Source organism: Aridibaculum aurantiacum (genome assembly GCF_017355875.1).
In the GTDB taxonomy this organism is placed as follows: domain Bacteria; phylum Bacteroidota; class Bacteroidia; order Chitinophagales; family Chitinophagaceae; genus Segetibacter; species Segetibacter aurantiacus.
The window spans coordinates 696457-927142 of sequence record NZ_JAFEWC010000003.1 but is presented as its reverse complement, the minus strand read 5'-3'; the positions used below and the strand labels follow the sequence as shown (position 1 = coordinate 927142).

At 41.8% G+C, this 230686-nt stretch carries 205 protein-coding genes, 1 tRNA gene, 1 other RNA gene and 1 riboswitch (2 of these 208 running past the window's edge); of the genes, 89 read left to right on the top strand and 118 right to left on the bottom strand.

Annotation, left to right across the window (positions count from 1 at the left end):
* Positions 1-286, top strand: partial view of a tryptophan synthase subunit alpha gene (gene trpA / locus J4N22_RS17625; protein WP_207496787.1) — the 3' end only. Its footprint begins 482 nt before the window's first position; 286 of the gene's 768 nt are visible here — the last part of the coding sequence; its start codon lies beyond the left edge, outside the window; its stop codon occupies positions 284-286.
* A 242-nt stretch (positions 287-528) separates the two neighbouring features.
* Here the strand turns inward: trpA and J4N22_RS17620 are convergent, their stop codons facing one another.
* The gene (locus tag J4N22_RS17620; RefSeq protein WP_207496786.1) at positions 529-1371 is read right to left on the bottom strand and encodes an SOS response-associated peptidase; all 843 of its coding nucleotides are present in this window, start codon (positions 1369-1371) and stop codon (positions 529-531) included.
* A gap of 275 nt (positions 1372-1646) precedes the next feature.
* Here J4N22_RS17620 and J4N22_RS17615 point away from each other — a divergent pair, with 275 nt between their 5' ends.
* On the top strand, positions 1647-4136 hold the full coding sequence (locus J4N22_RS17615; protein WP_207496785.1) for a S9 family peptidase: 2490 nt from the start codon (positions 1647-1649) through the stop codon (positions 4134-4136).
* A 90-nt stretch (positions 4137-4226) separates the two neighbouring features.
* Here J4N22_RS17615 and J4N22_RS17610 read toward each other — a convergent pair whose 3' ends face one another.
* The 3 genes from J4N22_RS17610 to J4N22_RS17600 are packed head-to-tail and all read right to left on the bottom strand — an operon-like array spanning position 4227 to position 5711.
* Entirely contained in the window at positions 4227-4535 is a 309-nt protein-coding gene (locus J4N22_RS17610; protein WP_207496784.1) for a DUF202 domain-containing protein, read from the bottom strand.
* Positions 4536-4540: 5 nt separating this feature from the next.
* A complete protein-coding gene (locus J4N22_RS17605) occupies positions 4541-5191 on the bottom strand; it encodes a hypothetical protein (protein WP_207496783.1) in 651 nt (216 codons plus the stop codon).
* A gap of 43 nt (positions 5192-5234) precedes the next feature.
* Positions 5235-5711 carry a BON domain-containing protein gene (locus J4N22_RS17600; protein WP_207496782.1) on the bottom strand — a complete coding sequence of 159 codons (477 nt, stop codon included), beginning with the start codon at positions 5709-5711 and terminating at the stop codon, positions 5235-5237.
* A gap of 205 nt (positions 5712-5916) precedes the next feature.
* Here J4N22_RS17600 and J4N22_RS17595 point away from each other — a divergent pair, with 205 nt between their 5' ends.
* The 4 genes from J4N22_RS17595 (at position 5917) to J4N22_RS17580 (ending at position 10010) form a co-directional block, all read left to right on the top strand.
* A complete protein-coding gene (locus tag J4N22_RS17595; RefSeq protein WP_207496781.1) occupies positions 5917-6135 on the top strand; it encodes a hypothetical protein in 219 nt (72 codons plus the stop codon).
* Between the two features lie 278 nt (positions 6136-6413).
* Positions 6414-7922: a Do family serine endopeptidase gene (locus J4N22_RS17590; protein WP_207496780.1), complete on the top strand. Its 1509-nt coding sequence runs from the start codon at positions 6414-6416 to the stop codon at positions 7920-7922.
* Between the two features lie 105 nt (positions 7923-8027).
* Positions 8028-8705, top strand: a complete 678-nt coding sequence (locus tag J4N22_RS17585) for a response regulator transcription factor (protein WP_207496779.1) — start codon at positions 8028-8030, stop codon at positions 8703-8705.
* Positions 8706-8744: 39 nt separating this feature from the next.
* Positions 8745-10010, top strand: a complete 1266-nt coding sequence (locus tag J4N22_RS17580) for a sensor histidine kinase (RefSeq protein WP_207496778.1) — start codon at positions 8745-8747, stop codon at positions 10008-10010.
* A gap of 74 nt (positions 10011-10084) precedes the next feature.
* Here J4N22_RS17580 and J4N22_RS17575 read toward each other — a convergent pair whose 3' ends face one another.
* From J4N22_RS17575 to J4N22_RS17565, 3 genes are all read right to left on the bottom strand, one after another.
* Positions 10085-10585, bottom strand: a complete 501-nt coding sequence (locus J4N22_RS17575; protein WP_207496777.1) for a DUF1579 domain-containing protein — start codon at positions 10583-10585, stop codon at positions 10085-10087.
* A 121-nt stretch (positions 10586-10706) separates the two neighbouring features.
* Positions 10707-11327, bottom strand: a complete 621-nt coding sequence (locus J4N22_RS17570; RefSeq protein WP_207496776.1) for a hypothetical protein — start codon at positions 11325-11327, stop codon at positions 10707-10709.
* A gap of 55 nt (positions 11328-11382) precedes the next feature.
* The gene (locus tag J4N22_RS17565; protein ID WP_207496775.1) at positions 11383-13620 is read right to left on the bottom strand and encodes a T9SS type B sorting domain-containing protein; all 2238 of its coding nucleotides are present in this window, start codon (positions 13618-13620) and stop codon (positions 11383-11385) included.
* A gap of 161 nt (positions 13621-13781) precedes the next feature.
* On the opposite strand from J4N22_RS17565, the gene J4N22_RS17560 reads away from it, so the two are divergent.
* The gene (locus J4N22_RS17560; protein ID WP_207496774.1) at positions 13782-14306 is read left to right on the top strand and encodes a DUF488 domain-containing protein; all 525 of its coding nucleotides are present in this window, start codon (positions 13782-13784) and stop codon (positions 14304-14306) included.
* A gap of 99 nt (positions 14307-14405) precedes the next feature.
* On the opposite strand, the gene J4N22_RS17555 is transcribed toward J4N22_RS17560, so the two are convergent.
* From J4N22_RS17555 to J4N22_RS17490, 14 genes are all read right to left on the bottom strand, one after another.
* Positions 14406-15224 carry a hypothetical protein gene (locus J4N22_RS17555; RefSeq protein WP_207496773.1) on the bottom strand — a complete coding sequence of 273 codons (819 nt, stop codon included), beginning with the start codon at positions 15222-15224 and terminating at the stop codon, positions 14406-14408.
* Between the two features lie 33 nt (positions 15225-15257).
* Positions 15258-15959, bottom strand: coding sequence for an SH3 domain-containing protein (locus J4N22_RS17550; protein ID WP_207496772.1), 702 nt, complete (start codon positions 15957-15959; stop codon positions 15258-15260).
* 53 nt (positions 15960-16012) lie between these two features.
* The gene (locus J4N22_RS17545) at positions 16013-16597 is read right to left on the bottom strand and encodes a hypothetical protein (protein ID WP_207496771.1); all 585 of its coding nucleotides are present in this window, start codon (positions 16595-16597) and stop codon (positions 16013-16015) included.
* 125 nt (positions 16598-16722) lie between these two features.
* Positions 16723-17004 (bottom strand): hypothetical protein, encoded by a 282-nt coding sequence (locus tag J4N22_RS17540; protein WP_207496770.1) that lies wholly within the window; start codon positions 17002-17004, stop codon positions 16723-16725.
* A 24-nt stretch (positions 17005-17028) separates the two neighbouring features.
* Positions 17029-17421: a hypothetical protein gene (locus J4N22_RS17535; protein ID WP_207496769.1), complete on the bottom strand. Its 393-nt coding sequence runs from the start codon at positions 17419-17421 to the stop codon at positions 17029-17031.
* Between the two features lie 214 nt (positions 17422-17635).
* Positions 17636-18379: a DUF2625 domain-containing protein gene (locus J4N22_RS17530; RefSeq protein WP_207496768.1), complete on the bottom strand. Its 744-nt coding sequence runs from the start codon at positions 18377-18379 to the stop codon at positions 17636-17638.
* Between the two features lie 815 nt (positions 18380-19194).
* Positions 19195-19677, bottom strand: a complete 483-nt coding sequence (locus J4N22_RS17525) for a DUF3592 domain-containing protein (protein ID WP_207496767.1) — start codon at positions 19675-19677, stop codon at positions 19195-19197.
* Between the two features lie 558 nt (positions 19678-20235).
* Complete coding sequence (locus tag J4N22_RS17520) at positions 20236-20835, bottom strand: GrpB family protein (protein ID WP_207496766.1); 600 nt, start codon at positions 20833-20835, stop codon at positions 20236-20238.
* Between the two features lie 243 nt (positions 20836-21078).
* Positions 21079-21591 carry a lipocalin-like domain-containing protein gene (locus tag J4N22_RS17515; RefSeq protein ID WP_207496765.1) on the bottom strand — a complete coding sequence of 171 codons (513 nt, stop codon included), beginning with the start codon at positions 21589-21591 and terminating at the stop codon, positions 21079-21081.
* A gap of 256 nt (positions 21592-21847) precedes the next feature.
* Entirely contained in the window at positions 21848-22360 is a 513-nt protein-coding gene (locus J4N22_RS20270) for an RDD family protein (protein WP_207496764.1), read from the bottom strand.
* Positions 22361-22544: 184 nt separating this feature from the next.
* Positions 22545-23051, bottom strand: a complete 507-nt coding sequence (locus tag J4N22_RS17505; RefSeq protein WP_207496763.1) for a hypothetical protein — start codon at positions 23049-23051, stop codon at positions 22545-22547.
* Positions 23052-23139: 88 nt separating this feature from the next.
* Positions 23140-23277, bottom strand: coding sequence for a hypothetical protein (locus tag J4N22_RS17500; RefSeq protein ID WP_207496762.1), 138 nt, complete (start codon positions 23275-23277; stop codon positions 23140-23142).
* Positions 23267-23770: a hypothetical protein gene (locus J4N22_RS17495; RefSeq protein ID WP_207496761.1), complete on the bottom strand. Its 504-nt coding sequence runs from the start codon at positions 23768-23770 to the stop codon at positions 23267-23269. The genes J4N22_RS17500 and J4N22_RS17495 overlap by 11 nt, the downstream gene beginning before the upstream one ends.
* 237 nt (positions 23771-24007) lie before the next feature.
* A complete protein-coding gene (locus J4N22_RS17490; RefSeq protein WP_207496760.1) occupies positions 24008-24526 on the bottom strand; it encodes a hypothetical protein in 519 nt (172 codons plus the stop codon).
* A 30-nt stretch (positions 24527-24556) separates the two neighbouring features.
* Between J4N22_RS17490 and J4N22_RS17485 the strand changes: the two genes are divergently transcribed.
* Positions 24557-24793 carry a hypothetical protein gene (locus tag J4N22_RS17485; protein ID WP_207496759.1) on the top strand — a complete coding sequence of 79 codons (237 nt, stop codon included), beginning with the start codon at positions 24557-24559 and terminating at the stop codon, positions 24791-24793.
* On the opposite strand, the gene J4N22_RS17480 is transcribed toward J4N22_RS17485, so the two are convergent.
* From J4N22_RS17480 to J4N22_RS17440, 9 genes are all read right to left on the bottom strand, one after another.
* Positions 24794-25312, bottom strand: a complete 519-nt coding sequence (locus J4N22_RS17480) for a hypothetical protein (RefSeq protein WP_207496758.1) — start codon at positions 25310-25312, stop codon at positions 24794-24796.
* A 184-nt stretch (positions 25313-25496) separates the two neighbouring features.
* The gene (locus J4N22_RS17475; RefSeq protein ID WP_207496757.1) at positions 25497-26063 is read right to left on the bottom strand and encodes a hypothetical protein; all 567 of its coding nucleotides are present in this window, start codon (positions 26061-26063) and stop codon (positions 25497-25499) included.
* A 274-nt stretch (positions 26064-26337) separates the two neighbouring features.
* Entirely contained in the window at positions 26338-26739 is a 402-nt protein-coding gene (locus tag J4N22_RS17470) for a hypothetical protein (protein WP_207496756.1), read from the bottom strand.
* A gap of 242 nt (positions 26740-26981) precedes the next feature.
* Positions 26982-27917, bottom strand: a complete 936-nt coding sequence (locus tag J4N22_RS17465) for a hypothetical protein (RefSeq protein ID WP_207496755.1) — start codon at positions 27915-27917, stop codon at positions 26982-26984.
* 184 nt (positions 27918-28101) lie between these two features.
* Positions 28102-28446, bottom strand: a complete 345-nt coding sequence (locus J4N22_RS17460) for a hypothetical protein (protein ID WP_207496754.1) — start codon at positions 28444-28446, stop codon at positions 28102-28104.
* Positions 28447-28607: 161 nt separating this feature from the next.
* On the bottom strand, positions 28608-29171 hold the full coding sequence (locus tag J4N22_RS17455) for a hypothetical protein (RefSeq protein WP_207496753.1): 564 nt from the start codon (positions 29169-29171) through the stop codon (positions 28608-28610).
* A gap of 943 nt (positions 29172-30114) precedes the next feature.
* On the bottom strand, positions 30115-30522 hold the full coding sequence (locus J4N22_RS17450; protein WP_207496752.1) for a DUF1493 family protein: 408 nt from the start codon (positions 30520-30522) through the stop codon (positions 30115-30117).
* Between the two features lie 128 nt (positions 30523-30650).
* Positions 30651-31586: a tyrosine-type recombinase/integrase gene (locus J4N22_RS17445; RefSeq protein WP_207496751.1), complete on the bottom strand. Its 936-nt coding sequence runs from the start codon at positions 31584-31586 to the stop codon at positions 30651-30653.
* 57 nt (positions 31587-31643) lie between these two features.
* On the bottom strand, positions 31644-31943 hold the full coding sequence (locus tag J4N22_RS17440) for a GIY-YIG nuclease family protein (RefSeq protein WP_207496750.1): 300 nt from the start codon (positions 31941-31943) through the stop codon (positions 31644-31646).
* Between the two features lie 1063 nt (positions 31944-33006).
* Here J4N22_RS17440 and J4N22_RS17435 point away from each other — a divergent pair.
* Positions 33007-33492 (top strand): HPP family protein, encoded by a 486-nt coding sequence (locus J4N22_RS17435; protein ID WP_207496749.1) that lies wholly within the window; start codon positions 33007-33009, stop codon positions 33490-33492.
* Between the two features lie 22 nt (positions 33493-33514).
* On the opposite strand, the gene J4N22_RS17430 is transcribed toward J4N22_RS17435, so the two are convergent.
* The gene (locus J4N22_RS17430) at positions 33515-33907 is read right to left on the bottom strand and encodes a hypothetical protein (RefSeq protein WP_207496748.1); all 393 of its coding nucleotides are present in this window, start codon (positions 33905-33907) and stop codon (positions 33515-33517) included.
* A 517-nt stretch (positions 33908-34424) separates the two neighbouring features.
* On the opposite strand from J4N22_RS17430, the gene J4N22_RS17425 reads away from it, so the two are divergent.
* Together J4N22_RS17425 and J4N22_RS17420 are read left to right on the top strand one after the other, a co-directional pair.
* Positions 34425-38069 carry a T9SS type B sorting domain-containing protein gene (locus tag J4N22_RS17425; RefSeq protein WP_207496747.1) on the top strand — a complete coding sequence of 1215 codons (3645 nt, stop codon included), beginning with the start codon at positions 34425-34427 and terminating at the stop codon, positions 38067-38069.
* Positions 38070-38158: 89 nt separating this feature from the next.
* Entirely contained in the window at positions 38159-39268 is a 1110-nt protein-coding gene (locus tag J4N22_RS17420) for a Gfo/Idh/MocA family protein (protein WP_207496746.1), read from the top strand.
* A 280-nt stretch (positions 39269-39548) separates the two neighbouring features.
* On the opposite strand, the gene J4N22_RS17415 is transcribed toward J4N22_RS17420, so the two are convergent.
* Positions 39549-41744 carry a family 1 glycosylhydrolase gene (locus J4N22_RS17415; protein ID WP_207496745.1) on the bottom strand — a complete coding sequence of 732 codons (2196 nt, stop codon included), beginning with the start codon at positions 41742-41744 and terminating at the stop codon, positions 39549-39551.
* Positions 41745-42327: 583 nt separating this feature from the next.
* Here J4N22_RS17415 and J4N22_RS17410 point away from each other — a divergent pair.
* Entirely contained in the window at positions 42328-43842 is a 1515-nt protein-coding gene (locus J4N22_RS17410; RefSeq protein WP_207496744.1) for an FAD-dependent oxidoreductase, read from the top strand.
* 729 nt (positions 43843-44571) lie between these two features.
* On the opposite strand, the gene J4N22_RS17405 is transcribed toward J4N22_RS17410, so the two are convergent.
* The 8 genes from J4N22_RS17405 to J4N22_RS17370 all read right to left on the bottom strand — a co-directional run bounded on the left by J4N22_RS17405 (position 44572) and on the right by J4N22_RS17370 (position 56836).
* Positions 44572-45810 (bottom strand): multidrug effflux MFS transporter, encoded by a 1239-nt coding sequence (locus tag J4N22_RS17405; RefSeq protein ID WP_207496743.1) that lies wholly within the window; start codon positions 45808-45810, stop codon positions 44572-44574.
* A gap of 197 nt (positions 45811-46007) precedes the next feature.
* Positions 46008-47183: a PepSY-associated TM helix domain-containing protein gene (locus J4N22_RS17400; protein WP_207496742.1), complete on the bottom strand. Its 1176-nt coding sequence runs from the start codon at positions 47181-47183 to the stop codon at positions 46008-46010.
* A gap of 2 nt (positions 47184-47185) precedes the next feature.
* Positions 47186-49564, bottom strand: coding sequence for a TonB-dependent receptor (locus J4N22_RS17395; protein ID WP_207496741.1), 2379 nt, complete (start codon positions 49562-49564; stop codon positions 47186-47188).
* Positions 49565-49798: 234 nt separating this feature from the next.
* Complete coding sequence (locus tag J4N22_RS17390) at positions 49799-53026, bottom strand: S41 family peptidase (protein WP_207496740.1); 3228 nt, start codon at positions 53024-53026, stop codon at positions 49799-49801.
* A gap of 700 nt (positions 53027-53726) precedes the next feature.
* Positions 53727-54737, bottom strand: a complete 1011-nt coding sequence (locus J4N22_RS17385; RefSeq protein ID WP_207496739.1) for an LLM class flavin-dependent oxidoreductase — start codon at positions 54735-54737, stop codon at positions 53727-53729.
* Between the two features lie 3 nt (positions 54738-54740).
* Complete coding sequence (locus J4N22_RS17380) at positions 54741-55703, bottom strand: ATP-grasp domain-containing protein (protein ID WP_207496738.1); 963 nt, start codon at positions 55701-55703, stop codon at positions 54741-54743.
* A gap of 249 nt (positions 55704-55952) precedes the next feature.
* Entirely contained in the window at positions 55953-56378 is a 426-nt protein-coding gene (locus J4N22_RS17375; protein WP_207496737.1) for a 6-pyruvoyl trahydropterin synthase family protein, read from the bottom strand.
* A 95-nt stretch (positions 56379-56473) separates the two neighbouring features.
* The gene (locus tag J4N22_RS17370) at positions 56474-56836 is read right to left on the bottom strand and encodes a cupin domain-containing protein (RefSeq protein WP_207496736.1); all 363 of its coding nucleotides are present in this window, start codon (positions 56834-56836) and stop codon (positions 56474-56476) included.
* Positions 56837-56963: 127 nt separating this feature from the next.
* Between J4N22_RS17370 and J4N22_RS17365 the strand changes: the two genes are divergently transcribed.
* The 7 genes from J4N22_RS17365 to J4N22_RS17335 all read left to right on the top strand — a co-directional run bounded on the left by J4N22_RS17365 (position 56964) and on the right by J4N22_RS17335 (position 64450).
* A complete protein-coding gene (locus J4N22_RS17365; RefSeq protein ID WP_207496735.1) occupies positions 56964-57152 on the top strand; it encodes a hypothetical protein in 189 nt (62 codons plus the stop codon).
* Positions 57153-57262: 110 nt separating this feature from the next.
* Positions 57263-57639: a transfer-messenger RNA gene (gene ssrA, locus J4N22_RS17360) on the top strand.
* Positions 57640-57801: 162 nt separating this feature from the next.
* Entirely contained in the window at positions 57802-60009 is a 2208-nt protein-coding gene (locus J4N22_RS17355) for a PAS domain-containing sensor histidine kinase (RefSeq protein ID WP_207496734.1), read from the top strand.
* 9 nt (positions 60010-60018) lie between these two features.
* Positions 60019-60447, top strand: coding sequence for a response regulator (locus J4N22_RS17350; RefSeq protein WP_207496733.1), 429 nt, complete (start codon positions 60019-60021; stop codon positions 60445-60447).
* Between the two features lies 1 nt (position 60448).
* Positions 60449-62308 (top strand): PAS domain S-box protein, encoded by a 1860-nt coding sequence (locus tag J4N22_RS17345; RefSeq protein ID WP_207496732.1) that lies wholly within the window; start codon positions 60449-60451, stop codon positions 62306-62308.
* Positions 62298-62750, top strand: coding sequence for a response regulator (locus J4N22_RS17340; protein WP_207496731.1), 453 nt, complete (start codon positions 62298-62300; stop codon positions 62748-62750). Before J4N22_RS17345 ends, J4N22_RS17340 begins: the two co-directional genes overlap by 11 nt.
* Before the next feature lie 26 nt (positions 62751-62776).
* Positions 62777-64450 (top strand): DNA polymerase/3'-5' exonuclease PolX, encoded by a 1674-nt coding sequence (locus tag J4N22_RS17335; RefSeq protein ID WP_207496730.1) that lies wholly within the window; start codon positions 62777-62779, stop codon positions 64448-64450.
* Positions 64451-64551: 101 nt separating this feature from the next.
* Here J4N22_RS17335 and J4N22_RS20230 read toward each other — a convergent pair whose 3' ends face one another.
* From J4N22_RS20230 to J4N22_RS17320, 3 genes are read right to left on the bottom strand one after another with little or no spacing between them, the layout of a single operon-like run.
* On the bottom strand, positions 64552-68322 hold the full coding sequence (locus J4N22_RS20230; protein WP_207496729.1) for an ATP-binding protein: 3771 nt from the start codon (positions 68320-68322) through the stop codon (positions 64552-64554).
* On the bottom strand, positions 68319-69089 hold the full coding sequence (mazG, locus tag J4N22_RS17325; RefSeq protein ID WP_207496728.1) for a nucleoside triphosphate pyrophosphohydrolase: 771 nt from the start codon (positions 69087-69089) through the stop codon (positions 68319-68321). Before mazG ends, J4N22_RS20230 begins: the two co-directional genes overlap by 4 nt.
* A 9-nt stretch (positions 69090-69098) precedes the next feature.
* Positions 69099-70214 carry a DUF3667 domain-containing protein gene (locus J4N22_RS17320; protein WP_207496727.1) on the bottom strand — a complete coding sequence of 372 codons (1116 nt, stop codon included), beginning with the start codon at positions 70212-70214 and terminating at the stop codon, positions 69099-69101.
* 116 nt (positions 70215-70330) lie between these two features.
* Here J4N22_RS17320 and J4N22_RS17315 point away from each other — a divergent pair, with 116 nt between their 5' ends.
* The 3 genes from J4N22_RS17315 (at position 70331) to J4N22_RS17305 (ending at position 72862) form a co-directional block, all read left to right on the top strand.
* Positions 70331-71155 carry a hypothetical protein gene (locus J4N22_RS17315; protein ID WP_207496726.1) on the top strand — a complete coding sequence of 275 codons (825 nt, stop codon included), beginning with the start codon at positions 70331-70333 and terminating at the stop codon, positions 71153-71155.
* A 109-nt stretch (positions 71156-71264) separates the two neighbouring features.
* Entirely contained in the window at positions 71265-72095 is an 831-nt protein-coding gene (gene kduI, locus J4N22_RS17310) for a 5-dehydro-4-deoxy-D-glucuronate isomerase (protein ID WP_207496725.1), read from the top strand.
* A gap of 5 nt (positions 72096-72100) precedes the next feature.
* Positions 72101-72862 carry an SDR family oxidoreductase gene (locus J4N22_RS17305; protein WP_207496724.1) on the top strand — a complete coding sequence of 254 codons (762 nt, stop codon included), beginning with the start codon at positions 72101-72103 and terminating at the stop codon, positions 72860-72862.
* A gap of 79 nt (positions 72863-72941) precedes the next feature.
* On the opposite strand, the gene J4N22_RS17300 is transcribed toward J4N22_RS17305, so the two are convergent.
* A complete protein-coding gene (locus tag J4N22_RS17300; protein WP_207496723.1) occupies positions 72942-73550 on the bottom strand; it encodes a c-type cytochrome in 609 nt (202 codons plus the stop codon).
* Between the two features lie 262 nt (positions 73551-73812).
* Positions 73813-74004, bottom strand: a complete 192-nt coding sequence (locus J4N22_RS17295; protein ID WP_207496722.1) for a hypothetical protein — start codon at positions 74002-74004, stop codon at positions 73813-73815.
* Positions 74005-74274: 270 nt separating this feature from the next.
* On the opposite strand from J4N22_RS17295, the gene J4N22_RS17290 reads away from it, so the two are divergent.
* The 3 genes from J4N22_RS17290 (at position 74275) to J4N22_RS17280 (ending at position 79867) form a co-directional block, all read left to right on the top strand.
* Entirely contained in the window at positions 74275-77346 is a 3072-nt protein-coding gene (locus tag J4N22_RS17290) for a ligand-binding sensor domain-containing protein (RefSeq protein WP_207496721.1), read from the top strand.
* Between the two features lie 104 nt (positions 77347-77450).
* The gene (locus tag J4N22_RS17285) at positions 77451-78491 is read left to right on the top strand and encodes an acyltransferase family protein (protein WP_207496720.1); all 1041 of its coding nucleotides are present in this window, start codon (positions 77451-77453) and stop codon (positions 78489-78491) included.
* 53 nt (positions 78492-78544) lie between these two features.
* The gene (locus tag J4N22_RS17280; protein WP_207496719.1) at positions 78545-79867 is read left to right on the top strand and encodes an MATE family efflux transporter; all 1323 of its coding nucleotides are present in this window, start codon (positions 78545-78547) and stop codon (positions 79865-79867) included.
* Positions 79868-79920: 53 nt separating this feature from the next.
* Here the strand turns inward: J4N22_RS17280 and J4N22_RS17275 are convergent, their stop codons facing one another.
* Positions 79921-80424: a hypothetical protein gene (locus J4N22_RS17275; RefSeq protein ID WP_207496718.1), complete on the bottom strand. Its 504-nt coding sequence runs from the start codon at positions 80422-80424 to the stop codon at positions 79921-79923.
* 238 nt (positions 80425-80662) lie between these two features.
* On the opposite strand from J4N22_RS17275, the gene J4N22_RS17270 reads away from it, so the two are divergent.
* The 3 genes from J4N22_RS17270 to J4N22_RS17260 all read left to right on the top strand — a co-directional run bounded on the left by J4N22_RS17270 (position 80663) and on the right by J4N22_RS17260 (position 82041).
* Positions 80663-81115 carry an Hsp20/alpha crystallin family protein gene (locus J4N22_RS17270; RefSeq protein WP_207496717.1) on the top strand — a complete coding sequence of 151 codons (453 nt, stop codon included), beginning with the start codon at positions 80663-80665 and terminating at the stop codon, positions 81113-81115.
* A gap of 158 nt (positions 81116-81273) precedes the next feature.
* Positions 81274-81462 (top strand): CsbD family protein, encoded by a 189-nt coding sequence (locus J4N22_RS17265; protein ID WP_207496716.1) that lies wholly within the window; start codon positions 81274-81276, stop codon positions 81460-81462.
* Between the two features lie 18 nt (positions 81463-81480).
* Positions 81481-82041, top strand: a complete 561-nt coding sequence (locus J4N22_RS17260) for a cupin domain-containing protein (protein WP_207496715.1) — start codon at positions 81481-81483, stop codon at positions 82039-82041.
* A 48-nt stretch (positions 82042-82089) separates the two neighbouring features.
* On the opposite strand, the gene J4N22_RS17255 is transcribed toward J4N22_RS17260, so the two are convergent.
* Positions 82090-83187: an App1 family protein phosphatidate phosphatase gene (locus J4N22_RS17255; RefSeq protein WP_207496714.1), complete on the bottom strand. Its 1098-nt coding sequence runs from the start codon at positions 83185-83187 to the stop codon at positions 82090-82092.
* Between the two features lie 21 nt (positions 83188-83208).
* On the opposite strand from J4N22_RS17255, the gene J4N22_RS17250 reads away from it, so the two are divergent.
* Both J4N22_RS17250 and J4N22_RS17245 read left to right on the top strand, forming a co-directional pair.
* Entirely contained in the window at positions 83209-84120 is a 912-nt protein-coding gene (locus J4N22_RS17250) for a diacylglycerol/lipid kinase family protein (RefSeq protein ID WP_207496713.1), read from the top strand.
* Between the two features lie 54 nt (positions 84121-84174).
* Positions 84175-84933 (top strand): YdcF family protein, encoded by a 759-nt coding sequence (locus J4N22_RS17245; protein ID WP_207496712.1) that lies wholly within the window; start codon positions 84175-84177, stop codon positions 84931-84933.
* A 4-nt stretch (positions 84934-84937) separates the two neighbouring features.
* Here the strand turns inward: J4N22_RS17245 and J4N22_RS17240 are convergent, their stop codons facing one another.
* Entirely contained in the window at positions 84938-85378 is a 441-nt protein-coding gene (locus tag J4N22_RS17240) for an acyl-CoA thioesterase (protein WP_207496711.1), read from the bottom strand.
* A gap of 98 nt (positions 85379-85476) precedes the next feature.
* Here J4N22_RS17240 and bamJ (J4N22_RS17235) point away from each other — a divergent pair, with 98 nt between their 5' ends.
* Positions 85477-85947 (top strand): BamJ family beta-barrel-assembly machinery protein, encoded by a 471-nt coding sequence (gene bamJ, locus J4N22_RS17235; protein WP_483413486.1) that lies wholly within the window; start codon positions 85477-85479, stop codon positions 85945-85947.
* Positions 85948-86094: 147 nt separating this feature from the next.
* Here bamJ (J4N22_RS17235) and J4N22_RS17230 read toward each other — a convergent pair whose 3' ends face one another.
* From J4N22_RS17230 to J4N22_RS17220, 3 genes are all read right to left on the bottom strand, one after another.
* On the bottom strand, positions 86095-87291 hold the full coding sequence (locus J4N22_RS17230) for an MDR family MFS transporter (protein ID WP_207496709.1): 1197 nt from the start codon (positions 87289-87291) through the stop codon (positions 86095-86097).
* Positions 87292-87779: 488 nt separating this feature from the next.
* Positions 87780-88424, bottom strand: a complete 645-nt coding sequence (locus tag J4N22_RS17225) for a YMGG-like glycine zipper-containing protein (RefSeq protein ID WP_207496708.1) — start codon at positions 88422-88424, stop codon at positions 87780-87782.
* Between the two features lie 176 nt (positions 88425-88600).
* Positions 88601-91966: a 4-alpha-glucanotransferase gene (locus J4N22_RS17220; RefSeq protein ID WP_242692269.1), complete on the bottom strand. Its 3366-nt coding sequence runs from the start codon at positions 91964-91966 to the stop codon at positions 88601-88603.
* A gap of 121 nt (positions 91967-92087) precedes the next feature.
* On the opposite strand from J4N22_RS17220, the gene J4N22_RS17215 reads away from it, so the two are divergent.
* A complete protein-coding gene (locus tag J4N22_RS17215) occupies positions 92088-92240 on the top strand; it encodes a hypothetical protein (RefSeq protein ID WP_207496707.1) in 153 nt (50 codons plus the stop codon).
* A gap of 69 nt (positions 92241-92309) precedes the next feature.
* Here J4N22_RS17215 and J4N22_RS17210 read toward each other — a convergent pair whose 3' ends face one another.
* Together J4N22_RS17210 and J4N22_RS17205 are read right to left on the bottom strand one after the other, a co-directional pair.
* Positions 92310-92762, bottom strand: a complete 453-nt coding sequence (locus tag J4N22_RS17210) for a YqaE/Pmp3 family membrane protein (RefSeq protein ID WP_207496706.1) — start codon at positions 92760-92762, stop codon at positions 92310-92312.
* 135 nt (positions 92763-92897) lie between these two features.
* The gene (locus J4N22_RS17205; RefSeq protein WP_207496705.1) at positions 92898-93326 is read right to left on the bottom strand and encodes a YgaP family membrane protein; all 429 of its coding nucleotides are present in this window, start codon (positions 93324-93326) and stop codon (positions 92898-92900) included.
* 217 nt (positions 93327-93543) lie between these two features.
* Between J4N22_RS17205 and J4N22_RS17200 the strand changes: the two genes are divergently transcribed.
* The 3 genes from J4N22_RS17200 to J4N22_RS17190 all read left to right on the top strand — a co-directional run bounded on the left by J4N22_RS17200 (position 93544) and on the right by J4N22_RS17190 (position 97149).
* Positions 93544-94176, top strand: coding sequence for a response regulator (locus J4N22_RS17200; RefSeq protein ID WP_207496704.1), 633 nt, complete (start codon positions 93544-93546; stop codon positions 94174-94176).
* A 156-nt stretch (positions 94177-94332) separates the two neighbouring features.
* Positions 94333-96771 carry an outer membrane beta-barrel family protein gene (locus tag J4N22_RS17195; RefSeq protein ID WP_207496703.1) on the top strand — a complete coding sequence of 813 codons (2439 nt, stop codon included), beginning with the start codon at positions 94333-94335 and terminating at the stop codon, positions 96769-96771.
* Between the two features lie 192 nt (positions 96772-96963).
* Positions 96964-97149, top strand: coding sequence for a hypothetical protein (locus tag J4N22_RS17190; protein WP_207496702.1), 186 nt, complete (start codon positions 96964-96966; stop codon positions 97147-97149).
* A 75-nt stretch (positions 97150-97224) separates the two neighbouring features.
* On the opposite strand, the gene J4N22_RS17185 is transcribed toward J4N22_RS17190, so the two are convergent.
* From J4N22_RS17185 to J4N22_RS17175, 3 genes are all read right to left on the bottom strand, one after another.
* Complete coding sequence (locus tag J4N22_RS17185) at positions 97225-97893, bottom strand: hypothetical protein (RefSeq protein ID WP_207496701.1); 669 nt, start codon at positions 97891-97893, stop codon at positions 97225-97227.
* Between the two features lie 214 nt (positions 97894-98107).
* A complete protein-coding gene (locus J4N22_RS17180) occupies positions 98108-100666 on the bottom strand; it encodes a BamA/TamA family outer membrane protein (RefSeq protein ID WP_207496700.1) in 2559 nt (852 codons plus the stop codon).
* An 89-nt stretch (positions 100667-100755) separates the two neighbouring features.
* The gene (locus J4N22_RS17175) at positions 100756-101847 is read right to left on the bottom strand and encodes a DUF3810 domain-containing protein (protein WP_207496699.1); all 1092 of its coding nucleotides are present in this window, start codon (positions 101845-101847) and stop codon (positions 100756-100758) included.
* Between the two features lie 298 nt (positions 101848-102145).
* Between J4N22_RS17175 and J4N22_RS17170 the strand changes: the two genes are divergently transcribed.
* The 4 genes from J4N22_RS17170 (at position 102146) to J4N22_RS17155 (ending at position 104656) form a co-directional block, all read left to right on the top strand.
* Positions 102146-102688 carry a YceD family protein gene (locus J4N22_RS17170; protein WP_207496698.1) on the top strand — a complete coding sequence of 181 codons (543 nt, stop codon included), beginning with the start codon at positions 102146-102148 and terminating at the stop codon, positions 102686-102688.
* A gap of 26 nt (positions 102689-102714) precedes the next feature.
* The gene (gene rpmF, locus J4N22_RS17165; RefSeq protein ID WP_207496697.1) at positions 102715-102909 is read left to right on the top strand and encodes a 50S ribosomal protein L32; all 195 of its coding nucleotides are present in this window, start codon (positions 102715-102717) and stop codon (positions 102907-102909) included.
* A 137-nt stretch (positions 102910-103046) separates the two neighbouring features.
* Entirely contained in the window at positions 103047-104018 is a 972-nt protein-coding gene (plsX, locus tag J4N22_RS17160; RefSeq protein WP_207496696.1) for a phosphate acyltransferase PlsX, read from the top strand.
* A 65-nt stretch (positions 104019-104083) separates the two neighbouring features.
* A complete protein-coding gene (locus J4N22_RS17155) occupies positions 104084-104656 on the top strand; it encodes a 1-acyl-sn-glycerol-3-phosphate acyltransferase (protein ID WP_207496695.1) in 573 nt (190 codons plus the stop codon).
* Positions 104657-104811: 155 nt separating this feature from the next.
* Here the strand turns inward: J4N22_RS17155 and J4N22_RS17150 are convergent, their stop codons facing one another.
* Entirely contained in the window at positions 104812-106878 is a 2067-nt protein-coding gene (locus tag J4N22_RS17150; RefSeq protein WP_207496694.1) for a TonB-dependent receptor, read from the bottom strand.
* A gap of 95 nt (positions 106879-106973) precedes the next feature.
* On the opposite strand from J4N22_RS17150, the gene J4N22_RS17145 reads away from it, so the two are divergent.
* Positions 106974-107576 (top strand): NUDIX domain-containing protein, encoded by a 603-nt coding sequence (locus J4N22_RS17145; protein WP_207496693.1) that lies wholly within the window; start codon positions 106974-106976, stop codon positions 107574-107576.
* A 51-nt stretch (positions 107577-107627) separates the two neighbouring features.
* On the opposite strand, the gene J4N22_RS17140 is transcribed toward J4N22_RS17145, so the two are convergent.
* The 5 genes from J4N22_RS17140 to fbp all read right to left on the bottom strand — a co-directional run bounded on the left by J4N22_RS17140 (position 107628) and on the right by fbp (position 111592).
* Entirely contained in the window at positions 107628-108200 is a 573-nt protein-coding gene (locus J4N22_RS17140; protein WP_207496692.1) for an NUDIX hydrolase, read from the bottom strand.
* A gap of 149 nt (positions 108201-108349) precedes the next feature.
* Positions 108350-108889 (bottom strand): YfiT family bacillithiol transferase, encoded by a 540-nt coding sequence (locus J4N22_RS17135; protein ID WP_207496691.1) that lies wholly within the window; start codon positions 108887-108889, stop codon positions 108350-108352.
* 156 nt (positions 108890-109045) lie between these two features.
* On the bottom strand, positions 109046-109780 hold the full coding sequence (gene bamJ, locus J4N22_RS17130) for a BamJ family beta-barrel-assembly machinery protein (protein ID WP_207496690.1): 735 nt from the start codon (positions 109778-109780) through the stop codon (positions 109046-109048).
* 25 nt (positions 109781-109805) lie between these two features.
* Positions 109806-110564, bottom strand: a complete 759-nt coding sequence (locus J4N22_RS17125) for an ABC transporter ATP-binding protein (protein WP_207496689.1) — start codon at positions 110562-110564, stop codon at positions 109806-109808.
* An 8-nt stretch (positions 110565-110572) separates the two neighbouring features.
* Positions 110573-111592 (bottom strand): class 1 fructose-bisphosphatase, encoded by a 1020-nt coding sequence (gene fbp / locus J4N22_RS17120; RefSeq protein ID WP_207496688.1) that lies wholly within the window; start codon positions 111590-111592, stop codon positions 110573-110575.
* Positions 111593-111888: 296 nt separating this feature from the next.
* On the opposite strand from fbp, the gene J4N22_RS17115 reads away from it, so the two are divergent.
* From J4N22_RS17115 to J4N22_RS17105, 3 genes are all read left to right on the top strand, one after another.
* The gene (locus tag J4N22_RS17115; RefSeq protein WP_207496687.1) at positions 111889-112533 is read left to right on the top strand and encodes an SH3 domain-containing protein; all 645 of its coding nucleotides are present in this window, start codon (positions 111889-111891) and stop codon (positions 112531-112533) included.
* A gap of 215 nt (positions 112534-112748) precedes the next feature.
* Complete coding sequence (locus J4N22_RS17110; protein ID WP_207496686.1) at positions 112749-112964, top strand: hypothetical protein; 216 nt, start codon at positions 112749-112751, stop codon at positions 112962-112964.
* Position 112965: 1 nt separating this feature from the next.
* Positions 112966-113190, top strand: coding sequence for a hypothetical protein (locus tag J4N22_RS17105; protein ID WP_207496685.1), 225 nt, complete (start codon positions 112966-112968; stop codon positions 113188-113190).
* 186 nt (positions 113191-113376) lie between these two features.
* Here J4N22_RS17105 and J4N22_RS17100 read toward each other — a convergent pair whose 3' ends face one another.
* Positions 113377-114159: a hypothetical protein gene (locus J4N22_RS17100; protein ID WP_207496684.1), complete on the bottom strand. Its 783-nt coding sequence runs from the start codon at positions 114157-114159 to the stop codon at positions 113377-113379.
* A gap of 81 nt (positions 114160-114240) precedes the next feature.
* On the opposite strand from J4N22_RS17100, the gene J4N22_RS17095 reads away from it, so the two are divergent.
* Positions 114241-114909 (top strand): YciE/YciF ferroxidase family protein, encoded by a 669-nt coding sequence (locus J4N22_RS17095; RefSeq protein WP_207496683.1) that lies wholly within the window; start codon positions 114241-114243, stop codon positions 114907-114909.
* A gap of 48 nt (positions 114910-114957) precedes the next feature.
* Positions 114958-115350, top strand: coding sequence for a VOC family protein (locus J4N22_RS17090; RefSeq protein WP_207496682.1), 393 nt, complete (start codon positions 114958-114960; stop codon positions 115348-115350).
* A gap of 68 nt (positions 115351-115418) precedes the next feature.
* Here the strand turns inward: J4N22_RS17090 and J4N22_RS17085 are convergent, their stop codons facing one another.
* The 3 genes from J4N22_RS17085 to proS are packed head-to-tail and all read right to left on the bottom strand — an operon-like array spanning position 115419 to position 117576.
* On the bottom strand, positions 115419-115769 hold the full coding sequence (locus J4N22_RS17085; protein ID WP_207496681.1) for a CCC motif membrane protein: 351 nt from the start codon (positions 115767-115769) through the stop codon (positions 115419-115421).
* Position 115770: 1 nt separating this feature from the next.
* On the bottom strand, positions 115771-116091 hold the full coding sequence (locus J4N22_RS20265) for a DUF2752 domain-containing protein (protein WP_207496680.1): 321 nt from the start codon (positions 116089-116091) through the stop codon (positions 115771-115773).
* 6 nt (positions 116092-116097) lie between these two features.
* A complete protein-coding gene (gene proS, locus J4N22_RS17075) occupies positions 116098-117576 on the bottom strand; it encodes a proline--tRNA ligase (protein ID WP_207496679.1) in 1479 nt (492 codons plus the stop codon).
* Between the two features lie 144 nt (positions 117577-117720).
* Between proS and J4N22_RS17070 the strand changes: the two genes are divergently transcribed.
* The 3 genes from J4N22_RS17070 to ypfJ all read left to right on the top strand — a co-directional run bounded on the left by J4N22_RS17070 (position 117721) and on the right by ypfJ (position 121047).
* Complete coding sequence (locus J4N22_RS17070) at positions 117721-118422, top strand: hypothetical protein (protein ID WP_207496678.1); 702 nt, start codon at positions 117721-117723, stop codon at positions 118420-118422.
* 114 nt (positions 118423-118536) lie between these two features.
* A complete protein-coding gene (locus J4N22_RS17065) occupies positions 118537-120084 on the top strand; it encodes an OmpP1/FadL family transporter (protein ID WP_207496677.1) in 1548 nt (515 codons plus the stop codon).
* Positions 120085-120210: 126 nt separating this feature from the next.
* The gene (gene ypfJ / locus J4N22_RS17060) at positions 120211-121047 is read left to right on the top strand and encodes a KPN_02809 family neutral zinc metallopeptidase (RefSeq protein WP_207496676.1); all 837 of its coding nucleotides are present in this window, start codon (positions 120211-120213) and stop codon (positions 121045-121047) included.
* 74 nt (positions 121048-121121) lie between these two features.
* Here ypfJ and J4N22_RS17055 read toward each other — a convergent pair whose 3' ends face one another.
* Complete coding sequence (locus J4N22_RS17055; RefSeq protein ID WP_207496675.1) at positions 121122-121940, bottom strand: DUF5995 family protein; 819 nt, start codon at positions 121938-121940, stop codon at positions 121122-121124.
* A gap of 214 nt (positions 121941-122154) precedes the next feature.
* Between J4N22_RS17055 and J4N22_RS17050 the strand changes: the two genes are divergently transcribed.
* From J4N22_RS17050 to J4N22_RS17040, 3 genes are all read left to right on the top strand, one after another.
* Positions 122155-123075, top strand: a complete 921-nt coding sequence (locus J4N22_RS17050) for a mechanosensitive ion channel family protein (protein ID WP_207496674.1) — start codon at positions 122155-122157, stop codon at positions 123073-123075.
* A gap of 206 nt (positions 123076-123281) precedes the next feature.
* Positions 123282-124145, top strand: coding sequence for an SDR family NAD(P)-dependent oxidoreductase (locus tag J4N22_RS17045; protein ID WP_207496673.1), 864 nt, complete (start codon positions 123282-123284; stop codon positions 124143-124145).
* A gap of 299 nt (positions 124146-124444) precedes the next feature.
* Positions 124445-124888, top strand: a complete 444-nt coding sequence (locus J4N22_RS17040; RefSeq protein WP_207496672.1) for a response regulator — start codon at positions 124445-124447, stop codon at positions 124886-124888.
* Between the two features lie 70 nt (positions 124889-124958).
* Here J4N22_RS17040 and J4N22_RS17035 read toward each other — a convergent pair whose 3' ends face one another.
* The gene (locus J4N22_RS17035) at positions 124959-125495 is read right to left on the bottom strand and encodes a DsbA family protein (protein WP_207496671.1); all 537 of its coding nucleotides are present in this window, start codon (positions 125493-125495) and stop codon (positions 124959-124961) included.
* 127 nt (positions 125496-125622) lie between these two features.
* Between J4N22_RS17035 and trxA the strand changes: the two genes are divergently transcribed.
* Both trxA and J4N22_RS17025 read left to right on the top strand, forming a co-directional pair.
* Positions 125623-125991 (top strand): thioredoxin, encoded by a 369-nt coding sequence (gene trxA, locus J4N22_RS17030; RefSeq protein WP_207496670.1) that lies wholly within the window; start codon positions 125623-125625, stop codon positions 125989-125991.
* Between the two features lies 1 nt (position 125992).
* Positions 125993-126217, top strand: a complete 225-nt coding sequence (locus J4N22_RS17025; protein ID WP_207496669.1) for a hypothetical protein — start codon at positions 125993-125995, stop codon at positions 126215-126217.
* Between the two features lie 25 nt (positions 126218-126242).
* On the opposite strand, the gene J4N22_RS17020 is transcribed toward J4N22_RS17025, so the two are convergent.
* Together J4N22_RS17020 and clpB are read right to left on the bottom strand one after the other, a co-directional pair.
* Positions 126243-126428, bottom strand: coding sequence for a hypothetical protein (locus J4N22_RS17020; protein ID WP_207496668.1), 186 nt, complete (start codon positions 126426-126428; stop codon positions 126243-126245).
* A gap of 118 nt (positions 126429-126546) precedes the next feature.
* A complete protein-coding gene (gene clpB, locus J4N22_RS17015) occupies positions 126547-129159 on the bottom strand; it encodes an ATP-dependent chaperone ClpB (protein WP_207496667.1) in 2613 nt (870 codons plus the stop codon).
* A 317-nt stretch (positions 129160-129476) separates the two neighbouring features.
* Between clpB and J4N22_RS17010 the strand changes: the two genes are divergently transcribed.
* Positions 129477-131396: a DUF3857 domain-containing protein gene (locus J4N22_RS17010; RefSeq protein ID WP_207496666.1), complete on the top strand. Its 1920-nt coding sequence runs from the start codon at positions 129477-129479 to the stop codon at positions 131394-131396.
* A 96-nt stretch (positions 131397-131492) separates the two neighbouring features.
* Here J4N22_RS17010 and J4N22_RS17005 read toward each other — a convergent pair whose 3' ends face one another.
* On the bottom strand, positions 131493-133385 hold the full coding sequence (locus J4N22_RS17005; protein WP_207496665.1) for a DUF3857 domain-containing protein: 1893 nt from the start codon (positions 133383-133385) through the stop codon (positions 131493-131495).
* Between the two features lie 3 nt (positions 133386-133388).
* Positions 133389-135410, bottom strand: coding sequence for a transglutaminase family protein (locus J4N22_RS17000; protein ID WP_207496664.1), 2022 nt, complete (start codon positions 135408-135410; stop codon positions 133389-133391).
* Between the two features lie 215 nt (positions 135411-135625).
* On the opposite strand from J4N22_RS17000, the gene queG reads away from it, so the two are divergent.
* Positions 135626-136597 (top strand): tRNA epoxyqueuosine(34) reductase QueG, encoded by a 972-nt coding sequence (gene queG, locus J4N22_RS16995; protein ID WP_342450940.1) that lies wholly within the window; start codon positions 135626-135628, stop codon positions 136595-136597.
* Here queG and J4N22_RS16990 read toward each other — a convergent pair.
* From J4N22_RS16990 to J4N22_RS16965, 6 genes are all read right to left on the bottom strand, one after another.
* Positions 136594-137178 (bottom strand): hypothetical protein, encoded by a 585-nt coding sequence (locus J4N22_RS16990; protein WP_207496662.1) that lies wholly within the window; start codon positions 137176-137178, stop codon positions 136594-136596. The genes queG and J4N22_RS16990 overlap by 4 nt on opposite strands.
* Before the next feature lie 10 nt (positions 137179-137188).
* A complete protein-coding gene (locus J4N22_RS16985) occupies positions 137189-138424 on the bottom strand; it encodes an LVIVD repeat-containing protein (protein ID WP_207496661.1) in 1236 nt (411 codons plus the stop codon).
* A gap of 16 nt (positions 138425-138440) precedes the next feature.
* Entirely contained in the window at positions 138441-139901 is a 1461-nt protein-coding gene (locus J4N22_RS16980; protein WP_207496660.1) for an outer membrane beta-barrel protein, read from the bottom strand.
* Entirely contained in the window at positions 139891-140448 is a 558-nt protein-coding gene (locus J4N22_RS16975) for an RNA polymerase sigma factor (RefSeq protein WP_207496659.1), read from the bottom strand. The genes J4N22_RS16980 and J4N22_RS16975 overlap by 11 nt, the downstream gene beginning before the upstream one ends.
* A gap of 92 nt (positions 140449-140540) precedes the next feature.
* Positions 140541-141044, bottom strand: coding sequence for an SRPBCC family protein (locus J4N22_RS16970; RefSeq protein WP_207496658.1), 504 nt, complete (start codon positions 141042-141044; stop codon positions 140541-140543).
* A gap of 1 nt (position 141045) precedes the next feature.
* Complete coding sequence (locus J4N22_RS16965; RefSeq protein ID WP_207496657.1) at positions 141046-142152, bottom strand: ABC transporter permease; 1107 nt, start codon at positions 142150-142152, stop codon at positions 141046-141048.
* A gap of 125 nt (positions 142153-142277) precedes the next feature.
* Here J4N22_RS16965 and parS point away from each other — a divergent pair, with 125 nt between their 5' ends.
* Both parS and J4N22_RS16955 read left to right on the top strand, forming a co-directional pair.
* Positions 142278-142736, top strand: a complete 459-nt coding sequence (gene parS / locus J4N22_RS16960) for a type II RES/Xre toxin-antitoxin system antitoxin (RefSeq protein ID WP_207496656.1) — start codon at positions 142278-142280, stop codon at positions 142734-142736.
* The gene (locus tag J4N22_RS16955) at positions 142736-143191 is read left to right on the top strand and encodes an RES family NAD+ phosphorylase (RefSeq protein ID WP_207496655.1); all 456 of its coding nucleotides are present in this window, start codon (positions 142736-142738) and stop codon (positions 143189-143191) included. The genes parS and J4N22_RS16955 overlap by 1 nt, the downstream gene beginning before the upstream one ends.
* Here J4N22_RS16955 and sppA read toward each other — a convergent pair whose 3' ends face one another.
* Positions 143192-144946, bottom strand: a complete 1755-nt coding sequence (gene sppA / locus J4N22_RS16950) for a signal peptide peptidase SppA (RefSeq protein WP_207496654.1) — start codon at positions 144944-144946, stop codon at positions 143192-143194.
* Positions 144947-145006: 60 nt separating this feature from the next.
* On the opposite strand from sppA, the gene folK reads away from it, so the two are divergent.
* The 3 genes from folK to J4N22_RS16935 all read left to right on the top strand — a co-directional run bounded on the left by folK (position 145007) and on the right by J4N22_RS16935 (position 147523).
* Positions 145007-145501, top strand: a complete 495-nt coding sequence (gene folK / locus J4N22_RS16945; protein WP_207496652.1) for a 2-amino-4-hydroxy-6-hydroxymethyldihydropteridine diphosphokinase — start codon at positions 145007-145009, stop codon at positions 145499-145501.
* A 129-nt stretch (positions 145502-145630) separates the two neighbouring features.
* Positions 145631-146263: a deoxynucleoside kinase gene (locus J4N22_RS16940; RefSeq protein ID WP_207496650.1), complete on the top strand. Its 633-nt coding sequence runs from the start codon at positions 145631-145633 to the stop codon at positions 146261-146263.
* Between the two features lie 9 nt (positions 146264-146272).
* The gene (locus J4N22_RS16935; RefSeq protein ID WP_342450939.1) at positions 146273-147523 is read left to right on the top strand and encodes an MFS transporter; all 1251 of its coding nucleotides are present in this window, start codon (positions 146273-146275) and stop codon (positions 147521-147523) included.
* Here J4N22_RS16935 and J4N22_RS16930 read toward each other — a convergent pair whose 3' ends face one another.
* The 6 genes from J4N22_RS16930 to J4N22_RS16905 form a co-directional block, all read right to left on the bottom strand.
* Positions 147524-149752: a monovalent cation:proton antiporter family protein gene (locus J4N22_RS16930; RefSeq protein WP_207496648.1), complete on the bottom strand. Its 2229-nt coding sequence runs from the start codon at positions 149750-149752 to the stop codon at positions 147524-147526.
* A 63-nt stretch (positions 149753-149815) separates the two neighbouring features.
* On the bottom strand, positions 149816-150298 hold the full coding sequence (locus tag J4N22_RS16925; RefSeq protein WP_207496640.1) for a YkgJ family cysteine cluster protein: 483 nt from the start codon (positions 150296-150298) through the stop codon (positions 149816-149818).
* A gap of 176 nt (positions 150299-150474) precedes the next feature.
* Complete coding sequence (gene lon / locus J4N22_RS16920) at positions 150475-152877, bottom strand: endopeptidase La (protein WP_207496638.1); 2403 nt, start codon at positions 152875-152877, stop codon at positions 150475-150477.
* A 174-nt stretch (positions 152878-153051) separates the two neighbouring features.
* Complete coding sequence (locus J4N22_RS16915; RefSeq protein ID WP_207496636.1) at positions 153052-153642, bottom strand: porin family protein; 591 nt, start codon at positions 153640-153642, stop codon at positions 153052-153054.
* A gap of 48 nt (positions 153643-153690) precedes the next feature.
* The gene (locus J4N22_RS16910; protein ID WP_207496634.1) at positions 153691-154686 is read right to left on the bottom strand and encodes a hypothetical protein; all 996 of its coding nucleotides are present in this window, start codon (positions 154684-154686) and stop codon (positions 153691-153693) included.
* 32 nt (positions 154687-154718) lie between these two features.
* Positions 154719-155966 carry a metallophosphoesterase gene (locus J4N22_RS16905; protein ID WP_207496632.1) on the bottom strand — a complete coding sequence of 416 codons (1248 nt, stop codon included), beginning with the start codon at positions 155964-155966 and terminating at the stop codon, positions 154719-154721.
* Between the two features lie 234 nt (positions 155967-156200).
* Here J4N22_RS16905 and J4N22_RS16900 point away from each other — a divergent pair, with 234 nt between their 5' ends.
* The 5 genes from J4N22_RS16900 to dapB all read left to right on the top strand — a co-directional run bounded on the left by J4N22_RS16900 (position 156201) and on the right by dapB (position 160151).
* The gene (locus J4N22_RS16900) at positions 156201-156881 is read left to right on the top strand and encodes a metal-dependent hydrolase (protein WP_207496630.1); all 681 of its coding nucleotides are present in this window, start codon (positions 156201-156203) and stop codon (positions 156879-156881) included.
* A 40-nt stretch (positions 156882-156921) separates the two neighbouring features.
* Positions 156922-157722, top strand: coding sequence for a ParA family protein (locus tag J4N22_RS16895; protein WP_207496628.1), 801 nt, complete (start codon positions 156922-156924; stop codon positions 157720-157722).
* A 98-nt stretch (positions 157723-157820) separates the two neighbouring features.
* Positions 157821-158738, top strand: coding sequence for a ParB/RepB/Spo0J family partition protein (locus tag J4N22_RS16890; RefSeq protein WP_207496626.1), 918 nt, complete (start codon positions 157821-157823; stop codon positions 158736-158738).
* An 8-nt stretch (positions 158739-158746) separates the two neighbouring features.
* On the top strand, positions 158747-159397 hold the full coding sequence (locus J4N22_RS16885) for a DUF5683 domain-containing protein (RefSeq protein ID WP_207496624.1): 651 nt from the start codon (positions 158747-158749) through the stop codon (positions 159395-159397).
* A 40-nt stretch (positions 159398-159437) separates the two neighbouring features.
* Positions 159438-160151, top strand: coding sequence for a 4-hydroxy-tetrahydrodipicolinate reductase (dapB, locus tag J4N22_RS16880; protein ID WP_207496622.1), 714 nt, complete (start codon positions 159438-159440; stop codon positions 160149-160151).
* Between the two features lie 86 nt (positions 160152-160237).
* On the opposite strand, the gene J4N22_RS16875 is transcribed toward dapB, so the two are convergent.
* Positions 160238-160750, bottom strand: a complete 513-nt coding sequence (locus J4N22_RS16875; protein WP_207496620.1) for a hypothetical protein — start codon at positions 160748-160750, stop codon at positions 160238-160240.
* A 116-nt stretch (positions 160751-160866) separates the two neighbouring features.
* Between J4N22_RS16875 and J4N22_RS16870 the strand changes: the two genes are divergently transcribed.
* Positions 160867-161589 carry a DUF3575 domain-containing protein gene (locus tag J4N22_RS16870; protein ID WP_207496618.1) on the top strand — a complete coding sequence of 241 codons (723 nt, stop codon included), beginning with the start codon at positions 160867-160869 and terminating at the stop codon, positions 161587-161589.
* 133 nt (positions 161590-161722) lie between these two features.
* Here J4N22_RS16870 and J4N22_RS16865 read toward each other — a convergent pair whose 3' ends face one another.
* Positions 161723-162685 (bottom strand): NAD-dependent epimerase/dehydratase family protein, encoded by a 963-nt coding sequence (locus tag J4N22_RS16865; RefSeq protein ID WP_207496616.1) that lies wholly within the window; start codon positions 162683-162685, stop codon positions 161723-161725.
* 126 nt (positions 162686-162811) lie between these two features.
* Between J4N22_RS16865 and kdsA the strand changes: the two genes are divergently transcribed.
* A complete protein-coding gene (kdsA, locus tag J4N22_RS16860) occupies positions 162812-163630 on the top strand; it encodes a 3-deoxy-8-phosphooctulonate synthase (protein WP_207496614.1) in 819 nt (272 codons plus the stop codon).
* Between the two features lie 76 nt (positions 163631-163706).
* On the opposite strand, the gene J4N22_RS16855 is transcribed toward kdsA, so the two are convergent.
* From J4N22_RS16855 to J4N22_RS16845, 3 genes are all read right to left on the bottom strand, one after another.
* On the bottom strand, positions 163707-164693 hold the full coding sequence (locus J4N22_RS16855; RefSeq protein WP_207496612.1) for a helix-turn-helix transcriptional regulator: 987 nt from the start codon (positions 164691-164693) through the stop codon (positions 163707-163709).
* A 67-nt stretch (positions 164694-164760) separates the two neighbouring features.
* Entirely contained in the window at positions 164761-165747 is a 987-nt protein-coding gene (locus tag J4N22_RS20225; RefSeq protein ID WP_207496610.1) for a helix-turn-helix domain-containing protein, read from the bottom strand.
* A 21-nt stretch (positions 165748-165768) separates the two neighbouring features.
* Entirely contained in the window at positions 165769-165990 is a 222-nt protein-coding gene (locus J4N22_RS16845; RefSeq protein WP_207496607.1) for a PspC domain-containing protein, read from the bottom strand.
* A gap of 153 nt (positions 165991-166143) precedes the next feature.
* Here J4N22_RS16845 and J4N22_RS16840 point away from each other — a divergent pair, with 153 nt between their 5' ends.
* Positions 166144-168420, top strand: coding sequence for an aconitate hydratase (locus tag J4N22_RS16840; RefSeq protein WP_207496605.1), 2277 nt, complete (start codon positions 166144-166146; stop codon positions 168418-168420).
* 75 nt (positions 168421-168495) lie between these two features.
* Here the strand turns inward: J4N22_RS16840 and J4N22_RS16835 are convergent, their stop codons facing one another.
* On the bottom strand, positions 168496-169635 hold the full coding sequence (locus J4N22_RS16835) for a BamA/TamA family outer membrane protein (RefSeq protein ID WP_207496603.1): 1140 nt from the start codon (positions 169633-169635) through the stop codon (positions 168496-168498).
* 218 nt (positions 169636-169853) lie between these two features.
* On the bottom strand, positions 169854-170558 hold the full coding sequence (locus tag J4N22_RS16830; RefSeq protein WP_207496601.1) for an OmpA family protein: 705 nt from the start codon (positions 170556-170558) through the stop codon (positions 169854-169856).
* Between the two features lie 101 nt (positions 170559-170659).
* Here J4N22_RS16830 and J4N22_RS16825 point away from each other — a divergent pair, with 101 nt between their 5' ends.
* Positions 170660-171535: a bestrophin family protein gene (locus tag J4N22_RS16825; protein ID WP_207496599.1), complete on the top strand. Its 876-nt coding sequence runs from the start codon at positions 170660-170662 to the stop codon at positions 171533-171535.
* 38 nt (positions 171536-171573) lie between these two features.
* Here the strand turns inward: J4N22_RS16825 and J4N22_RS16820 are convergent, their stop codons facing one another.
* Complete coding sequence (locus J4N22_RS16820) at positions 171574-171957, bottom strand: SET domain-containing protein (protein ID WP_207496597.1); 384 nt, start codon at positions 171955-171957, stop codon at positions 171574-171576.
* A gap of 74 nt (positions 171958-172031) precedes the next feature.
* Between J4N22_RS16820 and mgtE the strand changes: the two genes are divergently transcribed.
* On the top strand, positions 172032-173414 hold the full coding sequence (gene mgtE, locus J4N22_RS16815) for a magnesium transporter (RefSeq protein ID WP_207496588.1): 1383 nt from the start codon (positions 172032-172034) through the stop codon (positions 173412-173414).
* Here mgtE and J4N22_RS16810 read toward each other — a convergent pair.
* On the bottom strand, positions 173409-174014 hold the full coding sequence (locus J4N22_RS16810; protein ID WP_207496586.1) for a GNAT family N-acetyltransferase: 606 nt from the start codon (positions 174012-174014) through the stop codon (positions 173409-173411). The genes mgtE and J4N22_RS16810 overlap by 6 nt on opposite strands.
* A gap of 86 nt (positions 174015-174100) precedes the next feature.
* On the opposite strand from J4N22_RS16810, the gene glmS reads away from it, so the two are divergent.
* Both glmS and J4N22_RS16800 read left to right on the top strand, forming a co-directional pair.
* Entirely contained in the window at positions 174101-175936 is a 1836-nt protein-coding gene (gene glmS / locus J4N22_RS16805; RefSeq protein WP_207496584.1) for a glutamine--fructose-6-phosphate transaminase (isomerizing), read from the top strand.
* Positions 175937-176027: 91 nt separating this feature from the next.
* Complete coding sequence (locus J4N22_RS16800) at positions 176028-178250, top strand: DUF4954 family protein (protein ID WP_207496582.1); 2223 nt, start codon at positions 176028-176030, stop codon at positions 178248-178250.
* A 35-nt stretch (positions 178251-178285) separates the two neighbouring features.
* Here J4N22_RS16800 and J4N22_RS16795 read toward each other — a convergent pair whose 3' ends face one another.
* The 7 genes from J4N22_RS16795 to porQ form a co-directional block, all read right to left on the bottom strand.
* Positions 178286-178489 (bottom strand): putative periplasmic lipoprotein, encoded by a 204-nt coding sequence (locus J4N22_RS16795; RefSeq protein ID WP_207496580.1) that lies wholly within the window; start codon positions 178487-178489, stop codon positions 178286-178288.
* A 38-nt stretch (positions 178490-178527) separates the two neighbouring features.
* On the bottom strand, positions 178528-179838 hold the full coding sequence (gene der, locus J4N22_RS16790) for a ribosome biogenesis GTPase Der (protein WP_207496578.1): 1311 nt from the start codon (positions 179836-179838) through the stop codon (positions 178528-178530).
* 82 nt (positions 179839-179920) lie between these two features.
* Complete coding sequence (gene era / locus J4N22_RS16785; RefSeq protein WP_207496576.1) at positions 179921-180796, bottom strand: GTPase Era; 876 nt, start codon at positions 180794-180796, stop codon at positions 179921-179923.
* Between the two features lie 146 nt (positions 180797-180942).
* A complete protein-coding gene (locus J4N22_RS16780; RefSeq protein ID WP_207496574.1) occupies positions 180943-182379 on the bottom strand; it encodes a T9SS type A sorting domain-containing protein in 1437 nt (478 codons plus the stop codon).
* A 116-nt stretch (positions 182380-182495) separates the two neighbouring features.
* Entirely contained in the window at positions 182496-183017 is a 522-nt protein-coding gene (locus tag J4N22_RS16775; RefSeq protein ID WP_207496573.1) for a hypothetical protein, read from the bottom strand.
* 78 nt (positions 183018-183095) lie between these two features.
* Positions 183096-183725, bottom strand: a complete 630-nt coding sequence (locus tag J4N22_RS16770) for a YgjV family protein (protein ID WP_207496572.1) — start codon at positions 183723-183725, stop codon at positions 183096-183098.
* A 50-nt stretch (positions 183726-183775) separates the two neighbouring features.
* Entirely contained in the window at positions 183776-184798 is a 1023-nt protein-coding gene (porQ, locus tag J4N22_RS16765) for a type IX secretion system protein PorQ (RefSeq protein WP_207496571.1), read from the bottom strand.
* A gap of 475 nt (positions 184799-185273) precedes the next feature.
* Here porQ and J4N22_RS16760 point away from each other — a divergent pair.
* A tRNA-Met gene (locus J4N22_RS16760) sits at positions 185274-185345 on the top strand.
* Between the two features lie 121 nt (positions 185346-185466).
* Here the strand turns inward: J4N22_RS16760 and J4N22_RS16755 are convergent.
* On the bottom strand, positions 185467-186180 hold the full coding sequence (locus tag J4N22_RS16755) for a head GIN domain-containing protein (RefSeq protein ID WP_207496570.1): 714 nt from the start codon (positions 186178-186180) through the stop codon (positions 185467-185469).
* A gap of 78 nt (positions 186181-186258) precedes the next feature.
* A riboswitch (TPP riboswitch) is annotated at positions 186259-186355 on the top strand.
* A gap of 51 nt (positions 186356-186406) precedes the next feature.
* On the opposite strand from J4N22_RS16755, the gene J4N22_RS16750 reads away from it, so the two are divergent.
* A complete protein-coding gene (locus J4N22_RS16750) occupies positions 186407-188785 on the top strand; it encodes a TonB-dependent receptor (RefSeq protein ID WP_207496569.1) in 2379 nt (792 codons plus the stop codon).
* A 66-nt stretch (positions 188786-188851) separates the two neighbouring features.
* Here the strand turns inward: J4N22_RS16750 and J4N22_RS16745 are convergent, their stop codons facing one another.
* The 4 genes from J4N22_RS16745 to J4N22_RS16730 form a co-directional block, all read right to left on the bottom strand.
* Positions 188852-189160 carry a rhodanese-like domain-containing protein gene (locus J4N22_RS16745; RefSeq protein ID WP_207496567.1) on the bottom strand — a complete coding sequence of 103 codons (309 nt, stop codon included), beginning with the start codon at positions 189158-189160 and terminating at the stop codon, positions 188852-188854.
* 12 nt (positions 189161-189172) lie between these two features.
* The gene (locus tag J4N22_RS16740) at positions 189173-189994 is read right to left on the bottom strand and encodes a PASTA domain-containing protein (RefSeq protein ID WP_207496565.1); all 822 of its coding nucleotides are present in this window, start codon (positions 189992-189994) and stop codon (positions 189173-189175) included.
* Between the two features lie 30 nt (positions 189995-190024).
* Positions 190025-191011, bottom strand: coding sequence for a D-alanine--D-alanine ligase (locus J4N22_RS16735; protein ID WP_207496562.1), 987 nt, complete (start codon positions 191009-191011; stop codon positions 190025-190027).
* A gap of 136 nt (positions 191012-191147) precedes the next feature.
* Positions 191148-192029: an OmpA/MotB family protein gene (locus tag J4N22_RS16730; protein WP_207496560.1), complete on the bottom strand. Its 882-nt coding sequence runs from the start codon at positions 192027-192029 to the stop codon at positions 191148-191150.
* 300 nt (positions 192030-192329) lie between these two features.
* Here J4N22_RS16730 and J4N22_RS16725 point away from each other — a divergent pair, with 300 nt between their 5' ends.
* Positions 192330-192800, top strand: coding sequence for a DUF4402 domain-containing protein (locus tag J4N22_RS16725; protein WP_207496558.1), 471 nt, complete (start codon positions 192330-192332; stop codon positions 192798-192800).
* Here the strand turns inward: J4N22_RS16725 and J4N22_RS16720 are convergent.
* The 5 genes from J4N22_RS16720 to J4N22_RS16700 form a co-directional block, all read right to left on the bottom strand.
* Positions 192791-195955 (bottom strand): hypothetical protein, encoded by a 3165-nt coding sequence (locus tag J4N22_RS16720; RefSeq protein ID WP_207496556.1) that lies wholly within the window; start codon positions 195953-195955, stop codon positions 192791-192793. The two genes, J4N22_RS16725 and J4N22_RS16720, sit on opposite strands and share 10 nt — an antisense overlap.
* A 175-nt stretch (positions 195956-196130) precedes the next feature.
* Positions 196131-196874, bottom strand: a complete 744-nt coding sequence (locus J4N22_RS16715) for a fimbrial biogenesis chaperone (protein WP_207496554.1) — start codon at positions 196872-196874, stop codon at positions 196131-196133.
* A 175-nt stretch (positions 196875-197049) separates the two neighbouring features.
* Positions 197050-197586 (bottom strand): DUF4402 domain-containing protein, encoded by a 537-nt coding sequence (locus tag J4N22_RS16710; RefSeq protein WP_242692267.1) that lies wholly within the window; start codon positions 197584-197586, stop codon positions 197050-197052.
* Between the two features lie 108 nt (positions 197587-197694).
* A complete protein-coding gene (locus J4N22_RS16705; RefSeq protein WP_207496551.1) occupies positions 197695-198234 on the bottom strand; it encodes a DUF4402 domain-containing protein in 540 nt (179 codons plus the stop codon).
* Positions 198231-206618 (bottom strand): hypothetical protein, encoded by an 8388-nt coding sequence (locus J4N22_RS16700; RefSeq protein WP_207496549.1) that lies wholly within the window; start codon positions 206616-206618, stop codon positions 198231-198233. The genes J4N22_RS16705 and J4N22_RS16700 overlap by 4 nt, the downstream gene beginning before the upstream one ends.
* A 707-nt stretch (positions 206619-207325) precedes the next feature.
* Between J4N22_RS16700 and J4N22_RS16695 the strand changes: the two genes are divergently transcribed.
* From J4N22_RS16695 to J4N22_RS16675, 5 genes are all read left to right on the top strand, one after another.
* Positions 207326-207760: a hypothetical protein gene (locus J4N22_RS16695; RefSeq protein ID WP_207496547.1), complete on the top strand. Its 435-nt coding sequence runs from the start codon at positions 207326-207328 to the stop codon at positions 207758-207760.
* 133 nt (positions 207761-207893) lie between these two features.
* Positions 207894-208871, top strand: coding sequence for a Gfo/Idh/MocA family protein (locus J4N22_RS16690; RefSeq protein WP_207496546.1), 978 nt, complete (start codon positions 207894-207896; stop codon positions 208869-208871).
* Positions 208872-208874: 3 nt separating this feature from the next.
* The gene (locus J4N22_RS16685; protein ID WP_207496544.1) at positions 208875-210296 is read left to right on the top strand and encodes a sugar transferase; all 1422 of its coding nucleotides are present in this window, start codon (positions 208875-208877) and stop codon (positions 210294-210296) included.
* Between the two features lie 195 nt (positions 210297-210491).
* Positions 210492-213269 carry a M1 family aminopeptidase gene (locus tag J4N22_RS20220; protein ID WP_207496542.1) on the top strand — a complete coding sequence of 926 codons (2778 nt, stop codon included), beginning with the start codon at positions 210492-210494 and terminating at the stop codon, positions 213267-213269.
* A 2-nt stretch (positions 213270-213271) separates the two neighbouring features.
* Positions 213272-214177, top strand: a complete 906-nt coding sequence (locus J4N22_RS16675; RefSeq protein ID WP_207496540.1) for a hypothetical protein — start codon at positions 213272-213274, stop codon at positions 214175-214177.
* Here J4N22_RS16675 and J4N22_RS16670 read toward each other — a convergent pair.
* Positions 214170-214844 carry a 2-C-methyl-D-erythritol 4-phosphate cytidylyltransferase gene (locus J4N22_RS16670; RefSeq protein WP_207496538.1) on the bottom strand — a complete coding sequence of 225 codons (675 nt, stop codon included), beginning with the start codon at positions 214842-214844 and terminating at the stop codon, positions 214170-214172. The genes J4N22_RS16675 and J4N22_RS16670 overlap by 8 nt on opposite strands.
* Before the next feature lie 71 nt (positions 214845-214915).
* Between J4N22_RS16670 and J4N22_RS16665 the strand changes: the two genes are divergently transcribed.
* The 6 genes from J4N22_RS16665 to J4N22_RS16640 all read left to right on the top strand — a co-directional run bounded on the left by J4N22_RS16665 (position 214916) and on the right by J4N22_RS16640 (position 220520).
* A complete protein-coding gene (locus J4N22_RS16665; RefSeq protein ID WP_207496536.1) occupies positions 214916-215503 on the top strand; it encodes a DUF4230 domain-containing protein in 588 nt (195 codons plus the stop codon).
* Positions 215500-216132, top strand: coding sequence for a DUF4230 domain-containing protein (locus J4N22_RS16660; protein ID WP_207496534.1), 633 nt, complete (start codon positions 215500-215502; stop codon positions 216130-216132). Before J4N22_RS16665 ends, J4N22_RS16660 begins: the two co-directional genes overlap by 4 nt.
* Positions 216133-216296: 164 nt before the next feature.
* Positions 216297-216803 carry a DUF494 family protein gene (locus J4N22_RS16655; RefSeq protein WP_207496532.1) on the top strand — a complete coding sequence of 169 codons (507 nt, stop codon included), beginning with the start codon at positions 216297-216299 and terminating at the stop codon, positions 216801-216803.
* A gap of 179 nt (positions 216804-216982) precedes the next feature.
* The gene (locus J4N22_RS16650) at positions 216983-218539 is read left to right on the top strand and encodes a protein adenylyltransferase SelO (RefSeq protein WP_207496529.1); all 1557 of its coding nucleotides are present in this window, start codon (positions 216983-216985) and stop codon (positions 218537-218539) included.
* Between the two features lie 34 nt (positions 218540-218573).
* The gene (locus tag J4N22_RS16645) at positions 218574-219194 is read left to right on the top strand and encodes an HAD family hydrolase (protein WP_207496527.1); all 621 of its coding nucleotides are present in this window, start codon (positions 218574-218576) and stop codon (positions 219192-219194) included.
* Positions 219195-219305: 111 nt separating this feature from the next.
* Positions 219306-220520: an OprO/OprP family phosphate-selective porin gene (locus J4N22_RS16640; protein ID WP_207496525.1), complete on the top strand. Its 1215-nt coding sequence runs from the start codon at positions 219306-219308 to the stop codon at positions 220518-220520.
* A 55-nt stretch (positions 220521-220575) separates the two neighbouring features.
* Here J4N22_RS16640 and J4N22_RS16635 read toward each other — a convergent pair whose 3' ends face one another.
* Together J4N22_RS16635 and J4N22_RS16630 are read right to left on the bottom strand one after the other, a co-directional pair.
* A complete protein-coding gene (locus tag J4N22_RS16635; protein ID WP_207496524.1) occupies positions 220576-221007 on the bottom strand; it encodes a hypothetical protein in 432 nt (143 codons plus the stop codon).
* Between the two features lie 172 nt (positions 221008-221179).
* Complete coding sequence (locus J4N22_RS16630; RefSeq protein WP_207496523.1) at positions 221180-221572, bottom strand: hypothetical protein; 393 nt, start codon at positions 221570-221572, stop codon at positions 221180-221182.
* 436 nt (positions 221573-222008) lie between these two features.
* Here J4N22_RS16630 and gcvP point away from each other — a divergent pair, with 436 nt between their 5' ends.
* Both gcvP and J4N22_RS16620 read left to right on the top strand, forming a co-directional pair.
* Positions 222009-224891, top strand: a complete 2883-nt coding sequence (gene gcvP / locus J4N22_RS16625) for an aminomethyl-transferring glycine dehydrogenase (RefSeq protein ID WP_207496522.1) — start codon at positions 222009-222011, stop codon at positions 224889-224891.
* Positions 224892-225189: 298 nt separating this feature from the next.
* A complete protein-coding gene (locus J4N22_RS16620; protein ID WP_207496521.1) occupies positions 225190-226719 on the top strand; it encodes a hypothetical protein in 1530 nt (509 codons plus the stop codon).
* A 19-nt stretch (positions 226720-226738) separates the two neighbouring features.
* Here the strand turns inward: J4N22_RS16620 and J4N22_RS16615 are convergent, their stop codons facing one another.
* The 4 genes from J4N22_RS16615 to J4N22_RS16600 form a co-directional block, all read right to left on the bottom strand.
* The gene (locus J4N22_RS16615; protein WP_207496520.1) at positions 226739-227104 is read right to left on the bottom strand and encodes a DUF2200 domain-containing protein; all 366 of its coding nucleotides are present in this window, start codon (positions 227102-227104) and stop codon (positions 226739-226741) included.
* Between the two features lie 25 nt (positions 227105-227129).
* Positions 227130-227519 (bottom strand): DUF1801 domain-containing protein, encoded by a 390-nt coding sequence (locus J4N22_RS16610; protein WP_207496519.1) that lies wholly within the window; start codon positions 227517-227519, stop codon positions 227130-227132.
* Positions 227520-227584: 65 nt separating this feature from the next.
* Positions 227585-227971, bottom strand: a complete 387-nt coding sequence (locus J4N22_RS16605) for a hypothetical protein (protein WP_207496518.1) — start codon at positions 227969-227971, stop codon at positions 227585-227587.
* Positions 227972-228008: 37 nt separating this feature from the next.
* Positions 228009-228164, bottom strand: coding sequence for a hypothetical protein (locus J4N22_RS16600; protein ID WP_207496516.1), 156 nt, complete (start codon positions 228162-228164; stop codon positions 228009-228011).
* 96 nt (positions 228165-228260) lie between these two features.
* Here J4N22_RS16600 and treS point away from each other — a divergent pair, with 96 nt between their 5' ends.
* Positions 228261-230686, top strand: partial view of a maltose alpha-D-glucosyltransferase gene (gene treS, locus J4N22_RS16595; protein ID WP_207496514.1) — the 5' portion only. The gene runs 868 nt beyond the window's last position; the window shows 2426 of its 3294 coding nt (coding positions 1-2426); its start codon is at positions 228261-228263; its stop codon lies off the right edge, out of view.

The following is a 230686-nucleotide window of genomic DNA, read 5'->3' as shown; positions in this document are numbered from 1 at the left end:
CGATTCATTGTCTACAGGATTTATTTATGCTGTGTCTTCCACTGCTACCACGGGACATACCAAAGACATTTCGCAGCAGGAATCCTATTTCCAACGCTTGCAGGATATGCAACTTCAAAATCCTGTACTGGTAGGATTTGGTATAAAAGACAGATCCACTTTTGAAGCAGCCTGCCGCTATACCAATGGCGCCATTATTGGAAGCGCCTACATCAATGCACTATCTAAAGCAGGTGATGTGAAAGAAGAAACAATAAAGTTCTTAGGGAAAATTTTCGAACCATGATTTCCATGATTTCTGAGAAGAAAGATTAGGATGAAAACAGAACCTGGATTTGAAGGATTTGATAGAGCGGGATTTTTGATGAAATAGTTTTGTGTAATAATTAATTGAAGAACCGGGACTAATTGAAGGAAGAATAGAATGAAAAGGATGATCTAATTCTCCCAACACCTCACAATCCTTCTAACCAAGGTTTTCTGCACTCCATTTCCTCATAATCCATAATAATCCGCATAATCATGGTTCTAAAACCCTAGCCCAATTTGATTAGTTACTGGTTTTATTAAAGGTTCATCATCTAAACCCGGAAGATCTTCATAAGCAAAAGGCTCAGAAGGATCATGAGCATTTTTGAAATCTTTGTGAATTGGCCATGCCTCCATTTGCTCTGCAGGATATTGAAAAGTTGCTATTTCTGCTATCCGCTCTTCCGTTAAATCATCGCTGATCCATTCAGCTGCCAATTCATCTGTTAGTATTACCGGCATCCGCTTCTTCGAATTATGTATCTGCTCCATCAGCTTATTGGCTTTAGTGGTTACCAACGAGCAGGTATCTATTGTCTCGCCTGTTTCTTTGTCGGTCCATGTTTGCCAGATGCCTGCAACGAGGTGAATATCCTTCTCCCCTTTTACCCGCACCTGGTATGGATACTTTATTGGCGTCTTAAGCGGCTGACCTTTTTTACCCAGCGGGTATACATGACGCCATTCATAAAAGCAGGTAGAGATAAACAAGCACCGCCGGCGTAGTGCAGCATTGCGGTACATCTTGTTTGGCAGCAGCAATTCTTCACCAATAGCATTCAGTGTTGTAAGAGGAGGATGAAATTTTCCTTTGTCATCGGTATAACCTCTCCTGAATTTTTCTACTGCTTCGCGGTTAGGCAAGTAGTGCGGCAAAAAACCCCATTCCATCTGCACTATATCCCAACCACAATCAGCTTTAGGAACAATAACAGGCGTAGTGCCATAATTGAAACCATCGGCAACCAGCGCTTGCAGGTCGTACTGCGACAGGTCCTTTTCTACATCATTTATCTTTAGAGTATCCTGGTTCTTAATGGTAATTCCGCGGTAATAACACATACAGGCTGCTTTAGCTTTACAAATTTAAATGAAAACGCCTGGCAGCAGGTGGATGAGCTGTTAAGGATTGAAAGACATGAACAGCTTATCCTAACCTTGTAAAACATCTTTGTGGAAAGGCTAACATATATAACGATTGGTAAAATCCCTTAGCGCTCAGCTACTTCTACTGCTTCCAAAAACTGCTTCCATAAATTAATCGGGCACATACACCGAAAAGTAGTTGCCCTATAAAGTTTCCTACTTATTTTCCATGCTTAAACTAGAAATAAAGCATGCGTATTTTTCTCTCGTTTCTTTTCATTATTACCTTCTGGCAAGTAAGCTTTTCGCAAAACAATGCCAACAAAGCCAACTACCAGCAAGCAGCACGTTTTAGTACAAAACGTTTGGAGAAGATGGTTTTCTCCACTTCCGTAGACCCGCATTGGTTAAAATTATCTGACCGCTTTTGGTACGAGTACGAAACACCATCAGGAAAGCGATGGTATATCGTGGATCCATCCAAGGCGCAGAAGCGTCCAATGTTTGACAATGCTAAGCTGGCAGCAGAACTAACCAAGATCGTAAAAGATCCTTTTGATGAGCAGCACCTGCCTATAGACAGCCTGCGTTTTATAAAAGATGAGAACTGGATACAGTTTGAAGTAAAGAGCACTGAAGAGGTTGAAAAAAAGGATTCTACAGCCAAGAAAGGCACGCCTCCTGTAAAAGAAAGGAAGGTGCATTATTTTGAATACAACCTAAACACCCATCAACTGGTGGAGTTATCAGAGTTCAAGAAGCCAAAGAGAAATCCACGTTGGGCATCGGTTTCTCCTGATGGGCAAACAATCGTTTTTGCTAAAAACTACAACCTGTACTGGATGGATAAAGCCAATTATGAAAAGGCTTTGCAGAACGAGGATGACAGCACTATTGTAGAGAATCAACTTACTAAGAACGGCATCGAATACTTTGGTTTTGGAAACATCATGAACGAGACCAATGTAGATGTGGAGAAGAATAAAAAGAAACGTCACCCAGAGCGTATTCTTTGGTCGCCAGACTCCAAACATTTTGCTGTACTAAAGCAAGATGAAAGAAATGTAAAAGAACTGTGGGTGATAAATAGCGTAGCTGAACCACGCCCAACATTGGAAACATACAAGTATCATATGCCAGGTGAAAAAGAAGCACCTGTAGATTACCTGTTGCTGTTTGATGTAGCTACTAAAACCAACAAAGAACTACCAGTAAAGCAGTTCAAAGACCAGTCATTAGGCTTGTGGCCTGCACCTGCTAAAGTAAGTTCACGTGACGATGACTTACGTCCATCTATCTGGTTAGGAAACAACAACAACTTCTACTTTACCCGCACCAGCCGCGACCTGAAGCGTATCGACATTTGCCAGGTGGACATCAACACAGGCACGGTAAAACCGCTGATAGAAGAAAGAATGAACACCTATGTTGAAACAAGAAGATTGGGTGTTGCTAATGGCGGAAATGATCTTATTCACTGGAGTGAAAGAGATGGCTGGGCACATTTTTACCTGTACGATGGAAATGGAAAACTGAAGAACCAGATTACTTCAGGCAGTTTCCATTGCGAGAATATAGTTGGTATAGACGATGCCAGACGTGTTTTATACTTTACAGCTAATGGAAGAGAGGCAAATGAAGATCCTTATTACCTGCACCTTTACAGGGTAAATTTTGATGGCTCTGGATTACGTTTATTAAATGCCGGTGAGTTTGAACACTCCAGCAGCATGAACGACAACAACAGGTTCTTTGTTGACAACTACTCAAGAGTAAATACAGTTCCGCGATCAGCTTTGTACAATGCAGAAGGAAGAAAGGTGATGGACCTGGAAACTGCAGATCTTTCATCATTGTTTGCTGCCGGCTACAAGTTCCCTGAGATCTTTAAAGTAAAAGCTGATGATGGCGTAACTGACCTGTACGGCGTTATGTACAAGCCATTTGACTTTGATAGCACAAGGACTTATCCTGTTGTTGCATATGTTTATCCCGGTCCACAAACAGAGGCGGTAACAAAATCTTTTAGCAGGCCGAGTGCACGAATAGACAGGCTGGCTCAGGTAGGATTGGTAGTAGTAACTGTAGGAAACCGTGGTGGTCATCCAAGCCGTTCTAAATGGTATCACAACTATGGCTATGGCAATCTTCGCGATTATGGTTTAGCAGATAAAAAAGCAGCTATAGAGCAACTTGCGGATCGTTATAAGTATATAGACGCTGACCGTGTTGGTATACATGGGCACTCTGGTGGTGGCTTCATGAGTACTGCAGCTATGCTAGTTTACCCTGACTTTTTTAAAGTAGCTGTATCTGGTGCAGGCAACCATGACAACTCTATCTACAATCGTTGGTGGAGCGAAAAACATCATGGTGTGAAAGAAGTGGTAAGCGACAAAGGCGATACTACCTTCTTGTATAACATTGATAAGAACCAGGACCTGGTGAAGAACCTGAAAGGCAGGCTGATGCTGGTACATGGCGATATTGACAACAACGTTCACCCGGCTAATACCATACGTGTAGCCAATGCTCTTATCAAAGCAAATAAGCGCTTCGATATGATGCTAATGCCTGGACAACGCCATGGATTTGCAACTATGGACGAATACTTTTTCTGGCTACTGGCTGACTACTATAGTAAGTGGCTGATTGGAGATTTCTCCCAACCTGTAGATATGGAGCAAATCAACAGGGACATTCCAGCTACCGGAACACCGGCAACGAGAAGAGGACGATAATTTTTTTATAACAAAAGAAAAGCGAGGTGTTTGAGAAAGCACCTCGCTTTTTTTGTTACTACAACTCAGACTAAAATAAAAAAGCTTGGATCAAACATCTTCCTCATATTCCAGCAGGTAATTTCCAATATGCTGCCTGCTAGCTTCTATCTTTTTGCGCTGTACATAATAGGAGTAAAATCCAATGATCAACAGGATAATTGAAAGCCCAAAAAAAGCAAACCCTATAATGTCTTCATGTTTTACTACTAATATTTCACCTACGCTAAAACCAGCAATTGAGAAATAAAGGGACGTTCTGATAAATGATAGAAAAGTTCTTTGATTAGCCATTACCGTTCGCTGTAGTGCCAGCTTCTCCCTTAGTATCAGATCCTTGTTCACTTTTTGCTGTTCCATGTTGCTTAGTTCGATATGATCCGGTAGCCACTCTTCGGCCAGTCAAACAGTGCTGCCGGAACAATAGAGCGATCAATAGCTGTAGCTTTATATCTCACCTTGGTCTTACGATCTTCCAGGTAAGCTTCGTATTCTAATACAAAACCTGGCAGCTCCTGAAATTGCTGTTGAAAAGCTTTATGAGAAGGTTCTATGGCAGGTGCATAATTGACATTAAAATATGAACCATCCGGCATCTGCGCCTGTGCAAGTAGGCATTCAAAGCCCAATATATTTTTAGAGTCTGTTGTAGTGGTAAATTTTATTCCTTCATGCCCGGCTATCTTCCTATTGAAAGTTCTGGAGTCGATGTATGAAATATACTTCTCTCTACCTACCTCTTTAAGCACCACAATGGTGTCTGTACGCTCTTTGAAAATGGCTGTTTGTTTATATCCTGTAGCTATAACGTCATTGCGGCTTTGCCTGTCTTTTACGTTAGATATTTTTACTGCTTTGCCTACTGATCTTACCACCTCTTCAGGAGCAGTAGTGTCTATAACCGTTACATCAAAAGTGACCTTGCAGTTGGATATAGTTTGTCGATTGGTAGACTGGGCTACACAAACATTCGCAATAAGGTTAATGCTACATATGATACAAAAAATCTGCTTCATGATCATGCTCTTCTGTGCAGCTTCTTGAACTGCACTCTTCTTTCTATTGAAGTATTGCAAGCTGGTTATCTATCTGCTTAGGCTGCAGCGATTGTAGTTCATTCATCAGTGGCTGTAACTGGCTCCTGTCAATAGAACCGCGTAAAACAACTACACCTCCTGCTACATCAGCCTGTACACCCTGGTATTTACTAATAACGGAGTGCACAGAAGTGCGTAAAGTAAGATCGGTGCTATTATCTACCTGCACCTGGTTATCTACCGAACGAACACCCTCTACCGCTGCTATTTGTTTTTCTATATTGGCTGCACAGTTCTCTCCTCTACATGTTCCTGATAATGTTACTACACCATCTTTCACCGTAGCGTTTATAGCTTGGTTACCTCCATCGGCTTTTATTTTCTCATTTACATTCTGCTGCAGTGTCTCATCATTCACCTTTCCACCACATGATATAAGGGTAAAAGAAAGAAGAGCAATCATCCAAAGCAGCAATGAGGAATGTTTGAACTGGTTCATGGTTTATGTATTTTGGTAAGAATACATGTAGGTAAAAAAAAGATGCCACCTAAAGAAGCTGCTGTTTATGAGTTGGAATGAAAGCGAAGGCCTATATGGTTTAAGTAAATCAAGCTGAATAACAGATAACATAAACAACCCTGTTCTAATACAAATTTAACCCTGAAGACTCCCGTTCCCCTGTTTACTGTTGTAAATTTGAAACATGCTGGTACCTGCTTTTACTACATATAATCACCTGAAAGTTCGTTTGGACAAACTGGCTGAAGAACTGGATAAGGCAGAGCATGATTATGAGATTGCCCTTTCACGAGATGAAGAGTTTCATGTGCTAAAAGATCTTTACCAACAAGTACGCATGTTACAACGTAAGCGTACTATGTTATTTGATCTTGCAGAACAACATCCAAAGCTTCACTCGTAAAAGATCCTGCTCCTTTTCTTTGTTTGCACTATGCTTTTTTTATCTTCTTCAGCAGCATGTTCATTTTCTTTACTGCTAAATAATTAGCTACTGCTATTTCTATATCACCGGCTGAACAATAGCTGCCAAGCCGTGTAAGCACCTTCACCAGCGCGTTTACCTAAACGAGATATTTCACGCTTTTCCGTCTCCATTTTCATTAACGGTTCCTTTACAGGTTTCTACAGAATCTCTTCAGAATGCAGGAGTAGACTTGTATTTCTAAAACAAATGAAACCATGACAATAAAGCAATCATTAGCAATAGCCGCATTCAGCGCCGTTACATCGGTTGGAAGCGTTTGGGGCTATAACGAATATCAACAACATCAGCAGGTGCTGCCAGCAGCCTCGCCTGCTAATTCACTATTTAAACCCGCCAGCTATACCGCTGCTGCAGCAAGTATCGGGCTGGTAGATTTTGAACATGCAGCTACCAAAGCCGCACCGGCAGTAGTTCATATTAAAACACAATCGAAGCCAAAGCAAGTGGCGCAAACACCTAATGGCCGCCGCCACCCGCTACAAGATTTCTTTGGTGATGGCTTCGGCGATATGTTTGGCGAAAGAGGCAACTCCTCTCCTTCTCCTCAACGCAGGGGCTCAGGATCGGGTGTAACCATAAGTGCCGACGGGTATATAGTTACCAACAACCACGTAATTGATGGTGCAGATGAAGTAACTGTAACCTTGAACAACAGCAAAGACTACAAAGCAAAAGTGATAGGTAAAGATGCCAGCACTGACCTTGCTGTTATTAAAATAGATGCAAAGGATCTTCCTTACCTGGAATTTGCTAACTCTGACGAAGTTCGCCTGGGGCAGTGGGTACTAGCTATTGGTTATCCTTTAGGTCTTCAGACCACCGTTACCTCCGGTATTGTAAGTGCCAAGTCTAGAGGCTTGGGCATCAACAGCCGCCAGAGCAGAACTCCTGTTGAAGCATTCATTCAAACCGATGCTGCTATCAACCCTGGTAACAGCGGTGGAGCACTTGTAAATACAGATGGTAATGTGATAGGTATCAACAGTGCCATTGCATCCCCTACCGGATCGTATGCAGGATATGGTTATGCTATTCCATCTAACATGGTGAAAAAAATAGTAGCCGATCTGGTAGAATTTGGAAGTGCAAAAAGAGCTTATCTCGGCATTATGTATGGCAACGACCAGATGACAGAAGAAGATCGTAAAGCCAATAATGTAAAAGAAGGTAAAGGTGTATTTGTAATGGAAGTTTCCAAAGGTAGCGCAGCTGAAGAAGCAGGCGTGAAAAAAGGTGACTTCATTACAAAGATCAATGGTAAGACCATTAACACCGGAACTGAGATGATCGAGCAGATTGCTGCCCTACGCCCGGGTGAAAAAGTGCAGATCACTTACCAGCAGAATGGTAAAGAGAAAACCGCTACAGCAACCTTGAAAGGCGAAGCAGGAAGTTATGCAAGCATCCAGGAAAAAGTAGTGGAGCAACTAGGTGCCACTTTTGAAAACCTGGATAAAAGCAAAGCAGCACAATTACAGCTTTCATCAGGTGTAGTGGTAAAAAGTTTACAGCAAGGTATCCTTACCGAACAAACCAGGATCAAAGAAGGTTTTATCATCACGAAAGTGAACAACATAAAAGTGAATTCAGTAGAAGAACTTAAAGAAGCTATTAAAAGATCTGGCAATAGCGCCATCATTAGTGGAGTGTACCCATCGCAACCACAAACTGAATATCGCTATGCCCTGAACGATCTTCAATAAGCTTTGTTCATGGAAGGTTTAGTTTTGGTTTCCCCCGCCTCGATAACAGGCGGGGTTTTTTATGTGCTGATAAAACACCCATTACAGATCGGTAATTTTACAAGGATGAAAATTTTGATCATAGAAGATGAAATAGCGTTGCAGCAATCCATCCAGCACTACCTGGAGCACCAGGGCTATGTATGCGAAGCCGTAAGCCACTTTAGAGCAGGAATGGAAAAAGTGCAGCAACACGATTATGACTGTGTAGTAGTGGACATTGGCCTTCCGCTGGGAAGCGGGCTCGATATCGTGAAAGTGCTGAAGGATATACAATCCAAAGCAGGCATCATCATTATTTCTGCTAAAAATGCTTTAGAAGATAAACTGCGTGGATTGGAACTGGGCTCTGATGATTATTTGACAAAGCCGTTCCATCTTTCAGAATTGAATGCACGCATCAACGCCATTTTAAGAAGAAAGAATTTCAGTGGCAATAAGACAACATCCTTCAATGAAATTACCATTGATGTAGAAGCAAGACGTGTAACTGTAAATGACAAAGTAGTAGACCTGACTGAAAAGGAATTCAACCTGCTTCAATATTTCATTATCAACAAACGGCGTGTGCTTACTAAAATAGCTATTGCCGAACATATTTGGGGCGATGAATACGGGCAGGCAAGCAACTACGATTTCATTTATGCACATATAAAAAACCTGCGCAAAAAACTGGTAGAAGCAGGCAGTGAAGACTATATAAAAACAGTGTACGGCACAGGCTATAGGTTTACTGATAACTAGATAAACAATAGCCTGTCGTACTTTCTAAAATATAACCGTATGAGGTTATTGACTAAAACCACTTTATGCTTTTTATTGCTTATCATGCCATTGCTGGCAATAGCAGGTTATTACCTGTATTTCCAGTTTAGCAAAGAACTGAATACACGCCTTGATGAAGAACTGGTAACAGAAGAAGTGCAATGGATAAGATACCTCCGCAGCCAATCCGGCTTTGGTACTTCATTCATACTAAAGACACCTGACATAGTCATTTTTCCTGTACAGGCCACGCCTACTCGCTTTCCAAGCATAGCCACTAAAGAAGAGTATGATGAAGCGGATAAAACCAAAGTTTCTTACAGGCAGTTGGAACATATTGTATCTATTGGTGGCATCCCTTACCAGATCATTATCCGCAAATCGCAGAAACACAGAAGTGCATTGGTAGCAGAAGTAACACGGATTATGTTGCTGGTGTTCATCTTTCTTTTTGTAGTTACCATGCTCTTCAACTGGATCATCAACAAAGAGCTATGGCGACCATTCCGCCGTTCGCTGCAAAAGATAAAAGGTGCTGAACTACAAAAAATGGAAGCACTGCATTTTGAAGAATCAACATCAGTGAAAGAATTTAATGAGCTGAATGCATCCCTGAATATGATGGCAGAAAAGATACACAGTGACTACATCAGCATAAAAGAATTTACGGAGAACGCGGCGCATGAAATGCAGACACCACTGGCAGTTGTGCAGAGTAAGCTTGAGCTGTTGCTGCAAGACAGCGACCTGCAGGAAAACCAGTTGAACACGCTGGTGCAGGCCAGCACAGCCATCACAAGATTGAGCAAGATCAACCAGTCGTTGTTACTGCTTGCAAAAATTGAAAACCATCAATTTGATACAACTGAACTAGTAAGCATGACTGCTGTAACCAGGAAATATCTTGCACTGTTTCATGAACTGATGATGGAAAAGCAACTGCAGGTAAACTTTGATGAACGGCAGGATTGGAAGCTGCCACTACATGCATCACTTGCAGATACTCTTGTAAGCAACCTGCTTGGCAATGCCATTAAGTATAACCATACGGGCGGAAGAATAGAAGTTGTTGTAGATGCAAACTGCTTTACCATCAGCAACTCAAGTCATCTTCCGGCTATAGATAAAAATCAATTGTTCAAACGCTTTCTGCGACAGCACGCTCCTACTGATCTGTCAACAGGGCTTGGGCTGGCAATAGTAAAAAAGATTGCAGATGTACACCAGCTGCAGATTAATTATTCAGCCGAAAATGGACTGCATCGTTTCGAGGTTAAAAAATAACAAATCGCCTGTAAAAGCTTATTGAATGATTGGTGAATTACGACGCAATGCTTTCACGCATCCACTTAAAGAAGCTATTGCACTTTCTTGTACACAGTTTCTGTAGCTTTTGTTTCTCCTCCTTCAGGCGATACATTATAAGCAGTGATGACCATTTCTGAATCAGTTATCAATTCAATGGTTGTTCGCCAGCCCCAGTGTTGCTCCATCTCTGGCGTCACATATGAATAACTTCCCAGGATGTTCAAATTCTGATCACCTCTTTTACCCTCTGAGAACATGATGGCAGAACCATTGTGAAATGAATCAATCCATGCACATTGAAACTTTTGCAGATCGAGATGGTAGCCATAGATAGCCATTCCCGTTATTGGCTCTTCACCAAACTTACTCTTGTATTCGTGCATAATGAAACGCCCATCCAGTATAAGCCGCATGGTGCCTGATATAGGAGACTCATCTTCCAGCTTGGCTGGATCAAACCACACCCTGGTTGTTCCTTCCCAATCACCCACCATCCTACTCAATTGCAGGTGTGCACCATCAGTTTTTGACTGTTCAAATTTTTCATTCATAAGTGTATAGAATTGGTATTGTAAAGTAGACTAATTAACTATAGAAAAAACATGCATTAGGGCTTCTACTACCCATAGGAAGCTAACATGACTAGGCTTAATATAATTTTAGTAACGCTGCTTAGTCGTTGTATAGATCCTCTTCTGCCTCTTCTAATGTTCTACCTTTCTTATCATACAGAAGTGTTAGTTCAGGATCATATCCTGGTTCTTCCTTATCCCACACAAAAGGCTTTAGCGACACATGCTTAATAAGCCGCTCTTTGAACTTGTACCAACCCGGTGTTTCCTCCATTATCTCTAGCCGGCTACCATTGTGCATAAAAATATCCAGGCACATTTGGTCGTAGGAGATTTCTTCTTCATGAGCGAATACTGTTTCTATATCATTCCATTTGTAAAAAATTTTGTGCTGGTTTTCTTTAAAAGAAAATCCATTTGCTGTGTAGGAAAAACTGCCATAATCTTCTTCTTTTTCCCGTTTCCAAAAATCCAGTATCTCTTCTCCCAGTTGACTGCCTGGAGAGACAAATAGATTCTTAGGATGGAGCAACCACACCAGTGCAAAAGTTCCCATACCGCCAAAGAAAATGATGGCTAACCAAAATAAAATAGGAGGAAGTGCGTGCCTGGCAAATAGAATAACGCATACAAACAAAACAGCCGTTATAACATTCTTTATCCATTTGGTTTTGCTTTCCCAAATAACTCGTTTGCCTTTAAAAGTTTCGTACATCTTCATTTATATAAAGCGCGTTTAGCCGCTGGTGAATGAACTATTCTTATAGCGGCTTTATTTAGCGTAATAACGTAACCATTCCTTTTTCTGATTTGTTTACATCACCGTACAACTGGTAGTCGCAGGTCCATACATAAGCACCGGTAGGTAAAGCCATTCCTTTGAAGCTTCCATCCCACCACCTTTTAGGATCATTGGACGAGAAGATGACCTCTCCCCACCTGCTGAAGACGGTTAACCTGAACCGCACAAAAGCACCATCTGTCATGGCTTTAAAATAATCATTCTTTCCATCGCCATTAGGCGTAAAAGCTGTAGGTACCCAAATAGCTGCCGGACATACATCCCAATCAACTGAAATGGTGTCGCGACTGGTGCATCCATCCGTATCTCTCGCCTCTACCCAATAATTTCCTCTCTGCTCCACCTCAGCGTATTGCCTTCTTGCACCTGTGCTCCATCTATAACTTACAAAGCCACTACCGGCATTTAATTGAAGAATTTTTCCTGCACATATAGTGGTATCAAGTCCTAAAAATATGGGCTGCGAAAAACGACGACTGACACGAACAGTATCAAAAACAAAACAGCCTTTTTCTATTTCACCTTGCAGGTAGTAGCTGGTATCCTGTTCCGGCGCCACTTTTACTGAAGCACTATTCAAGCTGCTAATATTATAATCAGGAGACCATGAATAAGAGAGGTATTGAGTAGGTGGTTCTATGTGAAGCGAGTCCTCGTTGCATCGGATCATATCAGGCATTCGCAAAAACGGGTAATGCTTTTCTTCAATAAGCAAAGTATCGCTGCTGGTAATGCCGCAATGATCAGTGGCAGTAAGCCATATAGTACCCGGAGCGGTAACTGCATAGGATGGTGTCGTTGTATTGTCGTGCCATTGGTAACTGGTAAAATAGCCGAGATCTATCATCACCGTATTCCCGTTGCAAATGCTTGTATCAGGCCCCAGGTCTACACGCTTACCACCAAAAGAAATATTGATAGTATCCGAAGCTTCGCACAAACCATCATCAGCATACAACCAATAGGTTCCGGCTGTGTTGACAGATATAGATGGAGTTTGAGCGCCTGTAGACCATAAAAAATTAGCAGCCACAGCCGGGGCAGATAAGATAACTGCTGTATTGGAACAGGCCGCAGTATCAGGCCCCAGGTTCACTCGCAGAACGCTGTCCTGTATCCTAATTTGATTAGGCAATCCAATACCGCTTAATCGCCCGTTCAGGTTTACACCATCTTCCTCAAAACCACATTGCGGAGCCTTTAAATTTGGAAAAGGAATAATGGCCAGGTAATTCTTTCCCGCCCTTGCTACATATAGCTTTCCATCAGGGCCCACCTGTATATCGCTAAAAGCTACTGAACGGGTACTGGCGCCACCGGCATATGTTTTAGAACCGGCAATGGCAGCTTGTGTTGCAAGCGACAGGTCATACTGGTACACCAGGAGGTATTCATTGCCATTGATCTCGGGCACGTACAGCTTGGAATCGTCGGGCGAAAAGCAAGCTCCATAAGGTGCACTGAATGCCGGCGAAGTAATGGTAATAACATTGGACAAAAGACCAGTGGTGGGATTGAAGTCTATTATTTCTACAGTACCACTGGTTTGTGTTACAGCTATCTTTTTGTTGTCAGCCGAAACTTTCATTGTTCCTACAGGGCTCATATGTGTACTGCCAACGTTGCTAAATACTGGCGCTTGTAGACCTTTAGAACTTAAAAAATAAGCTATAAACTCGCTGCTCAGCCGCCTGTGCACTAATATCCATATACCGCAAATGGTAGCCTTCGCTGCCACTATTTTTTCGGTAAGACCAGAAGTTAGAAAGATGTTCTTGCTTCCAGCCACCACGTCACCTTTACCACCATCAAGTGTTATATCAACAATGGAATAATGCAGGTCGCCGGCACCTTGTTGGTCTGTTAGTGTAAACACCCAGTAAAAGGTACTGCTGCCAGGCTGCGGAACTATGATAGCAGGCTGCGAGGTAGACGGATGACCAATTAGCCCGTTGCCGTTGGGCATTACCTGGTGAAACTTGTTCCAGATACGCAAGCCATCGGTGTAAAACAGCAGGTTTCCTGCAGCATCGCTAATTGTTGCAGAACCTTCTGATGCGGACATGGAACCATTGGTAAGACTGGTAGCATTGCGGCCAGGGAAAGTGATGCCTGCGCCGGAACCAAAGTACCAGTTATTGAATTCGCCCTGGCCATACACCATACAGGCATAGCACAGGCTAAAGCACAATAAGAGAATACGTGTAAACATCAAGTATTCTAAGTTACAGCATCTGTACTTTCGGCAAATTCAAATGGAAGAATGGTAAGTAGTTAGTGTCAGCGGCAAGACGTTGACAAGCCTTAAACTTCAAACTTTAAACCTTAAACCTTAAACTTCAATCTTGGCTTAATGTTTTTAGACAGTCTTTCATGCAAGTATTGCCGAAAGAAGTTTGGACAATCGGACATTCGAACAGAACGCTTGATGAGTTCACTGCTATGCTTCAATCGTTCAATATTCAAATGCTTGTAGATGTCCGGCATTTTCCAGCTTCACGCAAATTCCCTTATTTCAATAAAGAGGCGCTACGCGTATCGCTGCAACAAAACAATATACAATACGAGCATATACTTGAACTTGGCGGACGCAGAAAACAAAACAAGGAATCAGGTAATACAGCATGGAGACATCCTGCATTCAGGGCATATGCTGATTACATGGAAACAGCAGAATTTGAACAAGGTGCCAGGAAGTTGAAAGATATTGCACAACTGCACAGGACTGCATATATGTGTTCGGAGGCCGTCTGGTGGAGTTGTCACCGCTCTATGATCTCTGACTACCTGAAAGCGGAAGAATGGACAGTGATGCATATTATGTCTATCGCTAAAGAAGAAGAACATCCATATACTTCACCGGCTAAAGTTCAAGATGGTAAACTGACGTATAGGTAATGAGGCATGTAAACCTGGCGAAGCGTATGACTGCGAAAGAAAGCTGAAGATGCTTTGCTATTCATCTACCTAACAATCTATAGTTGGTAAAAGATTATGCTAAACAACCTCAGTACTTGTTTCTTCATATAAAGCAGGTGTATCAACAGGAGTGGGATCAACAAGTTTGTCTTTACCTTTCTCTAGCTGCCATAGGAAATAAAGACCACCAAGAGGAATTCCTACATACCATGCAGAATTGATATAGCCCATATATTCAAAACCAATTCCGCAAAGAATTTGTAAACTAAAGAGCTCCAAGGAAATTTTACCAATTGAAACGTAAGTGATAGTGGGAACATTCAGAGCGATGACACCAAGATATTTAAGCCATTTCTTCTTGTAAGCACTCTTCTTAATTCTCCTGATCACATAAATATTGAAAGCAGGAACGCACAGTGCAATAATCCCAAACAGCCAAAACATTGTCATGCCAGGAATGGACTCTTTAACATCAAGTGTTTTAATATTCAAAATCTTTTGAGACTTGTCATCGAACAAAGCCTCTAGCACTCCGAACTCCTTTCCATTAGAAAACTGCATGAATAGCTTTGTGGTGTTTGGACGGGTGCCTTCACCATCTTCAGTCGACCATTTCTTTTCAGCCCTCATCAAAGTATACTCAACCTTCTCACCAAAATTCTCTACGACAACTTCCCTGAAGTTAACAAGTCCGAGTTTCAGATCTTCCTTAGTGCTATCTGCTGCTGCGTCGTCAATCGCCATCAACTGTATGCATGCGTCATACTCTGCCCTTAGTAAATGATCGAAAAAACTTTTTGTTGTATCACTATATTGAAATGTGTTGCTTATAAATGAGCAGCCACTTATTGATGTGATCACTAAGAGGAAAATCATCCAAGAGAATTGCTTCTTCATGCAAGGGTTGTTTTGGTGTTTAGGGCAGCTTTATCAGAAAGGGATGAAGGTTTCTCTCCCAATAATTTTATTGTAATCAATAATCCAAATCACTACGTAACCGCCAGCTCCATCACTATTTATAGCTTCAATATAAACTTTCCCTGTTGACCTGTCTACATATGCCATTGTCATATCAAGATTTGGCTCAAACAGATCATTATAAAGGCTCCTTGGAAAACTTATAACATTACTTCCTGTTGTAAACTGGATGAGTTTGTATTCTTTTATAGGTACATTGCCGTCTGTCCCCCAAGGATGTTTGTTATCTATAGCTTTTACAAAAGCCTGCTCACCTTCGTGATTCTCATATTTTATTTGCCTGCTCTTCTTATTGAATTTCCCTGTTTTTACTGATAATTGAAAGCTGTCAAGGTGAAGCTTTAATGTACTGTCATTTATAGTCTTCTGTTTGAACTTAGTGAAGTTTGAAAGTAAAGTAACTCTTGACTTATGTACATAACCGGATCTAGTTTTATCACCCTTTGTATAATCAACCGGCCACCAGTTTCCTTCTGCCTGCTCTGGGTAAACAAAAACGATTTTATTGTTCGTAAGCGTGTCTATGATCTTTGACTGATTACCTGCAGCTTGCCGAACATTGCAATAACCTTCCGGATCTTTTACCAAGGCAGTTTGCGCTTTTGCTACCGCGGATATGAAGATGAATAAATAGAGAATTAGAAACTTTTGCATACAATAAAAACTGCGGCTAATCTTTTGAAACAAGTGGTGATATCAACCCATACTTATTGAAGCAAGCGACTAATTTCAAAATCAATCTTGGCATTTTCGAAATCTTCTTTCGTTATCAGGTTATTGTCTCTAAGCCATACCAGCCGTTCATGATACTCTTCTTCATCTGTATATTTATCAAAAGCCAAATATTCTTTTTTCAGCATTTCCCTTTTGGCCGTCATCACCAATTCTATAAAATGGAGCACTTCCTGTTCAGAAGGTATGTTGCGAAAAAAGTAAAGGTTGGTTTTGCCGCCTGTTAGATATACGTCATCTACATGTTCCTTTATGTAGGCAAGAAAGGCAATTACTAAAGAGCAGAACCATGCTCCTAATACCTGCCCACCATTGATACTGTTACTGGTAAAACTAACTATGGTAACCACAACAGGAACCAGGAAGATGACTGCAAGGATAATATAACCGCCCTTGGTATTTTCTGCATGGTAATGCAATTTTTCTCCTGTATCACGAATATCAACTTCATATCTTGAAGTATCCTTTGGTGTCTTAATTTCTACTGCCACCTTATCCTCGTACAATACAAACTTCCTTCGGCTTAATCTTATTTTTTGATCTAACTCTGCAATTTTCATGGTCAATATTTCTGTTGATTAGAATTTCATCTAACGGCATCACCGGGAACTGAAGCCAAATGAGGACGAATGTACATCTTATATAAATGTTCATCTTCCTTGTACGTGCCGTCCGCCCCACGCCATTATAAATAATAACCTGGTTCAATTTCCCAGGTGAATGGTTCAGTAAATGTTTTTAGCGTCTTAAGTTGCGAGATGTTTAATGACTTCCATGTTGTCTTTTTACTGCCTTTGTTGTCGTTGCCTTTTGTCAACGCTCTTTTCTTCGACAAAAAATTATAGCTGTAGTCTTCGAAATCGTGTGTAGCCCTGTGGAAAGAAGAGTTTTCAGCACCAATTAAAACAAACTGTCCTTGTTGAAATCGGAATTTATAAACAGCGTTTGTTACATACCAACTGCCCATGTTATAAAAGAGGTGAAACTTAATTTACAATATTCCTTTGTTAATAGCCAACTCAAGGTATGGGTCTTCCATTGCTGGATTATCGTGCCTTAAGATAAAAGTGTTGCTTTGCTCAACTAACGCAAAACTGTTGTGAGCAGCGTTTCTGAAAAGTATCAACAACATCCTGGGCTGTGTTAGAACGGTGTCTCCTACACTGTTTGCCATTGAAATACTGTCCTTATGCTGGATAACAATAGCTGCGTCCGTTACGCCGTCTTTGTTTAAGTCACCATAAGCACTGTCAAGAACTGTCCAACCAGCAGGCACAAAATCAGGAATGTTTTGACCTGTCACCAGTATGGATGGGTAAGAAAAGTTTTGCCCATGACAAACCCCGATGAAAATGGTCAATATGATTATAAGGACGTGACGCATATGGAGACGCACAGAGTTGAATGTAGTTGTGTAGGTGTGGTATCCAGGGAACAACAAACCTGTACGAATAACTGGCTAAAGGTACTGCTGTTGATGATTACCTGCTACAGCTTGTAGATAATGTTCAGCCTGAACAGCAGCAGAGTGACGAACTGCAGCCGAAGCTGGTAACATTCTGCCACAGTTGCACAAATACGATTGTTGGTGGCAGTTCCTATTTTTGAATTCCAAGTTGCTTTCTCATCTCAAGACTGAAACTGTATTGTTCCTCTACAGGTATAGCCCGTCGTGAAACTTTTTTCATGTCTTTGCCTTCCTTTGTCCACAAAGGCGGAAAGAAGTTGAAAGTCTTATCACCACTTAAAGTTTTTACTTCTTCCTTCCAATTTGTCCACCGATATCCTTTGTAGAATTTGTCAAGATTATTATTGAAGCAAAAAAACAAGAAATCTGTATAGGTCAAGTCAAGCGGTTCATACTCTAAATTGTCTGGTGATAAGTAATATACTTTTCCTAAATCTTTTCCAAGTCCTCCTCCGTTCAACAGGAAGAAGCCACCAATAGCGTCATCAGCTATAAGTAGAAAATTGGGCGCTTCTCCGAACTCCTGAAAAGATTTTCCTTTATTCCAATCAGGAAGTGTTCTTGGAAGTCTTGCTTGACCCGAACCAAGAATTCTAATCCACCCATTATCTATTAGCAGTCCTCCTGTCATAAAGACTACTGAACCCATAGGTGAACGTGTAGTCACTTGTGTTTTAAATAATGCTTCCTTCGCCCTTGTTGTATCTACAGGCAGTATTTCAACCTTGTTCTTGGCGGTCTTTATCCATTCTTTCACTAATGACCAACCTGGGTCTTCGGTATTTATCAGTTCTTCAAGTGGGCGCATTTTTACTTGTCCGAATGTTGTCAATGTCACAAAGAGTGAAAGTATGATTGCATTTATTTTTCTCATTGAATTTGAAGCTGTCTGCGAATTGCCACCAACGTAAAAGTATCGGCGAAGGATGGGTTTGATGGCTATTCAGCCCGAACTTCTGACCAATAATTTTCTACTGCACAAGATAAAGAACAAAAGCAGACTATTGATTTTTCAGCCGAAGCTGAAGATGATGGTTAAATGCTGCTGATGTTCTCAACATTCAGCCCATCTTTTGCCAACTACTGTTGTATGCTGTGCTTATTTTAGAGTTTAATGGACTTCGCTATTTGTTTAGAACTTAAAAATGTTATCGGAATGGAAATAAAGAGATAAATAATAAATAAAATCAAAGTTTCCCTCTTAATGTCACTCCAATAAACATTGAAGTATTCTTTATTAAATTTAAAAGCATAAAGAAGTTTATACATGATGTAAAGTGATGCCAACAAAAAGGTGAGTATTACGGAGTTTAGGATTGTTCCACTTCTACCACCATTTTTTATGATTTGGCTTCTTATAAAGCTTACACTGATCATAGTAAAAACCAATGTTAAGCAGATGAAGTAAAATATATCTTGCAAGTTCCTAAAACCCATAAGTAGCATTTTGATCTCAGATGGTTTTCCACCTATAAAGGAAAATGCTTCGTAGTCATTACTTAAACTGAAATTCATTCTGATGAGAATATTAAGACCAGCAAGAACATTTAGGACAAAAAATGTTGGAATAAATACTACGACATGCTCTTTCTTAAATCTGCTCATTGAATTCATCTTTGTAATTTAATCTCTAATCCAGCATGCTTACAACGTTCACGGCTTCATCCAATTGCTTAAGAATTGTCTTGTTTACCCCATTTTTATATAACCTAATAACCAACCGATGCTTACTCCAACAGAAAATAATCCTGCCAGTATGAAAACGATGAAAATAATGTAATTAAAGCCTTCTTCATTCTTTAGAACAAATTTTTTGGGATCATCAGGGTCATACAAAATTGGCACCGATTGGTCAATAAACTTTCTATACGTTCTTATTTTACTTAAATCTGTCGAAGCGTAAACAAAAGGTTTTTCTTTGATTATATCACCGGTCAAAGTAGTGAACTCAATTACAGGGGTCTTGTGGCCATCGCGGTCAGATTGATACTCAATTATGTTCCCTGTCCAATCAACTCCAATCCTTCTGATTTTTTTCAGAAATATTACTGCTGCAAAACCTAGATATGATATAAGCGCCCCAAGTATTAGGAAACATAGAGCTGGCTTAATGAACATACAAAGCCCAAACGTCGCCATAATTACTATCCAGTATTTCCTTACTAATTCCATCTTTTATACTCATATTAAAAACATCAGCAGCGTATGCCCAAAGCTGCTAACGTTGGCGGCTTGCGTTGTGGCGGTATTCTGTGTTCGGTCCGCCGACGACCGAAGCCGAATGATGAACTAATGTACAAGTTTATTTCTACTGCTCAATAGTGTTCGGTGATGGTGGAACTACTGCTGATAAGCGAAACGAAAGTTGATGTTGCGTTAGGTTAGCCAGCATAGTAGCAAGCCAATTATTAGCGGCTGCTTTGGTATGCATAAATTTCAATCCGAAGTAGTATCCTTTCGGATATCTTCTAGCTGGACATCTTCTATCCGAACATCTTGTACCTCAAGTACCCTTGTTCCGAAAAGTTCACGGACAGTCCAGAAACCATCTCTCTTCAACTTAAACAAATCTTCAATATAATTCCCATAAACAGCAATCGCTCGATTTCCATTAATCTTGAAATATGGTTGGGGATACCAATAGTTTATAATGCTGCTGTCTTGTTCTAAAAAATTAAGCTCATAAGAAACCAGCCTTTTCAGTCAAGCCGCTGTTTTAGAAACATAGTGTTAACGGTTGCTTTTTAGGTTTGCGAGGCTGTTGTCACGAGCAATGTCATTTAGGGCGTGTTGGTCAAATCCAACCGCACGCAAGACCCCGGTTATAAAAGGGGTTTTGCCTTCAATATAGCGGTCAATATCATAGGGGTGTTCTAGTGCCAGCCTTTTTTTAAGCTCTCCATAAGCTGTTGCTTGGGCGGGATGTCGGAATAGAAAATCACGGAGCGCCAGGTGATTCTTCAAGGCAATGCTGTCTGAGGGGCAAACGTATAAATGATGATTTGGCCAGGTACGGATGTGAGGGTCAAAGGGTACATGGTCGGATCGCCGCTTAAAAGCCTCTCTATCCTTAATGCCCAAATCTCCACGGTGATCATAACCGAGCAAGTGAAGTCTCTTGATCACAACAACAAGGTTCTCCCGATTGGGTATAACAAGATCAATGTCAATGATCGGCTTTGCAGCGAGGCCGACAACGGAAGTGCTACCTACGTGTTGCACGTCTGTTACAACGTCTGCCAAATGCCTAAGATAAATTGACCGTAATTGCTGAAACACCGACGCCCAGTTTGGGGAATACTCCTCAATAATAATCTTTTCATTACTCATAGAACAAGAAGAACTAAACTATAATGATAGTTAACGTTTACGGCTTGCTGCTGTGCCGGGCTTTTATATTCGTCTGACTGAAACAAAAGCCAAATAGAAGACCAAAGTACAATTTTTATTCTATCGTTAACCTGCGTTCGGTCAGCCGAAACTGCTGCTGATTAGGGAACAAAAAACTAATGCTGCGTTTCGTCTGCCGGCATAACAGCAAACCAAATGTTGTAGGCAGGGCATCGGAACTCATTAGTCTGTTTTTACAAGAACACGTTTCCACGTTTTACTATTTCCTATTGTCAAAGTATCGTTTTTTAATACAAAATGTCGTGCTTGGTCAGTGTCAATATACCAAGGTAAAGACCCACCTTCAACACGATGTGTCAAAATAGACTTGTCGAAATCAACTGTGTAAGTTCCAAAATATCCTACTGAATACTTATTTATCCAATTGAGCAAACTGATATTATAGTTTTTGGCCGAATCCCTTGAAATTTTCAAAGGTGCTTCCGCCGAAATGTTGATATTGACAATGCCGGATTTGCTATATGTAAAATAACCCTTTGGATTTCTTCCATATTGGTATTTCCATTCTAAGGTTGCAGTATCTAAATCTGAGAATTCAATCAGTCTCCAAGTACCTATCAGTTTATCGAGTTGTGTCGTTGCTGTTTTGGGTTGATTTGATTTAACCTTATTTTGCCCAAACGAATTGGAAGTTAGAGTTAAGGCGAACAAGAACACTAAATAGAATTCCTTCATTTGTCAAAACTTTAAATTGTGAATGTGGTGTTTTTGCCTTGCCTACAAGGTTAGACGAATTTGTGCAGGTGTGGTATTCAGGGAACATTAAGCCCGTACAAATGCGTGGTTAAAGATACTGCTGTTGATGATTATTTACTACAGCAAATAGATATTCTTCCGACCGAACAGCAGCAGAATTATGAGCTACAGCCGACGCTGTTAAAATTCAGCCGCACTTGCACAAATACGATTGTTGGCTGCAGGCTTCTTTCACTTAGGGTTTGCTTGTCCTTACTACGACTGAACTCGCTATAAAATCATGTAATGCTCTTCGCTTTCGGTTGGTCAACATAGTTAAGAGTTCCAAGAGTGTCCAAATCCATAATGGTGTGTTCCCAAATTCAGTATACTCGTTTATGAGGGAATGTTCCCTGTTATTTTGAAAAATCAAATAACCGTAATATAGCGTGCCTGTTATTGCCAAAATCCACGCAAATATGTCCCTCAATACAGCTTGTCGTAGAGTTAGCTTTCGTGTTTCACCAACATCTAATACTTGAATTCCAACTACCCACTTCCCCACAGTTTGTCCGAATTTGTAGTGAAGAATTGTCACATAAAGTGAAGAAGCGAAAATCAGAAAAGCATTCCAAGCAAATTCAGAATAGATATGTCTTGGCTCTTCGAATATCCAATTACCTAGTAGAATGAATGGGAGGAAAACAATTCCGTCAACAATAGCAGCCCAAAATCTTTTCAATCCTGTGCTATATCTCAAATCTTCCATCTATATTCTGTCCTTTTCAATACGGTTAAGCACTGCTTGCAGCCAACGTTGAACATGTTTATGTAGTACTGGCATTTTAAATACTAACGCTTCATAAACTTGTTGATGATGATTAAAGATAAAAATTTGGGGTTAATGTTCTTCCGCCAGTATTACATAAACATGCATGTTGTAAGCAGTCCATTCAACCAAAGCCATTGATACCAAATTTTAAAATTGTCATTTTAGCTAAACTGACCTTGAACTGAAAGAAACACTGTCCTCCATCTGCAACAACGAATACTTCTGTTTTCCACCTGTTTCTCCAGTACTCGGTAATTGTGTCGCAAAAGCAGTTAACATAAACAAATTTTTCTCCTCTACCGTTGCTCGCCGCAAATAGTTGCTTTCTGTAGTTGTACTTGTCTAATTCAATACTTCGGTTCTTTTCCTCTGGTGCTAAATTGTTATTATAAGTCGCGACCGCAACAATTAAAAGGCTGTCAATAATTTTAATATCGTTGTTAGTTAGAAAAGCTGGTTTGTACGTAGTGTCAAACGGATGAAACCACTTTGGGCTTTTAGCAAGTGAGATGATAGTAGTCTTAGATGTGTCTACTTGAAGAACCTCCTCAACATTCGCCTGTCCATAAAGAAAGTTTGTTAAACTAGTGATGATTGTCAAGAAGCCAATATGTATGCGAGGTGTCATGTTGGATTGCTTACAACGTTCACGGCTTCATGCAGGTGCGGCATTCACCCCATTTCCGTTTAGGCCGACGTTGATTTGAAATTAATGTTCAAGTTAATTGCTTTTGCTCAACAGATAACCTTCCGCCCGAACCGAAGATGAATAAAATACCACTGCCGATTGCTATCTCTTCCGCCGCGCTTGCATGAAACCGCATGTTAGTGGCATGTGCTATGTTAATCATCATGTTTGATGTGTTCTACCAACTTAACCCTCCGCTTGCTGTCAAGCCACAACCGAAGGTCATGAGAGTGATACCCATCTCCCATACCCATGTCATAAAACCACACTTGTGTTGTGTCACCTCCAAAGCTTGGAGTACCTAAGACTTCTTTGACTTCGCTTGTATCTTTACCAATCAACATTCTACTTTTTATAATGTCATGTGCCATTCTAAATCGTCCTTCTCTGTCTTTTAACCATTGTTGCCTATTAAAGTCTTTGCGAGTTTCAAATGGAAGTCCAAATATAAACAGCACAACCAATAAAGTATAAACAACAGGTGTAACAAAAAGAGTAGCAATCCATGTTGCTACAATTCTTTTCTTGTAAATAGTGTAACGCTTTCTAAAGAACCACTTCCAAAAGGAAAACGTCGGCACACCAATTATTAAAAGGAAAAAATAAACCTCAATGCTTAATCCGAATACAACAGGTATGTGTAGAAAAATAAGGCTCATGAAGTTTGTCAATATGAAATTGATACTGTCAGCGTCGCATTGCCACTAACGTTGGACGTATTTGTGCAGGTGAGGTATTCAGGGAACATTCAGCCCGAACAAATGTCTGGCTAAAGATACTGCTGTTGATGATAAACTAAAAAAGCTTATTAATAAACATTCAGCCGAAACAGCAGCAGAATAATGAACTACAGCTGAAGCTGTCGTCATTCTGCCACACTTGCACAAATACGCATGTTATGTGCCGTTAAGTTCGAGTTTAGACACTCTCATTCCTCCCTTTCCAAGTTCCACTTCATAACCCTCGTCTAAACGCTTATTTATGCCCTCAGAAATATAGAAGGGCTTTAGTCGCTTACTTGTGATAAGCTTCTTCTTAAAACTTCTTACAATCTTAGTTGTCAACTTTCCATGCAGCTCACGTAGTTCGTCATCTGCTATCCATCCAAATTTATAGTACAGTCTACTGGGCGATACTAATTTATCAATTGTACGTCCTATGTCAAATTGAATTATTGGGTCTTTGTAGGTATTGAATAAATATTTACCTGTCATTTCACCTGTGCCCTTCGACAAACATCTCGGTTCAGATTGCCTATTCCTTAACCAAATTATGAGCTTATCTACTTGTTCAATGCTCCTAAAGTCATTGACGGCTTTAGGAACTTCGTCATCAAAAAAAGCTCTGTCAAATATGATGAAATCGCGAGAAGCAAGTAATTCGTTCACTTCATTCAATATTTCATATTCTGTCATGAAGAAGTTTAGCTGCCCCATAAGGTATCTATGAAGTTGGTTTTAATGGCACATAACGTTGGACGTATTGGCGATGGTTTGGTATTCTGTGTTCCTTCCGCCCGTACAACTGTTGATTTATTATTTAATGCTGAAAGTATGAAACAAAAACCAAAGAGAACATTCAGCAGGAACCAAAGACGATTAGCGAACAGCAGGCGACTGATACATCTTCCCGCCCAACTATTGGCAATACGCATGTTGGTGGCAGTCAATAGGAAGGCTTGATCAATCCTGTCTTCGTACTGTCAAAATAATTCGCTGATGGAAAAATATCGTCTTCAGTGAATGGCAGTCTATCAACACCCGCTGAAAACAAAAAGTATTTGTTTTCCACACGCTGGTAATAAAATCGCCACCATTTTCTCCACCCTCACGTTGCGATATTGGGTCGTATATCTGCACCATTTCATTCTTGTTGGTTAGCTCTTGAAGACTGTCTGGATATTGTGCATTCTCAGTTTTGTAGAACTCTATGCTTTTAATAAGTTCGTCCATTTTTGGTTGTGAGAAAACAGCAAAGTCTTCGCGAAACGTCGTGCTGTATTCAAAGTAATAAATCATAGAAGAATAGATTACAACAGTAAAAAGCAATGCTGCTGAACCAATAAGGATGAGTTTTCTATCCTTGTACTTGAAAATACCTAACACAATTAATCCAAGTCCAACAAAACCCCCGATTAGTGGAATAAGTCCAAACCAACCGCGACTATACAAATGTTTACCTGGAGAAGAACCAACTCTCATAATTAATAGCTGTGATGTTTAGGGTTTTCCGATTGCCACCAACGTCGAACATGTTTATGTAGTACTGGCATTTGAAATACCGTCGCTCCATAAACTTGTTGATGATGATTAAAGATAGAAAAGATTGGTTTTATGTCCTTCCGCCAGTATTACATAAACATGCATGTTGTAGGCAGCTTTTCTTTCACCCGAACCGTTTGTAATTTTTTGTCCAATAAGCCTCTATGAAGCCCCACTTATTGTCCTTGTATTGCTCTATTATTCCTATCGGCTTTTTCTCCATAAGCGTCTTCTTGTTTCCTTGTACCCTGTGAATATAAACACCGTCTTTTACATCTCTGTTCTCACACTCATAGCCTGCTATGTTGCCAATCCTAATTGCTTTATAGTTGTCTATATAAAACAAGTCGCTGTCCCAATTCATATCAGCACAACCGCTACGATGGTAGGAAAAATAATACTTTGTTCCTCCTAATGGTTTTGGGTCAGGAAAATCCGAGAACTTCTCAACCAATTTGAAATTCTTTGTTGACTTATCGAATAGAAGCAGGTCTTGAATTGCAGGCACATTACTCATGTAGTGAATTCTGATGTCTTTCAATCCGTCACCACTGAAGTCGTCAAATTCAAAGTTAGCATGAAGGTCACCAAGTTTTAATATAGTGTCAGCCCTGGTGTTTAGCACATATAGAGTGTCGTTTGTTTTATATAAAGCTTTGTACGTCTCTCCAAAGATTATGGCAGTGTCCACATGCAAAAGTGTTGTATCAATTTGGTCTGTGTCAGCCGTTTTGGCATGAGTAACAGTTGCTGTCTTGCTGTCATTGCAACTTGTCAACAAAAGAAGTAGAAGAATAGTAGTGATGACTGTTCTCATAAAGTTGCCTACAACGTAGAACATGTTTATGTAGTGCTGGTATTTGAAATACCGATGCTTCATAAAATGGTTGATGATGATTAAAGATAAGGAGTATCGATTTATGTTCTGCCGCCAGTATTACATAAACATGCATGTTAGGCGTGGTTTATTTCCCGATAAGGCTGATTATCTTTTTGTTTAAACTGTCCCCTTGGTAATATAAGTCATTAGCTCTTATTACTATACCATGGTAGTAGTTAAAGAGCACTCTAAGGTCTTCAGGTTCTTTACTTTCCTTTTTGTAAAACCTCAAATCGTAAAATCCTGTATTGATATTTTGCCTGTCCATATTTCTAAACTTAGGAGCTTGACCAAGCAAAGCTGAAATACTATCTATGACTTCAGGAGAAGTGATTGTATAGTTCTGCTGAGATTTACTAATAACGATACTGTCAATTCTTTCACCTTCCAATATGCCTGCATCGATACCTTTTTGTGGTTTAAGCCAGATATACAGCATAAAGAAAACGAAGACAACTAATGAAAAGCCAAAAAATTTATACTTCAATGATTAAGGTTAAGAATTTGGTTTAAAAATCACGCCTAACGTTAGACGTATTTGTGCAGGGGTGGTGTTCAAGGAACACCAGCCCGAACAAATGCCTGGTTAAAGATACTGCTGTTGATGATTACTTACTACAGCTAAATAGATATTCTTCCGCCGAAACTGAAGCAGAGTAATGAACTACAGCCGAAGCTGTCAACATTCAGCCACACTTGCACAAATACGATTGTTGCAAGCAGTATTGTTTAAGTCAAGGTGATTTCCAATTCAGGTGTTCCTACTTCTTTGTTCATAGCATTGAAGGTTTTAAAAACTTCAGTTCTTCTTTTATTCAGTGTGTCTGATATACCAAGCTTTCCATCATTTGGAATACGAATGAAGTCTTGTCCTTGTATTATTTCTCCTTGTGCAAGTTGCAGAGTTGTATAGTCTCTTATCTCTTGCAACATTTTGATTATTTCTTTAGCGCCGTCTCTTAGGGATGCACTTGAAAAGTTTTCTGAACTGAAAGAGCTTCCAATTAGCGTGTTCTGCCGGTCGTACAGCTTACCGGTAATGAAAGCTTGTTGACTATCTGATATGGCTTGAATAAAATTGCCACAATCATTCTCACAATTAAACCGTGTTGTAAATGCTGGTCGAAATAAAGATTTATAGAGCAATGATATTATGTGAACGTCTCTGTTGTATAAATTTAAACTTTTAAGAACTTCAGTATAATATAAGTAGGCAATTTCCGTATGTCTACTTATTTCTTCTTCGATAGTCTCCCAAAACCAAATTTCAACTTGAAACTTACTTTGCTTATGTCTGTCGTCATTAACATCGATTAGGTGATTTTGCAGATTGGCGTCTCTAAATGTGGTAGTCGAAATAATAAATTTGTCAAGGTTTATTTTGAAAGCTTCAGCGTTTAAAATTTCACTATCGATTGTAGTTTTGGTGATTTCAGTCGTTAATTTCTTTGTTGTTGCAGAGGAACGCTTTTTATATTTGCATTGAACCCCTATTGACCTATACTGTTTATCTCGCCCCCAAATGTCAACTCCATTTTGGCTTTGACCTTCTCTTCCGTATTTGTCAAAATCACCTTCAATCTTATATTTAGCTACGTCAAGAATTAGGTTTTCAAAGTCTTGCCAATTTCTTGGGGGATAATATGTCTTAGGTATTGTTTGCATAATATAGTTTTGGTAGTGTATGAATAATATTGCTTGCAACGTTACACATGTTTATGTAGTACTGGTATTTGAAATACTGTTGCTTCATAAACTTGCGGATGATGAATGAAGATAGAAAAGATTGGTTTATGTTCTTCGGCCAGTATTACATAAACATGCATGTTGTGTGCAGTATTTACGACCGTCACGGTCTATAATTTCCGTTTAATGTCCCCCGATAAACTATTGTATCATCTACTTTCCCGCCTTTAAAGAAAATGTAGTCAAGGGAATTTGCAGCTTTAAACATGGAATCCCCTGGCTCAATTCCGTCAGTTGGAGCACTGAATGGAAGGTCAAAGTCAGTACCATTTGAAAATATAACAGTATAGTTTTTATCTGTCTCTTTTTTGAACATTCTCGAAATACTACCTTTTACTTCTCTTTTTCGTAAGTCTTCAATTTCTTTTTGTGTAACCTTTCCAACAGTCATGAACCATATAAAGACTATCACGATAAATAAGATTAATATGAAACTCTTAGGACTCATAAAGTTTTCAATATTGCACACAACGTTGAACATGTTTATGTAGTACTGGCATTTGAAATACCACAGCTCCATAAACTTGTTGATGATAATTAAAGATAGAAAAGATTGGATTATGTTCTTCCGCCTGTATTACATAAACATGCATGTTGGGCGTAGGCTTTCTACCACTCTGCGTGAAAGTTTAATAATTCATAGGGGATTTTTCTTTTTATAAAGATATAGTCCCACCGATTTTTTGCGTGAACAAAAAGTGTGTCACCTCTAAATTGGAAAGTTTCCGAAACCACTCCAATTGCTCCCCCTCCTGAAACTTGTGTTATCAAATCTCCTTTTATTTTGCCATCTTGACTATATAGAACACCTCTCCAACCTGTGAAAGTAGGGTCGAACATTTCCTTACTTAGTATCTGCTTTTCTCTGTCTAAATGAAATAGGCTGAAACACCCATTTCCATAAAATCTATAAGCTGCGTAAGTAGTTCTTGGGTCTTGATTATTCAGTCTTGATAGAACATTTATGGGTTTATCACCAACATAAAAAGAGGTATTATACTCCTCATAAATAACCGAAGTGTCAATTTGAATTAAGATTGATTTGTCAAAGTATATTCTGTTTTTATAGACCTTCGGATTTGTTGCTGCTCTTTGATACCCATTTTTTAATATAGTTGTCTGAATACAAGCAGTCAATAAAAAAAGAGGGAGAATAATTTTAATAGTCTTCAATGTTTCAAGGCATTTATGTATAGTCAGTTAAGCTTACGCCCAACGTTGAACATGTCTATGTAGTACTGATATTTGAAATACTAATGCTTCATAAACTTGTTGATGATGATTAAAGATAGAAAAGATTAGTTTGTGTTCTTCCGCCAGTATTACATAAACATGAATGTTGTGCGCCGCTTTAGTCTCCAAACGTTGACCATAGTGATGTTGTGCTGCACTTCCATTCTTTTATATATACAAAAGGTTCTGAATGGTTTGCCAAGTTAAACCTCTTGTTAAGATAAGTATGTAAAGCCTTGTCTAACTTTATTCTCCGCCTATACTCAGCTAAACATGACAAGTCCTTAATGTACAAAAATATTTGCTCTTGATAATTCATTGAACTGTCAGCTACCAAGTAACAAACGATGAAGGTGGTGCTATCAATTTCTCTTTTATACAACTTCATCAAGTCTTCAAAGCTTCTGATTGACAGATTTTTTTCATCAAAAAATACTTGAATAGGAAAGGGTTCTTTCGTCCTCGAGAAGAAACGATAATAACCTTTTGAAGTATCCTCATAATTCTTGTCAATAACCCTTTCAAAACAGATAGTGCTGTCATAATCATAAAGCTGTATAACCTTTCTTTCTTGCAATTGTGCAATTCCTTTGGCAGATAGAAATGACAGACAAACAAAAAGGATAAATCTAAATATGGCTGTCGTGAATTTCATTGGTTATAAGATGCTGTAGAAGACTGTTTCCATAAGTGGCGCACAACGTCAAAAGGCTTGCCGAAGTAGCGGAATTTGAAATACAACTGCTTGGCTGTCCTCTCTCGATTAATTATTGGTTTGTGGTTGATTTTAGTACTTAGCCGCTATTTTGGCAAACCTGTGTTATGCGCCTCTCGTTAAGACAAATCGAACATCTTTTCTCAAGCTATATTTCCCGGTAATGTATCATGTCACCATGTCCCCAAAAGTTAAACCCATTGTCTTCCTATAAATATCTGGCAATTCCACCGCTTTGTTATAGTCAACTTTTCCAAACGTCAAGACTTTAAGTAGCCAAGTGAATAATACAATAGGAAGGCTTATAAGCTGGAGGAGAGCTATGCTTGAATTAAACTGTTCACCTTCACTTAAAAAGTGTTGTGTAACATCAAATCCACTTGCATCGAGATTATAAACGGTTACGAACTTTTCTATCAACTCGTACGTATCATCACCCGCAATTTGCAGGTCTTCCTCAATATCCTTTTTCACCGAAGTAATTTCTCCAGCAGTTTCTTGTTCCAGAAACAATTTTACTTCTTGGTATGCTTTACGCAACTCCTTAAACTCTATTTGATAGATTGACTGTTCCATAAGCGGCGCATAACGTATGTATTGTCGATTGTTCGCAATGTATTAAAAAATATTGTTAGTCAGAGTTTCAATTACTTATGATGGTTTATGCAATGATTTTGTAGTTGCGACAATACAACTAGCCAACCTTATAATAGCTCCTTAATATCTTCTATTGGACTTAAAATATGCAGCAGGTCTTTGTTGGTAACGTGAAGATAACGCAAGGTTGTTTTTATGTTACCATGCCCTAAAAGCTTTTGTATAAGTACAACGTCTGTTCCCTTATCAAGCAAATGAGTAGCAAAACTGTGTCGTAACATGTGCATGCTTCCAGCCGCTCTTACTCCAGCCCGCTCTTTTGCAGCCTGTATGATAGCTTCAAGGCTTCGTACACTATAGCGACTGCCTGCAACACCACCTTCAAAAAGATACAATGCCGGCTTGTATTGCTTATAATATTCACGCAGCATAACCAGCAGTGCAGGACTTAAACTTACCACCCTGTCTTTTTTGCCTTTGCCCCGCTTTACCCACAACAACCTTCTTTTACCATCAATATCACCAGCTTGCAAACCTGTTATCTCACTCACTCGTAATCCGCAACCATAAGCAAGCATGATCATTGTTCTATGCTTAAGATTAGTGATGGCCCTTATGATAGCGGCTATATCTTCTTTGCTTACCACCTTTGGAAGTTGCACTGGCTTTTTTGGCCGCGGCACTTCAAAGAAAAACTTCTCTCGTCCAAGCACCTGCTCAAAATAAAATTTCAAAGCATTAATACGGCTGTGAAGAGTATTTTCTGAAAGCCCCTGTTGTACACAGTACAAAAAATAACGCCGCAAGTCTCCAGGCTTCAACTCCTGTACAGGAATTTCTCCTAGCTTTTGTAGAAGTTGTGCAAATTCATTCCTGTACGTTTTTATAGTGCTGGGGCTATAAGCTTTCATCTGCAGAAATCCGGTAAAGTGTTGCAGTTCTTCCTGGTTGCAAGCTGCTATACATATTAAAGCAGACTTACAGGTTTGTACTACTGGCTCCACCAATACAGCCTCACTTACTGGTGCTACTTCAACCATCATATTAGCAGGTATCTTGCATCTCGCTCTGTTTTCAGCCGTATCCGGTATATGCCACCTTCACCCCGTAGGATTGAAAAACTTCCGAAGGCGGTTTCTCAAATAAATCTTCCCGTTGCCAGATTTCAGGTACTTTTCTCTCCGCGTTTCATCTTGTTGATCAATACATCCTTCAAAGTAAATCAATCTTAAGGGACGTCTGAATTGTGTAGAAGGAACTTTACCTTCATTATGTAATTCTAGTCGCTTTCTCAGGTCAGATGTATAACCTGTATACAATAGGTTATCTTTTTCACTAAGTAAAACGTACACGTAGTAGTACATATCAATCAATTCAACGGGGTAAAGGTCTTGCTCCATCGGGCACCCGGCACTTTTTTGATCCTCTCTACCCATTCTGCATTGAAAGGAAACATTACCAATATTCTTGATTGGTAACGATGTAAAATAAGCCGGCAGGTTACAAGCATAAAATCAATTTATAGCTTCGCTTACCTCACTTACATCTTCTTCACCAACACAATATAAAGCTTTGACTATCAAATAAAAAATGCAGAATGCACCGATTCCTTCACCTCAGGGAGGTTTTCATCCCATTTGTCAGTACCGGGAGCATAAACCTGTGGTAAAAACCATAATTCTTTTCCTGCCCTCATGTAAACCTGCCTATAGTTTTCTTCGTCTCCCCTGTTGGTCTTGGTTTGGTTTGGTCCGGTAATTACCGGACTAAATACGAAGAAAGAGTGGAGAAGTCAAGAGGAAAAGGAAGAGGTGATTTATGATTGAAGATTGCAGATTTAAGATTGATAAAGTACGAGATATGAAGTACGATTTACAATTTCTGATTTCTAATTTCTGATTTTGGGATGTCGGATTTGTGGCCGGGCGTGGGTTCTTTTTTGACTTTTTAATTTTGAACTTTTTGAACCACAACGACACGACGACACAACGATGCACAACGGTTTCCATTTTGCATTTTACATTTTTCATTTCCTCCCCTTTTGACTTTTGAATTTTGACTTTTGAATTTTTAGCCACTAAGGCGCAATGACACAAAGAGGCACATAGGGAGATTGCAGATTTCTGATTTATGGATGTCGGATTTGGAAGGCGAAGAAGGAGGCTGGAGTACCAAGAACAATTGAAGTACGATATACGAAGAACGAGGTCAAATTGAAGATTTAAAATTGAAGATTTTAGATTGGTAATGCAGGAATGTCAGTAGTAAGAAATTCGCAAATACTTGAACAGCTACAACCGATCCATGAATGCTTTTGCTTTTTGCTTTTTGCTTTATACTTTTTGCTTTTTGCTTTTTGCTTTTTGCTTTTTATTTTACATTTTACATTTTTCATTTGCACCTTTCATTTTACATTCCTCCCCTCCATTTGGCATAATTCCTTTACCTGCCTTAGAAAAAAACATGAGGTGGCGGTATGATGTAAAAACAGAATTGGCACTTGCCTTTTTACCTACAATTACAGTGGTGCTTGTGTTATTGCTAATCGAATCATTTTCGCACCAGCGCCTACTGTTTGCATCACTGGCATCCAGCGCGTTTCTTATTTACCTGGATCCACGGCACGAGATGAACAATATAAAGACGCTAAGCATTTCGCAGACAAGTGCTGCCCTGCTAGGCTTTGTTGTTTACCTGGCAGCAGGGTCTGGTTATGATTCCGCTGCTATAGCCATGATCTTGTCCATAGCTGTAATGATTTTCCTAAAGGCGATGCATCCTCCCGCTGTTTCTACTGCACTATCTTTTGCATTTCGCGAGGCCGATGGAAGCAACTTGCTGTTGTTCCTGACTGCACTATCGCTGCTGGTGGTGCTGATTGTACTGCAGCGTATTTCCATTTGGCTCATACGAAAAGAAGCTCCCAAAATAGAGGACAAAATAGAATGAAGTGTGGCGTTACTATCGCTACCTATTCTTCAGCATTTAGCTGCCTTTCTTCTTTTACTATGATAGCGGGCTTACCCTCGTGACTGGTTATTCTTCCTACTACGCAAAAACGTTTGTTCAGCATCTTCTTTTCAGGATCTACAGAAAAACGCTTCAGGTCGTTTTGCGGGAATACAAGCGTGAGGTAGTGGTTTGGATAATCTGGTCCTACCCATAAGCGGACAGGCGCGTTCTTATTTACGTTTACATACCTGCCGTAATTAACCCGATCGCACACTGTAACACGCTTTCCCTGGTAATCTTTAGCCTGTGCTGCAGTAATGGTATCTGCATCTTTAAACTTTGGCCGCACCTGGGCATTAGTAGAATTTGCAACGAACAGAAGGAGAAGAATATTTAGAATTAGGAGTTTCATAGACTGCACTTTTATGTAGGCGCTTCAATTTCTAAGCCATGGAAGGAAGCAAAAGCGGAGGTACCGGGTATGGGGTATGAGGTATGGGGTATGGAGTTAAGATATCAGCCATCAGATGTCAGCTTGCAGCTTTGATGCATTGGATATGAGGTATCGGGTATCACTTTAAACCTTAGACATCAAACCTTAAACTTTAAACATAAACCTTAGACATCAAACCTTAAACTTTAGACCTTAAACCTTCACCCCCACACATAGTCTTACTAAAGGATCAGGTTTTACACTTCCAGGCTTGCCACTTCAGCAGGCAAATAAACTGGCACCAGCACTACATCCAGAAAGGGTCATAGGCTGGTGTTATCTATTTTAGAAGTTCCATCTCCTCAATTTCTACCACCTCCTTCATATTACAATTTAATGATGAAGGTTTTGCATACTGGTTATATTTGCCAACCTTTTCATCCAAACCTTTGCCATTTCTTTATTTACACAATACAGGCTGGCCAACATGTAACTCATGAGCAAGTACAGGATAAGAACCCTATTGGTGCTATTGTTTTTAATAATTTTCCTGCAACAGTATGCACAGCCTGTATTTCCCGGCAACCTGTCACCACTTCGGCCACACAAACAAACCTCTTGCGCTACCGATGTTTTTATTACAGCAGCCAGGGATGGTATTGCTTACCAACAACAGGAAAGCAGGATGAATGACCTTATCCGTTCGTACAGGCAGGTGAATGATACGGGCATATTGACACTACCAGTGGTAGTACACATCGTGCAGGATGATCCTTATTTGATTACTGACCAAACCATTGCCGATGCCATTAGCGACCTGAACGACGCTTACAGCAAGTCAGGTGCATATGCAGCCAGTACAGGTGTTGATACCAGGATCAGGTTTTGCCTGGCAAAGAAAGACCCGGAAGGGGGCGTCACCAATGGCATCACCCGTACTACTTCGTATTATGGTCACGATCTAAACCCGGTGATAGAAGATGCGAGACTAAAAAACCTTGTGCAATGGCCGCCGGATCAATACATCAATATCTGGTTTATAAAAAATATGCGGCTCGACCTGGTGCCACGATTTGAATGTGGCAAATGGATAAGAACCATCTCACAAGGTTACGCTACCATGCCTCCCGGCGGCACACCACTCGATGGAATTGTTGTAGCTGGATTTGGTTATTTACTGGCGCACGAGATGGGTCACTACCTGGGCCTTTACCATACTTGGGAAGGACTGAACTGCAGGAACAATGACTGCACCCAAGATGGAGACAGAGTTTGTGATACGCCACCTGATGCATCGCTGTCAGCTGCGGCCTCTTGCAATTCTCCATTCAACTCATGTAGCACAGATACGCTCAGTGGATTTACTGCTGATGTTCCTGATATGATCAACAACTTCATGGACTATGGCAACGAGAGCTGCCAGAACAGTTTTACCCAGGGGCAGAAGGACAGGATGCGCGCTGCTATTAATACCATGCGTCCTGGATTACTGCAGGACAAATGCACACCGCCTTGTTCGGCTACTGTACAGGCAAATTTCACCCGCGACAACCATTATCCCCTACCGGGCAGCACCATCAACTTTACCAATACATCTACAGGGGCTAATACTTTTGAATGGCTTTTAAATGGCACTGTAGTATCTACCAGTGCTAACTACACTACATCTTTTGCAGCACCCGGAAAATACAAGGTTACGCTTAAGGCATTTAATGGTAGCTGCTATTCCACCTATACACATTACGTGATCGTGAATTGTGGTGTTGCTGCCAGGTTTTATACCGATAGAAGAGAGCTGGCTGCAAAGGCACCTGTATATGTTGACAGTGTACAATTTTTCAACACATCGGTAAATGCCACCAGCTATACCTGGTATATGCGCAGCAGTACAGGCATGCCCAACCAGGTAGTTAGCACAGCGGCTAATTTCAAATATGTGTTTACCCAGCCTGGAAATTATTTTGTTCGCTTGATTGCTACCAACGGCAGCTGTTCAGATACCACCAGCATATTTACCATAGAGGTTATGGATCCTACTCCCGACGGTGCCGTATATGTATCGCAGGCAGAATGTGTACAGGAAACAAAAGTGCGGGTAAGCTTTGCCCTCTGCAACTTTGGATACGCTCCTATTGCTCCCGGTGTACCCATTAGTTTTTATGACAACGATCCACGTCTACCGAATGCCAATAAAATAGACACCACCATTTATTTGAAAGACACTTTACAAGGACATTGCTGTGCGCCGCTTTACCATCATGTGTTGAATGTTGGGTATAAAAAACTGGATAGAGTGTTTGTTGTTTTTAATGATGCAGGCAATAACCTGCCTGTTGTGCTTCCAAATACCAATCTCATAGAATTGACCTATGGCAACAACTTTGGAACGATCAGCAACTTTGCTTTTAAAGTAAATGCAACACCTGCTACATCCATACTTGAATGGGGCGATACTGTACAACTACATGCACAAGCTTCGCCGGGCATAGTAACCGGTTATACATGGAGCACACCCCGCGATCTAAGCTGTACCAATTGCCAGTCACCTGTATTGATAGCAGATTCGTCCATCATCAAAACAGTAGTTGCTACCAGCAGGCAAGGTTGTACAGATACGGCTGTTGTAGATATACAAGTACCACCATACAATGATTTTTCTGCCAGGATAACTGCTGTTGAATGCACCTCTGTTGATAGTTTATTTGTGCGCTTTATATTGTACAATGCCTTCAAACGAGGAGTACTTCCCAAAGGCTTACCTATCTCTTTTTACAACGGAAATCCACGAACGGGCACTGCTGTTTTGCTACCGCCTGTATTTACATTAACGGATACAGTAAGAGCAAAAGAGTCCACGTTTGAAACTTTTATTAAGGGCATGAACACAGGTCGCATTTATGCGGTTGTAAACGACAGCGGCAGGGGTGTTCCTGTTGCTTTGCCTAATACAATCCTATTGGAAAAGTCGTACGCCAATAACATCTCGGACACGCTTTACCAACCAGAGGTACTGGTGGTGCAGCCTGCCGATACTACAGTTATTCGTAAACAACCTGTTCCACTAAACCTGCTTTCAACTATCTACAATCCCTTATCAACCGCATGGATCACTAGCAATAACTCATTGCTGAATTGCCTTACCTGCATATCGCCAGTTGTTATACCTTATGAAACATCTGTGGTGAAGGTGCGTACAGAAAACCGGTTTGGCTGTATGTTGCAAGGAAGCGCGCAGGTGAAAGTTTACCCGCCTGATTTCACAGTTACCATACTTGATACAAAATGCTATACCAACACAGCTGCATTAGTCACCATCAACATCTGTATGAACAATGCATACGACACTACCTGGGCAGGAATACCGGTATCTTTTTATGATGGAGACCCTGCAAACGCAGGCACAAGACTATTATCACCTGTTTTTTATACGCCTCAATTAGCTGCAGGCAACTGCAACACGTACACCTTCCGCATAACAGCGCCTACTACAGGCAAACTATATGCAGTTGTAAATGATAAAGGCACCAACAGGCAACAAGTACCTGCTGTGGCATATGCAGAAACAGATATAACCAACAACACTGTGGATGTATCCTACACTCCATTCCAGGTGTCGATTGATCCTGCAGATACCACCATACAACGTCTTACACCTGTACAACTTACACCTATAGCTGTGGGAGGCATTATAAGTTCTTATGCATGGGATCCTTCTCCTTTTATATCGTGCACCAGTTGCGCTACTCCTGTTGTAACACCTGAATACTCTTCACAGTTTCGTGTATTTGTACGCAACGAATATGCATGTACAGATACAGCAATGGCAATAGTACGAACCAGTGCATCAACGCATGTATTTGTTCCGGATGCATTTACACCTAATGGCGATCGCAAGAACGATGTACTGTATGTACTGGCCGGGCAGGATGTGGTTACCATCAAAAACTTTGGTATCTACAACCGGTGGGGGCAGCAGGTTTTCCAGGTACAGAATGTGCCACCCAATACACCTGCACATGGATGGACAGGCCTGGTTAATGGAAAGGAGGCAGCAACAGGCACTTATGTTTACATGCTTACGATTGGCTTACGCAACGGCAGCCAGGAAAACCTGAAAGGAACCATTGTTCTGATAAGGTAAATATAACTGCACCGGCAGCTCATCATATTGCTATTGCTGTTTATCTTTAGAAAGATGCACCAGCTTGTTTACAGCATAAAAAAAGCAGTATGAAAAGAACCACATCGCGCCGCACTTTCTTGTCCGATACATCATGGATAGTAGGTGGAAGCCTGCTACTACCGGGATTACTTACAGCACACCAGAGCTGCGCTCAACAAGAAAGCAAGAAACTAGGAATAGCACTGGTAGGATTGGGCAGTTATTCAGCCAACCAATTAGCACCTGCTCTACAGGAAACGAAGGACTGTTACCTGGCCGGAATTGTCACGGGCACACCTTCTAAAGAAGAGGAATGGGCAAAGAAGTACAACATACCGCAAAAGAATATTTACAACTACCAGAACTTTGACAGCATTGCCAATAACAAAGACATAGACATTGTATACGTGGTATTGCCGATAGCCATGCACAAAGAGTTTACCATAAGAGCGGCGCAGGCAGGCAAACATGTGATATGCGAAAAACCTATGGCACTGAACGCTGCTGAATGCCAGCAGATGATCGATGCTTGTAAAAAAGCAAATAGGATGTTGTCGATCGGTTATCGCTTACACTTTGAGCCGTACAACCAGGAGATGATGCGTCTTGGCCAGCAAAAGGTATATGGCGCTGTAAAAACAATTGACACAGCCAATGGCTTTACCTATGGTGGAGATCCTAATGCATGGAGATTGAAGAAAGCATTGGCAGGTGGTGGGGGATTGATGGATATGGGAGTGTATTGCGTACAGGGCGCCAGGTATACTGTAGGAGAAGAACCTATCTATGTAACGGCAAGGGAAGAGAAGACAAGGCCCGAGCTTTTTAAAGAAGTTGATGAAACGGTTTACTTCGACCTGGAATTTCCCGGTGGCACTATTGCGCATGGTATCTCCAGCTACAACAAGAGCTTTAGCTATCTAAAAGCAAAAGCAGAAAGAGGTTGGTTTGACCTGACACGCGCATTTCCTTACCGTGGATTAGAAGGTGCCACCATTGATGGTCCAATGAAATTTGATGCACATGTAAACCAGCAGGCAAGGCAGATGGATGACTTTGCACAATGCGTAAAGTACAACAAGCCTACCCGTGTACCAGGTGAAGAAGGAATGAAAGACATGAAGGTGATAGATGCCATTTACCGGAGCATAGCAAGTGGGAAGAGGGAGAAGGTGTAGGGGTCAGTTGATTAGTTGATCAGTTGACAAGTTGTTACGTGTTCCTGGTTTCTTGTTCCTGGTTCTGATCTTGGGGAGTGGTGAGTAGTGAATTATCCCTTCAAGCAACAACACAATATTTATCAATCAATATCTACTATTCATTATTCACTACTCACCATTCACATTCACCATTCACTCTTCACAATTTACATTCAACTCACTACTCACCATTCACCATTCACTACTCATCACTAATCTCCAATCACTAATCTCCAATCACTAATCTCTAATCCCTCCCCTACACCGCTATAGCTCCAGATTGGTAAACATTTGCCACTGCTTCAAAGTAACGCTGCAGGGCGTGCTCAAGCGTTGGCAGCTTTATTCCTTTCTCACTTTTCAAAACACTGTAGTTGGGCCTCTTTGCTTTCAACCCGAGTTTATTCAATGGTTTTCCTACAACTAACGATTGATCACATCCAGCCATTATAGCTACTTGGCGAGCAAGGTCAGCCCAGGTTGTTTCGCCATCATTGGTAATATGAAATATTCCAGATTGATCATCGAGTAGCAGGTCCAGTGTTTCATTCACCAGGTCGGGAACATAGGTAGCTGCTATATGCACATCATTTGCTGCTACTACTTTTCTTCCTTCTTTCAAGTCTGCAAGTGTAGTAGTAACGAAATTGAAGTTATCCCACGGGCTAAAGAAGCTGCTGGTTCTTATGATCAGCGCATTCTCATTTACCTGTGTGATCTTTTCTTCCATCATAGCCTTGCTCCTGCCATACACGTTCAGTGGGTTCACAGAATCACTCTCTACATAAGGCTCGTCTTTAGCTCCATCAAATACAAGATCAGAAGAGAAGTTCACCAGTTTGATAGAATACTTTTTGCACAACTCAGCCAGTATAACAGGACCATTACAATTTGCCTCCATACAACTTTCATGTGCCTGTTCTGCCTCATCAACGCGTACATAACCGGCGGCATTCACAATCGCCCACGGATGTAATTCCTGTATCACCTGCTCTATGGTTGCAGCATCCGTTATATCTACATCTGCGCGGCTAAGCAGCATGTGGTGGATATTTCTCTCCAGGCATAATTTACTAAAGGCAGCGCCCAATGTGCCCGACTTACCCAATACCAATACTGGCTGGCACTTGGGCTTGTTCTTCCTGCTTTTCATAGGTATTACATTGGCAGGATAAACAGGCCGTGTATCACGTTTCCACCAACCCTCTGTTTCCAGCACCGGATGGTAGTAAACCTTACGCCGGGTAAGCACCTGTATCAATCTGGCCAATGCCGTCGGCCTTGGGCAACCTGTGCTTACATTGAACACACCGGGCTCATAAGTACCCCATGGTTCGGTGACCAGTTTATTCCATCCATGCAGTCCAAAGATGGCCCACGCAGTAAGTGCTCTTATATCTACACCTTCAGCTTTCAGATCATTTACTGTTTCCCACATTTCATTGAACCAGCGCATCTGTTCTTCGCGGGTGCTATGCAGGTGACATTCAGTAATAGCAAGTGGTAATTGTAAATGTTCATAAGCTTCGCGCAATAAAACATAAGGCCCACTCTCTTCCTTTAGCGGCACAAGCACTGTATGTATATCAGCATACTGGTGTTGATGATTTCCACCATGAAACTCTACAGGATACTTGCTCATATCCTCATCCAGGTAACGCTCGGAAGTGAGGTAATAATTGAAGCCACATACATAAGGAATACAGTAGTTATCGCGGAAGTACAATAGCTCCTCTGCAGTAAGTCCAACCTCCTGCGTAAGAAAGTTCCACATTGGATGTTGCTCATCTACGCGGCCACATAGCAGGTCGTACGATATCCAACGACGCTGGTTCTCAAAATCCGCCTGGTACTTAAGCAATGGTGTGCTGTAAACTTTTGCAAGATCCTCTGTCTGCACAAGCTTTGCATCCGGGTTTATTTCCCGTATCACGCGCATAGCCATCACGGTGGCTTTTAGCTCGCTTAAGAGTATCTTATAAAAACTGTAATTATCTTTTTTGTGCGGGTACCAGTGGCCGTACAGGCCGCAGAAGCGCGCAGTGGTAAGCGGTTCATTAACCGGCGTGTAGTATTCAAGCCATGGAAATTTTTCAGCCACCAATCTTGCATAATTGGCTACACCTTCCTCAAAACTTCCATCAAAAAAATTAACCCATGCCGGCCCGCTACCATGATGTACCAATCCAGCTATGGGTTCTACATTGAGTTCCTTCAACCGCGTCAGGCTGCGCTCTACAAACGACCAATCTATAACCGTATCTTTTTGTGGCTGGTGCTTTTCCCAAAGCACGGGGTATCGCAACATTTTAATTCCTAACGAAGCTATCAGGTCTATATCACCTGGCCTGTTGTAATGACCGGAATATTCTGACTGATCGTGGTAGGCATCTCCTACTCTATTAATTGTTCCTTCTAATCCACCCCAGATTTCAATTTCATTTTCGGCAAGCATAAAAATCATTTTTGTTATCAAATCCGAGCTAATCTCTTTGCTCATTTATATAAGCTTTCGATGCCGCTAAAACAGCTTAACATCTAAAGCTTGTAGTTATCCTTTCTTTTCTGACCGTTATTTTTAATCGAATACTTGTTTAATGAAGGGCAAAAAACTATGCCTTTTTGTAAAACCATTTTTTAAGCACCAGCTGGCAGTACATAATAAGTAGATGATTGAACCGTAGAAGAAACTTTAGCTATTGAATGGTAAGGATTTATGAATGTGCTGGGTCGGTAAAAAAATAGATACTAACCAATGCAACTTATTTAAGAAGCCATTAAAGCAACACGTAAAATATTGATTTAGTTGGGGAATGCGGTACTCAGCAAAAGCATCATCTTATTTGGTTACTGCAACAAGAATGAGATATACACTTATAAACATCAAACATTTTTATGCTCCTGTAAAAGATAGGAATGCAATTGTCGAAAAGTTTCTTACACAGGTTTTAGTTCAAGAAATTATAGCATGTTGCTGGTACTATTTTTTAAACATAATTCTAATTAAAATATTCCTCTAATCTTAAAGTCGCATTTGTATGACCACTACCACTGCTGTATGGAAACCCTCCGCCGAACCTACTTCTTATCCATCCCTTACACAAGATATAACTGTAGATGTAGCCATTATTGGAGGTGGCATTACAGGTATCACTGCTGCATATTTATTAGCAAAGGCAGGTAAGAAAGTGGCAGTATTGGAATCCCGGAGTGTAGGCCAGGGTTCAACAGGACATTCTACCGGTAATCTTTATGCGCCTGTTGGTAGCGAAGGTATGCATACCGTAAAGCAGAAGTGGAATACAGAGGTATTACAACAGGTAGTTCAGTCACGAGCTGCTGCTGTCAACTTTATAGAAGAGAATGTGAGAACACATGGGATTGATTGTGATTTTGTACGTGTACCATGGTGTTTATTTTCAGAACCAGGTGGCAATACGCCTTATGTAGAAATGGAAAGAAGTATGGCCGAGAAGGCAGGGCTGGAGATTGTAAATGGCGTTCCTTTCCCTATGAATATAGAAGCGGGTTTTACTATTCCGAACCAGGCTCAATTTAACCCACTACAATACACGGTTGGCTTGGCCAAAGCCATAGACACTGCCAATTGCCAGGTATACGAGCACACAAAGGTGCTGAAGGTAAATGATGGTGATCCATGCACATTGGAAACAACCGGCGGCACAGTTACAGCGTCCAAAGTGATCATGGCGACACATACGCCTAAAGGGGTTTACCTGGTGCATACTTCGCTGGAGGTTTACCGCGAATATGCAGTGGCGGTTACACTAAATGGTGAATACCCGCAGCCCGGTATCTTCTGGGATATGATAGGTACAGAACATTATTCGATGCGTACTTATGATTCGGAAGCAGGGAAAGTTTTGCTGGTACTTGGAGAAAGCCATAAAACCGGTTTAAAAGAAAATAATGAAGAATGCCTGCAGAAGCTGGAGACATTCCTTCGGAAAAAATTTGATGTTGCATCTGTTGCCTACCGTTGGGCTGCACAGCAATACAAGCCGGGCGATGGCATACCACATATAGGTGTTAGCACCGGCAATACCAATACATATATAGCAACTGGTTTTGCAGCCGATGGTCTCACTTATGGCACTCTAGCGGCAATGATACTTTCAGATGAGATACTGGGTAGAGACAACCAGTGGAGCCAGACTTATAGAGCAGGAAGAATAACGCCTGTTGCATCATTCACAAGGTTTGTAAAAGAAAATGCTACCGTAGGTTATGAGCTGGTAAAAGACTGGATAGCTAAAAAGGATGCAGACAGCTTTGCCGAGGTGCAACCTAATGATGGCAAGGTGATGGAGGTAAATAACAAACGCTGTGCAGTACATCGCGATGAAAGTGGCGAGCTGCATGTAGTTTCAGCAGTGTGCCCACACATGGGCTGTATTGTTCACTGGAACAAAAGCGAAAAAACCTGGGATTGTCCTTGCCACGGCAGCCGTTTCCAACCAGATGGAGAACTGATAGAAGGCCCGGCTATTAATGGGTTGGCACCGGTGGAGGTTAAGGAGGAGGAGAATTGAGAATGATGAATGATGAGTTATGAATGAAGAGTTATGAAATATGTTGAATTTTGAATTTTGATTTTTGACTTGTACTTGTCATGCCGACGAAGGAGGCATCCCCTTTAGAAGTTGTTGGTAGCTTGTTTCTAGTTGCTAGTAAGATCCCCAATGGTGTCATGCCGACAAAGGAGGCATCTCATAAGAAACTAAAACTCTCTAGTCATAGAGGATCCTTCGTACCTCGGGATGACACAAATTCTTGTCATGCCGACGAAGGAGGATCAAAGAATTAAAGAGATTTTTATTAAAGAGGACCCCTCCTACGTCGGGGTGACAAAAAGTGCTTGTGATGCCGACGAAGGAGGCATCCCCTGTAGAAGTTGTTGGTTCCTGATTTCTAGTTGCTAGTTAGCTTCCCATGGTGTCAAGCCGACGAAGGAGGCATCTCATAAGATCCTAAAGTCTAAAATTCATTGGGGTATCCCTCGTACCTCGGGATGACACCAACATCAGCATCTACTTTCCAACAACTAATACCTAACATCCAACATCTAACATCTTTCATGGGATCCCTCGTACCTCGGGATGACACCAACATCAGCATCTACTTTCCAACAACTAACATCTAGCATCTAACATCTTTTATGGGATCCCGCAAACCTCGGGATGACATCATGTTTTATGGCTTTTGATTTTTACTTTTTGCTTTTTGCCTTTTGAATTTTGCCTTTTGACTTCCCATATTCCCTACGTCGTCCTGATCATATCCACTGCTTTCTCTTCTGCTACAGCCTGGTTAGCTTTGAAGCGGATAACGCGGCTACCTATCAATAAGATGGTAAGGCTGGTGACTGCACAGCCGGCCATCACACCTGTCATAGGTAATGCAGTATGGTTGCTAAGCATGCTTACCAGTGCAGACATCGTTGCACCAATGGCCATTTGTATACTTCCCAGCAAAGCAGAAGCACTACCGGCAGTTTTAGAAAATGGTGCCAGTGAAAGTGCAGAAGTATTAGGGAATGTAAAACCCTGGGAACATAAGAAGATAAAGATCAAAAAGATGGTGCTGAATACTTCCAGCCAACCAAGCCAGGTAAAGACAAATAAGACCAGTCCAATAGATGCCTGGCAGAACAAGGCCACTTTTACAATGGCCTGGCTGGTGAAGTTGCGCAGCAGCACGCTGTTTACCTGGCTCGATCCGATAAGCCCTAATGCAATGAGTGCAAAGATCCATCCGTACTGTTTTTCGCTTACGCGAAATATCTCCATGAATACATAAGGCGAGCCAGAGATATAAGCATATAAACCTGCTGATGCAATGGAGCCTGTTAGTGCATACGTATAAAACTGCGGCTCTTTCAATACATCCCTAAACCTGCGCAGTATTACAGGCGGCGCTAGCGAAAGCGTTTTATCTGCTTTCCTTCCCTCAGGTAAAAAGAAGTGAACTGCTACCAGGTTGAACACTCCCATTAGTGTCAGCACAACAAATACCCAATGCCAACCCAGCGATGCAGTAACATAACCACCCAGCGTAGGAGCAATGATGGGTGATACACCAATTACAAGCATGAGCAACGAGAAAACTTTGGCATTCTCTTCTACAGGAAAAATGTCACGCACTAAAGCACGCGATGCTACCATGCCCACACATCCACCTAATGCCTGGAACAAACGCAGTACGATCAATGCATCTGCGCTTGTAGCAACGGCACAACCAATGGATGCCGCAATGTATAATGAAAGGCCAAAGTACAATGGTCGCTTGCGCCCATACCTATCTAGTAATGGGCCATATAATAATTGACCTAATGATATACCTATAAAAAAGCTGGAAAGCGAAAGCGATATATGTGCAACAGTGGTATTGAGATCGGAAGCTATGGCGGGAAAACCCGGCAGGTACATGTCTATGGAAAAAGGTCCGATAGCAGACATCATCCCGAGTATCATTACAATGAAAAACTTCTTGTTCCGCATTAGCGATTTTTCTTTAAAAGCATGCCACTGTTGTTTTCAATTAATTTTAAATTTAGCAACAACAGTACATACCGGAAATTCTGGCAAAGCAATCGCTAGCTACAACATTAACTATTGTACCGGTGGAGTAGCTACCACCTTTCTTTGCAACCGCAGGATAAGCAGACACATATCTAATAAGATTAGCACCGAAATAATCAAATCACCGCTTCTACTTCCTGCTGACGTATTACTACAACTTTCGCCATGCGCATTTGGCTTTTCTTCTTTTTCCTTTTACCCCACCAGATATAAAAACCTGTAACTGGCAAAGAAGCTGCAATTAAGCTGGCGCAAAACATCAAGATTTTACCTGGCAAACCAAGGATAGCTCCTGTATGGATATCGTAGTTCATTCGTATGATCTTATCAGCAGTAACGGCATCTTTATATCTCCCAAAAACATGGTTAACTGGTAATTCTTCCATTGTATACTGGTCAAAATAACGGTAGTCTGTCTGCCAATAAGTCTCCCTGTCAGGATTTGCATTAGCAGCTATGGGTGATAGCGGCGTTTCTGCATCATGCACTTCTATGATCTCTGCAGTGGGATATTCCTTCTTCATCTTATGCCATACAACATCCATAACCGGTAAACCTCCAAGATCAATTGAAGGTTTGGTAGTATCAGAGAAAGGTTCTGCATATTCTAATTGCTTCTCACCTCCTGCTATGCCATGTACCGATTTAGCAAACCATTGAAAGCCCATTACCAAACCTGTACATGCAAGTATGATGGCTATCCATGTCATATAAAACCCGAGCACGTTGTGCAGGTCATAGTTTCTTCTCTTCCATGTAGCACCCCACTTAATGGTAAACCGCTGCTTGCGTGCTGCTTTATTGCGCGGCCACCAAAGTATTAACCCAGTGATCATAAGTATCACAAAAACCAAAGTAGCGGAAGCAACAATAGGTTGACCTATATGCTCTGGTAGCCACAGGTAATAATGACCCATGGTTACAACACGGAAGAAGTCCTTATCCATGTCCTTTACTTTCAGCACCTGCCCATCGTAAGGATTTACGTAAACAACATGGTAGTAAGACTCTGGCTCAAACTGGAAGAAGATAACCTGCGCTGCATGTGTTTTACCATCATAAAGTACAGCATGAAGATGTTTACCGGGAAGCTGTGCTTTACCAATGCCTTTTAATACAGAAGGCGCTAACATCTCAGCATTTCGTTCTTCTACAAAACGATACGGTTGCGTTGCATTTTCAATCTCTCTTTGAAAAGAAAGTATGCAACCTGTTATTCCCAAAAATAAAACCACTAGCCCGGACGCAAGTCCAAGCCAGAGATGAATTTGTATAATGATCTTACGCTTCATGCTTATAACTTGTATGAGATGGTTAACCTGCTGTTGATCTTTGGTTCTGCCTGCCAATAATATCCTGATCCATAATTAGGACCTCCTGAATACAGGTAGCTATTCAGCAGGTTGTTCACGTTTAAATTGATCCCAAATTTGTTGTTGTAGTATGATATTGCTCCATCGAGCCTGAAGTAGTCAGGTAAAGAACTTTCTGAATTATCGAATACGAACCATGAAGAGCGGCCAGCCTGGTATTGGTAACCCAATGAGAACCGTAAGCCATTGGCCTTGCCTTCAGTTAGTTTATAACTTAACCATGTATTATGCAAATGCTTGGTGGCTCCTGCTACCTGGTTACCAACAAGAGCCGGGTCACTATCTTTTGTTACCCTCGCTTCGGTAAAAGCATAATTGGTAACAACTTCAAGGTTGCGCGCCAATTCACCTTTCAGATCAAACTCAACACCAGTTGTTTTTTGTTGCCCTGATTGCCTGTTGAATGAGTACTGGCCTGTAACAGGATTGGGATGTTCGAGGTCTGCAGTCAGTACATTGTTGCGGGTGATCTCGTAAACAGAAAGTGTAGTATTCCATTTGCCGTTGAACCAATCACGCTTCACACCTAGCTCTACATTATCGCCTGTAACAGGAGAAAAATTCCTGTTCTGCCAGTCAAGTCCCGGATTGGCCACAAAGGCTTGGTCGTACACAGCATAAGTGGTAGTGTTCTTATTGATAGAATAGCTAAGACCAACGCGTGGTGTGAACTTGCTGTCCTCAGTATTACCACTGTATGGGTTGATGTTTTTATTGGTGGTGAAACGTCCTGCAAGTGTCAGACGGAGTTTATTCCTGAAGAAAGCCATTTCATCCTGCAGGTAATACGAAGCATAATTGTTATTGTATCGTACGCCTCTCTCCCTGATGCTTTTGCTGCGGTCCCATGCAGGTATAGCTGATGCAGGCACTTGCCCATACTGGGGGTTATAAATATTGAAATCATCCGAACCAAGCGCTGCACCCTGGCCCCAATCTGCGAAATAATCTTTATGTCCCATATCTACGCCGCCCAATATCTTGTGTAGAACAGCGCCTGTAGCCACTTCTCCATTCACGAAAACCTGACCGCTTTTGTTGATACCCAAAGCGTCCCAGATGCTGATGCCCCGCTGCATCAAACTATCATTATTACCTGAATAGCTCCAAGGCCAGATGCTTTGTCCTACCTGGTTGTAATGGAGATAAGATCCTTGTGCAGTAAGCTTCCAGTTGTTATTGAGCTTGTGTTCAAAAATCAGTAACAGGCTATTGTCGTTGATGACAGTAGGATCAAGATTGGGTTCAGCGGTAGTAAAATTCACAGGTAGGTCAGCGTATCTACGTTTAGAAAAAGCATAGTTGCTGCCCACTACGTTCATCTGCGAAAACTGGTGGGTAAACTCGGCCGTGATAGAAGTTTTGTCATCTACCAGGTATTTCAGTACAGGAACAATGGAGTACCTGTTATTAAATTCAAAATCACGATGCGAGCCTTTCGCCTGCCCCATTACGTTAATGCGGTACAACAGCTTACCATCTGCACTCAACTTTCCATCTATATCAGCTGTAGCGCGGTACAAGTCAAAACTTCCCAGTGATAGACTTACTTCACCTTTGTTAGTACCCGAAGGTTTTTTTGTCACCACATTATAAAAACCACCAGGCTCACCATTGGACAACATGAAGCCTGCAGGCCCTTTGATAAACTCTATTCTTTCAACCATACTCATATCTTCTGTAAGCGGTCCCCACGGCATTTGTACATTGATCCCGTTTCTAAATGCTGTCATCTGGCTGCCCCGCATGTTGATGCGTGCATAATTATCCCAGTGCTCTACCTTTTGCGCACCACTCACATTTCTTTGGATACCATCCAGCATATCAAAAGCTTGCTGGTCTGCTATAAGACCTTTGGTGATAACCTGTATATTTTGCGAAACTTCTAATATAGGTGTGGTAAGGCGAAGAGAAGGAGACACCAACCCTGAACGAAATTTACGGTTGCCGGTCACTACCACATCCTGCAATTGGCGTGTGGAAATGGTTAATTGAATTGTGACATCTGTGGAGCGTCCCTCTGCTACGGTTGCTGAAGCTTCTACTGTTTGGTAGCCAACCAATGAAGCATGTAATATATAATCCCCAGGAGCTAACCTCCTGAATTCAAATCCACCAGCCTCATCTGTGATAGCTCCTCGGCTTGTTCCTTTTATGGTAATGATAACTTCAGGTGCAGGTTGTCCTTCTGTAGTTGTTACTGTTCCTTTTATTGAACCGCCAGCCTCTTCGGGTGAAGTTGCAAATGCTTTCGTTGAGTATAGAATGATCAATGCCAGCCATAAACCGTAATTCCTCATTATGTGTGTATATGTTTTGAGTTGCAAAGGTGGGCATACACATCGAGCATCTACTGCCGCTTCGGGAACAATGACTTTCGGAATCAGGAAAACGTGAGATAAGAATCGGATGAGGTTTATCAATGCAAGGGATGAACGTTGCAAGATTCGGAAACTACAATAGGCTCTAAAGCAAAAGCCCCACCAGGTAAATGTTGGGGCTTTTGTTTTAAAACGAGAAAGTTACATATTAAACTACTTCTTCTTCCCTGCCTCCAACTGCTTAAGCAACTCACGTACTGCCACATCCAATTGTGTATCCTTGCCTGTTTCTCCTATAGGATTAGATACTGGAATATCCACAGGGCGTGGCGCCAGTTCCATGTTCTTTCCTTGCTGGTCGGTGATCTTTATAAAAGGCAGGCGAACAGTAGTACCATCAAAGAGCGTAACATTTGATGTATAGATGATCCATCCGCCTGTTGGCTCTCCTACTATTTTTCCTAGTTTAAGCGCACGATAACCTTCGCTGAAATCTTCTGCATCTGACAATGAGTGCTGGTTGGTAACAAGAATGGTTGGTGCATCGAGTGCACGCTGCCCAAGCATAGTGCGTGCAGGTGCTGTAGGCAATCCGCGTATCGTCATATTCATATACCCACGGCGTGATAACACATCCAATGCGTAGGCATTTACAAAACCACCATTGTTGTTGCGAACATCTACCACCACCCCTTCACGTGCATGGTTCTCTGCATCTATATCCAGGTAAAATTGGTTGAGCGACTCCTGGCTCATGTCAAACATATGCACATAGCCCAACCGTCCATTGCTGATCTTGTTTACATAATCCCGCTGCTGCTGAACCCACTGCTTGTACAACAAACCTTTCTCGGTGCCCATGCTTACAGGCCTCACATTCACCTTTTTGCCTTGTTTATCAATAGCAGTATTACCTATGGTAAGTGCTACCATCTTATTCGTCTTATGTTGCAGTAGCTCATCTACATTTGTTGTAGCAGTTATTGGTGTTCCATCAATAGCCAACAGGTATTGTCCAACCTTTACTTCACCTGAAAGATCAGAAGGGCTCATTGAAACCACTTCAGTTATTTTCAGGCTGCCATTATTCTCATATTCTTTCCTATCAAAGCGAAGTCCTATTCTACCTGTATTGAAACTACTGCTGCCACCGGATACACCTAAATGTGATGCGTTCAATTCACCTACCATCAATCCTAATATGCGGCGAAGTTCATCTGGTGTACCAGCACCGGCAGCAAGTGGCGCAAATGTTTTCCTTATGGCGCTCCAATTGGCTCCATGAAAACCCGGATCATAAAAGCCATTGTTTTGCATCTGCCATGCCTGGTCAAAAACTTCTAAACGCTCTTTTGCAAAATCAATATCTAATTCAGCTGTTACGGCAATAGATCTTGGAGTTTTAGTTTCCAGGCCGATGGCCCTGATCGTCCCCTGCTCCAGGTAGTACACCTCTTTTCCATCACTTGAAAATTGAATGGAACTTTTAGGAGATGACGTAGTAGTAAGCTGTTTTAAAACAGCAGGCTCTTTAGCCATTTCATCAAGTGAATACGTGTAAAGGTTGTTTTGACCCGCAACTGTAGCTGTTAGCACAAGCGTTTTTCCATCAGGACTTATTACATGATCATCTACATCCACACCTAAGGGAAGCATGCTCAACCTTTGCCTGATACCTTCGTACACAACTCGTGAAGAGTCACCGGACACTTTAGCCGTCTTCTTGAACATGGTATCTGTGGCTGGGGCTTTGGCAGTAATGGTGGCCGGAGCTGTTGGTGCAGTTTCAGAGAACAAGCTCATGAACTGCTCTTCACGGAAACGTGGCCGATGCGGCACAAGATCAACACGTGCTACAAATCCATTTTCTGTACGCTGGCGTGTATTGAACAAGATATACTTGCCATCCTTGCTCCAGCTTACACCTTGTGTAAACGTATTGGCAAGAGAGGTCACAGGTTTGCTCTCTCCTCCTGCTGCTGGCACTATATAAATATTGCGGAAAGATTTTTCACCGAAGCCTGCGTATGCAAGGAACTTACTATCGGGCGACCACGTATAGGCACTGGAGGAACTAAAGAAAACATTACCCAATACCAGGTTGGTCACCAGCCTGTCCTTCTTAGAAGCTACATCAAGCACCCTCAGTTGTTTACCATCGCGCAGGTAGGCCAGCTGTTGTCCATTAGGAGAGAATTTAGGAGCGGCATCATTTAGCTTGTCGTTGGTAAGCTGCGTTTCAGTGCTGGTGATAAAGTTGTACTGGTACAAATTAGAAACCCCATTGCGAGTGGAAGAATACACAATGCTGTTACTGTTGTTTGCCCATACAAGCTCGCCTTCTATAGCAGTTGTTCGGGTAACACGCATAGCATCACCACCATCTTTTGCCGAAGCAACAAACACATCACCACGAGCTACAAAAGCCACCTTTTTACCATCAGGTGAAAGAGCCAATTCCCTGAACTGGCCGGATTGTCTTACATGTTCTACACCGGCTGTAGCGGGAATGCCTTTACGTACAATGTTTACTTCACGAGCTTTGCCGGTAGCCACATCAAACAACCATACATTAAAATCCTTTTCAAAAACTATTGCTTTTCCATTGTGTGCAATGGTTGGCCAAAGCATACGGCCTTTTGTAAAAGATGTAAGCTGTTTGGCTGCACCACCTATGGGTTGTACATACAGGTTTTCGGTTCCTGTTCTATCCGAAATAAAATAAACCGACTTACCATCATCGCTCCACATTGGCCAAAGGTTCTTTGCACCGCGTTCAGTTATTTTTTGATAGTTGTTATTGGCTTCATGTTTCAACCATATTTCAGATTCATCTAAATGACTATGACCATTGCGCCACCATTGGTGAGAAGCAACACCGCGTGCAGTGAAGGCTAGTGTTTTTCCATCAGGTGAAGGCATAGCGAAGAATTCATTTACATAACGATCATCTGTAACAGTCATGGGAGTGCCACCTTGCACAGGCACACGATACACATCGCGCATACCCGCTATATCCCTGCCTGTAGAAGAGAAGTATATATATTTTCCATCGCGTGACCAGCCACTTAATTCATCAGCAGCATCATCAAAAGTCAGCCTCTTAAGTTCGCCAGTAGCAATGGTCAGCAGGTAGATATCACCGTTGCCAGACCGTGTAGAAACAAAAGCAAGTTGTTTTCCATCAGGAGAATACATAGGACGTGACTCATGATCAGGATGGGAGACCAATAATCTTGCATCGCCACCATTAGCAGAAACAGTCCATATATCACCTCCGGAAACAAAGGCTATTTCAGTAGCATTAGGTGAGATAGCAGGATCAGAAAAATAATGCACCCCCTGTACCTGTGAAAGATCGCCTTGTGCATGTGCAAATATGGGAGAGATAAGGAGTAAAGCATAAGCCAGTTTATGCTTCAGTTGATTTATCATGTTCATCAGGAATTAGTAAGAGATGAAAATATATAAACGATCCTTAAGTTTAGTTACCGCTGGAAGAAAAAGCTCGCACATGTCTGATGTCTGATGTGGTGATGTCGGATGTTTTTGTCATCCCGACGAAAAAGGGATCCCATGAAGATGTTAGATGTTTGGTGTTGGATGTTGGATGTTATATGCTGGACTTCGGAAGTCAAATACTGGATGCTGATGGCTCATTTGGTGTCATCCCGACAAAGGAGGGATCTCATGAAGATGATAGATGTTATTTGTTTGATGCTTGATGTTGAAATCATCGCAAGATGTTGACAGAAGCGGGAAGCCAACCTGGAACCAGGAAGCAGGAACCAAGAACCGCATAAGGGGATGCCTCCTTCGTCGGCATGACAAGCATCTTCTGTTATCCTGAGAAGGAACTAAAGCCTATTGCCTTATTCCTAATGCCTCACCTGTTGTCATCCTGAGGTACGAGGGATCCCCTAATAAATAAGGAAGAGATGCCTCCTTGGTCGGCATGACAGAAGCGGAAACCCAACCAGGAACCAGGAACCAACGACTCATTAAGGTCGAAATACTAAGGCACCATCAAAAAACAGAAGCGGATGAAGCAAGTGAACAACTGTGTTCTTCTCCTTCATCCGCCTTTTCTGCGTTCTATTTAAATCGGCATTTCTACCACCTACCACCTACCACCTACCAACTACCTGATAACTGCTTCAGCAAACCTTTCCATCTCCTCTATCTGCGGGCTGCTTTGTAAAAGGAAGAAGTCTACTCCTGCCCTTTCAAACTCACCGATACGATCAGCTAATTGTGCGGGTGTACCTGCTAAGCCCGTACGCAATCCACGGTTAGAAACAGAATAGTCTTCCAGTGAAACGCGCTTCTCCAGCTGTGTTCCACTAAGCCATTGCTGGTAGTTATCATAACCAACAGCAGAAGCATTCACATTGGTAATACGTTCAATCTCTTTCTTTACTTCCTGCTCAGTACTGCGCACAATAGAATAACCAGCAACGCCAAAAGTCATCGGAGCCAGTCCCAGCTTTTCACGTCTTTCTTTTACATCGGCTATTCGTTTGGCTATTACTTCTGGATTGTCGCCATGCATCACATACCCATCACACACACGTGCTATCAGGTTTTTACCAGCCTCCGATTCTCCACCCGCATAAATGGGTGGCCTTACTACAGGCTTTGGTTGCAGAATAGTATCGCTGGCACTGTAGTACTTGCCTTCAAAGTTCACATTGTCCTGGTCCCACATAGAAGTAACAACCTTCACCCATTCTTCCATGCGTGCATACCGATCGTCGTGTTGCTCATACTCTATTCCATATTTCTCTGCCTCTTCTCTCCACCACGATGAAACCACATTTAGCGACAAACGACCGTTGCTGATATTAGCTATGTTAGCCGCCTGCTTGGCAAATATGGCCGGGCGGTGAAAGGTTGGTCTTACAGCTACCATCAGTTCCAGGTGTTCTGTAACTGCGGCAAGTGCTGCTGTTGTAGTAAGTGCATCGAGCGAAGGCGCATCTTTACCTTTTATATCATTCAGGAAAAGCTCCGCTATCAAAGCAAGATCATAACCTATTTGTTCACTACGCTGTGCAAGACGCTTCACGTAGTTCCAGCTGGTTTCCATCTGCTCGTCTTCCACATTGCGAAGCCATCCACCAAATACGGGTAACCAAAATCCGAATCTCATAGCTTAAATATTTTCGTTTGCGAGTTTTTCAATAAAATCCACCAGGTTCTTGAAAGGATCAAAACCTACAACATTCACAGCATCAGCTATGAAATTTGAAAGAGCATTGATGTCGTAAAACAATACATCTCCTGTGCGATCATCGATCATGTATTCAATTCCTCCTACATCTATCTTAGCTTCCTTTACTATGCTTTCTACGGCAGCAATGATCTCTGCCGGCGGAGTGAACGCTTCCACTTTCAAACCTTTTTTAACGGCTTCAATTACGCATGCTTCACCTACAGGTTGTGGCTGCGGTTGCTGTGGCACCTGGCATATTTCCGCAGGGCACAGGTTAAAGCTTTCGCCGGTGGTGTAAACTTTAATTGCGTACAGGAACTTGCCGTTCAAAGTCTCTACCCTGTTGATGTGTCCACCACGCACTGGTATGAATTCCTGCACCAATGCAGTTTCATCTATACCCAGCTGAATGGAATTACTTTCTACTGCTTCTTCCAAAGCTTCCATGGAATCAAAACGAATGATGCCTGCACCGCTACCACCAATATTCGGTTTCACTGCTAAAGGAAAACCAATGGTCTTAGCTGCATCTACAATTTGAGAAGCATGATTTACTACAACTGCCTTTGGAAACTTCACACCCAGCTTCTTGAACAATACCAGCTGCAGCGCCTTAGAAGTTTCTATTTCTGTTGCCCGACTTCCATTGATCACCCTTACACCATTCTCCTCCAGGTAACCAATAAAAGCTTTTGAATAAAATATTGCCTGCCCATGGCCACGCAGGTACGATGAAGAGCTAACGCGATTGATGACCACGCTATACGGTGGCTGCTTCAATGGATCGAAATTGTGAAAGCCTGCATGTATCTTTTCGTACTGCAAACCTTTTTCGTCCAGGGTTTTGAAAAATGGCTTGAACCACTCAGGGTGCTCGTAAAAAACGCCAATTGTTTTGTTCATAAAATTTTTAAGAAAATGAAAATGTAGAAAAACAGGTACCGGGATACTAGCTACAACAACAGCACCAATAATGGGAAGGAGTACTTATATGTGGATGTGCTGCCATAAGAGCTGCAAAGAAACACATCAATGTTGTAACATCCAAAACTTCTGTATAGAGGAAAACAAAATATTAACACCACCTGCAGGCGCGTTACTTGCTGCAATAAGGCAATCTTTTATGCTAATCCAAATGAGCCAGAAGAGTAGTTAAGGGAGCAGCCATTCGGCAAAGGAATCAGCGGTTTCGTATAGTTTCACCTTGCACAGGTGCACATGAGCAGGAAGTTTATGCTCCAGCTTTTCTTTTATATGTAAAAGAATATTTTCAGCAGTGGGCTCATAAGGCCAAACTGATAGATTAGGAAGTGAGGCAAAAGCATTATTAGCCTGCAAGAAATCCTCCGACAGCACCAGCATATGATCCAATTGGTCAATCACAGCGCTCTGCACTACCTTCTTTATTTCTTTGAAATCTATAATGAACCCGGGAGCAGGTATATAGTAGTCATCAGCAGCAGACGCTACAGTTATTTCAAGATGGTATGAATGGCCATGAACATTGCTGCACTTACCTGCATAACCATGTACGGCATGTGCCATTTCGAAGCGGAAGATCTTTGTTATCTGTATCATTACGAAGTAAAAGGGCGGCAAAACTACTGGCCGCTCCTTCTACAAATCATGACGATTGTTAGCTGTTTATAATGATTGCATAGCAACGGGAAGTACTACAATCTTTCAAGATCCGTCTTGGTAAGATCAGACTCTGCGTCACCTGTATTCAAAGTAGACGCAGGTTCAAATAGCATCACATGCACCTCTTTATCTGCTACAGGCCGGTGCATGGTACCCTTTGGAATGATGATGAAATCACCTTCTGCCAGTTCTACATTTCCATCCTCCAGCTCCATGATAAACTGGCCTTCTACTACAAAAAACAATTCATCTTCATGGTCGTGTTTATGCCATACAAATGGTCCCTGGAACTTAACCAGCTTTACGTGCTGCCCATTTAGTTCGCCTACTATCCGCGGGTTCCAATAGTCATCCACCTGCTGTAGCTTCTCTTTCACGTTTACTTTCCAAATCATATAGTGGCTGGAGTTTCAGCTAAAGTAATCATTCAATTATTAGGCACCTGCTGTACGCAAGGCATAAAATTTTTGGAAGAATGAGTTCATGATCTTTCAAACATAATCTCATTTAAAACCTACCAATATGGCACTGTACAATTTTGAAGCTACAGCAGTTGATCCGGCAGCTCCTACACCTGAGGAGGAAGAGGAACTAACTGCAGAACAAGCGCTGACAGAAGAAAGTGGTTTAGAAACCGGGGCTACCTATAAAGAAGATGAGGAGCAGGATCTTGATGATCTTATTCATAAACAACCGGCAAGTGATGAATAGTTGACGTCAGGCAAGGATATTCATTGACTGCAGCTACTAGTTTTTGTTAATTCAAATTATTAGCACCAGTTTCTACCATTAATGGTTGTAATTTCGCTGTTCATCAACTTGGGGCTGTATTTGGTTTTGACAGCATAGGTTGTTGTAGGTATAAGCATGCAGTGCGTTGGGTTATTAGCACTTAAATCTGAAGACTCAAACAATAAAAGGCGAGAATACTTACGCCATGGCTGCCTAATTCAGTGAATTAGCACCCATTATGGCCGGGAACGCAGGCTGACCTGTTGCCAAGCTTCCCCGCCCAATCAAATAACAAAACGGGTTGCCACTGCAGAAGGCTGTGACTGTAGTGTAAGACCATCCAGCTAAGGAGGAGATTGGTTCGTCCGGTCCCGGTTTCTTCCCGACAAATAATTCCGGAATAAGCATGTAGAAGGCTTATGGCAAATATGTTTGGACACCGGTTCGACTCCGGTCAGCTCCACCAAAGCAACTAAGGCCAACGTTCACCAGGGCGTTGGTCTTTTTATTTTACCTATAGGCAAAGCGTTCTTCTCCTGATCTTCCAAAACACTAATTCCACTAATCTTCTAAAGCTTTCAGTTGTTTTTTCACCTGATTCAATATCTTCCACTTTATTCGCCATTCTATGAACCAACAAAAGCAATTGGGTTCCATACTACTACAATCCTCCAACTGCTACTTTGTATCATTGGATGATAAAGAGAACATCACCTCTTACAATAAAGCTTTTCAAAAACTTTTTGGCGATAAACCGCTGCAGGAAGTTCATTTTCCTGCACTGCTGCCGGGACACCTCATTAAACATTGGCGCCATACCATCAGCCAGCTCAATAAAAACGAAAGCACGCCTGGAAGCTTCATTGGCCATATTGGACCCACACAGGTGGTGAACTGGGAAATAGCCGCTTACGACATAGATAGCAAACTAACTTATGAGCTCATTGGCACACCCGTAACTTCTGCAGGACAAAGTGAGAATGAACTGCAGCTGAAATGGCTGGTGAATGACCTGGAGAAGATCATGTCTTCATCGCTCGATATTATTTGCACCATCGACGAGGAAGGAAGGTTCATTACCATCAGCGAGGCGAGCAAATACATATTAGGCTATACACCTAGAGAACTTATCGGGCAGTACTATCTAAAGCTTGCGCATCCTTTTGATGTGGGCCGTACCATTCGTGCTGCTGAAAAGATCAAACAGGGCTATGATTCAAAAGATCTCGAGAACAGGTTTGTGCACAAGGACGGCAGGCTGATACCACTCATGTGGAGCATGAAGTGGGATAGCGTTGACAAACGGTTTTATGGTGTAGGGCGCGATGTAACGGATAAGAAAAAAAGCGAACAGGAACTGCTGGATTCGGAGGGAAAATACAAGCTCCTCTTTTATAAGAACCCGCTGCCTATGTGGATTTTCGAGCTCGAAACATTGCGGTTTTTAGAAGTAAATGAAGCAGCCACAGAAAGCTATGGCTTCTCCCGTGAAGAGTTCCTGCAGATGACCATCCTGGAGCTAAGGCCTGATGAAGAAAAACAACGGCTCCTTCAACTGCATAAACTACAGGGGCTAAATACGCCCGTACACCAGGGTTATTGGGTACATAGCAAGAAAGATGGAACGCTGATGCAGGTGGAGATAACAGCCCACCAACTGGATTATGAGGGGAAGCGTGCAAAGCTTGTACTGGCTTCTGATAGAACGCAGCAGGTACTGGCAGAACAAGAGATCATCCGCACTAACGAAAGATATTCTTATGTAAGTAAGGCCACCTTTAATGTGGTGTGGGATTGGGACTTACAATTGGATATCATTGAATGGAATGATATAGCAGTAGAAATGTTTGGCTATACTAGCGAGGAAATAGGTGATGTGAAATGGTGGCAAAAACATCTACACCCTGATGACAGGGAACGCGTGGTGACGAACCTGCAGCGACACATCAATGACAGGCATCACCACTGGGAAGATGAATACCGTTTCACCTGCGCTGATGGTAGCTACAAACATATCTTCGATCGCGGTTTCATTATTTATGATGAAAATAAAACCCCGCTGAGAATGCTGGGTGCTATGCAGGATGTAAGCGATCTTAAGTCGAATGAGCTGAAACTAAAAGAGCTGAATTTTTCGCTGGAAAAACGCGCAAGAGAATTGGCAGAGAGTAACGCAGAACTAGAACGCTTTGCATACGTGGCATCGCACGACCTGCAAGAGCCGCTGCGGATGGTTTCAAGTTTTTTACAACTATTAGAAAAACGATACAAAGAAAAGCTGGATGTAAAAGCGCATGAGTACATAGCCTTTGCTGTGGATGGCGCCGAAAGAATGAAAGGCCTGATACTCGACCTGCTGGAGTATTCGCGTGTGAATACAAGTAAAGAAGAACGGGAAAAAGTAGAAACAAATAAAATAATAGAAGAAGTAAGGCTTACCTACAATAATGTACTGCAGGAAACAAATGGCGAAATAATATGCGATGATCTGCCGAATGTACATGGTACGCGTACGCAGGTTATGCAGCTTTTTCAAAATATAATAAGTAATGCACTTAAGTATAGAAGTGCAGAACCACCTATTATAAACATTACCTATAAGAAGGCTGGTAATTATATAGAATTTGCTATATCTGATAATGGAATTGGAATTGATGAACGCTTCTTTCATAAAATATTTATTATTTTTCAACGGTTACATAACAGGGAACATTATTCAGGAACAGGCATCGGGCTAGCCATATGTAAAAAAATTGTAGAACGACACGGAGGTAAAATTTGGCTAACTTCCACGCCAGGAAAAGGCAGCACTTTTTACTTTACCCTACCCCAATAAACCAATTCAATGAAAAGCATTAAAATTTTACTGGTAGAGGATAACGAAGGAGATATTGTACTTACACAGGAAGCATTGTCGGACGCTAAACTTAAAAATGAAGTGGTAGTAGTAAGGGATGGCGCTGAGGCAATGGATTATTTGAATGATAGAAAGCCAAACCCGCACCTGCTTCCCGACCTGGTACTGTTAGATATTAATCTCCCTAAAATAGATGGTAAAGAAGTTTTGGCTGCAATAAAGAATGACGACTTATTGAAGAAAATTCCCGTCGTTATGTTGACTACTTCTTCATCAGAAATAGACATAAGAGAATCTTATAATAATCACGCAAATTGTTTTATTACCAAACCGGTTGACCTCGATAAATTTTTTAACGTGGTGAAAGTGATCGAGGACTTTTGGATAACAATTGTGAAGCTGCCATCAAAAGAATAAAATGCTGCAACAAGCTATTAATATTTTAGTAATAGAGGATAATCCCGGGGATTATGTATTGGTTAAAGAATATCTAGAGGAGTGTTTTTCTAATGCCTCTATTATTCATGCTACTTCTATCAATTCTGCCACACCCATTCTCCAGGAAAAGCAGGTGGATGTAGTGCTATTGGATCTTACGCTTCCTGATGGTATGGGCATAGAGTCATTCCATTCCATACATAATATTGCTCCACTTGTTCCCATCATTATACTTACAGGTATAGGCGATAGGGAAATTGCACTGGAGAGTGTAAAGTATGGCGCGCAGGACTATATTGTAAAAGATGACAGCAGCCCTACTGTACTGCAAAAGAGCATACAGTATGGCATTGAAAGAAGTAAGGTGCTCGACCACCTGAAGAAGAGCGAAGAACAGTACAAATATCTTTTCCAGAATAACCCATTACCCATGTGGGCCTTCGACAAACAAGAAGGCAATTTTATAATGGTGAATGGGGCAGCACAGAAGCACTATGGCTATAGCGAAGAGGAATTCCTGAAAATGAGCATTCACGATATTGAAGTTTTCGAGGATGCTGAACATGCTGTTTCTAATTCTTTTTTGAAAAGATCTTCTCTCACAAAAAACTATGCATCGGATCTAAAGCACCTGAAAAAAAATGGTGAAACCATAGATGTAGAGATGCAAACGCACAGCATTGTGCTGGAAGGAACTAAAGCTTACCTGGCCGTACTGCACGATGTAACAGAACGCAACCGCGCCAAAGAACAACTAAGGCAAAGTGAGCAGATGTTCAGAACCATTTCTGAAAACTTCCCGAATGGAGCAGTGGCTATTTTGGATTGTGATCTGAAAGTGCATTACATAGCAGGTAAAGAATTTCCTGTTCCCGGTGAAGATGCTTTATACTTCAAAAACAAAGTTTATACTACACATTTTACCCATCCTACACGCCAGGACCTGGAAGCGCAATTGCTGGATGTCTTCAATGGCAACAGCGTAGTTTTTGAAGCCTCCAACGACCTGCACAGCTATATGATAAGCGCGGTTCCGCTAAAAGAAATTGATGGAACCATCAACAGGATATTGATAGCGTCGCAAAATATAACTGCGCAGAAGCGTAATGAAGTAGAGAAGGAAATGCTGATAGAAGAGTTGACGCAAAACAACAGTGACCTCAGGCAGTTCTCGTACATTACCTCGCACAACCTGCGGGCACCATTATCCAACCTGCTAGGCATTATAAAGCTGCTAGATACTTCGGAAGTACAAGACCCCATGACTTCGCTGCTGCTGAAGAATTTCGAAGAATGTACACTGCAGCTGAACGATACGGTGAATGACCTGATCAATGTGCTGATCATTAAGAACAATGTGAATGCGAAAAAAGAAAGGCTGGACATCAGCAAAATCTTTGACCGCGTGATCAACAGCATTCAGACCACGCTGGAAGCAGGAGAAATGAAAGTGCATGCAAATTTTGAAGAAGTAACAGAGGTTGATTTCAACCGTACTTATTTGGAAAGCATTCTGCTTAACCTTCTTACAAATGCAGTAAAATATAAATCTCCTAAACGCAAGCCCGAGGTGCATGCATATACCAAACGCATGGCCGACGGATCGGTTAAACTTTATTTCAGTGATAATGGATTAGGAATTGATTTAAACAGGTATAAAGATCGCATCTTTGGATTGTACCAGAGGTTTCACGATCATGCAGATAGTAAGGGCCTTGGCCTTTACATCGTAAACTCGCAGATACGGGTGATGGGTGGCGAAATTGATATTGAGAGTGAAGTGGACAAAGGGACAACCTTTATAATCACCTTTAAACAAGAAAACGTTTATGATCAGTAAGGTTTTATGTATTGATGATGACCAAATAACATTGGTGCTGTGCGAACTGGTGATAAAAAAAGCGGGTTTCGCAAGTGAAGTGGTTACAGCAAAAAATGGTAAAGAAGGATTAGCATGGTTTTCTTCCTATTTTTCCAAGAAAGGAGGCGATGGCGATCCACCACAAGTTATATTCCTCGATCTGAATATGCCGGTAATGAACGGTTGGGATTTCCTGGAAGACTACCTGATGAAATACTCAGACAGGTTGCCTGGAACCAAAGTGGTTATCATCTCTTCTACCGTTAATCCTGAAGATTTTAACAGGGCTAACCGGTACAGCGATACAGTGATCGACTTCATCAACAAACCATTGACCACAGAAGGTTTGTATGAATTGATGGCCAATGAAAATCTTTCTGCATACTTCAGCAAGCAAGAACAGCAGAAAGAAGAAAATTAATTTCTATAGTCTTACAACGGGCTCTTATGGATAACTATGCATTAGCAGATAATTTCTCGCTGCTTGCTAAACTTATAGATATACACGGCGACGATAGTTTCAAAGCCAAGTCTTACTCATCGGCTGCTTTCACTTTAGAGAAACTGCCGATGCAGGTAGCAGAACTACCTTCTGCAAAATTGTTTGCCATAAAAGGTATAGGACAAGCCATTGGAAAAAAGATCATAGAGCAGTTGGAAACAGGAAGGCTTCAGTCGCTGGATGAATATATTATAAAGACGCCGCCGGGCATCATCGAGATGTTGCGGATAAAAGGCCTGGGACCGAAAAAGATCTGCACCGTTTGGAAAGAACTAGGAATTGAAAACATTGGAGAATTACTGTATGCCTGTGAAGAGAACAGGCTGCTACTATACAAAGGTTTTGGAGCCAAAACCCAACAGAACATAAAGGACGGCATTACCTTTTACCTTGCCAGCCAGGGCTCTTTTTTATTTAGCCAAATAGAAGAATTCGGAAAGAAGTTTACCGAGATCCTGCAAGCTGAGTTTCCTGCAAATACGTTTTTACCAACAGGAGCATTCAATCGCCACGACCTGGTGGTGCACAAGCTGGAATGGGTAACTGATGCTGCTATCAATGAACTAAAGGAATTTTTTGAAAGCAAAGAATATACTGTTGAAATAGCAGGCAATCTGTTGCAGGCAAAGGGACCTGAAAATGTAGCTATTGAATGTATTGTTACACCAAAAGCGGAGTTGTATACACGGTTGTTTGAGAATAACTGTTGCAGTGAATTTTTCGAAAAATGGAAGAACCGTTTTGGCTGGGATGAAACCGCCTCCTATTCTTCGGAAGAGGAAGTCTTTAGCCAACACAAACTTTCTTTCATCCCTCCTTACCTGCGCGAACTGCCACTATTCATAGATAAAGCTGCCCAGCAATCATTGCCGGTTGTGATAGAGCCAGGAGATGTACGTGGCATTATACACTCGCACAGCAACTGGAGCGATGGCGTAAATACTATTGAAGAAATGGCTAAGGCTGCAAAGAAGCAAGGGCTGGAATATCTTGTTATCAGCGATCACTCGCAGTCTGCTTATTATGCCGGTGGTTTGTTCCCGGAGAAGATAATAGAACAACATAAATTGGTGGATGAGCTGAATAAAAAGCTTGCACCTTTCAAGATATTTAAGAGCATAGAGTCTGACATATTGAGTGATGGCAGCCTTGATTATCCTGATGAGATACTTGCTTCTTTTGATCTTGTGATTGCTTCTGTTCATTCTAACCTGAAGATGCCTGAAGAGAAAGCAATGGCGCGGCTGCTAAAAGCAATTGCTAATCCTTACACCAGGATACTCGGGCATATGACCGGTCGGTTGTTATTAAGCAGGAATGGTTATCCTGTTGATCATAAAGCAATCATTGATGCTTGTGCCGAACACAATGTTGTGATTGAGATCAACGCACACCCGCGTCGCCTCGACATGGATTATCATTTTATTCCTTATGCATTAGAAAAAGGTGTATTGCTATCTATAGATCCTGATGCACATTCTATAGATGAATATAACCATGTGCGTAGCGGTGTACTTGCTGCACAAAAAGGCGGACTGACAAAAGAAAAAAATTTAAGCAGCTTTTCTTTACAAGAATTTGAATCTTTTTTGCAAATGAAAATGCAAAATGAAAAGTAATTAGGCTTTAGACTAATAAATGTTATTGGATTACTTTCTTTACCTAACATGCCATGACACACTCTTCTCACAACTACATCTAACAACTAACAACTACACACCTACTCCGGCATTCCCACCAGCGGTAGCAGTACATGAAAGGTTGTTCCCTCACCTTCTTTGGTATCAAACCATATCTTACCATTGGCTTTTTCTACTATGCCTTTGCAAATAGCAAGACCTAATCCTGTACCTGAAGTTTTAGTTGTGAAGTTGGGCGTAAAGATCTTATCATGTTTTTCTGCTGGTATGCCCATACCCGAGTCTGTTATAGATATCTTCAACTTGTTCCCTTCTTTATGTTCATCAATTGAAATGATTACCTCATCATTTTCAGATGATGCCTCCACTGCATTCTGAAGCAGGTTGGTAAACAAGCGATGCACCTGGTTCCTGTCGGCACTAATAAGCGCAGGTTTTTTAAGTGCATTCCAACGTATCTCTACCTTCTCGTTGGTGCTGTATAAATTCACCAGCGATGCAAGCACTTCATGTACATCAAAGTCTTCCACCTTTACCTGGCCAATATTAGCAAACTGCGAAAAGTCGGATGCGATCTTTGCCAGTTGATCTATTTGTTCTACCAATGTATTTGCCACCTTTTGCGATAGCTTTTCTACATCAGGATTTTTCTCTTGTATACTCCGCTGCAGGTACTGTATGCTAAGCTTCATCGGCGTAAGTGGGTTCTTGATCTCGTGAGCTACCTGCCGCGCCATTTCTCTCCACGCTCCTTCCCGCTCACTCTTAGCCAATGCATGTGCACTCTCTTCCAGTTTGCGCACCATCTTATTGTATTCATTAACCAAGGCGCCTATTTCATCATTAGTGCGCCAATCTATTTCTTCATTTGCTTTACCAAGATTAACCTCCTGCATTTTGCTACTGATAAGTGAAAAAGAGCGAGTGATACGATTGGTAACAAGGAAAGCAATTGCACCTGCAAACACAAAAATGAAAGCATTCAGGTTGATGAGCGTCACAAGGAAATTAGATATCTCCTGGTCCAGCTCAGCCTCAGAACTCAAGTAAGGAACATTGAGGTAAGCATACGGCATACCAGTACCATCAGTCACTGGTGTGTAAATGCTCATGAACTCAAAGCTGCCGATGTTTTCTTTTTGAATTACCTGTATTTCTTTCCGGTAATGCAGTTTATAATAAGCTTTGGGCTCCATCAAAGAGCTAACTACCTTCTTGCGATGTATATAAGGTTGCGTAGATACTTTAAGTTCACCCGAGAGGTCATAGAAGTTCACATCAATACCATGTATTTCGGCTATATCATTTATAACACGCTCCAGCTGGTCACGTGGTCCCAGGTCGTATAGCTTAATACCATCATCAAACATGGCATGCGTAGCTACCTGGTGTTTGATCTCATTTGCCATCATGTTGATGGTCTTCACCAGCCGCTGCCGGTTGTTCTTATCAAAACGATCTACATAAAAAGCAATGGTGGCAGCTGCTATCACCACAAAAGAAAATACACTGATGAATATAATGGTTGCTTGTATCTGGCTCCTGATATTAAGCCGGAGGTTTTCAATAATCCTGTTCCACCTAAATCTTGATTTAATCAAAAACTGAACACCATGAAATATGACTATAATGAACAGGAATGTACCGAACAGGTAAGCAAATAAAGTGACTGCCTGGTAGGTAAGCGTTGTTGATTTTACAATGACCACCACTTTACCATTACCTGCATTGTGCCATAGTTCGCTAAAGCCATTTCTTCTTCTTTCTTCAAAATCTTTTTTCGGGTACTCGCTTCTGCTTATGCTCGATACGAAGCCATAATCACCTGAATGAAGAACTATATTACCTCGATTATAAACAGCGTATGCACTGGTGATTTCATAATCAGCTGAATTATCTCTTACCTGCTTGAACAGCTCCGGGTACAGCGTTTCATGCTTGTATTTTTTCGGATTGGCCACTACGAAAAAATAGCCCAACGTATCACCTTCAAAACTTCTTACAACTTTAAAGTAGAAGTAACTGAACTTGTCAAAGGCATTCTCGTGGTAATATATATCTGGTGATGTAGTCCTGCGGCTTTGGTTGGTTAGGTTATTCTGCATCACCTCGAATGGAAGCGATTCATCGTTGAACAATTCTTTAGTTGAACTATCGTAGGTGTATACCCGCGTATCATACTTATTGAGGTAGCCGGAAAAGTTTTCCTTGATCAGGCTGTCCTTTAGGTTCTTATTCTCCTGCTCATTGTAGAACCTATGAAAGTTGGGCGCTAAAAGGAAATTGCTGAAGTTACCAATGCCTATATTCAAAAGACTTTCGGAAGATGGATCAGCCTGGGACGCTAATTTCTTTGCATGTGTTTCGCGTTCTGCTAACTCTTTATCCCTGCTTTCGTAAATGATAAGTGCAGAAATACTGGCAGCAAAGATCATTAACCATAAAAGAAAGAATGGCGAACGCATCAGTGGTATGTAAATGTCTTCGCGCCTGAACTCCATAATGAGCGTGAACAGCAGCAGCCATGCAAGCACCATAAGATGCGTGGTGACAGCCTGGTTCTCCATCTTCACAGTAAGAAATAAAAGACCTGCAATGGCTATGGCTAAATACTTTTGATAAGCAGGAACCTTCTTGCATTTATAAGCGTGCAGCAACAACAGTTGACTGATGTTGAAAAAGCACAGCATGATAAAACACAGGGTAATAAAACTGATAAGCGAGTTGATATTTAGCCGGAAGAAATTGGCTACATCAAAAGAAATTTTTGAATCAACAATAAGGCTACGCACCACTCCCGAAGCTGTGAAAGAAACGATGACAAGTAACAGTGAAACAAGGATGGTTACATTCCTCGCACGCTTACCTGTGTAAGGCGACAACTGGCGCAGGTACTTTATAGAGGTGTAACGAACAAAGCTAAGTATCCAAAACAGGAGGAGCATATTTATCAACAGGTCACCCAAGGAAGGGTGAAACATATTGGAAGCATATATGCCGGGGTCAAAAAGGTCGAGCCGCCGGTAGTGAAACGGAAACGAGAAAAAGTAACTGATCAGCCTCAACGAAACCACCACGCTCACCAGGAAGGCTATCCCAGTTCTCCAACCTTTAACACGAGAAACATCAAAGGCAACCATATTGATGAATACCAAAAGGAAACAGATAGACAGCACCTTGCACAGCAGCGACCATATCCCCGGAATAGTTTTCCTTACCTGTTCCTTCACTTTCAATCCAAACAAGGGTTTGCCATCGCCATTCTTGATGGTTATACTGCCACCCTTATTCACGAACTCGTAATTTTTACCGCCAGTGCCTAAAGCAGGAAAATTAGTCGACAGGTATTTATTGTTCATGAAGTAATTCCACCGCAGCGGAATCATTCCAGCTACGATCACCGCTCTCCCACCGGCTCTGGTAGTTCTTTTTACAAATTCAAATTCACCATTAGCATGCTCTACCAGGTGCTTTCCATCAGGAAGATCGAGATCGGATGGTTGCGGAGCTGCTTTATTATTATTCCAAAATGTTATGAGAGGATTGCCGATATCATTTAGTGTGTATACATACAGGTAAGTTTCCTGCTCTGCATAAGAAACATATTTGAAGGTAGGTTCAGGCAATTCGTCTTCCAGTACCACAGCACGCAGCGCAGCAGTGTCCGAAGCAAACCTTTCAAATGCCTGTTCTTTTTCTACCAGGTACCTGGTAAAGGTTTCCCTTATACTTGCAGGTGATTTTTTAATAGACCATGATGCAGAAAAAAATAAAGAAAGGACATACAACCACAGGCTAATGATGGCCAGGTATCTGTTCTTGTAAAAACTTCTTCTTAAAGTTTCCTTCACTTGGGTCTTTTGTTTTTAATGGAGTTCCATATCTCATCCATTTCCTGCAGAGTCATGTTGGCAAGGTTGCGGCCGTGGGCTTTTGCCTCTTCTTCCATTGAAGTAAAGCGATGAATAAATTTCTTGTTCGTTTTTTCTAAAACGCCTTCGGCGTCTATTTGCAAAAACCGTGCATAATTTATTAAGCTGAACATTACATCACCAAACTCTTCTTCTACATGTGATTGGTCTCCACTGGCAACAGCTTCGTGTAATTCGCCTATCTCCTCCTCTACCTTTTTCCATACATCTTCTTTGTTATCCCATTCAAAGCCTACCTGGCGTGCCTTATCCTGTATGCGTGTGGCCTTAACCATAGCAGGCAATGATGGCGGCACTCCACTAAGCACCGACTTCTTGCCTTCTTTCATTTTCAGTTGCTCCCAATTCTTCTTTACATCTTCCTCGTCATTCACTTTTACATCACCGTATATATGCGGATGCCTTGCAACCAGCTTATCGCTTATTCCTTCCAGCACATCTTCTAGTGTAAAGTGCCCTTGCTCACTGCCAATCTTTGCATAAAAGATCATATGTAGCATCAGGTCGCCAAGCTCTTCCTTTATCCCTTTCCAATCTTGTGTAGTGATCGCGTCAGCTAGTTCATAAGTCTCTTCTAACGTTAGTGGACGCAGTGTATCTATTGTTTGCTTTTTATCCCACGGGCATTGCTCCCTCAGTTCATCCATGATCTTCACTAATCTCAAAAAACTATTCTCAACACTCATATGCATTTTTTATACTGTAAACAATGAAACAACGAAGTAAGTAAGAAACAGGAAACCCATCACTACCGAACAGATGATCCATAACAACAGGTACTTTAGAAAAGTCTTTTTAGTGCTTTGCATATAAAAGACTTTCATAGACCGGTATATATACCACAACATGTAAAAAACAAAAAATGTGGCCAGGTAGTCAACCCAGCCAAAATATGCAACACCATCTAACTTCTCTAACAGCAACTGGATAAAGATGAAGATATACATAGCACAGTACAGGTGAACCGTGAAAATGCCATGATCAGCATAATAGTACTGCTTGCGCCTGAAATATAACAACTGGAGGATAAGTGCAAAAATGGGAAGCGACACAAACATGATCTGCGGGAAGTAATGCATGAATTTGTCTAACGCTACGCTCAAATAACCATCTGCATTGGCGCCATATTTCTGTTGCACTTCCAGTTGTTTCAATTCAAACTTTCGCTTCACCCAATTATCCCTCTTTTCTTTTGGAAGTGTTTGTTGAATGGAGTCATAGGCAGCTTCTGAAGTGAATTGCTTTTTCTTTGATGAGAGCAACAATTCTCTATCGCGGTAATAGTTCAGAAGGTGTAATGCAGTAGTATCCCTTTGCAATTGCTCAAGGTCTTCATTTATTTTTTGCAACTGTTGTTGCTTTATAATACCACTTGCAGATAAGCGGGTTGAACTGTCTTTTAGTTGTTTCTGTAAACGCTGCTGCTGGTTAAGTAATACCTGGCGTATATCAGCTGCGGTGCTTGCTTCACTGCCTTTATCCAGTAAGTTCTTTGTATTGATGAATGAGAAGAAAAATATAAAAAAGAACGCAGACGTGAACACGTACATCTTTATCGGGTTCAGGTAACTGTTCCTTCTGCCCATCATATACTGCCGCGAAAGAAAACCAGGCTTTAGCAAAAGATATTTTACAGTACTGAAGAACTTACCATCGAAGTGCGTGATGTCGTAAACAAAATGTGTAACCAGGTGCCAGAAGGTTTCTTTAGGTTCTGTATTCTCCTGGCCACAAATGCTACAGTACCTGCCATTCACTATTGCACCACAGTTTAAGCAATCATTTTCCTTCCGTTGAGGCCTGTGCGACACGCTGTTAAAATTTGGCTAAATGTACATACAAAACCTATTGCCCTATAAGCTGCTTCCGCCCTATGTTTTTTCCTTAACAGTTGAGCGGCTATTTTTGAAGGGTTCAAAATAAATACATGAAGAAACTTCTCTGTGCGTTGTTGTTGGTATCATCTGTAAATGCATACAGCCAATATTATTATTCTGATATACTTGGTACCAAACAAACAAACCAACAATATCAACTTATGCATTCAAGCCAGGTAAAGCGGGTATCTGCTACCGGTTTTGAATCCAATAACCAACCAACCAAAGATTTCTTACTGGAACAACAGGTAGCTAATAATGGCCAGCAGATCATCACACGTTCAGCTACCATTGGTACCGGCGAGTCTTTATTTACCAGTACTTACAAAGATGGTCGTATAAGCAGAACTTACGATAGCAGCGCGCATGCCATCAACACGGTAGATTATACATATGATGCACAAGGACGGTTGGTGGCTACACATGCCACCAGCAAAGACTTTGATGGTAAATTCTCCAGCACCGAATCGCACTTGTGGAGCTACAACGAAAACGGGTTGCCTCAGCAAATGCTTAAAGTGAAGAATGGCGCAGATACCACTTATGTTACTTTTAAACTTGATGGACAGAATAACGTAAGCGAAGAGATCTGGAAGAAAAAGAACCGCACTTTAGAGACCTACTATTATTATTACGATCAGCAGCGCCTTACAGATATTGTTCGTTTCAACCGTAAGGCAAACCAACACCTTCCAGATTATATTTTTGAATATGATGCCAATGGCCGTATTGCTCAAATGATACAAAGGCAGGCAACCAGCGCCAACTACTTGGTATACCGCTATGTATACAACGACCGCGGTCTAAAAGAAAAAGAGCAAGTTTATAATAAAGCGAAAGAATATTTAGGAAAAGTAGAATATACTTACCAATAAAAAAATGAGGCTGAGAAGCCTCATTTTTTTTTCTTCTCATTTCAAGGCAACTTTGCGCCTTGCTTGCTGCCGGTTTACTATTTTTCTTTATCTAAAAAATTCTGCAACAATGAGAGTTATACACCAGGTACATCCCGAAGATTTTGCACGTTATAATACGCAGCAGATCCGGGACAAATTCTTACTGAACAATCTTGTACAACAAGATGCCATCATTCAAACCTATACCCATTACGATCGTATGATGTGCGGTGTAGCTTTTCCTGTAACCAAACCCATTGAACTGGTTACTTACGATCAGTTGAAAAGCGAGTACTTCCTGGAGCGCCGCGAGGTGGGCATCATCAATATAGCAGGCACAGGAACAGTACAGGTAGATGGTGAAAAATATACCATGAACAGGCTTGACTGTTTATATGTTGGTAAAGGAAAAAAGGAGGTGGTTTTTAGCAGCAACAATGCAGAAGAACCTGCAAAGTTTGTGTTGATCAGTTGCCCGGCACATAAAGAACACCCTGTCCAGTTGATGCATCCTGCTGATGCTACTCCTACAGAACTGGGAACAGCGGAAACCGCCAATCACCGCGTGATCAATAAGTATATTCATGCTGATGGTTTGAAGAGTTGCCAACTAGTTATGGGTCTTACGAACTTTAAGCCTGGCAGTCTTTGGAATACAATGCCGGCGCATACACATGATCGTCGTAGCGAAGTGTACTTCTACTTCAACTTGCCGGAGAACCAGCGCGTGATCCACTTTATGGGTGAAGCAGAAGAAACCCGACATATGTTTGTGGCCAATGAAGAAGCAATTGTTTCACCGGCCTGGAGCATACACTCTGGTGTAGCTACAGCCAGCTATAGCTTTATATGGGCAATGGCCGGAGAAAACCTTTCATTTACCGACATGGATTTCATTGACATCAAAACCCTTAAATAATCCTCATGATCAATTTTCGTGTAGATAATAAACTGGCTTTAGTAACCGGGTGTAGCCGTGGTATTGGTAAAGCAATGGCGGTAGCACTTGCTGAAGCAGGTGCTGATATCATTGGTGTTAGCCATTCAATGCCTGCATCGGGCAGCGATGTAGAAAAAGAAGTGATTGCTGCAGGTAAAAAGTTTTACCCTTACCAGTGCGACTTTAGCAACCGCGAGTCGTTGTATGCTTTTATTGAAAAGGTAAATGCTGATCACCCGGTGATAGATATACTGGTGAACAATGCAGGTAATATTTTGCGTAAGCCTGTAGCAGAACACCCGGATGAATATTGGGATACGATCATAAACATAAACCTGAATTCTCAATTTGTACTTACAAGAGAAATAGGTAAAAAAATGCTGGAGCGTAAAGAAGGGAAGATTGTTTTCACTGCTTCTTTGCTCAGCTTCCAGGGCGGCATCAATGTTCCGGGATATGCAGCCAGCAAGGGTGCTATTGCTTCATTACTGAAAGCTTTTGCTAACGAATGGGCGCAACATGGTATTAACGTAAATGGTATTGCACCAGGTTATATTTCTACGGATAATACTGAGCAGCTGCGCAACGATCCTGATAGAAGTGCTTCTATACTTTCAAGGATTCCTGCAGGCCGCTGGGGTACTGCTGAAGACATAGCCGGCGCTACTGTCTTTCTTTCATCACCGGCATCTGATTATATAAATGGAACCATACTCACAGTAGATGGTGGATGGATGGGAAGATAATTCTCTATACAAGTACTTATTGAAAATAAAGATGCCTGCAGCACAAACTGCAGGCATTTACATGTATAATAGAGGGAATTTATTTTGGTTCTATATCTGCATCGGCAAGATGCGTAGGCGGTATAGGTGCAGGAACCAAATTATGTACCGGCTTGGTTGATTTCAAATAAGCAAAGATTGCTTTCAGGTCATCATCAGTTGCTTTGCTAAAGTTCTGCCACGGCATAGGCGGAAGCATGGGGCGGGAATTTTCTATGCCTTTATATTTTCCTTCGCGCATAGCTTTCAGAAATTGCTTCTCTGTCCAATTACCAACACCTGTTTCATCGCTGGTAAGGTTGGCGGCAAAAGAAGTACCCCAAGGGCCAACATAGGCAGTAGTAAGATGATTAAATAATACCCATGTCTTCAGGTCTTCTTTGTGTACCTGCCCCACAGGTATCTCAGATGGATGCCCTGACAAACGTTTAGCCATATCAAGTTCAGGTCCTTTAGGTCCAAAAACTTTAGGTGTGTGGCAATCGTCGCAGCCCATTATAGTAACCAGGTATTCTCCATGTTTTACCATACTATCCATTGGCACACCTTTACTATTTACAGCTACAGTTTCGTTTTGGCTGTTGCATGAGAGCATGAGTGCACTTCCTGTTACCAGCAGCAACAAAATGCTGATCGAGATTCTTTTCATTGTTTTGGTTTATGTTGTTTACAGTATGTTGTTGATTGATACGTCTTCGCTTAAATCATCACCTGATAACATAATCAGGATAGTGAAAAAGTGATCCATCAGTTGGAAGAATTTGTCGATCATGGCAATGTGTATTAGTTGTTTTGGTTGTGGTACGGGAAGTGTGATAGCCTTTGTTGGAAGTTCTACCAACAGGTGAAGCAGGTAATTTTGTGCAACCGTTACTTTTTAAAATGATGATCGCTTACCTGCTATCCCTGTGTTAGAAAACCATTTCAGGCTCATTGGTTTTTACTTTCTGTATAAGATCTTGTTTTACCTGGAAGAATGATTTACTCCAAATGATCTCGAAATTTTCTAGAGATGCTTTTGTTTCTTTCACATCCATTGTACGTTTTTTGCCACCTGCCAGCACTGCCAGCTTTAAGTTTGTGGTGATGAATTTTCCTCTCATTGCATTAAGTTTTTTATTGTTTTTGTTTTGATTTGATATTGCAAAAATGCAGTGAGAAAAGAAGGTTCACAATCGCATAACAAGGTGAAAAAAAGTGGGACAACCGGTGGTGCAAATGCTGTTTAAACGAATGTTACACGCTTTATCATCTATTGTTACCGCTCATCTTCAATTAGCCCCTGAAAAGCTGCACATTTCACCACATAAAGATGTGATTTGGTGATGCAAAAAATATTTACCACGTTCAAGTATTAGATTTGTACCCCCTACATGAGAGGCATCTTCATTATACTCCTAACACTCTTAACCCAGGCTTGCTACGCACAGCAGGGTTTTGCATTTACACAAATTACTACCGACGATGGATTGGGACTAGCCAGCAATGTTGTCTCGAGCTTATACCAGGATGAAAAAGGTTTTATATGGGTAGGTACAGCCAATGGGCTGCAACGATTTGACGGCAGTAAATTCATACAATTTACCGAGTCGAGGAAAAGTGTAGACAGGCTACCTAATACAGATATTTCGCAAATAATTCCCGCCGATAGCGGAAAGCTTTTCCTTGCTATGTCAGCCAGGCGTGAGTTTGGAATTTTTAATCCTGCAGATTTTACATTTAAAATAATTCCACTTAAAACCGCTACCGCACTACCACCCCGCGCAGAGTTCCGGTTATGGAAAAGTTCTACCGGCGAGATATATGTGAACGTGCTGCGCTATGGAGTACTTCGTTATAATAAGCGGACACAGGAATTTGTAGATGATCATCCATTTGATTTTCCTCCAGGATGGCTGCCAAGTGTAGCCGGTGTACACGACGACCCGGTAAAGCAACAAGTATGGTTTACTACGCAGAACGGGCTATGCGTGTACGACAGGCGCAGCAAGCAAATGTGGTCAAAGCTCAATAACCCTCAGAAGCTTCCTTTATTAGAACATCCATTATTAGGAGATAATACAACCGAGATCTTTATTGACAAGCAGAGAAGGATATGGGTGTTTGGATGGCAAGTATGGGGCGGTGGCGGACAAAAGAAATTGGTTTTTGACAGCACCGGTAAATTCCTTGCAAACGATACGTTGGGCCTGAACTTCCATACGGGTGAATACACAGAATATCACAAATTCTTAGAAACAAGTGGCGGAAACCTGTGGATCTATGGCTTGAAAGTCTTGCTGAATTACGACAACAATTCAAAGAGGTTTTTCTTCAACAGGAGCACTACAGACAACAATGGCATCAACATACAGTACGATGTAGTGAACCAGATAGTGGAAGACAAAGATGGAAGTTTATGGTTGGCCACCGACAAAGGATTATTCTATACTTCGTATGGTTCAGGCTTCTTTTCTGTTATCAACCTCATATTCAGCAACCAGGCTGAAGCCACTAACCTGACAGATATACTGGAGATGCCAAATGGTGATTACTGGTTCACATCATGGGGGCAGGGAGTACGAGTGATAGATAAAACCATGAAGAAAAAGCAGCATGATATTTACCGGCAAAAGCCACCAAAATCATGGACACCTGCAGAAGTAAATAATACGCTGCTTACATGGAATATGTGCCGCGAAAGCAGCACCGGTAAAATTTGGATCGGTTGCAATGGTGGCGTACTGGTAGTACATGATCCGGCTAAAAATTCTACTGAATACCTGGCACCGCCGGAATTCAACCAAAGCACCATCCGTTATATAGTACAAGATAAAAAAGGAACCATCTGGTTTAGTACACAGGGCGGCCGCCTGATAAGCTGGAACGGTAAAGAGTTCAGTGTAAAAAAGGAGATCGGCACCATCATCTACAAAGTACTGGTAGATAAACAAGGATGGCTGTGGCTTGCTACTCACGAAAAAGGATTGATGGCTGTTGACCCTGCCACAGGAAATACACTGCAGCATTACACCCATGGAACCGGTGAAAATAAATTGTACAGCAATACAGGCAACGACGTTGAATTACTCAATGACAGCACCATTGTTTTTGGTGCAGGTGCTTTAAACTTCATCAATAAAATAACAGGCAAGGTAGAAGTACTGTCGTATGAAGATGGTCTTCCATCTAATACAGTTAAAAGGATACGGACCGACTTCAAAGGGTACTTATGGGTAGTAACTGCAAATGGATTGTGCAGGTACAATCCCAACAACAGGCGCATTACACCGTATGGCAGAAAAGATGGGATTGTAATGGCTGAACAAACCTCATCTGCAGATTATGTAACGAGTAAGAACCAATTGATCTTTGCTGGCAATAATGCTGTCTTATTTTTTGACCCGGAGATATTTACCAGCACTCAACCTCCTCCTACTGTTTCTATTACTGACTTTAAGTTATTCAACACGTTTGTGCCTGTTGACTCTTTACTTCAATTGAACGAGGTTAAGCTAGCGCACGACCAGAATTCGATCAGCATCTATTTTGCTTCACTCAGCTACCGGCAGCGCGACAAGCTTACCTACTATTACAAAATGGAAGGACTGGACAAGCAGTGGGTAAAAGCAGACAGATCGTACTACGTAAACTATTCGCAGTTACCGCCCGGCAGGTACACTTTTAAGGTCTTTTGCGAAAACATTGAAGGCATGCGTTCACAAGAAATTACCACGATGCAAATCTTTGTTCGTTCGCCGTTCTGGAGAACCTGGTGGTTTTATAGCTCCATTCTATTCACCATTATCTTGTTGATTTACGCCATACACGATTTACGTGTAAACAAGCTGCTGGCTGTAGAAAAAATACGAACACGTGTGGCCCGCGATCTTCACGACGATATGGGTAGTACCCTTAGCACCATTAACATTCTTAGCTCGATGGCTAAAAGTAAAATAGCCACCGACACTGTTAAAACCAGTGAATACATAACCAAAATAAGCGACAACAGCCAGCGGATGATGGAGGCTATGGATGATATTGTTTGGAGTATAAAACCAACCAATGACAGCATGCAGAAGATAACGGCACGCATGCGTGAGTTTGCTACCAATGTATTGGAAGCAAAAGAAATGGACATGGATTTTATGATCGACGACCAGGTATACGAGGTGAAACTGAATATGGAAGCACGTCGCGATTTCTTCCTCATTTTTAAAGAAGCTGTGAACAATGCTGCGAAATATAGTAAAGCCGGTAAGGTTACTGTTCATGTTACACTAGAAAATAACAAGCTGGCATTATTGGTAAAAGATGATGGAAGAGGCTTTGTGGTAAAGGATGCAGATGGTGGAAATGGCCTTGGAAATATGCAGAAGCGAGCTGACAATGTGAACGGCAAGATCAATATTAAATCATCACCTGGAGAAGGAACAACCGTGAAATTGGTTATGCCATTACAATAGCCGTTTCCGATTAAACTAACAACCCCCGGAACTATAAATATGAACCGTTTCTTAAGCCAGAAATTCAGGTTTTATTCTTTTCTCTTATAGCATTGCTATTGTTTGTGCATGGCTACAACTTAAATGAAACATACCTCACGCCTTATAGCCTGGTAAAGGAGCGACTGACTTTTACCACTTTCATCGAATACTTTTTAGCCAATGGTGCTTTACGTTTTCGCATTCCACTCTTGTTTATCATATCGGGCTATATATATGCCTTGCAGGATAATAAACCCTATGCGCAAAGAATTGCAAAGCGGTTCAACACGCTAATCATTCCTTTCTTTATCTGGAGTGCCGTAGGCATGTTGATTACTTATTTATGGCAGCAGCACCCGGTAACGGCACAAGCTGTTTACGATGCACAACTCGATCAACTGGGGGATAACAGGCCGTATAGCGAAATGACATGGGAGCAGCTGTTCATTCGGTTTATATACCGTCCTCCATCCTTCCAGCTGTGGTTTATCAGGAGTTTGTTTTTCTACAACCTGCTATACCCATTTTTCAGGTGGGCAGTTACCAAATATCCTGTTATATGGTTCTCCATAGCATTCATAGGTTGGTACTCTATGACTACTTTTTTGTTTTTAGAAGCGCAGGGAATCTTCTTTTTTACCCTTGGCATATGGATCTGCAAAACCGAATTTCCAATAGAAAAAAAGCCTGAATGGTTCAGCCATTTTCTTGGATGGTTATTCTTTATCGGGATTAGTATCATCAAAACTTTTATGGCTTTTGAGCTGGAGCCAGACCATATTGAAACCCGCTATATTCTTACGACGCTGCACCTGGTTAGTGTAGTTTCCGGCATCATCGTTATCTGGTTTGGAGGCGATGCACTGGTGAAATTTTTTATGCACAAAAGATGGTTTCTGTGGTCAGTATCTTTTGCTTTTATCATTTATGCGCTTCACGTTCCACTCACACACTATCTAACGCGTCTTGCTTTCTTGTACGTAAAAGGATTTGCCTACTACCGGCTACTCACCTACCTGGTTGTTCCTGTGTTGGTGTTGTTTATCTGCATGGGTGTTGGTGCACTATTACGAGCAGCATTCCCACGTTTTTATAGAATAGCTACTGGTGGCAGAGGTTTCTAAAGACTTCCTCTTCCCGATGCTAATGACAGCACGAACCGTTACTTTTGCCACCCATGTGGAAAGAATTTAATAACACCTTGAAGATCGCAGGGCCTATCATTATTGGCAACCTGTCGCAGGTAGGACTGGGACTGATAGATAGTGCAATGATTGGTGCTATTGATTACCGGCAGCTGGCTGCATCTTCGCTGGTGATAAATGTGCTGGCGATACCGCAGGTATTTGGTATTGGTATTACCATGGCTATATCACCATTAGTGGCCATGGCCAATGGAAGGAAAGATATTCATACAGCATCGCGGGTGGTATACAATGGTGTTTTACTTTCTACTATAGCTGCCTGTATCATAGCTATTGGAATGGTGTTAGGGCAGCGTATGCTTTTTCATTTAGGACAAGATGCAGAAGTCGCTTTTTTTGCTCGTGATTATTATGTGGTGATGGCTTGGTCTCTCATCCCGATGATGATCTATATAGCCGTAAAACAATTTGCGGATGCACTTGAATTCACCAGGACAGCAATGATCCTTTCCATCTTATCGTTACCGCTCAATGCTTTTCTAAACTGGATCTTTATCTATGGCCAATTTGGTGTCCCAAGACTGGAGCTCTATGGAGCAGGTATAGCTACACTTATCACACGTATTCTGATTGCTGTACTACTGATCATTATTATCCTGAAGCATCGCACTTTCAGGCCTTATATACAAGTGCGGCACCAGGCATGGAAGCTTAATAAAAAACTTTGGAAAGAACTGCTAAACCTGGGAGTGCCAAGCAGTCTTCAGTACGGTATGGAAGCAGGTGCCTTTTCAGTTTCAGGAATCATGATAGGCTGGTTAGGTGCCACTGCACAGGCCGCACACCAGATAGCGCTGAACCTAGCTTCTACTACTTTCATGGCTGCACTGGGTTTATCTCTGGCTGGCTCTATAAGAGTAGCAAATGCCTTTGGCAGGTACGATAAAATTGGCTTACGAAACATTGGCAAAAGCACCATAGCAGGCGGCCTTGGTTATGGAACCATCTGCGCATTGTTATTTATACTGCTGCAGAATGTTCTACCGGGCTTTTTTACCAACGACAACAATGTGGCTATGGTAGCGTCTTCCCTGCTTATTTATGCTGCCTTATTCCAGATCTCTGATGCTACACAGGCTATAGGCGTAGGTCTATTGCGCGGAATAAAAGATGTGACCATGCCTACCATTTATGTAGCCATTGCCTATTGGATTATTGGTATACCGGTAGGTTATTTATTAGCCTTCCACTTGAAATTAGAAGCTGCAGGTATATGGTTAGGATTTGTTTGCGGGCTAACGATTTCTTCTGTACTACTTAATGCAAGATTTCTTCATAAAACAAAATTGCAATAACAACAAAGGCTGCTTTGTTTGAAGCAGCCTTATATCAAATAACAACAGAAAAACTAGTCATCCTTTTTCACCTTCACCTTTCCATCGTCCACTTTTACTTTTGTATCACCATCCTTAATTTTCATATCTCCATCGGCTTCTACTTTTTTCTTATAGTCACCATCCTTAACTTTCATATCGCCGTCCTCATCTACTTTCAATTTGTAGTCGCCATCCTTCACTTTTAGATCACCGTCGGCTTCCGCTTTTACTTTATAATCACCATTTTTATATACATAATCTTCATCGCCTGTATACCTAAACATGCCGCTACCATCGCGTGTAATATTGTTGTTTACCACCCTTCCTGTTCTTCCATAAAATGTATCACGCGTTTCAGGATCTACATATAAATACACTGCTTTGCGTGTATCAGCATTTACCATGTAACCTTTTTCCTGGTCTTTTTCAACAGTGATTTTTTGTCCTGAATTAAGATCAACAAATTCACCGGTAGCATCTTTACAACCCCATAATACTGTTCCTCCAAGGGCTGCAACAATTAAAAAGTTTTTCATAATGATGTTTAAATCAGCATTAAAACTTTCATGCCATTATAGAAAAAATGATGTAGTAAACCCGCTGTTAATGAAGGCACTACAGTAAAAACAGGCTGCAAAAACTGCAGCATAAACTTGAAAATTTTACAGCTTCTTCATTTAGAAAATGAAAATATTTCAGTTATGCTGCGCTGGCATTTTGCTTGATTTACTGGTGTTGAAAATTCTAAAATTAACTACTAAAAAAGGAGGCATTATGACACTCATGAAAAGAAACGGCAACATGGCTCACAGCATGCCATCTTTGTTTGATGACTTCTTTACTAGAGACTTGTTCGACTGGAGGTCATCTAATTTCTCAAACACCAACACCACTGTTCCTGCGGTGAATGTAAAAGAAACTGCAGATACTTTTGAAGTGGAAATGGCTGCTCCCGGAATGAACAAAGAAGATTTTAAAGTAGAACTGGACAACAACATTCTGACCATTAGCAGCGAGATGAAGAAAGAGCACGAAGAGAAGGAAGGTGAAAAATATACCAGGAAGGAGTTTAGTTACCAGTCGTTCCAGCGCAGCTTTACACTTTCTAAGGACGTGGTGGACAGTGAGAATATCATAGCGAAATATGAGAATGGCGTACTAAGACTTTCCATTCCAAAGAAGGAAGAAGTGAAGCAGAAACCTGCTCGCCTCATCAACATTTCTTAAGCTTACAAGGGCTGGTTTTCCAGCCCTTAATTTTTTATTTAAAGCTTGATTTACAAGAATATTGTTAACCATAACTGCATCATTGACTGAATATTCTATCATGCCAGCACTCATTTCAATGGCATCATTTTTTTGTTCCTTTTGCTTAAACTACTACTATGGATAAGTTAGAATTAAAAGGAAAATGGAATGAACTCAAGGGTAAGATCAAGCAAGAACATGGAGATCTTACTGACGATGATCTGCGTTACGAAGAAGGTAAAGATGATGAGCTGTTTGGCAGGCTGCAGCAGAAGCTTGGCAAAACTAAAGACGAGGTTGTGGCTTGGATCCGTTCTTTAGGTTAATCATCATAAAGATCAACTATGAGTATAGTAAACAAAGATGCTTCTTATTCGCACCACACAATGGCACCAGATGGTAATGTGCCAAACAACCTGTCGCTGCCAGTACTGTACTACAAACATGTGCTGCAGTCAGATGCAGGCGAACAAGCCATAAAAAATCTTTTCTCGGAGAACGGCTGGAAAGACTCATGGACAGGCGACATCTATACCTATCACCACTATCATAGTACAGCACATGAAGTGCTGGCTGTATTAAGTGGCAACTGTATGGTGGAGTTAGGTGGTGATGATGGCAATATTCAAAAGGTGCAGCAAGGAGATGTGCTGGTACTACCTGCCGGTGTAGCTCATAAAAATGTAGGAGCCAGCGCAGATTTCAAATGTATTGGCGCATACCCGGAAGGCCAGCAATACGACATGAACTATTGCAAACCTGAAGAACTTGAAGCGGCAGTAGAAAACATCAGCAAAGTTCCGCTACCGGCAAAAGATCCTGTATTTGGAGAACAAGGAGCATTGGTAGAATTGTGGAGACATGAAGAAAGTGAAAAATTTGCCGATCACGAACGGCAGTTTTAAGATTGGGTTGATACAATAACAAAAGGCGTCTTAGTAATAAGGCGCCTTTTAATTTTCTACCAGGTAAGCTGATAGTTCCAGATTTGTTATAAGGCCAAAACTTACTGAATGGGTAATGGCTTCGCTGCTATGCTCAAAGTGACAAACCGGTACTCCTGCTGCTTCTATTTTCTCTATCAGCTCACGCACGTTGGTCAGGTTCTTTTCATATACATGGCGCAGGTATACGCTATGAATCCTATCTGGAAAATGCTCCACTATCTTAGCATAAATCACAGGATCCATCTGCGAATCGTCTCCCAATAAAATAAATTTCTGAACAGGATATGCTTCCAGAATACGCGCTATCCGCATAAACTTTGTTGCGTGTTTATTAGCACCTGTTTTGAATACCTGGTAAAACTTCTTTACCTGGCTTAGCAAAAAGACTCCTTCCGGCAGGTCATTCTTCCTGATGAATTCTTTAATGAAATCATACAGGTTCCACTCGCTGCTCGAAACATAAAAGAAAGGATTGGGCTGACCATTTCCTGCATGAGCATTAGCTAGTAAACGGTAATGTTTTACAACACCTTCAAAAGGTTTCCTGCTATGCGCATTTTTGGTAAACAACACATACAGCTTCCTGAAAAAGGTTGCTGAATGTGATACCAGGAAAGTATCATCTATATCGGAAACAAAAGCATATTGATTGGTATGAGGAACTATAATATGACCTGGTGCAGTAGCAATAACAGGTGAGCCGCTTCCATCTTTACGCAGTTGTACCTGCACCGTATGAAGCCCTGGTGGCAATACTTTTTCCGTATGCCAATCCAGCCTGAAAAAACCATCCGTTGCTGTAGTTGTTTCTATTAATTTACCTCCAGCCTCTAAAGTAACCGTAGCACCACGCACCGGCACCACCATAAAACTGCGTAGCAATGCAAGTGTGTTCGTCCAAAAGTTTTTACGATAGCGCTTCCGTGGTAGCGGGCTCAGGCTAAATACATGCCCAAAAAGTATCATCTCGTTCCTGCTTCCATAGCCATGGTACACTTTTAATACTTTGTCGTCTGTAAGGCGCAACAGGTGCAGGAACTTCTTCCTGATCTTTTGCCAGAGAGATAATTTTCGTTCATGATTATTGATAGAAACTTCATTCATACGCTATAACTTTTATTGCAAATGCAAGAAGGCCCACATAAATATTTGTTCGTTATTAACCCCATTTCAGGTGGAAGGGAAAAAGGCGAATTTGAACCTACCATTCGTGCTTATTTTGAAAACCTCCCTCACACTATAGAATTTTACAATCTTACAGGCAAAAATGATGCACAGCAACTCACTGCCAAACTCGTGAAAATGCAACCGCATAAAGTGATTGCTGTAGGTGGAGATGGTACAGTATCCATGGTTGCCAAAACCTTGCTTAGTACAGGTATTCAAATGGGTATTATACCAGCAGGTTCAGCAAACGGTATGGCCCGCGAACTAAACATACCCATTGCATTGAATGATGCTTTGAAAATAGTTGAAACGGGAGTGATTAAAAAAGCGGATGTCATCAGCATCAACAACCAGGTGTGCCTGCACCTAAGCGATATTGGCTTGAATGCACGCCTCATCAAATACTTTGAAGAAGGGAATACACGTGGTAAACTGGGTTATGCAAAAGTTGCTATAAAAACGCTGCTGCGTAAAACCTACATGCAGCTTATCATTGAAACGCAGGGAAAGCAACTAAAGCGAAATGCATTCATGGTTGTGCTTGCCAATGCAAGTAAATATGGTACAGGTGCAGTTATCAATCCTGAAGGCGATCTTTATGATGGTTTATTTGAAGTAGTCATTATTAGGAAACTTCCGCTTTCCGAGTTGTTCAAAATGTGGTTCCGTCCACGGCCTTTTAATCCGGAAAATATAGAAGTGATACACGCTGAATCGGTGCACATAAAAACACCTAAACGTGTTCACTTCCAGGTGGATGGTGAATACCTTGGAAAGGTGAAATCTGTTTCCGCAGAGATACTTCCTGGGCAACTTCACATTCTTCTTCCACCAGATCCGAATGATGCAGATGATAAAGACAATAAGTAGCGCATTGAGGAATTAATTCCACGCGGTCTTTTATATTGCAGCTCATCTTTTCATATGAGTTTGTTTTACCTGCTTAGCAAGTTTGTCAATTTCTTTTTAGCACCAGCACATTGGATCATCATTTTGCTGGTCATTACTTTCTTCATCAAAAAGCAACATGTAAAGAAGCGGCTTCAAATAGCAGCCTTCATCTTGTTCATCGTCTTTAGCAACCAAGCTCTTTTTTCTGTAGTTGCAAATGCATGGCAACCACCCAAAGCAGCACTGGAAGACTCTGCTGGATTTAGTGCCGGTATACTCTTAGGAGGTTTATCTCAATCAGACCGCAATGGCAATGGCTTCTTTAATGATGCATCAGACAGGTTCATCCAAACCGTGCAACTGTACCATAGAGGCATAATAAAAAAGGTGCTGATAACAGGTGCCACTTTAGGTTCAGATGAGCCACCAGAAGCGGACTACCTGCTGCCGGAGTTGGTAAACGCCGGCGTGCGAGCCGAAGATGTAATAGTAGAGAACAGGGCAATGAACACCCATCAAAATGCGGTATTCAGCAAACAAAAATTGCTGCAACTGCAGCTACCTCCACCTTATGTAGTTATCACTTCAGCCTTTCATGTACCACGTACAAAAAAGGTTTTTGAACATGCTAATGTTGAGGCTATCATGTATCCTTCTAATTACCTGGCGGTAGATAAAACACCTGCACTCACAGATATACTTATACCGCAGGTAAAAACACTTGACACCTGGAGGTTATTGATAAAAGAATTTGTTGGTGTTTTAGGATATAAGCTTACGAATAAAGCCTGAGTTTTTACTTCACCCACTCAAAGTCTTCCGTCTTAACTAGTTTACCAAAAGTAGCAGCCACTACATCAGTAGGAACAGTAAGCTTACGACGCTGCGTATCTATCCATGCTCCATCTACATTTATGATGGCAGCCAGCGTTTCCTTATCCTTTACTATGTGGTGGCGAATGCTCCAGCGACTAAAGCTTTCGCTAGCTTTGCTCAACTGCAGGTTGATGGTTACATCATCACCAAAGCGTATCTCTCTTCTGAAAATACATTCTTCCCTAAACAGAATAGGACCAAGATGATTGGCCAACAGCACTTTTTCATCTAAACCAAACTGCGTGAAAAAAGACATCCGGATAAAAGCACCAAAGTCGTAGTATACAGAATGACGAATATGAAAATTAGGATCAAGATCGCTCCAGCGTATGTCCAGCGGCAATATGTATGGTTCAGGCATAAAGTATAGCTTGTATAGTAAAAAATAAAGAGCACAAAGATGCATATCTTAAGCTTATACCGTGACAACCTTTTTTAATTCTTGAAAGCTGAAGTGGCATCATTATTTTTGACGCCAATAAACAACAACATATGTCTGTTGCAGAAAAACTCGCAAAAATGAAAGAAGAAAAAGCAGCCGCCAACCTGAAAGCAGGTGAAGAATTTCTAGAAAAAAATAAAGAGCGCCCTGAAGTAAAAACCACCAGCAGTGGTTTGCAATACGAGATACTTAAAGAATCAGGAAATACAGAAAAACCGAGAGCTACCAGTACGGTAAAATGCCATTACCATGGCACATTAATTAACGGTACCGTATTCGACAGCTCAAAGGTCCGTAATCAACCTGCTTCCTTTCCTCTTAACATGGTGATCCGCGGATGGACCGAAGGCTTACAATTGATGAGCGTTGGAGACACGTATCGTTTCTTCCTTCATCCATCACTTGCTTATGGCGACCGCAGTGCAGGTGCACACATTCAACCATTCAGCACTTTGATATTCGATGTAGAATTGTTAGAGATTAAATAAGATCTAAAGGGAAGCAGATTACCTACTGCTTCCTTTTAATTGCTAGCATATTCCTTTAATACCTCCTACTAACTATTCTTCTTTCTAACAGCACCATCCATAAAGCAACAAGGATGCATGCTATTGAACTACGGGCACAGCTCTTACTTATTTTCTCTTAGTTAGAAAATGAAAACCGGTTCCGGCAACAAGACTTACAAATAACACCAGCCACCAAAGCGCTGCAAAGGAATATTGATCAGCTACAAAACCTCCTACAGATGGAGCAGCAACTTGTGCAGTACCCCACGCCATAGTATACAAGGCTGCATATTGTCCCCTGTTGTGATCACTACTCCGGCTTATCCAATACGTGTTCATAAATGGCATAGAAAGCATTTCGCCTACAGTAATAACCAGCACCGAAAGAAGCGCCAGCAGGAATTGTCCTTCCAATAAATTATAAAGCCCGTACGAAATCCCAACCAGCCACACCCCATACTTTATAAACCGCAATGGAGATGGTGACTTTTCAATTCTATATACAAGCACCATTTCGATGAAAGCGATGATAAGGCCGTTGATAGCCATTAAAGTTCCAATCAGTTTTTCAGTCAACCCCAGCTCCTGCTTCAGGTATACTGGCAGTATGGTGAACATCTGGAAAAAACAAAAAGCAAACAAGATGGTAAGGAAAATGAAGACGAGGTAAGGCTTGTCTTTATAAGCAGAAATAGCTGCAGGCTTCACTACTTCTTTTCCTGTTGCAGGTTGTTGTCTTACGGGTGCAGGCAAAACAAAGAACAACAAGATACCAGCAGAGATGTTAGTTAGGCCATCTACCCAAAATAGCAAGTGATAACTGGTAGCTGCCAAAAATCCTCCCAGTGCACCACCAAATGCCCAACCGAGGTTAATAGCTAAACGGTTTAAAGAATAAGAACGGGTTCGGTTGGCGGTGTTACTGTAATAGGCAATAGCAGTTGAATTAGCAGGCCTGAAGCTTTCGTTGATCACGCTAAGTACAAAAGTACCTGCTGCCAGTAAAGGAAAAGTGGTAAGATAGCCTACGACAATAAACATCAACCCGCCACCAAACAAAGCAAACAACTGCACTTTATGAAAACCAATTGCATCTGTTAATCTTCCACCTATAAATGCACCTACTATAGCTCCTGCACCAAATAAAGCCATTATAATACCTGCCTCCGTTATAGAAAAACCCAACCGCTGCGTTGCATACATGGTCATAAAAGGAACCACCATGGTGCCACTCCTGTTAATAAGAATCACCAGGCTCAGGTACCATGTTTGTCTACTCAAACCCTGGTAAGCTTGTTTATACAGCAGTAAGAAAGGAAGCATCAATCAAAATTCAGTAGAATAAGCGAAAGCATTGTTCAAACATAAAAAACGTTCCTGCTTTATTTACGGGTGTTGGCGTAAAAGCCTATTTACTACATGGGGCACCACGAAAAAAGAAGCTGGAAATATATAAAGAGATGGAGGTTGTAAAGCAACAATTAACCACCGATGATACAACAGAGGTCTCTGAAAAGAAGCTGAAAGATCTACAGCAGCGGGCATTTCTGATAGACCAACATTATTATACAACATTCCCTTGAACCTATTTAGCGGCCTACCTGGTCATACAAAATGCTTCTTTCCTTTCAGTACACGAACTTTAATAATATTACCAAAGTATGTTTCCTGTGATGCAGAATAGGGCACTGGGAAAAGTGCTGAAGGCTACTATTAGCTCAAGAAATGTAAAAAAATTACCTTGATCAGCATGAGCAAAAAAAAGAGGCATAGAAAAATATCTATGCCTCTTACTGTATATTGGTTTTCCACTAGTATCTGCCATCTTTTTTATCCTTAGAACGGCCTAAAACATATCCACCGGCTGCTCCTACTACACCGCCAATAATGGCTCCTTTAGTTTTGTTCTTACTGATGATCGCACCTACCACTGCACCTGAAGCACCACCAATTGCGGTTCCTTGTGCAGCTTTGCTCCAACCTTCTTTTTTAGCTGGCTGAGGAGCGGTGGCTACATCTCCAGTTCCTGCGCCGGTACCTGTTCCTGTGCCTACACCTGCATCTGAGGTAGATGTACCAGGACCTAGATCAGGATTGGTAGAAGCCGGTACCTGGTTCCTGTGAGAACTCTGCCTAACAGGGTTAGAAGATCTTGCTACAGTACGCTTAGGTGCTGGCGCTGGTGCGGCTGCTACAGCACGTTTTTTTGCTGGAGCTTCGCGGTAAACAATAACTGGTGCTGGCTGCGGTTGTTCTATTCGCTCTGCCTGAACAGGTACTTCATTTACACCCTGCATTTCAAAAGCGGCTTGTTGTTCTTTCCAGCTGTTGAAGGCTGCAAGGCCTGAAGTATCTGGTTGTTGAGTGGTTGCCACTGAAGTTGTTTCAGTGGTTGCAGGGTTACTACATGCTGCAAAAAAAGCAGCTATAGAAAGAGAAAGTATAAGTTTTTTCATAACTGGTGATTTGATGTTTTTGCGTTGTGTTTTATACTGTTTAAGACCATAATGCTTTCCCTGAGTTTAGATGAGGAGAAGCCATTAACATAGTTTTACAAGTTCCTTTTTCAATCATCGCCGACCATAAAAAAAGCCCCTTTGCAGGGGCTTATGAATGAAAATGTGAAATCAATTTATGATCTACCACAAACGGTAATTGTATTCCGAAGGTCTGTATTGAACAAGTCTTCTTCAAGCAGCGTCTCCAGTGGAAAATGCAGGCGGTAGCGCCAGTAGTGCTTTGGATCTGCCGGGATATTTATACGCTCATCATTAGGATTAGCACGTCTCAATTTTTCACTTGAACCTAACAAATCTTGCAATTGGAAAATGCTCCACATGGCGGGTGAATAAAAATGCTGCAACACGATTGCTTTGTTTATCCATGGCTCGCAGTAGTAAGGCGCTTCACCCCACTGCCCCATCTCCTGGTTGAAGAATAGCTGGGTACGTGCACGATCCTCTTCCCACCAGCCGCGTATGGTGCTCATATCGTGAGTAGATGGTGTAACCACACTCAGGTATGGAGCATCGCCTGGATGGAAAAATTCACGTGTTGGATCCTTTGGCATCCGCTGGATTTCGAGGCTGAGAATGCTCAGGCGCTTCATTACTCCGGGAACACAATCAGGTACCATTCCAAGATCCTCGCCACAAATAAGCATGTTGGTGCTTCGCTTCAATTCAGGCAGCTTCTGCATGGCTTCCCTTTCCCAGAAATTGTCTTGCCTGCGGTAGAAGTAGTTGATGTAAAGCTCACGCAGCTGCTGCTGTGTATGCAGATCCAGCGCCTGGAAAGAACGGGTATCTTCCATAGAAATACGGAAGTGGAACTGCTGGCCTCCTGAACCTTCTACCTCGAACATCAACACATTTGAAATAAGATCGAATAGGCCCAACTTCAGGAACAGGTTATGCGGGTTCTTTTCATACGTATTAAAAAGGTCTTCAATTTTCCGCTGCGTATTGTACTGCTCCTTCAGCAGGTATTCACCATTTCCTTTTACCTGCAGAAACTCATCTTTGATCCAATATTGTTCGTTACCGAAGATTTCGTCCAGGATCTCATCAGTGATGTATGGCTGAACAAAACGTTGCTTATCTACATGAATACCTCTTTCTACCAATTCATTTATATGTATAGGTAAGGCAGGAACAAAATGTCCTAATATACCTTCTACAGCATGCATTGGAATACTCCATATCCTGAAAAAGCCTAGGATATGATCAATCCTGAATGCATCAAAATAGTAGCTCATCTGTTCGAAGCGTAGCTTCCACCAGTTGAAGCCATCCTGCTGCATCCTCTGCCAATTGTATGTTGGAAAACCCCAGTTCTGGCCTTTTACAGCAAAATCATCGGGAGGTGCACCAGCCTGCATTTCCATGTTGTACAGTTCAGGCTGCTGCCATGCATCGCAGCTATTGCGATAGATACCAATCGGAATGTCTCCTTTTACAATTATTCCATTTGCATGTGCATACGCTGCTGCAGCTTGCAATTGCAAGTGAAGATGATATTGTATAAAATAATGAATAGCAACATCATCCGGTGCGGTGGTAGGATCTCCAGCAAGCTGGCTTACCTCCTGTTCATTGTAACTGCTGTGGCTTGTCCACGTGCTAAAATCAGCTGTGCCATTCTGATCCCTGAAATAACTAAAAGCTGCGTAAGGCACCAGCCAATGTTTGTTTGACTGGAAGAAGGAATTGAAATTATCGCTGCCAAAGGTTTCTTCTTTTTCTGCAGGGAATATCTGGCGAAGCAGTCTCCATTTCAAAGCCATCACTCCTTCATAATCTATATTCTCCTGTTGCTGCAGGTAGATCCGCTGATCTTCCACTTCAGAAAGAATAGAAGAATCTGCATTTCTTATGACAGCAGGTATATGTAAATATTGCGGATGCAATGCAAAGGCTGAAATAGCAGCATAGGGATAACTATCGGCACTGGTATGCGTAGCAGTTGTATCGTTTACCGGAAGTATTTGCACCAGCTTCAGTCCTACCTGCTTTGCCCAGTCTACCAATAGCTTCATATCATTAAATTCACCTACGCCAAAGCTGTTATGGCTACGAAGGCTGAAAACAGGTATTGCTACACCAGCACCTCTGAAACCATTGTTTGGAAGGACAGCAAATCCATCTGAAACTACTGTAAGTTTTTTAGGAGATATATTATCAAAGATGATCCGGTTATTGCCATCCTCATACCGTACAAAACGCCAATTATTCAGGTCGTAAACTCCGTACTTGTACACGATAGGAAAAGATATCCCCGTGAGGTCAAGCTTTACCTGGAAGTAATCTTCGCCATCTTCTCGTTGCATCAGTATGGGTTGCGCTTCATTCCACTCTCCCAGTTGTGGTCCGGAACCGAGCAGGCACATTACCTGCCCTTGCTTCAGCAATGGAGCTTTTACCCTGAAAAGATGTGTATACGTAGCTGGCTCGTCAGCGGTATAAGGTGTAAAATTTTCACGCAGTAAAACCTGCTTGAAAGGCTCTGTATAAAAACTATTTTCGATGAAAGAGGAGTCGTTCCAGCTATCTATCAATAATACTTCTTCTACATCATAATTGGTAGGATTAAGCAATTTATCTGCACCCCATTCAGCAGTAGTATTACCAGCTTCATGAAGTAAATAATTATAGCTAATAGGCTGCTCAAGCACTTCTCCTGCGGGAACTTCTAAGATGCCATACCAGTTGTCCCTGTCTAAGAATTGTAATGGGAATGCTTTTTCAGGATCACCATTACCGAGCAGTGGATGATTACCAGAAACTGAAAGCGACTGTCCGTGATGCGTATAGAACCTCAACTGGAATACGATCCTGCGCAACCCTTTAACATTTTCCTGGTTTACTGTTGGTGATGTAGTTGTACCTGCTTCTGCAGTAACCTGTGGAGCTGCTGGAGCAGAACGCTTTTTAGCTGCAGGGCGGGCAGGTTCAGCAGTTGGTTTAGCAGCCTTACCAGTAGGCTTTTTATCATTTGACTCTTCTACTTTCTTTGTCGCTTTTTTCACGGCAAGCTTCACCTCTTCCTTTACCGGCTCAGGCGTTATAGTTGCTTTTTTAGGAGCAGCTTTTTTTGGTACCGGCGCTTCTGCTGGTGCTTTTGATGAGGTAGATTTAACGGCAGCTTTTTTTGCAACCGGCACCGTTTCTACCGCTTCAGGAGCCGTAGGTATAGCGGCCACAGTATTCGCAACCGGAGTTTCTTCCGTAGAAGGAGGCGTGGGTTTAGCTGCAGCTTTTTTAGGTGCGGCTTTTATTTTTTCTTTTTTCTGGGGCACCTCGTTAGAAGAACCCTCAGCTACGTTTGAAGTTGTATCATTAGCTTGTTCTGCTGCAGCCGGTAAGGGTTCTGTACCCTTATTATTGCGCTTAACAGAAGGCTTTCCAGATCCTTTTGTTGCACCGGTTTCATTACCTGCAGCACCATTATCTACTGGTTGATTCTTCTCTTCTCCTGGAATGTTTGCATCAATACTCAAAGTAGTAGGTTTTTAGATGGCGAAAATACTCTAAACATATCAATAGTGTAATTAATACACTATCAAAACAATTTATTTGGATGAAAAACAGCAAGGCCTATTTTTGCCCAAAATTTTATTCATGGAAACAACTAAATCTACCGGCAAATATTGGCTTTACTTCTTTTTATCGCTCATAGGAATGATACTGATGTTGATCTTTAAAGCCGAATATTTCTGGCTATTGCTTCCATTGGTTGTAACGTTTTTTGCAAAAGCAATGGACCTGTTATAAAAAGAACTTTCTTAAACATATAAGACCCGCTTTTTCAGCGGGTCTTTTTATTTCTTATGATAATGGTGCTTAAGACAGAACTACGATCAAGGCATAAATGATACCTAATAATGATCCTAAGAAAATAGCACCAAACGAACCAAAAAGAGCGAAACCAAGAATGGTTAGCAACAATGATATCCAAAACTTGGTGTTGATCTCACCTTCGTGCAGGTACACTGCTAATGGTGGTATCAGGATAGCAAGCAAAACCAACAGGAGCATGTTCACATCTGCATCACCTGCTGCTTTTTGCTTTTTGTAATCTTTGATAGCAGCTTTCATCTGCTTGATCTTAGACTTCTTTTCTTTGCGGGATAACTCCCTGAAATCTTTCATTGCCTGCTGAATGGAACCAATTGCAGGCTCATGCGTTACTTCTTTAGCGGCTTCAGCAATGTCTACAGAACCTGAAACGGCAAATACATTGGCAGGCAGGGCAAACAGCCCAATGGCTACCCACAAGACAAGTCTTCTTTTCATAGCAGTTAATTTCATTGTTTGTTTAGTTGAATCATCATCTTCAGCATAATAAGCATGCCATATTATTTACATTGAATATGATGTGCAAATCTAAATAAACAAGGCATAACGCATAAGACGTGCAGTGGAGCTGCCTTACTTATTCACCGCATTCCAAACTGAATTTGGTACATCCAACATATCACGAAAATCGCCTCGTAAAGCTTTTAATGCATAGCGCTCTTTTTCTATCTCTACCCTGCTTCTAAAACCCATTCTTTTAAGAAGTGGTGTAGGCGGACACCAGTTGGTGATGGCATGACTGAGCATAGCGCCTGAAAGTATAGCTGGCAGAATAAGCCACTTCTGGCTCTGCTTTAGCGAAAGTAAAAGCGATGGTATAGTAACAGAGGATGATAATAAAAACAACACCCGCTCCAGGTCCCATTCATTGTCCAGTTCAAGTAAGCGGCGCTCTATTGCTTCTTGTTGCTGGTAATATTCATTCAGGTTGTGCTGGATACTTTTTTCCACAGGTGTAGAATGCTCAAGTGTGATATCTGTATCAGGAAGCATGTTTTCCATAAAGTTTTTTCATAGGATGATTCATATTTCATACCATGCCGGATATGTTAATCCTTGATCCTCCAATCGGCGCTGTTTTAGTTTTGTTTGTACAGGATCAGCTTCCTAATGGTCGCATATAATTCTTTTCTGTCATAACTGGTTCATTCTCCTAACATACTTATGTGATTTGCTGCCACCTGACAGCGTGTTACATTTGCTAAAATATTTATTGCTTATGATCAAGCTCGTTTTGTACGAAGACAATCCTCAACTGCGCGAAGGGTTAACTATGCTGATAAATGGTTCAGATGGATTTGAAGTGCTGGCTGCTTTTAAAAACTGCGAGAACGTAGTAGCCGAAGTAGAGGCTTACCAACCAGATGTCATTTTAATGGATATAGATATGCCTATTGTAAACGGCATTGAAGGATTAAAGAAAATACGAGCTGTAAATACAGATGTGAAGATTTTAATGCTTACTGTATTTGATGATAATAAAAATGTATTTGAAGCCATAAGCAATGGCGCCAATGGATATATATTAAAGAAAACACCGCCAGCACGTTTGTTAGAATACATTGCTGAAGCACAAACAGGTGGTGCACCTATGACCGCATCTATTGCTACGCAGGTGCTCAAGATGTTTTCTGCCATGAACAATGAAAAAGGTGAAGACTACAACCTGAGCGATCGTGAAAAACAAGTGTTACAATTATTGGTTGATGGCTATAGTTACAAGATGATTGCTGCTGAAATGTATATAGCTATTGATACAGTGCGTAGTCATATAAAGAAGATATACGAGAAGCTACATGTGAATAGTAAAAGTGAAGCAGTAGCAAAAGCTTTCAAGGATAAACTTGTATAACCGTTTATCACATTCTGAAAAAGGACCGCAACAGCGGTCCTTTTTTATTGCCCTTCATACCCATCATTTACCGCACATACCAAGTCACATAGTTATGCTATTGAACGCCTGTTACCTATCGCCCACATTTGCGTTACAAAGCAAAAAATACACAAAATGAAAAAGCTAATTGCAATTCTCCTGGTGCTGGTTATGAGCGCTAACAGCTATATAGCAAATGCTCAGACAGGCAGCTATAAAGTATCAGGTAGAGGATTAAGCAAAGGCACAGGAATAGAGAACATCTCTGTTACGTTACTTAAAGCTGCAGACTATTCTGTAGTTAAGATCGAGATCACCAACAAACAAGGCGGGTTCATGTTTACTAACGTTACACCTGGGGTATACCTGGTAAAGTTGACTGGTGTTGGTGTGCAGGAACAATCAAGTAATCCTTTTACTGTAGCTGATAAAGATGTAGAGCTTCCTACTATAGAACTGCAGCAGCAAACAAAAAAACTAGCTGATGTAGTAGTTACTGCACGCAAGCCATATGTAGAAATGAAAGCCGATAAAATGGTGGTGAATGTAGAGGCAGCTCCTTCCAATGCAGGAAGTACAGCATTAGAGGTGTTGGAAAAAGCACCAGGCGTAACAGTAGACAGAGAAGGAAACATCAGCCTGAAAGGCAAGCAAGGCGTGCAAGTATATATTGATGGAAAACCTAGCTTCATCAGTGGTTCTGACCTGGCGAATATGCTAAAAGGCATGACGGCATCAGAACTGGATCAGATAGAGATAATGACCAATCCTCCTGCTAAGTATGATGCAGCAGGCAACTCAGGTATCATCAATATAAAAACAAAGAAAAGCAGAACCGTAGGTATCAATGGCAGTGTGAATGCCAGCTATGGACAAGGTGTTTATCCTAAAGTAAATGGCGGCTATAACCTGAACTACCGCAACAAGAAATTCAATTTGTATACTTCAGGCAACTATGCATATCGTGGTAACTTCCAGGAGTTTTCGGTGTCGAGAAATATCCTGAATAAGCAAACCAATGCTATAGATTTCATCTTCCGCCAACGAACATTTATGCCAGAGACAAGAAATTCAATGAATGGCAAGATTGGTATCGACTATGATTTTTCTAAAAATACATCAGCCTCAGCATCTGTAACTGCTTTCAATACTAAAATGGATTACAATGCACAAAGTGTGAACGAAATATTTGATCGTGTAGGTGACCTGCAAACGGTGAACTATGGTCGCACCCACATGATACCAAATGTTACCAACATCAGGAGTAACTTAAACCTTACACACAAATTGGATAGTGCCGGAACTGAGCTGGTGTTTGATGCAGACTATATTAGTTATAATGACAAACACAAACAAAGATTTTACAATAGCTTCTTTGATGGCAACCACACTCCATTAGGCAAAGCAGATACTATTTTTGGATACTTACCTACAGGCTTCGATGTATATGCTGCTAAGATCGATTTCAGCAAGCCGTTTAGCAACAAATCAAAATTGGAAGTAGGCGGAAAGGTGAGTTATGTAAACAGCGATAACGACATCAGGTTCGACACTATCTATTATGGCAACTCGGTGTTGGATGTAAAGCGTAGCAACCATTTTATTTACCAGGAAAATGTATACGCAGGCTATGTAAACTTCAATACGCCGCTTAGTAAAAAGCTAAGTGTACAAACAGGTTTACGTTATGAATATACTCATGGCCGTGGCCGCTCAGTTACAAGAAACTCAACCTTCACCAATAAGTATGGCAAATTGTTTCCAACCGTGTATTTCAGCTATGCCGCAAATGATAAGAACAATTTCAACTTGAACTATGGCCGCAGGATTACCAGGCCGCAGTACCGCGATCTGAACCCGTTCATCTTTATCATTGACCAGTATACATCACAACAAGGTAATCCATACCTGCAGCCGCAGTTTAGCCACAATATAGAGTTCAGTCATAGCTACAAAAATGCTATTACCACCACACTTCATTATACACAGGTAGACAATGCCATTTCTGAAGTAGTAGAACCAACGCCAGGCACAAGAGAAGTGACATTGATAAAAAAGAACATTGCATCGCTGAAGCAATTTGGACTTGCTGTAAACATCAACAAGCCGCTTAATAAATGGCTGACAGTAGTATCAAACAATATTGTTTTTCACAACAGCTTTAAAGGACGTGTAGGTGAAACAGATGTAGATAACAAAGCAATATCAGCTAATTTTTATGCAGCACTGCAGTTCAAACTACAAAAGGGCTGGGATGCAGAAATCAATGGCTGGTACAATACAAGAAGTGCTGAGGGAGTATCCAGAAGCGGATCAATGGGAGTTTTCAACCTGGCCGCATCAAAATCAGTTTTACAGAACAAAGGAAAGATCACGCTTAACGTTCGCGACCCATTCTATATTCAGAAATACAATGGTTACACTAAGTTCTCAACCGTAGATGCAACCATCAATAGCCAGTGGGACAACAGGGTAACATCACTTTCTTTCACCTACAGGTTTGGTAAAACATTCGCACAAAAGAAAAGAAGTACCGGTAGCGCAATGGAGGAACAAAACAGGATCGGCGGCTAGTTCCTCCTAGAAAGAAACACACTCAAAAAAGCAGTTCCAGATCATAGGTGTAGTGTTGATTTAAGTTCCACATCTCTTATAAGAGGCTGTGGAACTTTTAGTTTCAGAACAATCCGGTTCACCTTTTTCACCCATTTATGTGATTGTACACACATCACTGTCACATTACTTTTGCTTCATCAACAACTGGTTATGAAAACTTTACTTAAGATGATTGCGCCACTGGTTATCCTGGTTTTAACTTCCAAACAAACCAATTGCTGCTCGGTTGCCTGCTCTACGACAGAAAAAAAAGAGGAGGTAGTTAAGCAGGTTAAGAAAACCAAGACTACAGAAGAAATAAACGCCTGGACGCTCACCAGTAAATTCAATTTTTAGACATTGTTTTCCACTTATACAAGAAGCCCCATTCCTGGGGCTTCTTTCATTTTAGTAAATAAGTAAAGAATATGCTTACTGCTGGCTCAGCTTTGTATATTGAACCTTAATAGTATAATCTCCATATTCATCTGCATATTTTGCAATCTTCTCTGCTACATCTTTCCTGTTGTTGTCGTAATAGTATGCAAGCATCATAACATTCATTGCATAGCTGTAGTGTTTTTTAGCTGTTTCCTTATCACCTTTAGCTTTTACTTCCTCTCCATTCTGAAAGCTCTTTTCTCCTACTTGTACCACACCTTTATTGATCTCATCAATCATGTCTTTAGAATGATCAAGTGCAACGGCTTTATCCAGCAGATCGTGACCTTCGCTCAACTCGCCCTGGATTAATTTGATTAGCCCCATTTCGCGATAATTCGCTGCTTTCTCGCCTTCTTTAGCGTTTGCTATTTTATATTGGCTCATTGCTTCAGCATGTTGTCCAGCTACAAAATAACTGTGCGCCATTGCAGTATGCAGTCCTGCATGCGTGGAATCATGCTGCTTAGCTTCGTTCAGCTTGTCGAGAGATTGTTTGCTTAGTGCTAATGCAGCTTGCGCATCACCTTTTTCCTTGGTGGCTTCAGCCTGTTTAGCAAGTGCCACGCCTTCATCGTAAGCTTTTGCGGCTTTCTCTTGAGGGGAAACACAGGATGCAAGTAAACCAATAACAACAGAGAGAGTAATAAATGGCTTCATATGGAGCTTGTTTTAAGGTTAAACAAAAGTGGGTTGTACATCACATTTACATGTGAGACTATTAAATATACTTCAACAGCAGTAACCAGCCAAAACTGGTCCGTACAAAGAAATTTATAATCCTGAAAGGCAAAACCACTTGTTGTCACCGTTTCACACAAATGAAGCTGACAGTTGTCACCATCAAGTAAAGCAGGTGAAATGTTGAGGATGATTAGAAAGTCCTGGCAAGGCGCAACTGGATCAACCTGTCATCGCGGGAGAAGCCGTAAGTAACATCTGCTGAGATTTTATTGAATGGCGCAAGGAAGACGCCAAAACCATAGCCATCGTGCCATACATTCGATTTTTCGTTAGGCATCCACACCCTTCCGTTGTCATAGAAAAACAGGAAGCCTAACTTTCCATTGTAGACGTAGCTTTTTACATCTTTTATATATCGCAGTTCATTGCTGTTGTAAACGGCAGTCTTACCCCAATACCTTCCCCGTCTAAAGGCTCGCATTTCCTGGCTACCACCCAGTGAGGCATACTGGTAAAACTCAGGATTACCAGTTACAGTTTTAGCACCTGCACGGAGGGCCAATGAGAAATCTGGCACCAGCGGAATATAAAACATAGCATCAGCCGAAAAATCTCCTACTGCCCTATCCCTTGCCTGCAGGTTCTGCATATAAGAAGCATTCGCATATAATTGGATGCCTTTAGTTGGTGCAATGGAGTCATTTAAAATATGGAAGTAGTAACCCAATTGCGGCCCTGCAAAAGCTTTAGGTTTATACATTTCGTTATTAGGATCAGCTACTTGTTTGCCTACAAATCTATCCAGGTCTTGAATTACACGCACTCTTCTGAAGTTTGCATTCAGCCTTACATGATGCCGCCCCATCCGGCGCAACAGACCAGCACGTCCTTCCCACTCCTCTGTACGTGCACGGTAGTAATCAATATCATCAACAGCAAACTCTGTTTCGTTACCAAGGCCAAAGAAGTTGGTCCATCTTATTTGGTCGTACATACCGTACAATTCCATGTCAGCCCTTCCAACTGCTTTTGGAAAATAACCTGAATAGATACCACTGAACCCTCGCTGGGATATGGAATAATTGGCTTGTATAGCTTGTTTTGAAGCAAATGGTTCTTTCCTCCATTTATTGGTAAGAATGCTATAGCGGAGACCTACAAATAAACGGTCATCGTTGCTAAAGAATATGGTTGGAGCCAATCCTCGTTTACTGTACAGGAAGCTGTTGTACTTAAAGGAATGGATGGATGTATCCGATGATAAATGCTTTCGTACGCCAGGTGCATTTATGTAGTTATCCCTGTTATCATAAATATGAATTTTGGAGCTCCTCACCAGGAAAGAGTCTGTTTCATCACCACCTATCAGACGGATCTTCAATCCGAATTTCTCCTGGCCCGAAACATCAAATACATCATTTCCTGAGATGCCGTACAAGCGTATCTCACGGGTTTCATCTGTGGTAAAAACTCGTGAATACAAAGGTGTCTCCTTTTGCTTTCCCTCTTTAGTGATCTTGTAAATATTTACCGCTACACGTTTTTCATCCAGCCTTTTCACTTCAAACTTTTCATGCTTTTCGCTGCCTGCAATGTCTACTTCCCTGGCTAAAAACAGGTAATACTCGTTTGCCCAGTCATCTATCTTTTCTCTCCTGGCCTTCAGGGTCTGAATGATGTTTTGGCCTGAAATGGCGAAGCTTTCCGGTGGCATTTGCCTAACGGCAGCTTCAATTACAGAATCTGTAAGTACTGCCTGCATTTGCTTTGCTGTTTGCATCCAGTCAGCTTTGGAAAGTTCATTGGCAAAAAAGCGGTCAAGATTTCTTTGTTCGTAGTTGAAGCGTTTTACATTCTTCAGATCATCCTTAAAAGGCTGGAAATAGCTTAAGCCGGAAACGCCTATCAACGTTTTCAGAAGCACACCATTAAAAGTAAAAAATGCCTGGTCGCGGTCTTGGGGCACAGCAGTATACACAGTCAGGCTATCGGTTTTGCGCTCACCCCACTCCCACTGATCTTCGTGGCGATCCCAATCGTTTATAAATAAATCCAGGAAACGTGCCCTTAGATATGCCCGCTGGTCCACAGTATTATCATTATCCTCCAACTTTTTGCCCAGCAGGTTTTTGGTGCTAATGTATTTCTTGTAGTTGCCGAGGTTGTCAGAATCTTCCCAGTCGCTGTCTATCTTTTGTTCAAATAAGTATAGTTTGTCTGCAAACTTATCGTTGAAGGTGTCGAGGGCAGGCTGGCGTGGCAGGTAAACATATTGAGGGTAGGTATGGTATACGCCTGCAGTTTTAGCCAAAAGTGGTACAGCCGCAGCACCATAAGGGTGCGACATAGAAACTTTATCGTCTACCAAATCCTCTATGAAAGTTCCCAGGAATTCTTTAGGTAATACTTTACCGAGTGTTTTGTTCACCGTACGTAAAGCGTACAGCTTGCCATCTTTTGTTTCTACCTGCAGAGATTTCGTTTGGTTACCTCCACCTGCTTTTACAGGTTTCAATCCACCATACGTTGTACTCAAGTCAATGATTGGCACCTTAACGGGCACCGTCCAATCTTTACGGTAGTTCCTGCCCCATAACCACTGGTGCCTGCCGGAAGTGCCATATTCAGGCCCTGCAATTACTACTGTATCTTTTGAATTGATTTTTCCTGGCATTTGCTGAGCGCCTGCCACTAAAAAGGCAAATTGAAAAATGAGTATGCCTGACAGGCACTTGATCTGGTTCTTCATTAAGTAGTTCATTCACTCATAAGCAATTAAAAACCTTGCCAGTAGATGAAGAAGCAATTTGAACCTATTTCAAAATAGAAATGTGAGTGTTATAAAGTGCCATATTTCTTGTAGTACGCTATCAGCCAGCCTACCACTTCGTTATAGCTGTGTACTCCCTCTACCTGTTGGTTTGCCTTTAGGTATTGGTCGTAAAATAGCTTAATTATTGGCTCTACCAGGTTGTCGCTTTTTTTATAATACTCCCGCAGTTCTTTATAATCTTTTTTTACCAGTGTGTCCAGCTTACTGTAAGTAGTCCTGGCAAGATTGCTATCCAGGCGCAACAATTCGTTGTTAGCATAATTGAACATGTCGAAGTAAGCAGAATACTGGAAGATAGGTTGGTCAGAATTTGCCGCCACCAGGTAACCAACAAAATTTGCTTCACTTTCGCTGGCATAACCAAGTTGGTGTGCCATTTCGTGACAAGTAACAAATGGTAGCATGAATTTGGGCTGCGTTAGGTTCAGTTGGGATTCGCCGGTAAATGGATTATAGTAGCCAAGGAAACCGAGATATATCCCTGCTCTTCCATATATAGATCGTTTTACCGACTCGGTTTCATAACTGAGAAACGGGTATTTGGCTGCTGCCAATTGGTAGGAACGATGTGCCTGGTCAAAAATGGTTTGATAAGAACGTTGTTTGATAACCCTGCCCAACGAACGTCGATGTGTATTTAGCCTTTCCACCAGTACTTGCGTTACTGCCTTTAGATCAGGAACGGTGTGTTCCTGTGGCTGCAATTGTAGCTGGTGTGCAATTCCTAACCTGTTGTAGTTGAGCCCCCACGAAAGATTAAAGATGATGTATACAGTTGCCAATATGAAAAAGGGACGTGTGTATCCAACTTTTATTTTCAGCAGGTCCCACCGTTTGTGCCGCAGAATCAAGAACAACCTGTAAAGTTTAACCGCGAAATATACCATGACCGTCAGGTACAACAGGTCGCCTACACTAAGCGGGAACCAACCAAAAACAATCCGGTAAAAGCGGGATATATATACATACATGCCCGTACTATAGAAGCTTTCGATCCATCCCGGGAAAAAGGTGGCAACTTTTATCAGAATGATGAGTATCAACAAGCCAAGGCCCGCTAAAAAAGTAGTTTTATTAGTAATTATCCTTCCTTTCATAAAAAGTCTCCATACATCAGCTTGTAAATTGTGGGAATATTTGTGACGAACCAACAATGAAGGTCAAGTAATTGTTGTACCAACTCATTTTCTACAATATGTAATTTTTAAAAATTTGATTGGCTACAGAATGATTTGTTCCTCACGTTCCAAACAGTTTATTTTGCACGCCGCGGTCGTTTTTCTACTTCCTTAGCCTCTTCTACCAGGAGTTATAGTAGTAAATGCTATAAACTTTACTTAATACAGTTGGATTTTCAGTATATTCTCCTACCTTTGCCACCCCTAATTTTTCAGTATGAGTCATAGGAGAGAATATGAGATTGCTTTTGTTGGGTTGAAACCAGGGGATCATGAATTTTCCTATGAAATCACTGACAAGTTCTTTGAGCCATATCAGGAGCAGGATTTTGCCAACTGCAAAGCACAGGTAAAATTGAAGCTTGAGAAGAACAATGGCTTTATGATGCTGAAGTTTGATGTGGACGGGAAAGTGGAAGTGATATGCGATCGTTGCGGCAATACTTTGCCAATACAATTGTGGGACGAGTTCAACCTGGTGGTAAAGATGGTGGATGAGCCGGAGATGATGAATGAACGCGAAGAGGACCCGGATGTATATTATATCAGCAAAACAGAAAGTCACCTGGATGTAGCTGAATGGATCTACGAATTCATTAACCTGAGCATACCAATGCAAAAGATGTGTAAGGATGATGAAATTGGAGGCCCACAGTGCAATACCGAGGTACTAGAAAAGCTGAAAAAAATGGAAGAAGATGCCAAACTATCCAGCAATTCGTTGTGGAAAGGTTTGGACCAGTTTAAAGATTTACAATAACGTTTTTAGATATTAAAATTTGAGTTATGCCTAATCCTAAAAGGAGACACTCGCAGCAACGCAGTGCAAAAAGAAGAACACATTACAAAGCAGAGGGTGTTACTTTAAGTAAAGACACTACTACAGGTGAACTGCATGTACGCCATCGCGCTCACGTAAGCGAAGGAAAACTGTACTACAAAGGAAAGTTGGTAGCTGAGAAAGCACCACTGAAAGCGTAGTTCCCCCTCATCTATTTATAAAGAGTTATTCATACCTGAAAAGGATGGATAATTTTTTATTTATATAAGGTCCTGATCTCTTTTGCTTCTGTTGCATAAGCCAATACTGTTCACAAAAAATCTTTAGCTTTCCGCGTATGAAAATTGGAATAGACATGATGGGTGGTGATTTTGCACCCTTAGAAGCAGTACTAGGTTTACAGCACTTCCTTTCTACAGGTAGCAAAAACACCACACTCTTTTGTATAGGTGATGAAGAACAGGTGAAACCTTTGTTGGCGCTTCATGCGATAGATGAGACGAAGGTGGTTACAGTTCATGCTCCACAGGTTATAGAAATGCATGAACACCCGACAAAGGCGCTAAAAGAGAAACAACAATCTTCAATTGCTGTTGGCTTTTACATGCTTGCCACAGGCAAAATAGATGCATTCATAAGTGCCGGAAATACCGGCGCTATGTTGGTTGGCGCTATGTACAGCATAAAAGCCATTGAAGGTGTGCTACGGCCAACCATTTCTACTGTAGTACCTAAGTTGAATGGCGGCACTGGCTTATTGCTTGATGTTGGCCTGAATGCTGATTGCAAGCCTGAAAACCTGAACCAGTTTGCTATTCTTGGAAGCCTGTATGCAAAGGAGATCCTGGGCATCACAGATCCAAAAGTTGGTTTATTGAATGTAGGAGAAGAAGAAGGTAAAGGCAACCTGCTTGCGCAGGCAACTTATCCCCTACTGAAAGAAAATTCCCGCATCAATTTTATTGGAAACGTTGAAGGCAGGGACGTACTGATGGATAAGGCTGATGTAATAGTTTGTGAAGGGTTCACAGGCAACATCTTACTTAAGATGGCGGAAAGCCTTTATGACATTGCCAAAAGCCGCAACCTGCACCAGGATAGTTACATGAGCCGCTTCCACTACGAAAACTATGGCGGAACGCCAGTACTTGGTGTAAATAAACCTGTGATCATTGGTCATGGAATAAGTAACGGAACAGCTTTCTCAAACATGATCGCGCTTGCAGAAAAGATGGTTGCCTCCAATATTTGCCGTGAAATGGTAGAGAGCTTTAAAGAAACTTCCACAGTTGATGAGTTGTCAAGTTAACTCCTCCAGCATTTCCACCAAGACCTACAGAGGCGACATATTTACTCCAAACCAAAAGCTACAATTTGCGCCATATATACCAGTTCATATTAAAGATCACCGGCTGGAAGGTTCAGCACCAACTTCCGGGGGACCTGAAAAAATGTATTGTGCTTGCTCCACCACATACCAGTAACTGGGACTTCTTTTATGCAATGGCGTTTCTTTCCATTCTACGTATCAACAGCCGCTTCACTATTAAGATAGAGTGGATGCGCTTCCCCTTTAGCCTGATCACAAAACCATTAGGTGGTATAGCCATAGATCGTCGTCCTCGCCATGCAGGCGAGGCTCGCCGCAGCTTCATAGAAGTGATGGTAGAATTGTTCAATAACAACAAAGAGCTTGTTATCATCATTACCCCAGAAGGAACCAGGTCTAAAGTAGAAAAATGGAAAACCGGCTTCTACCATATTGCCTTGCAGGCTAATGTTCCTATTGTATTAGGCTATATCGACTACAGTAAAAAGATGACAGGCGTTGGTGACATTATCTATCCCAGCAATTACGAGGAAGATATGCGCAAAATCATGCAGTTCTACAAAGGTTTCAAAGGGAAGTTCCCGGAAAATTTTTCAGTAGATAAAGATTTCGCATAGCTAATATCTGCTTCTAAAACTGTAGAAATTTTTTCTCAGCAGCTACAGCACCTCCTTTTGAAATCAGCATCCAGATGTTTTTCTTTTACTACCTACGCGGGAAGGATTATAAACCAATTCACTTGTTTTAAATTACCAGCAGGAAGAACTAATATTTACTGCTGCCTTTTCAATACCCCAACGGAAACACCTGCAAAATAATTGCGTGCAGGAGCGGCATTGAAAAACCTTCCACCAAAACCATTGATATCATTTCCCAGGCTATACCGCATGTTCAGCAGGTTATCACCACCTGCAAACACATCAATGGTGTATCTTCCTTCAATTGATCGTCTAAATCCAAATCGGGCAGTAAGCAAGTGAAAGCTTTCAGCAATAGCTGAATTGGCATCATTCAAAGGAATATCATCAACGAACTGGTACGTAAGGTTGGTGTAAAAGCCTTTTTTTAAGCTGATATCTGCACCAGCCCCCACAGTATGTGGTGCTACACCAGGTAAACGATTCCCTGAAAAGTCATTGGTGACTTGCTTAAAGTCTTTGTACCTGAAATGATAGTAGGTATAGTTCATCCACAACCTGCTTGGAGCAAAAGTGGCACTGCGGGGAAACAGCTGGTACCAGGCCTGTGCTTCTAATCCACGCTGGCGGGTGCTACCTGCATTTTCAAAATAATCACCTCCTGCAGCATCACGCCGCTGCACAATGGTGTTCTGCAGCCTGAAGTAAAATGCATTTACATCAACAAATAGCCGCGGCGAATATACATTTCCCTTCAAGCCAATATCGTAGTTCCACCCTTCTTCTGCCTGCAGGTTAGGATTGGAAATGCTGCCTGTTGGATATAGTTCTGCAGTAGTAGGCGGAGAAAATCCACGAGATAAAGAAGTGTAAAGAGAAACGGTTGGCTTTATTTTATACAGAACCGCCAGCCTTGGCGCCAGCTTATTATTGAAGTTGATATTGCTCTGCCGGTAAGGCAATGGCGTGAGGTGAATAAGTCGTAGCTGTTGTTGGTTGTAGCTTGCTCCTAATGAAAAGTTCCACCTGTTGTGCTCCAGGTTTAACTGCGAGAAAAGAAAATACGCCAGGTTATTTATCTCATCATCGGAACGTAATGTATCAGGACGGCCGCCACGGTTGTCATAGATCCGTATAGTCGTAAAACCTTGCTGCAGTTCAGCGCCCGCCTGCCAGCTCAGTTTTGTAACACCAAATGTATTGCTGTAGGTAACAGAACTTCTTCCACCTACGTGTGGCTCATTGGCCCGGCCGTAATTGCGTATGGTTGGATTTTCTAAACCAGTAAAAGCTCCGTATAATGAAGTTGTACTTTGCCATCGTTCATTAAAAAGATGCCGGTAGGAAGCTCCCGCTAAAAATGTACGTTGCCTAATAGAAGCACCAACATCTGCAGATCCTGGTATAAAACCAACCGCAGGACGAGCCATAGCTGGATTGGCTTCATATTCTGCACGTGTAAGAGCGCCAGGTGTTTGGTAGAACAGGTCGCCGTATAAAAAGGTAGCCGTAAGTTTATCTTTTGCAGAAAGATGAGAAGTAGCTTCCCATGACAACACATCGCGCCGCATGGCTGAATGTTGACGGTAGCCATCGCTTTGTTGGTGTTGATAATTTACCATGCTCCTGTGCCGGTCGCTACCAAAGTTGATATTGATATTTGTATTGCTCGTTCCAAAGCTACCTACCACCTGGTCAACTATCACTCCTGCCTGCCGCAAACTTGCATCATTATTTATGAGCATTACGCCTCCCGTACCTGCACCATATAAACTACTACCCGGCCCTTTAATTACTTCAAGTGATTGAATGTTGTAAAAGCCCAATTGGTTCAGGTAAGTATGTCCACCCGGATCGGTAAAAGGAATATCATTATAATACACTTTTACATTGCGCACTCCAAAGGGAGAACGCAAAGAACTGCCGCGGATATTGAGCCGGTAGCTGCCGGGAGAACGCTCTTCCATTCTTACGCCGGCGGTTGCGTTAAGTGCAGGTACAATACTGGTGTTAGAAAAACGGTTTAAGTCATTTCTACTTACATAGTTGATAGCGGCAGGCACATCACCAATAGCACGGTATTGTTCATAAGCCCGCACAGTTGCCTGATAATTGCCGGTTGATTGTATAGTATCTGTTACTTCTTGTGAAAAAACTAAAGCAGGTACTACGAGTGTGGCTAATAAGCAGCTAAATTTCATATACTTTGATTGCTACAAAATATATGAAAATCGTACCCGAAAAACTTGTCGAATGCAGTAGCATAAGATTTGCATCCTATAGTTAAACAACATGCATGGAAAATAAAGTAACCATAAAGAAAGAAGAAGTTTTATCAGATGGGTTTTTTACACTTAAGAAAGTCACATTCGATCTTGCTAATAAAGAAGGACAAGCAGAAGAGCAAAAGCGCGAAGTATATCATACAGCCAATGGCGCTACTGTTCTATTGTATAATGTAGAAAAAGAGACTGTGATACTTACTCGTCAGTTTAGAGTAGCCACTATGCTCAATGGAAATGATAGCGGCATGATGATAGAAGCATGCGCTGGTATTATAGAAGATGGTTCAGCGGATGAAACCATTGTACGCGAAATAGAAGAAGAAACAGGATATAAAGTAGAAGATGTAGAAAAGATATTTGAACTATACTCTTCTCCTGGTGCTACCACAGAAAAACTGCACTACTATATTGCCCGTTACCAACCAGGAAATAAGGTAAGCGATGGAGGTGGATTAGATGACGAACAGGAGAATATTGAGGTGCTTGAAATGGCGTTCAAGGATGCTTACCTGATGATAGAAAACGGCACTATCCGTGATGCAAAAACAGTACAGCTACTGCAATATGCAAAGCTGCATGTGTTTACACCAGAAAAAGTTTTTGATGTACTGTAGCAGGTAGTTAAAAGCATCTTCTCTTACAAGAAATGCATTAACCTTTAGGTTTTAATGAATACTTTCCTGCTGGTATTGCCCTTGTAGTTTTTCCAGCTTTTGCAATGCATAAAAGATACAGGTTACGTGCATAGCTTGGATGATCTCGTTGCGCTCCAGCATATTTTTCAATTCATCCAGTGATACCAGCACCACCTCTATATCTTCATTTTGATCTAACTCCTGCTCCTGAACTTTTTTGCCGCCTCGCAAAAGGTATAGGTGCATCAGGTTATTATTTGTAGAAGGGTTAGGCGATGTGCGGCCGAGATAATGCACCTCATTGAAAGCATAACCAGTCTCTTCCAGCAGTTCGCGTTTTACAGCTTCTGCATTGTCGGTATCAGTAGCATCTACACAACCACCGGGTGTTTCTATACACACTTCACCAAGAGCGTGGCGGTATTGCTTTACCAATACTACCTGGTTATCTTCTGTAAGCGCAACTGCAGTAACCCATGTAGGATATTCCATTACATAGTAAGGATACACCTCCTGCCCATCGGGTCGCAGGCATCGGTCACGGCGTGCCCGCAACCACGAATCGGTAAATAAGTATTCAGAAGAAAGAAGCTGCCATTTCATGGGTGAGGTTTGAGGTGTGGGGTAAGAGGTGTGAGGTTTGGGTTTCTGGTTTCTAGTTTTTAGTTTCTAGTTTCTTGTTCCTGGTTCCAGGTTTGTACCTTTTGCTTTTTGACTTTTGATTTTTGTCTTTGACTTGTGACTTTCTCTCCTCACCAACCCTTTTCTTCTCTAAGTGCCTTAATATGTGCTACATGATGGCGGCTGTGCCAGCTATATATACCGAGTAACTCCCATAGCGTTAGTTTACGCTGGTGACCCGGATGAAAAACACTGCGGCTTTCCCAGTCACCATCTTCAATGCTGCGAAGTGCTGTTACCAGCCTGCGATGCAGTGCATGCAGCAAGGTGATAGACATATTGATTGGTTCATCGTACACATCAGCCAGGTTTGCCCAGTGTTTTTCCTGGTAAGGTGTAATGGTAGGATTATCCTCCGTCATTGCCAGCTTGAAGCGGATGTAGGCGTTCATATGGCTATCAGCAATGTGGTGAACCAGTTGACGGATCGTCCAGCCGCCTTCGCGATAAGGAGTGTCCAGTTGAGGTTCATCAAGATTGAGTACAGCCATCTCTACATCTGTAGGAAGAAAAGTAAGATCCGTTAGGTATTGCTCCTTTAGCTTGTGACTAAAAGGCTGCAGTTGAAACTCCCCGATCGGGTAACGTGGATCAATGTTAGTAGTTGTCATGGCTGCATGATTGATGAACAAAAAAGCCGTTTAGAAGTGCCTGCCGCGCAAAGAACAATCAGTACAAGTGTGTGACACAACAAAATTTGAGTTACGCTTCACTGCTGGTTCCATACACAACAATCGCTACTAAACGGCTAGAAAGATAAGAAGGTATTACCTGTCGGCCTTGCCTTTAATGCTTAAAAGTTCTACATCGAAAACAAGGGTAGCGCCACCTGGGATCTCAGGACCAGGACCATAATCGCCATAAGCCAATGCAGACGGAATGAATAGTTTCCACTTGCTGCCAACAGGCATCAACTGAAGGGCTTCTGTCCAGCCAGCAATAACACCTGAAACAGGTATGGTGATAGGCTCGCCACGAGAATAAGAATTATCGAATTCGTTGCCATTGATAAGCGTACCACGATAATGCGCTACAATGGTATCAGCAGCCGTAGGCTTAGGACCTGTACCTGCTGTAATGATCTCGTACTGGAGGCCTGTTGCTGTTTCTACTACACCTGAACGCTTCTTGTTTTGCGCAAGAAAAGCAATGCCCTTTTCTTTTTCGGCGCCACTTGCTTTACGGCTCTTTTCTTCTGCCATACGTCCCATCAGCTGGTTGGCAGCGTTCATATCCAGGGTAGTTGGCTGACCTTTCAATGTCTGGTCAATTGCCTTGTTCATTACTGCAAAGTTTATGGTCTTAATGTCCTGGCTTTTGAGGTAAGAACCAAGAGAAACACCAAATGCATAAGAAAGGCTGTCGTTGGTTGTTTTAAGTGCGGCGGCAGCTGTAGGCGCTGGTTTAGCTGCTGGCTTAGCTGCAGGTTTAGTAGTTTTTGTTTGGGCCTGCACTGAAACACACATTGCCAGTACACCAATTCCCAGGAGTGACTTTTTCATATTTTATTTTTGTGAAACGAATAAACTAATCTTCGCGAAGACTTTTGCCTGTAAGATGTATAAAAACATCTTCTAACGTAGCAGCTTTAACACTTTTTGGGCGTTCGAAGCCGGTGGAGACAAGATCGTCTATTAACTTATCAGGCGTATCGATGGCTATGATTTTGCCGTTATCTACCACAGCTACCCTATCGCAAAGCACTTCGGCTTCATCCATATAGTGAGTAGTGATGATAACGGTGGTGCCTTTTGCGCGGATGTTGCGGATAAGGTCCCACAGGCTGCGACGTGCCTGCGGGTCGAGCCCTGTGGTGGGCTCATCTAAGAAAATGATCTTTGGCTCGTTGATGAGTGTAGTAGCGACTGAAAATCGTTGCTTCTGCCCGCCGCTCAATTCCTTGAATTTAGCCTTTGCTTTATCGCGCAGGTTTACCAGGTCGAGCAGCTCCATTACATCTGTATGGCGGTTGTACAACCCGTTGAAAAGATGTATCAGTTCAGTAAGGTTAAGACCGGGATAATAACCGGAAGCCTGCAACTGAACACCCATTATCTTCTTTATATGGTTTGGATGGGTGTCCAGGTCGTGGCCATCTACATAAACTTTACCGCTGGTCTTGTCGCGCAAGGTTTCGATGATCTCTAGTGTAGTACTCTTGCCTGCACCATTTGGACCAAGAAGTCCGAAAATCTCACCTTCAAATACGTCAAAACTTATCCCCTTCACTGCCTGGAAATTTCCATAATTCTTTACCAGGTCTTTTACCTCAATGATCTTCTTCATCCAATATTTCAATTAACGCCTTGCGTATGCGATTCCAGTTCTTCCATCATCTTGCGGCTTCCAATAAAGAAAGGTGAACGCTGGTGCAATTCTGTAGGAACGATGTCTAAAATTCTGCGGGTACCGTCAGTTGCTTTACCACCAGCTTTTTCTACTATGAATGCAAATGGATTGCACTCGTACAGCAGGCGCAACTTGCCTTTAGGTTTATCTATGGTGCCAGGGTACATAAAGATGCCACCTTTGATGAGGTTGCGATGCACATCGGCCACCATACTTCCTATATAACGCTGTGTGTATGGACCGCCAGTAGATTTTTCTTTGGCCTGGCAAACATTGATGTATTTGCGAACGCCCTCTTCATAACGGAAGAAATTACCGTGGTTTACAGAGTAGATATTGCCGCTTTCAGGACATTGTATGTTAGGATGGCTCAGGCAAAATTCGCCGATTGAAGGATCAAGCGTGAATCCATTTACTCCACGACGCGTAGCATACACCAACATGGTGCTTGATCCATAAATAATATAACCAGCGGCTACCTGCTGGTTGCCCGGCTGCAGAAAATCTTCAATAGTACAAGGCTTACCTCTTTCGCTCACACGGCGGTAGACGCTAAAAATGGTTCCAATAGAAACGTTCACATCTATATTTCCACTACCATCAAGCGGATCCATCAGTAGCACGTATTTGCTGTTGTTGCTTACATCATCATCAAAAACTACAATGTCATCATTCTCTTCACTACCAACACCTGCGCAGCTTATACCGTGTTTAAGTACACCAATGAACTGGTTGTTTGCAAAAACATCCAGTTTCTTTACATCTTCTCCCTGCACGTTCACACTACCTGCTTCACCAAGAATGTCTACCAAACCAGCTTTGTTTACTTCTACATTTACACGCTTAGCTGCAAGACCAATATCCCTTAACAACATACTTAATTCGCCTGTAGCCTGTGGAAACTCGCGTAGCTGCTGAATTGTAAATTCATCTAAAGTCTGTACCCTGCGGTTGATATTCGACATTCTTATATTGGTTTTAGTAGTTATTCAAAAGTTTAAAGTTATAGTAGACAGTGTTTTCTACCTATTGGTGTTCAAAATTTTGCTGTAAAGTGCCGAAAGATAGGCAACTTCTTATGTAGAAATACTTACAGCAGTATATATTAAACATTTTGCCCTTAATGCTCGTTTGCAGGAAATTTAGTTTCCAAGCCACTATATCATCTACTTTTCTGGAATTATTTATTAAAAGAAAAATATATGCGCTGCAGCAAGCGAATAAACTTTCCCTACATTAGCGGCCTTAATCTGTACCTTATATGAAGAGAAATGTATTGCTAGCTATGGCTATGGTATTGACTATAGGCGCTAATTCCCAAGTGAGTATTAATGCCATTGATGCGAAAAAGCATATTGGTGAAGTGGTATCAATTTGCGGAAAAATTTACAGCGCAAAGTTCTTGCCCAGCAGCAAAAATCAACCAACCCTGCTGAACCTTGGAGGCAATTATCCAAATCAACTGGTAACCATTGCCATTTTTGAAGGCGATAGGAATAAGTTCCCGTTCAAGCCGGAAGAATATTATCCTAACACTGATGTATGTGTTACCGGCAAACTGGTGGAATACCGTGGAATGCCTGAGATCATTGTTCAATCGCCAGATCAGTTGAAGTTGCAACTGGGGAATACCACAGCATCTAATAGTGCAGTTAAATCAACACCTGTAAAAAAGAAAGCTGAGCCGGTAGCTACAGGAAATGAATATGATGTAACGCTTACTAATGATGTTCACCTACGCTCAGGCCCCGGGTTAGAATTTGATCCTATCACTGTGCTGCAGGCAGGTAGTATCGTTTCAGTAATGAAATCAAACAACGGCTGGTCGCACGTTACGGTAAAAAAGATCGTAGGCACGCCCGGAAGCACATCTACCGGGTTCATTAAGAACAACGTATTGAAATAGGAAAAGGGAAGTTCGCTTCCCTTTTTTATTGTTCATTATTCTCTTCTTTCTACACTTCGCAAACTCTTGTAAGGGTAAACATCATTTCATCAAGTGCATTCCTGCTGCTTAGTTACTTCTTTCTTATTGCTCCTTCTTGCTGAACTACTATAACACCTGCAGCTGTAGATCATTTGCGGCATGTTCTTTTTAGCAGAATCTGAAAACTAAATACTATGGACAAAGCAAATGATCATAACGAAGCAACAGGGCACAAGCAATCAGATTTTGCAGGCACCAATCCTGATAAATATGGCCAGCCTGAAATGCCTGGTGACCAGCCGATAAATTTTGAAGAGGAAGCACAGAATGTAACAGATGGTCCTCGCACACTTTCAGGTGAAGAAGCAGAGCAAGCTGCTAATAAAGCCAATCAGAATAAAGAAGATTAGTATGAACGAGCAGGAAAACAGGGAGACAGTTATTGACCAGGTAACGAAGATGCGGGAGGTGCCAAGAAATGAGCTGCCAGCTAATGATGAGCCACCTTCACGACCACCAGATAGGGAGGCAATTCCGGATGCTGCTGAAGAAGTGCAGGAAGGCAACTATGGAAAAAGAAGTTACGCTGAACCTGGTACTGACTCCACAAAAGAACCATCCGCCGGTGCGGATTAATTGATTTAAATAAAATCAGAAGTCATGTTACATAACAGGAGCACACTATTAACAGCAGGCCTGATAGCAGTTGGATACTTCCTTTTTACCCGCCTAAAAAGCGAGGACAAAAAAGAAGTTATTGAACACATAGAGCATACATCAAAGGACCTGTTAAAGGAATACTTGTAAAAGAAAAGGCAGCAATTAATTATTGCTGCCTTTTTGTAAATGCGTTCTTATCTGCTGGAATGCGGAAAGAAATATCTTGAACTTATTCTCCGTCTTAGGCCATTCTATCTCGTTTTTCCTGAACGTCTCCCTCAAGATATCGGTGGCCATATAACAGTCGGTAGTATCATAAAAATAGGAACACCAGGCAGGGGGAAGATCATCATATCCTTTAAGCCCTACCCCATTGCCGTAGATCTTTATAGGTGTAGGCGTACTACGCACATCTAATGTAGAAAGATCACTGGCGATGCCCCATGTAAAATATGCCTCCCAAAATTTACAGTGGTTGATGAGGCGTTCTCTTATTTCTTTAGCAGATTCTTTTCCTGTGGCACGTAGCCGCCATTGGTTGTTAGCCAGTGAAAAAGGATCTGCATCATTTGTCTCAAATTCTGCAGGCTGCGCTTCAAAATGAGAGATTGAATGCTTCACCTTTACCTGCAGCTCCTTTTTACTTTCTTTTTCTATACTTAAAGTTGTGATCTTTCTATTGTTGTTGGTAAGCACCAGGTTGTCTCCCGCCCTGTCCCATGTTCCATGTTCAAACATCCCTAGGTCAGCTGTGAAGCTGCCATCGTTTTTCAGGTAAATAAAATGAGAAGGCTTAAAACTTCCTGCATCTGAACTTCCTCCGTGGTGGGTAAAGAACCACAGTTTATTGCCTGAAGAGCCGAAGCCGCAGGCGGTAAAAAGCATAGTAATTGTTGCAAAAGCAAAAGCAGGAATGGTTAGTTTGATGAAGCTGTTCTTAGTCATTGGTTTAGAATCAGCTTTCAATGTAAGGCATTCAGCATTTTGCAAAAGGCATAATTTTTTCCGACATTTAAGAAAAGCCATATGAAAGACATCAATGATCTCCAGGACCTGCTAATTCACCTGGTCACGCAGATGAGAAGTGCAGAGGTACAGTCACAGGAAGCCATCCCGCAAATAATAGAGAAAGCAAATCATCGTTCGCTGAAGAATGCACTACAACATCATCACCAACAAACAGGTGAGCAGGTGAAACGCCTTGAAAAGATCCTGCGAGTATTAGAAAGTGACGGAAACAAAGAGACCGTTTGTAAAGGAATGCAAGGCTTAATACAAGAAGCTACTGAAATCATAGGTTCACCTATATCAAAAGATGCTATTGATCCTGCCATCATTTTTAGCGTCCAGAAAATGGAGCACTATGAAATATGCTCATATGGAACAGCCGTGGCATATGCCCAGCAGCTTCACCTGCATGAAGTGGAGCAGATGCTGCTGGAAACGCTTAACGAAGAGTACGATGCGGATGACCTGCTGACAGCACTTGCTACTTCAGGTTATAATAAAGAAGCCGCTCCACCCGATGTAGAAGAAAGCAATTTTGAGAAAGAAGCTACCGTCAACAACTCTGGTGAGACTACCCCATCAACTACAGGTAAGGTGGTGATAAATGAGCGGACAATTCAATCGCCAGGCGGTCGCGCAGGCAGGTCCCACAGGGGATATTCTTCCGGTGAATCACGAGGACATTGAGATAATAGGTAAAAACTGCTCCGCTGTAGGTAAACCAAAAACTGCTTCATGAAAATTTCACAGATAAAAGAGACTTGCCTTTATGTAAAGGACCTGGAGGCGACAAGGCAGTTTTACCATGGTAAGCTTGGTCTTCCTATGATTTCGCTTGTAGAAGGACGACATGTTTTTTTTAGGGCAGGCAGTTCTGTACTTCTATGTTTTATTGCAGCCAAAACCGAACAAGAAAAAATACTTCCTCCACATGGAGCCAGTGGTGTTATTCATTTTGCATTTGAGGTAGCAAAAGCAGATTATGCTGCTACTTTATCTGAACTGCAGCAACAACACGTAAAAATTGTACACGAGCATGAATGGCCAAACGGCGTACGCTCCTGCTATTTCAATGATCCTGATGGTCATTTGGTAGAGATTGTTGAAGCAGGTCTTTGGGATAAGTAACTACCAGCATAAAAAAAGCCTTGTTGTTGTAAAATGTTACAACAACAAGGCTTCAATATAGAAGTTGATTATTCGTAACGCTTCATGTATTCTTCAGGATTGCGCAAAGCTTCCATTCCGAAATAAGCGATACCAAAGATCGCTAATGCTAAAAACAAAATAGATATCGTTAATCCAATGATGGCACATATTCTCCCGGTGTTCATATTGCTTACCGATCCGGGTGTGTATGCTGTAGGATTTGCATTGTACAATTGCTTCGACTTAGAAGCAAGTACAAGTGAAATGATGGCTAAAACAGTTCCCGGAAGTCCATAACAAAAGCAGCCTACAATAGAACTAATTCCCAAAACAAGAATAGCCGTAGAGTTTGGTAAAGGTTCCTGTGCTTGATAACCTTGGTAATAGTTGTTTTCCATTTTACGCAATTAGTTTGTGGTTTACTATTTTGTAAATATAGAAGCAAACAATTATGGAAGCAGTCACTATGTGAAAAATCTTTATGTTCCTGGCGCCCTTTTCAAACTTATACCTAAGATGAAGAATGGTGTAAATGAGAAGAAATAGAATAGGTATCAGTGCAGGATACATTAGTATACTTTCAACAATATTTCCCTTCACTAAAAGGAGAAAGCTACGCTGGATGCCACAGCCCGGGCAATCGATATTGAGCAGCGCTTTTGTCGGGCACTGTAGTAAGTGCTTCTCCAGCCAATCTAGTATTAGCAGGTAGTAAAACATGTTATATTAATAAGCACGTGCAAACAGTACTCTCTGCTCCGAAGGCTTACCTGTCAGTATACATTTACCTTCTTCCTTATCGTTATTCAGCGGTATACACCTGATGGTAGCCTTGGTCATCTCCTTGATCTTATCTTCCGTTTCACCCGTACCATCCCAATGCGCAGAAATAAATCCAGCCTTCTCATCCAGTAGCTTTACAAAATCATCCCAGTTATCAGCACGAGTGATGTTGGCGTCCCTGAAGGTCTTTGCCTTGTTATAAATATTCTCTTGTATAGCATCCAGCAACTTGCCTATACTTATAGCCAGCCCGTCAAATGACATGGTCATTTTTTCTTTCGTATCTCTGCGAGCTACCTCTACAACATTATTCTCCAGGTCGCGTGCTCCAATGGCCAAACGAACCGGCACACCTTTCATTTCGTATTCAGCAAATTTCCATCCCGGGCGAGCTGCATCGTTATCATCGTATTTTACACGAATGCCTGCAGCTTTTAATTCTTTTACCAGTGCATGCACCTTCTCATCTATCTTTTGCTTCTGCTCCTCTCCTTTAAAAATTGGAACGATCACCACCTGGAATGGCGCAATACGCGGAGGAAGGATTAAACCATCGTCATCGCTGTGTGCCATTACCAATGCACCTATCAGTCGTGTACTCACACCCCAGCTGGTTGCCCATACATAATCCAGCTTGTTATTCTTATCGCTAAATTTTACATCAAATGCCTTGGCGAAGTTCTGACCCAGGAAATGTGAAGTACCTGCCTGCAGTGCTTTTCCATCTTGCATCAGGGCTTCTATACAATATGTATCTTCTGCACCTGCAAATCTTTCATTCTCACTCTTCACACCTTTTATAACAGGCATAGCCATATAATGCTCAGCAAAATGCGCATATACTTCCAGCATTTTTACTGTTTCTTCTATCGCCTCTTCTTTGGTAGCATGTGCGGTATGACCTTCCTGCCAAAGAAATTCGGCAGTACGTAAAAACAAACGCGTACGCATTTCCCAACGAACCACGTTCGCCCATTGGTTAACAAGGATTGGAAGATCGCGGTAGCTTTGGATCCATGTTTTGTAGGTGTTCCAGATGATAGCTTCACTGGTAGGACGCACCACCAGCTCTTCTTCCAGCTTACTTTCAGGATCTACCATCAAAGCACCTGCCTTATCTGGATTGTTCTTTAGCCTGTAGTGTGTAACAACCGCACATTCTTTTGCAAAACCTTCGGCATTCTTCTCTTCTTTTTCAAACAAACTTTTAGGCACGAAAAGCGGGAAATAAGCATTCTGATGACCTGTTTCTTTGAACATCCTGTCGAGTTCATCGCGCATATTTTCCCAAAGCGCATAACCATATGGCTTTATCACCATGCATCCTCTTACTGCACTATAATCTGCTAAACCACCCTTGATGATCAGGTCGTTATACCATTGGGAATAATCTTGCGAACGCGAAGTGATCTCTTTACTCATACAGTTGTATTTACCTAATAATTAACAAAAGAAGATTAAACAGCCAGGAATGCGGCAAACAGTTTGATGCTCAGTTGTCAACTGCTAAAAAAGCGTCGCAAAAGTAGTAACTTCATATTTAATAACGCTCTAAAACCTGTTCATATGAACAACAAAACTCTACTCGCTCTATTTGTTTGCATCATCACTCTTGCAAGCTGCTCTACAGCATATAAAGCCGGGCAAACACCCGATGATGTTTATTACTCTCCAGCCAAAGATTTTGTAGCTAAGAAAGAAACTACAAGAGACAGGTACGAAGACTATACAAAACAAGATGACCAATACCTGCGCATGAAAGTTCGTAATCGCACCCGCTGGTCTACCATAGACGATTATGATTATTGGTACGACAGCAGGTATAACCATATGATGATGAACTATGGTTATTACAACACCTATGGCTGGAACAACAACTGGCACTTTGTATACAATCGTCCAATCTGGGGTTCTTCTTACTTCTACAATGGCTGGAATCCTATGGTAGGTTACGGTGGTTATCCTGTAGTGATCAATAAGCAAGTTACCAGGCCACCTTCAAGAGCCAGCAGGCCTTCGCTGCAGGGTTATTCCAATTCAAATTATAACAATAGCAACCTTGGAAATTCTATAAGAAAAGTATTTACACCAACACCTTCTACCGGTACTTATAGCAACTCCAATTCTGGCAGCACTTACAGCACTACGCCTTCCAGGGCCTACAACCCTTCTTCTAGCAGTAGCAGCAGTTCTCCTGCAAGGTCTTCTTCATCTGGCTCAAGTTCTTCTGGTGGTGGAGTATCTCGTCCTGCAAGAGGAGGCAACTAATCTTGCGACGCTGTAAAAGCAGTGCACTTCCTCACAAACATCATTTTCAAAAACATCATAAACTATGAAAACCGTATCTACATCACGGGTACGGTTTTCATTAACAATACTTGTATGAAAAAAATTTTACTTGCCTTAACTGCATTTACTAGTATTCATGCAGTTGCCCAATTACCCGAAGATGTTTTACGATATAGCTACTTTCCTGTAAATGGCTCTGCCCGCAATATGGCTATAGGTGGAGCAATGGGTTCTCTTGGCGGCGACATCAGCGCTCTTTACATGAACCCTGCAGGTCTGGGACTTTTTAAAACAAGGGAAATTGTCCTGACGCCCGGCTTCAAACTGAACAACAATAAGTTTAACTACAGGGGAAGTGATACATCCACCAACAAATCAACATTCAATTTAGGAACAAGTGGTTTGGTAATAGGCTTTAATACACCAGGCAGCAAATGGACAAGCCAGGCTTTAAGTATTGGCATCAACACTGTGGCCAACTTCAACAATACTTTTTCGTACCGCGGCACCAACAACTATAGCAGCATGACGGAAGTTTTTGCTGAAGCAGTTAGCAGCAACCGTTATTCAATTGATGAAGCCATTAATGATCCAAGGCTTGCTTTTGGTACCGCTCCTGCTTTATATACTTACCTGGTAGATACGTTTAGAAACAACAACAACCAGCTTGAGGTTAGAGGTCTTCCTGAATTTTTACTGCAGCAGGGATTAGCGCTGGAACAAAAGAACACAGTAAGAACCACAGGTGGCTCAACAGAATTAGCGGTAGGTTATGCTGCCAATATGGATGACAAGCTTTACATAGGAGGTTCTGTAGGTATACCTTTCGTGGCTCATGAAAGAATAACCACTTACCGTGAGTCTGATATTTCTGGCAACAACAATAACAACTTCAATTTTTTTGAACTAAGAGACCGGGTAAAAACTACGGGCGTTGGTATCAATGCAAAGCTTGGTGTCATCTTCAAACCACAAGAGCAAATACGCCTTGGAGTTGCTTTACATACGCCTACTATCTATAGCATGACCGACAACCAGTCTTCTGAACTTACTGCCGACACCGAAGGATATAATGGACTTAAGACTGCTGGATCTTCTTTATTTACCAATAACAATGGCGCTGGACAAACCGACTACCTGGCAATAACTCCATGGAAAGCTATGGTGAGTGGATCGTATGTTTTCAGAGAAGTAAATGATACCCGCAGGCAGCGTGCTTTTGTAACTGCTGACATTGAATATGTAGGTTATTCGAATGCTGGCTTCAGGGAAAAAAGCGACTATGCAGATTATTCTGATATTGAATACTACGACCAAATGAAACAAGTGATCCGTGACTATTACCGTGGTGCATTCAACTTCAGGCTTGGTGGCGAATTGAAGTTCAATACGATCATGTTCAGATTGGGTGGCGCCTACTATGGCAGCCCTTATAAAGACAAAGAGTTACAGTCTAATATCATACAGGCAACAGGTGGTTTAGGCTATAGGGATAAAGGCATGTTCATCGATCTTTCTTATGCGCACAACTTCCTGAAAGATGTTCATTTCCCTTATCGTTTAGCTGATAAGGCAAACACCTTCGCCAACCAGACTGGCAGCCGGGGAAATGTGGTACTGACCTTTGGTTTCAAATTATAATCATCAATATTTGTAGGAGAACGGCATCAGTAATTGATGCCGTTTTTATTTACATGCTACCAATGATGCGGTAAGACACCTGCTGACGGTGGCAAAGAATTTTATTATAAAAAGTAAAATCAAATTATGCAGTGGCGAGGCCGGCAAGGCAGTGGAAATGTAGAAGACAGAAGAGGCGCATCAGGAGGCGGGTTAGCAGTAGGCGGCGGTATAGGAGGAGTGATTGTGCTGGTTCTTTATTTACTTCTTGGCGGCGATCCTAACCAGGCGCCACAACTAATGCCGGGACAAGCTCCTCCACGAGAGCTGTCGCAGGAAGCAACAGCAGCAGAAGACACGCTGGCTGAATTTGTATCCGTTGTTTTAAAAGATACCGAAGATGTTTGGGCTGAGTTGTTACCAGGGTACCAGCCACCACGCCTCGTCTTGTTTTCTAATGCAGTAAATTCAGCATGCGGATCGGCAAGTGCTGCTGTTGGTCCATTTTACTGCCCCGGCGATAAAAAGGTTTATATAGATCTATCATTTTTTAAAGAACTGGATAACCGCTTTGGAGCACCGGGTGATTTTGCCATGGCTTACGTGGTAGCACATGAGGTAGGGCATCATATTCAAAATTTACAAGGCACAACTAATCGGCTTCACCAGATGCGGGGAAGTGTTTCCAAAAAAGAATATAACCAGGCATCGGTAAGGCTGGAACTACAGGCTGATTTCCTGGCTGGAGTTTGGGCACATCATGCACAGAAGACAAAGAAGATACTTGATCCGGGTGATATTGAAGAGGCACTAGGCGCAGCAAATGCAATAGGCGATGACCGGCTTCAAAAGCAGGCGCAAGGGCATGTGGTACCCGATGCCTTCACGCATGGCACTTCTGCACAACGTATGCGTTGGTTCAAGAAAGGTTTCCAGACTGGTGACATCAGGCAAGGCAATACTTTTGAGACGGATGAACTGTAGGGAAACTTTAGATTTTAGATTTTAGATTTGGGATTATTGAATTTGGATTTTGGATTTGAATTTTGAATTATTCACTACCTTTTTCCATTCACCAACGCAATCTTCTTAGACTTTTCCTGTAGTAACTTTATTACCCTAGCCACATCCTTTTCTTCCATTAGCCTTACGGGACGAAGTAACATGTTTGTATACATGCCGGGGTTGATAACTTTCCTGGCAATTGCTACTACACTACCATCAATTAGCTTGATGTAATTAGGCTTGGCTTGTTCACCAGCTACTGCCAGTGCTACTGCATTTGCCCATGCCGCCTGCCGTGCTGCCTTAATACTAAAATTGATAACAGCTTTTTCTCTGTCGGAGGTTATTTTATTGATCATCCGCAGCGGGAACCAAAGCCTGCACATCATTTCCTGGACATGCGAAGTAAGACCGGCAATGATATCGTTGATCTTTTCAAAATCTTGTTGCAGGTCATATATTTTTTCTCCGGGTGCAGTTTCAGCAGCTGCTATAGCAAGATCTAAATTGATATGCGTATTGATGCCTAAAATCACATGCTGAAGAATAATAAGGTCATTATTAGAGCACGCATCATAAGCTGCACACCAGGCATTGCTACATGGTTGTTTATGAACGTATGCATGCCAGGCATCGATATAGCGGTTGGCAAAAATCACATCCAGCAATTCCATTCGGCTTGGATTGGCAAATACACCCTTCTGAATACCTTCCAATACAGCCTCGGTCATGTGCAGGTAAATGCTGGCGAAATAGCCCATCCTGCTTTTTTCTACCATGCTACGATGGATGATATGTTCAAGCTGGGCTATTACATCAGCTATGGTTTTTGCACGCGGAGGAAAAACTTGCGTAGCGACACCTGTAAACATATAAGGATTATTAGTTACACCAATTTACTGTTAATAGCTCAATAACCAAGTATTGCGCAGCCTTATGCACTGGTATAGTTTTTTAGCTGGAGGAACTGGATTGATGCACAACGACAAGCAGCAAGAAAACGATCACTAAAAGCTCAATAAGCTAATCAGTCTTCACATCTAATAAAGTTGTTGGAGCATTTTTTCACCTACACATAACCATTTCATGGACCTGGAAAAAGCATACAATCTCATTAGCACCAAGCTTTCGGTTTGGATGAAAGACCTGATTCGCATTCTTCCAAATCTTGCGCTTGCAGCCCTTGTATTGGTAGTAGGTTTTTTCCTTTCAAAATTCATTAAGCGCCTTTCTCAAAAGCTGATGAAAAGGATCACGCATCATGAGGCGGTGAACAATCTTTTCGTTTCATTCATTTACCTGCTGGCGCTCAGCATTACATTATTTGTTGCGTTAAGCATTCTAAATCTTGATAAAGCGGTTACCTCCATATTAGCCGGAGCTGGTATCATAGGTCTTGCGTTGGCATTCGCCTTCCAGGATATAGGAGCCAATTTTATTGCAGGTATATTTCTTTCCTTTAGAAGGCCATTGCAGATAGGAGATCTTGTTCAGACAAATGATATACTAGGTAAGGTAGTTACCATTAACCTGCGTGACACCGTTATCAGAACCTTGCAAGGACAATATGTGATCATCCCAAATAAAGAGATCTTTCAGAACAAGTTGATGAACTATACAAAGTCAGGCAAACGCAGAATGGATATGACCGTAGGCGTATCGTATGGCGAAGACCTGGAGAAAGTGAGACGCGTAACGATTCAAGCTGTCAATAATGTTTCTGTAAGAGTACAAGACGAACCCGTACGTTTTTTCTACGAAGTTTTTGATGATAGTTCTATCAACTTCATTTTGCAGATCTGGATCAACTCAACAGAGCAACCCATTTTTCTACAAGCACGAAGCGAAGCTATCATGCTTATCAAGAAAGCTTACGATGAAAATGAAATTACCATTCCATTCCCGATCAGAACATTAGACTTTGGAATCAAAGGGGGACAAACATTGAGTGAAATGGTAGTGAACGTAGACAACAAGAATGGTAACGGCAATATGAGAAGTTCGTAAAGAACACTTACAAAAAAATGAAATAGCTCCCACTCTATTGCTGGTCAATTCTTGTAGATGATTCATTTTTTATTCTTCTAACAATCTTCCATCAGAAAAAATCAACCATAGCAATTCACATAGTTAACCGGCTGAAATAGAAGAGCTAATGATCTTCAAAAGCTTCATCGGCACAATTGTTTAATAGATATTGAAAACCTTTTGATATGGCAACAGAAAAACAAACAGCCCTAATTACAGGAGCATCAAGCGGATTTGGTTATGAGTTCGCTAAGCTATTTGCTAAAGATGGATATGATGTAATACTCGTTTCGCGCAATGGTGAAAAGCTGCAGGATGTAGCGCAAGAGATAAAGATGCAATATAATGTACGCGCTATTGTTATTGAGAAAGACCTGGCTGAGCCAGGAGCTGCTGTAGAACTTTATCACGAGGTTCAAAAACAACATACGCAAGTAGATGTACTGGTAAATAATGCAGGTGTGGGAGAACATGGATTTTTCACTGACACTGATATGGATAAGGAACTATTCATTATAAACCTGAACGTGATTGCTTTGATGCAACTTACCAAGTTGTTCCTGCAAGACATGGTAGCACGTGATAGTGGAAAGATTTTACAACTGGCTTCTACTGCATCCTTGGCTCCTCTCCCATTGATGGCTGTGTACAGTGGTACCAAAGCATTTGTTTATTCTTTTAGCCAGGCGCTGATAAATGAACTGAAAGACACCAATGTTACTATGACTGTTCTGCTACCTGGTGCCAGCGATACAGACTTCTTTCATAAAGCACATGCAGAAGATACTGTCATCTACAACGATACTTCTTTATCTGATCCTGCTGATGTAGCTAAAGATGGTTATGAGGCTTTGATGAAAGGAAAGGATAAGATTGTTTCTGGATTGAAGAATAAGGTACAAGCTGCCATGACCAATGTTGTACCAGACAGCGCGTTGTCAAGTGGCATGCGTCATTATATGGAAGAAAGTTCCAGCAAGGATAAAAAAGAAGAAAAAGGATCGGGTGGTAAAGAAAAAATCACTGACCAGGAAACAGATAGTAAGTAAGACTATATCCTGGATTCTATTCTTGTATGTGCTCTTAATTGCACATACTACAATACTACTTACGCTACAACAATTGATGCGTGTAGCGCGTTACCAGTAAAACATGATGCCGAAATCAATTTTCCCGTGAAATAGATTTCGGCATCTGTTTGAAAATATCAATACAAGTATTTTAGATATATAAACAGTTTTGGTTGTTCTATTAAAGAACTATTAATGAAGTAATAAAACTTAATTAAAAATGGTTGCATATACAACTATCTCCAATTGTGTATCTATATTGCACCTATAAATAACAAATGAAAACCGGTAACCAACCACCACTTGCTGTACTCCTGGTAGATGATGACCCGGATGATATATTCCTGTTTAAAGAAGCGGCAGAACAAGCTGCTTTTGACATACAAGTTCTGGCAGCAGAACCTGAAGTAATATATCAATATTTGGAAGCAGGCAAACCTGATGTCATTTTGCTAGATATCAATATGCCTCAAAAAGATGGAATAGAATATTTGTTGGAACTAAAATCAAATGCGGAATACAAAGAGATACCTATCATCATGTATTCTACGTCGAAATATAAAATAGGAGATTCATTTACGGCCGGAGCAAATAAATATTTTGTAAAACCAAACACTTTTGATGACCTGGTAAAACTAATTGACCAGCTTAATCAAAGAACATGGACAACTAAAAGCACTTCTGAAAAAGATAATTTCTTCATAGACCTTAATTCTATGTAAAAACCAATTACACCCCCAATCAGGATTATCCCCTCGCTCTTTTGCAGGGGATTTTTCATTTTATTAAACCTCAAGTACCTAATGTTCTTAATTTGATTTCTATAGCTTGTGTAAGGCCGCTAAATGTAAATTCACCTTCGTACCTGTCACCATTTATAAACACCGCCGGCACATCTCTTACACCTCTATCCAAACCTTCCATCAGGTCTTCGCGAACCTGCCACGCATACACTCCATTCACCAGTTGATCAAGAAATCTTTTATTGGTAATACCTATTTCTTTTGCATATGCCTTCAGGCTGATTGTACCTAGTTTCTTCCTGTTTGCAAACATGATATTATGCATAGGCCAAAACATATTTTCTTGTGCAGCAGCTACTGCAGCTTCTGCAGCCTTCATCGCCTTTTGGTGTTTGTTTGCAAGTGGAAAATGCCTGAAGTTGAGCTTCACATTGCCCTCGTACGACTGTAGTATCTCGTGTAATATCTCGTTCAATTGCGCACAAGCAAGACTTTCATAGTCTACAAATACAACAACTGAAACACGTGCCTGGCTACTTCCAATCCAAATCTCTTTTGATGGTATTATGTCTTTATTTGTAGCCATACAGCTAAGGCAATTTTTTTACACTCTTTTAAAAACAGTGCCACCCAATGTTCATTCTCTTAACAGTAAGATCAACTGCTGATGGCATCTGTTTTGCCTGAATAATTGATCACTAAATAAGCAAGAGATGCCAACCGTACATTTAACGCATGAAGATTTTAAAGAAAAGATTTTTGATTACGACACAGAGAAGGAATGGAAGTACAATGGAAGCCTTCCGGCCATTATAGATTTTTATGCTGACTGGTGTGGACCTTGCAAATCTATAGCGCCAGCATTGGAAGAGCTTAGCAATGAGTATGCAGACAAGTTGATCATTTATAAAGTTGATACTGATAAAGAGGAACAATTATCAGCTATGTTTGGCATTCAAAGCATCCCAACATTGTTGTTTATACCTATGGAAGGAAGCCCAATGGTACAACGTGGTGCTTTACCAAAACATACACTGAAACAGGTAATAGAAGATAGGCTAATAGTAAACGCTGAACAATAATATGCAAGAATACATCATACATGTAAACCAGGTAGAAGAGCTACAGATGATAAAGGACCAGGATGAACTGGAAAGGATCTTTAGCAGGGCCAAGAGTACGATTGTGCAAGGAGAAGCTGTTGTGCTTGTAAGAAAAAATCCTGATGGCACCAGTAATAAAGTAGATGAGCTGACTACAGAAACAGAACTGGAGCAACTGAAGGAGAAAGTTTTTAAATACATGTAGCCAACTGCCACATGATGTTTTTTATTTATGGTGTTCCTAAGGTGGAAGAATTATCTGCTTGTTCATTTTGTTTTCTAAGTTCCTCACCTTCACTTCCACCAGTTTCAGGTATCACAGGAGATCCATCTTCACCTACCTGCACAAAGGCATTATCATGATTTTTTTCTGGTGCTTTTTGTTCCGGAAATTTGTTCTCGTTATTGTTTTCCATAATCATTTTTGGAAGAAGGGTTAAAAACTTGTGCCACTAAATCAGAAGCTTGAAAAGCTATAAAAATGAAAAGCCGCTGGTATCTCTACCAGCGGCTCTCGTTTATGTTGTATTGAAGTTATAATGCTTCTACTTCATGATTTCTAAAGACCACTACTCCATCAAAAACATCAACCAATACAGGGCGCGATTTATCTATGTCGCCAGCCAATATTCTTTTACTTAACTGGTTCACGATCTCTTTTTGAATAAGTCGCTTCAGTGGCCTTGCACCAAACTGTGGATCGTATCCATTCTCCGACAAATAATCCAAAGCATATTCAGAAAACTCAAGTTGAATACCTGACTGCGCAACCATCTGCTTCAGGTTCTCCAATTGTATTTTGATGATGCCTTTGATCTCTCGCCTCATCAGCGGGTGGAACATGATCACTTCATCAATCCTGTTGAGGAATTCAGGACGTATTGTCTGCTTCAGCAGGTTCAGCACATCTACCTTTGTCTTCTCCATCACATCCTCTACATTCAGCTCATTCACGTCTTCAAAAGCATCTTGTATGATGTTGCTGCCCATATTGCTGGTCATAATGATGATGGTGTTCTTAAAGTTCACAATACGACCTTTGTTGTCAGTCAATCTACCATCATCCAGTACCTGCAGCAGCACATTGAATACATCAGGATGTGCCTTCTCTATCTCATCGAGCAATACCACACTATATGGCTTGCGACGAACGGCTTCCGTCAACTGGCCACCTTCTTCGTATCCTACATATCCCGGAGGCGCACCTACAAGACGACTAACCGTATGCTTCTCCTGGTATTCACTCATGTCAATACGGGTCATCATGCTTTCATCATCAAATAGATAATCTGCAAGTGCCTTAGCCAACTCTGTTTTACCAACACCAGTTGTACCTAAGAATATAAATGAACCGATTGGTTTCTTTGGATCCTGTAAGCCTGCCCGGCTGCGGCGTATAGCATCTGAAACAGCTTCAATGGCTTCGTCTTGTCCTACTACACGCTTATGCAGTTCATCTTCCAGAAGCAGCAGTTTCTCCCTTTCGCTCTGAACCATTTTAGCTACAGGAATACCTGTTGCCCTTGCTACATTTTCAGCTATATCTTCAGCATCCACTTCTTCTTTCAGCAAACGCTTGCTTTCACTTATTTCCTTCAGCCTTTCTGTATAATCAACAATGATCCTCTCCTGCTCCTGTACCTTTCCATATCTTATCTCAGCTACCAATCCGTATTCGCCATTACGCTCAGCCTGCTCGGCCTGGTGCTTCAGGTTTTCTATTTCAGCTTTTGCTGTCTGTATCTTTTCTACCAGTTCCTTTTCCTGTTGCCATTTAGCCTTCAGCGTATCCCGCTCAACGCTGAGGTTACTGATGTCTACATTCAATTGCTTTAGCTTCTCTTCATCATTCTCACGCTTGATAGCTTCACGCTCTATCTCCAGTTGACGGATTTTACGCTCCAGCTCATCCAGCTCCTCAGGCATGCTATTCATCTCCAGGCGAAGCTTAGCAGCACTTTCATCTATCAGGTCAATTGCTTTATCCGGAAGAAAACGATCGGTCATATAACGATGAGAAAGCTCTACTGCAGCAATGATAGCCTCGTCTTTTATACGCACATGGTGGTGAGTTTCGTAACGATCTTTCAGACCACGCAGAATAGACACTGCATCTTCTACAGTAGGTTCATCTATCATTACTTTTTGAAAACGACGCTCAAGCGCTTTATCTTTTTCGAAGAATTTCTGGTACTCATTGAGTGTTGTTGCACCGATAGCTCTTAATTCGCCACGAGCCAATGCTGGTTTAAGAATGTTGGCTGCATCCATTGCACCTTCTCCACCACCAGCACCAACCAAAGTATGAATCTCGTCTATGAACAATAGTATCTCTCCATCACTATCGCCTACTTCTTTCACCACGCTCTTCAGCCTTTCTTCAAACTCACCTTTATATTTTGCACCCGCAATCAACAAGCCCATGTCTAAAGCATAGATGATCTTGCTGCGGAGGTTCTCAGGTACATCGCCATTTACAATACGATGTGCAAGACCTTCTGCAATAGCTGTTTTACCCACACCTGGTTCACCTACCAAAATAGGATTGTTCTTGCTACGACGAGAAAGGATATGAAGCGTACGACGTATCTCTTCATCGCGACCAATAACAGGATCAAGCTTGCCCTGGCGCGCCATATCATTCAGGTTGCGGGCATACTTCTGCAATGCATTGTACTGCTGAGATGATGTTTGAGAATTTACTGTCGATCCTTTTCGCAAATCTTTTATAGCTGCTATCAAACCCTTTTCTGTAAGACCGGCATCTTTTAGCAAACGGCCTACATCATCATTTGTTTGAAGCAGCCCGAGCAACAGGTGCTCTACACTTACAAACTCATCTTTAAAATCTTTTAGCGAAGCATTGGCCTTAAGCAATGCACTATTCATATCGCGGCTGATAGCCTGTGCAGGCTCAGTACCACTTACTTTAGGTAGTTTAGCAATAGACTCATCCACTTTCGACTCTACGAAAGCAACGTTCACATTGTTCTTCTTCAACAAGAATTCAATAGGACTATCCTCATCCTTCACCAGTGCCTTCAGCAAATGATTGGTCTCAATATTAGGGTTGCTATTATTGTAAGCCAGCTGCTGCGACTGCTGGATGATCTCTTGCGACTTGATGGTATAATTGTTCAGGTTCATAATTTCTAAATTTTATTACCGTTATCAATTTTGATTACGCGGTATAACAGGTAGATGTTATCAACCTGCTTTTGTTGGTCTATTACTTCAAATCGCAAACCAGCGAAAGAATTAAGAAACTATGGCATAAATAATCATGTAAAGCTGCATGAAAGTCAGTCTGCATCAGCATTTCCTGCTATTATTACTGTTTGTTACTCCTATAAAAACTTCCACTGATTCCCATCATATTAAAATTTTGAAACAGCTACTACAAGCACCTCTTTCCTAGGTTATTTTCTATAGATTGCGCTGCCACTAAACCACAACACCTTATTATGCTTAAGAGACTAACTGCCGTTACTGCATCCATTATTTTTACAATCATTACCTATGGACAGGGCATCATCAGAGACTTTAAAGTTTATGCGCCTGAAGAAGTAAATCTTACCAGTTGCCCATTTGACCCCGATGCAAATGCAGTGGTACTGTTTGATGTAATGGTAGGCAATCATGATGAATCGTATAGCCTGATCCGAAAGAGACATGTAAGAATAAAAATATTAAAAGACCAGGGTGCTGATAATGCAAACATCACTATTCCTTATTACAGCCAGAACGAGTTTGAACTGATAAATGAAGTAGAGGGTGCGGTTCTGAATGTGGATGAGAAAGGAAATCATGTTATAAAAGATCTGAAGCGGTCAGACATTTTTAATCAAAAGGTTAATAAGAATTACTCGCTGATAAAGTTTGCACTACCTGGTGTGAAAGCCGGAAGTATCATTGAATACAAATACACCAGCACTTGCAAGAGCTACAGCGGCCTGGATGATTGGTACTTCCAGTCAGACCTGCCAACCATGTTGAGCAGCTTTTCTGTTGTCATTATTCCAGGTGCAGAATTCTCGTACGTGGTGCATAAGAAATCGGATATGCGGGTGCATGTTGCCAATGATCGTACAACAGGTAATATCAGTTTTGCGATGCAGAACATTCCTGGCCTGCGCAATGAGCCTTTTATGGATGCGCCTAAAGATTATATGCAGCGGGTACAATTTCAACTTTCTTCTTACACATCAAGTTATGGCAGCAAGGTTAATTACATCAACACATGGAACGATGTAACAAAAGAGTTGATGTCGGAACAGGCATTTGGACGTGCTATTGATAGAAGACTATCCACTACCGATGGCCTTATTGCAGAAGTAAAAAGCCTGCAGTCGCCACTTCAGAAAATGCAATACTTGCACGCATATTTCAGGAAAACATTTAGCTGGACAGGTATCAATAGCAAGTATGCAATTGATGGACTGAAAGATGTTTGGGATAAGAAGAAAGGAACAAGCGGAGAGCTCAACCTGTTATTTATTAACCTGCTGAAACAAACAGGTGTAGAAGTTTACCCGATGCTTGTAAGTGAAAGAGATCATGGAAAGGTTAACCCTGACATTCCTTTACTTGACCAGTTCAACAAAGTAGTGGCTTACGTGGTAGCTGATAACAAATCATATGTAATAGATGCTTCGGATGAACACACGCCATCACATCTTACGCCTTATAAGATCCTGAATACGCATGCTTTTTTGCTGAACAATAAAAAGAGCGAGATCATCACACTTACAGATAATGACAAAGTGCATTCTAACGTTATAAATTTTGTAGCTACAGTACAAAAAGATGGTTCAATAGAAGGGAAGACAACTGTATTAAGCAGCGACTACGCACGAATAGAAAGAGCGTATGAAGTAAAGAATAACAAGGAAAAGTTTGTTTACAACTACTTCACAAGAGCCAGGGAAATAAGTGTAGATAGCTTACAGGTGAAGACCGGAGATACAGACACGGAACCTTTGCAACAAGAATTTAAATTCACTACAGCGGCATCTTCTACAGGTGATTACCACCTGCTTAACCTTAACCTTTTCACCGGTCATGAAAAGAATCCATTTACAGCAAACTACCGCTTCTCCAGGATCAACTATGGATGCAAGTATCAAACAACCATCAATCAAAAGTACCTGCTTCCTGAAGGTTGCCAACCAGACGGTCTTCCTAAAAATGTACATTTAAAAACAGGTGATGGAAGCATTGAAATGATACGCGTAGTAAAGCACGAGGCAAATGAACTGTCTGTACAATTGAACTTTAAAGTGAACAAGAGCGTGTTCACGCCGGAGTACTATAGCGACATCAAAGATTTTTATAACAAGATGATCAACCTGCTGAACGAGCAAGTTGTATTGAAGAATCTTTAATCATTAGCATATAAAAAACTGCCGGTCTTCATCTACATGTTGTAGAGAGACCGGCAGTTTTATTTTATGAGACAATGGTATTTATTTCATCCTGTTCTAACTCTTCACAAATACGATCCTGCTGCGATCAGCTTTATAGACTTCATTAAAAAAGCTTACCAGTTCTTTATATTCGGAAGGAGGATAACGCCCGGGAATACTTTCGTGGCGGCGGTGTAATACCAGCATCCCGTTCTCAAACTTGTATTGAATTTTATACGTACCAAATTTGCTCGCTAACTCTGCATCTTTAGGCATTGCTTCTATTGTATAACCAGCAGGGATCGCTAGTTGGATAGTATCATAATCTACAAATGCTTCATCGTAATCAATCTCAAACTTACGCTCCTTATCTTCTAATTTATAAGGTTGTTTGGTAAGCAGATTAGGTGCAACAAAAAGACGTTTACCAGAAACAGTTGCAAAATTCTCAACTGTCAGCTTGTACTTTTCTTCTATAGAAGGAATGACATCTTTCTTTTCCTGGTAATCCACAGTGGCAATATCATAAGTAGGAAAATCTAATTTCTTTTTTAGCTTTTCCAACAGCTTATCTTTTGAATAAGCGTTTATCTGCATGTGAAGATCATCCTGTTGTAACCCTACATATTTAGTAACAACATCGGCAGTTAGTTTACCTTCTTCTGTTATTGCAGCTTGTATTCTTCTTACCTGCAGGTTGTCATCTTTTTTATAAGTGGGTGTTCTTACCAGGTGGCCGCCATCTTCCTTTATCAACAGTGCATACCTATCGTCGGTAAATGAACCTAAATATCCTGCAGCCTGCGTTTGACTTGTACACTCCAGCCACATGGTATCTTTTTCTACCGGAACAGAAACGATGATATGATTAGACTGCCGCATAGGAAAATCGGGCATAAAGAATTTTTTTCCCTCACCAGCATATATCACTGTGTAATATCCTTCTATGCCAGCTTCCTTCAGCAGGGCGATCATGTAGTTCGATAATGCTTTACAGTCGCCGTAGTTTTTGGTGGCAACATAAGTGGCATCAAAAGGCTGAAGGCCACCGATACCCAATTGCACACTTACATACCTCGTGTTCTTTTGCAGGTAGTTGTACAAAGCTTTGATGGTTTCAACTTTTCCAGGGTTTTCACGTGCGATCTGCTGTACCTGTTGTTTGATATTTTCAGGCAGGCGATCACGACCTTTATTAAGTGCAACCTGGTACTTGCCAAAGTTCAGCCAGTTATCCATTTCGCCTTCTATACCACCGTACGAAAACCTGTTGGGTGCTACATATACACAAGGTACCACTTCCTGGTATGCCGGCTGAAAAGGCTCGTATTTTATCGGTTTGAAATTCTTTAGCTGCCACGAATAGCTGATCTTCTTGTCCTTCTCTACTTTCACTGGCTCCTGTGAGAAATTAAATTGCTTGATCCTGAAACCATAATCAGCAGGTATCTCTACAACGTAATTACTTTCCTGCACTCCATAGCGCTGGTTACCTACAGGCATCCAAGGCGTGAAGGAAATGATACCCTTCAACTCCATCTGGTCCTCATATTCTACAGTGTATGGGTATTGCTTGTAATTGAACCGGTGAAGCTTTATCCTGTCATCATTCATTAAGCTGATACCATCATTATCTGACACATCGGCTATTTCTTTACGCCTCACAGATTTTAGCTTGCGTCCCTCTGCATCGTATAAGTTTCCGCTGATGTCGTACAAGTCACGCATGTTACTATAGTAGTTCTCGTACTGCGCATATGCATCACCGGCAGGGTTCAAAATAGTGATAGCATATTTATGTTTGATAACTGCACGTGATGGAGAATGAACAATGATCTTTCTCTCTTCGAAACGTGTAACTGCAATGGCATTCTCTTTTATAGAATCTGGTATCAGTGCTATATTATAATCCTGTGCTTCTACGAAAAAAGGCAGCACTACAGCCACTAAAAGGCTCTTCAACTTCATAAGTTATTTCTTGATTTTTTTCAATACAATTTGTTCAGAATGGCACTTCACCACATATCCAAAAAAGTCGCGCAGTGAAGCATAATCTTCAGGTAAAAAATTAGCCTTATTCAGTTTTAGTGTACTCCTGAGTTGAATGCTTGATCCATTTTTAACCAGCAGGTATTCAAACATACCTTCATTCTCATTGTACATAACGCGTGTAGATTTAGGCATTTCATCCACTTCGTAACCTTCAGGTATATCTATTCTTCCTGCTACAATATCATTGATAGCATAAGGCATTTCTATAGGATATAAACGCTCTGCAGCTTTAAAAGGGTTATCTTTTTTTGCTTCAGTAAACAAAGGATTTAGATAAACGACATCTTCACTGAAAGACGTAGAAAGATTATACTTAACAGTCAATGGCTCTTCATAATCAGTCAGGCCTTCAAGTTCAGGATCGGTCACAGACATTTCTCCCGGGTATGCTTTTTTGATTGCGCTGAAAAAATCATCTTTTGAAACAGTAGCTAATCTTTCACGAGAATTATAAGATTCCTGTACACCTAATTTTGAAGTGTAAGAACCGTTTAGTTTACCTGGGCCATCAGCAATCAGGTTGATGCTGGCAATTCTTGTTTCAATTAATGAGTCTGGAGACAGGTTTACAATAACAGGCATTTTGTCAATCAATCTTCCGCCACCATTGTAGCAAAAAGCAGGCAGCGTACCAAAGCCAAGGTTCCTATAAGATGCATCGAGCAGGTAAGTTTTATCATCAACCTGTACGCGTGTTACTACGTAGTTCAATCTTTCAAGCATTGGATAAGCTTCGTACAAAACACCATTATCGCGTGTGCTTAAAATAACCGGCTGTGCAGAAAAACCTTGCGCTGAAAGCATAGCCGTTAGCAACAAATTAATATCTGCTACGGTTCCGCTTTTACTCTGGAATATTTTCTTCAGGCTATTTGTCTTATACAACCCGCGATGGCTACTACAGGTAAAGCCATTCTTCACATAGTTATAGATTGCTTTAGCCTTATCATAATTTTCGGTGCTACTGCCTACGATTGTTTGCAGGTCACTCTTCAACCAGTTTAGATTTCCAGAAAGTTCTTCACCAAAATCAGGGCTTTTGAGCAGGTTATTAGAAACGGCAAACCAATTGTTGTTGATAGGTGTAGAAATACCGCCTGGTGGATTGTAACGCGAAAGCTGGAAACTAACCTTAGAAATATGGTTGTCTAAAGTGGTAGTAAAATTCTCTTGCTTCAATGCCGGCACATTTTCCATAGCCATAGTAGTAGTGGTTACATTGGCTGTATACCTTGCTGTCTGGCCAGCTGCGCCAGCGCCACCATCAAAATACAGGTTGTATGTTTCTATGGTTTTCTTTACATCTCGGCTTGCATATGGATGATAACCTTGCGACAAAACCATGAAGTCGTACCATTCAGGTATTGAAACTGCGTACTCGGTATACAACCTCGGGTACTCACCCTGGAAGCTCCATGGATCGATCACTCTTGGAAAAGGAGATGTAACTGTATACCTGACATCGATGATAGATCCTTCCTGCAGGTTAGGCATAGTAAACTTCTGGATATGGTAGCTTTTGGTAACCTTATCTTTAAAAAGACTTTTATTATCCAGCTTACTGGCTTCTACCTTTCCATCAACAAGATTATAGGTAGCCGCTTCCAATTTATCTATTTTTTCTTCTATACCACCACCACCAAGGTAAAGCCGGATACCTATGGTTGCAGCATCGAAACCATTACGATTCATTACCCGGATACGCAAATGCTTGCGATAAACTATAGAAAGATAACCGTGATTATTTCCTTCATAAGTCACTTCACCAAAGTGCCCCAGCACTACGGCATCGGCTGAAGGATCAATAGGATAACTTTTGGGTTCAAAATCACTAACGGAGATATCTCCAAATTTCATTTTAGGTCGTTCTGCAAGTACCGAGAGAGAGAGGATGGCACTAAACATAAGCAGTAATACAGACTTTTTTGCAGGTGCAGTCATATATGTAGTTTTAGGTTGGACGAGCAGTGCGTAAAGACTCTAAACATTATAGCAACGCCACTGCCCAGCATTCACCGGAGCCAGCGTTGGCAATAATGAAGGGACAGCTGGATCAAGATCAATAGATTGTTTTGCCGGAGCTAAAACAAAAAAGGGGGAATGATATTGAGGTAAATGCTTTTAACCAGATGTTATCCTTTCAATGGAACCCTTGCTTGCACAATGTTATACCTTTGAACGTTGAATCACAAAAAAAATTATTGCTACAAAAAAGATCAATATTAATCAAGCAGTGGGCAAAAGATTTAGGCTTTGATATCTGTGGAATTGCTAAAGCTCAGAAACTAGACAATGATGCAAAACGGCTTGAGCAATGGTTGAATCAAGGCATGCACGGAAGCATGCAGTACATGGAAAATCATTTTGATCTTAGGGTTGATCCTACGCGGCTTGTTCCCGGTGCTAAAAGCGTGATCACGCTTTTAATGAATTATTATCCTTCACAACAACAAGCTGCTGGCGCTCCCAAAGTTGCGAGGTATGCATTTGGAAAAGATTATCATGAAGTGATAAGAGCTAAACTGAAAGTATTTCTACAAAATATGAAAGCACAGTTTGGCGATGTGGAAGGACGCGGGTTTGTAGACAGCGCACCTGTGCTTGAAAGATCGTGGGCCACTAAAAGTGGATTGGGCTGGATAGGAAAAAATGGCAACCTCATCAACAAACAAGCTGGTTCATTCTTTTTTATTGCAACGCTTATTACCGACCTGGAAGTAGAGCCCGATGATCCTTTTGCGAAAGACTTTTGTGGTAGTTGTACAAGGTGTATCGATAGTTGCCCTACTGGTGCTATTCTTCCCGGTAAAGTTGTAGATGGAAGTAAATGCATTAGCTATTACACCATTGAGCTAAAAGACCTGCTGATACCTGAAGAACAAAAAGGCAAGTTCAAGGATTGGATGTTTGGTTGTGATATCTGCCAGGAAGTATGTCCATGGAACAGGTTCAGTAAGCCTAATTTAATACCTGAATTCACTCCCATACCCGAAGTATTGAACCTAAAGAAGGACGAGTGGGAAGAACTAACTGAAGAAAAATTCAAAGAGATCTTCAGGCACTCGCCCCTTAAGCGAAGTAAGTATGCAGGCATCCGCCGCAATCTTCAATTTATACAGCAAACTTAGATCTGTATCCCCAGCCTGACTACAATTCTTCTATATTGACTATTCAACTTTTCTGGTGAGCCATCAGGATTACCAGGCATTGGCCATGGTGTAAACCAAACCGGAGGCACAACCGTTTCCTTTGATTGTTTGTAAGAAAATCCTGTACTAAGCACAACTGCAGTTTTGCTTTTTGTATTCAGCTTCACACCAATCCCTGCATCTACATACATGCCGGGTGTAGTTGAGTATTCTCCTCCCTTTTGTCGCTTTTGATCGGTAGTGAGCCAGGTATGGTTTAATCCTGCTCCTGCATATAAAAAAGGAAGATTATTCTTTTTACCAAACTCTTTCCGTCCTTCTATAAATACAGGTACAGACCTGCCAGCATAATTATCAATTCCTAATCCTAAGCCAACAGTCCATTTACCAATGCTGACACCATTGATCGTTCTTAGATCATAGTGAGCACCCGCTTCTCCATGAAGAAGTCCCATTTGATTTATTGAAGTAAATGCAGGCTTGATTTTTTTCCGTTCCTGTTGTTGTGCTATTGCTGAAACAACAATGAAAAGACAGATAAGTGTTGTTAGAAATTTCATGGTACAGCGTTTAGTTACGGGCAATTTTACTTAGCAAAACAAGTTTCGCAGGATCAGAATAGTTGTATTGATATAAGCCATCTTGAGCTACCACAAGCACTATATCATGTAATGCAATTGCATCGTAGGTGTCAATCCCGGTTATTGTTTGCATGAGCACCAGGTTAAGTGGATCTGCTGCATTGTAAACTTTTAAACCTCCGGCTCCATCACATACAAAAAGGATGTTACCGCTTTTTGCAAGCCCATGTGGATTTACCAGTTGGTAGGTTTTCAGCAATGAAGGAGCGGAAATATTCTGGATGTTTATAACATCTAGTTGATTGGTGAAACCTGCACAAAAATTACCTGTACGAAGCGTAACATAAGCATATTGTCCATCGGCAATTACAGGATCGCAGGCCCTTGCATGTGAGAAACTACTTACCAGGTTTGGCGCTTCAGGATTGGCAGTACCAAAAACAAACATACCTGTAGTAGAGCCTATGAACAAGTGTTCTCCAAAAGGATAGATAGTTTCAATACCCCATCCTACCTGCACTTTTCTGCGATAAATTGGATTGGTAGCATTGGAGATCTCAAAGACATTAAGAGCCAAGTCGGTAACGGTATATAGATAATTGTTTTTTATTGTAAAACGCGCCATTGATCCGCCCACTCCTACTGCAGGGCTTGCGGCACTGCCACCAGCCTGCGCAGAAGCAAAGGCAAACATCACATCGCTTCTTGGTCCAAAAGAAATATTGCAATCGTTGGTTATCGTCGTGTCTTTTTTTATCCAATCAACAATGATGAGACCTGTATCAGGTAAAAAGTTCATGTAGCGTCTATGTTCAAAAACATCATCAATCACTTTTGTTACCTGCACTGCAGCAGGATTACTGATATCAAGTGTTACCAGGTCGGTATATAGATCAGCATAAAGTATATTTCCTTTAACAGCAATATCTACATTACCAGGTATATCTATGAAATGCTTGTTAACCGGCGCAGAAGGATTGGTATTATCAATTATGTGAACACCCTTATCTAACTCATTTAAGAAGATGTAGTTGCCAAGCACAACCAGCTTTCCCGGTTTTTCTACAGCACGCGGCGCATTACTTTTTATGTTGGCCCTTACTTCTGCAGCAGTTTTGTAGATGGGCTTATACATAGTATAAGTTCGTGTACAGGTATCTTTTAAACATCCTTGGAACATGAACATAAGCATGCACAAGATCCCGCTTGTAATGATCTTTTTCATATGAATGATTTTGAATTTATTTAATAGTGAGCTGTGTTTTAAAACCGATAAAGAATAAATGTTCACTGGAATTAACCGCTGGTTTAGTGAGATCACTTAAACCATAATGGAATACAGGCCCAGCTTGTATTAAATATTTCTGTTTTCCTAGGACAGGAACCATAACACCCGCCTGGGTAAGTAATTGAAAGTTGTTGTATTGTTTCTTCTCAGGGTAAATGGTTCTTTGCCTACTATTGAAGTATAAGCCATTTGTTGATACTAAGTAAGCTGGTGTAATACCCACAAGTACGTGCAGAGGCTTCTGGTTGTTTCTATTTGTTTGCCAGAGCACATTGATTGGTAGCTGCAGCATGTGATACTTATTAATGTAAGTATTTACATTGCCGGGCAGGTAATAACTAGAAGCTGATGCTGTAGTATTTAGTACAGAGTCATATACAGACATTTGAGAATTGAACTGTGTACCTGCCTTTGTTTGAACCTGGTAAAGGTGGTAATCCAAACCTGTACTTATTGCGACTCTTGAAGTTAGATTCCTTTTAATGAATACTCCTGCTCCAAAAGAAAACTTACTGCTGTAATTGAATTCATGGCGACCGATTGCAGGATTGAATTGTGCTGATGAACCGACAGGCATTGAATTTAACTGCACCTCATTTACAGTATTGAATCCTTTGAAATTGGCAGAAATACCACCATATGCTGTTATTCCATATTCCCACTTACTTACCTGCTTCTTCGCAACTGCTTTTGGTGTGTTAGGTAAACTTGTTGTATCTGTCGCTCCAGTATTACGTATAGATGGAGTAATGGACACTTCCTCATTAGCGGCTTCAGCCTTTACTACCTCATCCTGGTCAGCTGGCTTTCTTGGGATAATTGCAAAATCTTCTTTTATACCAGAAGTGTTTGTTTGTCCTGGGTTGATTGATGGTGTTTGTTCTATTTTATCACTTATTCCTGCTTTTGTTACAGTTATCCTTTTGGTACCATTGGTAGTTTTCTTGGTAGAACTTACTAAAGCTGAACTAGTAGTTATTTGTGATGATGCTGTAGTTCTATTGCTGTATTTAATTGATGCTTCCGGCTTAGGAGTAGGTGCTGCAACCAAAGCATCCTGCTTCTGATTGCTACCAGTTGAAACAGGTTGTTCTTGTGTTTCAGAAGCAGCATTTTGAATCTTATTACCAGGTAAATCATTACCCTGTTTAGTTGCTGGTTTAGTTTCTTCTTTTTCAAGTGAAGGAGTGTTATCTGCCATTGCCACAGCACGCTCTTCATTGGTATCAACAAAAAAGTATAAACCTGCACCAGTTAATAATAATACAGCTGCTGCGAACCATATAATGAAAAACCTTCTTCTCTTTTTATCCTTTTGTATATGCTGCTCTACCTTTTGCCAAACAGCATCGCCAGGCACAAGTGAAAATGTTTCCATTTCCTGCTGTAGCTTTTTCTCAAAATCATTTTGCATAGCCTAATTTTTTATTACCTGCTGTATTGTTCATCCAGCTTATCAGTAAGTGCCGACCGCGCATATATTGCGACCTGGAGGTGCCTTCGCTAATACCAAGCATCTGCCCTATTTCCACATGGGTGTATCCTTCTATAGCATGCAGGTTGAAGATGGTTTGGTAGCCTGTTGGCAACTGGCGTATAAGCTGCGCCAGTTCCTTGGCATTCAGCTTCACTTCCGGGTCATCGGAAGAAACTATATGTAGTTCGGCTTTATCAAACAAAAGATCGTTCTGGTATTTCTTGCTTTGCTTGAGGTAGTTGAGCGCTGTGTTTACCATGATGCGCCTTATCCATGCTCCTAGTTCTGCTTCACCTTTGTACTGGTGCAGAAACTTAAACACACGGATGAAACCTTCCTGCAATACATCTTCTGCATCCTCCATACTTTTCGTATACCTGTAGCACACGCCCAGCATTTGTGACGCGTACAGTTGGTAGAGCTGCTTCTGTGCAGCCGGCTTCCCTTTCAGGCATTCTTTTACTAATAGTACAGGATCATTCATATGTTCTGGTCACGGGTTGACACCAGCTATTTAGCTACCGTTGCACCAGCCATAAAAAAATTAGCAGAAATGTTTGCACCAGCAACAAAAACTTACTGAGCTGGGTTTTGCTCCAGTTGCTTTTTCAGGTTATCAAGGCTTTTTTCCATAAAGGGACCAAGTGCCTTATCGGAAAGGATGGATGCAAATTTCTCCCATGGATACCATTTTACGTGTTGGGTAAAAGACCAGTGGAAAGTAAAGACAGGTGCACCTTCATTAGAAATGATATTGAACTCGCTAGCCATAGGGTCGCTATCGCCAGTCTTCCAACTGGTGACAATCTTTTGAGGCGTAGATGAAAGAATGGTTATGAGCGTCCTGTTGTAGTTAATCTCCGATTTTGATTTTGGTACAGCCGCTTGTGATGAGTCTTCAATATACAGCCAACGGCTCCAGTTCCGAACATCCATTACATATTCATGAGCCTGCCGCGGAGAAGCCTGTATATCTATAGCCCTTGATACTATGATAGTGGAAGGCAGTAACGATGTAATAGCAGTAGCTATTAGAAATAAAACAACAACGCTGATCAATGCTAATTTTATAAACCTCATGTTACTCCCATTTGAAAACTTTAACTGCAACTGCATATATCACTACACCCCATATGGCCATCATTGCTAATTCGAAGCCACAATCGGTTAAGTGTGCTCCTTCAAATGCTATTTTACGCATAGCATTATTGAAATGAGTAAGTGGCAAAACCTTGCAAATTGGCTGCAACCACCACGGAAAAACATCAATTGGAAAAAATGTACCTGCCAGCAAAAACTGCGGCAGCGTAATGATGTTTGCTATAGGAGGAATGGTGCTTTCATTTTTTGCTACACTCGTTACTACAAAACCAAACCCCATAAATATGAGTAAAGCAATAAAACACAACAGGAGTATTTCTATAAAAGTGACAAAGCCATTAACTAATGTATAATCTAACACATAATAACCCAGCAGTACAATCACTACAGCAGTTGACATCTGGAAGATCACACGGCTAAGTGCTTCTCCTAGTATGATGTAAGCTCTCTTAATAGGTGTAGCATAAAATCGCTTTAGTACTAACTGCTGCCTTAGCTGAAAGAACAAAAAGGCAACACCAAATACTCCGGAACTTAAGAGAGAGAATCCTAATTGCCCTGGTAGTATAAAATCTATGGTAGTGTACTTTCTGCCGGGTATCTGCTGGATGGAACTATTTACATTGGCATATGTTGGAGCACCAGGATAAGCTACAGCATTTACTTTGGCTATGATAGCATCTAATATAGATTGAAGTACCTGTAAGTTTTGAGGATTAACAGCCTCTGAACTTTTAAGATGAATGGTATAAGCAGGATTCTGACCTTCATTTTTCTGAATATGCAAAACAGCAGTGATTCTTCCTTTCTCAAGATCGTCGTGTACTTCCTCCTCTGTATTGTTAATAATGTTAAGACCAGGAACTGATTTGATAGCAATGAACAAAGGATTGATAGTATCTGATGTAGGATCAACGGCAACTTTAAAACTTATTTTCCCGCTTCCGCCAATGAAGCCAAAAACCAGGATGAAAATCAATGGAAATGCAATACTGAAAATAACAGCGGAAGGACTCCTTAAAATAGCCTTCAAACTTGCGCGACTGATGGCCCACATGGCGCCCAACTGGCTATATTTTTGCGACATCAAACAGATTAAAATGAGGGCAAATGTATCTTATAAAGTAAAAGGAGTTTAAAAAAATAGAATGAAGTAGAATAAAATAGAAAAGCCCAGACAAATGTCGTACCTTAGTGGACAAATGACACAAGATGAAAAAGAGCACCAATCGCAAAGGCAAACCATATCCTACACAGGAAGATGAAAAATTGCCCATACTAGAAGAACCCACCCTGCGAATGAGAACCATAAATAAATTACCTGCTGCTGTAGCCGATTTTCCTTACAAGAAATTCAAGAAAATAGCAGACATGGTTCCTTTTTCACTTGCAGAGTGGGCTACTATTCTGCATCTTTCAGAAAGAACCCTGCAGCGCTACGCCAAAGAAAATAAAAACTTTGAAGGAATATATGTAGATCGGATCCTACAATTGGAATCACTAATAGAGATGGGTTTAGAAACCTTTGACACTCCAGAGGCTTTCTATGGCTGGCTAAAAAAGCCAAAGATCATCAATGGCTATGAAATAGATTTTTCATCACTTTCTCAATCTCAAGGCATACAAGAACTGCACGATCAATTGGGAAGAATACAACATGGCGTATTCTAATGGTTGTTTATAGATTTTCTAATAAAAAATATAGCAGCGACCTCTCCGGTACAGGTGCAAAAATGTATGGCGGCAGGTGGAACCATAAAGGACTGGCAGGCTTGTATACCAGTAGCTCTATTTCCCTTTCACTACTAGAGGTATTGGTTCATGCTCTTTCGCTGGAGCAGCTAAAAGGGATGGCACTACTGAAACTTGAGGTGCCTGATAACCTTGCGGAGTCTATGCGCGTTCTCAATGGCCTGAAGCCTCATTGGGATGAAGATGTGGAATATACCCGGTTTATCGGCAGTGAGTTCCTCCAGAACCGCAGCTTCCTGATGCTCAAATGCCCTTCAGCTGTGGTGCAGGAAGAATGGAACTACCTGCTTAATCCACTGCATGCCGACTACAATAAACTAAAAGTGCTATCAGTTGAAGAATGCAAATTCGACAGCAGGCTATTTAAGATTTGATCAATTCAGGTACATTGAGAATGGCAACTTAGCCTGTGGAATGCCAAACATCTGCTTTACCTGCTTCAGGTGCTTTAGCAGCTTGTACTGATCTTCTCCTATTTCCTGGCTGATCATATTTACTGCAACTTCCGTCTTCTCCTGCTGTAATAGCTCCTGTATAAAAGTCTTTTTCTCCGGGTACGTACGCAGGTTATAGTCTGAAATTTTGGCCAAACGTGCTGCACAATTGATGGCATCTTTTAGGCTTCCTATCCTGTCAACCAGGCCAACTTGTAAAGCATGGCTCCCGGTCCAGACACGGCCTTGGGCAATGCTATCCACCACCTGCATAGAAAGTTTTCTTCCTTCGGCTACCCTGCTCTTGAAGCTATGATAGATTGTATCAACAGAATTTTGAACAATGGTTTTTTCAGCTGGCGTCAAGGGACGATGTACCGACATCATATCAGCGTATTGGCCAGTTTTAACGCCATCAAAGGTGACACCCAACTTGCTCTCGAAGAACTTCTGCATGTTGGGAACAATACCAAATACACCAATAGATCCTGTAATAGAATTTGGCTGCGCAAAAATGCTATCAGCATTGCACGCAATATAATAGCCACCAGATGCTGCCACATCGCCAAAGCTTACTACCACTGGCTTTGCTTTGCGGGCAATGGTTACTTCGTGCCAAATAACCTCGCTGGCCAATGCACTGCCTCCCGGAGAATTTACACGTAGTACAATTGCTTTTATATTTTTGTCAAGACGAGCCTTTCTTATCAGGTTTTTAAAAGTTTCTGATCCTACCTGTCCATCTTCTCCTTTGCCATCTACAATATCACCTTCAGCAAAAATCACAGCTAAGCGGTCTGTGCCTTTCTTGGAAAAATCAATAGACTTAGCATATTTAGCAAAAGACAAAAAGTTGATCTTATCTCTACGCTCCAGCTTCAGCATCTGGATGATTTCGCCTTTAACATCATCATCATATTTCAGTCCATCAACCAGCTTATGCTTCAGTGCATCATCAGCTGTTTGAATGGCGGCAGTGTTGGCAAGATTATGAAGTGTAGCTGTATCAAGTCCCGACTTTTGCGAAGCAGCTAATAACATCCTACTATAGATATCATTTACATAAACCAGCGTTTGCAGCTTATTAGCTTCTGTCATCTTCTTTTCGCGAAGCGGTTCAGTAGCACTTTTGAATTTTCCTGCATAAAAAATCTGTGGTTCTATTTCAAGCTTTTCCAAAGTGCCTTTTACAAAAAATAAAGTAGCAGCAAGGCCACGCCAATCTACCAGCCCTTTTGGATTGCAATAGATTTTATCTGCTATACTACCAACATAATATCCTTTTTGGGATATCAAATCGCCGTAGGCAATTACAAACTTTTTTGATGTTTTAAAATCTGTCAAAGCATTGCGCAATTCATCACTTGTTGCAAAACCGTTGACATTATCAATGCATTTTATATAAATGCCGCTGATCTTATCATCTGTTTTAGCATGTTCTATCATGCGCACCATTTGAAACAGCCCAGGAACATTATTCTCTGCATTTCCTGTAAATGAACCGATCGGATCTTCCTGTTCTTGCTCTCTATACTCTTTTGTAAGATCGAGTACAAGTACACTCTTTGCAGCAACTGCAGGCTTTTCGGACGAAGCCATCACTGAAACAAAAATGATCAACAGAACAAAACCAAGAATGGAAAAAATAACAAGCGCCAGTAACGACGCAAAGAAGGTCTTGAAAAAACTTCTCATGAAGGAATTTTAATGGCGGTGAAAATAATGATATTTGGCTGCCTGAAACAGGCATATATTATGAATACTGCATTTCTTTTATTAGGCGGAAACTTAGGTGACAGGAAAAAGAACCTGGAAGATGCACTGCAGTTGATAAATGAAAGAGCAGGAAAGATATCAGCAGCTTCAGCTTTTTATGAAACAGCTGCATGGGGCAAAGAAGATCAACCTAACTTTTTGAACCAGGCTGTAACACTTGAAACACGTTTATCTCCTACTGATCTGCTCAGGATGCTGCTGGCAGTTGAAAAAGATTTAGGAAGGGAGCGAATTGAAAAGCTAGGTCCTAGATTGATTGATATAGATATTTTATTTTATGGTGATATGGTTCTTCACTCGGATCAACTTACTATCCCGCATCCACACATAACAAAGCGGAGATTTGTGCTGGAACCTTTACATGACCTGGCTCCTGATCTTATTCATCCAGCATATAATAAGACCATTGCACAACTACTACAAGAATGTACGGATCCATTACCGGTAGTTCGCCTGGAAGCTGAATTTACATAACTCATAATCCTGAAAATAAAAAGCGCCAAATACGGCATTGTGAGCGATGTGTTTATAAACGTTGACAAATGCCGGTGTTAATGTGAGTGATTTTGCCGTAGGTTTGACCCCTTAGTTTTTCAGCATAAGATGAAGTATAATTTTATAACAATTGAGGGAAATATAGGAGCCGGAAAAACTACGCTTGCTAATATACTTTCCAAAAAATTGAATGCGAGGCTGATACTGGAAGAATTTGCTGACAACCCTTTCCTGCCTAAGTTTTACGACAATCCTGACCAATATGCTTTTCCATTAGAGTTATTTTTTATGGCTGAACGGTATAAGCAGCTGAAAGAACTGATCCACACAAAAGATATGTTCCAGGAAGTAACCATCAGCGATTACCTGTTTACCAAGTGCCTGCTGTTTGCAAAAGTCAATTTACCATCGGAAGAATTCAGGCTGTACCAGAAATTGTTCGAGATAATTCACCAACAACTTTTGCATCCAGATATTCTTATTTATTTACATGCACCGGTAAATAAGCTGCAGCAAAATATAAAGAAGCGTCAGCGTAGCTACGAGCAAGCCATTGCTGATGAATACCTGTTCAACATCCAGGAAACCTATACCAGCTACATAAAGCAGCACAACCTTACCACTATATTCATTGATGCCAGCAATGCAGACTTCATAAACAATGAAAGTCATGTACAGGTGGTTTTAGACGCATTAGAAAAAGATTATTCGCCAGGACAACATTACTTTGCACTTCCGTAAAACGAAGAAGTGGAACAAAAGTTAGATGAGCAGAATGACCCGTTGGCCTCGATGCGTATGCCTGAATACCGCAACCTGATGATAGGCAGGTTTTGTTTTATCATGGCTTTGCGCATGCTCGGCACTTTAGTGGGTTGGTGGATTTACGAATTAACCGGTGATCCTTTAGCTATGGGTTTTATTGGGTTGGCTGAGGTTATCCCTGCACTTGGACTTGCACTTTATGCCGGACATGTTATTGATATAACTGAAAAAAGAAGATTGATGCTGCGCGGCATTTTCGCCTATTTGAGCTGCGCAATCATTCTTTTAGCGCTGGCAGTCAGTTATTCTTCTGATGGCACCAATAAAACATGGCTGCTTATCGGCATTTATACCGTCATCTTTTTTACTGGCATTATCCGTGCTTTTACCGGGCCATCTTTTCATGCTATTGTAGGACAGATTGTGCCAAAGCATCTACTACCCAATGCAATTACCTGGAACCAGGGAACATGGCTTTCAGCCTCTGTGATAGGTCATGCTTCGGCAGGGTTTTGCATTGCTGCTTTTAGTAATTCTGGAACACTTGCCATAATAGTATTAGTGATTGGAATAGCTTGGTGGATGATCTCTAAGATTCACTCCAAACCTCCTGCTCCGTCTGCTTCAGAAAAACGTACCTGGGAAAGCGTAAAGGAAGGACTGCAGTTTGTTTTCCGAACAAAAGAAGTTTTGGGCGCTCTTACACTCGATCTTTTTGCTGTACTATTTGGAGGCGCTGTAGCACTAGTGCCTATATATGCTAAAGATATTTTGAAAGTTGGTCCTATTGGTTTTGGTTGGCTAAATGCAGCAGCGGATATAGGAAGTATAATAATCGTAATCCTGCTGGCCTTATACCCATTGAAGAGGAACCAGGGCAAAACCTTGATGCTGGCTGTGGCAGGATTTGGTTTGTGCATCATTGTTTTTGGTCTTTCTAAGATCTTCTGGATATCGTTTCTCGCCCTCATGATAGCAGGCATATTAGATGGAATAAGTATGGTAGTGAGAGGAACCATTGTTCAGCTAAAAACGCCAAATGAGATGCGCGGTCGAGTGATGAGCGTAAACTCAATGTTCATTAACAGCAGCAACGAACTGGGTCAGTTTGAAAGTGGTGTGGCAGCACGTTTATTGGGTGTGGTTCCTTCTGTAGTATTTGGCGGAACTATGACCATATTGGTGGTACTGACAACATGGTGGAAGGCTCCTACTTTACGAAAGATGGAATATTGATCAATCCGCTTTCAGTTGTTTTATCTGTTTCCAATCGCCAACGATCCACAGAACATCATCCCATTTCAGGACCATATCGGAATCCGGATTTAAAATCCTTTTTCCATCTCTTTCTATACCAACCACTAGTCCGCCGGTCTTTTCCCGGATACCTGAGTTACGTATAGATTTCCCCCTAAGCTTGTTATGATTATCTACAATGATCTTATGCAGTGAAACATCTTTCTTCACAGGGTGAAACTCCTGCACTTCCATTACCGGCTCTATTATAAACCTGAAAGTTTGCAATTGCTCGTCGGTTCCTATCACTGCAATCTTATCATGAGGAAACAACATCTGGTGGCGCTCAGGAACATCAATTATCCTGTTGCCTCTTTCTATGGTGGCAATATTAATCCCATACTTTTCGCGCCATTTCAGTTCATCCAAGCGCCGACCTATAAATTCAGCATCAGGATTAATTACGAAATAAGCCAGGTGAGCATCCCATGGTGAAATATTGTTCTTTTCATCTGTGCCTTCTATTACATTTCGCACATTGAGGTTGTATAAAAAACGACTTTCAATGCGGTCGTAGAATGTCTGTAAGCGTTTCGAGAAAATGGCCAGTACCACGATGAGTACAACTAAAGCTACTACGAATGCTACAGCTGGAGGAAACAGCTGATCGAGCAAAACATATAGGTAAACCACTGCCAGGAGGTTGCGCAAAACTTCTAAAGTAACAAGAGGGCCGCGGTTGTATTTCTTATCAAGCCACAACGATGTATAAGCTACTTTATGGATCTTTTTTATGGTAAGCGCCCATATAAAAGGTGCCATTGCTGCAAGTGTGATTACAGTGGTAATGATGAGACCTGCTACGGTATTTTCTACTTGTGATGCTATAAAACCCGATAAGAAATTACTTCCAAGAAGAATGAGCGCGATGATGATAACAGAATTGGTACCTATGAGCACGAGGTACGAGCGCAATACGATCTTCCATTCATTTTCTGCCTGTATGGTTTGCGCTCCGGAACTATACCTGCTGAGATTTAACCGCCATTTTTCGGGCAAGGCTCTTTCTACGAAAGCAGAAAAAGGATCTGCTGCACGAATAAGATATGGAGTAGTGAAAGTGGTAATCACAGAAACACCCACAGCAATCGGGTATAAATACCCGCTGGTAACACCTAATGAAACACCCAGGGATGCAATGATGAAGGAAAACTCCCCGATCTGTGACAAACTCATCCCGGATTGTATGGACTGCTTGAGCGGCTGCCCTGAAAGCAGCGATCCGAGTGTTACAAAAAGAGTTTTACCAAAAATCACTGTAATGGTTAACAGCAGTACCGGCAATGCGTATTCAACAAGCAGGTTAGGATCTATCAACATGCCTACGGATACAAAGAAGATGGCGCCGAAAAGCGTTTTAACTGATGAGATGAGATGCTCGATACGTTCAGCCTGCGTGGTTTCTGCCAAAATCGATCCCATGATGAAGGCACCCAATGGTGCAGAAAAGCCAACTTTGGTAGCAAGTATGACCATCAGGAAGCAAAGCGCCAAAGAAAGGATCAGTACATTTTCATCGCTCATCAATTTCTTGGCTGCTTTCAGCAAGCTTGGAAGAAGAAATATACCTGCCAAAAACCAAAGTGAAAGGAAGAACAAAAGCTTTAAAAACGCAAGCAGCAACTCCCATCCTTCAATTTCATTTTGTACCGCAATGGTAGAAAGTAATACCAATAACAGTACAGCTACCAGGTCTTCTATTACCAATACACCTAATACGGCACCTGCGAATTTCCTATTCCTCACTTTTAGCTCATCGAAAGCGCGAATAATAATCGTGGTGGAGGAAATGGCAGTGATGCCTGCCAGGAAAAAACAATCCATGGTAGGCCAGCCCAGCATGGTACCCACCAGGTAGCCAAGCCCCATCATAAAAGTTATTTCAAACACACCAGTAACAGCAGAGTTACCTCCTACACTCACTAATTTTTTGAAACTGAACTCGAGGCCAAGGCTAAACAAGAGAAAAATTACGCCTAACTCCGCCCATATGCGAATACCTTCAATGTCGCCTATGGTTGGTAAAATGGAAAAATTAGGACCAACAAGTAAGCCTGCAATTATATAACCTAGAACAACTGGTTGCTTTAGCCATTTAAATAAAAGTGTTGTGATAGCAGCCGTACAAAGTATTAGCGCCAGATCCTGTATAAGCGTAGGTATATGCATTAGCCTCCTTTCCTGAAGTGCTAAAATATTGATTAAATGCTAGCAAGAGGTGAAGACTACGAGCTATTTGGTAGCTACAAGCCGCTCCATAACATGAAACACCGCCGGGCATACGGTTGCATTCTTCAACGTAAGATTTGGGCGCTTTAGCAGTACATCTTCATCTGTATAAGGGTAGCGTGCACAATCGCTCGGCCTGTGTTCGTATATGCTGCAATAGTTGTCTGATCCCAGGAAAGGGCAAGGAGAACTTTTAACCACGTAATCGCCATCTGTATCCAGCTTCAGGTATTGATCAATAAAATCGCCTTCCTTTTGCCGCAGGTGTTTACTTATTCTTTTTATGTCGGTGGTCTTAAAACGCGGAGAATGATTTTTACAACAATTACCACAAGCAAGACAATCTACTTTTGCAAATGCCTCATCGTGCAGTGCCGGCAACTGGCGCAAGACTTTATTCTTATCTGCACGCTGCAAATATTGCTTGTACTGCTTTTGATGTTCAGTAGCCTGTTTTTGCCAATTGATTGTTTCTGTTTTACTCATTCTATTGATGGCACATCTGCCATGGGGGGCAGCAAAGATATATGCATGCTCCTGAATGACTGCGAGAGCAATACGTTAATATTAGAATGAATATATCTTATGTAGAAGCCTAAGAGGTAGGCAAAAAGAAAAAGCTCCCGGAAGTCCAGAAGCTTTATCTCTTTAAGATGTTTCATTTATACCAGCGCCAGCTCTAATACCTGCTGCATGTTTTTTACGTAGTGGAAAGTCAGCCCTTCAATGAAGCTACCTTCTATCTCATTCACATCTTTTTCATTCTGCCAGCAAAGGATGATTTCTTTCAAACCTGAACGTTTGGCTGCCAATACTTTTTCTTTGATACCTCCAACCGGAAGCACTTGTCCACGCAAGGTTATCTCACCGGTCATAGCCACATAAGGCTTTACCTTTCTGCCGGTAAAGGCACTGGTTAGCGAGGTAAGCATGGTTATACCCGCACTAGGACCATCTTTAGGTACAGCTCCTTCTGGTACGTGTACATGTATGGTTTTTTTGCTGAAGATCTCTGGATCTAAATTCAGCTTACGCGCATTTGCCTGCAAATAACTCAGTGCAGTAGTTGCGCTTTCCTTCATTACATTACCAAGGTTACCTGTTAGCTTCAGGTCTGGCTTGCCATCACTAAGTATGGTTTCTATAAAAAGAATATCGCCCCCAACATATGTCCACGCTAGGCCTACAGCCACACCCGGCATGTTTACCGTCTTATATATTTCATTGCTATAGCGTGGACTGCCCAATATCTTTTCTACATCTGCAACGGTAAGTGTTGATTTTACCTTACCCTTGGTAGCCATCTCCCGTGCATTAAAACGCATGATAGACGCCAGTTGCCTGTCCAGCTCACGTACACCACTTTCGCGGGTATAGCTTTCTATGATTTTCTCCAATACTTTATCCGCAATTTTGAAAGCATTCACTTTAAGTCCATGCGCTTCAAACTGCTTAGGCACCAGGTGGCGCTTAGCTATTTCCACCTTTTCTTCAATAGCATAACCGCTAAGATCTATTATCTCAAGCCTATCGCGTAACGCAGGCTGTATCTGGTTGATGTTATTGGCAGTAGCAATGAATAGTACCTTGCTCAGGTCATACTCCAGCTCCAGGTAGTTATCGTAAAAAGTATGGTTCTGCTCAGGGTCGAGTATCTCGAGTAATGCGCTGCTCGGATCGCCGCGATGATCACTACCTATCTTATCGATCTCGTCCAGTATCATTACCGGGTTACTGCTTTTTACCTTTCGTATGTTTTGTATAATACGACCAGGCATGGCGCCTATATAGGTTTTTCTATGACCACGTAATTCGCTTTCATCGTGCAATCCACCAAGGCTAAGACGAACATATTTCCTGTTAACTGCATGCGCTATACTTCTACCCAACGATGTTTTACCAATACCCGGAGGACCGATAAAACAAAGGATCGGGCTCTTCATATCGCCCTTTAGTTTTAGCACAGCCAGGTACTCCAATATCCTTTCTTTTATCTTGGTCATGCCATAATGATCATGATCCAGCACTTGCTTTGCCTTTTTTAGATCATAACTATCCTCGGTATATTCTTCCCATGGAAGATCTAGTAGCAGGTCAAGATGATTGTATACAACTGAATAATCAGGTGTACTTGGGTGCATCCTCTCAAGTTTTTCAATATTGCTCTTAAAGAGGTTCTTTGCAGCTTGCGGCCATTTTTTATGCTCCGCTTTCTTCTTCATTTCTGCCAGCTCACGATCGTTCAGGTCTCCACCCAACTCCTCTTTTATGCTCTTTAGCTGTTGTTGCAGAAAATATTCACGCTGTTGCTTATCCAGTTCTGTGCGTGTCTTATTGGTTACTTTATTTTTTAACTCCGCAAACTGAAGTTCCTTTTGCAGTATCTGCATCAGTTCTTCAGCTCTCTGGCGAACATCGTCAATCTCAAGCAGGCGTTGCTTTTCAGCAAGATCGCTATTCAGGTTGCTGCTTACAAAATTTATAAGGAAAGACGGGTTCTCAATATTCTTAAGAATAATGGATGCTTCTGTAGGAAGGTTTGGCGACATAGCCACGATCTGCGAAGCCAGGTCTTTAATGTTGCTAACGTATGCTTCAAAATCATCTTGCTGCGGGATCACGTCTTCATCCAGCAAGTTCACTTTTGCTTTGAAATACGGTTCTTCTGCAGTGATCTCAACTAATCTAAAACGCTTCTTTCCCTGGATGATGATGGTAGTGCCACCATCCGGCATTTTTATCAGCTTTACAATTTTCGCTATTGTACCAATTGAACAAAGGTCTTTTACTTCAGGCTCTTCGATGCTGCTATCGGTTTGGGCCAATACCCCAACCAGCTTACCATGTTTATAAGAGTCATTAACGGCTTTTATGCTTTTGTCTCTTCCAACAGTAATGGGTAAAACCACACCTGGAAAAAGCACCGTATTACGCAAAGGAAGAATCGGTAGATCATCCGGAACAGAGGTTATTTTATCAGCTTCATTTTCAGTTTCATTAAGGGGAATAATGGGAATGAAATCAGTATCGTCTTCAGGCCTCAGGTAAAATGTTTCTGGAATCATAGTATTAAAAATGAAGGACATAATGTCATTCAACCTCCTGTTAAAGAAATTTTTAAGGAGGGTAAAAATAATTCAATATTGGTGCCATTACGGAAAAAAGATGCGGCAAGTACCAAACTGGCATAAAAAAGCACCGCCATCGGCAGTGCTTAAACTTCATTCTTATTAGTATAATTACAAACGTAGACCAAGCCCAAGTTGGATTTGCTGGCTCTTCCATTTATCCTGGTCGTCAATATCGTTGATGTTGTTCAATCCTACAATATACCTGCCATATACACGCAACCTGCTCAGGTTAAGTGTCACTCCTCCTACCATTCCGAAATCACCTTTGGAAAATGCTTTTTCACCGTTACGAAGCAGGTTTTCATTATCATCCACCAGTATGCTGAACTGCGGACCTAGGTTTAGCGTAAGCGTGTTGCCAATGTTATAGCGAAGAAGGATTGGAATTGAAAGATACTTTAGCTGGATATCGCTGCTGGCGTTAGGATCGCTGATGTTGTTGTAAATGGAATTGAAGCCGGAACTTCTCTTTGTATTAATCTGGCTGTAAAGAAGCTCTGGTTGAATACCGAATTTTTTAGAGAAGTCAATCTCAGAAAAAGCACCCAGTTGATAACCCAGGTCAAATTCTTCATTGAAAGATTTACCACTCACTTTTGTTAGGTTCGCTCCTGCTTTTACCCCAAGCCTGAAACCTTGAGAAAAAGCAGTACCGGAAACGAGGCAAAATGCCAATGCAGTTAATAGGAAAGTTTTCATATTTTATTGTTTTTCAAGCTTTTCCAATCATCATGCCAAAGAAGATGCTCAAAATGTGAAGCCTATGCTAACATTGAAAATGTTAGTCCATTTATTCTCAGTTGCTAAAAATGAATAATCGACCAGCCACTGTGGTTGTATATAGAACGATTTGTACGAATACTCGCTGCCTAACACAAACGTAGCCGACTGCATAGCAAATCCGGTAGAGAAAGTTTCTTCAAAAGTTGTTGGCTGCTGGTTGTTGTTGTTATTGTTGTTTCTCTTTGGCTTTACTTTTTTTGGTTTTATGGTAAAACGGTTGAAGTTTTTAGCAACGCTTCCTACGGCAAAGTTCATCCCGTATTTACTGGTACCTGCAACCGCCAAGAGTGTAGGTGTTATTCTTATTGCATCATCCGTTGAAAGAACATCCAGCCATGTGAAGTTATGCCTTATAGAACCCATCAGGCCAAAGTCCGATGCTTTCTCTGTGATGGTCATCGCGGGTGTATTTCCTTGCCTGGGAATGTCTTCTGTATATGTTCCGTGGGCATAGTTTACAGTCAGCCCTGGTTGCAGGATCACTTTTTTCAACCTGCCCCAAAGCTGCCATTCGTTTACCAAAGGACTTGTAGCAAACGATAAACTGTCTGCATAGAAATAACGGGTATAACTGGCACCGGCAGAAAACGCTTTTTGCTTAATATAATTATATGATGGAGTAATGGCTCCCTGGAAAAACTTAAAACCGCCATCATTCAAAAAAAGTGTTCGCATGTCAATGCCTGCACCTGATTTATGATAGTAACCACCATTTAAATTATATACGGCCTTACTTACAATGGTGGCTGTTTGTTGCAGGTCAGCAGGACGAAAGAAACCAGAGCCAACGCCCACATTCACATCGCCATAGCTTTCGTTTTTACTGCCAAACATTAGTTTTAGTTCTTCGCGCAATTCATTGATGATTGCTAGCGAATCCTCTTTTGATAAACGATCTCCTTTCTGCGAAAAGACAACAACATTCAGCAGCAAGAAACATATGGTAAAGGCAGTTTTCACTTGTGATAGTTTACAAGTTAAAGTTCAATTTTTTATACCAGTTCCAGCACAGTAATTTCAGGAAGAATACCTACTCGCCCGGGGTAACCAATAAAACCAAAACCAGGATTTACATAAAGCTTCTGCCTGCCTTCCTCGTATAATCCAGCCCATTGCTTGTACATCCATTGTACCGGGCTCCATTTGAAGTATGGATTGTTTAATCCAAACTGCATACCATGTGTGTGCCCAGAAAGCATCAGGTCAATCTGCGGGTATTCCGGCCTTACCTGTCCATCCCAATGGCTTGGATCGTGGCTCATCAAAATCTTAAATGGATATTGTTCGGCACCGGCATACGCTTTATCCATTTTACCATATTTAGGAAAACGCCCTTTCATACTCCAGTTTTCTATTCCCAAGAGTGCTATCTGGTCACCATTTTTTTCTAGTGCCACATGTTCATTCATAAGCAGTCGCCATCCCATCTCCTGTTGTAGTTTTGCCAGGTTTGCCAGGTTTTGTGCCTTTTGCTCCCGGCTTTCCCAGTTTACATAGTCGCCGTAATCGTGGTTACCCAATACGCTAAAGACACCAAGTGGAGCACTCAGTTTATTAAAAACATCCTTGTAGTTCTCCATTTCAGTAGCCCTGTCATTCACCATATCACCAGTAAAAAGAATAAGGTCAGCGTTTTGCTTCATGATGGTGCTTATGCCTTTTTCCACTGCAGCCTTATTATCAAAACTTCCTGCATGAATATCGCTGATGTGAACGATCCGCGTGCCGCGAAAGCCCGCCGGCAGGTTATCGAATTTTAGTTTTACCCGCCGTACCTGGTAATTATATTTATTGCTAAAGCCATACACCAGCGTACCAAACAAAGTAGAACCAATGCCTAATCCTAACCAACTTAAGAATGCCGATCTGCTGATAACGTTCCCTTCATCTACGAACTTAGGGCCGAAGTTTGGAAATATCCTTCCCATCAGCCACATCAATAGCCGCCTGATATCATCTAGTAGAAAGAATACAGAAGCTATTAGTTTGGCAAAAAATAAACCTACGATGGTGGCAAATAGATAGGTACGAATGCTTTTTGGCCATGTTTCGTAGTTAACAAATGGAAGGATAACCATAACAACTATAGCAGCAATTGATATGATCCAGTAAATGGAATAAATAGTCAACCTAACCCTGTCTGAAGCGCCGCTAGCCAATGCCTTGATCACCTGGAACACGTACAGGTCGAGCATAAGCATTATAAGAATGATAATCCACCAAGTGCCCCGGTTACGCATATTTTGATTTTTGCAAAAGTAAAAGCAACTGTGCATGCTACAGGCTACACAGCGCCGTGTGTTGAAAACTTACCCGATCCATATGTAGCCAAATCAGTTGATTATTTGCGGGATGCAGTATTTTTGGCCACCTGAAGGATCAGATTTGAGGATTAAAGATTTTGAGATATTGAGATTGCGGGAATTTCAGTGAAGATGGTTTAGACGTTATTATACACAATTAAATAGTACCATATGAAATTTACTTATTACGGCCAGTCATGTTTTGCGGTAGAAATAAAAGGCAAGAAAATCTTGTTTGACCCTTTCATTACTTATAACGAACTGGCTAAGGATATAGACGTAGATAGCATAGAAGCAGACTTTATCCTGCTTAGTCATGGTCATACAGATCATATAGCAGATTGTGTAAGTATAGCAAAACGAACCGGTGCTAAAGTTGTGGCCAGCTACGAGATACATGAATGGCTGAATAAACAGGGAGTGGAAAACACTCACCCGATGAATACCGGCGGCAAGTGGCATTTTGAATTTGGTACCGTAAAGTGCGTGGTGGCGCAACATAGCAGCAGCTTACCCGACGGCACTTATGGCGGCAATCCGATGGGATTCATTGTCAATTCATCTGAAGGCAATTTTTATTTTGCCGGCGACACTTCTCTAACACTTGATATGCAGCTTATTCCGAGGTGGACCAAACTGGATTTCGCGGTACTTCCTATTGGCGACAACTTTACAATGGATGTAGCTGATGCCATTGTTGCAGCAGAATTTGTGCAGTGCGATAAGGTGGTTGGTGTACACTACAACACATTTGGTTATATTAAAATTGATATAGAATTAGCTAAGGCCGACTTCAAGGCTGCCGGAAAAGAGTTACTATTGCCGGGAATTGGCGAAACAATCAAATTATAAGCTTTTCTTTTAATACAAGACCTGAAACCGAAAAAACTACATGGGCAGAATAATTGGCGTAGCAAATCAAAAAGGTGGAGTTGGTAAAACAACTTCTGCTATAAATCTTGCAGCAAGCTTTGCAGTATTGGAATACAGAACTTTGCTGGTAGATGCTGATCCGCAAGCTAACAGCACCACCGGTGTTGGTTTCGACCTGCACAACATTACCAGCAGCCTGTACGATTGCATGGTGAATAATGCTACCGCTGAAGATGTAATACTGAAAAGCGACATTCCATTTTTGGATGTTATCCCTTCACACATTGATTTGGTAGGTGCTGAGATTGAAATGATCAATTACCCGAACCGCGAAATGGTGATGAAGAATTTGCTGGATGCGGTAAGAGATAAATATGATTTCATTGTTATTGACTGTTCGCCTTCGCTTGGGCTAATTACGGTTAATGCATTAGTAGCTGCTGACAGCGTAATTGTTCCGGTTCAGTGTGAGTTCTTCGCTTTGGAAGGTTTAGGAAAGTTGTTGAATACGATTAAGATTGTTCAAAACAGGTTGAACCCGGGCTTACAGATTGAAGGAATTTTGATGACCATGTACGATGGTCGTTTACGTCTTTGTAACCAGGTAGTAAGCGAAGTAAGGCGCCACTTCGATGAAATGGTTTTCAGCACGATCATTCACAGGAATACAAGATTAAGTGAAGCGCCAAGTTTTGGTAAACCAGTGATCTTATACGACTCCGACAGTAAAGGTGCTGTTAACTACCTGAACCTGGCGAAGGAGATATTGCAAAAGAATGACCTTACAAAGATCACCCAGGAAGAAAGGATCTTAGATTAACTTATAAATACGAAGCGACAGGCAACGCCTTGCGCATTAAATAAATCATCAAGCTATCTGCACCCACGTGAGATAGCTTTTTTTAGAAAAAACGGAATATGGCTGGACCCACCAAAAAAGACGCGTTAGGAAAAGGAATAAGAAGTCTTTTACAGAATATCAACTCTGACCTGAAGACAACTGAAGGCAACTTAAAAGAACCCGTTGTTGAAAAAGCAACCGGTATCAACCGGATTCCTATTTCCAGTATTACAATCAACCCAAAGCAGCCACGTCGCGATTTTGATGAACAAGCGTTGAATGAACTGGCAGCATCTATTAAGATGCACGACATCATTCAACCAATAACTGTTTCGCAAATAAAAGATGGCAAATACCAGCTGATAAGTGGTGAGCGCAGGTATAGGGCAAGTAAAATGGCCGGACTTGCTGATATTCCAGCTTATGTTCGCCAGGCTAACGATCAGCAACTGCTGGAACTAGCCCTGCTTGAGAACTTGCAGCGTGAAAACCTCAATTCTATTGAAGTTGCCCTTAGCTATAAGCGGATGATGGAGGAATTGAATTACACGCAGGAACAAGTAGCTGAGCGGATGGGTAAAGAAAGAAGTACCGTTACCAATTACATCCGTTTGCTAAAACTTCCACCGGATATACAACTGGCTGTACGCAATGGCAGCCTTAGCATGGGTCATGCAAGAGCTATTGTAAACGTAGACACCGTAGATAAGCAACTATACATCTTTAATGAGATCAGAGGCAAAGGACTGAGTGTAAGACAAACAGAAGAGCTGGTAAGAAAACTTTATAAAAGTGATGAGAAGCCTGCTAAAACTGAGGTGAAAGCAGGACTACCACCAGCCTATAAACGCATAGAAGATAACCTGGCCACGCATTTTGGAACGAAAGTGAAACTTGCACATAACAAGAAAGGATATGGCAGCATCAGCATCGATTATTATTCTTTGCAGGAGCTGAACAAAATACTTGAGCAGATGAATGTGCAGGTGAGCTAACAATATATATGAGGCGTATACTTTTCCTTTTGATGGTACTGCTTTTTTCTAAAGCAGCTAATGCACAAGTTGCAAATGATACGCTTACGCTCTCTCAAGACTCTACACTGCTTCGTACGAATCCTGCTTTTCAAAAAGATAGTGTAACAATTGCTCCAGGCGTTAAGGTAGAAGCGCAAGCTTTCAGTCCCAAAAAAGCAACCATACGTTCTGCTATCTTACCAGGATGGGGACAGGCATATACCAAACGCTACCTGATGATACCTGTAGTATACGCTGCACTGGGCGTGCCTGCAGGTTTTTACATCTACAACAATACCTGGTATAAAAGAACACGTTTTGCCTACGAGATAAAGGTTGATAACGACTCTTCCCGCTTTGGCGAAATTCATAGAGACCTTTCTGAACTATCACCGGAATCATTGCGCTTTTATCGAAATGATTTCAGGCGAAACAGGGACTACTCTGTCCTATTCTTTATACTGGCCTGGGGACTTAATGTAGTAGACGCCACTGTTTTTGCGCATCTCAAAGAGTTTGATGTAAGCGATGACCTTTCGCTAAAAGTGAAACCGAACATTGATTTCAACCGCCCGGGGTTTAGCCTGGTGCTGTCTCCAAAGAACACCTCCACCAAAAGGATGTTGATGGCACGCTAGCCATATATAATTTACATTCGCACTTCTTAATTTTTATACTATGAAAATAGCATTGATAGGTTATGGCAAAATGGGTAAAGCAATAGAAGAAATTGCTGTGGCGAAAGGACATGAGATAGTGCTGAAGATAACCATAGATAATACGGAAGAAATGACGGATGCTAACCTGCAGAAAGCTGATGTAGCCATAGAGTTTACTGGTCCTGAAAGCGCAGTAGAGAATATAAAGCAGTGCTTAAGCGCAGGTGTTCCTGTAGTGAGTGGATCAACAGGTTGGCTGGCACAGTGGGAAGAGGTAAAACAACATTGCGAGCAGAATAATGGTGCGCTAGTATATGCCAGCAATTACAGTATTGGTGTCAACTTATTCTTTGAAGTAAATAAATACCTGGCAAAGCTGATGGCTAATTATGATTATGATGTAGAGCTAAAAGAAGTGCATCATACACAAAAGAAAGATTCGCCAAGTGGTACTGCTATTACTCTTGCGGAGCAGGTGTTGGAGCAAATCAAACAAAAAAAGAACTGGATAAATGAACCATCAGAAGACAAGAGCCAGCTGCAAATCATAAGTGAAAGAGTGGACCCTGCACCCGGAACACATCATGTAAAATATTCTTCACCTATTGATGATATTGAGATCATTCATACAGCGCACAACCGCACCGGCTTTGCTTCAGGAGCTGTGGCAGCAGCTGAATTCTTAAAATATAAAACGGGTATCTTCAATATGAGAGACGTGCTTGGACTATAGCATGTAATTTATTGCTAATGAAAAAGGTTTTGATCAACAGCAGCAGCTTAGATCAAAACCTTTTTCATTTTAAATATTATTATTTTCTAAAGAACAAAACTGGTTCCTACTTTGAACAACACGTTGTTGTTGAACCCGCCACCATTGTGATTTCGCCAGTTGTCGTAGTATAAGGCACCTTCTATTCCCATAAAACGTACACCTGCGCCCACACCTCCAATAAACTGGTTGTACGTGTGCGACTGGTGCTTTATAACACCAACCCCAAGATCAGCATTTACAAAAACGATCCTGCTAACAAGGTAGTGCCGCACGCCTCCTTTTATAGGCATATAGGTTATATGTCCAGTGCCTTTATTGTGCGCCCGGAAAGTGGCTATTCCTACTGTACCTACTATAAATGATTTACCCAATCCTACCCCGGCGAGTGCTTCTGCACCTATACCATAACTATACTGATCGGCAAAGCTACCAGTGGGTTTTGCATAATTTACATTGCCGCCAAGCATGATGCCGGGCCGTTGAATCTGAGCCTTTACTGTTATAAAACTCAATATGAAGGAGAGAACAAAAAACGGGATGAGGAATGTCTTTTTCATTGTAGAAAATTTTAAAGGATATGGAAGTGTTCAAAGGTGCACCAAAATAATACCATCACAGAATTCAACAAAATGAGCAAGGCATCAAACTTGCTTTTGCAAGTAAAACACACCAGATGAGATACCTGTCACTATTTTTCCTGTATGCATTATTAGGTACAAGTACAGTAAACGCTCAAATGGAAGGGCGTAATATGGCTAAAATAAATTTATCAGCATTTGCCTTAAAAGGATTCAATGTACAATATGAAAGGCAGATTGCTAAACGATGGACCGCAGCATTGGGCTATAGCGCTATACCGAAGTCTACAATCGCTTTTAAAAGTGTTCTTGATAAACAAGTTAATGATGTAGACATCAACTTTGGTGACATGCGCTTAGGCACTTCTATTTTTACTCCGGAGATAAGATACTACGTTGGAAAGCGCGGCGCATTTCATGGCTTTTACCTTGCCCCGTACGCACGTATTTCATCGTACGATATGGATGGACCGATATCGATCTTTAGCGGCATAGACAGGCGCACGGTTATTTTTTCAGGTAAACTAAATGCAGTTACCGGCGGGTTGATGCTTGGCAGCAATTTCAGGCTGTCCGACCGCCTACACCTTGACTGGTGGATAATAGGTGCAGGATTTGGTGGAGCTAATGGTAACCTTGTAGCGGCTACTTCTTTGTCAGAAATGGAACAGCGCGAACTAAGGCGCGAACTGGAAAACCTGGAAGTGCCTATGACCAGGATTCAATCGCAGGTAAATGCAAATGGCGCCACCATTACTACCACTGGCAGCATGGCTGGCATCCGCGGTTTGGGATTGAACCTGGGAATTAGGTTCTAAGCAATCAAAGATTGAATAATAGTTTTTATAATAAAGAAAGGGAAGCAATTCAACTGCTTCCCTTTTCTATACCAATGCATTCATCAATGTATTACCAACCAATCAACTCTCAACCAATCAACTGATCAACTAATCAACTTTTCAACTCTTTCTTCAAATTCTCCAGCATATCCTTCGTCATCCTTTCAAGGTCGTATTCCGGTTTCCATCCCCAATCATTTTGCGCCTGGCTATCGTCTATACTTTGTGGCCAGCTATCCGCAATTTGCTGGCGACTATCAATTTTATAATTGATGGAGAAATCGGGTAAATGCTTCTGGATCTCAGCACTGATCTCTTTAGGAGAAAAACTAACCGCTGCAAGATTATAAGAAGAGCGGACACTTATTTTATCTGCATCGGCTTCCATCAGTTCAATGGTAGCCCTGATGGCATCAGGCATATACATCATTGGCAGGTAAGTATCCGGCTGCAGGAAAGACGTATAATGTCCTTTGTTAAGCGCATCATGGAATATTTCTACCGCGTAATCAGTAGTACCTCCGCCTGGTTGCGATTTATAACTGATAAGGCCGGGATAACGCAGGCTTCGTACATCAAGCCCATAACGCTTGAAATAATATTCACACCAGCGTTCACCAGCATACTTACTAATGCCATAGATGGTAGTAGGCTCAATGGTAGTATGCTGAGGCGTATTTTCTTTAGGAGAGGTAGGACCGAAAACCGCGATGCTGCTCGGCCAGTAGATCTTCTTCAAGTTTTCTTCACGTGCTACATCCAGTACATTCAGCAGGCTTTGCATATTAATGTGCCATGCCAGTGTTGGGTTCTTTTCACCCGTAGCACTAAGTATAGCTGCAAGCAAGTATACCTGCGTTATATTATACCGGAGCACCAATACATGAAATGTTTCTTTGTTCATGATATCCAAAGAAACATACGGGCCGGTGCCTTTAAGCAGGCTGTGTTCTTCCCGCAGGTCGCTGGCAATTACAGCCTGTTCTCCATATATTTTTCTAAGTTGAAGTGTTAGCTCCACTCCTATCTGTCCACAAGCTCCTATTACAAGGATTTTTTCATCGCGATTTGGCATAGCAAGTTTTTAGAGAGCAGCATTTGATTGTGCTGCAGTAGATTTTGAAAACGCAAAACAAATGAAACTTTACCAGAACAATTGATCCAATTTATTCACCTTTGCTGCCTTAATCTATTAGTAGTTATGGAGTTCCTGCACCAGTTATTTCAAAAGCAAGCATACGACAAAAACAACTTCTTCCTGATAGCAGGGCCATGTGTAGTAGAAAGTGAAGAGATAGTGATGGAAGTGGCTGAAGGTGTTGCTGATATTTGCAAGCGCCTGCAGATACCCTATGTTTTCAAAGCTTCTTATAGAAAGGCCAATAGAACCAGCGCATCTTCTTTTACCGGTATAGGCGACGAAGCAGGATTAGAGCTGGTGAAAAAGGTAGGTGAAAAGTATAGTTTGCCTACTACCACAGATATTCATGCACATGAAGAAGCAGCGCTTGCTGCAAAATATGTTGACATACTGCAGATACCAGCGTTCTTGTGCAGGCAAACAGATCTTTTATTAGCAGCCGCCGAAACGGGTAAAATAGTGAATGTAAAAAAGGGGCAGTTCCTGAGTGGCGAGTCAATGAAATTTGCAGTAGATAAAGTACGCAAAGCAGGCAATGAAAAAGTAATGCTTACCGATCGCGGTAATACATTTGGCTACCAGGACCTGGTAGTTGATTATCGCAACCTGCCTATAATGAAGCAGAACAATGTTCCGGTGATCATGGATTGTACTCACAGTTTGCAACAGCCCAACCAGGCAGGCGGCGTTACAGGCGGCAACCCGGGCATGATAGCTACTATTGCCAAAGCAGCCATAGCTACTGGTGCAGACGGCCTGTTTATAGAAACACATCCAAATCCAAAAGAGGCAAAGAGCGATGGAGCCAACATGCTTCATCTAAGCAAACTGGAAGAGCTACTGGAGAAGCTGGTAAAGGTGAGAATGGCGGTCATATAATTCCAATGAAAAATGAAAAATTAAAAAGTAAGAAGCATCAAATGGTTCCTCTTTTACATTTTGCATTTTACATTAATTAGGTGTTATACACCAACACGCCATCCTTGGCTGCAAGCTCACTTGGCAAGTGACCGAATTCCTTTTTAAAAGTATTTGCAAAGTGGCTGAGGTTACTATAACCTACCATTATACCTACTTCTTTAATAGAATACTTGCCCAACATTAAAAGCGCTTTTGCTTTTATCATGCGGTTTTTTTGGTAGTATTCGTAAATCGGCAAACCGTATAATGCTTTAAAATCGTTTTTCAACTTGGTTGGACTCATAGCTGATATCCTGCTTAGTTCCTCGATAGTTGGAGGTGCCTTCTCAAAATTCTTAACCAGCAAAGCTTCTACTTTCATCAGGCGCATTGTCTCATCATCTGAGCGGCGCGGTTTCTTTGCTGCCACTTCCCGCCGTTGGTGAAGCTTTATAATAAACTTTTCCAGTAATAGCAGCACCCTGTTTTGAATATAGTTCACCTGGAGAGGGTGCTGTATCTTTTCTACCAGCAGTTCATCCAGCATTACCCTGTATTCTGTAGCTATAGGTTGTAGTGTATCAGATTTTATAAGTTTTGGAAAATGCTGTGTCAGCATCTCATCCATTACAGAGCGGCCAAGCACTTTGGCAAAATGATCTTTATTGAAGAAGAAGGCTACTATGCGCGTCTTCAATCCCGCCGGAAAAACAATCACATCTTCATTGTATGTGTGGGAAAGCTTAACGTACGATTGCACATCTTCGGCAAGGCGCCTGCTGGTTCCGGCTTCAGCTATCTGTTCAGTAAATTGAAGGCAGAAGAAGTTTTCATCAGTAGCTATCCTTTTTATTTCTACATCTTGTGTAAGCAAGGTTTCAGCTATAAAAATTGAAATGCCAGATGGAAGTGTTCTTGCCCATGCATATCCTGAACCAGTGGATGGATAGATGGTAAGTTGCCCTTCAACCATCTTGCTTTTTGTGGCATCGGCTAGTAAGGGTAGTAAAAAAAGAAAATCTGGTTTTTCAAACTCTCGCATATTCCTCAGTTCGTCTGGATTAAAAGGGATGTAAATCTAAGCATCATCAACTTGTGTATAGCAAAAACTACCTGCCTAGTATATCACTCGGCAGCTGGTCGAATGACTTCTTGAAGGCTTTAGCAAAATTGCTCAGGTTGCTATAACCGAGCTCCATTCCCACTTCCTTCACGCTGTATTTTCTGCTAAGCAACATGGCTTTCGCCTTATTCATCCTGTGTTTTTGGTAATACTGGTAAACCGGCATACCATATATCTCTTTAAAACTATTCTTCAATTTACTAGGGCTCATAGCAGCCATACGCGCCAGTTGCGGTATAGGTGGTGGCTCTACTGAAAAATCCTTTACCAATTCCCGCTCTATCACCTTCAACTGGTTAATGTCGTTGTTGCTGATCTTTACATTGAAATGCATGTCACTCATCTTCTGGTAGATGCGTGTAAAGAAACGCTCTAGCAAAAGCATGATCCTGTTTTGAATGACCAATGTTTCCAGTAGCGGGTCTGCCTGTGATTCGATGATCTCACCCAGGAGCCGCTTATATTCAAAGTCCATTGGCTCGTAGTTAAAAGCACTCATTCGCAGGCTCAGGTATTTCTTTATCATATCTCCTACCTGTTCTACTTCCAGGAATTGCTCCAGCCATTGACGGCTAAAAAGAATATTTACACCTTTTACCCTTGTTCCTTTTGTACTGAAGAACAACCAATCAAATTTGGTGCTTCCTAAAAATACGGCAGAACGTACGGGTGCTACATGCGCAGGTAGTGGTTCGGGAGATGCAGCGGCAGTTTCAGGTATGAGTACTTCGTCGAACCGAAGCGTATAATAGTCCTGGTTTATTTTAGTTCGGTTGAGAAGAATATCCTGGTGAACCACATAATCCGAAAGTATACCTTGAAGTCCGTTGGGCAGCTCTATAAGTTTCATATAGCCGGCGCCAACTTCAGAAGGCAGGTGAAGTGTATTGCCTTGTACTTTGGTATTGAATGCCGCAGCATAATACTGCAACATTTCGTTGTACTGGGTATGGTTAAACTCAATCTTTAGCACAGGGTTTCAGGCATTTTGGAACTACAAGTAGCGCAACGGGTTGCGTCTTGCTGACAGAATGTAATTCTTGATATTGATCCAAAACGCAAGAATCATGTAGATTATTACAGGTGAGCCAAAGGTTAAGAAAGAAATATAGATAAACCACATCCGGATACGGCTGGTGGCAATACCCATTTTTTCTCCAATTGCAGTACATACACCAAAAGCCCGAACCTCAAAAAACTCTCTAATGTTTTTCATAACTAGTTTTTTCTCCTAAATGAACTGGTATAGGATCTGTTAAATGCAATTTAAAGAATTTCAGCGCAGCATCTCAAATCTCATTTTCTACAAGGCTTCTTTTACTGTAAATTTGCCCAACTTTTAGTCACACATTAAAAATTACTTGTAATTATGGCTTTTGACATAGACATGATCAAGAAGGTGTATGAAGATATGCCTGGCAAAGTAGATAAAGCTCGCCAGGCTGTTGGACGCCCTTTAACACTAGCAGAAAAGATTTTGTTCGCACACCTTCACCCGGGAATGGATCTGAAGAATTTTGAACGTGGAAAAAATTATGTGGATTTTGCTCCTGACCGTGTGGCTATGCAGGATGCAACAGCACAGATGGCGTTGCTCCAGTTCATGCAAGCAGGCCGTCCGCAAGTTGCCGTACCAAGTACTGTACACTGCGATCACCTTATCCAGGCTAAAGTAGGCGCAAAAGAAGACCTTGACACAGCACTGAATACCAATAAAGAAGTTTTTGAATTTTTATCATCAGTTTCTAATAAATATGGTCTAGGTTTCTGGAAACCAGGCGCAGGTATCATTCACCAGGTAGTACTGGAGAATTATGCTTTTCCTGGTGGAATGATGATTGGAACCGATAGCCATACGCCTAATGCAGGTGGTTTGGGTATGATAGCTATAGGTGTAGGTGGTGCCGATGCATGCGATGTAATGGCAGGACTTGCATGGGAATTGAAATGGCCTAAACTAATAGGTATAAAACTTACCGGCCGCATGAGCGGTTGGACAGCACCAAAAGATATTATTCTGAAAGTGGCGGGTATTCTTACTGTAAAAGGTGGAACAGGCGCTATTGTAGAATACTTTGGTGATGGTGCAGATAGCTTAAGTTGTACTGGCAAGTCAACCATTTGTAACATGGGTGCTGAGATAGGCGCTACTTGTTCTTTGTTTGCTTACGATGAGAAAATGGCTGGCTACCTGCGTTCTACAGATCGTTCAGATGTAGCTGACATGGCTAGCGGAATCTCTGAATACCTGCGTCCTGATGCGGATGTATATGCTAACCCTGAGAAATACTACGACCAGGTAATTGAGATAAACCTGGATGAATTGGAGCCACATGTAAACGGACCATTCACCCCGGATCTTGCATGGCCTATCAGCAAATTTGCTGAAGCCGTACGCGCCAATCAATGGCCTGAAAAACTTGAAGTTGCTCTTATAGGCTCCTGCACAAACAGCTCATACGAAGACATCAGCCGCTCGGCTTCTATAGCCCGCCAGGCAGCTGATAAAAATCTGAAAGCAAAGTCTGAATTCACTATTTCTCCGGGTAGCGAAATGGTTCGTTACACAGTAGAAAAAGATGGTTTGCTACAAGCATACGATACAATGGGTGGTATTGTAATGGCAAATGCTTGCGGACCTTGTATTGGTCAATGGGCTCGTCATATAGATGATCCAAATCGTAAGAACTCTATTATCACTTCCTTCAACAGGAACTTTGCAAAACGTAATGATAGCTATGCAGGTACGCACGCATTTGTTGCCAGCCCTGAAATAGTAACAGCGTTTGCACTTGCTGGTGATCTTACTTTCAATCCACTTACAGATACCCTTATCAACGAAAATGGTGAGGCAATAAAATTGGAAGAACCACAAGGTTATGAACTTCCTCCAAAAGGTTTTTCTGTAGAAGATCCAGGGTACCAGGCTCCGGCAGCTGATGGCGACCAGGTAGAAGTTTTGGTAAGCCCAGACTCTCAACGCCTACAGTTACTTGATCCATTTCCTGAATGGGAAGGAACTGACATCAAAGGTCTTCGCCTGCTTATAAAAGCAAAAGGAAAATGTACCACTGACCACATTTCAATGGCAGGTCCTTGGTTAAAATTCCGCGGACACCTTGATAACATTTCGAACAACATGTTGATTGGTGCGCTTAACTACTTTAACGATAATGTAGATAAAGTAAAAAATCAACTGACTGGTGAATATGGTCCTGTACCAGCTACACAACGTGCTTACAAAGCAGCAGGAATTGGATCTGTAGTAGTTGGTGATGAAAACTATGGTGAAGGTTCTTCAAGAGAGCATGCGGCCATGGAGCCTCGTCACTTAGGTGTTCGTGCTATCCTGGTTAAATCATTTGCTCGTATCCACGAAACTAACCTGAAGAAGCAGGGTATGCTGGCGCTGACTTTTGCTAACAAAGAGGATTACGAAAAAGTACAGGAAGATGATGTGATAGACATTGTTGGACTTACTGATTTCACTCCTGGCAAACCATTGCATGTGGTACTTCACCATGCAGATGGTACTGAAGATACAATCGAGGTAAATCATACTTACAACGAACAACAGATTGAATGGTTTAAAGCAGGTGCTGCTTTAAATATCATACGCAGGCAAGTGGCACAACCTACTGCTTAATCGTTTGTTTTTATATTAAAAAAGCGGAGTTACAAGCTCCGCTTTTTTTTATGCCTATACTTCAGTTGTTGCTTTTTAAAAGGCTTCTCCTATGAAGATATAGATCCCTCTTCCCTCTTTGGTAAAAGCTACATCCAAACGGCTGTAGATATCTTTCTTAGGAAATAAAAGAAACCGGATACCGGCACCACCAGCCACTACAACTTCCGAAGGTTTGAAAGCTTTAAACTCATTAAAGACTGTTGCAGCACTTGCAAATACAGTAGCTCCCCATCGTTTTGTAAAGTTGAATGGCAATGGCAACAACCTGTATTCCGCCTGCGCTGCCAGTTGGTTTTTGTCCCTGTACCTTCCCCTGTAATACCCACGCATCATGCCTTCTGCTCCCATCAATGCCAGTTGGTTGAAGGGTACTTGTCCAAGGTTGAATTCGCCGAGTAACTGCATTGCCAGTACATCCCTCTTGTTCATAGGAATGTAATACCGATTGTCAGTAACCAAAGATGTGAAGGTAAAATTGCTGGCAAATGCACTATTATAATGAAGCGCAGCAAGTTCAAAAAAGGATCCATCACGCACATTTAAAACGTTATGTCTTTCATCCCAAATGAAGCCTGCGCCTAAACCCAGGTTGGATGATCCCTCAAATCCAATCGGCTTATTTACCAACTGTCCATTGCCATGAAAGCTAACGTTGCTGATGTTTTGGAAATCGACCTCTGGTCCTATATATAAATTTTTATAAACCCGCTTTAACACCCTTTCCCTTACGCTAAGCTGCAGTGCATCTACACGCAACGGATTTTCTTTAGGTGCATCCATACCCACACCATAAAACAACATAGGAAAATTCTGGTAACGGATGCGCCCGATATACGACCAGTTGTTCTTGTCAGAATACAGTGCATGGTCTAACCAGATGCCGTACTGTTTTTCAAAAGTGTAAAAAGTAAAACCATAGATCTCGCTCAGCCTGTTAGATGTATCTCTGTTGGTGTAGTAGATATAGATATTACTCAGGCCAATCTCCCAGCTGGTTTCAGGCGAGAAGGCAAGCGTAGGATAAGCAAAAAATTGTGGCTTGGCTATATCATTTGTATCGTTGATTAACCTATTAATGTAGCGCTTTATGAAATTTTGTTTTTGCGCATGCGCCTCATGCGAATAAATCAGAAAGAAAAGAAACAGTGCAGCAAATGCTTTAAGCAGCCTCATGTTGTGTTATAAGTTTACCAGCCGGGTTACGCAACTGACGAGCAGGAAAACAACAGCAAATTCAATAGCAGGCAAAATGGAACTATGTTATCAAATGCCTGTACCGATCCTGTTCTCAATTGCTGGAACAAATTTGCAAAAGGAATACCAACATCCTATTACCTCTCTTGTAATAGTTGAGAGGTTTATAAAGAATAAGCAGTAGTTACAAGTAGCTGCTAATCCAGTAGCCGCACTTCTGTTCTCCTGTTCTTTTGCTTACCAGTGGCAGTTGAGTTATCTGCTACTGGTTGAGAGCTGCCATAACCTTTAGCCGTAACCATAACTGGTTTGATGCTTTTAGTGACAAGATAATCACGTACCGCATCAGCACGCTGCTGCGAAAGCTTTAGATTATCCATGTCATTACCGGTATCATCCGTATGGCCTGCAATCTCGATCTTTTGATCATCTTTCCATTTCAGGTATTCAACCAATTCATTTAATTCTTTGAAAGACGTTGATCTGAGTGTTGCTTTTCCTACATCAAAATGAACATTATCCAGGGTAAAACTTTTAGCTGGTTCATAAACAATCTCCACCTGGAAATTACCTGTAAACGATTGCCCAGGTTGCAAAGCAGGAACTGGCAATGTGCCGTATTGGTTGCTATCGGCCAGTGCTTTTAGTGTCACTGCATAATCATCGCCTGCAGGCACTGTTATCATAGATTTTCCAGCAGCGTCTGTTCTTCCGGTAAGCTTCTTATTGGAGGAGAGAGATTGCAGCAATATCAGCTCCCCCTTGCGCGGCCTATTCTTGTCGTCCACTACTATTACTTCTACTACAGCACCCGGCGTGGCTGGCTTACGTGTTGGCTTTTGTGCTTGTAGCGCATTAGAAAAATGTAAGATCATAGCCAGGATGATGGCGCAGTAACGCATATAGTTATGTTTGGGTGCAGTAAATATAACATCGAAGCAAATGATGAAGGAATTGAATTTTGAAGTTGTAGTAACTATAGATTTGCAATTCACTATACAACATGATCAGTTATAACCCTAAAGATTGGCTGCGGTTCATTTTCGAGTTTCATAAGTCAGACACGGTCCGTAAGCTCTTCCCAATCATTATCGTCCTAAGCCTTTACTCGTATGGCGTTGCTGTATTCGAAATGGAATACCTGCAACTTTCTGAAAACAGCCAGGTAAAGAACATTCCTGTAATGCACAGCCTGCTGGGTTTTGCCATTTCTATGTTACTTGTTTTTAGAACCAATACTGCTTACGACAGGTGGTGGGAAGGCAGGAAGTTATGGGGTGGGCTGGTAAATAACAGCCGTAACTTGTCGCTTAAGTTGAACTTGATTCTACAATCTGAAAGTGACAAAGAATTATTCAAGCAACTGATACCGCAGTTTGCAGTTGTACTGAAAGCACATCTTCAATCGGATATCACACGCCTTGAACTTGATAACCTGCCACACCCTGAGATAAAGAATTTCGATACAAGCAAGCATCTGCCATCGCAAGTAGTGAACATGATGATGAAGCGGGTGAATGAACTGTATAAAGAAGGTAAAATCACAAATGAGCAACTCCTGATTTTGAACAACGAACTCACCTCGTTTCTTGACATTTGCGGAGCCTGCGAAAGGATCAAGAATACACCCATCCCTTACTCGTACAGTGCATTCATAAAGAAGTTCATTTTCCTGTATGTAATGACACTGCCTTTTGGTTTTGTATTCAACCTTGGCTACATCATGATACCAGTGGTAGCATTTATTTTTTATGTGCTTGCAAGCCTGGAGATAATTGCTGAAGAAATAGAAGATCCTTTTGGAAAAGACGACAACGATCTGCCAATGGAAAGGCTGGCGGTAACTATAAAGAAAAATGTAGAAGAGATTTTTAATTGACCTCTTCTACATCTATGAAAGTTTATAAATAAGAATATTTACTTCGTCTTAAACCACAAAGGTGTTTTATCATCAGGATTGCCGTTGTAGCTAAAGCAAAGCTCTTCTCCTTTCTTCACAGGCTTAATTGTTCTGATAGTCATCAAACCTTCAGCATAATCTTGCTCATATTCGCAGTTCGGCTCGTAGGAGTGGTTATACATAGAAACATAACCAAGTGCCATACAAGCTTGCTTCCGGCTTGCTCCCCATTCGAAGATGTAGTGATATAATTTAGTACCCTCTATTTGCTTGCGGTCTTTAGTTGTTAATTGAATTACCGGCGAAATCTCAATGGTAGTATTTGCAGGTATATTTTTGGTAGTAAAGACACCGCGGCCACCTTTTTCGGATGGCGCAATAACTAAGTAAGGTAGCAACATAGATTTTTTTGATTGACCGGCGAAGATAAAAAATTGCAACTGATAAAACAGACATAGTTAATTTGCACACATTGATGGAATTGGAAGAACAAACCATACAAGAACAATTTGAGCAGGTAATTGCTACAGAAGACAAACTAGCCATTCGAGATTTTCTGAATAATCAGAACATTGCTGATGTAGCAGATCTTGTAATGGAAAATGAAGATTATGCTGCTCAGATCATCGCTAATTTATCCATCCATCGTGCAGCCAGCACTTTCAAAATATTAGACTTCCATACTCAAAAAACGATCGTTGCTAACCTGCCTTCTTTCAAAACCGCAGAACTGCTGAATGAACTGCAGGCGGATGATCGAACTGACTTTTTGGAAGATCTGCCTAAAGAAGTTTTACGGGATCTTATCAAGCTTTTGGAACCTGAGGAAAGGCTGATAACATTATCGCTGCTTGGTTATCCAGAAGACAGCGTGGGCAGGCTGATGAATCCTGACTATGTTTTTGTATTCGAACATAATACTGTAGAAGAAGTTTTCCAGATCATACGCAAGCACGCAAAGAACAGTGAGACCATAGATGTTATATACGTTATAAACGATCATGGCCAGTTGATAGATGACTTGCGAATTAAAGAATTCATTTTGGCTGCGCCTGATAAGAAGGTGCAGGAGCTAATGGATGAAAGGGTCATTTCGCTAAATGTGAATGATGACCAGGAATATGCGAACCAGGTGTTTAGAATGAACAACCGGGTAGCGCTTCCTGTGGTAGATGATAACAATGTATTGCTCGGGATTATCACTATTGACGACATACTTTGGGTAGCTAGTGAAGAGTTTAGCGAAGACATGCAGAAGATGGGTGGTACCGAAGCCCTTGATGAGCCTTACCTGGAGATGCCAATACTTCGCTTGTTTAGAAAGCGTGTAGGCTGGATGGTGATCCTCTTCATTGGCGAAATGCTAACGGCCAGTGTGATGACCCATTTTGAAGATGAGATAGCCAAGGCTGTAATACTCGCTTTGTTCGTTCCGTTAATCATATCCAGTGGTGGTAATAGCGGCTCGCAGGCTTCCACCCTTATTATCCAAGCTATGGCGGTGGGCGAAATAACGGTAGCTGATTGGTGGCGCATATTAAGAAGGGAAATAATCAGCGGCTTGTTGATTGGTAGCGTACTTGGACTACTTGGCCTGATGCGTGTACTGGTTTGGCAGCAGTTTACTGATATCTACGGCGAGCACTATATATTCATCGGGTTAACTGTAGGCGTATCACTTATGGGTGTTGTGCTGTGGGGCACACTTAGTGGATCAATGCTTCCACTACTATTAAAGAGAGTAGGATTTGACCCTGCAGTATCATCAGCGCCATTTGTGGCTACACTGGTTGATGTTACAGGTCTTATCATATACTTTAGCGTAGCGTATATGTTCCTGCAAGGCTTGTTATTATAGGCTTGATTGAATTTTATTCATAAGCATCTCCTTCACTTTTTCAAACCACTCGTTTCGCAGAATAGATAATACAATAGAATCCCGTCTTGTTCCATCTACCCGCTGCAGGTTACTTCTAAGAACGCCTTCTACTGTGCATCCTATAGATTTCATCGCGGCTATACTTCTTTCATTGTTATTATCGGCCCTGAATTCTATCCGCTCCATACCTGCTTTTTCAAAAGCAAACTCCAACATCAGGTACTTGCAGTTCTTGTTGATGCCCGTGCCCTGGAAGTTAGCGCCATACCATGTATACCCCAGTTGCATAGTTTTGTTCACCAACTGAACGTCGTAAAAACGGGTACAGCCTGCATACTGCTGTTTGATCTTATCAAATACGACAAAAGGATATTCACGTTGCTGACTCCTAGCTTTGATCGCATCCTGCAGGTACTTCATCAACTCATCTACACCTGCAGCATTTTGTAAAGAATACTGCCAAAGCTCAGGTTCATTGATGCTAAAATTTACCAGGTTCTGAAAATCCGACAACTGAAGCGGCCTGAGCAATACTCTTTCATTCTCAAGAATATAATCCGAATTAAAGTTGAAATCCATCTTTTTATATTAGTTAACCGTCTATTGTTTGGTGCACCAGAATATTGGTTAAAAATAATGATATTGCACCCTTAATTTTCAGAAACATGTGTGGAATTGTTGGTTACACAGGGCCGAGAGAGGCCTACCCTATTATTCTTAAAGGACTAAAAAGACTGGAATACCGTGGCTACGATAGTTCTGGTGTTGCATTACTTAATCACGACCTAAAGGTTTATAAGAAAAAAGGCCGGGTATCAGAACTTGAGGAAGATGTTATAGGAAAAGATCTTCATGCGTTTACAGGTATCGGTCATACACGTTGGGCCACACACGGCGAACCAAGTGACCGCAATGCACACCCACACCGCAGTGCCAGTGGCAGACTAGCCATGATACACAATGGCATCATTGAGAACTATGCATCCATCAAACAGGAGCTGGTAAATAAAGGATACACTTTCCACAGCGATACAGATACAGAAGTACTGCTGAATTTTATAGAAGACATACAACAAAACAATAACTCTACTCTTGAAGAAGCGCTTCGTATTGCACTTAAAAGAGTAGTGGGCGCATATTGCATTTTGTTACTGGATAAAGAAGATCCTGAAACAATCATTGCTGCACGCAAAGGCAGTCCGTTAGTTATAGGCATAGGTAAAGGAGAACATTTCCTTGCTTCTGATGCATCTCCAATTATTGAGTATACCAAAGAAGTGGTGTATGTAAATGATTACGAGATAGCCATCATTAAGCCAGATGAGCTGATCCTGAAAAACCTTGGTAACGAAAAGCAAACACCATTTATCCAAAAGCTGGATATGGAACTTGCTAAAATTGAGAAAGGCGGATACGATCACTTCATGCTGAAGGAAATTCATGAACAGCCGGAAACGATTCATGATTGCCTGAGAGGAAGATTGAATATAGAGAACGGCACCATAACAATGGGAGGTGTAGAGAGTCACCTGGAAACACTTACCAATGCAAACCGCATCATCATGGTAGCATGTGGTACCAGCTGGCATGCGGGGTTGATTGCTGAATATATTTTTGAAGAGCTATGCAGGATACCAGTAGAAGTAGAATATGCAAGTGAATTCAGGTATAGGAATCCAGTAATCAATAAAGGTGATGTTATCATTGCTATATCTCAAAGTGGTGAAACAGCCGATACTTTGGTTGCCTTAGAAAATGCAAAAGAAAAAGGCGCATGTATTTTCGGAGTAGTGAACGCTGTGGGTAGTAGCATTGCACGTTTGAGCCATGCAGGCGCCTATACACACGCAGGACCTGAAATAGGTGTTGCCAGCACCAAAGCATTTACCGGACAGCTTGCAGTGCTTACTATGATGGCTCTTAAAATAGCTAAAGCCAAAGGAACTATCGACGATACCAGGTATTCTAAACTGCTGCAAGAGCTGAATGATATTCCAGAGAAAGTAAAACTGGTTTTACAGGATACTTCCAACATAGAAGCCATTGCTGAAAAATATAAAGACGCTGCAGATTTTCTTTACCTCGGCCGTGGCTACAACTTCCCTGTAGCACTGGAAGGTGCTTTAAAGCTGAAGGAGATCTCTTACATACATGCTGAAGGTTATCCTGCAGCAGAAATGAAACACGGACCCATTGCTTTGGTCGATGATAAGCTGCCGGTTGTATTCGTTGCTACCAAAGATTCCTATTACGAAAAGATCGTATCAAACGTGCAGGAAATTAAAGCAAGAAAAGGCATGGTGATAGCAGTGGCAACTGAAGGTGATACCATCATTCCAGGTATGGCAGATGATGTAATGCTTGTACCAGATGCGGATGAAATACTGGCTCCGTTGCTGAGTGTTATTCCATTGCAACTACTTAGCTACTACATTGGCGTAGCCAAAGGATTAGATGTAGACAAGCCGCGCAATCTTGCTAAGAGTGTTACTGTAGAATAAGAACTTTACCATACGCAGAAGCCGGGCTCCTATGTTCCCGGCTTTTTTATTTCATTTACTTTTACTCTTCTTTTTAAAAATATCAATTCCTATGTCTACACCCACCAACGAGATCAGGAAGGTAAAGCTGTCTAACTTAGGCTACAATTTTGTACCAGGAGATTACCTGCAACCCGGGCAGGATGAATACTACCTGCGTAACATGCAGAACCGTAGTGGCATCAACTACAGGCAGCTAACAGCATATGAAATAGAGGTGTTGGTTCGCAACAGCAATACATCCGACGACTGGAATAAAATATTGGTATCAGATGCTTTCAATCCTGAGTTGGTTAAGAATTGCAAGTTTTTTGGCTTGGTGAGAATCGGGAAATTGGAAGCTTTGTGCTTAGAGTTTTCTGATCTGCGTGTACCTGTTGGTTTATACAATTCTACCATCATTAGTTGCGACTTTGGCGACAACGTTGTTATCCATAACGTCAACTATCTCTCCCACTACATTATAGGAAATGAAGTAATTGTAACCAATGTAAATGAGCTGGTAACATCGGCCTATGCAAAGTTTGGAAATGGTATAGTAAAAGAAATGGAGGAAGAGGCTGTACGTATACAGCTGGAGCTTTGCAATGAGAACGGTGGCCGTAGCGTAATTCCATTCAATGGCATGTTGCCTGGCGACGCATGGATGTGGACCCGCTTCCGCGATGATGAAGAACTGCTGGAACGTTTCAAAGAAATGACCGAAGCAAAATTTGATAAACGCCGCGGCTACTACGGTAAAATAGGCGACCGCACAGTTATCAAAAACTGTAAGATCATCAAGGATGTTTGGATAGGTAGTGATGCCTATTTAAAAGGAGCCAACAAGCTAAAGAACCTAACCATCAATTCAGGACCGGAAGGCAAATCCCAGATAGGTGAAGGATGCGAAATGGTGAATGGCATCATGGACTATGGCTGCAGGTCGTTCTACGGCGTGAAGGCAGTAAGGTTTATCATGGCATCTCATTCAAGCCTGAAGTATGGCGCCCGGTTGATCAACTCTTATCTTGGTCACAACTCTACCATTTCATGTTGCGAAGTATTGAACTCGCTCATTTTCCCGGCACACGAACAGCACCACAATAACTCTTTTTTATGCGCAGCATTGGTAATGGGCCAGTCTAACATAGCAGCCGGCGCTACCATTGGTTCTAACCACAATAGCAGAAGTGCAGATGGCGAAGTGATAGCAGGTAGAGGCTTTTGGCCCGGACTGTGCGTTAGCTTAAAGCACAACTCAAAATTTGCATCCTTTACCATTCTAGCCAAAGGAGATTACCCATCTGAATTAAATATTCCTTTTCCATTTGCGCTTGTAAATAATGATGTAACCAACGACAGGCTGGTGATAATGCCGGCGTATTGGTTTATGTACAATATGTACGCGCTGGAAAGAAATGCATGGAAGTATATTGACAGGGACAAACGCAAAGAAAGAATTCAAAGCATTGAGTTCAATTACCTGGCACCAGACACTATCAATGAAGTGGTGCAGGCCATTAAACTTTTGCAGGAATACACAGGCAAGGCTTATTTACGCAAAGAAAAAGAACAGGCCGAACCAGCCATAAGTGATGCAATGGACATTGGAAAAAAGTTATTGGAAGAAAATAATAAGCTCGTAGATCAACTGGTTATAGAAGGCGGATGCTTTGAAAATTCAAAGCGACAGGTACTGCTGATAAAGGTTAGACAGAGTTATAACGTTTATAAGCAACTGGTACAACTGCATGCTGCTACCTGCCTCATTGATCATGTTGGCTCTCAAAAAATAGAATCCATAACAGACCTATCCCGCAGTATTTCTTCTAAAGCTGTTATAAATAATTGGGTCAATGTAGGTGGGCAGCTAATGTCTGAACAGGACCTGGATCAAATAAAGAAGAACATCAAAAGCAGGAAGATAAAAACATGGGATGAGCTACATGCGGTTTATCAACAACAGGCGCTTGATTACCCGCGTCAGAAATTGATGCATGCGCTGGCTGCATTGAAGGAAGTTACCGGGGTGAAAGTGGATGGTAAAAAGCCTGCTGTATTTCATCAACTATTAGATGATGCAGTTGCTATCCGGCAGTGGATGACCGATGGCATTTTTGATTCAAGAGAGAAAGACTACAGTAATCCATTCAGGAAAATGGTTTATGAAACACAAGAAGAAATGGATGCAGTGGTAGGAAAGTTGGAAAACAACTCGTTTATAAAACAACAACGCGAAGCCTTGAAGAACTTCAAGAAGCAGGTTGGTAAATTGAAAAAGACATTAGCATAATGAAAAGGGCGCAAATACTAATTGCGCCCTTTTCATTATCTCGATAAACTTGTATCTTCTTCGTTATTACTTCGTCCTCCGTCCTGGTAGAGCGTATCTACCATCATCAGGCTATCCGCCAGCTTTGCACTATCAGCAAATCGTGCAGAGTCTAAAGTAAGAGAGTCGGAACCTTCATTTCCGCTGTTACAAGCAGTCATCATTCCGGCGAGCAAAAAAACAGCTAATCCTTTTTTCATAATCTTAGTTTATTTGGTTGCAAGCAAGTAGTTCGGTTCTATTTCTTCCTGAAGAAAATACGAACGGGAACACCTGTAAAATTAAAGTTCTGCCTTATCTGGTTCTCAAGGTAGTTTTTATAAGGAGCTCTTATATCATCAGGATAGTTGGTGAAGAATGCAAAAGACGGCACATGCGTAGGCAGCTGTGTTACGTACTTGATCTTAACCTGGTTACCACGAACCACCGGTGCATGATAAGATTCTACAGCCTTCAGCATTATTTCGTTCAGCTGTGAAGTAGGTATCTTCTGCATTTTGTTCTCATAAACCTCCAGCGCTATTTCCATAGCTTTCATAATCCGCACCTTGTCTTTTACTGAAATGAAAAGAATAGGCACATCTGTGAACGGAGCCAGTTTTTCCTTAAGCTGTTTTTCGTAATCACGCGCTGTATTGGTTTCTTTTTCTACCAGGTCCCATTTATTTACCAATACCACCAGGCCTTTACCTTTTTTGGCAGCAAGGCTAAAAATATTCAAATCCTGCCCGGTAATTCCTTTTGAAGCATCCAGCAATAACAAGCATACATCTGCTTCGTCCATCGCTTTAATAGCACGTATTACCGAATAAAATTCAAGGTCTTCGTTTACCTTGGTTTTCTTACGTATACCTGCTGTATCTATTAGTATAAATTCCTTCTGAAACAGGTTGTAATGCGTGTGAATGGTATCGCGGGTTGTACCTGCAATATCACTTACTATAGTACGCTCCTGCCCTACCAGCGCATTCAGCAGCGAAGATTTACCAACGTTAGGCTGACCAATGATTGCGAACTTTGGAATGTTCTCATCCTCGCCTGCACCTTCACCATCATCACTTATAGAATTAGTGATAGCATCCAATATTTCACCGGTACCGCTTCCGCTTATGCTACTGATAAAGTATACGTTCTCAAAACCCAAGCTGTAAAACTCGGTTGCCTCAAGCAAGCGGTCGTTGTTGTCTACCTTATTTACGCAAAGCAAAACAGGCTTGGTAGTTCTACGCAGCAAGTTTGCCATTGCATCATCAAGATCAGTTACACCTGTGGCGGCGTCTACCATAAATATGATAGCATTCGCCTCGTCTATTGCTATTCGCACTTGCTTGCGTATCTCCTGCTCAAATATATCTGCGCTATCCGGAACAAAACCACCGGTATCTATCACGTTAAAGGTCTTACCGGCCCAATCCGCTACGCCATACTGCCGATCGCGGGTTACGCCACTCACGTCGTCCACTATTGCTTTACGTTGCTCAAGCAAGCGATTAAAAAATGTACTCTTGCCCACATTCGGGCGTCCAACTATTGCTACTGTAAATGCCATAAAAAAATTAAAAAAACAAAAATCTAAAATCAAATATTATACACAACACCTCTTCCAACTGCTACTATTTAACTAATAATCATTACTTATATCCATACTCCCTCAACTTCAATTCATCATCGCGCCACTTGCTCTTCACCTTTACAAACAACTGCAGGAATACCTTTTGGTCAAGAAATTTTTCAATGTCCTCACGTGCCATTGTTCCTACTTTCTTGATCATTTTTCCACCTTCACCTAATATGATAGCCTTCTGGCTTTCACGCTGCACCACTATATCAGCTTGTATTTTTACCAGCGTTTCCTTCTCTTTAAATTCATTTACCAAAACAGTGGTGTGGTACGGTATCTCATCGCCAAAGAGGAAAAAGATCTTTTCGCGCACCATTTCGCCTACAAAGAATTTGGTAGGCAGATCAGTCAGGTCATCCTCGTTATAAAATGGAGAACCTTCAGGCAGGTATTCGACAATCATGTCAAGCAGCTCGCCAATGTTGGCACCTTGCGTAACAGAAATACCTATCCAATTTTTGCAGTAGGATTTAGAAGAAAAAAAGGTTTTAGCTTCTTCTAGTTTAGAACCTTTAGCAGTGTCTATTTTAGTGGAAACAACAATTGCTGGCACCTTTAGCCGCAGTGTAGAAAAAATATTATCTACTTCGTTCCAATCTTCGTTTACATCTACCAGCAAAAGAGCTACATCAGCATCTTCCAAACTGCCCTTTACAGCCTGCATCATTTTTTCGTGCAGTTTATATTTGGGTTGTTCAATTATGCCCGGCGTGTCGGAAAATATGATCTGGTACTCGCCTTCCTTATTCAGGAAACCTTTTATACGGTGCCTGGTAGTCTGCACCTTAGGACTTACAATTGCCAATTTTTCACCTATCAGGGCGTTAAGCAATGTGCTTTTGCCCGCGTTAGGTTTACCAAAAATGTTTACAAATCCTGCTTTCATGTTATCCTTCCCAATTTGAACGAAGAATCGCAAAAGTACGCCTTTACAAACAAAGGGGTCGTTTGATGTTCTTTAACACTAATAAGAAGAGGCTGCTTCGTACGAAGCAACCTCTTTGAAACAGGCAGTTCTGGTTCTGGTTTTTGTTATTGAACTACTACCTGTTCGGTAACAAGAACTTTATCTTTATTGGCATCACCTACCACTTTTACCAGGTAAGTACCTTGTGAAAGAGACTTAGGCAATTGCAGTAAATGAAGCTGCATACGCTGACCAACATTTATGTTTTCCGCATTCAATAATTTACCTGACAGATCCATTAACTGAACCTGGTAACGACCGTAAGGGAAATCATTGAAAGTAAGGTTGATAACACCGCCTTTTACAGCTGGATTAGGATAAGCACCCATTTTATATTTCACGTTCAATTCACGGTTTCCTTCCAGCGGGTTGGAAGTACGTGCAGTTTCTTGTGTAGCAGGCTGCTCTTCTTCTTTTTTCTTATCAGATACAAGATTTGCATTAGCAAGATCAGATGCTTTGAACACAGACTCACTTGATGATAACTTCTGAGCTTGCAGGTCGTTCAGGTCAAACCTGTAGAAGCCCATTGTAGTGGTAGAACTGCCAACGATGATGCTTGTTCCCTTTTCTACTACAGCGCCATTGGTGCTATATCCGCGTGGTAAACCTTGAATAGCTCCTAACCAGGTAGCTACTTTGTCTTTGATGCTGATGCGGAACACGTGGCGGTTTGCTGTTATCAGTATCAGGTTATTTTTATCATCTGCTACTACATCACCACCATAACCACCGCGGCGAAGGCTGTTCTCGCCATTCGCAGGATCATCAGTAATAGCACCTAAATCAGTTATCTCCGCTCTTTTGTTGGTGGTAAAACGAATAAGATGTTCTGCATTGTTAGTGATTGCATATCCATTACCATCAGCAGCTATTACCATCCTGGTAATTTGATTAGGCACATCATGGCGGTGTGCTAATACACCAAATGGCTCATCTTCAAAATAAAAAGCCTTTGGTTCCTTGCCTTTCAGATCGATATACCTAAGCTGGTTGATGCCCATTGGCGTGTAGTACAAACGATCATGTTTTTTATCATAAGCACAGGCTGCAGAGCTGGTAGCAAAAGGCTTATCTGTTTGAACAGGATTATTGTAAACCATTACACGCCTTGGGCCAAAGCCGTTCACTTCGCTGCTGTTGCTAATGATGGTAATACTTTCCTTTTCAGACCGCCTTATGATGATCACTTTTTTCTTATCGTTATCATCCGTGATCCTGTACTCGGTGGTTTGTGCAGGTTGAACCCTGGCAGCCTCTTCCTTTTTTACAATAGGCTTGCCCGTACGAGCATTCAATACAGGTATGTCTTGCGAGCTTTGAAACACAGACTGCACCTCTTCACCAGTTTGTAAATCTACCAGTCGAACTTCAGTCCACTTATCGCTTCCTTTTTGCATTCCGGTAATAGCGTATGCAGTAGTACGCTCCTGCTTTTTCTGTGCATCAGCACCTACAAAAAAACCGGTAATGATAAACGAGAGTAAAATTTTTCTTATCATACTTAATAGTTTTGAACTATTAAATTACGACACTCTTCGTCGACAGAAAAAATTAATATGATGAGTGGTAGCAAAAAGAGGCGGACACAGTTGCATTCTAATAATGGACTACTGACTTAGCTCCTGTCGCCTACAAACTGGTCGCCTTTGTGCTTGAATAAAACATTGAAGGTTGTTAGGCTACCATAGATACGGGTGATGTATTGCTGCAGTTCAATTTTCTCATCGTTCGTCAGCACTTTGTGCGCATTTATTTTTTGCTCCATTACCCGTAGCCTGTCGCGCAGCATTACTATTTTATTGAAGAAAACATCAATCGGCACTTCCTTTGGCTGAAGGCTTTTATCAGCAGGTTGTAACAGCATAACACCATCTTTCCATTTGTCTGCTATTGTTACCACTTCTGTTACATCACTCCATTCGCGCAAGATCTTTATCAAAGCATCTTCTGCTTCAGAAAAACTAACATTATACTCCGGCTCTATCCGCTCTATCACTTCTACTTCAAAATCTTTAGCCACAGGCTTAATTCCACCTTCAACAAAACATACATCGTAAATGCGCTTGTGCAAGCGAATAACAACACCTGTACCATATGATGGATGACTAATCCTTGATCCTACTCCTAATAATTCCATGCTAATATTTTTTACCGGCTAAAGATAATGAAGAGGTTTTTGCGACTGAACCAGCATTGATAAAATGACCTGCAGCAGCTACAAAGTTTTTACTAAAACAGGTTTGCCCATGGCTTCTTCCGTTGCAAAACCCATTACTTTTAGAAAGTGCATATGAGCTTTATTGACTGGCTGATCGTAGACGATCTTGTTTACGCCCTTGTTCTTTAGATACTTCTTTTCGCGATCGAAGATGTACTTACCCACCTGGAAATCCCTGTACTTAGGCACTGTGTAATTCACCAGGACATTGGCTGTACCATCAGCAGATAGCTTAGCTACAAAAATGTTAGCAATAACCATATCACGCAGTACAGCAAAACGTATTTCTGCATTTGGATCAATACTCGTGAACTGCGGAAAGTAAGCATTGATATCCTGACGATAGAATTGAATAAACTTATCTATCACCTGGTCATCGGCTGCAAATTCCACCATATCAAAATTCTCATGCGTCTGGTGGATCTTGTAGATGCGGTAAACGTTTATCAACAGCAGGATAGAGTTGGTGAGTATGATGGGAAAAGCCTGCAGCAGTACGCCGTAAACAATGAATGCCATACAGCCAAAAGTGTTCAGCCATCTAAACTTCAGGTCGTTGTTTACTATAAGTGAAATGGCTAGTAGTACTGATGCTAAATAGCCAAATAAGCTGATGACGATGTCCATATTATTGCAATCTTAAACTGGAAAAAGGTGGCAAATGTAGCACCTACAATCTACTTCCAGGTGAAATTGATGCCAAGCTGGTTGAACATGTTTTGCTGGTAAAATCCGGTTGCATACCGTACCTGGAGGTCGCGTAAAACAAGCCCCGCACCAATGGTAAATCCATTAAGTCCATTGGCTGCGTTAACTGCATTCAGATCGTGTCTACGAAGAAAATTATAGCCTGCAGTAATCTCTACTTTTTCTTTCAGGTACACCTGCATTGCCAGCACCAGGTGAGATATCATTTTGCTGATTGTGTTCCGTTTTCCTCTAAAATCATCCACGCCTTCAGACGCAAGGAAAGCTGTATCATTATAGTAGATGTTGAACCGGTGCAGGTTGTGCGCAGTAAGTGAAAACTGGATAGGAGCCTTTGCCAACCGTTTCGTTACTCCGGCCTGCAGGTCGAAAGGAAGTTCTTCCTTTTTGCTGGTTCCATCATAGGTCTTCAATTGCGTACCCATATTTTTTGCCACAACAGCCGCTTGTAATCCATTGGCAGTGTCAGTATATGTGATGCCAACATCTAAAGCTATTCCATTGCTGCTATAGGCACCATACATCGAATTCACAAACTTGAATGTGCCCCCATAGTGCCACCTTTCTTTGTGTTGCCTTGCCGCCATTACTTGAACCACGTAATCGTTAGGCTTAAAGCTACCCATTTCATTACCCGAAGCATCAGTTTGAGGAATAGTACCATAATTGAAATAATTGATGCCTAAAGCCACACTTGTAGCTGATGATTCATGATGATAGGCACTTGTGATACTATAATTTTTTATCCCTCCTAACAATAAGTTGAAAGAAGCATTTACCTGTGTGTGTTGTTCTTTTCGCAGCAGTGAAGGATTGTGAAATGCAAGCCCCACATCATTTGTGATGTTAGACACATTTACACCACCTAAAGCGGATAGCTGAGCAGAATTGGGTTGTTGCAAAAAGTTGAATACCGCATTGCCGCCTACTGTTTGCCCGTGAGTACAAACCATCAAACACGAAAAACATAACAACAACATCCATTGAAGCATGCGCCAAATTAGGATTTAATGCTAATAATAAAGAGGAGCATATGATCTCACATGGGAGGATTTCAACCAGCGCCATCTACCATAAAGATGAACGGCTCTATAAATCTTAACCATCTCCACCATCAATAGCTGTCCGATTCGGGCACTAGAAAGTCTTACATAACAACTGGTGGAACAACTGTCCCAATATCTTTGAAGAAGAATATCCAACCTACTGAAAACGTCCAATATCGCTGAAAGACCAAATCCAATTCTTGTAAAGACCATATCCAATTCTTGAAAAAACCAGTTGTTGTCCATCCATCCTGAAAAACCAAAAGGCCTCCATGGAAAACAAAAACATTTATCCCGCACTCGTTGCGGGATTTTTTTTACCATGAACCGCCCTACCAGCAAGGGTTTCAGCAACCATTAACAGATTTTTTCTAAATTATTTTGGCTTGTATACTTCCTGCCCTTACTTTTGCACCCATATCGCGAAGTAGAGCAGCGGTAGCTCGTCGGGCTCATAACCCGAAGGTCCCTGGTTCGATCCCAGGCTTCGCAACAAAAAAAGAGACCTCAAATTGTTGAGGTCTTTTTTATTTCACTTCTTTTTCAGCAAAGTTTGCATTTACAAAAAAGGCTGCCCTTTTGAGACAGCCTGCTTCAGATCATTCTATTTTAAATTAGCTCTTCCTGATTGTAGCTCCTGCGCTGGCATTTATCCTTCCAGACATAGCATCACCTTTGTACAAAATTGAAGACCCACCGCTTGCATCAGCATTAAGTTCCTTATTCACTGTCACCCGCATGTTTGATGCCCCTGAAGTGCTGGCTTTAAGTGTATTGAACTGCAGCTCGTAACTATTGATCTTGCTTGCACCAGCGGCATCTATATTTCCTTGTCGTGCTATGCCAGCAAGTTTTACAACCGAAGCACCACTCACTTCCATATTTAGTTGGTCTGCATCAATATTACCTCGTATCTCACTTGCACCTGTAAGTTGTATCTGCAGTTGCTTCGCCTTAACTATTCCGCTAATTCTAACCAAAGAAGCACCTGATACATTCAGACTGTTCAGATCTGCAACTGATACATACGCTTTTAGTTTTCTATCCGATAAGCTGAAGCCATTCCACATACCACCATCTACAGTTATACGCAGTACGCCATTACGTACTTCAGTTTTGATCTTCGAATTATATTTTGGATCTCCGGCGCTTACTGCCACGCCGGTAGTATTTCCCTGGCTGAGGTAAAGATTTACAGCACCTGATAGTTCAATACCTGAGAAGGCAGGTATTTGTCGAACCTCTACATTTTCATCGTAAATCACTTGTTGGGCATGCAAGCCTGAGGCAAGAAAAATGCTCATCAAACAGCTAAAAACAAACTTCATCTTCTAACAATTTTTAGGGTGTAACGAGGTGCAGCAAAAAAAGTTACAGGCAGTTACAAAATTTCCATTATAAATTTGCGGCTGAACCCGGGGTGCTTCCTGAAGGGAGGCTGAGATTATACCCGTATAACCTGAACAGGATAATGCCTGCGAAGGGAAGGCCAGATTGCTATTCTTCTCTCCTGCTTCATTCTGTTCCCAATTATTAATTTTTTAAATTTTTTCAATGAGATCATTGTTGGGAACTCTTACCCTCATGCTGGTAACTGTATTAACACATGCACAGTTTACCATTAAAGGCCGTATATCCAGCGGCAACGAACCTGTACAATCTGCAACTGTTTCGCTAGAAAGAGAAGGCAGTTTGCCAGTGCAGGTAGCAACCAGTGCAAATGGAAGCTATGAAATAACAACACGCTCCGGCGGCACCTACCAGCTCAATGTAAAGCATCTCAACTATCAGCCAAAGACAGTAGATGTAAACTTATCTGGCAGCGTTAATGAAGTGAACGTAGATGTTGAAAGAAGTGCTTATTTTCTACAACCGATAGAAGTGACTTCTATTCGCGCATCTGAAAGAGCTCCTTTCACCAAAACCAATATCAGCAAAGCTGAAATAGAAAAGCTTAACCTGGGCCAGGACCTGCCGTTTTTATTAAACCAAACTCCGGGCATTGTGGTTAATTCTGATGCAGGTAATGGTGTAGGATATACCGGCATGCGCATTCGTGGCAGCGATGCCACCCGCATCAATGTTACAATCAATGGTATTCCTTACAACGACCCTGAGAGCCAGGGTGTGTTCCTGGTAAATATGCCTGATTTCGCTTCCTCTGTTAATTCCATCCAGATACAACGTGGCGTAGGAACCAGCAGTAATGGTGCAGGCGCATTTGGGGCTACTTTGAACCTCAGCACCAATGAATTCAATCCTGCTGCTTATGGTGAATTCAACAACAGCTTTGGTTCGTTCAATACCCGTAAGCATACAATAAAAGCAGGCTCAGGATTGATCAATGATCATTTTACGGTAGATGCGAGGCTGAGTAAAATAACCAGCGATGGCTATATTGATCGCGCCTCTTCCGATCTTCAATCATTTTACTTCTCCACAGCATACATTGCTAAAAAATCATCTGTTCGCTTGAACATTTTTTCCGGCAATGAAAAAACCTACCAGGCATGGAACGGAGTAAGCGAAGACATGCTAAAGACCAATAGAAGGTTTAATTCAGCAGGTACTGCAAGACCTGGTTCTCCTTACGAAAATGAAACGGACAACTACCAGCAGGACCACTACCAGTTGTTCTTCAATCATTCCTTTACCGACAACCTTACTTTCAACACAGGATTGTTTTTGGTGAATGGCGAAGGCTACTACGAACAGTACAGGGCAAGACAAAGATTCTCTGCATTTGGTCTGCCTAATCCAATCATGAACGGAGCAGCTGTTACCAGGACAGATGCAATAAGAAGACTATGGCTGGATAATTCTTTCTATGGTCAGATAGCGTCTATCAATTACAAAAAAGGAGCAGACAATATAACTGTAGGCGGCGGATGGAATACATATGAAGGACAGCACTTCGGTACGGTTATATGGGCTGAAGTAGGCATTCCAAAAGATCACCGCTTTTACGATAACAAAGGCTTGAAAAAAGACGCTAACGTTTATGCTAAATGGCAACGTGCATTGAACAACCGTTGGGAACTATTTACTGACCTTCAATACCGTCATGTAACCTATACCGCCACTGGTTTTAGAAACAACCCAAATGTACCTGTAGATAGGAAGTTTGACTTTATTAATCCAAAAGCGGGTATATCGTATAGCCACAAGGGCTGGCAAGGCTACTTTAGCTATGCTGTAGGCACCAAAGAACCTAACCGTGAAGACTTTGAAGCCGGCATTGCCCGCCAACCAAACCCTGAAACACTGCATGATTTTGAATTGGGTATTGAGCGTAAAACGAGCACCTACAGCTATGGAGCTACAGCCTATTACATGCTGTACAAAAACCAGCTTATACTTACAGGACAGATAAATGATGTAGGCGCCTATACAAGGGTGAATATCCCTAATAGTTTCCGCACGGGAGTAGAGCTACAGGGTGCTGTTCGTATCAACCAATGGTTGCAAGCTTCGGCCAATGTTGCTATCAGCAAAAACAAGATCAATGAGTGGGATGAGTTCATAGATAATTATGACGCGAATGATCAGCAGGTAATAAAGCATTCTAATACTGACATCAGCTTTTCGCCTTCTGTAGTTAGTGCAAGTACCATTACCATTACTCCTATCAAGTTTGCAGAAATCAACTTACTGAGCAAGTACGTAAGCAGGCAATACCTGGATAATACTCAGAACGTTGCCCGCAGTCTTAATCCATATTTTGTCCAAGATGTAAGGTTGAGCTATACCATCAAAAACAAGTTGTTGTCTAATGTGCAGGTAATCGGCATGATCAACAACGTTTTCAACGAAATGTATGAAGCGAATGGATATACTTTCAGCTATATAGCAGGTGGCGCATTTACCACAGAAAACTTTTATTTCCCGATGGCTGGAACCAACTACATGGTTGGTCTCAACATCAGGTTGTAATTTCCCCCCAATCAATAAAAAAGGCCGGATATTCTCCGGCCTTTTTATATACTTGAAAGTTTGATATTACCTACCATACTTTGCTTCCCAATCCATTATTCCACCCGTTACATTCACTGTATTCTTAAAGCCCATATGCTCGAGCATTAGACACGCCATCTGGCTACGCTGGCCGCTACGGCAATAGCAGATCACTTCTTCCTCTTTCAGGTCTTCAATATCTTCTATGGCCATGTCTTGAATACGGCGCAACCTAAAGTGCGTGCCGCCAATATGAAAATCTGCACGTTCAGCATCTTCGCGAACATCTAGCAGGTTAATATTTTCTCCCGCATCTATACGGGCTTTCAGCTCTTCTACAGTAATATGATTCATAAGAAAGTAGTTTTAAGGTAATTCAGGAACATTTGCTTTTGTACTATCTACTACAGCCGGCGTGGTGCTTAGCCACAGGTCAATGTTCTGGCCAGGCTTTATACGGTTGTATTGCTTTTCACCAGGTACAACTTCGGTATACTGTGTTGGACTTTGGCGGTAAATAAATGCATTGGCAGTATCCGTCACATTCAGGTCAGGAACTATAGTATGATTGATATTCATGCTACGCAACAATGAACGTGCTTCTGAATAGCGCTTGTTGATAAGATCAGGTACAGAAAGCTCTGTATTTCCTACGCCATCACCCAATACAAAACTGATAGAACTTCCCATGAAGATCTTGGTTCCTGCTGCTATAGGTTCACCATTATATAGTTGTTCTAAAACCGCATTTTTAGCAATATCTGGCCTGAAGGTAGTATCGCCCATGTGCAGCCCCAGGTTCTCCAGGTACATTTCGGCATTGCGGATAGAAAAACCAACAAGATTAGGCATTTCTACAAGAGGCGGTTGTGCCCGGTTGATAGTTAAGTAAATGGTGCGGTTCACTTTTACTTGTGCGCCACCATCAGGCGTTTGCTTGATAACAGCAAGCTTAGGAAGCGTGTCTACATAGATACTATCCTGTATCTCTACTTCAAATCCCTGCGCTTCCAGTACCTGCCTTGCAGCATCTACATTCTTACCCACTACCGATGGAACATTGGCATACTGACCATGTTTAGTAAGGTAATCGAGCGAGCCAAAAAATAACAATACCAGCAAAGCCGACAAAATGAGCACCACCAAAATGTTTACCCAAAGTGGTCTATGCGTAAGGAATTTAAACACGTTATTGTTTTTCTATTGGTTGAAAATAATTTAATAATTGAAACATTCTTCTATAAGCGCTGTATAAAACTGCTTCATCGTCCAGCCCATTGCTCTTACCTGCTGCGGTACAATGCTGGCTTCACTTTGGCCAGGTACTGTATTTATCTCCAGCATATAAGGCACTGCCTTTTGCTCGTCGTAAATAAAATCTATCCTCACAATACCCCGGCAATCCAAAACCTGGTAAGCAAGTTTTGCATTCGCTCTTACTTTTTCAGCTATACTTTCATCAACCTGCGCCGGTGTTATCTCTTCACTCATACCAGCTACATATTTGGCCTCGTAATCAAAGAAATCTTTTTTGCTTATGATCTCGGTAATTGGCAATGTGATGATCTCTCCTTTGCTTTTGAATACACCAATGGTAAACTCTCTTCCTTTTATGAATTCTTCTACCAGCACCTGGTCATCTTCCTTGAAAGCCTTTTCCAGGGCGCCTTCCAGCTCATCAGCATTATTTACCTTGCTCATACCGATGCTGCTACCACCGTTATTTGGTTTTACAAAAACAGGAAGAGCAAGCTGCTGCAATATATAAGCGGGAGTAACGGGAGAATGCTTGAACAGGTGCAAACTTTTAGCAACAGCTATTCCACCAAAAGCAGCAACTGCTACAGTATATCGTTTATTAAAAGTAAGTGCAGAGGTAGCGGCATTACAACTGGTGTAAGGGATCTTCAGCAGGTCGAAGTAGCCTTGCAATTTTCCATCTTCGCCGGGCGTACCATGAATGCCTATAAGAACAGCATCAAAAGTGATCTTAGTTCCATCTACAGTTATGGAAAAATCATTTTTATCTACAGGTAAATCCTCACCATCGTGTTCGAACCACCAACCTGTAGGATGGATATCTATTTTGTAAACCTCGTATATATCAAGATCTATATTGTTTTCTATAGTGATGGCTGACTTGTAGCTGATAACAGCTTCTCCACTATAGCCGCCTGTAACAAAGGCGATTTTCTTTTTGCTCATGCTCTGGGTTTGCGGGGCAAAGAAAAGTAAAATTGGCAGTAGTTGATGAACTGGCTGCTGTTATAGTTTACAGAACAAACAAAAATGTCACTGCTATAGCAGTGACATTTCAATTAAGTATACATCAAACTATAAATTAACCTTGTGGAGTCTCCAACAACTTGAAGAACTGGTCGAGCTGTGGAAGTATAACAATGCGTGTACGCCTGTTAGCAGCTTTACCTTGTACAGTCTCATTGCTTTGAACCGGCATGTATTCACCACGGCCACCAGCTGTCATACGCTTAGGATCGATCCTGTATTGATTTTGCAGAATACGAACAACTGCCGTTGCACGCTTAGCACTCAGGTCCCAGTTGTCAACAATACAGCTGTTCTTGATTGGCACATTATCGGTATGGCCTTCTACTAAAAATTCGATATCAGGCTTGCTATTCAATACTTGCGCAACTTTACCCAGTACACCCAAAGCGCGATCTGTTACGTCGTAGCTTCCGCTTTTGAATAACAATTTATCAGAGATAGAAATATACACTGCACTCTTTTCTACTTTGATCTCGATATCTGTATCGTTGATATCGTTAAGCGCACTCTTCAGGTTCATTACCAACGCCATGTTCAGCGAGTCTTTGCGCGACATAGCACGTTGCAACTCCTGGATGTAATTATCCTTAGAACCAATGTTCTCTAAAGACTTACGAATACTTTCAGCCTGTGTGGTAGAAATTACAGAAAGATCTTTCAGTTGATTGATAACTGTGTTGTTATTCTCTTTCAGGAAAGCCACCTGCTTGCTCAGGTTATCGATCTCAAGTTCGTACTGTGCTTTGCGCCTGTTGGCAGCCTGCAGATTTGCTTCAGCCTCTTCACGGCATTTTTCCAGGTCCTTTTGGGTATTGATATAAAAAGTATTCAACTCCTGGAAACGTGCTTGCTCCTGCTGCATTTTCTTTTTGCTTACGCATGATGCCATAGAACCGGCAAAAGCTATTGCTACTACAACGTGTGTGATTTTCATGAATGGTAAGTTTAGTGAGTAAATGGTTTGCAACCAGTTGATTTGGATTCGGCCAAAGATAATAGTTACGAAATGGCAGAGAAGTGATATAAGGCAGCACAGCATTTTTTAATATTTCTATAAGTTATCGGTGGAAAACAAACTCAATGATCATACGATACTGCAATAGTTATTCACATATATAGGCTTTGAAGAGAAAGTATATGAAGACTAGTTATTATGCAACTTTATTCTTTTTGGCTTACATCTTATAAAAGAACCTAATCCGTACCTGCTATGGCAAAAATTTTCTTTGTCAGTATGCTACTATTGTGCTTACACAAAGTGAATGCGCAACATACTACTGCTACTGCATCAGCCAATATTATATCAGTAGTTGGCACTTCTAAAGAAGCTGAACTGAACTTTGGAAAGTTTAGCAGTAATAAACAACCTGGTGAAATCACTGTTACGCCTTTCAATCAAATCATTGTTCATGGAGGAGTAACTACGGGAAAAGATGTTCGTGCAGTGGAAGCGGCTAGCTTCAGGGTGTATGGCAGCACCAATGATCATGTTATAAGTCTACCGCAGGAATGCATGATTGTACGGGAAGATGGGCAGGAAGCAATGCTGATCTGTTCATTCAATATACATTCCGCTGCTGATCCTGCAACTCCTTACGATACACAGAAAGTATCTATTGGCGCTACGCTAAAAGTAAATCCCAACCAGGTGCCGGGCGTATACATACCCTCACAACCTTTTGAAGTAATGATCAATTATAACTGAAAGAAGAGCGCCTTTACCTTGTTTATCTTCTCAACTGCTGGCTTTGCTTTGTCTTCAAGATTTTCTTTTTCACTGGTATCTGCTGCATTTGCTGCTCCTCTGCTAGTACCATTACCACGACCAACAGTAGATTTTTTGGCTTGAATTTTTGGGGCACTTGTAGCAGAACGTCCATTAACACTACCGGCATTATCAATGGCAGCTTTGGCTTTTGTACGTAGTGGAATACGCTGTTGCTTTACCTCTTCCTCTACCGGCGGTTGAGCTACTGGTGTAGTTGGGGATTGAGGTTTTATTGTTCTGCTTGTATGGTTGCTGTTTTGTAATCCATTTCTTACAGAGGTTTCTGCTTGCTTATTCCTAACATCTTTTACAGGAGCAGTTGCCTGCTGTGATCTAACTCCCGGACCTGATGAAGTGATATTGACTTTTGCTTGCTTTCTGCCTGTTATAACACCAGGTGCATTAGAAGCTGCAGGTTGTGCCACTTCTTTATTTGCTTTAGCTGGAGCTGGTATAAAACCTACAATGGTATACTTAGGTTCTTTTACTACAGGCTTAGGTTTAGCTACTGTATCTTTCACAACAACAGGTGCAGGTGGTGGCACTATTATCACTGGTACTGGAGGAATAGTATCCCATGATGTGATGTTGAAATCGATACCATCTGCTATATCTCCATCTAAAGTTGGCTTGATGCTGAACGAATGCACCTGGGGGCAACAGAAGTTCAGCTTCGCCATTTGCTCCACATCAATAGCGGCAGAATAATCACCAGGCGACAGACCTAGGTAACTGAAGTAACCATCAGGTTCAGTAAGTGTTTTGGCTACCAGTGTAGTATCATTCTTGTAAATGTTCACAAACATTCTTCCTATACCAACTATACCACCGTTACGTTTCTTATCCAGGTAAACATTACCCGATACCTCACCTGCTATCAATATTGGTACTTCCACTAGTTTGAATAGATTTGGCTCTACAGTCACCTGTATGTTGGGCTTCTGTATCCGCCAGCTAATGTTATCAAAGCTGTTTGGATTACATTCTATCAGGTACTCTGTATATGGCTCCAGCCCCAGGATGGTAACTGATGTATCTTTGGTATTCTTCTCTACTCTTCCTCCATTTACATGAAGCTTAAGACCTGCCACTCTTGGTTCCCCTTTGTCGCGTTTCCCATTAGCGTTCAAGTCAATGAAAGGTATGACAGTAACGGCTCCTCTACCAACACTTGATTGTTCGCGGAAACGAACAACTTTGGTCTTATCATCAAAAAGTACACTACCACGAATGGTCTGCTGGTTGATCATGTCGTTGTTGAGCTTGCGAGACAGGATAGCCACCTGGGCAAAGGAAAAGTTGTATCGGAAGCCAAAAGAAAATGATGTTCCTGCTTCGGCCTGACCATGTTGATAAGCAAATGTAGCGAATGCATTTTTCGTCACCCTTTTCTCAAATTCTGTTCTGATGGAAGTGAATGCTTTTTCACGAAAATCGTAGCGGACTTGTGGAGAAAAACGAATGGCTGCAGGCAGTCTGAAATTAAGAGACAGGTTTGTGTTGATCCATGGCTTTAGATCCTGCGGCACAACGGCGGTAGTAGTAAGATTAGAACTGACACCTGCGACAACACCCGAAACTACCCATTCTCCCTGCATTTGTTGATGCTTTGGAAACACATGCTGAACAACTGCAAGTTTGGTAAAACCTGCAAATTTCTTTGTACGAAGCATGTATGAAAAGCCCGCTTTGCGCTCTTCAAAAAAGTTTACGTTAACTGCAGTTTGCCCCTTTTCATATTTCGTATAATCCAGTTCTAACTGGAAAGCTGAAGGCAAACGATAACTCAAATATCCTTTTGTTCGTACACCTGCCATGTGTTCTGCATTTACTAAAATGTTTTTGCCGAACCTGGCAGACACATTCACAAAAGGCATTACTGATCGAGGATAAACAGAGGACATATATTCTACACCTGCACCAACAGTTACACGCCTGGTAAAGCCATAATTGATATTTGCTCGTGAGAACTTTGTTCCCTTATCATCATCTACAATACCAGCCGAAAGATTATATTCCAGTTCATGAACAGGGAGAAAGTTGAAAGGAATATTGATGGTTTCTTCCCTTACACGCTCTTCACCATAAGGTCCATACGCACGGAGCGTTACTACTGTGTTTCCATAAACCAGTGGTACATCAAAACTGAAAAAGCCGGATGCATCCGACTTGGTGTAATTGATCAAAATATTGTTTACATATAACTCCACCGTCCATTCTGGCTCTATTGTATAGTTGAGACGATAACTACCAAACGACTTTCGATAGGTAGTTGGGGTATTGCTGATCTGTATACCATTTATTGGCGCGAATACAGTAGAAGTTGGTTGCGACATCACCCGCCCAATACTAAGTTGTTTGACCAGCTTACTCTGGTTATTTACCATTCGCCATCGGTAGAATTGTTGTCGCCTGTCTAAGCCATCACGATCACTATACCACAGCTGCACATTCGCTTCACCACCAAAGATGTTAGCGCCTGCGCTCAGGTTAAACCGGTTGAAACTACCTCTATGAGATTCTTGCATTCCATAGAAGCCGTAATCAAGCATTCCTAATCTAAAGGATCTGGGGCTTCTTGCTGCAACCGTATCTGCTGTCACTTTATTTTTTAACCATGCGATATTCTTGCGCATCTGCTCTTGCTGCATCTCGCGAATAGCTGGCAAATCAACTTTGGTATCAAGAGTAACTGCAAGGCTGCGGAAGTTAAAGTTGCAGGCAAGACCAAAGATCTCACCAAAATAATCAGAACGAAGATAGAGGTCAGATTCAGTACGTAAGAGGGTGTTTGGCTTCAGGTTGTAAACAACATCTTCATAGATGATGTGATTCATCTGCCTGTTGACCAGGTACCGAGACTTCGGATGGATAAAAAAACCGGATATAGAATCAAAATGGGGAGAAACATTATTCTTTAATCTCAGGAAATCAAATACTGCAGAAAAAGAAAGGAAGATGGTTTGACCCTGCACTACAGCAGGAATTTCTTTGTGTCCTATGCGTGGTACATGCATAGCAACAGATACCTCTTCATATTCGAAGTAGTTCTGTACCTGCGCCATTGCTTTATCCTGAAAGCAGCACATCATCAATATTAAGATGAAAAGCAGCTTCAGGTATGACATACGGATAACAGGCTTCAGCAAAATGTATGAAGGTGTACTGACCATTGAAGGCTTAAAGCTAAAAACATGTAAAAGTCCCCCTACCCTGCATGGCAGCGGACTTTGAGTGGAATAACGGAAACAGAGATTGGATATTGTATTATCGAAGATCTATTTCTTCACTTGCCAGTACTTTATTTTTAAGACCATCCTCAGTATAGGTTATCCTGATCTTACCACTACTTAGATCAGCGCCGGCAAACCTGTTCAATCGCACTTTTATTATGCGGGATGGGGTTGGTGTATAAACGGCTACTCCTTTTGCTTCGGCTATCCTGGTAGTTTTGCCATAAGGAGAAAAATGTTCTACTACAATGTCTCCATACACAGACATATTACCTGTACGATGAAAGGTGAAGCCAACAACCGGGATTGTGTCTTCCAATATACTCAATGAGATGTCAGACATTTTTATTTCGGAGGTAGATGTACCTACTCTAATGATAGCAGGAATAGAAATGCCAAATACAGGAACCAGTTTCACTGAAACACTTGAATCAGTTACAATTGCCGGATCACCCAATGGTTTGTCATTAGCCAATGCCCTGAAGTACAAGTGTGACCTGTATTCACCCGGAGCAAGTTCATTAGCCTTTATAAGTTGAACCTTTACTGTTTGTGCCTCATTGGGGGCAAGCGTTACAGTACGAGGAAATATCCGCAAATTTTTGTCTGCAAAGTTCTGCCCAGAATCCGGCTCAGTGATGTTTTCAAATTGGCCATCATGTTTCATCCTGATCTGAACAAAAGAGATTGCATAGGTTGCTGTATCGTTACCAATATTTGCAAGGTTCAGCTCATCCGAACGTTTTGAACCTTCAAAGACAATTCTCTTTGGAGTCACCAAAAGGTTTCCTTGAGCACTTGCTGAAGTGGATCCGAAACAAGAGATTAAAACCAGTAGTATGATGCACAAAAACTGGAGGCGTCTAGGGTAAAGAGTTGTCATAGAGGTAGTAATTACTAATGAACTAAAATACCCGGGCAAGTGGCAATTTTGCAACTTGCCCGGAATAAGTTTAGTTATAATTCACAGTAACTGTAAAAGGAGTAAGTGAAATGTAAGCACCTGCGGCTTGTGCAGGATCTACATTCAATGTAGCACCTACACGCACAACCTGAGTACCTGTACCACCCGCACTGCCAGAAAGCAAACCTGCACCTGTAGTGTTTGTTGGATCACTGGTGAAGTTATTAGCTGTCATGGTATTGCTACCGTTTTCTAATACTACTGAGGATGGAAGTGTAATTGAATAAGTCCTAGCTCCTTCACCCGAAACAGTAAATTGCGCAGCAGTCACAGTTCCCGCAACTGCAGGAAGCGTAACACCAGATGTCGCTGTACGGCCACCTGCAGGTGTCAATACTACAGTACCACCCGTAGATGCTTGAACTGCTACGTTGCCAAAATTCAAATCAACATTTTTGGTGATGCTGATCGGGTTGATAATATTTGCTGCAGCGGTAGCAGTTGCCGAAGCTTGTGCATTAACACCCGTTGAGAATGCGGCTAGAATCAATCCTAGTCCGACGACTTTTGTCATTTTGTTTTTCATTTGGATTTGTTTTTGTTTTTGTTTGGTTGATTGTTTGTTTTTGTGATGAATAAAACGCTTTAGTTATTAATTTATTTTTCTAAGTATTTAATTAATAAGATCTTAAAGTCATTCGAGGTTGAATGTCACGTAAAAAGTTCCGGTATAAGTTCCTGGTGGAGCTGTGGCCGTTGTTCCTACTGTTAAGGTTCCGCCTATATGCACCTGGGTACGGGTGGGTGGTATAGCTGTAGTGGTAAACATGGATGCAGGTGATGACTGGCCAATGGTCAGGGTCATACTACCTCCATTGCTACCGGTAAGGGTAGCATTGGGTCCATTCATAATTGAGACTACAGAACCTTGCGGCGCTTCTATTTCAAAGATTGCCGGCTGTGGCATTTGCAGGTTTAACGCTAACACAGTGCCTGTAGTGGTTCGCGAACCACTTGGCGACAAGATCACCGATCCGCCACTGGGCCCATTGGCAAATGAACCAAAATGCATGTCTTGCACTGAGTACACCGTCATCGCACCAGGGTCGCTAGGTAAACTATCTGTAGGAAATTGCGCATACGACACATAGGATAAAAAACTCAGCATGATCATCATTACCAGTTTTTTACCCTTACTCACCCGCTTCACCATATGGTTACCGCGCATCCTCATTTTACTAGCAGTAGCTGTCGCACTATCGGCTCTTTAGCATTTACAATTTGTACATAGTATACACCTGCCGCCAACTTGTTTGGCAGGTGCACAGGCATGGCTGCAGAAAGTCCATCGTACACAAAATTCTGCACGTAAACCTGCTGACCATAACTATTCACTAATGATAACGTATAGCTGCCCCTGTCTATTTTATTGAATGCAATATTTATTTGCTGACCCTGTACCGGGTTAGGAAAAATAGATATTGATGGCTGCTCTTTAGCAGGTCTTACCAATACTGCCCGGCTGTAGCTATACGTTCCATCTTTATTAATAGCTTTTACTTTGTAATACTTTTCTTTATCCAGTACAGTTACATCTATCCAACTATACCTGCCTCCTAGTGAAGGATTAGCTAGTACCTCGGCAGCCTTCGCAAAAGCTACTCCATCTGCTGAGCGTTCTACTTCATATTTTACTACTTCTGCTTCTGTGGCTACAGACCAATCCACTTTGCTTCCTGTGCCGCTTGCTGCAGCACTTACAGATGTAAATACCACCGGCAAAGTCACATCCTTCTTAAAGATGATCTTGAACCTGTCAGGAGCAGAAGAGGCTGCATCTGTAGTGATATTTACTACTATGATATTTGTATCAACCACCGATAGTGGCTGCACAGTGTTCAGGAATTTATCTTGCAGGTATGGCTTCACAACTGCTGTCTCCATTCCCTTAGTAAAAACTTCAAGTATATACTGCGCACGTGTAGTACGGAGGGTTTGCAAATGAACAGTATCGTCGGCTACCGGTTCCTGTCTTGTATGGATACTCAAATATTTTCCATCATTCACTACGCCAATAGCTTCTGAACTGTTCTGCATCTTGTGTGCATCGGCAGAACCCGGTACTATAGTTCCTGTTTTATCAAAAGCTACTAATGTACCATCTGTTAAAACTTTTGTTGTGCCGCTATAGTAGTAGAGATTAAGTGCTATCAAACTTAGATCTGCATCGCCGTTACTTCTAAAAGCATTCGGATTGTGGTTGCCAACTTTATCCTGCTCACGTATTTGCAACACAGGAGATGCACCACTTGTACGAACAAAGAATCCTTGTCCTGGCTGGATGTATTGATTGAGACCAATTGTGCCGGTGTAAGGAGCCACAAGCATGGTAGTACCTGCGGTGGTTACCGTTACGTATCCGCCTGTACCTGCCAGGTTTGGATCTATACCCCAATAAGTTCCTTCTATATTTGTTTTTGGCAAAGTAGCCCAATCTATAGGCGATGCAAACGGATTACCCAGCATCGTAAATCCATTCACGGTAGGATTAAGAGGTGTAGCTGATGATGTTGTATAAGTCTGGTCGCCTGTGGTAAGCGTACCGGTAGCACGAAGGATGGTCCACTTAGGATTTGAGGTAGACAATGTATTCGTCCTGTCGCCGTACACAAACATGAAGTAAGGAACGCCGGCTTTCAGTGGGGTCAACTTTGTATTCTTTCCATTGGCTGATGTATGACCAACAAAGCTGGAAGTAGCACCATTGTATGTAAATAATGACGTGTTGTTGGTTTGAATATCAAAACCATCAGCAGATGTTCCACCTGTAATAAAAGTGCCTATGTTAGGCGTTGTAGTGTTGCCCTGGTTTTGCCAGTTACCCCAGATGGATAATGCTTCCTGCCCTGGTGAAAGTGTATTAGCTGTGCTGGTGGTAACGCTACTTGTAATGATCCTGTATCTTCTCCTGCCGGGTATATATCTTTCTACTGTTACATTACCTACAATAGGCGTAGCCGCTGCCGATGTTATAGGCGCTACTCTTGCAGTAGCTGTAGCAGATGATTTAAGGGTAAGGAAACCACCTGTGTTAAAGGAGCCATTACTTACCGTCAGAACACCTGTTAAGTTTAGTGTTCCTGCCAATGCTACATTAGCTGAATTATTGATCGTAAGATTAAGAATGGTGTTGGCAGTAAAAACATTAGCAGGGATTGTTTGAGCAACAATGCTGTTCAGCTCCAATGTTCCTGCACTTGCCGTGAAATTGTTAGATGCTGTTATGATGCCACTAACTTGTATAGTTGCAGCTTGCACTACCAAGGAAGCGCCGCTGTTGATCGTCAGGTTTTGGCAAACCGCAGTACCTGTTGTTATTTCAGGGTGATGAGGCACAGCTGCTGGTATCACCACATCAGTAGATGACAATGGCACACCGGCTGTCCAGTTGGTAGAGGTGTACCAGTTCCTGCTGGTAGTTCCCGTCCATGAAGTAGTAGCTATTGGCTCTGCTACTGCAAAATCACCAAAAGAGGTAACAGCCGTGGCCTGTATAGAAGTAGCCAGAGGCGAAGCAATGGTCTGGGTTGCCCATGTAGAACCATTGTAACGCGTTACCCTGAAGTTAGCAGTATTGCTACCTGCATCAATATCAGTAGATACCCAGTTGAATGTGATGTTCGCATTGGAAAACACAATCCCGTTATTGGTAATGTTCCACCACCTGTTCACGCTCCTGTTAGAATTGAAATTAGATGAAGCCAGTTGCGGATGATCAGGCGTAAACACCCTTACCACCAGGTGCCCAACAGTAGTAACGTTGGCAAAAAACACATTGGCAGGCGTATAATTACTTGGTCCGCCAACTTCAAACAACCGCTCCTGGTTTGTGCCCGTAGCAGTAATATTTTTACGAAGATTACCATTTACCCAACCTGTATTTTGGCTGGCACCTGTTATACTGCCCGCAGCATTCAGTATGAATGTATTTGTTTGTATACGGCCACTTAAGAAGTTCAATGTACCGGCAACGGTGATGTTCGATCCTAGTACAGCAGTACCAGTCGCTTTATTCAGCGTCAGGTGCAGGAAGCCACCAGTTGACGTTATGGTTTGTGTGCCGGCACCGGCAAGCACTATACGGTTATTGGTACTGTCGTAAGAACCTCCGGTCATTGTCCAGTTACCCAACAAGGTATCAGTATAATTGCCTCCTTTAAAATTGCCTGCAGTGATGGTAAAGTTATTCAGGATCTTAAGATGACTGGCAGCGGTTTTATCACCTGAAGCCGACAACAAAAGGTTGCCATAAGACGTAGCAGCAGAAATATTTTGTGCTCCTCCTGCATATTCTACCGTACTCAATGTATCCAGTTCATAAGCTGAGAATACAGGCAATGAATTGGCGCCTCCTATTCGTAAGGTTCCTCCTTCCAAAATAGTTAGAACTCCTAAACCTATTGTACCATCCATTTCCTGGCTAATAGATAATCCTGCAGTATTAAATATACCCGTACGAACCTGGAGATTGGCCACAGTTGTCAGGGGTTTTGAAATGGTAGCAGTTATTCCACTGGCTTTTTCAATTGCCAGCTGCGACATAGGCAAAATTGTTGCTGAACCACCGATGATAGAAGGTTCGCTTCCTGTCATGGTAAGTACTCCAATAGAACCATCGTAAGTACCATTATTAGTAAAATTCCTGGCGACATTGAAGTCTGCTTTTGAGGCAATATTACCAGTAATGACAAGGTCATAAAATGTAGTGTTGGTACTACCATCCAATATGCCACTAGCAGAGGTAAGGGTAAAGGTGGATGTACCACCATCAAGGGTTCCATCACTGCTAAAATTCCCTCCTACTGTATAAGACCTGGCGCCAGCATTGAACCGTCCATTATTGTAGATAAGGAAGTTTCCCTGCACATTCCATCCAACAGTAGTGGTAACACCTACTGTATTGGAAATAACAACATTGGTAAGTGTGGTAGGTGTGCCCGCAACAGTAAGCGCTGCAGTTCCACCAAATTGAACCGTACCTGTACTGCTAAAATTTGTACCGGAAAGGGTTATTGTTCTTGCAACTGATGGGTTGAAGATCAATTCTCCTGAACTGGTAACGGTACCGTTATTGGTAAATGCACCGCTGATGGTATGAGTAGATGCACCTCCATTGAAGATACCTCCGCTGTTTACATTAAAAGCCACCAGTACCCGCCAATTAACACTCGGGTTTACACCCGCAGTATTGTTGATATTCAGCGTAGCAAATAACGGTGAACTGGAAGAATTGAAGACAGGTGAAACATTTCCATTGAAATTGATAACACCTGTGGACGTAGAAACAAGTGCACCGATCAACCGGATGTTTTGTACAACGGTACCGGTAAAAGTTGTAACACCACTACTCACGAGGACACCACTATTGATCATGTCGCCGCGTACGGTTGCAGTGCCTGCGCCTGCATTCAGAGTGCCTGTAGAAGTAACATTCAGCAGCGAGTTGATAGTAACGTCAGAACCGGTAATAGTATAGTTTCCGAAGATCGTGATCCTGTTGAATGTTGTATTTCCACTTATGGTATTACCTGTTCCCATAAACTGTACAGCACCTGTTTCCGGTACAAATGTGCCGTTGTTCATCCAGTTGCCCGACAGGTTGATTGAGAAGCTGCTTGAGTTAAATGTAGCACCACTGTTGATGGTAAGATTACCAGCGACAGTAGCTGTACCGATAAGTGTTTTTGGAGTGGCACCGCCGTTGCTAAACACAAGGTTTCCATAAGTAATACCAAGGACTGTCTGGTTGCCTGTGCCGAGGTAAGTAACTGTACTTGCCGGGGCAATAGCATAGGTAGAATAGTTTCTTGGGAAGTTGTTCTCTGCAGCTACTGATAGTGTAGCACCTGCAGCCAATGTAAATCTTCCTCCCAACGTGGTACGATTGGTAGTATAAGGACCAAGCGCAATATTACCAGCCAGGATGGAGAAGTCACCGTACACGTCGATGTTGCCGGTGAACAGCGCATTCCCTGTAGGCTTGTTGATTGCAAGATTATAGAATGTAGCCAGTGAAATAGATTGTGCGCCTGTACCATTGAACTCGATGGTACTGCTACCAGGAATGAAGATCCCTGTATTGGTAAGGCTTCCACCAATATAGATGGTAATAGCGCCACAACGTATATTGGCAGATTGGTTGATCAACAAATCGCGTCCGATAACCAGATTTGCATTTACCTCTAGTTCTCCACCAGAAATAACTATATCATTTACAACAGAAAGTGGTGCCGTTATATTGGCCACACCTGTTGTTTTGTTGATAACAAGATTATTATAGTTAACCCCACCTATCCATTGAGCATCGGTACCATTGTAATGCACGGTGCTGCTGCCTGCTGAAAACGTGCCGCTGAAATATTCATAGTCCTCTCCAATGTACAAATTACCAGCACCTGTATAAGTAAGATTGGCACCACCTGATTGTGTGAGCGAACCGGCGATGGTAATATTACCTGTAGAAACCACAACATCTATAGCATTGCCAGTAGTACCGTTGCTCAGGTTCAGGTTACCAAGTATGTTGATAGATCGTGCACCAACATTTATTGTATGACGACGTGCTGTTGTCCATTTACCACCAATGTTCCCAATCACCTGCAGGCTACCGCCAGTTCCCATGGTAAGTGTAGCAGATGTAAAACTGCCAAACTCAATGTTACGTGCACTAGCCGCAGTAGTAATGGTAGGATGATGCGTAAAAGCAGCCTGCCCTATTTGCACCACATCGTTAGCGGTAGGTGTAGATCCCGGTACTCCCTGGATGATCGTCCAGTTGGCCGCATTGTGCCATTCCGTACTTACTGATCCATTCCACCTAAGTACGTTAGGAATATTTGCCAGCGTCCATCGCTTTACCAGGTTGGTAATACCTGCCAACTCTACAAAATTGGACGTAGCATTGAAAGCAGTCTTACCATTCGATTCCCACTCTGTGCCATTGAAGCTCCACAATACAAGCGCTGATTCTGTGTTACCATTTAGCTCACCATCTTCATAGTGTAAACGCAATGTAGCATTGTAAGTACCGCTTGGTATAGCAATGGCATATTCACGATTGATAGAACTACCAAAATCAAAATCCGGAACCGAGGCCACTTTTACAGATACGGTCACCGAAGTAACAGAAGCAAGTGAAGCAAAATTAATGGTGTTATCAGGATGGGCAAAAGCATAAGAAACACCTGCAGAAAATGCATGCAGCCTGCGGATATTACCAAGTATTGTTCCGGAGCCATTACGGGTAGTGGTGATGGTAATGGTATTGGTATTGGTGCGCATTCTTCCATTGGTCATATTCACAATAGAAGCATTCACATTGCTAAGCAAGGTGAGTACATTCACCGATGTTGTCTTATTGAGCGTAAGGATATTGAAAGTAGTAGCTCCCGTAAGTGTCACATCAGAAGCACCCATGAATTGAACTGTACTGGTGCCTGCCGTAAACGAACCATTGTTTACCAAGTGGCTATTGAGCGTATGGGTAAATGTAGAAGCGTCAAAAGTAGTATTGGTGCCTATGGTGAAAACGCCGTTGGTGGTGATGTTACCACCGGCTGTTTTGGTATTACCATTGCTCAGCAATAGCTGGTGATAAGTAGTAGAAGGAATCACCTGGTTAACCGTACCATTGAAGTGAACTGTGTTAGGAATAGCAGACGTAACATTCAATGTACCGGCAGTGATGGTGAAAGTATTAGAAACACCCAACACAGAATTGGTAGAAAGGATAAGCGTGGTAGCATGTAGCACTACGTTGAACAGGTTGGCCGTACCGTTAAGTGTAGCCGACCCGGTAAAGGTGGCGGTGCCTGCTGTTGCCAGGAAACTACCGGAAATGTCCAATGCGTTTGAAACAGAAAAACTAGATGCTGTAGTAACTGTGCCTGGTATCAACAAGCCATGGAAGGCCATCGTTCCGCTACCGCTAATGGTTTTAGAAGCACCTGTCATGCTGATGTTTCCAGCAGATGCAGATAAACTTCCTGCTACGGACAGGTTGTCTCTAACAGTGAACGTACTGGTGGTAGTAACGGTGCCTGGAACAGAAAGATTTCCCAGGATTATACCTGAACCGATAATCGTTTTGCCGGCTCCCGTCATCGTCAGCAAGTTACCCGGCAGGTGCCTGAAACTTCCTTCTCCTGTTGTTTCCAGGTTACCGGCTACAGTAAGTAAGGCAGAAGTAGCTGTTATGTCAGAAGCGCGAAAAGATATGTTGTTGAAATTATGAGTACCGGTGCCTGATATGGTACTACCGGCTCCTGTATAGAAAACTGTCCCGGTGCTCCCGTTAAAGGTTCCGTTATTTACCCAGTTACCACCTACTCCTATGGTCATAGAGCTACCGTCAAACGTGGTGGAGGCGCCAATATTTACACTACCTAGTATATTAATATTAGAAGCTGCTGTATAACTCACACTGGAACCACTGCCCACGCTGCTGGTAAGATTGCCGGCAATTGTAAATGAAATGGCTGGTAAAGTTTTGATAGTTGCTCCTGAAGAGCTGGTAAAAGTAAGGTTGCCATATGTTTGAGGCGAAACCACCTGCGGGCCCGTTCCATAATACAATACGGTGCTGGTGATGCTAAGGGAAACAGTTGCAAAATTGGCAGGGAAAGCAGTAGTTCCGCTGGTACCGCCTGCTATGTGCAAAGAAGCGCCATTAGCTACGCTTAACGTGCCTCCTGCTGTACTTGTACCTCGATTGGCTGTAAAGGTTCGCAGATCAAGTATACCAGATAGAACGTAAATATTACCAATAGAAGAACTTGCGGATTGTAAAGCGTTAAGAGCCGTGGTTATAGATTTTGTACCTGCGCCACTAATGATCAAAGAGCTGTACGTAAAGTTGCTAATGGTTTGATCTGCCTGCGCGCTATACTCCACACCACTACCTGCTTGTAATACTGGATTGGCGCTGTAATTGGTGGAGTAGACATTCGCATTCACTTTTAAAATTCCACCATCTGTCACACTCACACTTCCGGTATACCTGGGATGAGTTGCTTCATCAGGTATCAATGTACCGGAAACAGTAAGACCATTTTGGGTACTAAAATTTGTACTGAATGTAACCACCGCTCCGGCATTGATGGTTGTGTTTTTAAATTGGGTAGCTGCCGTTCCACCTATCACCTGTGCAGTACCTGCAAAAGCTTCGTACGATCTGGGGTGGTAAGTATAAGAGCCGCCATTATTGATCCAGTTACCAGTGATGGTAAGCGTTCCTTTTGCCATATCCAATGTACCATTTGGTTCTATGGTCACATTGTGAACTGTACGAGACTTGAAACTTACTACAGCATTTCTAACGCCACCTACGGTTACACTTCTAAAAGTAGCGGTGGCCGGTATGGTAGGTTGAGAAAAGCCAATGAAATTAGCATCACCTACTATTATATCCATAGTGCTGGTAGGAATGCCATTCGTCCAGTTGTACGTTCTTGCCCAGTTTCTATCATGACCGATCCAGCTGGTAGTTTGCGCTAAACCTGCCACTGAGAATGCCATAAACAGCAATGCCAGCATCCACCTTTTTGTGCATGCCTGCATAAATCCTTTTTGACAGATTGAGAACCTATTCATATTCATCAGCGCCGGCAGTACCGACTGCGGTGTTTCTTTATAAAATGCTTTTCTGTTTCTTATATATTCTCCTTTTGTGGCACAACACCACTTAATGTTGATCTTACGTTACAATAGATTCAATAACAACGGACGATGTGGCGAATTATTGTGTGTAGGAGAAATTATCCAGTTGAAATCAGCGATTCTGCAACATGAGAGGTTTTATACTTAATGCAGTAATCAAGGATGCTAGAAAGGGTGTGTTGAATTTTCTCATGAATATTATGGATTGAATTAATGGGCACAAACATCAGAACTATTTGAAAACCTTTACATTAAAAGATAATTAACCAGTTATAGAAGGAAGCCTGCCTAATATGCCACCCGTTTTCAAAATTTGTGCAGAAACTAAATAGTAGGTAGAAATATATGTTCAATGCAGATAATCAATTAAATGATTGGATTCTGCATAATATCCTAACCAGGAATATTTTCCCAAATAAAAATTACACTCCCAATTTTGGAAGCAGTATTATTTGACGTAAGAGGCAATTCATTGAGATTTAATATCTTCTTTATCGAAAACATTTTTCTCAGCCTCTATTGTAGCATCTATAAAATATTTAATAATACCTAAGCAGCATTCTCCTTACATTTAGCCTCTACTAGACAGACATTCTTAAACGACTGCAATGAAACCAACCTTATACTTATTCTTCGCCATTTTCTTATCACCATTATTTGCTAAGGCTAATTGTACCTTACCTATTTCAGAAGCTTCCAAACATGTTGGAGACAGGGTAAGCATCTGTGGCAGGATTACCGGAAGCAAAGCACCGGCAACCAATGCGGCTAAAACTACTTATGTACAATTGGACCAGGGAAATTCATCCACTATACAAATTGTTATCAGGATGGAAGACCGTAAACATTTTTCCTATAAACCAGAAGAATACCTGTACCAGAAACAAGTATGTGTAACGGGTATAATAGCTGAAAATAATGGCAGGACAGAAATACTGGTAAAACGCCCTGAAGAAATAAAATTTGAAGAAGATGGCAGCAGCGAGATCAGGTCGATGGACCTGGATGGCTTCAACAGGTTTTTTGGCAATGAAGACGAATAGATGACAACTTATTTTGATAACATTAGAGCACCTGCCACCAGGTGCTTTTTTATTGTGCACAACTAAAGCTATGATTGCCCCGTGGATGTGCAGCAAGGCATATCTTTACGGGCAATAGTAATACTTGTCATACATGTTAAAGATTGGTGTTTTTGGCGTTGGCCACCTGGGAAAATTTCACCTGAACAACTGGAAAGAAATAGAAGGCGTAAAGCTGGTTGGCTTTTACGATCCATCAGATGCTCCTGCAAAGGAAGTGGCAGAAACTTATGACCTAAAGCGATATACTGATATTGATAAACTGCTGGATGCATGTGATGCAGTTGACATCATTGCGCCTACCAATCATCATTTTGCACTGTGTGAAAAAGCTATTCGAAAAGGAAAACATGTATTTGTAGAGAAGCCACTGGCCAATACTATTGAGGAAGGTCGCCTGCTGGTAAATATGGCCAAAGAAGCCAATATAAAAATGCAGGTAGGTCATGTGGAAAGGTTCAATCCAGCTTACCTGGCAATAAAGGATATGGATCCTAATCCAATGTTTATAGAAGTGCACAGGCTGGCGCAGTTTAACCCGCGTGGCACCGAAGTAAGCGTGATACTGGACCTAATGATACACGACATCGATATCATACTTAGCCTGGTAAAAAGCGGCGTAAAGAATATTTCTGCCAGTGGTGTAGCTGTAATGACAGACACGCCTGACATTGCAAACGTGCGTATGGAATTTAATAACGGGTGTGTAGCCAATCTTACCAGCAGCCGCATTAGCATGAAGAAAATGCGCAAGCTGCGGATGTTCCAAAAAGATAGTTATATCAGCATCGATTTTTTAGAAAGGAAAGCCGAAGTGATACAACTTGGAAAACCAGCGGATGGCGAACATTTTTCATTTGACATAGAAACAGGCAGCGGTAAAAAAACCATTTCAGTTTTAAATCCTGCAATTACACAACAAAATGCAATTAAAGTAGAACTCGAAGCTTTTGTGAATGCAATCAAGAACAATACTCCAACTGTAGTTAGTGAAATAGATGGGTTCCTTGCTATGGAGGTAGCTCACCAGATATTAGAAAAGATCAGCAGTTCGCGCATACACAGCAAGTAGTTGATGAAGTCGTTTAAACCATTGCACATAAACTGGTATGTATTAAGCGATGCATTGGCTTCTGCAATTGCCTGGTGGTTATTTGCACTGGTAAGAAGGCATTTACTGAATGAGCAGCCTGCTTCTTTGCTGGAACTCAGAAATGATGCAGCCTTACAGGTGTCCATCTGGCTGGTTCCTATTTTTTGGGTATCGTTGTTTTTGCTTACAGGCTCGTACCGGCAGTCGCTTTACCAAAAGTCAAGATTAAATGAACTGACAAACACTTTTATCATCTGCCTGGTCGGGTGCATCTTTCTTTTCTTTTTGCTCATTTTAAATGATCATGCTGAAACGTACCGCTACTTCTATAGCTCTTTCTTCAGCTTTCTTGGACTGCAGTTCTTCGTTACTTTTTTAGGACGGGCTTTAGTACTGGGACGCGCAAAAGCGCATATACTTTCTGGCAAATACCGGATTAATACGCTTATCATCGGCAACAATGCAATGGCAGTTCGTGTATACCGCGAGGTGCAAAAGAATTTTGAAGGCCTCGGCTATTTCATCCATGGATATGTTGCTACCGCTTCCAATACAAAGAATGGCTTGAGCAAATACTTAAAGAAACTTGGCTCAACAGATGAACTGGAAGATGTTTTACGCAAGCATGAAATAAAGCTTGTGATCATTTGCCTGGAAACAGATGAAGCGGCAACAACCGAACATCTAGTAAAAAGGCTGAGCGAGTTGGATGTAGATATCAAACTATCGCCAAACACATTGGATATACTTACTGGTTCAGTAAAAGCAACCAATGTGATGGGTGCTTTGTTGGTTGATATTTATACAGGGCTTATTCCTGTATGGCAACAGAATATAAAACGACTGTTAGATGTTGTTTTTTCAATTCTCGGTCTTATCCTGCTAAGCCCACTGTACCTGTTTATTTTTATAAGAACTGCACTATCATCTAAAGGGCCGATCATTTACAGCCAGGAAAGAATCGGCTACAAAGGCCGGCCATTTAAGATATACAAGTTTAGAAGTATGTATATAGATGCAGAGAATGATGGTCCTGCCCTCTCGTCAGATCATGATCCACGGATAACGGCCTGGGGAAAGGTGATGCGAAAGTGGCGCCTGGATGAGCTTCCGCAACTGTTTAATATACTGGTGGGCGACATGAGCCTTGTAGGGCCCAGGCCGGAAAGAAAATTTTACATTGACCAGGTCAGCAAGGTAAACCCTTACTACAATTACCTGCTAAAAGTAAAACCCGGGCTCACTTCCTGGGGAATGGTCCAATTTGGCTATGCATCTACCGTAGAAGAAATGGCGGAGCGCATGCAATACGATCTTGTATATATAGAAAACGTGTCGTTACTGCTCGACTTCAAAATAATGATACATACATTGCGCATCATATTTATGGGTAAGGGAAAGTAGGAGGTTTGAAGTTTAAGGTTTAAGGTTTGATGTTTGGTGTTTTGTGTTTGATGTTTGATGTTGGTATGGCTGATGTTGGTATGGCTGATGAATGATTTGGATGGTTGATAAGATGTTTTCACCTCGTACTTCGCACCTCGTACCTCGTACCTGGTATTTCGTACCTATACCACAATTGATTTTAAAAGCTTATTTGTGAATAAACTATTTCTTTTTCTATGCTGTTTCGTATTGGCTTCAACAGCCTTTGCCCAGCAAAAATATTGGCAACAGGAAGTGAATGTTACCATTTCTGTTTCATTGAACGACCAGGATCACTCGCTGGATGCGTTTGAAACAATAGAGTACATCAATCGTTCTCCGGATACACTTCATTTCATCTGGTTTCACTTGTGGCCGAACGCTTACAAAAACGATCGTACAGCATTTAATGATCAGCTCCTGAAGATGGGCAGAACAGATTTCTATTTCTCTAAACCTGAAGCAAGAGGTTACATCAACAAACTAGATTTTAAAGCAGATGGACAAACCATACGTATGGAAGAAGACGCTGCTCATATAGATATTGTAAAACTGTGGCTGCCGAAACCTCTACTACCTAGAGCCAAAACCATCATTACTTCTCCTTTTCATGTAAAACTGCCTTACAACTTTTCGAGAGGTGGACATATAGGCAATGACTACCAGGTAACGCAATGGTTTCCTAAACCTGCAGTATATGATAGAAAAGGCTGGCACCCGATGCCTTACCTGGACCAGGGAGAATTCTACAGCGAGTTTGGAACTTATGATGTGGAGATAACAGCACCCGCTGCTTATGTTGTTGGTGCAACCGGCATTCTTCAAGATGGGAATACACTCTCGGCTATTAAAAAGAATGGTAAACACAACATTGAAGGCGCTAAAAAAACCTGGCATTTCAAGCAGGACCGGGTACATGATTTTGCATGGTTTGCTTCTAAAGATTTCATAGTTGATCATGACACCACCATGCTTGCTTCAGGTAAAGTAGTGGATGTATTTACTTACCATAAAAACAACCACAAAGGTTATAAGCAAGCCGTTAAATACACCAAGGCTGGTTTGCATCACTACAGCATACATGTAGGTGAATATCCTTATTTAGTTGCCAGTGTTGTGCAGGGAGATGAGAACCAGGCAAGCGGCGGTATGGAGTACCCTACCATCACACTTATCACTACCAGCGATTCAGGACAAAATTTTGATGCGACTATCGTACACGAGATTGGCCACAACTGGTTTTATGGTGTGCTGGCAAGCAATGAACGGCAGCATCCGTGGATGGATGAAGGCATGAATACTTTTTACCAAAAACGGTATGAACTTCAGAAGTACGGCACCTATGGCTTTTTGCAAGCTGTACCTGCTAACCTGCGCAAGAAGCTACCTGACGATGAAGAGAAATGGTTGCTGAATATCATGGCTAAAATTCATAAAGACCAACCAATAGAAACGCCGTCCACCAAATTCAACCATGTGAACTATGGACTGGTTGCCTACTACAAAGCAAGCCGCTGGATGAAGAAACTGGAAGATGAATTAGGTACAGCTCTTTTTGATAGCTGCATGCGCCAATACTACCGCGAGTGGAGTTTCAGGCATCCTTACCCGGAAGATTTTAAGTGGAGTATGGAGAAGAACAGTGGCAAAGACCTTAACCATATTTTCATTGAATTGCATAACAGCGGTTCACTTTCTTATCATGATCACCTTGAGAAGAAAAAGTTGAAGCCATCTTTCTTATTCAACTTCAAAGACACTGAAAAGTACAACTACTTGAATATAGCACCTGCTATAGGTTTCAACGCTTATGATAAAATGATGCTGGGTGCCTTGGTACATAATTATACATTACCACCTACCAACTTCCAGTTTATAGCAGGAGCTATGTACGCTACAGGGTCATCAGCATTAAATGGATTTGGCCGTGCTGGTTATACCAAGTATGCCCGCGGGTATAAATTAGAAGGTGCTGTTAGTTACATCAACTTTACGCAAAATCAATTTCCGCAAGACGATCCTTCCATTCATTTAGGTATGCGGCGCATTGTGCCATCACTTGAACTTACTAAGTACGATAAGGATGCTACATCTACGCGCAGGTATTCAGCACACTGGCAAACCTTCCTGATAAAAGAAGACCAGTTAGATTTTAGAACAGAGCAAACACCCGCAGGACCTATAGATGTTATCGATAAAAAAAGCAACGACAGGTATGTGAACCGGCTTTCATTATCTATAAGCGACAACAGGATTTTATATCCATATTCCTTCACGCTTTCTACTGACCAAGGTGAAGGTTTTGTAAGAACAGGACTTACTGGTAAATATTTTTTCAATTATGCCGATGGTAAGTCGGGCATATCAGCCAGGTTGTTTGCCGGTAAATTTTTTTATACAGTTCCCAGGACATTTCTTACAAGATTTCAGAACGATCGTTATGCACTTAACATGACCGGGCCTGTAGGAAGAGAAGATTATACCTATAGCAACTACTATATTGGCCGCAACAAATTTGAAGGCACTGGCTGGATGAGCCAGCAGATAATGGAGCGTGATGGCTTTTTTAAAATAAGAACACAGCAAAGAGAAATCGGCAGCAGCGATGATTGGCTGATGGCACTGAACATTGTAACAGACCTGCCAGGTAAATACAACCCATTGAGTGTACTTCCTATCAAGATACCGCTGAAGATATTTGTAGATATTGGCACATACGCCGATGCATGGCAGGAAGAATCTTCAACTGGTCGTTTTATGTACGATGCAGGTTTACAGGTACCGCTTTTCAATTCGTTGGTAAACATCTACATTCCTATTCTGTACAGCAGCGCTTTCAGAGACTATGTACAAAGTATAACCGCAGAAAAGAAATTTGCCCGTACCATCTCCTTCAATATAGACATTGACAAACTGCAGGTAAAGAACCTTGTAAAAAACTTTCCGCTGTAAGCATGAGCATGCCTATCCGCTATTGCAAGAACCACGAGATAGATAAAACCAAGTGGGATAAATGCATTTCGGATGCAAGCAATGGCCTGGTTTACGCTTATTCCTTTTGCCTCGATGCACTATGCACATGGGATGCGCTGGTGTACAATGATTATGAAGTTGTAATGCCATTACCTTACCGGAGCAAGTGGGGGTTTAAATATGTTTACCAGCTTCCTTTTATTCAGCGGCTGGGAGTGTTTGGAGCCACCACTCCACAACAAGTGGATGCAATGTACACAGCGGTTACAAAGCATTTTCGCTTCATCCATTACAATACAGATCAACAGCCGGCTAATAAAGATTTTAAACTGGTAAAGCATATCAACTATGTCATTAACCTGCATACTAGCCTTCATACTATCCGGGCAAATATTTCTAAAGAATGTTTGAAGAATATCAGGAAAGCAACTCAACGCAGTTGCAATCTATCTACTGGTGTTGCTGCTGAGCAGGTAATAGATCTTTATCGCAAAGCATATGATCATCTTCATCCTACTGTTACCAATAAAGATTATGACCAGTTTTTATTGCTAACAAAAAAAGCCATTGCAACAGGGTTTGCAGAAACATTTGCAATAAAAGATGAGACAGGTGAAATTGTATTTGCTGCAGCTTTACTTAAGGATCATAGGAGACTTTATTATGTAATAGGTGCGCCTACTGAAAAAGGGCGACAACTTCGCGCTACCTATTTCTTCATCAATAGCATTATTGAAAAATATGCAGGCAGCAATTTGCTGCTTGATCTTGAAGGTTCCGACATTCCCAACGTGGCTGCATTCTATCAACGCTTTGGGCCTGCGGCAGAAGAATATTACGAGGTAAAATATAACAACCTCCCCTTCCCTATCAACCTGCTTAAGTAATTCTTTTATCTAGTATAGCCTCCGCAATCAACAGGTCAAGTGGCCTTGTTATTTTGATATTACTTTCTTCACCATTGATTAAATGTGTGGTAACATCATTGGCTTCTACTACTGTTGCTTCATCGGTAAAAGCATCATTATAAGGTTGCTCAAAAGCTGGCAATAAAACTGACGAAAGAAAAGTTTGAGGTGTTTGTATGATCCGAACTTTGTTCCTGTCCATTACGTAATGATGGGATGCTTCAGCAATGCGAATACTGTCCGTAGCAGCTATTGCAGGTATAGCACTTCCTTTATCAAGAGCCTGCTCATAACATTGTTTAATAAGTTCGTGCGATACCATACAACGCACGCCATCGTGCACAAAAACTACAGAAGGATCTGTTACATGTGCCAGTCCATTTTTTACAGATTGAAAGCGGCTATCACCACCTTGAACAATGGTAACACGATCATGCAACTTCATTGACTGAACGATCGCTTCACCTTCCTGTACATGATTTTGCGGAAGAACAAGAATAACATGTAGGTCTTCAAAAACCTGTAAAAATGCTTGCAGCGTATATGAGATAACAGGCTTGCCTTTAAGCAACAGAAATTGTTTAGGAACAGCCCCTCCCATTCTTACCCCCGATCCGCCAGCAACAATTACAGCATATTTTTTCATGGTTACAAAGATGCTGTTAAAAACAATTCATGGAATTCAATGTTTAAGTAAAAACTAAGCAAACCCGGGGCATGATTTGTTTACTTCGTATGAATATGCGTTACCTCATTTTTCTCTTACTACCATTTGCTTTAGGCTGTGCAAAGCGTGAAGCGCAACAACCCAATGTTGTGCTTGCCATACAAGAGATGGGTGACCTGGCTACTGTAGAATATACTATTACCAAGATCATCAAAGCAAACGACAATAAAACGTGGTATAAGCCAGGTGACAGGAAGATATTAATGACAGCCGAAGCAGTTATTAAAGCCGGAGTTGACCTTACCAGCATTACCGAAAACAACATCCGTGTAGATGGGAAAAACATCACCCTTACTTTACCGCCGCCAAAAGTTGTTAGCATAAGCATGCCTCCTGAAAAAATACAACTTGCTTACCAGGAAGTAGGCACTTTTAGAAGCGAATACTCTACCAAAGAACGTGATGCCCTGGTCACACAAGCCGAACAACAAATCAAGAAAAGCATTGACTCATTAGGTATTCTTAACCAGGCACGATCTAATACAGCCACACTTATGCATAACCTGCTAAAACAACTTGGCTTCGAAAACATCACCATCAATCAATCGGGTGCTATTCAAAAGGATGTCCTTCTATGAAAATGAGTTTTAAAAATATTGTGCTCCTGCTGGTGGTTTTAGCTGTAGGTTTCTTCATATACAAAATGAGATCCGGCTCTTCGCTTTCTGGTTTATTCACAGCTAAACCAGTGGTAATTGATGAAACACCTATTCTCATAAAAGACATCAAAGCTATAGGTCAGCTTGTAACAATTGTGGTAAGCGACGAAGTAGTTGTGTCGTCTGTTGTACCTACCAAAGGCTCTGCTTTTGTAAATGTTTTCAATAAGATCACGCACGTAAACATTTTGCCATCTGCTGATAAGCAACTGGTGCTTATTGGCAAAGGCAAGGTAATGGCCGGAACAGACTTTAGCAGAATTGATAGCATGCATGTAAAAGTAACAGGCGACACGGCAACCATTGTTTTACCAAAGGCTACCGTTACAGATGCCATTCTTAATCCGTCAGATTTTGAAGTGTTTGAAGAAAGTGGCAGGTGGAGCAATGAAGAAGTAAACCAGGTAAAGATTTCTGCAAGGCAAAAGATGATCGATCGTGCAATTGCCAACAACATTCTTGAGAAGGCAAATAATAAAGCACGTGGCATTATGGAGCAGTTCCTGCAATCAGCAGGATTCAAGGTTGTGCAGGTTTCTATACAGTGATCAACTAATGACTACCACTTATCCTAGCCATCCACCACTATTCATCAGTAAAAGCATTACTGGCACCAACCACATTTTTATGTTATTGCAACAGCAATAGAAACAGAGTTCTTTTGTATCGTCATCCAAAACAATAACGGCTTTAGGTTTTAAAATTTCCAGCTATGCGATACAATAAACTTCAGCAAGTACAGGTTGCTTTAAGATCATCTTTACTTCATACATGTGTTTCTATTGAGCTTTCATCGGCCACTGCATACCAGCAGCTACATGATGTTTTGCAAAAAACTGTTCAGCAAATAAAGATGGAAGAACAATTGATCTTTCCATTGATCTTCGATTATGAACCTTCTGTTTGGGATGTGTTTACCAGGCAACACCACAAGCTGATGAACCAGGTAAGACATTTACAAAGCCTGCTGCACGAGCTTTCCATACTTGGTGCTGATGCAGACGGAGAAATATTTTCTGACATCCAACAGGCATTTGAATATTTCATGTCCGTTTCTTTTCAGCATATGGATGAAGAGGAAGAAGTGCTGAACGAGATCTTATGGCGCTATTACAATGACGACGAACTTATGCGCCTGGGCAAGGAACAGGAAAGCATGGTAAGTTTCCTTCAACAATACAATGCGCCCAAAACGCTTCAGCCAGCAACTGCTGCGTAAGTGAAATTGACTTGTACAAAAGCTTTAGGAAATACATCGCTCCACTCTAATAGAATGTTGCATTTCTCATTATTTATTACAACCTGCTACCTTCAATTACGCATTACGGCTCAATCCCCACCGGTTTGGCAGCGCGGCAAAGTAATTGCGTTATTAGCAGGAAGAATAAATAATGAGAAATGCAAAGTCTTAGCTCGATAGAATTTAAAAAAGAATTTACTGAACACTTTGATGGTGATGACAGCGGTGACCTGAGGCCACGTCAAACACCGGGGATGCTTTACAGCAAAGCCATTCCAACACCTGTAAAACAGGTTTCACTCTTGGCATGGAGCCACGAGCTGGCTGCCGAACTAGGCATAGAACAACCTACTCAACAAGATGATTTAGATATACTTGGTGGCAACCGTGTCACTCCTTCCATGTATCCATACGCAGCATGTTATGCCGGTCACCAGTTTGGAAATTGGGCTGGTCAATTGGGCGATGGTCGTGCAATAACATTGGGTGAAATGACCACCACGAATGGCCGCTCGGTAGAACTGCAATTGAAAGGTGCAGGACCTACTGCCTATAGCCGCCGCGCCGATGGGCGTGCGGTATTGCGGTCATCTGTACGCGAATACCTGATGAGTGAGGCTATGCATTATTTAGGTATACCCACCACACGTGCACTTAGTCTTGTTAAAACAGGTGACCTTGTAATGCGTGATATGTTTTACGACGGCAACCCGGATAATGAACCCGGCGCTATTGTTATGCGGGTGGCTCCTACATTCCTCCGCTTTGGAAATTTTGAAATGCTTGCCGCACGTAAAGAAATAGGCAATCTTCAAAAACTGGTGGATTGGACCATCAGCCGTTACTATCCTCATATAACAGGTGAAGACAAAATCATCCAATGGTTTATTGAGGTGGTACAGAGGACAGCAAGGCTAATGACTGAGTGGCTGCGGGTAGGATTTGTTCATGGCGTGATGAACACGGATAATATGTCCATACTTGGTGCTACCATTGATTATGGACCTTATTCTTTTGTGGATGATTATGATCCTGCGTTTACACCTAACACTACAGATCTTCCGGGAAGGCGTTATGCATTTGGCCGCCAGCCGGCAATAGCAAAATGGAACCTTGCTTGCCTGGCAGGTGCATTAGCTCCTTTGGTAGAAGATAAAGATCAACTGGGTAAAGCACTGGAAGAATACGATGATCATTATTGGGCAAGCCACTATATGATAATGGGCAAAAAGCTTGGCCTGGATGAATTGCGCGAAACAGATGTAAAGCTGTTTGATGTTATAGAAAAAATGCTCCGCGCTATCAAGCCCGACATGACCATCTTTTACCAGTTACTCATTGAACTTCCATTAGATGCAGATGGAGACCAGGTAATGCAGCACTTCTCTGAAAGTTTTTACAAAACACTTTCTGCTGAAGAAACCGAAACCTTTGTAGCTGTTATAACAACTTATGCAGAACGGATAGCAAGCAACAAAATAGATCGCGCTCAGTCGCAAGAGCGTATGCGGCAGGCAAATCCTCGTTTTATTCTTCGAAACTACCTGCTTCACCAGGCTATTGAAGAGTTAGAAAAAGGTGATGCTAAACTGTTTGAAAAATTGCAGCAGGCAATGAAGGAACCATATTCAAACAAACATGATGAGTTCCTGAAAAAGCGGCCAACATGGGCAAGCAATAAAGCAGGCTGCTCTATGCTTAGCTGCAGCTCTTAAGGGAAGATTTACATTAGATTAAAAGATCAACACGATGAAAAAGGCTTTGATATTTGACCTGGACAATACCATTTACCCTGTGCCGTCTATAGGAGCAAAATTGTTTGAACCTGTTTTTAAAAAAATAGAAGAATCTGGTGCGCACAATGATGACCTGGAAGAGATAAAGAAGGACATGATGCGGATACCTTTTCAAAAGGTGGCCGAAGAATATGACTTTGATGAAAAGCTGCAAGAGGATTGTATAAAGCTATTGCAGGAACTAACGTATGATGAACCCATGCAGGCTTTTGAAGATTTTGAAAGAATGCGTTCACTTCCTGTGGATCGTTTCCTGGTTACTACTGGCTTTATGAAAATGCAGCAAAGCAAAGTGAAAGCCCTGGAACTGGAGAAAGATTTTAAAGAGATCTTCATCATTGATCCGATGGTAAATGACAAGCAAAAGAAAGACATCTTCCAGGAAATTGTAGATAAGTATAAGTACAATAAAAGTGAAGTACTGGTGATTGGTGATGACCTTGATTCAGAAATAAAAGGTGCTACAGAACTGGGAATAGACACCGTTTATTATGACAAGAACAAACAGCAACCAGGTGCTGAAGCAACCTATATCATTTCAAATTTTGATGAACTGAAACTGGATGAAGATTGATAGCCAGAACAAGGAACTGGCTTCTTTGTTGCCACAATTTTTCATTGATCAAACTGAATATCCACAAACATGTGGCGGAATAAAATTTGAAGCTGTAGCGAAAAAACTGGTTTGCATAAACTAATACTCATTGCTTTTCTTTCAATTGCCAGCTTCCATTGTATTAGCCAACCTATAAACCTGGAGGCATACTGGCAGGATAGGCTAAAATTTAGAAGTACCGGCGACCGAAAATTTGAATTTGCTGCCGGTGGCCGTATACATTTTGATGCAGCCATTGCACGGCAGTCAAAGGCGCTGGATACTTTAGCTGAACCTATTGACCCAACAATGCGTATTCGCAGAGCACGTGTTACCTTCTCGGGCAGTTATGATAACGCCATAGAATACGAGATAGAATTCACCTTTAGCGAAGGCATAAGAATGGGAGATGTTTATGTTTCTTTTTTAAAGATCCCACACATTGAGCGACTAACGGTGGGGCACTTCAGGGAGCCGGTTGGTATGGAAGAAAATTACTCGAGCAATAGCATTCTTTTCATGGAAAGATCACTCACCAGTGCATTTGCACCGGGAAGAAATGTGGGTATCATGCTACAGCGCAAATTGGGAGAAAAAGCACGGATCTACTCTGGCGTCTATCGCCGCACTAATTCATCTGGCGAGGACGAAGATGAGGATGTGCGTTTTTCCGTAGCATCAAGATTAGCGTTCAACCCACTTTACAATAAAGAAAAAAACCAGGCGCTTCACATCGGTATTTCCAATAGTGTTTATACGCCTACTGCTAATGTCTACTCAGTGCAAACGGATAATGAAACGCACACCGGTGCTACCTATATTCGATCAGGTGAAATTAAGGACGTAAACAAGATCGTTCAGTTGGCTGGCGAACTGGGGTATTCATTTAAAAGGTTCAACTTCCAATCGGAGTTCCTGCGCACCTATACCATCCTTGGCAGCCCAACCGACTCATTAGGTGATCCACGCAAAACTGCTTTCAATACCTACTATGCTTATGCTTCTTATTTCCTGAAAGGCGGCAGAAGGCAGTATGACCGTGCAAGCAATTACTTTGATGATATTGCTTTGGATGAAAAGCAAAACGGTTCATCTATGCGTGGGGCATGGGAAGTTGGTGTTCGTTATGCCTATATAGACCTGACAGAATCTGTTAGTGTATTGGAGCGAATGAGTGACCTGACAGTGGGACTGAACTACTACCTGAATAGCAATTCAAGACTAATGCTCAACATGGTGGTAAGCCGAATAGAGCGCAGGTTCAATGCGACCTCTCTGCAAGGCAGGGTGCAATTTACTTTCTAGGTATAAACGCGTTGCCGATTTCCAAACTACAAGTAGCTGAGTCAGCCTCTATCTACTAATACACCGGCTCTTTCATCCACCTGATCTTGGTTCCCAAGCCACGGGTGTTATCTGTCATCTTTATTTCATCCAATTGTATTACCACTACCTGGCCGGGCATTGTAACTGCAAAAGGAAATCGCTTATAATATTTAGTAGATGCCCCTTGCGTTGAAGGATGATCTTTTGGCAAGACGCTGCCGGTAAACTGAACACCTTGTATAGCAAGTGGATTAAGTTTATCTGGTAGAATGGTACCTGCAACATCTGTCCTGTTCACCATCACCGAATAGTGGTGAGAATTTGAAGATGTTTTATAGATCAGCAGGTTGTCCCTGCTGTCGAATGCGTAAAAGCAACTAAAGCAATAAGGGTTGTTGTATTCATCAAAACAACAGATGCTGGCACAGCGTTGGCCGGCAACAAAATCAATAATGGCGGGGTTCATGTTCTTGCTTTTTAGACTTTAAAAAGGGCTACAAACTATTGTTGTAACCACTATGCAAGACTACTTGCAGAACAACAGGTATCCTATGATTTACATCATCCATTGCAGAAGCTACGACGCAAAAAAAATGACCTGCATTGGCAGGCCATTTCAAATCATCAACAATTGTACACTATGATTGCTTGCTCTTATGCTTTCTCTTGAAGTCTCCGTTTTGTTTCCTTGCCTCCCACTGAGTTCTTTGCTCAGGAGTAAGAATAGCATGGATCTGTGCTTTATGATCAGCGATCAATGCCTGCTTCCTTTGCTTCTTTGCATCATCAGAAAGTGTATTGTCATTTCGCAATGCGCTCATCTGGTTGCGGAAGTTCTCGTTGATGCTCTTCATTTGTGCACCCTGTGCATCAGAAAGTCCTAAAGATTGGAATTTATCTTGACCGCCCTTACCGCGATGCTTGAATTCCTTGTTTGCTTTATTTCCTTTTGCGCCTTCACGTTTGCCGTCCTGGGCAATGGTGGCAAAACTGATGGCAACTGCTAAAAATCCTAATGCTATCTTTTTCATAATCTATCGTTTTACAGGTTTGTGAATGATAGACCTTTAGAGGAAAGGAATGTTTAGTGTTGGGTTGTTAAAGAAAGTTCAACGTAGAAGTTTCCATGCATTCAACAAGAGCGAACAAGATTTAGAGACTGGCAATATCTAAAAAATAAGACGCTGTGCAGCTTCAGAAATATCTGCAAAACCGTTCATTGGCGGAATTTTTATCTGCCTGCTCTCCCCTACCTTTGCGCATCCTTTTTTACCCTCCCTGTTACCTCATTGGCGTATTTGGAAGGGAATTGATCTTCATGCTTGCTGACGCTACCGCCGCTATACGCTATGCCGTACAAGTGAGTGACACAACGATGATGATAAAAGGACAAAAGCTGGCTTATAAAAACAATTTATTTGTGCTGTCTCATCGGTTATGGCAGCTATTCAGATTACAAAAATTGATATGAATATTTTTGAACAACAAGCAAATGAGTTCCAGGAAAGGCATATTGGACCCAATGAGCAGGATACGCAACAGATGCTGCAAACCATTGGAGCGTCTTCGCTGGAAGAATTGATAAATCGCACGGTACCGGAAGCCATCAGGCTGCCGGACCCACTGGATGTGGCCGGACCGGTAAGCGAAGCACGCTACCTGGCGGAGCTACGCGAAACTGCGCAAAAGAACAAGGTCTTCAAAAGCTATATTGGCCAGGGCTACTACGACAATTTTACACCAAGTGTTATTCGTCGTAACCTGTTTGAAAATCCAGGCTGGTATACACAATACACGCCTTACCAGGCAGAGATAGCACAAGGTCGTTTGGAAAGCCTGCTGAACTTCCAGACCATGATCAGCGATCTTACTGCTTTACCAATTGCCAATGCATCGCTACTGGATGAAGGAACTGCTGCGGCTGAGGCAATGGCCATGTTGTTCAACAACAAGAATAAAGGCGAAAACATAGGCGCTCCTAAATTTTTTGTGGACGCAAAAGTGTTTGTGCAAACATTGGATGTGGTAATCACGCGTGCTACTCCGCTGAAGATAGAAGTGGTGGTGGGTGATTTTAAAACCGCTGAACTGGATGAAACATACTTTGGCGCTTTGCTGCAATATCCTAACAGCGACGGTGCAGTAGAAGATTATCGTTCATTTACAGAAAAGGCACATGCAGCCAATGTTCTGGTAATAATGGCTGCGGACCTGCTGGCGCTTACCCTGCTGACACCTCCGGGCGAACTGGGTGCTGATGTTGCCATAGGTTCTGCTCAGCGCTTTGGCGTTCCAATGGGATTTGGCGGACCGCATGCTGCATTCTTTGCTACCAAAGATGAATTTAAGCGAGTAATCCCTGGCCGCATCATTGGCGTGAGTATAGATGCACAAGGCACACGTGCATTGCGAATGGCGCTTCAAACAAGGGAGCAACATATTCGTCGCGAAAAGGCAACTTCTAATATTTGTACTGCGCAGGCACTGCTGGCCAATATGGCTGCTATGTATGCAGTATACCATGGCCCAGAGGGATTGAAAAATATTGGAAAACGAGTGAGCCTGCTGGCTTTTGCTTTAGCCAATGAATTGGCAGCAATGGGTTTCGAGCAGGCGAATCAATACTTCTTTGATACCATAAAAATAAAAGTGGATGATATAGATGCGCTGCGCCTGGAGGCTGAAGCACGCAGTATCAACTTCTACTATGGCAACGAAGGCTATGTAGGCATTTCGCTTGACGAAACCACCACGCAGGAAGACATCCTGGATATACTGCAGGTGTTTGCAGAAGTAGCAGGCATAGAATCGGTTTCGCTTAGCTTCGACTACGACAGCAACCTGGAGAATATTCCAACCTCATTGACCCGCACATCTACTTACCTGGGGCACCCGGTGTTCAACACACACCACAGTGAAACAGAAATGATGCGCTACCTGAAGATGCTGGAGAACAAGGACCTGAGCCTGGACAACTCGATGATACCATTGGGCAGCTGTACCATGAAGCTGAATGCAGCTACAGAACTTATACCTGTTAGCTGGCCGCAGTTTAGCAAAATGCATCCTTTTGCACCTAAGGATCAATGGGAAGGATACCAGCAGATCGTTCACGAACTGGAAGCATGGCTAAGTAATATAACAGGATTTGCTGCTACCTCGCTGCAGCCTAACAGTGGTGCACAAGGTGAATATGCAGGTTTGCTGGCTATCAAAGCTTACCATGAAGACCGCAAAGAAGCACATCGCAATGTTATCTTGATCCCTATTTCGGCACACGGCACCAACCCTGCAAGTGCAGTAATGGCGGGGTTGAAAGTGGTGGTAACTAAATGTGATGAAGCTGGTAACATAGATGTAGAAGACCTGCGTCGCAATGCAGAAAAATACAAAGACAGCCTTGCTGGATTGATGGTGACTTATCCAAGTACACATGGTGTGTTTGAAGAAAGCATCAAAGAGATCTGCGACATCATACATGAATTTGGTGGACTGGTTTATATGGATGGCGCCAACATGAATGCGCAGGTAGGTCTTACTGCTCCCGGCTATATTGGTGCTGATGTTTGCCACCTTAACCTGCACAAGACCTTTGCAATTCCGCATGGTGGTGGTGGCCCTGGTATGGGACCTATTTGTGTAAATGAGAAACTGGCTCCTTTCTTACCGGGACATGTAAGCATCAATAAAGATGCACAAGCCAATGCGGTGAGTGCTGCTCCTTTTGGATCAGCCAGCATCTTGTTGATCAGTTATGCTTATATAAAAATGTTGGGAGCAAACGGATTACGTAAAGCAACAGAATACGCTATCCTGAATGCTAACTACATGAAGGCGAAACTGGAGAAGCATTATAAGATCCTTTACAGCGGCAAGAACAACACTTGCGCTCATGAGTTCATCGTGGACCTACGACCGTTCAAAGCTGTAGGTATAGAAGCAGAAGACGTAGCTAAACGTTTGATGGATTATGGCTTCCACGCTCCTACGCTTAGCTTCCCTGTTGCAGGTACTATCATGATTGAGCCTACAGAAAGCGAACCTAAAGAAGAACTTGACCGCTTCTGCGAAGCAATGATCAACATTCATGAAGAGATAGTAGCAATAGAAAATGGCACAGCAGATAAAACTGACAATGTGCTGAAGAATGCACCGCACCCACAGCAGGTTATCTGCGCCGATGAATGGAACCATGCTTATCCTCGTTCACAAGCAGCCTTCCCGCTGCCTTTTGTAAGGGAGAAGAAGTTCTGGCCTTCCATCAGCCGTATCAACAATACGCATGGTGACCGCAACCTGATCTGTACCTGTGAGCCAATTGAGGCCTACCAGGAAGCGGGGGTGAATTAGGCGGGAGGTGTTAGATGTTAGATGTTAGATGTTGGATGTTGGATGTTTGATGTTTGATGTTTGATATTTGATTTTAGACATTGAGAATAGAGTTATAAAAAGGTCCTGCCCTGATACGGCGGGATCTTTTGCATTGGTGCATTGCCATTGTTGGTCGCCGGACCAATAATTTGAAGTTGTAGCCATTGGTTTCTGATGACCAACATTATAAAGTTGCAGCCATTGTTGGTCCCCTTACCAACAATATAAATTTCTTGTCTCCAGCCGTTTAAAAACCCAAACGAAAGTGGTGGCAGGAATGGCTAATATATTAATGTTCGTCAGCGACAACAACAGCGGCCGGTTATCTTTGCCGCACATGAAAGGAGACTCGGCAATTGAAAACGGCGGCTGGAAAGCCTTTACCTGGCAGAACAAGCACTACCTGTGGATAGCACTGCTGGCAGGTATCACTCATTTTATTATCCTGCGTTGGCTGTACCCGGTGCCAAGCTATTTTGCTGATTCGTTCACTTATGTAGGTGCTGCGGCCAATAATCAACCCATCAGTTTCAGGCCCATTTTCTATAGCAAACTGATCCAATTTTTCCGGTTGCTATCGACGTCTGAGCTGGCACTCATTGCCGGGCAATATGGTTCGTGGTGGCTGGCAAACCTGTTCCTGTTTTTCACGTCCTGCTATTTCTTTTTATTAAAAGGCTGGAAAAAATACCTGCTGTTCGCACTGCTGATCCTGCACCCGTTTTGGGTGTTCTCCAGCAACTATATCAGCTCCGATACTTTTTTTAATAGCCTAACCGTTGCATGGTTTACACTGCTTATTTGGGTAATGCACAAGCCGAAGTGGTACATCATTTCGCTACACCTGTGGTTGCTTTTAATGATCTTCATGTTACGCTACAACGCTGTTTACTTCCCAATTTTCACTGCTGTTGCCATTTTATTTGCCACACTTTCTACCTGGAAAAAACTCGCTTACATACTAGTTGCTGTAGCATTTGTTTTCTCTTTTATTGAATACACCAGCAGGCAAACAGAAAAGCTGGTAGGCACAAAGATCTTTACCGGCTTCAGTGGCTGGCAATATGCTAACAACGCATTGCACGTTGTAAGGAATAAGAAGATAGATCCATCAACCATAGAAAATCAGAAAGTGAGGGAACTATTGGTATTCAACCAAAGTTTTTTTAATACCTATAAAGATTCAATTACTACCAAAGCGTCTGCATGGTATATGTGGCACCCGCAGAGCCCGCTGAAACTTTACCTGAGGCAGCACAACGCCAAAGCCGGCTTCTTTCGCACATGGAATGAACTGGCGCCATTGTATGGCAAGTTTGGAAAAACTATCATCCTGCAGAACCCGGTGGCCTACATCCAACACTTTGTGGTGCCAAACCTGGGCGAATACGTTTTGCCGCGCCTGGAGCTATACGATACTTATTTTGAAGATGTGGACACCGTAGCCGCTGTAGCAACTAAGTATTTTAACTACAAAAGCAATAAGGTAAGCAAGCACCGACCAGCTCTTTATACCGCTGTCTTCGGTCATTCTAATTGGCTGTTCCTAGTGCTGAACGTTATGGGAGTAGGTTTGGGATGTTGGTATTATTTCAGCAAGCAATACAGGAAGTACCCAAAGCTCATCAACCGTTTCCTGCTTTGTTTTGCACTGTTCTTCCTGGCTAATTTCTTCTTTATTGTGCTGTTGGCGCCATCGGTATTACGGTATCATGTACCCATCATTGCATTGGCCATTCCTATAGTTTTATTTTTAATAACAACCTTTACTAACAGGAAAAATGAAGCAGCAGGTTCAGTAGTGTAAACATTACTCAACAAACCGTTTATGCAGTCCGTAAGATCTTTTCCATCTTACGACCTTTGGCTAATTCATCCACCAGTTTGTCTAAAAACCTTACCTGTTGCGTCAGTGGATTTTCAATCTCTTCTACCCGGTAGCCACAGATAACACCTGTAATAAGATGAGCATTGGGATGTAAAGTAGCACGCTGGAAAAACGTTTCAAATGTTGCTTTCTCTTCAATGAGCTCCTGCAGTTTTTCTTCATCATATCCCGTCAGCCATTCTATTACCTGGTGCAATTCTTCTTTGCTCCTGCCCTTCTTTTCAACCTTTGTTACATAATGAGGATATACAGAGGCAAAGGTCATTTTGGCTATACGCTCATCGTGTGTGCTTGTGGTATTCATATAGAACTACAGTTAGGTGTACAAATTATTTCAAACGTTCTAATTGTCCTTTTCTTTTTACAATGTTCTTATAATCCCACTGAATGCTCCTGGCTTTCTTCAACCACCTTTCCAGGTCAACTAAATCAATCTGATCTTTGGAGGTGTATCGAAATTCTGCAGCCTTAAATTTTCCTTCAACCTTTAATTTTTCTTCATCAAAAGATTGCCCACTCCAGAAAAGCAGTCGCACACTGTCCTTCAGTTTGCTATACCCAACAACGGGATTCCCATCTAAAAACCAGACAGGGTGAGCGTGCCATATCTTGCTTTCAGCCTCGGTCAATACACTATCAATAGTTGTTGCAAGAAGATGACAAATCTCTTGATCTGCCACTGCCTGACTATTGTTGTATGCTTGAATTCCTGGGTTCATATAACTGCTAATCTAGAGTAAATGAGCTTGTGAAAAGCATTGGAATTTGTGTCGTACACCAACAACTAAAATCTAAATTGTATAGTTGCTGCGGGCACCATTGTGCGGTTGACTAAAAGCGGCGTTGGATTAGTGTCTACTTTTAAAGATGCAGATGCTTCTGCCAATCTTCTGTTCTTCCTTCCTTTGATAAAGAACGGAATGCTTAACAACATAGCTCCTATTGCACCGGTACCTACGGTTTCAAAACTATTCTTTCCTTCGGGGCCTGCGGACTGCAGCATCGTGCCCACAAACACTGTTGCACCACCCCATAATAAGATGTTGCCAATCGTTCTTTGTGTCTTGCTTTTTCTTAGATATATACTGCTTTCAGTTTCTGTGGAAGCTGGCAGTTGGCTATAAGCAGGTATTATACATGTCAAGGCAGCTAGAATTAAGATCCACTTCATAGTTGTCATTTTACCTGGTAAGAAAATTATTTTTTTCTTATTGTACAAGAGAGAAAACTTTAAGTGCTGATTTAGTCTTCATCTTATATTTCTGCATTGCGCGTGACTCTATAAGATGGTTGATGCAGTTATCAACAATAAGAGCATCTTTTACTTGTTTGTACGACAATATCAGGCTTCTTCCTAATCTCATTTACTATTGATCAACCTCCCTCCTTGCCTCCCCATTTACCGTGGCCTTATTTTTTTGCATCGTAAGTTTTTGATTTATAACCACACGATCAACTATATGGCTACACAACCCGTTCTCGACGATAAACTGCACTGGTATAAAGACGCAATTATTTACGAACTACACATAAAAGCATTTCACGACAGCGATGGCGATGGTATTGGGGATTTCCAGGGACTGCTGCAAAAGCTGGACTACCTGCAGGAGATGGGTGTGACGGCGGTCTGGGTGCTGCCTTTTTATCCTTCGCCGCTAAAAGATGATGGCTACGACATTGCTGATTATTATTCTATCAATCCATCTTACGGAAATATAGAACAGTTTAAACAACTGCTGGAAGAGGCGCACAAGCGGAATCTAAAAGTGATCACTGAGCTGGTTGTTAACCACACTTCGGACCAGCACCCGTGGTTTCAGCGGGCACGAACTGCACCTAAAGGATCACCAGAGCGTGATTATTATGTTTGGACCGATGATCCGAACCAGTGGAAAGATGTGCGCATCATCTTCCAGGATTTTGAGGCCAGCAACTGGACATGGGATCCTGTAGCACAACAATATTACTGGCACCGTTTCTTCCACCACCAGCCCGACCTGAATTATGATAATCCTGCCGTACAGGAAGAGATTTTTAAGGTGCTGGATTATTGGTGCGAAATGGGTGTTGATGGCTTCCGCCTGGATGCCATTCCTTACCTGTTTGAACGTGAAGGTACCAATGGTGAGAACCTGCCAGAGACACATGAATTTCTGAAAAAGCTTCGGGCTCACATCGATTCAAAATTTCCAGGAATTGTCTTCCTGGCAGAGGCAAACATGTGGCCGGAAGAAGCCGCGTCTTATTTTGGTAATGGTGATGAATGCCACATGAACTACCACTTCCCCGTGATGCCGCGAATGTTCATGGCACTGCAAATGGAAGATCGCTACCCTATCACTGATATTTTTGATCAGACACCGGCAATACCTGAAACCTGCCAATGGGCAATCTTTTTGCGCAACCACGATGAGCTGACACTGGAAATGGTGACGGATGAGGAGCGTGATTATATGTACAAGGTGTACGCAAAAGATCCAAAGGCAAAGATCAATTTGGGTATCCGCCACCGGCTGGCACCGCTGATGGAAAATGACCGCCGGAAAATAGAACTTATGAACTGCCTGCTGTTTTCACTACCAGGCACACCAGTAATTTATTATGGCGATGAAATAGGAATGGGTGACAACTTCTACCTCGGAGACCGCAATGGTGTTCGCACACCTATGCAGTGGTCGCCCGATCGAAATGCAGGTTTCTCCAAAGCCAATCCTCAAAGCCTTTACCTGCCTGTAATTCTCGATCCTGAGTACCATTACGAATCTGTTAATGTGGAGATGCAGCGAGGTAATACATCTTCGCTACTCTGGTACATGAAGCGGACCATCAACATGCGCAAAAAGTTCAAGGCGTTTGGTCGCGGCGATTTGAAGTTCCTCAACGTTGATAATCCAAAGGTGCTGGCTTTCACACGCACCTACCAGGACGAGACACTGCTGATTGTGGTAAATCTTTCTAAATTCTCGCAGGCAGTAGACGTACCACTTAGCAACTTCAAGAATTATGTTCCGGTTGAATTATTCAGTAAGAATGCTTTCCCTACTATAAAAGATGAACCATATTTCTTCACGCTTGGACCACACACCTATCATTGGTTCCAGCTACAAAAAGTAGCCAGCCGCGGCGATGACCAAACGCCTCTGCCAGCATTGACCATCAACAGCCGCGAAGAGATATTTAGTGATATTCTGTTTCCACAACTGGAGACCGAGATACTGCCATCGTACCTGCACAAAACCAGTTGGTTTGCAGCTAAAGAAAAGATGATCTATAGCATCAAGATCACTTCTACCCAACTAATAAAACTGCAGTCTACAGAAGTACTATTCCTGCTGGCAGAAGTAACGTTCGGCAGTGGTTTGCCAGAAACTTATTTCATACCAGTAACTGCCATTTCCGGCAGTTATGCTGAAAGACTGTACGATACTTGCCCGCAATCTATCATTGCTACTTATGATGCTGGTGGTGAAAAAGGTTTACTATGCGATGCAGTGTATACAATAGATATGCAGCACTGGTTGTTTCAGCAGGTGGAAAATGCACAGGATGACGGAGCCATTAGCTTTAGCAACTATGGCAACTTTGAAGGCATGACCGGCGAAGGGTTTGAATTGAAAAGCCGGTTACATTCTTCTGAGCTGAATAACAGTGCCATCAGCTACAACAACCGTTTCTTCCTCCGTATTTACCGCAAAGTTGACCCAGCCATCAATCCTGATGTTGAAATTTCCCATTATCTATGGGGGCAGGCAAAGTTTCAATACGTGCCTGAATATGTTGGTTCGATAAAGTGGCAGCTTGGCAAAGACACGATCGTTATTGGAATGATGCAGGCGCTGGTAGAAAATCATGGAGATGGTTACAGCTTCATGCTTGAAAGAATAAA

Excerpts from the sequence above, each read along its gene's own strand:
- J4N22_RS17620 (WP_207496786.1), bottom strand. The coding sequence starts at position 1,371 with ATGTGTTATTACCGCGGAATTACCATTAAGAACCAGGATACTCTAAAG.
- J4N22_RS17615 (WP_207496785.1), top strand. The coding sequence starts at position 1,647 with ATGCGTATTTTTCTCTCGTTTCTTTTCATTATTACCTTCTGGCAAGTA.
- J4N22_RS17610 (WP_207496784.1), bottom strand. The coding sequence starts at position 4,535 with ATGGAACAGCAAAAAGTGAACAAGGATCTGATACTAAGGGAGAAGCTG.
- J4N22_RS17605 (WP_207496783.1), bottom strand. The coding sequence starts at position 5,191 with ATGAAGCAGATTTTTTGTATCATATGTAGCATTAACCTTATTGCGAAT.
- J4N22_RS17600 (WP_207496782.1), bottom strand. The coding sequence starts at position 5,711 with ATGAACCAGTTCAAACATTCCTCATTGCTGCTTTGGATGATTGCTCTT.
- J4N22_RS17595 (WP_207496781.1), top strand. The coding sequence starts at position 5,917 with ATGCTGGTACCTGCTTTTACTACATATAATCACCTGAAAGTTCGTTTG.
- J4N22_RS17590 (WP_207496780.1), top strand. The coding sequence starts at position 6,414 with ATGACAATAAAGCAATCATTAGCAATAGCCGCATTCAGCGCCGTTACA.
- J4N22_RS17585 (WP_207496779.1), top strand. The coding sequence starts at position 8,028 with ATGAAAATTTTGATCATAGAAGATGAAATAGCGTTGCAGCAATCCATC.
- J4N22_RS17580 (WP_207496778.1), top strand. The coding sequence starts at position 8,745 with ATGAGGTTATTGACTAAAACCACTTTATGCTTTTTATTGCTTATCATG.
- J4N22_RS17575 (WP_207496777.1), bottom strand. The coding sequence starts at position 10,585 with ATGAATGAAAAATTTGAACAGTCAAAAACTGATGGTGCACACCTGCAA.
- J4N22_RS17570 (WP_207496776.1), bottom strand. The coding sequence starts at position 11,327 with ATGAAGATGTACGAAACTTTTAAAGGCAAACGAGTTATTTGGGAAAGC.
- J4N22_RS17565 (WP_207496775.1), bottom strand. The coding sequence starts at position 13,620 with ATGTTTACACGTATTCTCTTATTGTGCTTTAGCCTGTGCTATGCCTGT.
- J4N22_RS17560 (WP_207496774.1), top strand. The coding sequence starts at position 13,782 with ATGCAAGTATTGCCGAAAGAAGTTTGGACAATCGGACATTCGAACAGA.
- J4N22_RS17555 (WP_207496773.1), bottom strand. The coding sequence starts at position 15,224 with ATGAAGAAGCAATTCTCTTGGATGATTTTCCTCTTAGTGATCACATCA.
- J4N22_RS17550 (WP_207496772.1), bottom strand. The coding sequence starts at position 15,959 with ATGCAAAAGTTTCTAATTCTCTATTTATTCATCTTCATATCCGCGGTA.
- J4N22_RS17545 (WP_207496771.1), bottom strand. The coding sequence starts at position 16,597 with ATGAAAATTGCAGAGTTAGATCAAAAAATAAGATTAAGCCGAAGGAAG.
- J4N22_RS17540 (WP_207496770.1), bottom strand. The coding sequence starts at position 17,004 with ATGGGCAGTTGGTATGTAACAAACGCTGTTTATAAATTCCGATTTCAA.
- J4N22_RS17535 (WP_207496769.1), bottom strand. The coding sequence starts at position 17,421 with ATGCGTCACGTCCTTATAATCATATTGACCATTTTCATCGGGGTTTGT.
- J4N22_RS17530 (WP_207496768.1), bottom strand. The coding sequence starts at position 18,379 with ATGAGAAAAATAAATGCAATCATACTTTCACTCTTTGTGACATTGACA.
- J4N22_RS17525 (WP_207496767.1), bottom strand. The coding sequence starts at position 19,677 with ATGGAATTAGTAAGGAAATACTGGATAGTAATTATGGCGACGTTTGGG.
- J4N22_RS17520 (WP_207496766.1), bottom strand. The coding sequence starts at position 20,835 with ATGAGTAATGAAAAGATTATTATTGAGGAGTATTCCCCAAACTGGGCG.
- J4N22_RS17515 (WP_207496765.1), bottom strand. The coding sequence starts at position 21,591 with ATGAAGGAATTCTATTTAGTGTTCTTGTTCGCCTTAACTCTAACTTCC.
- J4N22_RS20270 (WP_207496764.1), bottom strand. The coding sequence starts at position 22,360 with ATGGAAGATTTGAGATATAGCACAGGATTGAAAAGATTTTGGGCTGCT.
- J4N22_RS17505 (WP_207496763.1), bottom strand. The coding sequence starts at position 23,051 with ATGACACCTCGCATACATATTGGCTTCTTGACAATCATCACTAGTTTA.
- J4N22_RS17500 (WP_207496762.1), bottom strand. The coding sequence starts at position 23,277 with ATGATGATTAACATAGCACATGCCACTAACATGCGGTTTCATGCAAGC.
- J4N22_RS17495 (WP_207496761.1), bottom strand. The coding sequence starts at position 23,770 with ATGAGCCTTATTTTTCTACACATACCTGTTGTATTCGGATTAAGCATT.
- J4N22_RS17490 (WP_207496760.1), bottom strand. The coding sequence starts at position 24,526 with ATGACAGAATATGAAATATTGAATGAAGTGAACGAATTACTTGCTTCT.
- J4N22_RS17485 (WP_207496759.1), top strand. The coding sequence starts at position 24,557 with ATGAAGTTGGTTTTAATGGCACATAACGTTGGACGTATTGGCGATGGT.
- J4N22_RS17480 (WP_207496758.1), bottom strand. The coding sequence starts at position 25,312 with ATGAGAGTTGGTTCTTCTCCAGGTAAACATTTGTATAGTCGCGGTTGG.
- J4N22_RS17465 (WP_207496755.1), bottom strand. The coding sequence starts at position 27,917 with ATGCAAACAATACCTAAGACATATTATCCCCCAAGAAATTGGCAAGAC.
- J4N22_RS17460 (WP_207496754.1), bottom strand. The coding sequence starts at position 28,446 with ATGAGTCCTAAGAGTTTCATATTAATCTTATTTATCGTGATAGTCTTT.
- J4N22_RS17450 (WP_207496752.1), bottom strand. The coding sequence starts at position 30,522 with ATGGAACAGTCAATCTATCAAATAGAGTTTAAGGAGTTGCGTAAAGCA.
- J4N22_RS17445 (WP_207496751.1), bottom strand. The coding sequence starts at position 31,586 with ATGATGGTTGAAGTAGCACCAGTAAGTGAGGCTGTATTGGTGGAGCCA.
- J4N22_RS17440 (WP_207496750.1), bottom strand. The coding sequence starts at position 31,943 with ATGGAGCAAGACCTTTACCCCGTTGAATTGATTGATATGTACTACTAC.
- J4N22_RS17435 (WP_207496749.1), top strand. The coding sequence starts at position 33,007 with ATGAGGTGGCGGTATGATGTAAAAACAGAATTGGCACTTGCCTTTTTA.
- J4N22_RS17430 (WP_207496748.1), bottom strand. The coding sequence starts at position 33,907 with ATGAAACTCCTAATTCTAAATATTCTTCTCCTTCTGTTCGTTGCAAAT.
- J4N22_RS17425 (WP_207496747.1), top strand. The coding sequence starts at position 34,425 with ATGAGCAAGTACAGGATAAGAACCCTATTGGTGCTATTGTTTTTAATA.
- J4N22_RS17420 (WP_207496746.1), top strand. The coding sequence starts at position 38,159 with ATGAAAAGAACCACATCGCGCCGCACTTTCTTGTCCGATACATCATGG.
- J4N22_RS17415 (WP_207496745.1), bottom strand. The coding sequence starts at position 41,744 with ATGCTTGCCGAAAATGAAATTGAAATCTGGGGTGGATTAGAAGGAACA.
- J4N22_RS17410 (WP_207496744.1), top strand. The coding sequence starts at position 42,328 with ATGACCACTACCACTGCTGTATGGAAACCCTCCGCCGAACCTACTTCT.
- J4N22_RS17405 (WP_207496743.1), bottom strand. The coding sequence starts at position 45,810 with ATGCGGAACAAGAAGTTTTTCATTGTAATGATACTCGGGATGATGTCT.
- J4N22_RS17400 (WP_207496742.1), bottom strand. The coding sequence starts at position 47,183 with ATGAAGCGTAAGATCATTATACAAATTCATCTCTGGCTTGGACTTGCG.
- J4N22_RS17395 (WP_207496741.1), bottom strand. The coding sequence starts at position 49,564 with ATGAGGAATTACGGTTTATGGCTGGCATTGATCATTCTATACTCAACG.
- J4N22_RS17390 (WP_207496740.1), bottom strand. The coding sequence starts at position 53,026 with ATGAACATGATAAATCAACTGAAGCATAAACTGGCTTATGCTTTACTC.
- J4N22_RS17385 (WP_207496739.1), bottom strand. The coding sequence starts at position 54,737 with ATGAGATTCGGATTTTGGTTACCCGTATTTGGTGGATGGCTTCGCAAT.
- J4N22_RS17380 (WP_207496738.1), bottom strand. The coding sequence starts at position 55,703 with ATGAACAAAACAATTGGCGTTTTTTACGAGCACCCTGAGTGGTTCAAG.
- J4N22_RS17375 (WP_207496737.1), bottom strand. The coding sequence starts at position 56,378 with ATGATACAGATAACAAAGATCTTCCGCTTCGAAATGGCACATGCCGTA.
- J4N22_RS17370 (WP_207496736.1), bottom strand. The coding sequence starts at position 56,836 with ATGATTTGGAAAGTAAACGTGAAAGAGAAGCTACAGCAGGTGGATGAC.
- J4N22_RS17365 (WP_207496735.1), top strand. The coding sequence starts at position 56,964 with ATGGCACTGTACAATTTTGAAGCTACAGCAGTTGATCCGGCAGCTCCT.
- J4N22_RS17355 (WP_207496734.1), top strand. The coding sequence starts at position 57,802 with ATGAACCAACAAAAGCAATTGGGTTCCATACTACTACAATCCTCCAAC.
- J4N22_RS17350 (WP_207496733.1), top strand. The coding sequence starts at position 60,019 with ATGAAAAGCATTAAAATTTTACTGGTAGAGGATAACGAAGGAGATATT.
- J4N22_RS17345 (WP_207496732.1), top strand. The coding sequence starts at position 60,449 with ATGCTGCAACAAGCTATTAATATTTTAGTAATAGAGGATAATCCCGGG.
- J4N22_RS17340 (WP_207496731.1), top strand. The coding sequence starts at position 62,298 with ATGATCAGTAAGGTTTTATGTATTGATGATGACCAAATAACATTGGTG.
- J4N22_RS17335 (WP_207496730.1), top strand. The coding sequence starts at position 62,777 with ATGGATAACTATGCATTAGCAGATAATTTCTCGCTGCTTGCTAAACTT.
- mazG (WP_207496728.1), bottom strand. The coding sequence starts at position 69,089 with ATGAGTGTTGAGAATAGTTTTTTGAGATTAGTGAAGATCATGGATGAA.
- J4N22_RS17315 (WP_207496726.1), top strand. The coding sequence starts at position 70,331 with ATGAAGAAACTTCTCTGTGCGTTGTTGTTGGTATCATCTGTAAATGCA.
- kduI (WP_207496725.1), top strand. The coding sequence starts at position 71,265 with ATGAGAGTTATACACCAGGTACATCCCGAAGATTTTGCACGTTATAAT.
- J4N22_RS17305 (WP_207496724.1), top strand. The coding sequence starts at position 72,101 with ATGATCAATTTTCGTGTAGATAATAAACTGGCTTTAGTAACCGGGTGT.
- J4N22_RS17300 (WP_207496723.1), bottom strand. The coding sequence starts at position 73,550 with ATGAAAAGAATCTCGATCAGCATTTTGTTGCTGCTGGTAACAGGAAGT.
- J4N22_RS17295 (WP_207496722.1), bottom strand. The coding sequence starts at position 74,004 with ATGAGAGGAAAATTCATCACCACAAACTTAAAGCTGGCAGTGCTGGCA.
- J4N22_RS17290 (WP_207496721.1), top strand. The coding sequence starts at position 74,275 with ATGAGAGGCATCTTCATTATACTCCTAACACTCTTAACCCAGGCTTGC.
- J4N22_RS17280 (WP_207496719.1), top strand. The coding sequence starts at position 78,545 with ATGTGGAAAGAATTTAATAACACCTTGAAGATCGCAGGGCCTATCATT.
- J4N22_RS17275 (WP_207496718.1), bottom strand. The coding sequence starts at position 80,424 with ATGAAAAACTTTTTAATTGTTGCAGCCCTTGGAGGAACAGTATTATGG.
- J4N22_RS17270 (WP_207496717.1), top strand. The coding sequence starts at position 80,663 with ATGACACTCATGAAAAGAAACGGCAACATGGCTCACAGCATGCCATCT.
- J4N22_RS17265 (WP_207496716.1), top strand. The coding sequence starts at position 81,274 with ATGGATAAGTTAGAATTAAAAGGAAAATGGAATGAACTCAAGGGTAAG.
- J4N22_RS17260 (WP_207496715.1), top strand. The coding sequence starts at position 81,481 with ATGAGTATAGTAAACAAAGATGCTTCTTATTCGCACCACACAATGGCA.
- J4N22_RS17255 (WP_207496714.1), bottom strand. The coding sequence starts at position 83,187 with ATGAATGAAGTTTCTATCAATAATCATGAACGAAAATTATCTCTCTGG.
- J4N22_RS17250 (WP_207496713.1), top strand. The coding sequence starts at position 83,209 with ATGCAAGAAGGCCCACATAAATATTTGTTCGTTATTAACCCCATTTCA.
- J4N22_RS17245 (WP_207496712.1), top strand. The coding sequence starts at position 84,175 with ATGAGTTTGTTTTACCTGCTTAGCAAGTTTGTCAATTTCTTTTTAGCA.
- J4N22_RS17240 (WP_207496711.1), bottom strand. The coding sequence starts at position 85,378 with ATGCCTGAACCATACATATTGCCGCTGGACATACGCTGGAGCGATCTT.
- J4N22_RS17230 (WP_207496709.1), bottom strand. The coding sequence starts at position 87,291 with ATGCTTCCTTTCTTACTGCTGTATAAACAAGCTTACCAGGGTTTGAGT.
- J4N22_RS17225 (WP_207496708.1), bottom strand. The coding sequence starts at position 88,424 with ATGAAAAAACTTATACTTTCTCTTTCTATAGCTGCTTTTTTTGCAGCA.
- J4N22_RS17215 (WP_207496707.1), top strand. The coding sequence starts at position 92,088 with ATGGAAACAACTAAATCTACCGGCAAATATTGGCTTTACTTCTTTTTA.
- J4N22_RS17210 (WP_207496706.1), bottom strand. The coding sequence starts at position 92,762 with ATGAAAAGAAGACTTGTCTTGTGGGTAGCCATTGGGCTGTTTGCCCTG.
- J4N22_RS17205 (WP_207496705.1), bottom strand. The coding sequence starts at position 93,326 with ATGGAAAACATGCTTCCTGATACAGATATCACACTTGAGCATTCTACA.
- J4N22_RS17200 (WP_207496704.1), top strand. The coding sequence starts at position 93,544 with ATGATCAAGCTCGTTTTGTACGAAGACAATCCTCAACTGCGCGAAGGG.
- J4N22_RS17195 (WP_207496703.1), top strand. The coding sequence starts at position 94,333 with ATGAAAAAGCTAATTGCAATTCTCCTGGTGCTGGTTATGAGCGCTAAC.
- J4N22_RS17190 (WP_207496702.1), top strand. The coding sequence starts at position 96,964 with ATGAAAACTTTACTTAAGATGATTGCGCCACTGGTTATCCTGGTTTTA.
- J4N22_RS17185 (WP_207496701.1), bottom strand. The coding sequence starts at position 97,893 with ATGAAGCCATTTATTACTCTCTCTGTTGTTATTGGTTTACTTGCATCC.
- J4N22_RS17180 (WP_207496700.1), bottom strand. The coding sequence starts at position 100,666 with ATGAAGAACCAGATCAAGTGCCTGTCAGGCATACTCATTTTTCAATTT.
- J4N22_RS17175 (WP_207496699.1), bottom strand. The coding sequence starts at position 101,847 with ATGAAAGGAAGGATAATTACTAATAAAACTACTTTTTTAGCGGGCCTT.
- J4N22_RS17170 (WP_207496698.1), top strand. The coding sequence starts at position 102,146 with ATGAGTCATAGGAGAGAATATGAGATTGCTTTTGTTGGGTTGAAACCA.
- rpmF (WP_207496697.1), top strand. The coding sequence starts at position 102,715 with ATGCCTAATCCTAAAAGGAGACACTCGCAGCAACGCAGTGCAAAAAGA.
- plsX (WP_207496696.1), top strand. The coding sequence starts at position 103,047 with ATGAAAATTGGAATAGACATGATGGGTGGTGATTTTGCACCCTTAGAA.
- J4N22_RS17150 (WP_207496694.1), bottom strand. The coding sequence starts at position 106,878 with ATGAAATTTAGCTGCTTATTAGCCACACTCGTAGTACCTGCTTTAGTT.
- J4N22_RS17145 (WP_207496693.1), top strand. The coding sequence starts at position 106,974 with ATGGAAAATAAAGTAACCATAAAGAAAGAAGAAGTTTTATCAGATGGG.
- J4N22_RS17140 (WP_207496692.1), bottom strand. The coding sequence starts at position 108,200 with ATGAAATGGCAGCTTCTTTCTTCTGAATACTTATTTACCGATTCGTGG.
- J4N22_RS17135 (WP_207496691.1), bottom strand. The coding sequence starts at position 108,889 with ATGACAACTACTAACATTGATCCACGTTACCCGATCGGGGAGTTTCAA.
- bamJ (WP_207496690.1), bottom strand. The coding sequence starts at position 109,780 with ATGAAAAAGTCACTCCTGGGAATTGGTGTACTGGCAATGTGTGTTTCA.
- J4N22_RS17125 (WP_207496689.1), bottom strand. The coding sequence starts at position 110,564 with ATGAAGAAGATCATTGAGGTAAAAGACCTGGTAAAGAATTATGGAAAT.
- fbp (WP_207496688.1), bottom strand. The coding sequence starts at position 111,592 with ATGTCGAATATCAACCGCAGGGTACAGACTTTAGATGAATTTACAATT.
- J4N22_RS17115 (WP_207496687.1), top strand. The coding sequence starts at position 111,889 with ATGAAGAGAAATGTATTGCTAGCTATGGCTATGGTATTGACTATAGGC.
- J4N22_RS17110 (WP_207496686.1), top strand. The coding sequence starts at position 112,749 with ATGGACAAAGCAAATGATCATAACGAAGCAACAGGGCACAAGCAATCA.
- J4N22_RS17105 (WP_207496685.1), top strand. The coding sequence starts at position 112,966 with ATGAACGAGCAGGAAAACAGGGAGACAGTTATTGACCAGGTAACGAAG.
- J4N22_RS17100 (WP_207496684.1), bottom strand. The coding sequence starts at position 114,159 with ATGACTAAGAACAGCTTCATCAAACTAACCATTCCTGCTTTTGCTTTT.
- J4N22_RS17095 (WP_207496683.1), top strand. The coding sequence starts at position 114,241 with ATGAAAGACATCAATGATCTCCAGGACCTGCTAATTCACCTGGTCACG.
- J4N22_RS17090 (WP_207496682.1), top strand. The coding sequence starts at position 114,958 with ATGAAAATTTCACAGATAAAAGAGACTTGCCTTTATGTAAAGGACCTG.
- J4N22_RS17085 (WP_207496681.1), bottom strand. The coding sequence starts at position 115,769 with ATGGAAAACAACTATTACCAAGGTTATCAAGCACAGGAACCTTTACCA.
- J4N22_RS20265 (WP_207496680.1), bottom strand. The coding sequence starts at position 116,091 with ATGTTTTACTACCTGCTAATACTAGATTGGCTGGAGAAGCACTTACTA.
- proS (WP_207496679.1), bottom strand. The coding sequence starts at position 117,576 with ATGAGTAAAGAGATCACTTCGCGTTCGCAAGATTATTCCCAATGGTAT.
- J4N22_RS17070 (WP_207496678.1), top strand. The coding sequence starts at position 117,721 with ATGAACAACAAAACTCTACTCGCTCTATTTGTTTGCATCATCACTCTT.
- J4N22_RS17065 (WP_207496677.1), top strand. The coding sequence starts at position 118,537 with ATGAAAAAAATTTTACTTGCCTTAACTGCATTTACTAGTATTCATGCA.
- ypfJ (WP_207496676.1), top strand. The coding sequence starts at position 120,211 with ATGCAGTGGCGAGGCCGGCAAGGCAGTGGAAATGTAGAAGACAGAAGA.
- J4N22_RS17055 (WP_207496675.1), bottom strand. The coding sequence starts at position 121,940 with ATGTTTACAGGTGTCGCTACGCAAGTTTTTCCTCCGCGTGCAAAAACC.
- J4N22_RS17050 (WP_207496674.1), top strand. The coding sequence starts at position 122,155 with ATGGACCTGGAAAAAGCATACAATCTCATTAGCACCAAGCTTTCGGTT.
- J4N22_RS17045 (WP_207496673.1), top strand. The coding sequence starts at position 123,282 with ATGGCAACAGAAAAACAAACAGCCCTAATTACAGGAGCATCAAGCGGA.
- J4N22_RS17040 (WP_207496672.1), top strand. The coding sequence starts at position 124,445 with ATGAAAACCGGTAACCAACCACCACTTGCTGTACTCCTGGTAGATGAT.
- J4N22_RS17035 (WP_207496671.1), bottom strand. The coding sequence starts at position 125,495 with ATGGCTACAAATAAAGACATAATACCATCAAAAGAGATTTGGATTGGA.
- trxA (WP_207496670.1), top strand. The coding sequence starts at position 125,623 with ATGCCAACCGTACATTTAACGCATGAAGATTTTAAAGAAAAGATTTTT.
- J4N22_RS17025 (WP_207496669.1), top strand. The coding sequence starts at position 125,993 with ATGCAAGAATACATCATACATGTAAACCAGGTAGAAGAGCTACAGATG.
- J4N22_RS17020 (WP_207496668.1), bottom strand. The coding sequence starts at position 126,428 with ATGGAAAACAATAACGAGAACAAATTTCCGGAACAAAAAGCACCAGAA.
- clpB (WP_207496667.1), bottom strand. The coding sequence starts at position 129,159 with ATGAACCTGAACAATTATACCATCAAGTCGCAAGAGATCATCCAGCAG.
- J4N22_RS17010 (WP_207496666.1), top strand. The coding sequence starts at position 129,477 with ATGCTTAAGAGACTAACTGCCGTTACTGCATCCATTATTTTTACAATC.
- J4N22_RS17005 (WP_207496665.1), bottom strand. The coding sequence starts at position 133,385 with ATGAAGTTGAAGAGCCTTTTAGTGGCTGTAGTGCTGCCTTTTTTCGTA.
- J4N22_RS17000 (WP_207496664.1), bottom strand. The coding sequence starts at position 135,410 with ATGACTGCACCTGCAAAAAAGTCTGTATTACTGCTTATGTTTAGTGCC.
- J4N22_RS16990 (WP_207496662.1), bottom strand. The coding sequence starts at position 137,178 with ATGAAATTTCTAACAACACTTATCTGTCTTTTCATTGTTGTTTCAGCA.
- J4N22_RS16985 (WP_207496661.1), bottom strand. The coding sequence starts at position 138,424 with ATGAAAAAGATCATTACAAGCGGGATCTTGTGCATGCTTATGTTCATG.
- J4N22_RS16980 (WP_207496660.1), bottom strand. The coding sequence starts at position 139,901 with ATGCAAAATGATTTTGAGAAAAAGCTACAGCAGGAAATGGAAACATTT.
- J4N22_RS16975 (WP_207496659.1), bottom strand. The coding sequence starts at position 140,448 with ATGAATGATCCTGTACTATTAGTAAAAGAATGCCTGAAAGGGAAGCCG.
- J4N22_RS16970 (WP_207496658.1), bottom strand. The coding sequence starts at position 141,044 with ATGAGGTTTATAAAATTAGCATTGATCAGCGTTGTTGTTTTATTTCTA.
- J4N22_RS16965 (WP_207496657.1), bottom strand. The coding sequence starts at position 142,152 with ATGTCGCAAAAATATAGCCAGTTGGGCGCCATGTGGGCCATCAGTCGC.
- parS (WP_207496656.1), top strand. The coding sequence starts at position 142,278 with ATGAAAAAGAGCACCAATCGCAAAGGCAAACCATATCCTACACAGGAA.
- J4N22_RS16955 (WP_207496655.1), top strand. The coding sequence starts at position 142,736 with ATGGTTGTTTATAGATTTTCTAATAAAAAATATAGCAGCGACCTCTCC.
- sppA (WP_207496654.1), bottom strand. The coding sequence starts at position 144,946 with ATGAGAAGTTTTTTCAAGACCTTCTTTGCGTCGTTACTGGCGCTTGTT.
- folK (WP_207496652.1), top strand. The coding sequence starts at position 145,007 with ATGAATACTGCATTTCTTTTATTAGGCGGAAACTTAGGTGACAGGAAA.
- J4N22_RS16940 (WP_207496650.1), top strand. The coding sequence starts at position 145,631 with ATGAAGTATAATTTTATAACAATTGAGGGAAATATAGGAGCCGGAAAA.
- J4N22_RS16930 (WP_207496648.1), bottom strand. The coding sequence starts at position 149,752 with ATGCATATACCTACGCTTATACAGGATCTGGCGCTAATACTTTGTACG.
- J4N22_RS16925 (WP_207496640.1), bottom strand. The coding sequence starts at position 150,298 with ATGAGTAAAACAGAAACAATCAATTGGCAAAAACAGGCTACTGAACAT.
- lon (WP_207496638.1), bottom strand. The coding sequence starts at position 152,877 with ATGATTCCAGAAACATTTTACCTGAGGCCTGAAGACGATACTGATTTC.
- J4N22_RS16915 (WP_207496636.1), bottom strand. The coding sequence starts at position 153,642 with ATGAAAACTTTCCTATTAACTGCATTGGCATTTTGCCTCGTTTCCGGT.
- J4N22_RS16905 (WP_207496632.1), bottom strand. The coding sequence starts at position 155,966 with ATGCGTAACCGGGGCACTTGGTGGATTATCATTCTTATAATGCTTATG.
- J4N22_RS16900 (WP_207496630.1), top strand. The coding sequence starts at position 156,201 with ATGAAATTTACTTATTACGGCCAGTCATGTTTTGCGGTAGAAATAAAA.
- J4N22_RS16895 (WP_207496628.1), top strand. The coding sequence starts at position 156,922 with ATGGGCAGAATAATTGGCGTAGCAAATCAAAAAGGTGGAGTTGGTAAA.
- J4N22_RS16890 (WP_207496626.1), top strand. The coding sequence starts at position 157,821 with ATGGCTGGACCCACCAAAAAAGACGCGTTAGGAAAAGGAATAAGAAGT.
- J4N22_RS16885 (WP_207496624.1), top strand. The coding sequence starts at position 158,747 with ATGAGGCGTATACTTTTCCTTTTGATGGTACTGCTTTTTTCTAAAGCA.
- dapB (WP_207496622.1), top strand. The coding sequence starts at position 159,438 with ATGAAAATAGCATTGATAGGTTATGGCAAAATGGGTAAAGCAATAGAA.
- J4N22_RS16875 (WP_207496620.1), bottom strand. The coding sequence starts at position 160,750 with ATGAAAAAGACATTCCTCATCCCGTTTTTTGTTCTCTCCTTCATATTG.
- J4N22_RS16870 (WP_207496618.1), top strand. The coding sequence starts at position 160,867 with ATGAGATACCTGTCACTATTTTTCCTGTATGCATTATTAGGTACAAGT.
- J4N22_RS16865 (WP_207496616.1), bottom strand. The coding sequence starts at position 162,685 with ATGCCAAATCGCGATGAAAAAATCCTTGTAATAGGAGCTTGTGGACAG.
- kdsA (WP_207496614.1), top strand. The coding sequence starts at position 162,812 with ATGGAGTTCCTGCACCAGTTATTTCAAAAGCAAGCATACGACAAAAAC.
- J4N22_RS16855 (WP_207496612.1), bottom strand. The coding sequence starts at position 164,693 with ATGCGAGAGTTTGAAAAACCAGATTTTCTTTTTTTACTACCCTTACTA.
- J4N22_RS16845 (WP_207496607.1), bottom strand. The coding sequence starts at position 165,990 with ATGAAAAACATTAGAGAGTTTTTTGAGGTTCGGGCTTTTGGTGTATGT.
- J4N22_RS16840 (WP_207496605.1), top strand. The coding sequence starts at position 166,144 with ATGGCTTTTGACATAGACATGATCAAGAAGGTGTATGAAGATATGCCT.
- J4N22_RS16835 (WP_207496603.1), bottom strand. The coding sequence starts at position 169,635 with ATGAGGCTGCTTAAAGCATTTGCTGCACTGTTTCTTTTCTTTCTGATT.
- J4N22_RS16830 (WP_207496601.1), bottom strand. The coding sequence starts at position 170,558 with ATGCGTTACTGCGCCATCATCCTGGCTATGATCTTACATTTTTCTAAT.
- J4N22_RS16825 (WP_207496599.1), top strand. The coding sequence starts at position 170,660 with ATGATCAGTTATAACCCTAAAGATTGGCTGCGGTTCATTTTCGAGTTT.
- J4N22_RS16820 (WP_207496597.1), bottom strand. The coding sequence starts at position 171,957 with ATGTTGCTACCTTACTTAGTTATTGCGCCATCCGAAAAAGGTGGCCGC.
- mgtE (WP_207496588.1), top strand. The coding sequence starts at position 172,032 with ATGGAATTGGAAGAACAAACCATACAAGAACAATTTGAGCAGGTAATT.
- J4N22_RS16810 (WP_207496586.1), bottom strand. The coding sequence starts at position 174,014 with ATGGATTTCAACTTTAATTCGGATTATATTCTTGAGAATGAAAGAGTA.
- glmS (WP_207496584.1), top strand. The coding sequence starts at position 174,101 with ATGTGTGGAATTGTTGGTTACACAGGGCCGAGAGAGGCCTACCCTATT.
- J4N22_RS16800 (WP_207496582.1), top strand. The coding sequence starts at position 176,028 with ATGTCTACACCCACCAACGAGATCAGGAAGGTAAAGCTGTCTAACTTA.
- J4N22_RS16795 (WP_207496580.1), bottom strand. The coding sequence starts at position 178,489 with ATGAAAAAAGGATTAGCTGTTTTTTTGCTCGCCGGAATGATGACTGCT.
- der (WP_207496578.1), bottom strand. The coding sequence starts at position 179,838 with ATGGCATTTACAGTAGCAATAGTTGGACGCCCGAATGTGGGCAAGAGT.
- era (WP_207496576.1), bottom strand. The coding sequence starts at position 180,796 with ATGAAAGCAGGATTTGTAAACATTTTTGGTAAACCTAACGCGGGCAAA.
- J4N22_RS16780 (WP_207496574.1), bottom strand. The coding sequence starts at position 182,379 with ATGATAAGAAAAATTTTACTCTCGTTTATCATTACCGGTTTTTTTGTA.
- J4N22_RS16775 (WP_207496573.1), bottom strand. The coding sequence starts at position 183,017 with ATGGAATTATTAGGAGTAGGATCAAGGATTAGTCATCCATCATATGGT.
- J4N22_RS16770 (WP_207496572.1), bottom strand. The coding sequence starts at position 183,725 with ATGGACATCGTCATCAGCTTATTTGGCTATTTAGCATCAGTACTACTA.
- porQ (WP_207496571.1), bottom strand. The coding sequence starts at position 184,798 with ATGCTTCAATGGATGTTGTTGTTATGTTTTTCGTGTTTGATGGTTTGT.
- J4N22_RS16755 (WP_207496570.1), bottom strand. The coding sequence starts at position 186,180 with ATGAAGTTTGTTTTTAGCTGTTTGATGAGCATTTTTCTTGCCTCAGGC.
- J4N22_RS16750 (WP_207496569.1), top strand. The coding sequence starts at position 186,407 with ATGAGATCATTGTTGGGAACTCTTACCCTCATGCTGGTAACTGTATTA.
- J4N22_RS16745 (WP_207496567.1), bottom strand. The coding sequence starts at position 189,160 with ATGAATCATATTACTGTAGAAGAGCTGAAAGCCCGTATAGATGCGGGA.
- J4N22_RS16735 (WP_207496562.1), bottom strand. The coding sequence starts at position 191,011 with ATGAGCAAAAAGAAAATCGCCTTTGTTACAGGCGGCTATAGTGGAGAA.
- J4N22_RS16730 (WP_207496560.1), bottom strand. The coding sequence starts at position 192,029 with ATGAAAATCACACACGTTGTAGTAGCAATAGCTTTTGCCGGTTCTATG.
- J4N22_RS16725 (WP_207496558.1), top strand. The coding sequence starts at position 192,330 with ATGCTACTATTGTGCTTACACAAAGTGAATGCGCAACATACTACTGCT.
- J4N22_RS16720 (WP_207496556.1), bottom strand. The coding sequence starts at position 195,955 with ATGATGTGCTGCTTTCAGGATAAAGCAATGGCGCAGGTACAGAACTAC.
- J4N22_RS16710 (WP_242692267.1), bottom strand. The coding sequence starts at position 197,586 with ATGAAAAACAAAATGACAAAAGTCGTCGGACTAGGATTGATTCTAGCC.
- J4N22_RS16705 (WP_207496551.1), bottom strand. The coding sequence starts at position 198,234 with ATGAGGATGCGCGGTAACCATATGGTGAAGCGGGTGAGTAAGGGTAAA.
- J4N22_RS16700 (WP_207496549.1), bottom strand. The coding sequence starts at position 206,618 with ATGCAGGCATGCACAAAAAGGTGGATGCTGGCATTGCTGTTTATGGCA.
- J4N22_RS16695 (WP_207496547.1), top strand. The coding sequence starts at position 207,326 with ATGAAACCAACCTTATACTTATTCTTCGCCATTTTCTTATCACCATTA.
- J4N22_RS16690 (WP_207496546.1), top strand. The coding sequence starts at position 207,894 with ATGTTAAAGATTGGTGTTTTTGGCGTTGGCCACCTGGGAAAATTTCAC.
- J4N22_RS16685 (WP_207496544.1), top strand. The coding sequence starts at position 208,875 with ATGAAGTCGTTTAAACCATTGCACATAAACTGGTATGTATTAAGCGAT.
- J4N22_RS16675 (WP_207496540.1), top strand. The coding sequence starts at position 213,272 with ATGAGCATGCCTATCCGCTATTGCAAGAACCACGAGATAGATAAAACC.
- J4N22_RS16670 (WP_207496538.1), bottom strand. The coding sequence starts at position 214,844 with ATGAAAAAATATGCTGTAATTGTTGCTGGCGGATCGGGGGTAAGAATG.
- J4N22_RS16665 (WP_207496536.1), top strand. The coding sequence starts at position 214,916 with ATGATTTGTTTACTTCGTATGAATATGCGTTACCTCATTTTTCTCTTA.
- J4N22_RS16660 (WP_207496534.1), top strand. The coding sequence starts at position 215,500 with ATGAAAATGAGTTTTAAAAATATTGTGCTCCTGCTGGTGGTTTTAGCT.
- J4N22_RS16655 (WP_207496532.1), top strand. The coding sequence starts at position 216,297 with ATGCGATACAATAAACTTCAGCAAGTACAGGTTGCTTTAAGATCATCT.
- J4N22_RS16650 (WP_207496529.1), top strand. The coding sequence starts at position 216,983 with ATGCAAAGTCTTAGCTCGATAGAATTTAAAAAAGAATTTACTGAACAC.
- J4N22_RS16645 (WP_207496527.1), top strand. The coding sequence starts at position 218,574 with ATGAAAAAGGCTTTGATATTTGACCTGGACAATACCATTTACCCTGTG.
- J4N22_RS16635 (WP_207496524.1), bottom strand. The coding sequence starts at position 221,007 with ATGAACCCCGCCATTATTGATTTTGTTGCCGGCCAACGCTGTGCCAGC.
- J4N22_RS16630 (WP_207496523.1), bottom strand. The coding sequence starts at position 221,572 with ATGAAAAAGATAGCATTAGGATTTTTAGCAGTTGCCATCAGTTTTGCC.
- gcvP (WP_207496522.1), top strand. The coding sequence starts at position 222,009 with ATGAATATTTTTGAACAACAAGCAAATGAGTTCCAGGAAAGGCATATT.
- J4N22_RS16620 (WP_207496521.1), top strand. The coding sequence starts at position 225,190 with ATGGCTAATATATTAATGTTCGTCAGCGACAACAACAGCGGCCGGTTA.
- J4N22_RS16615 (WP_207496520.1), bottom strand. The coding sequence starts at position 227,104 with ATGAATACCACAAGCACACACGATGAGCGTATAGCCAAAATGACCTTT.
- J4N22_RS16610 (WP_207496519.1), bottom strand. The coding sequence starts at position 227,519 with ATGAACCCAGGAATTCAAGCATACAACAATAGTCAGGCAGTGGCAGAT.
- J4N22_RS16605 (WP_207496518.1), bottom strand. The coding sequence starts at position 227,971 with ATGAAGTGGATCTTAATTCTAGCTGCCTTGACATGTATAATACCTGCT.
- J4N22_RS16600 (WP_207496516.1), bottom strand. The coding sequence starts at position 228,164 with ATGAGATTAGGAAGAAGCCTGATATTGTCGTACAAACAAGTAAAAGAT.